The sequence below is a fragment of the Serratia sp. AS12 genome (genome assembly GCF_000214195.1).
GTDB classification, from domain to species: Bacteria; Pseudomonadota; Gammaproteobacteria; order Enterobacterales; family Enterobacteriaceae; genus Serratia; species Serratia plymuthica.
This window is the reverse complement of record NC_015566.1, coordinates 3,254,364-3,483,221: the sequence shown is the minus strand read 5'-3', so window position 1 is coordinate 3,483,221 and position 228,858 is coordinate 3,254,364. Positions and strand designations below refer to the sequence as shown.

Here is a 228,858-nt window from a genome sequence, read left to right as displayed (position 1 = left end):
TTCAACTCATCCTATGGATTGTCCACTATGTTTGCCACGCTTCCGGTGACCGCACTGCGCACCTTTGAATCCGCTGCCCGCCTGCGCAGTTTTAAACAGGCTGCGCTGGAGCTGGCGGTCACCCCGACCGCAGTTTCGCACCAGATCAAGGCGCTGGAGCGGCAGTTGGGTTTTGCACTGTTCGACAGGGTACCGCGAGGTGTGCGGTTGACGGAGAAAGGGGAGCGTCTGTTCGCTGGGGTACATACCGCGCTACTCGATGTGGCAAATACATTGGACGCTCTGCGGCCGGTGCCCAGCGCCGGCGTGCTGTGCGTTTCCGTGACCCATTCTTTCGCCGCCCTGTGGCTGGTGCCGCGCCTGGGGCGTTTTTATCAGGCCTATCCGCACTATCTGGTTCGCCTGGAAGCTTGCGCCGAGGTGATTGACCTGCAGCAGGACGCCAGCGTGGACATTGCCATACGCTACAGCAGCGCCAATTATCCCCAGTTGCATCAGGCCGCACGGCTGGAGGAGCGTTTTGGCGTTTACGGCGCGCCGGGGCTGTCTGCCACACAGTTGCAAACCCCTGCGCTGATCACCGTTCGCTGGCGCGATTCAACGCTGTATGAAAACGGCTGGCGTGACTGGTGTCTGGCTGCCGGGGTCGACTGGTGGCAGCGGCACACATCGCTGCGGGCCTACGATGAGGAGCATTATGCCTTGCAGGCGGCGGTGGCCGGGCAGGGGCTGGTGCTGGCCAGTTCGGTGATGGTGTCCGATCTGGTGCGTAACGGCCTGCTGGTGGCTTACCGACCGGATATCTGCGTGCCGGGTGCCGCTTATACTGCGCTGTGTGTGCCGGGGCGCGAACGACACCCGCCGGTGCGGGCGTTTCTGGGGTGGTTGCAGCAGGAATTGCGCTAGTGAACAAAGCACAAAATAAAAATTTTTCTGATGTGGGGCGTGGGAATATTGGGTAAATTCGGTATTCCATTCCCATGAGAGAGATGTCCATGAGCCAGCCAAGAACTTCTGATTACCCGATTGATGCGCAGTTTATTGAACGCTGGTCGCCGCGCGCGCTGGCCAATGATCCTATCGACGACGAAACCCTGCTGAGCTTCTTTGAAGCGGCGCGCTGGTCGCCTTCGGCGTATAACATCCAGCCCTGGCGTTTTGCTTACAGCAAGCACGGCTCGGCCAGCTGGGACAGCTACCTGGATTTCCTGATTGAGTTCAACCGCGGTTGGGCGCAGCACGCCTCGGCGCTGGTGGTGGTCATCTCCAAAACCACCAGCCTGAATGGCGATAAGGAAGTCGCTAACCCAAGCCATGCGTTTGATGCCGGTGCCGCCTGGGCGAACCTGGCGTTACAGGCGCACTTGAAAGGCTGGCTGACCCACTGCATGGGGGGCGTCCACCACGACAAAATCAAGGCGGCGCTGAACCTGCCGGATAACTATGTGGTGCACGGCATGGTGGCGATCGGCAAAGCGGGTGATAAATCCCAGCTGCCGGAGTTCCTGCAGCAAAAGGAGATCCCTTCAGGGCGGCTGCCGCTGGAGCAGACGGTGGTCGAAGGGCTGAACTTCACCCTGTAATCGCTTCGTTTGACGTGAAAAGCCCGCAGAGGATAACTTTGCGGGCTTTTTGCTTTCTTCAGGCCTTGCTCATCACCACAACCAGATAAATGCAGGGCTCGCCGCTCTCGTTTTTGAACACGCAGTCCGCCGGTGGGCCAAGTTCAAGGCAATCCCCTTCGGCCATTTCATGGCGATTTTCCCCTTCCAGGAACACCAGCTCGCCGGACAGCAGCCAGATTAATTGGCGTTTGAACGCGTAGACGGAGGCCGGCATCGGGATCTCCGCCCCGGCGGGCAGTTCAACGCGCACCAGATCGAGCGGAATGTCTGAGCGCGGTGACACATGACGGCGGACGTAACCGCTTTCGGGATCGACCCAGACCGGTTGATCCTCCCGACGCAGCAGCCGACCTTCCTGCGTTTCCGCACGGGCAATCAGTTTGGACATGCTCAGGCCGAAGGCGCCGGAGAGCCTGGCCAGCAGCATGGCGGTGGGGCTGCTGTCGCCGCGTTCAATTTTATGCACCATGGCCCGCGAAACGCCGGCCCGCTCGGCCAGATCGGACAAGGACCAATGGCGGGCTTCGCGTTCGATGCGGATGCGTGCGCCGATGCGCTGATTTAAGTTGTCTAATTTATTATTCATATCGTAGTATGATAGTGGACAGTCAACCAGGGGGTCAACATGCTTATCCGTAACGCGACTATAACCGATAGCGAAGGCATTGCCGCTATCTATAACGACGCCGTGCTTAACACCACGGCGATCTGGAATGAACTCACCGTCGATGCGGCGAACCGTGTGGCATGGATGGCGGAACGCCAGGCTGCGGGGTATCCGGTGCTGGTGGCCAACAATGAGGCGGGTGAGGTGATTGGCTATGCCTCGTTCGGCGACTGGCGGGCGTGGGACGGCTATCGTCACACCGTGGAACATTCGGTGTATGTGCGGCGCGACAGCCGCGGCGGCGGGGTGGGGAAAACCCTGCTGATTGCGCTGATTGAGCAGGCGAGAGCGATAGGTAAACATGTGATGGTGGCGGGCATTGAATCCGGCAATACCGCGTCGATACAGCTGCACCTTAATCTGGGGTTCCAGAACGTGGGGCGGATGAGCGAAGTGGGCGCCAAGTTCGGCCAATGGCTGGATTTGACCTTTTTGCAGTTGCAGCTTGATCACGAAAAATCGCCACCGGTCCGCTAATTCTATGAATATCATGTTATTGCTGCTGGTGGCGGCGGGTGTCAGCCTGGTCGTCCAGAACCTGCTGATGGTGCGCATCAGCGAAAGTGCATCGACGATCCTGATCGCCCTGGTGATCAACTCCAGCGTCGGCCTGTTGCTGTTGATGGCGCTGCTGTTCGCCAAAAACGGCGCCAGCGCCCTGGCTGAGGTGACCGGCAATTTCAGGGGCTGGATGTTGTTGCCCGGTTTGCTGGGATCGTTTTTTGTCTTTTCCGGCATTTTGGGTTACCAAAAGCTGGGGGCCGCGACCACCATTTCGGTGCTGGTCGCCAGCCAACTGGTGGCGGGGTTGGGGGTGGATATTTACAAGGCCGGGCCTGCCGCGCTGCGCGACAACCTGCCTGCGCTACTCGGCGCGCTGCTGTTGGTGGTGGGCGCTTTTTTGGTGGCCAGAAGAAGTTTTTGAAACGGTAAAAAGCCCGCCGGGGTGCCCCCTTGGGCGCGCTTCTGTGCTTCGCAACGATCAGAATGACCGCAGTGCGTCAGGTGCAGGCAACTTATCTGCGTATTTGCTATATTCCCCGGCAAGACAATGGCGTGTTAGTGTTTTATTTTTCACCAGAGTACAGATCAACGGGGCTTGTCATGAATAAAAAACGGGTGCTCATCATCGAAGACGACATGGATGCAGCGGGCGTCCTGGAGGCTTACTTGGTGAGAGAGCATTTTGCAGTTTCCATTGCGACCGACGGTTTGAAAGGGTTTGATATGGCATTGCAATGGCGTCCGGATCTTATTTTGCTGGATGTTATGCTGCCAGGCATGGCAGGAACTGAAATTCTTAGTCGGTTGCGTAAAAAAAACAACACTCCGGTTATCATGATCTCGGCGATGGGCGATGCCTCGGATAAGATCGGCGCTTTGCGCTACGGCGCGGACGATTACATCGTAAAACCCTACAATCCCGGGGAAGTCATGGCGCGGGTGCATGCCGTTATGCGCCGCTATTCAGAGGGCGTTTCGCCAAACCAACGCCTTGTATTTGGTCCACTTCAGTTGGATACCGAGGCTATGGCGGCATCGGTAGAAATGGCAGATGGGGAAACTCGGTTGCTGACGCTGACGCCTACCGAGCTTAGTCTCCTGGCCACTTTTTTACGTGCGCCCACCAAAGCCTTTTCGCGACAGGAATTGCTGGAAAAATCTTTGCCGGACAGTGACGCATTAGACCGGGTGGTGGATACCCATATCTATAATCTGCGTAGAAAGTTGGAAAATGTCGGTATCGGAAATGTATTGCTGACGGTAAGAGCCATCGGATATCGATTTAAGTAACCTTAAACAGCGGTATGTTGAACGTGAATCTTCCAGCCTGACTCGTGCAGACTTTGTTTTTACGCTGTCAGGTCACCCCGTTTTGAGCCCAATCTTTTTTCTCCCTCTTTGGCTGCCATGCAGAGCACGCATTGATCACGTTCAGATGTATTTATAACTAACGGGTATAAGTTATTTTAACTGGTTATCAAATATTGACGGAATATTGATTATTCACACAGGGTATCTGGATAATTGGCATGTTTAATCCTGAAAAACTATCCGTCAGGTTATAAACAGTGAAGGAAAAAACGATCGTTACCCTTCTGCCTTATGGGACCGATGTATTAAATTGCAGGGTAATTTATGATTGAGACGGGTTATAGAAAAATCATATTGGCAGACCTGAGTGGTGGCATGGGGGGAACTTTTGAAGCGTTCCTGAAAACCCGGGAGTCTTTTAAAGTTTCTCTTTGCTATCTTTCAAACCCGGATCTTCAAACGCTGGATTTTCATGTCAAAAACAACTGTTTTTCTTCTGTGGTTTTTTTCTATCTGAGCGGAGATATTCACTCTCAGGCGGATGAAATCTCGTTGATCACCGTGTTTTACCTGAAAAATCCAAGGACGCGTGGAATTGTCATGCTGGGCGACACCGACTGCCTGACGCGGGTTCTGTACCTCTCTTACCCTTACACACTGATCCATAAACGTGATCGATTGTGCGAAGTGGAGCGGTTGATTGCGTTGGGTATGAAAAAAGACAGGCAGCTCAGCCATTGGTGCCAGCAGTTTCTGATAACGGGAAAAGCGATGCAATGGATAGATAAACTGAATTTACTGACCCGGCGTGAAAAGGCGGTGATGAGGGATCTGGTGATCGGCATGTCCCCTGTTACGATTTCCCAAAAAATGCGGTTAAGCATCAAAACAGTGTCGAACCATAAACGTAAAGCCTATCTGAAATTGGGGATAAGCCGCACGATTCATTTGCTCAATTTCAGTGCCGGCTGCTTTGCCACAATGCGCTATTAGACTTATGAACAAGCGGAGGAACAGGGGATTGCCGTTTCGGCGACGGCGCAGGGCCAGGCGGCGACGCTATACTCACGGGATCATCTCCACTCTCTTTCAAGTACCTGAAGCCGCCAGCGGTTTTGAATAAAGGTGTTATTTGCTATGAACAAGCCTGCTAAACAAGCCTCGCTTTGGCGGTGGATTTGGGTGCGTATCGTTTTACTGGCGGTAGGTTCGATCATACTTATCGCCGGGTGCCTGTGGTCGTGGTACGCCTTGATAAATTTTTTGGTATTGCAATCGATGCCCACCGCCGTCAGGCAAGAGTTTCTGAGCTTGCTGAAAAACCCGGAAAGCAACCTGCAACGTTTTCATGAAATGGTTGATGCCTGGTATGGCATAGAGTCTGGCAACCCTTTCTACCTGGGTATTGATTGGGCGTTGTTGGCTGTCTATACCACCGTGATCCTGCCATTTATCGTTCTCCTGGCGTTGTATGCCGTCAGGCCGCTCTCCGAACAATTTACTCGCCTGGCGATGGCCGCCCGTGCGATATCCAGAGGTAAGTTTACCACGCGAGCCGAGTTGACGAAAAATGCGCCGATAGAGCTGATCAAACTGGTCAATGACTTTAATACCATGACAGAACGCCTTGCACATTTTGATCGTGAGCTTAAAGCCTCCCATGCTGCGATGGCTCACGAATTGCGTTCTCCGCTGACTGCCGCAATGGGGCGGTTGCAGGGGATGATAGACGGTGTTTTCCTGCCGGAAACACACCATCTCAAGTTGGTTATGAATCAACTTACGCATTTAAATCAATTGATTGATGATCTTTCTCTTTTGTCTATGGCTCAGGCGGGGCAGTTGCCATTGAATAAGTCCCCGGTCGATGTCATCGGCCTGTTGTGGGAAAGAAAAGCCTGGCTGCAACCCCAGGCCGAAGCTGTGGGTTTTTCTTTCAACATTTCCGCACGAGCGCCGTTAATCATTCTGGTCGACTCTGTTCGTTTGGGGCAGGTATTCACTATTCTGATGGACAATGCGTTGCGTTACGCCGTCGAAGGTAAAACGCTTGATATCACGCTGCATGATCATCCAGATCATGTCGCCATCGCGTTTCGCGACCATGGGGCTACCGTAAACCATGAGTTTATACCGCAGATGTTTGATCGTTTTTCCCGGGCGGACAGTTCGCGTGCGCGCAACTCTGGCGGGAGCGGATTGGGGCTCTCAATCGCCAGGGCCATTTGCCAGTTGCATGACGGCAGCTTGATCGTCAACTCGCATCCGGAAGGGGGAATGCGTTTTATTATTCAACTGCCAGTGAAAAATATTTTGTCTTGACGATAACTTGACACATTGCTCACTGTATCTGGACACTTATCTTGTTTAATTGCGGACACGTATAATCAGGAAATCAGACGTTTCAATCAAGGCCAGGCTAATTTCGGCATTATGCACATAGTCAGAGAGGTATCGCCGAACGGTGGTATGTCATTATTTTATTGGGCTTGAAGATTTTTACTTGGGTGATGGTGTGAGATATTTTATTTTAATCATGATGTTTATGTCCCCTGCTGTTTTTGCCAATGAATCGCCTGATTATCTCCGTAAAATAATATGGCAGTCATGCGACGATAGGGCATTTAGCGCTTGGTTCGGTCATGAAGAAATTCCGGATCGGTTACAGTGCGGGTATATCATTGCACCGTTGAGTTACGATGATGAAAATGCGAAAAGGGTGAAGTTGGCCGTTACCCGCTTGCCTGCAACCGGAGAGCGAAAGGGGAGCATCATTTCCATTTCCGGTGGGCCGGGTATATCTGGCGTACTGGTCCCTTTTAGCAACGAAAAACTGAATGAATCCTATGACATTATTGGTTATGACTCCTCGTGGAGTAGGGAGTTCGTTGCCCCAAATCGTTTGTCCTCCCTTGATTAAAAACGATGACAACGGCAACAGTCCTGAGAAAAGCGTTGAAGAGTTGGATAATGACAATAAAGCATGGGTTGAAGGCTGCATCGCCAGGACCACGCTCGATGTTGTAAAACATATCGGTACTCATGAGGCCGTCAATGACGTTGAAGCGATCAGAAAAGCGCTGGGTGAAACGCAATTGAATGCGATCGCTTATTCCTATGGCACCCAGGTCGCGCAGCTTTATGCTGAGCGATTCCCGCAGAATGTCAGGGCCATGGTTCTGGATGGTGTGGTTGACCTCACTGACAGTGCATTTGATGTGAACTATAAGCAAGCCCTGTCTTTTCAACGGAGTTTCAGCCGATTTTCGACCTATTGCGAAGAGAATCGCGCCTGTCCGTTGAGTAAAAAAGGGGGAGTTAAGCAGTACCACGCATTGCTGGACAGCGTTAATCAACAGGTATTGGCCGATGATAACGGCAACGAGATTAATTCCGATAATGTGCTCAAGGCGACAACCAATGCATTGTACTCATCGGGTAACTGGCCGGCTTTGGCCAGGTTGTTGAGCTCCATTGATAGCGGGCGATTCGATTACGACACCCTGCAGAAACTGGAGACATTCTCCACTACCGATGCGGAGCCAATGCAAATACGTGCGCCAATTAAAAAGAGGGGTTATTTACCTGAAAATAGTGGCGAAAATAGTGAAGAAAATTCGCTGGATACTGAAAGCAACAATATGACGGTGATCGATTGTGTCGATATGGCCGATCCGAGTATCAGTGTTGCGCAGAGCCGGCGAAATGAGCAAAAGATTGCGGAGGCGGCAGCCTACAGCAACTATTCAGCATCCAATTCGTTTCCCAGAGGCCTGTGCGATTTCTTTCCTTTTAAAGGGAAATTGGTGCCGCACGCTCCGGTCATTTCCGCGGCATTACCTCGCTTGCTATTCGTTGCACAGTTGAATGATCCAGCCACTCCTTATGCAAATGCGAAAAATATGGTGAAGTATTTTCGAGGACACTTGATAACGGTGGATGGTGATGGGCATACCTTGGCACTTTCTGATGAAAATCAATGCGTTGATAAATCCGTTGTTGAGTATTTTATGGCTCCTGAAACCGTGGTAAGCGATACTCAGTGTTAAAGGGGATAAGGATAAAATAACATCAAGAGAGCTGGGCTCTCTTGATGTTTTACTTTTTATCATGCGGGAGGGTTTTTTTAATCGTTTTTAACGTCTGGCTGTCTATGGGGGTGTAAATATCCTCAATGAATTTTTTTTGCGCGTCAGTCAATTTCCATTCGCTCGGTATTGTGGTTTCTTTTTTCTTTATTTTTTTCTCGTGTCTTGTCATGTAAAACACCAAATAAATAAGATTACGGCCAACCAAAAAAAGTTGCAGAAAATAATAATTGTCAACAAAACCTTACGCCGTAGAGTTCTATCTACATTAATGTCCATTGTATGTTTTCAGTTTATTCTTCTATTGATGAATTATCGAATTAAGATGATTTTTATTGAATGGGAATAATCTCTGGTTTTTGTTTTTTTATTTTTTGGTTAAGGGTGGTTTATTACAAAGGGTTGTCATTATGTGGAGTTAAAGGTTTTTATTAGATACGGACTGCTTTTTATGTGAACAGGTTTTTCCATTCAGGATATTTTTGTGCTTGATTGCCGATGCTTGGTGATTTTCCTGGCCTATCTCCGGACCGACGCTGTCGAGGCGTTAGCGCCGGTTTACAGGTTAGCCATTTTCACTAAAACGGTCTGGTGGTGCGTCTATGCCGAGTATGGCCGTGCTTTTACGGTATGAGCACAAGATAAAGGCAAGCCAGAGCAGACAAGCGGAAATGGAAATGCGGAAATGGAAATAATGACAAACCATTTCCTCACGGACGAATTCATGTTCGTTGGTGAGTTTGCAAACATCGTCCAAAGAGGCAATTTCACGTTCAAGCTGTGCAACGCTATTTAAAATTGCTGCACCAGCGCTTTCAGTTGCCTGATAAGCGCATTCTCCGAGCCTGCGGCGTCCGGATTGCCGGTGGATTGCCGGATAACCAGGGTGGTCGGCAACAGATCGTTAAACGCCTCTTGCGGCTGATTCGCCATTCTCAACAAATGGGTGACTGCGCGTTTTCCTATCAGATCAAAGTCCTGCCTCACCGTGGTCAGGGCCGGGTGGAAATACTGGCTGTCGGGGGTATCGTCATAGCCAATCACGGACACGTCCTGCGGTATGCGCTTGTTGAGTTGCCGCAACGCGCTGATGACCCCTAACGCCATCTGATCGCTGGCGACCAGCATCGCCGTGATATCCGGGTGCCTGCCGAATAATTCCATGGTTTTTACCCAGCCGCTGTTGGCGCTCCAGTCGCCGTACTCGGTATCCGTCTCCGCAATGCCCGCCTGATACAAGGTGTCGCGCCAACAGGCCAGCCGCAGCCGTGCCGAAATGGAGCTTTCCGGCCCGGCCAGCAAACCGAATTTCCGGTGCCCCAGTTCCAGAAGCAGGTTGACGCTGCTGGCGGTGCCGTCGCTGTGAAGAAAGCCAAGGTGACAGACCTCTGCGGCGGGCGGCACGTCCAGAAACAGTTGCTGTATATCCGGGTTATCCCGCGCCAGGGTTTCCGCATCCGATTTTTCCAGCGGCAGGCTCATGACCACGCTGTTGATCTTCTGCGCCCGAAACTCATTCAGCGCCGATTGCAGGACGTTCAGCTGCCCGGTTTTCAACATCGATATCGCCACCTGATACCCCACCAATTCCGCATGGTGCTTGAACGATGAAGCGATTTGCGAAGGGGCGTGCAGCGCAAGGGAGGTGGTGATCAAGCCAAACGTCGGCAAGGTTTTGCCGGCCAGGATCTGTGCGGAGCGGTTAGGCACATAATTGAGCGTATTCATCGCACCCAGCACGTTATTACGTGTGCGCTCGGAGACGATATCCGGGTTGTTCAACACCCGTGACACGGTTTGCTGGGAAACTCCCGCCTCTTTTGCCACGTCTTCCAACGTTGCCTGCCGTTTATTCATCAATTCAATCTCGCAATAACGTGCGGCGTTAAATAGTGCTACAGGTGAGGAACATGCAGAGCGCCGACACGCCGTGAATCCGTCCATGGAGGCTCGTATCGCGCGTCCATGCGCTCAACGGTCGGCTAACCTGCATGCTCCTACCCGTCTCAAGTTTGGGTGTCGCGGTATTAAACGCAGTTATTTAGCCTGTAATTGTACCCTTCTGTCTGAAAATGTATTAAAAAAACATTTTATGTCATGCGCAATACATTATAGGAAACAATCAACAAATAGCGTGATTGACCTCAAATATACCCACCAAATTTATTGCCCGTTAGGGCGTATCTCGTATTTACTCGTTTGAAAATGTATAGCGCTATACATCCCTATGACAGCAGGTAAGGATTGTTATGAAACAGCCTCTTTATTCGGTAAACGATAACCCGCCGGACAGCGTTCTCCCTCAGGTGCTGGCCCGGCAGGACTGGCAGAACCCGGCCGTCACCCACCTCAACAGATTGCCCGCCCACCCGCAATTTCGCAGTTGGCGCGCGCTTGAAGAGGCCAGGGATAATCGGCGCTCCGATCGGCGCGTTTCGCTGGATGGCGAATGGCAGTTTGTTTATCTGGCGCAGCCCGAGGCGGTGGACCCGCGCTGGTTGGTGGCGGATGGCCCGGACAGCCGGCCCGTAACAGTGCCTTCCAACTGGCAGATGGACGGCTATGATGCGCCGATTTACACCAACGTCCGCTACCCGATCTCGACCGAGCCGCCTTTTGTGCCGCAGGAGAACCCGACGGGGTGCTATTCGCGCGAAATTGACATCCCTGAAGCCTGGCTGAAGGCAGGCAAAACCCGAATCATCTTCAACGGGGTGAACTCGGCGTTCCATCTTTTTTGCAATGGGGTGTGGATTGGCTATTCGCAGGACAGCCGTTTACCGGCCGAGTTCGATTTAACCGACGCGCTGCATGCCGGTGGGAACCGTATCTGCGCGATGGTGATGCGCTGGAGCTCGGGCACCTGGCTTGAGGATCAGGACATGTGGCGCATGAGCGGCATTTACCGCTCGGTGTCATTGCTGCACAAGCCGGATACCCACCTTACCGATTTTCAATTGTCCGCCGGGCTGGATACGGAGTATCGGCATGGCACCTTGCAGGCCTCGGTGCATGTTGCGGCGGGGAAAGCCCAGCCGGCGGGGCTGCAGGTGGATTTATCCCTGTGGCGAGGCGATGAAAAAATCGCCGGCCAACGCAAGCCGCTGGGCACCGAGGCGATTGACGAGCGGGGGGCTTATGCCGATCGGGTGACCTTTGCGTTGCCGGTGCAGGCGCCGGATTTATGGAGCGCCGAGTTACCCCATTGTTATCGCGCCGTCATTGCGCTTTATGGCGCCGATGGGGAACTGATCGAAGCCGAGGCGGCGGACACCGGTTTTCGCCGCATAGAGATAACGGACGGGTTGCTGAAAGTGAACGGCAAGCCGCTGCTGATCCGTGGCGTCAACCGGCATGAGCACCACCCGGAACGCGGCCAGGCGATCAACGAAGAGGACATGCTTCAGGATATTCTGCTGATGAAGCAGAACAACTTTAATGCCGTGCGCTGTTCGCATTACCCCAATAATCCGCGCTGGTACGAGCTCTGTGACCGCTACGGCCTTTACGTGGTGGATGAGGCCAATATCGAAACGCACGGCATGGTGCCGATGGCGCGGCTGAGTGACGATCCGAGCTGGTTCCCGGCTTACAGCGCCCGCGTGACCCGTATGGTGCAGTGTAACCGCAATCACCCCTCCATCATCATCTGGTCGTTGGGTAATGAGTCCGGGCACGGCAGTTTGCATGATGCGCTTTATCGCTGGATTAAAAGCAGCGATCCCACACGGCCGGTCCAGTACGAAGGCGGCGGAGCCAACAGTGCGGCAACGGATATCCTTTGCCCGATGTATGCCCGGGTGGATGAAGATCAACTTATCCCTGGGGTGCCAAAATGGTCGATAAAAAAATGGGTCGGGATGCCGGGCGAAAACCGCCCCCTGATACTGTGCGAATACGCCCACGCGATGGGCAACAGCCTGGGGAATTATGACGAGTATTGGCGTGCGTTTCGTCAGTATCCGCGGTTGCAGGGCGGGTTCGTCTGGGACTGGGCCGATCAATCGTTGCTTAAAGACGATGGGAACGGCTCGCGTGCATCGGCCTATGGCGGCGACTTCAACGACACACCCAATGACCGGCAGTTCTGCCTGAATGGCCTGGTGTTTGCCGACCGCACGCCACACCCTTCGCTCCATGAAGCAAAACATGCGCAGCAGTTCTTCCAGTTTTCGTTGGTGGGGCATGCGCCGCTCGAGGTGGCTGTCGGCAGTGAATACCTGTTCCGCCGCACCGACAATGAAAGGCTGTACTGGCGGATTGAACAGGATGGGCGCGAATGGCGCTCGGGTGAGGTGGCGTTGGACATCCCGCCACAGGGAAATGCCTTCGTCACCCTGGCGGAACGCATCGATTTTCCGGCGAATGCCCGCAATGTCACTCTGATCCTTGAAGTTATCCAGCCGGAAGCCACCGCCTGGTCATCGGCCGGGCACCGCGTTGCATGGCAACAATTCCGGTTGCCGACGGCGCTGGCGTTGCCGGATGCGCCAAAACCCGGCGTTCGCCCCGAACTGCAGCTTGATGAAGACGGTTATCGGGTGCTGCATGGCGAACAGCAATGGTTTATCGACCGCAATAGCGGTTTGTTAACGCAGTGGACGGTGGCGGGTGAAAACACACTGGTGAGCCCGTTCACCGACCAGTTTGTTCGTGCGCCGCTGGATAACGACATTGGGGTCAGTGAAGTTGAACGATGCGACCCTAACGCCTGGGTGGAACGCTGGAAAAAAGCCGGGCTTTATGCAATGCAGAGAACCTGCACCCAGTGTACGGCGACGGCTTACGAAGACCGGGTGGAGATCCGCAGCACCTTCCATTACCGCTATGGCGATGAGGTGCTGATCGTCAGCCATTGGCAGATGATGATTGATGGCCACGGCGCGCTGAAGATCAACGTAGAAGGGGAGCGCGCAAGCCACTTGCCGCCGTTGGCGCGCATCGGCATGGTTTTCCAGGCCGCGCCGGCCTCCGCAGACGTGGAGTGGTTAGGGTTGGGGCCGCATGAGAACTACCCCGACCGCCAAAAAAGCGCCTGTTTCTCACGCTGGCGCTTGCCGTTGAGCGAGATGGTCACCCCGTACGTCTTCCCCACGGAGAATGGACTGCGTTGCAACACCCATGAGCTCAATTGGGGAGGCTGGCGTGTCGACGGGTTATTCCATTTCTCCATCATGTCTTACGGCAGCAAACAGTTGATGGACGTCGATCATTGGCATCTGTTGCGCGCCGAACCCGGTATCTGGATCACCCTGGACGCGCAGCACATGGGCGTGGGGGGCGATGACTCCTGGACGCCGAGCGTGCACGAAGAGTGGTTGTTAAAGGAAACGCAGTGGCGTTATCAGGTCAGTATTAAGCATCAGTAAACGTGGAGGGGGATATACCCGTCATACTTGAAGCTGCCTCTGTGTTGGCTGCGCTCACTTACCCGAATCACTTACTACAGTAAGCTCATCGGGATGCGCTCTCTTGCCGCCGTGATGCAACTCCAATTATTTTGGGTATATTTTTCCCATTAAAAAATAATAATCCAGGTGACACTATGAAATTGACTCAGCTCTCGGCACAGGAACGGCATAATTTTATTTATTTTATGCTCTTCTTCTTTTTCTACTATTTCATCATGTCGGCGTATTTCCCTTTTTTCCCGATATGGCTTTCGGATGTCAATCACCTCACCAAAACTGAAACCGGGATGGTTTTTTCATTTATTGCCTTGTTTGCCATTATCTTCCAGGTGGCTTTCGGCTTAATTTCCGACAAGCTGGGCCTGCGCAAACATCTGCTTTGGGCGATTGTCATTCTTTTGATTTTATTCGCGCCGTTCTTTATTTACGTGCTTGCGCCTTTGCTGCAATACAATATTTACGCCGGCGCGCTGGCGGGGGGCCTTTACCTGGGGTTTGTGTTCTCCGGTGGCGCGGGCGCCGTGGAGGCTTATATTGAACGCGTCAGCCGCACCAACCGTTTTGAATACGGCAAGGTTCGCGTTTCCGGCTGCGTGGGCTGGGCCATTTGCGCGTCGATAACCGGGCTGTTGTTCAGCATTAACCCCAATATTACCTTCTGGATTGCCTCCGGGTTTGGGGTGGTGCTGGCCGTCTTGTTGATTGTTTCCCGCCCGCAGCCGAACCAGACGGCGCAGGTGATGGACAAGCTGGGGGCGAATCAGCGCGAGTTCTCGCTGGCCATGGCGCTGGAACTGTTAAAAATGCCGCGCTTCTGGGCCTTCTTGTTATACGTGATTGGCGTCGCCAGTATTTACGACGTGTTCGACCAGCAATTCGCCAACTTCTTCAAAGGCTTCTTTTCATCGCCCCAAAGGGGCACCGAGATCTTCGGTTTCGTCACCACCGGCGGGGAGTTATTAAACGCCTGCATTATGTTCTGCGCCCCGTTTATCATTAACCGCATCGGCGCCAAAAATGCGCTGCTGGTGGCCGGCGCCATCATGTCGGTGAGGATTATCGGTTCGTCCTTCGCCAGCAGCGGCATTGAGGTGATTTTACTGAAAACGCTGCATATGTTTGAGCTGCCTTTCCTGCTGGTGGGCACCTTTAAATATATCTCCTCGGTGTTTGATCCCCGGGTGTCGGCAACCTTGTTCCTGATCGGTTTTAATTTGTCCAAACAGCTTTCGGGCGTGGTGCTTTCCGCCTGGGTGGGAAGAATGTATGACTCGGTGGGGTTCCATCAGGCCTATCTGATCCTTGGCCTGATCACCACAACCTTTACCGTCATTTCCTATTTCACGCTGACGGGGCGCGGCCTGCGTACACCGGCGGAGGCTAACACCGCCACGCCGTAACGCCTTATCGCCAACAATAGAAGGAGCCAGGGAACGGCCCCGACAAAAAGCCCGCTCAGGGTTACCCCGAGCGGGCTTTTTCTTCGGTCAGGTTAAAGGAGGCGGAACGGCTTAGAACTCCACGCTCGCCTGCACCATCAGATTACGGGTTTCCCCTTCGCGCACGCGCAGATTGCCGCCGCTGGAGGTGTAGTAGTGCTCATTAAACAAGTTGTTCAGGTTCAGCCTCAACTGCGTTTTCTCGCCAAACAGGCGGTTGTTCCAGGCGATGAAGCTGTCGGCCACCACATAATTCGGCAGAGTGAAACTGTTCTCCGGATCGCCCGCCCGCGTGCCGATGTAGCGCGCACCGCCACCGACGCGGAAGTCGCCCGGAATGCCGCTGACCACCAGATTATGGCTCAGGTAGAGCGCGCCTGAATGGCGTGGCGCATTTTGCAGACGGTTGCCGTTATTCGCGGCGTTGACGCCGTCGTCAATGATCTTGGCGTTGGTGTAGCTGTAATTGGCGCTCAGCTCCCAGTCCGGCAAGATCTCGCCATTCAGTTCGAATTCCGCACCGCGAGAGCGCGCTTTATTGATAGCGCGTGTTGCACCGTTGATGCTGAGCGACATGTCGCGTTCGTCAATATTGAACAATGCCACGCTGGCGAACAGGCGCGGCGAAACTTGCCACTTGCTGCCCATCTCCCAGGTGGTGCCCTGTTCCGGCTTGCCGACGTCACCGTCATCGTCGACGTTGGTGGAGGGCGTAAAGGATTTGCTGACGCTGCCGTAAAGCGAGACATCCGGCGTCAGTTTATAAATCAGCCCAGCCTGCGGCAGGAACTTGTTGCCTTCGTCATCCAGCGTTTCCACCACCGGATTGAAGCCTTTGGAGGCGCGCTGCTCGTAATGCTGATAGCGCCCGCCCAACACGGCGATCCAGTCCGGCGTCAGCGAAATGCTGTCTTTGGCGTACACCGAACGGCTGTGAATGCGGTTCAGGTTATTGCTGTTGGCGACGTTTTCCGTGCTGCTGTTGGTCACGGGCGACAGCATGTCGTATTGCGGATCGTTGAGGTTAAAGTTGTTGTTGGCCTTGCCCTGGTATTGATGCGCGCGATAGGTCTGGTTCATCTCATAATCGGTACCCAGAACGATATCGTGCGTCATGCCGAAGATGTTCTGCGAGCCGATCAGGTCCCAGGAGAGGTATTTGGTTTTATGGTTGAAGCCACGGTTGGCATCGGCGCGGCGCGTGACGGCGCCGGTGGTGGTGTTGACGCCGGTCACCCGGACTTCGTTGTTGTCGTAGCGGCGCTGGTTCCAGCCCAGTGTCAGGCGGGTGCTCCAGTCTTCGTTGAACTGCCAGCCATACTGGGCATTCAGCGTTTTGTTGTGGCCCCAGGCATGGTTAGCCTTGTCGTCCAACCGGTTTTTATAGCCGATGTCGACCGGTTTGCCGTCAATAAAGGCGGTGCCGCGATCGTAAGGAATGTCGTAGCGATATTCGGAGTAGCTGATGAGGAAGTTCGCTTTTTCGCCGAACCATTGCAGCGACGGGGCGATCAGCGTGTGTTCGTCACTGCCGAAATTGCGCCAATAGTCCTGATTTTGTTTCTCGGCAATCAGCCGGAATGCAAAACCGTTACCGAGCGGGCCAGTGACATCTACCGTACCTGCACCGCCGCCTTCGCTGGCGTAACGGCCGCTGACCCGGGTGTGCCAGTCGTATTGCGGTTTCTTGCTGACGACGTTGATCACGCCGCCCGGATTTTGGATGCCGTACAGCAGCGAAGCCGAGCCTTTCAGCACTTCAACGCGCTCGGTGGTGGCATCGAAATTCAGCCCCTGGCTGCTGCGCACGCCGTCGCGGTAAATGGAGCCGTCCGAGTTGGAACCAAAACCGCGGCGCACAAAGCCATCTTCGGTGCCCGCCAGCGTGTTGCCTTCGGCTACGCCGCTGACAAAACGCATCGCATCGGCCAGGCTTTCGGCCTGATAATCTTCTAACTGTTGTTGGGTGACTACGCTGACGGACTGCGCTTCATTCAGCCTGGAGGTTGGCGTTTTGCCGGCAACGGAGCTGGTGCTGGCGCTGTAACCCTGTTCGTCCGCCGCTTGCCCGGTAACGGTGAGGGTATTGTCGTTCCATGCAGCATAGCTGGCGCCTGAGGTGAAAAACGCGGCGCCATAGATTGCGGCCAGAATGGCCGGATGGCAACTGCGTTTAAAATAAAACAATGTGTTGTTATTCATCTAATTAAACCCGGTGTTAATGATGTTGTTATTTTCTTTTTGCCAATAAAAACCCGGCTGTTTTTAAGTGAAACCGCCAGGGTAAGGGAAGTCTTGGTATCAATGTAATTGATAATCATTCAATCATAGGGCAATGTAGTAGTAAATATGAAAATTCAACTCATCACTACAGCAGTGCGCAAAAAAATGCCTCGTTTTATGTGGGTGATTATTTTTATATAGTGCTATGTATTTAAAGTTGTTTTGTTGAGTTGTTGGTTGCGGATTGGCGACGATTTTCCGTTGGCTGGCCACGATAGGATTATTTTCACAGCCTGATGGCTACTACATTTAGCGCGAACGAGGCGGCCTTTGCAGGATGGCCCCGGTCAATAAACTGATCTATACCCTAAATAATTGGAGTTGCATCCAGGCGGCAAGGGCAGGCATCCCCATGAGCTTACTCAGGTAAGTGACTGGGGGGACTGCGTGCAGCCAACACAGATGCAGCTTCAAGTATGACGGGTATAAAAACAAACGGATTGAGCAAAGACTATGGCGGGAAATGAAATAAAAAAACGTGTCGATGTTTTTGGCGAACGTTACCGCGCGCGTGCGGCGGGCCTTTCTCCACGATTACAGGCGGTGGTGCGCTACATCCATGAGCATCGCGAGTCCGTAATGGAAGCGAGCGCCATGGAGATTGCCGCAGCGACGGGCACCTCGGATGCCACCGTGGTGCGGGCGGTGCAGGCATTAGGCTTTGCCGGCTTGCGCGACATGAAAAGCACGCTGGAAGCCTGGTTCGGCACCGCGGTTAACTCAGAAGAAAAGATGAACGCAACCGTGAGCGATCTGGCCTGCGACATCAATTCCGGCATCGATTTCGTGTTGGGCGGGCATAAGCGCGCCTGCGACGTGTTATCTGAACCGCACAACCGCCAGGCCATCGCGCAAGCGGTGAGCTTGCTGATAGAGGCACGCCAGGTGGCGCTATTCGGCATTAATGCCTCCGGGATTTTGGCCGACTACAGCGCCCGGCTGTTTAACCGCATCGGCATTCCTGCGGTATCGCTGAATCGCTCCGGTATTGCCCTCGCCGAACAGTTGATCAGCCTCCAGCGCGGTGACGTGTTGATTATGATGGCGCAGAAATCGGCGCACAGAGAAGGGAGGACAACCATTCGCGAAGCGAAGCGCCTCGGCATCCCGATTATTTTGCTGACCAATGCCAGCGACTCGTTTTTTGCCGGGGAAGCGCATGTCGTGATCAACGTTCCCCGGGGCGGCGAGAACGGCCGCTTACCGCTGCACGGCACCGTATTGGTGTGCCTGGAAATGCTGATTCTTTCCGTTGCCTCGGCCACCTCTGCACGTACGATGAAAACCATGAAACGCATTCAGGATTTAAATCGCGGACTTAAAGGGGCGGGGAAGTAGGGGGGGGGGGTTGTTAGTTGGCTTGCAGGGGGATGTTGCTGGGTAGGGCAACTAACCCTGCGCTTGACGGGATGAACCTGAGGGCGGGTTTGATAGTTAGGTTAGTGCCGAAGCGGACGTTAACTCATCTGTTTAGGTGGCCAAGTTCAATGCGCCACTACAGACTGAGTATTTTTATGAATAATAAGGCCAGTGACTGTACACTCTGGTTTTCATTAAGTCTTCCCCCAGAGGGCTAACTGTTGATCTAACGAGGAGTAGCAATAAGTTATTCAGCATCTACCTCCGAGGATTGAGCATTGCCCGGTCTCAAATCTGCCAGTAACTACAAATACAGAGGCTACGTGAGCATATATGGCATCAAAATGTTTAAAGGTCAGCTATGAACACAATTGCTAAATCCAGCTTTTTCACCGAACAAACGGAAAATGTTACGATCCAGTTTGGCGATACTTCGGTGTCCTGTATTCTTAGCTTTGGTGGCATGAGAATACCTGAACTTCGGGTTAAGGATTTCTCACAGGTATCGAATAATTTTATCAAGCAGTTGAGCGGAGAAATACGTGAATTGCGTTGCTCTGGTGTTCTGGATGGGCAGATTTATACGCTTCACAACCTGAATGTTAAAGAAGGTGTGATCCGCGCAGAATTTATCACTCTTGGTAAATTTGACTTCTCATTCGACAGCGTTGAGGTTCACCTGACGGGGCTATCAGTGTGGATTGAGGGTATCAGGGGGGTTGTCCTCAACGGAGAGCGTCTTGAAAGGGACATCAGTGTCGAGCGATTCAAGGAATCCTTTTCATTTGAATCCGGCAAGTACTGTCTTTCAAATGATTGCCAACTGGAACTCCTAAAAGATGATCCTGTCGATTGTCACGTTCAGATATCGCATACCCTTGTCATACATAAAACTAACGGTGCCTTTTCCCTGCCCGAATGCCGTGATGTAATACATGAAATTAGAGTGCTGTTTTCTCTCCTTGTGGGAGCATCGCTTTCAGTTGAAGAAGCCAACATTTTTAACGCAGACCGTACTAAATTCAAAAAACTCTATTTTCCATCGGTCATCTACGCCGAGACGCCGATCAAACATTCAGTTGATGCATTGTTGAATTTCTGGACCCTCACCGAAGATAAGAGATGGGGTGAAATACTTAAAAATTTCTTTAATCATTCCACATTCAGGACTATCTGGAATCGCATCGTTCCCGCCTTCAACCCACTCGGAATATGGGAGTTCGACATTCTGGCGCGGGTAGTGATACTCGAAATGTATGCTGATAACAAAACCAAAAAAGCTAAACTTAAGCTTGATGATGAGCTTTACGGTAAGTTAATTGAAACACTGAAGGAAACCCTCAACCAGTTCTCTGCCTCCCATAAGTTAGAGGGAGATAGCAAAACTGTCTTCACGGGTATGGAGAAAGCGATTTTAGCGACTAAAAATACCTCTTTGCCAACGCTGAAAGAAAAGTATGAGGCGTTAATAAGCAAGATAGATACCTCCCTCAAAGACGCAATTTCATTCAGCGATAAGGATTTTGCTCAGATCCAAAAGCTCAGGAACAGTACAGCGCACGGGAATGTTTACAAAAGACTCGGTCAGGGGGCAGACATTACCCAGGAGATGCAACTCAGCGACAGACTTTTACTTTTGCTGATGTGCCTTATCTATCTTGAGCTGGGCTTTACTGAATCAGATATTGCCAACAGTCTCTTGAGATCTCATTGTCGATTTAAAGGTAATGCTAGAATTAACAGTCGGGAGCTGGACAGACTTGCCGGTACGGCTGAATTTATCGAGTTGGCAACACCAGTACGGTCCCTATCCCTCAACAGCTGGGATGAAATTTTGCTGAATCATGACCTGAAGAAAAATATCTGGGTGTTGAATGAGGAAATAACGAAGAGCATCAGGTCAGGATGGCGTTCAAGCGGTATTGCTTCTCTTAATGACTACGTTCAAAGCCTTGTAACTCTTTACGAGGGGGAGAGAATTGAAACGTTGGACAAAGCCTATGTGACCAGCGATGGCCATGAAACTGAACATTTTGGGGTGATGGTGATCAGGTCATGAAACCCTAGGACCACGTCTTCGAACACTGATTTAGTTCTCCATAAGCCATCATTACCCAAGCCGTAAAGCCCGAAACTACAATTCTAATGGTTCAGTGGAGCTTAGCTGCTTGCCTATTTACGGTGTCGAGTGGCGCCAGGCCTACCGGGGTAGAATGAACTATTAACATCTGGATGCTTTTAGATAGGCATTGGATAGGCAGCAAAGCTTGGCCTCGAAGATTCACTTTACAGCACACATTCCATTAGAAGAACAAAGCCTTACCTGATTTACAAAAAGACGAGAATCTCCGTGTGCTCCAACTCCAGCCCTGTGCCAGAAGCTGGCGACTAGTCCCCCGATAGCTAATGCGTGATGAATTCATGCTTAAAACGGTGTGCTGGCTTTAATATTTATTCTAAATGCCCGCCAGTTACTCCCGTGCATAGCCATACAGATGTGCAAAAATGATCGCGGACTTTTTTGGGCAATACAGGGAAAGTGCCGAAAACAACCCGCCTGCTTAAGGATGGAGTTTAGGGCTCTGAGGGGGCGGAAAAATATCCCATTGAAAAAAACATGAATAGGCTGTAGGTTGTTTAAATAGATACGTTAAATGATGATTTGGTAGCTCGTGGATATTCTAAATAATCGAGAGATTGCAATTACATTATGGCTTCTAGTAATTTCGTATTACACTTTTTCTTCCTCAAAAATGGCGGAAGGCAGAAATGCCTTTAAAGGCGTTTTAGCGGCATTATTTGTTAAACAAATAATTTCTGTCCTTTGTTTCATGGTTGCTTACATGGTGATTGTCATTTACTGGCTTTCTGAGTTGGAATTATGGAATTTTGAACAGCTAAAAAATACTGTTTTTTGGTGTGTTTCTGTTGGTTTTATGTCGCTATTTAAGATTGAAAAAATTAAAAAAGATAAGCTTTTTTTCAAGCACTCAGTTTTAGATAGCTTCAAACTACTAGCGATTATTCAATTTGTTGTTGGTGTATATACTTTCTCTCTTTGGGTCGAGGTTCTGCTAGTCCCTGTTTTAACATTATTGGGAGCTATGCTAGCTATTTCTGGTTCCGATAGAAAACATCATGGGATTAAGATTTTTCTAGAATATTGCCTAGCTTTATTCGGCGCAGTCTTAATTGTTTACACTTTGTACATGTTAATGACCGATTTTGGTGAGTTTGGGAAAGAAAAAACTGCATACGACTTCTTTATCCCTCCATTGCTGACTCTTTTTTACTTACCATTCATTTTCTTTATGTTGGTTTATTCAACATATGAGCAGGTCTTTGTTCGTCTTAGGTTTTCAATAAATGGCCGGTTCCATAGATATGCGGCTATACTCTTTGCATTTATATTATTCAATGTTCGGCTAAGCCTGCTAGAGCGATGGTCATTTCAAGTCGTCAAAACAAACATAGAATCATACTCGGATCTGATTGATACCTTTAAATATATATTTAAAGCGAGATGTTCTGAGAAAAACCCAAAGGGAGTGCTAAAAGAGCACGGTTGGAGCCCTTATAAAGCTAAAGAATTTCTTGTAAACGAAGGGTTGAGTACTGGATTCTACAATAGATCTTTCGAAGATGAATGGTTTGCATCATCCCAGATGGAAGAATTTAGCGATGGTATTATCCCAGACAATATCACTTACTATATTGAAGGTTCTGAAGATGCTGCAAAAATACTGAAGCTTAAAGTGAACGTGAATGATGCTTCTAGAACCCATCAGGCATGTGAGAAGTTAGAAGCCATGGCAGAAGCTTTGAGCATCTCAAGCTTAAGTCTGCCCTTATCTGAAGAGATGAAAAGTGCTATTTCAGGTTGTAATTCACATTCTGAGAAAGTCGAGGATAAAACAATCGCATTGATTGTAGAGCACTGGCCAAATCATAAGTTTAATGGGTTTAATCTCAATTTCCTGATATCAAGCATTTAACAAAGCGCTGCTGTCGGACAAATTTTCCTCAAAGCGCGGCGTTAACGTCCGCTTTTCGCTCAAAGCAACCCAATGATCTGTCGGCTACTCAGTAACAACAGCAGGTTTACTCCAGTTTGTTGATCAATGTAGAGCCTACTATTGACTGGTAGTAAGGAGTTGCACGAATTGTCTGGATTGCTTGGATATCAATGAAGTAAATTGAGAACAACTTAAGAGAATCCGTGGTTGCTTATGGCCGTCTTGCTAAGATCATGGATTGATTTTTCAGTAGGAGATACTTGGGGACGAATATGGGACGCAGATCGGGATTTGAAGGTTTTATACGTGCAACAGCTAGAGCGGTCGCTGCCGCAGAACGTGAGCGGAAGAGGTCAGAGAGAAATCATTTTGCTGAAGTTCGACGTTTAGAGCGAGAAATCAAAAGAGACAACACTCAAAGATTACGCGAACAGAGAGAAGCTGAAAAAGAAGCTAAAATCATGTATTTAGAAGGGCGCCTAGATGAGGTGTCGGATTTGAACGCTGAGCTTGAAGAGAGCGTGATTGCCCTTTCAACCCTTCTTGAACATACACTTGAATTTGATGATTCGATAGATTTCACAGCTTTGAAAAAGAATCCTCAGTTCGAAGATTTCAAAACACCTCAACATTTATTACCAGAGCAGGAACCAGAGCAGAGAGTTGTGAATGCTCCTTCCTCATGGAAAACGATTTTTCCTTGGGTGATAAAAAAATATCAACGCGAATTACAAGAGGCTGAAGAGCTTTTCATTAGAAGCAAAGAAGAGCACTTACAGAAGGCTTCAGCGCAGAAGACCGAATTAGACTTTCTGATTTCAAAGTATCAAAAACACAGAACAGCCTATTTCGATGAAATTAAAATTCAACATGATGAAGTTGATCAGTTCGAACAAGACTATCTAAAATGTGTTCCTGACAGCGTGTTAGCTTATTGCGAAATGGTTCTGACACGCTCTGAATATCCCGAAACGGGTTTTCCTCAAACATTCAGGCTTGCATACTTACCTGAAAATAAGGAACTGGTAGTCGAATATCACTTGCCAGAAATATCTATTATCCCTCGTCAGCTTGAGTACAAGTATGTTAAGACAAGAGATGCCATTGATGCAAAAGCAAGGAAAGCTAGCGAAATCAAGGATCTTTATCAAAATATAATTGCAGCCATCACGCTTAGAACTTTGCATGAACTGTTTGAAGCAGATAAGGCCTCAGTTTTAACCTCTATTCTTTTTAACGGTGTAATTGAGACAATCGATCCGACCAGTGGACATGATATCTGCGTTACTTTGGTTTCAGCGCGAGCGTACAAAGAGGATTTCATGCAAATAAAACTGGAGCGGGTTGAAAAAAGTGCATGCCTACGAAGCTTAGGTGCTCAAGTTTCAGGTCATCCTGACGAACTTCAGGCCGTCAAACCGATTCTTGAGTTTGACATGGTTGATAAACGCTTCATTGAACAAGGTGACGCGCTTTCTGGCCTTGAAACTCGACCAAATCTTATGGAACTTTCTCCATCTGAATTTGAAGTATTGGTATCCAATCTGTTCACGCAAATGGGGTTAGATACGAAACTAACCAGAGGGACAAAGGACGGTGGTGTTGATGCAGTTGCATTTGATACACGTCCAATTCTGGGAGGTAAAGTTGTTATCCAAGCGAAAAGATATAAAGACACTGTCGGTGTAAGTTCAGTCAGAGACCTGTACGGCACCATGATGAACGAGGGTGCAAATAAAGGGATTTTAGTCTGCACCAGCCAGTACGGAAAAGATGCTTATCGATTTTGTGAGGATAAACCCATAGAGCTTATTGATGGCGGAGGTCTTCTTTATCTCTTAAAGGAGCATGCAGGCGTATCCGCTCGTATTAATCCAAATTTTTAACAATTTTAAAGATGCCATCGTTATCTGATTGTTTCTTAGCCACAAGCGGGCTGGTAAGTCCGCTCTTCGCCCTCAACCGACAAATCCCATTTGGGATGCTGCTGGTCTGCACCAGAAGCAAACGCCCGCAATTGGATCACATGAAGCCGCTGTATCAGTTCATCAAGAGTCAGTATCTGTCTGGAACAGCCCCAGTGATTGAGCAATACATCTGGCTCTGACGCCTCATGTTGAAAGCGACATCCTCAAAGCCAACCGCAAGAGCTACCAACTAACGCACTCTCTCAATTCGTGACGCAAGCGATCTCCCCATGCAACATAATCACTATTTCAGGAGATCGCCAAAAGTGCATGGCTGCTTTAAGCAAGGTACTTACCCTCGACCCGCTACTAATCCAAATACGGCGCCAATACCTGCTGCGACCACGCCATGAAACTGCGTACGCGGCGCGACAAGTTTTGCCGGTGTGCGACGACGAATGACACGGTCAAGGGCTCGGGGCGCAAATCCGGCAGTATCTCTATGAGCTCGCCGTTCTCAATATATTCGATCAGGCTCGAGCGGCCCGCCTGGATCAGCCCCAAACCGGCCAGACCTGCGGCATGGTAAGTCTGCACGCTATTGACGCTGATGGAGCCTGCCAGCGTCAGCGTGGCGTAGCCGTCACCCTTTGGATATTCCCATCCAAACGGCCGGCTCCCCAAGATTGGCGCGTAGTGGATCATGCGGTGTTCCTGCGCCGATAAATCCTCAAGCGTCTGGGGCACGCCGTAGTTTTTCAGGTACGCGGGGCTTGCTACGTTCACCATGCTTAAAGCGCCCATCTTCTGCGCGACCAGCGTTTCATCGACAATCTCTCCAATTCGCAGCGCGCAATCTATGCCTTCCTGAATCAGATCCACACGCCGGTCGGTACTGGATATCTCTAACTGAATTTCAGGATAGGTGGCCATAAACGAAGGGAGCGCGGGCACTATGGGGGTACGGGCCAGTTCGGTGGGCAGATCGATGCGCAGCCGCCCGCTCAGCGGCGTGTTACTGCCTGCGAATAGGCTATTTAATTCTTCGGCATCCGCCAGCAACGCGCGTGCGCGGTTGTAAAAAACGCGCCCATCTTCGGTCAACTGCACGGTACGCGTCGAGCGGTGCAGCAGCCGCACACCCATGGCCGCTTCAATGCGGCGCACCACGTTCGATGCCCGGCCTTTTTGAATGCCGAGGCTTTCCGCCGCATGGGTGAAGCTCGCCATTTCCGCGATACGTACAAAAATGGCCAAAGAGTCGAGATCTTGCATTGTGTCTTTTCTCGATAACTATGGGTTTCGATTGGCATACTTTATGACAAAAATAGAATGACGCATAGTTGCCTCTCCGGGGGCCAGAAGGGCTGGCCGCACTCGACGAGGCCGGCAAGCCGCCGCCGGAATATCCCGGCTGGATACTCGAGCATGCCGCGCCAACGCGCATGCCGCCGGGGGTGCGCATCAAGCCGAACTGAATCTGACCCGTGTTCAATCCTGAACTTTCAAGCGCAGTACTCACTTAACCAAAAGGTAAATCATGAGCTTATCCAGGGAAACCTTTATCGATTACGACGCCGTGATGCAGGCACCTATTCATCGCGTGTTCGCCGAGCCAGATACGCAGAGGCGGCGTGCGGCGATCCGAGAGATCTATGCCGAAAACGTCCTGGTTTACGAACCGGGCGTCGAAGCGAGCGGATATGAAGGTATCGAACAGGTCGTCAACGAGGTGTTATCGCAGGCACCTGCGGGCTTTGTTTTCGGCTCCTTCGGGCCGGCGGTCGGGCATCACGGTGTCGGCCGCCTGCGCTGGCATTTCGGGCCGCAAGAAGGGCCACCGGCGATAACCGGGCTTGATGTTGTCGAGATCCTCGACGGCAAGATCACCAAGCTTTACGTGTTTATCGACCCCGTGCCGGCCTAAGGCCCGCGTCGATTGAAAGGTTATCAGGGGTATTCTGCCATTGCGCGGATGGCTGGAAAAAAGGCGTTCAGTTAACCAGGTGAGGCAGTATCTGGCCATGGTGATATTTTCGCCATGGCCTTCTAAAAACAATTTAACGCGTAGATTGCATCCCTTGCCGATGCTAAATGGGAATCTCGGTTTTTTGTTTTGCTGTGGTTTTCTGTGCTGGCTTTGTTTTTATAGATGGTTGTTGATGCTGGGTTTTATGCAGTGGCTGGTTTTTTTATACAAAATTCAAAGGGTACAACGATTACAGTTGCTGTTAATTTTAATAGAAATTATTATCATTTGCATCTTGATTTCAAGAAAATAGAATAAATTATTCTAAGATTGAACCCAAATCCCGAGGATTTTCATTTTATGGGCGTTCGCAATTTAATCACCTTTTTGATGTTCATTGTTTTTTTGACAGGGTCCAGCATCGCTAATGCCGCCACCACCACCTTAACCGATGTTATGGGGCGGCAGGTTACGGTCGATACGCCTGTAAAACGGGCTATTTTAGGATTTAACTTCGAAGATTACATGGCTGTGGGTGGGGAAGCCGCATTCGATCACGTAATAGGTATTTCGCGCGAAGCATGGCGGGGGAAAGTACCCGCCAATTGGAATATGTATGTTAAACAAATGCCGTCCCTTGCCCGTATCGCCGATATTGGTGAAGTCGATCTCCATAATATCTCGCTTGAAAATATCATCTCGTTAAAACCTGACGTGGTTATTTTGGCTCAGTGGCAGTATGTCGCTTTAAAATATGAAGTGTCTCGCCTTGAAGCGTTGAAAATCCCCGTGGTTGTGATCGACTACAATGCTCAAACGGTAGAAAAGCATGTTAGCTCCACTAAAATATTTGGAATACTGACAGGGCAAGAAAAACGGGCTCAGGAACTCTCGGACCTTTACGCCAATAACATTGCGGATGTGCAACGCAGAGTAAGTAGTTCAGGCCTGAAAAAACCAAAAGTTTATATTGAGTTTGGGAATAAGGGACCTGGTGAATATTCATTTACCTATGGCGAGAACATGTGGGGTGCGATGCTGAAACTCGCCGGCGCGGATAATATAGCTGCATCACTTTTTGAGTGGTGGGGTGTCATTAATCCGGAGCAGGTTCTGGTTGCGATGCCAGATGCGATCTTTATCTCGGGCAGAGAAAACAACAAGGTTTCGTCGGCACTGTCTATGGGGGTTGGCGTTGATAAAAACATGGCCACTCAGCAGCTTATCGGTTTTTCTGCGCGTAATGGCTGGGCCTCGCTGCCGGCGATAAAAAACAAACAGCTCTTCGGTGTCTATCAAGGTGCATCCAGAACGCTTTCCGATTTCGCCATGATTCAGTTTATTGCCAAATCACTTTACCCAGAGCAATTTAAAGATGTGGATCCGGTAAAAAACTACCTGGATTACTATGCGAAGTACCTGCCAGTGAAACCCGAAGGGACATTCGCTATTTCTGCATGGAAGTGAATTTTAATCCGCTTTAAATAGCGGATTTCACTATTGGCCCCCGTTAAACGCGTGCATTCAAGCGGTGGGGGCTTTATTACCGACGAACAGCATTTTGAATGGCATGCGATGGGGCATTTGTCAGTGTCTTAAGAGAAGGCTGTCGATCACTTTCTAAAAGGTTGCCGTTGTCCAATAAGCGGCTATCATCTCTCCTTTACGCCCTTGCCGCCTTTGAAAGGATTGTCTGCCGCTATGCCCGTGAATTTTGATCTCAACGATCTTTACGCCTTCCGAGCGCTGGTTGAATACGGTAATTTTCGGCTTGCCGCAGAGTCCATCTGCCTTTCGCAGTCCGCATTGAGCCGCAGGATAGAGAAGCTGGAATCCGCGCTGGGCATTAAGCTGTTCGACAGAACCACCCGGCGCGTCACCCTGACGCTGTATGGGCAGACCTTTGCCGGGCGTTCAGATCAGCTATTGGCGAATGTCGAGTTGGTATTGGCGGATATCAATAAGGTCAGTCAGGATCGCGTGGGGCTGGTCACCGTCGCCACGGTTCCCTCGGCGGCCTACTATTTCATGCCCGACGTGATCCGCCGTTTCCAGGCCCGCTACCCACGGGTACGCGTCAAGCTTATCGATAGCAGTGCGGGTAACGTCATCGAAGCGGTGGCCAGCGGCCAGGCGGATTTCGGCATCTGTTTCGCGACAAGCCTGCAACCCAATATCGAATTTTTGCCGCTGGTGGGGGATGTCTACGTGGCTGCCTGCAGGCGCGATCACCCCATCGCCAGTAAAAAAAGCCTGACCTGGCGCGAGTTTTACCAGCAGGATTATGTGGGGCTGGATAAGACGTCCGGTAACCGCAATCTGCTTGATCAGATGCTGGAGCACATCATTCCTGAACGCCCCAGCATCTGCGAAACCCGCCATGTGACGACCATGCTGGGTATGGTTGAAGCGGGTGTCGGCATTGCCGCCGTACCCGCGATGTCGATGCCGGCGTCAGAGCATTCGGTGCTGACTCACCTGCCGCTGACCGACCCGGTGGTGAAGCGCACGGTTGGCCTGATCAGGCGCAGCGGGCGCATGCAGTCCTACGTTGCCGCCGAGTTGGAAAAGTTGATCACTGAACGGTATCACGCTGTTTAACCGGCTGTTCAGCTTTCACGGCTCTCATCCCGGTGGCGCGAATGGTGTTTTGCGCCTCCGTGGAAGACAAGAAATCCAGTAGCGCTTTGCCTTCCTGACGGTGTTCTGCGTTGGCGGTGACCGCGCCGGCAAAGCGGGTAATGTACTGCACATCCTCAGGCAGTTCGCCGATAAAGGTGACGCCCGGCACAGGCAGCAGTTCACTCACTTGCTGGAAACCTACCGCATATTTCCCTTTCGCCACCTCGGATGCCACCGGAATGCGCTCAATCATATGCGCCTTCTCTTTCACCTGGTCTTCGATACCCAGTTTTTTGAACAGCTCGTTGCTGACATAGCGGCCGCTGGCACTGTCCGAATAGGCAATGGATTTGGCCTGCAGCAGGGTATTGCGCAGATCGGTATCCTTTTGGATAGTGGGTTTGGGGTCGCCTTGTTTGACCACCATGCCAATCGGCGAGTCGGCCAGTTCCACACGCGACCCCGGCTGGATCCAGTTATCCTTTTCCAGATTTTTCAGCGCATCACCCACCATAATCACCACATCGGCCTTTTCTCCGCGAGCCAGGCGCGCGGGGATCGCCTGGGGCGTTTTACCCATAGAAGGGCCGGACACCAAAATGATGTTGTCGCCGCTCTTGGCTTCAAATTGCGGGGCCAGTTTTTCCAGTGCGGCTTTAAACCCGCCGGAGATCATGACGGTCACGTCTTTGGCCAGAACTCCCGTGCTGACAGTGGAAAGCACCAGAGTGGCGAGGAGTGAACGATAAATTTTTTGCATGACGTAATCCCTGATTTAACGTGCGGTTTGGAGTGTTAACGCGCTGCGGCGGTACAGATAAAGCGTCGCCAGTAATGCGCATACGGCAGCAAAACTCATCCAGTAGCCGGGTGAGGCCTTATCGCCGGTGTACTCAATCAGTGCGGTAGAAATTACCGGCGTAAACCCGCCAAAGACGGCAGTCGCCAGGCTGTAGGCCAGCGAGAAACCGGCAACCCGGACTTCCGTCGGCATGATCTCCGTTAACGCCGGGATCATGGCGCCGTTGTAGAGGCCGTAGAGGAAGGACAACCACAGCAATACCGTCAGCATCATCGAGAAGCTGGGGGCTTCAGCAAGCAGGCTAAGTGCCGGATAGGCCGTGATCAGCGCCAGCAGCGCCATGGTCACCAAAACCGGCTTGCGGCCAAAACGGTCTGACAGGGCACCGCCGACCGGCAGCCAAAGGAAGTTGGAGATCGCGACCAGCAGGGTCACCAGCAGGCTGTCGGAGGCGCTGAGCATCAGCACTTTTTTACCGAAGGTCGGTGCATAGACGGTGATCAGATAAAACGCGGTGGTGGTCATGGCGACCATCAGCATGCCGGCGATAACCACCTGCCAGTTCGCCAACAGGGTTTTAAACACGTCGCGCATCGCCAGGTGGTTGCGACGGGCGGTGAACTCCTGGGTTTCTTCCAGTTTGCGGCGCAGGAAAAAGATGAAAGGCACAATCAGGCAACCGAACAGGAAAGGCAGGCGCCAGCCCCACTCGCGAATGGCGCTTTCTTCCATGAAGGCATTCAGTGCGAAGCCCATCGCCGCAGCCACCATAATGGCCACTTGCTGGCTGCCGGACTGCCAGCTGGTGTAAAAGCCTTTACGGCCTGGCGTGGCAATCTCGGCCAGGTAAACCGATACGCCGCCCAGCTCTGCACCCGCAGAGAAGCCTTGCAATAAACGGCCGGCCAGCACCAGCAGCGGCGCCCAGAGCCCGATCGTCTGATAGGACGGGATGAGTACAATCAGGAAGGTCCCGGCGGCCATGATCGACAGGGTAACAATCAGCCCCTTGCGTCTGCCGACTTTATCGATGTACGCGCCCAGCACGATTGCGCCGATAGGGCGCATCAGGAAGCCCGCGCCAAAGACCGCGAAAGTCATCATCAGCGAGGCGAATTCACTGCTGGCTGGGAAAAAGGTATGGGCGATGTAGGTGGCATAAAATCCGAACAGGAAAAAATCAAATTGCTCCAGAAAGTTGCCAGAGGTCACGCGCAGTATCGCGCTGATTCTGGCCCGAGTCGTCATGGGTGCGTTAGGTGAATGCATCGTTATCTCCAGTTTGTCATTGACGCTTTTAACCGCATCTGTTTCTGCAGACTGGACCATGAAAATAAAGTAAATAAGCGCAATAAACGCATGCACTGATGCGTTTGGCGCATGAATTCATGTTAACAATTGGCTGCGATAAGCTGTAACGGGCCATTAACAAGATTGCCCTGTGTTGTCTTGTCCGTTACAGGCTAAAAACTTCATGCGTGTTTTGTGACAGGCTTCATACAAGGCGAAGGGGCAGAAAAATGCTGAGCGGGGGGCAAAAGGGGGCGTTTGGGTTTTTCGCAGAGCCGCCCGGAATTGAGCTTCTTCCCTCCGCTTTATGCGGTGGACCAAACTTTTTGAGGGCTGCATCAAAGAGGTTCAGGACTCTGCAGCAGTAAGCAGCAGTATCCCGGCGCCTAATCTGACACCACAACGAATCTGCCGCAAACCCTTAACCGGCACAACAAAACTTGCGCCGATCACAAACCGGGCCCTGAGGAAAAGGCTAGCGCAACCGTGAGGGAGACAGGCCAAAGCGCTGGGTGAATCGTTCAGCAAAACGCGAAACCGATTTGTAGCCGCAGGCATCGGCCACCTGCGCCATGTTCCAGCGGGTAGTCTGTATCAGCATCAGGCCGTGGTGCATGCGTATATCCACGAGCAGCTTTTCAAAGCTGCCCCCTTCCTCGCGTAAGCGTCTGCGCAGGGTAGATTCACTCATCGCCAGCGCTTCGCCGGCAGAGCGCGCGGTCCAGTCGGTTTCTGGTGAAGCACGCAGCAGATTGCTTAAGCGCGGTAAAACGCCCTGTCGCCGGGGCAGAGCAAAATGAATGTCTTGTTCTGCCAGTACCAGCAGCAAGTCGAATATCCTCAAACGTATTCTCGCATCGCTGAGATTCGGCTGAGCCAGGTTTTTCAGCAGCGTGTGTAACGACTCTTGCAGCGCGCTGTTAAGCGCCATCGCGGTAAATTTCGGCTTCTTTCTGTCACCTGAGAGAGATAAATGGCTTTGCGAGAACTGATAAAAAGATTCCAGCACATCGGCGCTGAAAGTCAGAAACAGCGATCGGAACGGGGAGCCGTTATCCGGAGGAAACTTGGTATAATCAGCAATGACGCCCTGATCTATAAAACCCACGGCGGCAGTATCAGCCAGGGTATGGCTTTCTCCTGAGGTCAGAAATTCAATTCTCCCCGCCAGTACGATGAGCACCGTCGGTTCGAAGAAGCAAAATGAGGGTGTGCTTTGTCTCACCCTGAGCTGCGGATAAGCCACCGAAATCAGATTATCGCGGCTGAGACTGCTGCCATAGTAATCTGACCAGGAAAGAGATTCATTGCTCATGGCGTCTGGTTCATCCGGGAGAACTAATCGACTTTCTCTGGTCATGATGTACCTGTTGATGGCTCGTGGTGAGTTAAACGCTGACGTCCGGATTCAGGGTATAGATCCCGGTCAGCGTGGCCGTTGCCAGGACATTGCTGTTTTCCAGCGCACGACGAACGTTAGCGCCAGTCAGCTCTCCCTCTACGTTTAATGTCGGCATCGGAATCGCATATAACGTGAATAGGTAATGATGAACCAATTCATCATTCCACGGCGGGCAGGGGCCATCATAGCCATAATATGTTCCGGCCATTGACTCATCGCCGGCAAACCACGCGGTGTAATCATTGATGCCATGGATAAGACCGCCTGGCGCGGAAGGACCCTGTTTGCCTCTGGCAGAAATGCCGCTGGACTGAGTGCCTTCAATAATTTCGCCCTGACCCGCCGGAATGTTCAACAGCGACCAGTGATAGAAATCTGCACGGAGCAGAGACGCCGGAACGGTTTTCCCCGGTTGATTAACATCTTCTGCGCTGGTTGGAACATCAGGATCGTGGCAAAGAAGCACCAGAGCCTGTGTGCCTGCCGGCACATCTTCCCAGGCAAGATGTGGGTTGAGGTTGTCAGATAAACGAATGCGGTTTTCTGGATCATAAACGGCAAAACTGTTCTTGCCTGGGATGGTCTCACCGTCTTTAAAACTGTGGCTGTATAATTTCATGTTATTGCCTTATCAATGGCGGAAAACACGATTATACGACCATTGTACATCCTGAGATTTACTTATCCGGTCAAATTACTTCCTTAAACTGTCATTCTGACTGGATGTGTTGAGTTGGTATGAGGGTTCTGCCTTGTTAGTTGCAATTCGGATAGGGTGACTTCCCACCCAAAAGGGACATCAATCTGGCTGGCCAAAGACACCCCATTCCATCGAGCGGGGGCATATCCCTGTCGGCTTGCCGGATAGCGTGCCAGCCTCTTCAGGGGAAGTTCTGGGGGCGAGTTATATTTTTGGGCAGCCAGTGACCTGCGGGTAATTGCGACATACTAGATTGAGTTTGTTTTTTGGCTCGAAACCTTTATCCAGCATGCATCGCTGAACATTAGCGGCTTTGCGCAGCGTAGGCACGTAAGGCGTCGAGCCCAAAGGTTGCGGATAACCGCATTGATACATCACCGCCAGCGCTTGTTTGTCGTTTTCAATTTCATGTGAAAAATGCAGTGAAGCTCCTACTTTACGCCAGGTAATCAAGGAAAACTTGCTCACGCCGGAATCCGGGTTAATCGGATGAAACCCTCTGTCTGCGACAAAAGGCAGCGCTTCTAGCTGACTCTGACTCAAGGGATACCCCTGTTCTTGCTCGAGGCAGGCTGATGTATCATGGTAAACACGAACGCTGCAAATTTTGAATCCATCTTTACGGGTAAACCCCATTTTCTCCATGCATTGGTAATACAGAACGGACTCATTATCCGTTTTGGGGATATCGGAGCCGGGGAGTTGCACGCCGCATTTAGCCATCGCGACGCGCACGCCATCGATATCCGTATCAGGACGCTGCCACTGTGTTAGATCCGGTGCTGGGGGACATCCTGTCAGCAGGAATACCGACGTCATCAGCAGAGGTAAAGTTATCAGAGTCGATTTTCGGAACATTAAAATCCCTTATTTATTATTTCAGGTAGCATCCCATACTGCCCGTATTGCCCCTATGCGACAACGTTGTCTGCGTTTTGATTATCACTGAAATAAAAATTTCACCCAGCCTGGATTGACTAAGTCTCCACATTCGATTCTAAAACATCCGATCCGCTGAACTCACAGCTCATAGCAGACCTGACGACCCTTCAGTCTGGTCTGGAAGCGGACGTCACTGACGCGTTGTGTTAAACAATGAAGAACAGCTCAGTCCGCTTGGCGGTTTGGAATGGTTAGCGATTGATCAGAGCGCTAACCCCCGGACTGAGCTCCTTTCAGGTCATCTACTATTTGGCGACGTTATTTGGCCAAGAGTTCTTTGCGGACGATTTCTGCGCCTGCACTTAACGCATCCAGCTTGCCTCTTGCTACTCCGCGAGGCAAAGGGATCATGCCGCAGTTGGTGCAAGGATAGAGCTTGTCGGCGTCTACAAACTGAAGCGCTTTTCGAAGCGTAGCGGCGACTTCCTCTGGCGTCTCAATGGTATTGCTTGCCACGTCAATGGCCCCAACCATCACCTTTTTACCGCGAATGAGTTCCATCAGCTCCATGGGAACATGGGAGTTCTGACATTCCAGTGAGATGATATCGATATTGGATTTTTGCAGTTTTGGAAAAATCTCTTCATATTGCCGCCACTCTGTTCCCAGCGTCTTTTTCCAATCGGTATTGGCTTTGATGCCATAACCGTAGCAAATGTGTACAGCCGTTTCACACTTAAGCCCTTCAATGGCTCTTTCTAACGTGGCAATGCCCCAATCGTTCACCTCATCAAAGAAGACATTAAAGGCGGGCTCATCAAACTGGATGATATCGACACCGGCAGCTTCTAATTCTTTGGCTTCTTCATTGAGAATTTTAGCGAATTCCCAGGCTAGCTTTTCGCGGCTTTTATAGTGGTTATCGTACAGCGTATCTATCATGGTCATGGGACCTGGCAGGGCCCATTTAATGGGTTGGTCGGTTTGCTGGCGTAAAAACTTGGCATCTTCGACAAAAACAGATTTTTGGCGACTCACCGGGCCCACGACTGTCGGTACACTCGCCTCATAGCGATTACGGATTTTAACGATCTCGCGTTTCTCAAAATCAACGCCGTTGAGGTGCTCAATAAAGGTAGTGACGAAATGTTGGCGCGTTTGCTCGCCGTCGCTGACAATATCGATACCTGCCTGCTGTTGATCTTCCAGGCATAAACGCAGGGCATCTTGTTTGCCGTCGATTAATTCCTGGTCTTGCAATTTCCAGGGTGACCAAAGTGTCTCAGGTTGTGCCAGCCAAGAGGGCTTAGGTAAACTGCCGGCCGTTGAAGTCGGTAATAACTTTTTCATAATAGATGACCCTGTATTTTGGTTAATCAAGCAGCGTAGTTAGCAGACCATTGTTCAAGAATAGTTTGGTATGGTTTAATAAAGTTCTCTTCAGTAAACTTTCCCTGCTCAATCGCCAGCTGGCTACGTTCTTCTCGATCATAAACAATTCGAGTTAAAGAATAATCCTGTTGATTCAAGCTTGGCTGATAGTATTGCCCTGCCACGGAATTAGCATTGTAAATCTCCGGGCGGTAAATTTTTTGGAACGTCTCCATCGTGCTGATGGTACTGATAAGTTCAAGATCAGTGTAATCGCTGAGCAAGTCGCCACTAAAATAAAAAGCCAAAGGCGCAACACTATGTTTAGGCATAAAGTAACGAGCCTGCAACCCCATTTTATTGAAATATGCATCGGTCAATGAAGGTTCATCTTGCTGATATTCCACGCCCAATACAGGGTGCTCATTACCCGTCCTATAATAGGTGTTTTTACTTGAAACACTTAAGCATATAACAGGCGTTTTATTAAAGTTATCTCTGTACGCATCTGAATCAATAAAATATTTAAATATGTTGCCGTGTAAATCACCAAAATTCGCTGGAATGCTGAATTGAGGTTGGTTCTTATTGTGCGCTGACAGCAACACGCTAAAGTCATAATCCCGCACGTAAGAAGAAAAGTTGTTCCCTACAATACCGTCAATACGTTCATTGGTTTTTTTATCAACAATGTTCGTTTTTAATATTTCAATCACCGGGAAGGTATTGCCATTGTTTTCAATATTCATCTCAACAGAAATGATTTCAAGTTCGACAGAATAACGATCGCCTTTGGGGTTGTCCCAATGCGCCAGTGTATTGAAACGATTGTCAATCATCACTAACGTGTTGCGCAAGTTCTCCTGGCGGTTCTTTCCTCTGGCCAAATTGGCAAAGTTAGTCGTGATACGCGTATTTTCGGAAGGGTTATAATTTTCATCGAAAACACTGCTCTTAAGAGTAAATGTAAAATTTTTATTCATCGTGTTCTGCATCCTGAGTTCTGACATGAAAACTGAATTTATTTCTTGATTTCCCAGAAATCACTGACTTTCTCTTCATCAGTCTTCATGTTGTCAATAAGTTAACAATGCATCTTTTATGCCAGAGCCATGGGATGAGTGAAAGCGACTTAATTTCATTACCACATGAGTCATCTTCATGATGTGGCGGGCCGTCATGCCCGGCATCGTCTGAAACCTTGGCACACATGATTTACCGCGGGATCCAGGGGGCCAGAAGCGGCTAACTGAACAGCTTTATGGCAGGGCTAAAAGAGGTGGAAGACCGCTTTCATTGTATGAGCATTTGCTCATGCATTGATGACGACGCTTCACTTTCAATCGGGGCATGTGCTGTTTAGCATCAGCACGGGGTTATCTTTTTATCGGCGAAACCTTAACGGCGATAAAATGCTGGCGTGTGCGGTGATTGCCACGGCACACTGATGACGGGCTAACCAAATCAGGAGAACACCAGATGTCTGACCATCCCACAATTGCTCTTCTTGGTCCGGGTGCTATCGGTACCACCATCGCCGCCGTCCTGCATGACGTTGGTCGCACGCCAGTCCTGTGCGGGCGTACCGCGCATCCGCAGTTAATTCTGCGGCGCGATGACGGCGAAGTTGTGGTGCCAGGGCCGGTATTGATCAATCCGGCGGCTATCAGCCATCCGTTCGATCTGGTGTTTGTCGCGGTGAAAACCACCCAGGTTGCTGACTGCGCCGACTGGCTGGCCGCGTTGTGCGATGAAAACACCCTGGTATGTGCACTGCAAAATGGCGTTGAGCAGGAAACCCAGTTGGAACCTTACGTCAACGGCGCCAAGGTGCTGCCTTCAGTCGTGTGGTTCCCGGCCCAGCGCGAGCCGGATGCCTCCGTCTGGCTGCGTGCCAAACCGCGCCTTACGCTGCCGGATGTGCCGCAGGCGAAACGGGTCGCCGATGTGCTCAAAGGCACAGGCTGCACGGTTGAGTTGTCATCCGATTTTCTCTCCATCGCCTGGCGCAAACTGCTGCAGAATGCGGCCGCGGGTCTGATGGTTCTCGCCAATCGTCGTGCCGGGATGTTCTCACGCGGGGATATCACTGAACTTGCACTGGCGTATTTGCGCGAGTGTTTGACGGTGGCGCGTGCGCAAGGGGCCGTACTGAACGATAACGTTCCGCAGGAGATCGTCGACGGTTTTCGTCATGCCCCTGCGGATTTAGGGACCTCCATTCTCGCCGACCGCCAGGCCAATCGCCCACTGGAGTGGGATATTCGCAACGGTGTGGTACAGCGTTATGGTCGCTTGCAGGGTATTGCGACGCCCATCAGCGACGTGCTGGTGCCGCTGCTGGCGGCAGGGAGTGAGGGACCGGGTTGACGCCGTTAACTGCAAGGGTATTTGCAAGACAACGACACCCTGAATCGCCGCAGGTTTGAGCGAGATATCCAGCCCATTAAAATGGCTAAAGAGTGTCCGCATGCCTGCTTTTCGTTCATCGCTGACTGTATGAGCCATTTTTTGCCAAAAGTGTTTAGAAAACATATGGCGCCCCAGAGGAAAAAATTGTTAAAACCTTACCCTTGTTTCACAATCGCGGCAGCGCGTATTTATGTTTTGAAAACGTGAATACGTTGCGGTAATCGGGCAGGATTAGGGTTCTTGAGGGAGTAATAACAGGATGGCACTCGGATTTGTTACGAAGAACGCTCTGGCTGACTGGCAAAATGTCCCTCTCTATCTGCCGAACTTTCAGTTCCATGAGCGGCATCGCACCGTCATAACCACGGCTTACCCCGAAAAAATCTTACCGGCAATTGCGGGTTATGATATCCAGCAGGATGTCGTGATTAAAACGCTAATGGCGGTGCGGAAACTGCCGCAAAAATTACGACGCCATCAATCTGAAAGTGCCATTGATCAGTTTGGGCTACAGAGTTTCACTGTGTTGGAAAACTCGCCAACCGAACTTTGCTATGGCTTGAGAGGACAATTCTGGCGAACCGATTTTGGCCTTGAGGATGTGCCCGATATCAGTGCCTATTGCGCCGCGCTACGGCCGGGCAACGCAAAGCTGCTGCTGCGATATCAGGTGCAACAACTCGCCGCCGATGAATATGCACTCTGTACAGAAACCTTCATACATTGCCCTGACAGAGCGACACAGCTAAAAATGGCCGGATACTGGCTGGCAATCCGAGTGGGAAGTGGCTGGATTCGGAAAAGGACATTGAAGGCAGTAAAGCTTGAGCTCGAGAAAGCGGGCCAATAGCCTTACGGCAGATAATCATCCCCTCGGTTGAGGTTGGCCGCACAGCCGTAGCGGGGCGAAATGCCGGCATTATGCCGACTCAACTAATGCCCAAAGAGGGTGCCCTTGAAGAGTTGTTCAGTACTCTATGAGGATGACGTCCGCTTCTCGCTCATAGCCGACCGGGCTCCGCCTAAGGGCAGATAAGTGCCAAGAGCGGACGTTAACCTCAAATCAACCAATAATGTGCTATCACCTGCTATTTTCATTTCTGGAGAGCCTGCAGGAGCAAGAAGGCGCTCTTAAAAGCGCCCACGGTAAAGAATTTATGCTTCTTATTTTGTGAACGAAGAGTAGATCAGTTTGATGCCCAGTATGCCCAAGACCGCTGAGGAGACCCGATCAACCGAAGATTTTATGCGTAAGTATATCTGACGCGGTTTTTCTGCAGATAGAGCTACAGAAACAATGGAGTACCAGACAAAATCTATCAAAAAACTCATTAGAGGGATTGCGAAATAAAATATTACTGGGATATTTTTGGGTAAAAGGGCACTAAAGATAGATGCAAAGATAATTGCCGTTTTTGGATTGCTTAGTTGTGTTAACAGGCCATCTCTGAACGTCTTCAGCAAAGTCTTGCTGCCCCCTTTTTCTCCATTCAAAACTAAGGTTACAGGCTGAGATGCACCTTTGAAAATTTTAAAAGCTAGCCATAACAAGTAAATACCGCCCGCCACCTTCAAACCAACAAATAATTCCGGCACCAAAAGTAGCAGCCTCTGTAGCCCAAGCATAGCCACCAAAGCAAAAATCGCAGCTCCAACGCCTGTACCCAGGGCTGTCACTAGTCCATGAAGACGAGAGTACACAACCGCATTTCTGGCAACATATATAAAGCTTGGACCAGGGCTTATAACACCCATAATCAGAACGGCGGCAATAGCCATAAGGCTTGAAATAAGCATCGTATACCTCGGTAAGTAGTAATCTGAACGGGTATTCTAAAGGAAATATGCCGTGTTCACCGAGGGAATTGTGTTGTATCCAGGGTACGAAAGCGAAGTGAACCCCGCTAAGGTCAGGTAAGCGCCAAAAGCGCACGTAGGGGTGTCTTAAACAGTCATTGTCTGTGCCGGTATCATCTCTTGCTGAGTACAAAAAATCCCTGCCGCAGGTTCGAGTGCAAGCCTATTCTTTGATGCAGGCGCCATCGGCCTGATTCTGGGCGTTTTTCTGGAGTAAAGTGAGACTTTTGATTTCTCCGCACTCCGCGTGTTTGGCGGACTGCGGCAGGATATGCTGTCGAGATGGTATGATAAATGGACTTATTCTTTGTAAAACTCGTCTTTATGCTGATATCGATACTCTTGAGTGATCCCCGTGTATCCGTATGAAGCAGCTTTACAGTCGATTATATGAACATTCGACTGAGGATGCAGGTTACCAATGGCTTGTTCCATAGCGTTGTAAATTGCTTTTTGGTATGCCGATTTCTGGTCCTTGCTACAGGTTTCATCCACGATAGTCACTTCGAGTCTAAACGAATTTTTGCCCCATTCGGCCAGGCTTTTGCCATCAATAAACCAGTCTTCATCATCGACATGTCTCACTATGACCATAGTTTCGAAGCTATTTTTCCTTAAAACATCGCATGTGATTTGAGTCGCTAAAAGTACACACTTTTGGGTTAATTTTTGATTCTTTAAGCCAGACAGCGTCAGGGTTATACCAGGCATACCATGTCCTTAATTAGATTGTCATTTCGGCTAAATGATTACAGAAACCGCGGTTATTTTATAACCCCTTAAAATGGCATAATCGAGGCCGTGAGCACAATGCGTTAAGGCCCGCTTCCGCTCATAGCAGACCTGACAGCGCTTCGGTTTTGCCGCTTCGTGCCCGAGGCGGACACCACAATATCCTGCCATGCCGATCAAAGGTGAGCCGGTTACCTCGGACGCACAGGCACCTGTTTACGCACGGCATTAGACAGAACTAACGACGTGGTCACTGAACCATGAACCGCCAGGGCATCGACGATGGCTTCCAAATCAGTCGGTTGAGAAAACACACAACGTACGATGAAGCAGTCCTCTCCGGTGATCCTGTCAGCTTCTATCACTTCAGGGATATCTGTAAATAACGCCAGATACTGTTTGATGTATTGGTGGGTTGTGCGTACTCGCAGGATCGCCTGTAATCCCAATCCTATCTCTCGCAAATTGACGCGTGCACCGTATCCTTCAATGACGCCTGCGCTTTCGAGTTTTTTGACCCGTTCGCTCATCGCTGGCTGCGAAAGTCCAATGCATTTGCCCAGAGAGGCCAGACTCTGACGTGCATTCGTTTGAAGTGCTTCCAAAATTTGCCGATCTTTGCTGTCAAGCTCCATGCTGATCCTTTGCTCGAAATGTAGATGAATCATCGGTTAATCGGGCTCTATTTCGATGACTTGCCATTCAGGAACGATGTGTCATTCGCCTACATTATGTGAACACCTCTTTGGGAATCAAGACATGACATCTTCAATATTGCTTCTTCCGGGAATTGGCAACTCGGGCTCTGGACACTGGCAAACGCTATGGGCACAAACTGACGCGTCAATGACCTTCATTTCGGGACAAGACTGGGATCACCCGGTTTGCGAAGAGTGGGTCGAAAATTTAGAAACTGCCGTCAGAAAGACCGGGCCAGACGTCATTTTGGTCGCCCATAGCCTTGGCTGCCTGCAGGTTGCGAACTGGGCACAATATAGCCGCACGGTTGTGAGAGGCGCTTTGCTGGTCGCGGCACCTGATCCCACATGCGATGTGTTTCCAGAAGAGGCGAAAGGGTTTAGTTTTCCTCTGAGTGAAAAGCGTTTCGCATTTCCGAGCATGATGATTGCCAGTTCCAATGACCCTTATGCCGACATCCATTACAGCCAGAGCCGTGCCGATGCCTGGGGCAGTAGTCTGGTCAATATCGGTGAGCGAGGGCATATCAACGCAGCCAGCGGACTCGGTGACTGGCCTCAGGGGCGAGCATGGTTAAAAGAGCTTATCGCCATGTCCATGAGCGCCTCCGGATACCAATAAATCCACTGAACAGCCCCTTAAACACCCAAAATTCATGCCACACCTGTTACGGAAAGCTAAATGAACAATTCACCCAACACGCCTATCCTATTTATCAACGGTTTAATCGGTACTTTGAATGACCCGACATTTCACCGACTGATAACAATTAATTTCAAAACAGGTTTATTCTTTCACGTAAACATGTCCTTAAGCCCATTATCTACTAAAAGAACGAACAGGATGAGTGCTGTAATATTTAGATGATATCTTCACGCACTGTCCATGACGGCAGGGAGCGTAACAAGGACAATGTTATGCTCCTCGCTCAGAGCAGACCTATCTCCCACTTCTGACTGCAGAGTGCCAGAAGCCGATTTTTCTGAATTCGCACTGCATTAATTATTGGGGAGCAGGGCACTCAAATATTACTCACTTTATGGCGTTTTTATGCTGGCCTACAGAAGCGTATATTGATATTGATATAACCCCCAGAATAAAAAGTGTCGCAAACATCAAGTAACCTAACCCGGCATCAATAAAGAATCCACAGAAAAGCGGACACAATGCGGTTCCGAGTGACGTCAGATTAATTAAACCAAAAGATGTCCCCCTTAATTCAGCAGGAGCAAGTCTGTCTACCTCGACGCTGAAAGCTGGCATTGTTATCAATTCCCCAAGGCTGAGGACGAATACGGAGAAAGCGAGCAATCCAAGCGATCCTGAGTATACTGTCAAAAACAGTAACTGGGATAAAGAGATAAGAGTTATCCCCAGAATGACTTTCCCTTTTATACTCCATCTCTTTAACAAGAACAAAACTGGATACTGAAAAACAATAACCGTTATTGCGTTAACCAAAAATATCACACTAATAGCATAATTCAAGTCGGGAAATTTTAGTCGAGTTAGAAGTTGAATGAGAGGGGAGTCAAAGGACGTATACACAAACATCACAATGAAGTAACAAATAATTAGCTTTGAAAATTGTGTCTGCGAGAATATTTTTGAAACGGAATTGGCAAAACTTGGAATTTTTTTCTTATGGCTAACCTCTCTCTTTTGCAAACCTTTCAAAATAAAAATCAATGCTAAGGCGTAGATCAGATAAATAACACTGGAAGCAAAAAAAACATTTATGACTGGTGATGCAAGAGCATACGTCCCTGCAAGCGGCCCAAGAGCAGAGCCAATATTTACGACATAATACCGTATATATTGATACTGTTCCCTCTGCCTAAAATCAGTAATATAATCACCAATCATTGCCTTGCTAAACGACTCCGTACATGCGCGTCCCGTTGAAATCAGTAACATGGAGCCAACAAATTCAGCAGCACAATCAGAGTAAGTCATTGATGCGAAACCGATAATGCTCAGAAATAGACTCGCTATAAGCGATCGTTCACGCCCTAGCTTGTCAGAATAATAACTAACGAAAACACCAATCAGTGTTCCAGTAGCTAATGTCATAAAAAAGATGGCACCAATCTGTAATGCGCTCAATTGAAACTGACGATAAAGCTCTACAGACAGATAAGGCCATACCATGAAATATCCTGCCCGAGACAGAAATGTTCCGGCCAGCATAGTATGTATAACCGCAAGCTGTTTTGGTTGTGCTAGCGATAGGTTTAAGTTCGTCATAAGTCAGCTTATTCTAAATCCAGCGGTAAGCTTTCATCAGCTCCCCATTCAGCCCAGGAACCATCATAGATGCGAAGTTTTTTAAAACCGGCCAGATATGCAGCAAGAAGAACTATACAAGCTGTAACTCCAGATCCACAACTGAATACAAGCTCATCGTTATCATTCAGCCCGTTACGATTAAAAATTTCAGCCAGAGACTCGGGTGATTTGTAGTGCCCATTGTTCAAAACCTCACTAAAAGGGATACTTATGGATCCTGGTATATGACCGCACCTTAAACCGGCTCTGGGTTCAGCTTGTCGTCCAGAAAATCTCTCTGAGGGTCTTGCATCAATTAACATAAAATGAGGCGTAGTGATGTTTTTAAGGACAGTGGATTTATCAACAATCTGCTCAGGCTTAATGTCAAAATCGCAGACCCTATTTACCTTGGGCCTTGCATAGCTTTCGGATATACCCAGTCCCGCGTCAAGCCATGCCGGTAATCCTCCGTCAAGAATATAGGTTTTCTCAATACCCATAACTTTTAGCATCCACCAGACCCTCGGTGCCGAATATATACCCTGCTGATCGTAAACTACCACGGTTGAGTCGGGCCTAATACCGATTCCGGAAAGCAGGGATGGAATACTTAATGCAGAAGGGAATGTATGGGGCAGATCAGACTCAGGCTCTGAAAAAGTACTGTCAAGGTCAAAATATATTGCACCTTGAATGACTAATCCCTTAATTTCACTCGTCTTATTCGCTGTTTTTTTTAGCGTAGCATCCAGTATGATGATGCTATCTGAGTCCGGGTTGTTTACAACCCAGTGAGGAGAAACCAGAGCTTCCATATTTGTCCTTTTCAAATAAGGCTCCTGCAGGAGCCCAAGATAAATTTTAAACTTCAATAATGTCAATACGATTCTGATTTACCAGCGGAATGTCATAATTTTGCATCTGAAGTATCTCTCCTGCAAAACAGCCATTTTTATAAACGCCAGAAATTCTTTCCTGAGTGAATGCTTCAATAGCATCTACATTAAAATGAATCTGATAATCAGTCTCACCACTGTCGGTATGTTTAAAGCGCGTCAGATACCCGAATGTCGGTTCAAAAATGTTGACGCAGCCAACGATCTGGCCGATACGTTCATGAGCTATCCCGTTGATAACCAGACTTTCACCTGCCTCTGGAATGATGGCAAATAACTGACGGCCCGCCCGGCACCATCCAACATGCGAAGGTAATCCTAGAATATCAATGCCTGACGTTCCAAAATCTTCGCTGACACCGAGTTGGAAATTAAGAGGAATGTTTTCATGTATCCACTTTATGTCCTGATAAAATTGCGCCACTTGTTCTTGAGTAAGCTGCAAGTGGGGATGTCTGCGACCATGATCTGTAAAGCAATTGAACCTGACTGTCTGCACGCCAAGCTTGTTAAAAAGCTTACAATAATTCACAAGATCATTTTTGGTATGATTGTGCGTTCCAACTGTAATACCAATATTAACTCGAATGAGGTTATTGTCGCCACTTTCCTGGCTATAACTTTTAATCCTGGAAATCACGTCGATACATTTCGCTCCAGGAAACACCCCTTTAATGGGATAATCTGCATGGGAATGCAAAGAGCACTCTTCCGCATCGTTAACCAGTCCGTGAAATGTAATGGATATAGTGCCGTATCCATTTTTCACTGCTTTATCCAACAATTCCTTATAGTTTTTCTGCAATAATGGCTTACCACTTGTCCATGCATCACCCGCTATCATGGTGTCCGTCTCGTTTTTGTCCTCTCCGGAACGAAACTCGCGATTGTGGGCCGGGCCATAGATATCCATAAACTCACCATTGTGAGCAAAGCTATCCACATATCGAGGATAAATATTAAAATTCTGATCCGTTAACTTTCGATAAATTTCATGACCTTCATTAATGCCAAAAGATTTAGAGAATACCTTTTCATAGTTCACGAACCAGCAATGATTACAATTCTGACCACATGTGTCCTTGCCCACAAATGTATCAACATCCAGATAAAAATGGATGTCTTCATTTTTGATTGATGTAAAAGGAACTCGAAAATCAATGTCCCCATGATAATCGTATGACATATCCATATTGCCTTGCATCGACATTGCCTCATTTTATATTTATCGCGAAATGATTTACGTAAATTAAATTAGTTTTGTCAACCAGATAAATACTTAATATATATAAATGTTTTTTAAATTTAATTTGTAGATTTTTATTCCATTAAAGTTAATGAAGTCAGCATAACTAACTAATTATCGATTGTAAAAATATAATAACTATTGGTAACAGTTAAGTTTTAAAATAATTTATAGACTATGGGTTTTAATGTTTTAATTGTAACTAATTGAATTAAAACAAATTAAATAAAAAGTAACAATTCGACAACAATTCATTGTTTACTAATTCTTTACTGTTGATATTGTCATATAAAAAACAGGGATTAACATAAGAAAATGAAAAAAGTTCTCATCTTGGCAAAAACGGAATATACACGCACCCCTTATGACTTATGGCTTAAAGACTCCGGTGTCGAACCTGTCTTGATTACTTCTCCAAAATTTTACCAAGATTATGCCAGACACATTAAACACTGTTTCTGCTTGGAAAATTATGATCATGATGATGAATCCCTCTATGATTTAACAGAGTCAATTTATCAAAAGACGCCATTTGACTATATATTTTGCCGAGCAGAAGTAGATATACTTCGTGCTGCTAATATAAGAAAACGCTACAGCATCCCTGGGCAAGATGTAACCAGTGCTCTATGTTATAGAGATAAATTCTTCATGAAAGAGCAATTATCTCTTTCTCAGGTAATGATGGCAGACTACCGGAGAATAGATTCCCAGGAAGAACTCTTGGCATTTGCTTCAGATAATGGAATGCCATTTGTTATAAAACCCCGCCTTGCTTCAGGTTCTTCTGGTGTAGTAATAATTAAGTCACAGGTTGAACTTTATTCATATCTTCAAAAATATAACAATCAAATTGTTAGTATGTTAGCAGAGGATTATGTTGACGGTGAAATGTTTCACATTGATGGGTTAGTTGTTGAAGGTGAACTTACATTCATCCAACCCTTCAGATATGTAAATAACTGTCTTTCCTATCGAGATAACTTATACATTGGTAACATTCCACTCGATCGAAACGATAAACTGTATTCTCGTTTGGTAAGTTCTGTTAAGGATATACTTCATATCATGCCAGAAACTCCGCATTTTGCTTTTCATTGTGAAATGTGGGTTACCGGAGAGGGCGATATTATTTTCTGCGAGATAGCGAGTAGAACCGGCGGAGGAATGATAAGTTTTCTGATTGAAGAGATGGCGGGGTTTAATATCGATAAGGCATGGTTATTGGCAGAATGTCATATTCATCAACAGTCCTATCCTCAGTATCAAGAACGTTTTCTAAGGTTTGGCTGCGTTTGTATCCCCCCTTCAAACGGGAGACTTGTGTCCCTACCTACCGAGTTTCCAGTTGAGGTGCGCAAAACACATCTAACAGGTAAAGTTGATGAAATTTATGACGGTGGAGAAAAATCTGGTCTTTATCTTATAGGGCACGTAGTAGAAGCAGACGATCCGAAATCCGTGTTAAGACTATTTAGCTCATGCTACCAACAAATTCATGAGGCTGAACGCTGGGAAACGGTCAATAATGGTTGATAAAGTTTACAGCGAAGAGGACAGCTATTTCCCCCATCCTCCAATCCATCGATTTACTTCCGGAATATATCCGGATTTTGAATCTTTGGTGTATGCATCACAGGATTCTCTAAAGAGTCGGTATCCGCGTTATTCACGATTTGGCACGCCGATGACGGATACTGTCGAGTGTGAGATTACGCGCCTGGAGGGCGGCTACCGTTCGCTCAGCACATGTTCCGGTCTTGCTGCGATCACCTCCGTTCTCATGTCTTTCCTTCGCCCCGGCGATCATATACTTATGACTCGTTCAGTCTATGAACCAGTCAGATGTTTTGTCATGACATATTTGTTTGAGCTTGGTATAAGCGCTACCTTCCTGAGTGCTGATGAGTTCGGCCACTTAGAGGACTATGTCACTGATAAAACAAAGCTGATATATGTTGAGTCTCCATCATCAAACATATTTGAAGTAACAGACATTGATGCTGTCGCTAAGCTGGCCAGGCTAAGGGGAATTGCCACCATCATAGACAATACGTGGTCTACGCCCCTGTTGCTTAATCCGCTTCATCATGGTTTTGATGTGGTTATTCATTCAGCATCAAAATATCTAGCTGGTCATTCCGATGCTGTAATGGGCATCATAACCACTACAGAGCAGTATTATGAACCGGTTCGTCGCTACCTTATTAAGTCAGGAGTATGTGCGGGCGGAGAAGAGTCCTTCAGCCTTTATAAAGGACTTAAAACATTGGCTGTCAGGCTTAAAATACAACAGGACACTGCTCAAAAACTGATCATGATGCTGCTAACTCATCCTGCAATTAGTACAGTGATTTCACCAGATCTTCCCTCTCATTCTGGTCATGAAATTTTTTGTAAATATTATCGGCAAAGTAATGGTCTTTTTAGTTTTTCAGTTAAAAAGCCTACAGATCAAAAGCGCGATGATTTTTTAAGAGAATTGAAAACATTCAAGTTAGCGTATGGCTGGGGAGGAGTCGATAGCTGCATGATTCCATTTAGGTCTCCAGACTGGATGACACAGGATGAAGAACAGTTGTTTTTAAGGGTAAGCGTCGGAATTGAAGACGCAGACATGTTAGCAGCAGAGCTATCATCAGCATTGTCTAAACTTTAATTTATTTTCTATAAAAACATGCAGTTGTATCATTCAGGTCCTGGCGACCATCTTAAATATAATAACAGCCTGGTCCTTCAGAAGAATTAAACCTCTTTCGATAGACATTCGTTTTTCTGACCCGCTTTCCGGTGATTAACATTCTGTAATATTATTGAGGCATCCATTAGTGGTGAGAGCAATTACGAACTTCCGCTTCTCGCTCATAACCGCCGGTCAAAAAACCAAAAAGCCCACTTAAGTTTCCCTAAGTGGGCTTATCTAATAGGGCTCCTCTGACCGGGAACGCCATTGCCATTAAGTGGCTAATAACTAAGAAAAACACCCCTCCTGTCAAGATCACCGAAATGGCCGCCATTGGCCTCGCGTCATCGTGAGGCCCGCGCCAGTCCAGCCGGTGAACATGTGGTGTCTGATTCAGCCGATATCGACTTTCATGGCGATGTCCCAGCTGCCGGCGCCATTCTTGGCCAGGCCGATCATCATCAGGCCGAGCGACTCTAGCGTCTGGGCCATTTGTAGGCCGCCGACATCGAACGGACGCAACCCGAGACTGTCGATGAAGGTCGAGACGCGTGCCTTCGCCTGCGCATCGTCGGCTGCGATGAACGCGTCAAGGCGTCCGCCCTTGGCCAGTACGTGGCCGAAGAGGGTATTGAACGCCTTCACGACATGCGCGTCGGCGGGGAGGAGCTTGGCGGTCTCCTGCGCAGCGGAACTGCCGTGGGGAGTGACGAGGCCTGAGAGGTCGGGGGCAACCGGGTTAGTGATGTCGATGATCACCTTGTTGTCGAGCGCTTCGCCAAAGTCGGCCACCACCGCCGCAACGCTGCTGTACGGCACGGCGAGAATGACGATGTCGCCCGCCGGCGCAGCGCCGTACGTCCCTATGGTCGCTCCGGCTGCCAGCTGGTCGGCCAGCGCCTGGGCCTTGGCAGTGTCGCGGCCGATCACCTCAAGGGTATGTCCAGCCTTGGCGGTACGCTTGGCGATGGCCGTGGCCATGCCTCCTGATCCTATGATGCTGATAGTGCTCATATGCTGATTCCTCGTGAGTTGGGGGATTGCCCGTAATCTCTAAACGGGTCTCCCCGGTTGATATGTCGTGTACGTCGAGCCTCCCGCGTCATCCCTGATGCCATCGCCGGGTCGGCAAAGTCTTTGCCCGAACGGGGCAGGGCATCGCGACATCGCCGTCTGCCAGGTTCGTTGCGACCCGAATCCCTGTCCCCGCTCAACTCAACTGGCAGGGAAGTAATGACCGTTGTCCAAATCGGCGAGCAGCCCGGGCTGGGCGGGTTCCCAGCCGAGGGTCTGGCGGGTGATGAGGTTGGACGCCGGGAGGTTCAGCGTGACCAGATTCGCGAGGAACCCAAAGTATCCCGGCAGCATGAGTGTATCGACGGGAATGCTCACCGCAGGCAGGCCCAGACGGCTGCCAATGGCCTCGGCGATCTCGCGGAACGGGATGCCCTCGCTCTCGAGCCCATGCCAGGTTTTGCCGGCCGGACCCTTCTCCAGCGCCAGGCGGAACAGCGAGGCGAGGTCGCGGGCATGCACGGCTGGCCACAGGTTTGTGCCGTCTCCAGGGTAGCCGATGACCCCCTTCTCCTTAGCGAGCCCAATCAGCAGCGGGAGGAACCCGGTATTGTCGGTCATGCTGTGCGCGATAGTCGGGATCCGCACGATCGAGGATCGCACGCCGCGCTCCGCAAGGCCGATTACCGCGAGTTCCACGACGTTACGAACCCGCAGGGAGCCCTTGTACGCATCGCCGCCGGGAAGGGCCGGGTCCTCTTCGGTCGCCGGTCGGTCGAGGAAGCTGGCCCCGGGCGCCGTCCAGCCCAGGTTCGTGGGCGAGCCAATGCTCCCCGAAACGACCAGCGGTTTTCCGGTTCCGGCCAATGCCTCGCCGTACGCGAGCATGATCTGGAGCTCTGCTGCGGCTACGGCGTCAATCCCGCCGACGGGAAGCAGGTCTTGCCTGTGCGCGACGTGGATGACGCCATCGGACTCCGCCACAGCCGCCTTGAGCCCATCCAGATCGGAAATATCCCCGCGACGCACCTTGGCGCCGAGCGCGGACACCGCCGCGGCGGACTTATCCGACCTGGCCAGGCCGGTGACCTCGTGGCCGGCGGCGATAAGTTCGGGAATGATGTACGAGCCGATATGGCCGGTCCCGCCAGTGACTAAAACGTGCATGATATTTTCCTTTTAGGTGCGATATGAGTGGGGGTGTCGTGCGCTCAACCGAGAAGGCTGACGCCGATCGAGAAGTTGGTGTGCCTGACGGAGTGGGTCATGAGGCCCAGACACAGCATGCAGGCGTGCTCCAGCGTCCGCGCCATGAACAGCGGCCCGGTATCCATCGGGCGCAGCCCGAGGCTCTCGATGAACGCCGAGACGCGTGCCTTCGCCTGCGCATTGTCTCCGGCGATGAACACGTCCAGCCGGTGACCTTTGACTGAACCCACAGCCAGCACGTGGGAAAACTGGGTGTTGAATGCCTTGACGATATCCGCATCGGCAGGGGCGGCCCTGGCGATCTCCCGCGCGCCGAAACTGTCTTCAGGTGTCAGGAAGCCCGAGAAGTCGGATTTGATGGGATTGGTGATGTCGATAAGAAGCTTGCCCGCCAGCTTTTCGCCGTACTGCTTCACCACGTCGAGAACGGCGGAGTAGGGAACCGCCAGGATGATAATGTCCCCGGCCGGGATGGTGCCGAAGGTTCCTGCCGTCGCACCGGCTCCGATCTGCCCGGCCAGCGCCCGCGCCTTGGCAGCGTCGCGACTCATTACCTCGACGAGGTGTCCGGCCTTGGCGGCAAGACCGCCGATCGCCGCCGCCATGCCGCCGGAGCCGATGATGCTGATAGTGCTCATGTGCAATTTCCTTACGGATAGGGGGTTAATCATTCCTGGATTGCAGGTGCGATCCCACAGCCGGACTCAACGTAAAGGTCATGCTAGCCTTGTCACTTGCAATAAACAAGTAAAATTGCTTGTAAAAAGCAAGTGAAAAAAAAGAGGAGAGTTTGCTTGCGATAGACAAGCGATGTAAGATCTCGCCATGAAAACGACGAATAAAGAAATTCGGTCCCATTGCGCGGTAAATTACGGCGTGGAGATCTTCGGCGACCGGTGGTCGCTCTTGATCATTCGCGACATCGTTTTTACCGGTAAGAAGACCTATGGCGAGTTTATGAAATCGGAAGAGGGGATTGCGACCAATGTCCTGGCTTCCCGCCTTGCCTTTCTTGAGCAGCAGGGGGTTCTTGCGAGAGCGCCCAGCCCCGACGACGGGCGCAAGGATTTATACACTCTGACCGAGAAAGGCCTCGACCTCATTCCTGTCATGCTTAACATCGTCCTTTGGAGCGCGAAGCACGATTCGAAGTCGTACGTATTGCACCGCAAGGAGTGGGTTGATCGATTAAGTCGAAACCCCGTGGAAGTGAGCGAAGAGGTGAAGGCGCTGGTTCGCAATGGCGGATGCATGTTTCCCGCTGGCAAGGAATGAGTAAGACGGTAAGCGTGCCCTGTCACGCGTAGAGCGAACAACGTGAAAACGATGCCGGGTGCCTGCCATCAGGCTTTCGAGCCGAAACGCCAAGCTGAAAAACATGTCACTTTTCCCCAAACGGAAAAGCAAGAAGCCCGCTCAGGTTTCCCTGAGCGGGCTTTTCTAATAATGCACTTCCGCCGCATGCCCGGTCTTGTCAGTCAGACCGGATAATATGGCCAATATCAGCGCAATAACTGAAAGCACCGCGCCAGCCCAGTTAGGCGATTGAAGGCCAAAGCCGGCGGTGATAACCACGCCGCCAAGCCAGGCACCGACAGCATTGCCGAGGTTGAAAAGGCCAATATTGACGGCTGCAGCAAGCGTCGGTGCGCCGGCAGCCCGTGCTTTATCCATGACCAACTTTTGAATGGGGGATACGGTTGCAAAACCGAACGCGGCCATAAGGAAAATACAGACTGCTGACATAACCTGACTGTGCGCTGTAAAGTTAAAGATAAACAACACTAAAGCCTGTGCTGAAAGCGTGATGTAAAGCATTGGCATAAGGGCACGGTCTGCATAGCGTCCGCCCAACTGATTACCCACAAAAAGCCCCAACCCGAAAAGCAGCATCAGCCAGGCAAGGCTGCTTTCGCTGTACCCGGCAAGCTCGGTCATCATCGGGGCGATATAAGTGATGGACGTGAAGAAAGCGCCGGGGCCGAAAACGGTAATGCCCATTGCCAGCAGCACGTTAACGTTTCTGAAGGCGTTAAACTCATGCGCGAAGTCGTGATTCTGTGGGCGCGGCTGATGCGGAATTAGCATGCCGATACTGATAACTGTAATGACTCCAATTGCCGCTATGGCCATAAAGGCATCACGCCATGAAAGATGCTGTCCAACCCAGGTGCCGGCTGGTACGCCGATAAGGTTGGCTACTGTCAGCCCCATAAACATGAACGCAATGGCCCTTACGCGTTTAGACGGCGCAACCATGTCAGCCGCGATGATCGAACCGATTCCAAAAAATGCGCCGTGGGTCATGGATGTGATAATTCTGCCCATAATCGCCATGCCCAGCGTCGGGGCGAAGGCGGTAACGAGATTACCGGCTATAAACAGTAACATCAGAAAAACCAACATAGCCTTACGCGGCACCCTGGCCCCCAGAATAATAAGGGCGGGAGCACCAACGAAGACACCCAGTGCGTAGGCGGTAGCCAGATTACCGGCAACGGGAATAGTGATGTTGAAATCAGCGGCAATAACGGGAAGCAGGCCGGCGATGATGAATTCAGTTGTACCGATACCGAATGCACCTATCGCCAGCGCCCAGAGAGCGAATGGCATAACTTATATCCTGTCAGTAAAAGCGTGTTTTTACGTTTAAGCTGCTCTGGGCTGTAAACCGGCACCGATAAAAGAGCCGGCCCATAAACCACAATATCAGCAGTTCGGACAGGGTAGTTGTTTACTGAGAGGAGATAAACATCCCGAATATCGTCTCAGTGTTGACAAAAATTCTACTTCAATGGGCCGAAATATCCTTCTGCGGCTTTTCTGAGCAGTTCGTCAACAATAAGTCGGACTTTGGGAATGAGGTGCCTGGTACGGGGCCAGACGACGTTCAGTTCAACCGGCACGGGAGTATGATCTGCCATCAACGTCACCAGAGTGCCTGCATCGAGGTGGTTGTTCACCATTGACTCCGGAAACTGCGCAATCCCCGCGCCTGCCAGGCAGGCCATTAGCATGGCGTCGCCGTCGCTGATCTGATGAGCGGCGGCGGATATGAAGCGTATTTCCCGTTCATCGGCTGGCTTGAACCGCCAGGCAAGAGGGGCTCCTCGCCTGTAGCCCATAATACAGCAGTGTTTTTTCAGCATCTCGGTGTCGGTCGGTATCCCATGTTGCTCAAGGTAGGCGGGTGTTGCGCACAACAAAAGCCGCTGACGGCTCAGGCGACGGGCAATCAGCTCATCTGTGCTTTGCAGCTCCCCCAGGCGCAAAACCAGATCAACGCCTTCCTCGACCGGGTCAATCAGCCGATCGTTAAAGGTCAGGGCCAGACGCAGGGCCGGAAAGCGACGCGTAATATCAAGCAGTACCGGCATCATAAGATTACGGCCAAATGAGGCCGGCATATCGATACGGACCGTGCCTGCCGGGTTGTCCTGACGCCTGCTGAGGGTGTTTTCGGCAGAGTCGAGAATTTCAAGCGCCGACAAGCAACTCGTGAGATAAGCTTCTCCGTCACTGGTCAGGCTGAGTTTACGCGTGGAGCGATGAAACAGACGGGTTCCCAGTCGTTCCTCAAGCCGCGCCACGCTTTTGCCCACGGCAGATTTTGTAATGCCCAGCTGTTCGGCCGCTTCAGTAAAACTGTTCGATTTTGCCGTGATAACAAAATGGGTGATTCCCCTCAGGGATTCTGCTGTAAATCCGGTAGACATAAAGTTAGCTCACTGACGACTAAGAACGGGTTTATCGATGTCTGATTCTACACCAGGCTTAAGTCCGACGTTAATTAAGCACCGACAACTACCGGAAAGGGAAGTGTAACTAGAGCGAACATCGAAGAATCTGCCCTAAGTGGAACTATGTACCAAGAGATCTGACAGTCTGCTCAGTGCGTGAAGCAGACGTTGGTACTTTGAACTCACACGGACGATGAGTCGAAGAGATATTATGATTCTTACGAGATATTCGGTCAGTTGCACGAACTTATGGTATCAGGCTGGATAGAGAAAAAATAATGAGTGTCAGCCCTCCGGCTATTGCCAGTTGCCACAGTAATACAGGTGCGTTTTTGGGTATTCAGCCGGGTAAAAATATGGGTTTTGAGCCCGTAGCTCGCAGAAAAGCCCTGAGAGGCGCTCGGGTGTTGCACGTACAGATGTTATGGTTAATAGGCTTAAGCCCAGCGAACAAAAAGGAGCGAACATGCGGGTAGGAATGAAGGAAAAGATCATCAGGACGTGTGAGGCAAAAATTGTGACCAAGGGCAGTAACGTAGGGCTGTCTTTTTATGCTTTTTTTGCCAATAAAAATGATGACCCGGAACTGCTGATGGAGGTTGCGCATTGGTGGATTATGGAGATGAAACTGGATCACTTTGAAAAGGCAGAAAAGATAAAATCTCTCGTTTTAGCCATGAAGTAAACCATTACGGTAGCTAATGATACCTTACAGTTCGTAGCGTCTTAATTATGATATGACAGCCTTTACTCTGGACAGGTATGTCCGCTTTTCGCTCAAAGTTGCCCATCAACGCCTATCTGCTTAAAAAACAGGCTTGGCGTGGGATGTTTTCCGTTTTCTAAGCGGATCCCTTAAACTACACCGCGCAGATCACAACATATGAGCAATGACCATAAATGGCTGTAATCCGAGGTTTTTAGACCCGTGACGTGAGTTTGAACCATTGCTAGAATGTTCATCAGTGTCTGTTTATAAGAGCCTTCCATTTGGTTCGCGCTGACGTGCTAAGCGGTACCGACGAGCGAAGAGGGGGGGCAGTTGTTCATACGAAGGAAGTAAGATGCTTTTGCCAGATTTGAGCTTTACAAAAACAGTATATCAATCGCCATTTCAAGAATGAGTCGTCAGCTGTTTGTTTCCCTGGATGGGCCCAAGGGAGCCGGTAAAACCACACTGTTGGAAGCCATTACGAAAGTACTAAGGGCAGACAACAAGAAGGTGATCCGACTTTGCGAGAAAAAAAGCGATCCCTACAGGGGGGAAACAATGGCCCTCGTTAACAAGCTCGCCAGAAATCCCACCCTGGATTTGGAATGGGAAGTTTGTGAGCGCTTTGCTGATAGCCGTGCCTGGATTTCCCGGCACGTGCTGACTAAACAGCCACCGGACAGCATTATCTTGATGGATCGCTGGTACCCGTCGGATGCCGCGTTTCGCCGGATGGTCCCATTTGCAGATATTTTACAGCTTAACATTGAGCGAAACGTGCGAACGCCAGACCTGCATGTCGGGGTTGTTACTGCGCCTGATATTTCATGGGCGAGGGCCGCGGCCCGACCGCGTGGGCTAAGTAGTACTGTGATTTATAAGCTGGAAGAGCATGTTGCTTGTACCAAGGCATTCGAGCGAGAAATTGCAAATCACGGCTGGGTTTTATGCCGTAATGAAGGAACTCTCGAAGACGCAACGATGCAGGTGATTTCTGAGATCTACAGAGTGCTTGGATGCCCCACAGGCATCGGTTTTGCGGGCAGAGCTTCCGCCGTATGCCGCCAGTAATTACAATAACGTATTCCGTCACTCTCCACTCCAGAGTGATCCTCAGATTTGTGTTGCGTCTACAGAATCGATACTACTCAGTATTTTTCGGTCTTTGACACGGGAAAATAAAACTCAGTGTTCTGACCTGCCACAGCTTATGGCAGAACTCCGGCACCGCCGTATCCAGTTCTACCTGCTTCAGGGCAAAGACAATCTGTTCTTCGATAAATCGTGACTTTTTTATCGGCCCTACATCCGTTTCGGGGGGCATTTATCATGCCGGAATTCTGTTTCTGAATGGGGCAGGATTTTTGGGGAGGGCCATGCCCCACTGTAAGTATCCCGACAAAACAGACCTTTCGTTTTTAGAGGTCTTCCTGCCTCCTCCTGGAGGCAAATGTTCGCTCCTCGCCGTTATCGAAATAGTTGATAGGCTGGGTTTCAGTACGCAGCAAACGTTTACCCGTACTTTCAAGCGTCATTTTGGTCTGGCGCCAGGTCGTTATCGTGAGTCGGAGCTCTGGAATTTTAATGGGTTGATCCCAGAATTTACCGGAAAATATCCAGTATTGCCAACCCCGCAGCGCATTATGGCAAGTCTGCATTCATTACCGGGTATCAGTCTGAACTATACCTGTAACAGTACAGATCTTGGGAATGTGCGATTCCACACTGAGCAGCGCCAGGAATTATTTCGCATAGCCGGAAAAATACCGAATGATGTATTTCCGATATCCTTCGCTGTAATGTGTGAGCCGTCTTCCAGTAATGCTGAACAAATAAACTTCAGCCTGACGTTCGCAACCGTTATCCCGGAAGGCCACACCTGCTCAGATGGAGCCGCGGCATTTCTACGGTTTCCTTTCCAGGGAACACCTGAGCAGTTGACAGAAATGCAGGTAAATATTTACGGGCATATTATGCCATTCAGACGCGAAGCCCGCCGGACCGGACATGATTTTTTTATATGTGAAAGTAAGGTGGAACCTTATAAAGGTGACTTAAGATTGCGGGGAGGTTATTACATACCTATAACTGATAAAAAAGCTCAAACCGATTCGTTAATTAACCAGAAGGAGCTCCGTTTTTAGCTCTTAGCCAGCGCTATTTGCGACCAGGACTTAACTACAGAGACTACCCTGTCGTGAGGAGCATGTAGTAATCCCGGCAAATAAGCACGCCTCTGCGCTTGATGTTTTTAACCAGATCCACGTATTGCAAATATCAATCAATACCAGGCTTAAAAAATAATGAAAAGGCGAGGCAATTATTGTTCAAACACCCCGGGATACTTCGGCGGTTTCACCACTATCCTGCATGTACGCTTTGATTGTTCTCTACTGAGAAACAGTGCGTCGCGGCGCCCCCGCGCGCAGTCCCGCCATAACGATGTCTATGAGCCAGGTTAGCTGCGGTTGCCACTCGTCATTAAAATCAAGCTGCCATATACCCGCAATGGCAAGGAAGAAGTCGTCAGTGGTAACCCCGGTGTGGAGGGTTCCGGCTTCCTTATTTGCATCGAGTAGTAATTGAGCCGCAGCGATCACAGGGGCATAGCCCGCTTTTTCCTGACAGTCCCGCGTGAGTGACACCTCGCGAATGGCATTTGCCAGGCCAGCTTTGGTTATCGCGTACTCGGCAAGGCGATTTATCCACTCCCGTAATGCCTGGTCGGGCGGGAGGGTCTGAAGCAAGTGCTCTGCAAATTTTGTGACCTGCAACATCTCATAGCGATAAACCTCCATCACTAATATTTCCCGTGACGGAAAGTGACGATAAAAAGTTGCTTGTCCTACGCCTGCCTTCTTCGCGATCGCGCTGAGTGGCACGTCTGCGGAAAGGGTCAACTCCTGAAGCGCAACCGACAGAATACGTTCGCGATTTTGCTGTGCGTCAGCGCGTGCGGGGCGCTCCATCTTTTGTTGCTGTGTCACCAGTCCTCCTGTCCAAAAGTTTAAAACTTGCTAAACGGACAGTTGTCCGTTAAGTTTGGTTTTAACGGATAGTTGTCCGTTTAGCATTCTACCTTTTTCACCAACCCGGAGAAACATATGAAAACCTCAGGTAATACGATCCTCATCACCGGTTCCACCTCGGGTATAGGGCTGGGCCTTGCGGTGCGCTTTCATCAGGCAGGCAATAAGGTCATTGTAGCAGGCCGACGCAAGGCTTTACTTGATCAGATCACAATCGATTATCCCGGTATAGAGGCCATTGAACTCGACGTTGCCGATGCCAAGTCTATTATCCAGGCGAGCGAGCTCGTGGCAGCACGTTACCCTGACCTGAACATCGTCATCAACAACGCAGGCATTATGTTGAGCGAAAATGTTTTGGATCCGGATTCTGTGAAGATTGCGCAAGAGACTATAGAGATTAATCTTTTGGGCACTATCCGCATGACTTATGCGTTTTTGCCTCAACTCACTCAAAAGAACGATAGCGTCATCATCAACGTCAGCTCCTCATTAGCGTTTGTTCCGTTCCCGATAGCCATGACCTACAGTGCCACCAAGGCGGCTGTTCATGCTTTCACCGAAGGCTTGCGTGTTCAACTCGCCGACACTTCCGTACGCGTAATTGAGTTAGCGCCCCCGGGTGTGCAAACCACGTTGTTTGGTCAGGAAAGTGACGAGCATGCCATGCCGCTGGAAGACTTCCTTAATGAGACGCTCGACCTTTTGCATGCAGAACCCGAGCCTAATGAAATCATTGTTGAACGCGCCAAATTTTTACGCACTGCCGAGGCTACCGGTAACTACGACAACGCCCTTGAAATGCTTTCTGCGTGGAAGGCCCCGGACTGAGAGTGTTCGTCGCAAAGCGAACTGGCAGTGCGATACAGAGATCGCATGCTGTTCAATGACATTGCCGGCCGGGCGATTGGCGTATAGAGCCGTATTCGCTGGTAATTTCGTATGCACATGGCGCACGAAATATTCCCAAAATATGCAGCAGTTATTGTTGCGGTTGTCTGGATATACAGGGGCATCTCCAGATACCAAGCGATTTATTACATTTGATGTATAAAATTATCTATAAGCTTAGAAGTGTAATAACGCTCATCTATATAATATTTCCAGTAAAAAAAACAGCGTATTGCGGCAGGGCGCAGGGTTGGGCTAAATGAAAAGTGCACGATGCAAACGAACGATATAGTCGGCATCTGGATTCGTTTTGTTATCCTCCATTCGCTCCTGAATAGCTGTAACTGCAATATCACGACGAGCACTCAAACGCACCATTTCAGCTGCAGCCAGAGCCGGTCCCATTGCGTCAAACGTGAGGTCGGTACAGTACTGGGTTGCTGGCGCCAGGTCATCGTTCAGGCTCTTAGCCGTGAAACGTCACAGACTCGCTGATATCGACGCGATCCATTTTCATGCGGTTACCTGGCGCACTTTCATCCGGGTAGGGGAAGTACGATCGTTGGTGAATTTGTGCGGTAGCAGGATCCTCAGACTTTACGAGATTCGGGCTGACCAGAGCAGATTTGCCAGCGAATGACTGTTGTGATGGGTTGCGAGTAACTTACGAAGACTTCCGCGCTTTTGATGGACGTTGGGTAAACTGAAAATGCATCCTGAAGATTGTTCACGCCAACGAAGTGAATCAAAAGCGGGCAATATGATAAAAGCAAAAAGCCCGCTCAGGTTTCCCTGAGCGGGCTTCTCTAATATGGCTCCTCTGACTGGACTCGAACCAGTGACATACGGATTAACAGTCCGCCGTTCTACCGACTGAACTACAGAGGAATCGTGTGAACGGGGCGAATAATAGCGGCGTGGCCCGGGCTTGTAAAGCGTGAAAACGTCTCGTCGTTCCGTTTGCTGCAAGATTATTCAACCTGCTGCTTTTTATCGCTTTTATTGGTGCAGCGCTGCACAACGGCCCACGGCGGGCCGCGAGATGCCTTATGGTGGTGCAAGCCTGCGTCACTGGCCGCCGGTTGCGTGTCGGTATCAGGTCGCGCAAATATCATTTTTTCTTATTTTTCCGTCGATTAGTTAGCACTTTCTCTTATTCCGTTACGCTGGCCCGGATTTTGCAATTCTGTTGTCAACATGGCTTTGCCATACGCAGTTCAGCGGCTCGACGGAGGCAATATGAATCTCAGACGTCTAAAATATTTCGTGAAAATCGTCGATATCGGCAGCCTGACCCAGGCGGCGGAGGTGCTGCATATCGCGCAGCCCGCACTCAGCCAACAGTTGGCGACGCTGGAAGGGGAGCTGAAGCAACAATTGCTGATCCGCACCAAGCGCGGCGTGCAGCCCACCGAAGCCGGCAATATTCTCTATGCTCACGCCCAAACCATTCTGCGCCAGTGCGAACAGGCACAGAGCGCGGTCATCGGCGCAGGCCAGGCGGTGAGTGGGCAGGTTTCCGTCGGGCTGGCGCCGGGCAGCATGGCCGCGCAACTGGCGCTGCCGTTGTTGCAGGCGGTGCGTGACCGCCATCCCGGGATTCTACTCAGCCTGAACGAGAACATCGGTTCGATGTTGGCCGGGCAGGTGGCCAGCCAGAGCCTGGATATGGCGGTGATCTACGGCGCAAAAATGCCTGAGGGCCTGCAAGCCACGGCGTTGATGAAGGAAGATCTGTATCTGGTGGCGACGCGTGCGGTGCCAAGCCCCGGTAGCAGCGTCGATCTGTTGGACGTGGCGCGGCTGAATCTGTTCCTGCCGCGCGAAGGCGATGTGGTGCGCACGCAGGTCGACGAAGCAATGGCGCTGCGCAAGCTGGCCGCCAACGTGATTGGCGAAATCGAATCCCCCGGCACGCTGAGCGCGGCTATCGCCAGCGGCCTGGGCGCGACCATTCTGCCGGAATCCGTTGCGCGGGCGATGATTGGCCCGGCCAAGGCGTGGATGGCGCGTATCGCCGCCCCGGCGCTGAGCGTGCCGCTTTCACTGTGCATTTCCAGCCAGCAATCGCTTTCCGCACCGGCGTTGGTGGTGAAGGATATCTTGCTGTCGATTGCCGTTAGCCGCAGCCAGGAAAAACGCACGCTGGCGCTGGTGCAATAGGGATTTAAAGAGGCCCACGCGCGGTGGGCCTGAAGGGCAGGTTAGCGGAACGGGGGTTCGTTGAAGGTGCGCAGCTTGCGCGAATGCAGCTTGTCGCCTTCGGCGCGCAACAGATCGATGGCGCAGATGCCGATCTGCAGATGTTCCGAGATCGCCCCCTCATAGAAGCGGTTAGCCTGGCCCGGCAGCTTGATCTCGCCGTGCAGCGGTTTGTCGGAAACGCACAGCAGCGTGCCGTAAGGCACCCGGAAGCGGTAACCTTGCGCCGCGATGGTGGCGCTTTCCATATCCACCGCCACCGCGCGGCTGAGGTTAAAGCGCAGCGCCGAGGCGGAGTAGCGCAGCTCCCAGTTGCGATCGTCTGTGGTCACCACCGTGCCGGTGCGCAGGCGCTGTTTCACCTCTTCGCCCGGCATGCCGCTGACCATTTTGGTGGCGTCATACAGCGCGCGCTGCACTTCGGCGATGCTCGGGATCGGGATATCCGGTGGCAGGACCGCGTCCAGCACGTGATCGTCACGCAGGTAGGCATGGGCCAGCACGTAGTCGCCGATCGACTGGCTTTCGCGCAGCCCGCCGCAGTGGCCAATCATCAGCCAGGCGCTGGGGCGCAGCACCGCCAGATGGTCGCAAATGGTTTTGGCATTGGACGGGCCGACGCCGATGTTGATCAGCGTAATGCCCTGGCCGTTGCGCGAAATCAGGTGGTAGGCCGGCATCTGGTGGTTTTTCCAGGCCAGATCGGACACCGCCTGTTCCGGCGCGGTGGTTTCGGGCGTGATGTAGATGCCGCCGGCGCTGGACAGCGCAATATAAGGGCTGTCCGGGTTGGCTATCTCGGCGCAGGCCCAGCGGACAAATTCATCCACATAGCGGGTGTAGTTGGTGAACAGCACGAAGGGCTGGAAATGCTCCACCGGGGTGCCGGTATAGTGCCGCAGCCGCGCCAGCGAGAAATCGGCCCGCAGCGCGTCGAAGTGCGATAGCGGAAAGGTGCTGGTGGCGTTGAACAGGCCGTCGGCGGTTTCGTCGCCGATTTGCGCCAGCTCGGTGGTGGGGAAATGCTGCGCGAGGCTGGCGCTCATCGAGCGATCCAGCATCAGGTTCGAGCCGTCAATCACATAAGGAAAAGGGATCTCCTGTTGTGAAGGCGCCACTTCGATATGGGCGTCGTAGTCGTGCGCCAGCATCGCCAGTTGCTCGGCCAAATAGCTGCGAAACAGCTGCGGGCGGGTAATGGTGGTGGTGTAGCGGCCGGTATGGGTAAAACGGCCGAAGGCGCGGGTTTTGCTCTGGCCGGATTTTTGCCCGTCCCAGCTTACGCGCAGCTCTGGATAAACGAACAGCCCAGCGGCGCGGGCCTGTATGTCGGGCACACTGCCGTGGCTGATAAAATCGCCTACCGCCTGGCGCAGCGCGGTAACCGAGGCGTCATACAGTGCTTCCAACTGGTCGATCGCCTGAGCGGGGGTAAGGCCGGTGCCGGATTGGTAACTACTCATTCTCTCTCCTTGGTTCTCCCGTCCCTGCGGCGGGAGGCATGCCGATATACCCTTCATCTTTGACGTTACCTCTGCGTTAGCGGCGAGCATGCATCCCAGTCACTGGCTTGAGTAAGTTCTTGCTGCCTTGAGGTAACGCCAACTCATTTGGTTATAGCAATTTATCACAACAGGTTAGCTGAAGCTGGGCGCAAAAGCTTTGCCGAAATGGAACCGGAGAAAAAGTAAAGCGCAGCGGCAGGGCTGCCGCTGCGACGTTGAGATCAGGAGGCCGGCTCTGCCTGTTCCACCTTCAGCGAGACCAGGCCGATGCCGCGTTTTTTCGGGGTAAAGCCGCCGCTGGCTCCTTCCTGCGGTTCGGTCGGGGCCGGTGGCGTGATGCTGATGTTTTGCGCGCCGCCGGGGTTGTTGAAGCGCAGGGTGACGGTGGTGTCCTGCTCGCCGAGCGACACGAACTGCTCTTCGTCGCCCACGCGCACCGAGATCGGCGCACCGACGTTTTTGCCGTAGGCGCGGGCGCGCAGCACCAGATCGAAGGTCGGCGGCAGCGGGGCGACATAGTCGATGTTGACCGCCGGCGCGAGGTTGGCGTCCGACCAGCGGCCCCAGTCCTCGACGCTGGACACGCCGGTAATGGCCTTCACCTGTTGCGGCATGCCCGGCAGCATAAAGGCGATGGCGTCCGCCTGATATTTAACGGCGGCGTCGTCCACCTTCAGTTTGTCGACGGCGTTCTGGTAGGCGGCAACGCTGTCCGCTGCGGGCTCGGTAAAGCTGACTTTGCCGCGGTAGCTGCCGCCCTTGGCCTGCACGATATGCGGCGGGGCGGCCAGATTGCCGGAAGCCACGCAGGTGTCGGTGCTCAGCGCCAGTTCGGGCGCCCACACCCGGCCAATCTCATAGCATTTATCCACCCAGACAAACTTTTCACCCGCCCCCAGGCCGGCGAGCTGCTTTTTCAGCGGTGTGGAAAGATAGACGTTAAACATGGGTTCGATTTTATTGTCCGTCACCTTGAGGATAAACGGCACCTTAAAGCTGATGCCGGAGAAGGTGAAACTGTTGCGCTGGGCATCCAGCTGATAATCGGAAATGCTGTTCGGGAAGCCCCATTGCTTCACCACCGCCGGTTTCCAGCCGTTGATTTTTTCTTCGATATTCAAGAAGACGGTAGCCAGCGTGGGGCTGGACAGGCTGCTGCGGCCGAGGCCGATATAGTTGTCGCCGCCCATCACGTCCAGCACAGTGGCGCCGTTGTCCAGCGTGCTGCGTTTTTCGTTATGCTGCGCGCTTTGCGGCTGCCTGCCGTCGATAATAAAGAACAGGTTGCGGCGCTTTTGTTTGGTCAGAATGTCGTAGGCGGTGTTGTTCATCGCCAGATGATCGGAAGACACCACGATCACGGTGTTTTTGAAATACTCCGACCCTTTGATTTTGTCGATCAGGGCCGCGATATGCTGCTGGCTACAGGCCACCGCGCTCAGCGAACGGTTCTCTTTGTTCTGCCGGCTATAAGATTTTTTACTGCAGCTCGCGGAGATAAACCCGTCCGGGTGGTGGGTGTCCACGGTCAGTGCAAACAGCGAGAACTTTTTGTTCTGCTGCGACAGCTCGACGAACTTGTCGAAAACCACGTCCAGCACGGTATCGTCGTACCAGCCCCAGTCATTTTTGTAGCCCGGATCGCGGACCTGTTCGCGCAATTCCTTGTAGCCGTAGGCGTGGTCAAAGCCGTGCGATTTCAGGAAAGTGTCTTTTCCGGCGAAGGCCAGTTCGGCGCCCTGATAGAAATAATTGTCGTAGCCGGCGGCTTTCAGCACGTCGCCCAGGCAGACGTTTTCCGGGTAGAAGGTGGAAACGGCGCTGGAGGCGTTGCCGTCGAACGGGGCGAACAGCGGAATGCCGCACTGTGAAGCCACCATGCCGGCAATGGTATAGCCGGTGCCCGGCAACTGTTGGGTATTGCTGAAGTCGATGCCGTTTTCACGGTGCCGATTCAGCTCGTCGGCGAGATCGGGAAAGATTTCCGGGTCGAAATAGGTGCGCTCAAGGCTTTCGGCATAGATGTACACCAGGTTCGGCGCTTTGCCCTGCAGGCTCTTTTTCGGCGCTTTGTAGTAGGTGTAAAAATCGGCGGTGTCGCCGGTAATCTGGCTTCTGAGCAGCAGCGAAATATCCTGAAAAGCCGGGGTGGTGCCGACGGAGAACAGCGCCAGCAGCACGGCGAGCACGCTGTAAACCACGCTGCTGCTTTTCGCTTTGTGCCGCACCAGGCTCCAGGCCAGCACGGCGAAAATCAGCGCCAGCACCGCCAGCAGGCCGATAAACGGCAGCACGTACTTGCTGACGCCGGCCCCTTTCATGCTGCTGGTGAGGGTGTAGATCACCGCATCGGTGATGCCGTCGCCGGTAAAATAGTTACTGGCGATCAGAATAACATTGAGGATCAGATAGCTGCCCAGCAGGATCAGCAAAATGGAAAGCCACCAGCGGTTGGCGGCGGCCTTGTTCCGGTAGATCAAAATTGAGGCTAAAAAAAGTGCAAACGAGACTAATGCTGAAACCATCCACCGTACCCTGTCTGATTAAAAAGAAAATCTTAACTGCCCTGGCAAAGGCTGCTGAACCTGTCGCAGCGCGAAAGAGGAAGGGTATAGCGCATTGAACGCGCCAGGGTCAATGCGCGTTTGCACAGCGGGGTGGCCGCCAGGCGTGAATGAACAATTTTGTGACAATATTGTGACCATAGTCACTACTGAGAGGCGTGGGCGCTGAAATATTGCTCGCCGGGCATTTGGCTCTACCATTAATGAATGGCGCTGATTGCAGACCGGCGAGGCGCATTAACCTGTTCAGGAGAAAACATGCAGAGCATTTCCACCACCGTACTGGATGATTTGGCGCCGCAGGGCGTACTGCGCGCGGCGATCAATTTAGGCAATCCGGTGTTGGCACAATGGGGGCCGGATGGGGAACCGCAAGGCGTGTCGGTCACGCTGGCCGGCGCGCTGGCGCATGAGCTGGGCGTGGCGCTGGAGCTGGTGACCTATGATGCGGCGGGCAAGGTTTTCGTCGCGCTGGAAACCGCCGCCTGGGATGTCGCCTTTATGGCCATCGAACAGGTGCGGGCGGAGCAAATTGCCTTCAGTGCCCCTTACGTCATTATTGAGGGCACCTATCTGGTGGCGCAGGAGGCGCCTTATCGACAAGTGGCCGAGCTCGACAGGCCTGGCATGCGCATTGCGGTGGGTCAGGGCGCGGCCTATGACCTGTATCTGTCGCGTACTTTAAAGCAGGCGGAACTGGTGCGGGCAGAGACTTCGCCTGCAGCGATCACCTTATTCTTCGAGCAAGCGTTGGACGCCGCTGCGGGCGTGCGTCAACCGCTGCTTGCCGCCGCTGCGGCGAACCCGGGCTACCGGGTGCTGGACGGGCATTTTACCGCGATTCACCAGGCGATGGCGGTGCCGCGCGGTAAAGAGCAGGGGGCAGCCTATGTGCGCTGTTTTGTGGAAAGATGCAAAGCCAGCGGGTTGGTGCAGCAGGCGCTGAAGCGCAGCGGTCAGGGCGATGTGACGGTGGCCCCTACGGCGTGAGGCGGTCGGCAACGGCTTTTGTGGTTCGAGGGTAGGGGCGCTGCATACAGCGCCCTTGCGGATACCCCTTAATGCAGTTCCACGGCGTATTGTTCCACCGGGGTGATTTTCTTGATCAGCTTGTTGTCGAACAGGAATTGTTCGTAAGCCTGGTAGCGCGCGGTGTCCAGCCTGGCCGGATCGGTGGCGAACAGCGGCAAGCTCGCCTGCCACGCCTGCTTGTTCAGTTCGGTGTTCAGCTCCGGATGGGTTTTGGCGAAGGCCAGCCAGGTTTCCTGTGGGTGAGCCTGCAGGTAATCGTTGCCTTTTTTCAGCGCGGCGAGGAATTTCCTGATCTTCGGCTCGGCTACCGCGTCGCGGTTGGCGACGATGATCAGTTCGTCATAGGCCGGCACGCCGTAGTCTTCGACGTTGAACACCACCGGATTTTTCCCCTGCAGTTTCAACTCCAGCGCTTCAATGTTGCGATAGCCGCCGATCACCGCATCGACCTGGCCCGCCAGCAGGGCGCTGGTCAGTTGGAAATTGACGTTAATCAGCTTCATGTCGTTCGGGTCGATATGCGAATGTTTGACCATGGTTGCCAGCGTGGCCTGTTCGATGCCGCTGACGGAATAGCCGATTTTTTTGCCTTTGAGATCCGCCGGCGAGGTGATGCTTTTATCCAGCGTCATCAGGGTATTGAGCGGTGAGTTAATCAGGGTGCCCACGCGCACTAACGGCAGGCCCTGATCGGCGAAGAAGTGCAATTGAGGCTGATAGGTGATGGCGAGGTCGGCCTGTTTTGCTGCCACCAGACGCGGCGGCAGCGCCGGATCGGAAGGGGGCACAATCTTGACCTCAAGGCCTTCGGCCTTGAAGGCGCCAATTTGCTCGGCCACCATGATGGGTGCGTGATCGGGATTGATATACCAGTCGAGCACCAGCGTCAGTTTTTCGGCGGCGGCAGCATTGCCGGCCAGAGCGGCGCTGAGCATCAGCCCGCAGAAGGTTTGCTTGATCATTTCTTACCCCAGTCGTTAAAAAGTTATCAGTCGTTTTCCGGCGCCCAGTCGATCAGGCGCAGCAGCAGCGCATTCACCGTCATCCACAGCAAGACGGTCATCAGCACCAGAATAAACAGCGCGGCAAAGCAGACGTCGGTCTGCATGCGCGCGTTGGCGTTCAGCATCACGTAGCCCAATCCCTCCGCCGAGCCGACCCATTCGCCGATAATGGCGCCGATGGGCGCGACGGCGGCGGCCATGCGCAACCCGGAACCAAAGGCCGGCAGCGCCGCCATCAGCCGCACATGGCGCAGTTGCGCCCAGGGGGAAGCGCCCATGGTGCGGGCCAGATCGAGATAATCGTTATTGACCCGGCGCAGCCCGTCAAAGAACGCGGAGGTGACCGGGAAGAAGATCACCAGTACCGCCATCGCCACTTTGGCGCTCATGCCAAAGCCGAACCACAGCACCAGCAGCGGCGCCAGCGCAAATACCGGTATCGCCTGGCTGGTCAGCACCAGCGGCATCAGCCAGCGTTGCAGCCGGGGCGAATAGATCATGCACAGCGCCAGCGCGGCGCCGAGCAATACCCCAATCCCCAGCCCGCAGGCAATTTCCGAGGCGGTGATCAGCGTGTGATAAGCAAGATAGGCGCGCCCGCTCCACAGCGCCTGCGCCACCGCAGAGGGGGAAGGCAGCAAAAAGGCGGGAATATCGCCCAACGTGATGAGCCACCACAGCAGCAGTAAACCGGCGAACACCGTCAGGCTGCGGCGCACCTGCGACAGGCGGTTTTCAATGAGCGGTTTCATTCGGCGGCCCTCATCAGTTGCTGCAACAGCTCGCCCTGGCTTTTCAGCAGATGGGGATCGTCCGGTGCGCGCGGCGGCAGGCCGCTGATGATATGTGTATCGTCAATGCCGTCGGGGTAGCGGGAGAGCACCAACAGGCGATGGCTCAGGCGGCAGGCCTCCATCGGATCATGGGTAATCAGCAGCACGGTATGCTGCGCCAACAGCTCGGCCGCCAGGGTTTGGATCATGGCGCGGGTAATGGCGTCCAGCGCCGAGAAGGGCTCGTCCATCAGCACAATCGGCTGGCGTTCATACAGCGTGCGCGCGATGGCGGCGCGCTGGCGCATGCCGCCGGACAACGCCGAGGGCAGAGCTTTGGCGTAACCGCTCAGCCCCACGCGCTCGAGCAGATGCCCAGCCCATTCCCGGTCGGCTTTTTCACCGCGCAGCCGCGCACCGAGGCTGATGTTTTCGGCGACGGTCAGCCACGGATAGAGCAGGTCCTTTTGCCCCATATAGGCGATGCGGCCGGCTATCGGCAGGCCATCGCTGCCGGTCACCTCACCGGCGGTGGGCAGCATCAGCCCGGCGATAATCTTCAGCAGGCTGGTTTTGCCCGCGCCGCTGGCGCCGAGCAGGGCGACAACGCTGCCGCCGGCAATATCGAAACTCAGCCGATCGAAAATCACCTGCCGGCCAAAGCACAGGCTGAGATCCCGCACCTGAATGCCGGGCGGCGCGATGCGGTCACTCATGAGGCGTTCAACCCCATCTGCCAGAAGGCGGACTCCAGCCGGGTGGCGGTGGTGAAAATCCCCGCAAGCTCGGTAAAGCGGCTTTCTGCGCCACGCTGGTGGCCCACGCGCTCCAGCAGATCGAGGGCTGCCTGCACGCCGGCCAGATAGTTTTTATCGCCATAGTTGCGGATCCACGAGGCGTAAGGATTGCCCTCCATCACCGTCGCCGGGTCGTCAAGCAGGCGCAGACCAATCTCGGCATAGCCTGCGACGCAGGGCATCAGCGCCGCCAGCAGATCCAGCGCATCGCCGGAGTGGCCGATATCGAGCACATAGCGGGTGTAGTTCAGGGTTTCCGCCGCCTCGGGTTCGGCGGCAATCTCGGGTTCGCCCAGCCCCCAACCGGCGCAGTAAGCCAGATGCAAAGGCAGCTCGGCGACGATGGCATTGAGCGAAGCGGTGGCCGCGCGCATCTCCGGCAGCGTGCGCAGCTTGCTCACCAGCAGGGCGTAGGCGCGGGCGAAGTGGATCAGGAACAGATAATCCTGGGTCAGATAGCGGCGGAACGCGGATTCAGGCAGCGTGCCGGCGGCCAGTTGCTGAATAAAAGGATGAGCAACGTAGTCCTGCCAGTCCGCGCCTGCCTGTTGGCGCAGCCGTCCGTAAAGACCGTTATCGAAAAGGGGAGTAAACATGGGACCTCCAAAAGTGAGTGGAGATCCGGGCGCGCTGAGGTATGAACAGGCAATGACCGAGAGAGTGATTGCCGACCCGTCCCTTCGCTGGCATGACCCAGATCAGGTTCAAAGGGTTCGGCTTGCGCCATCTCAGCCCGTAACAGGACACCCCTCGGAGGAGCCTGTTATACGATATTTGCTTTTTGATTACAATGCTCGGACGAGGGGGAACGGCGGGGGCGGCAATCGGTTCGTTTAGTGCGGTTCGCGACGATTTCTCTGGCACCGGCGGCGGCATTTTTGCACTGTAATCCGGTAATGTTGACTCTGAGGAACACTCCCATGAAGAAGATCGGCTTTCTCTCTTTTGGTCACTGGACGCCTTCGGCACAGTCCGGCACCCGTTCGGCGGCGGATGCGCTGCTGCAATCCATCGATCTTGCGGTCGCCGCAGAGGAACTCGGGGCGGATGGCGCCTATTTCCGCGTGCATCACTTTGCCCGCCAGCTCAGCTCCCCGTTCCCGCTGTTGGCCGCCGTCGGCGCCAAAACCCAACGCATTGAGATCGGCACCGGCGTGATTGATATGCGCTATGAAAACCCGCTTTATATGGTGGAAGACGCCGGAGCCGCCGATCTGATTTCAGGCGGGCGGCTGCAACTCGGCATCAGCCGCGGCTCGCCCGAGCAGGTTATCGAAGGCTGGCGCTATTTTGGCTATACGCCCGCAGAAGGCGAGACCGAGGCCGATATGGCCCGTCGCCACACCGAGGTACTGCTCGATGCGCTGCGCGGTGAGGGCTTTGCCGAGCCGAACCCGCAGCCGATGTTCCCTAATCCGCCGGGGCTGCTGCGCATCGAACCTTTCTCCGCCGGCTTGCGCGATCGCATCTGGTGGGGCGCCAGCTCCAACGCCACGGCAGTGTGGGCGGCAAAGTTGGGGATGAACCTGCAAAGCTCAACGCTGAAAAACGACGAAACCGGCGAACCCTTCCACATTCAGCAGGCCAACCAGATCCGCGCTTACCGCGCGGCATGGAAAGAAGCGGGCCACCCGCGCGAACCGCGCGTGTCGGTAAGCCGCAGCATCTTTGCGCTGATGAACCAGCAGGACCGCAGCTACTTCGGCGGCAGCGGCAAGGAAGGCGATCAGGTCGGGTATATCGACCAGCAAACCCGGGCGATTTTCGGCCGCAGCTACGCCGCCGAGCCGGAAGAGCTGATCAAACAGCTGGCGCAGGACGAAGCCATTGCCGAAGCGGACACCTTGCTGTTAACCGTGCCTAACCAGTTGGGCGTCGATTACAACGCGCACGTGATTGAGTCGATCCTCACCCATGTCGCCCCGGCGCTGGGCTGGCGTTGATGTCTTAAAAATAAAAGGAAGCTGGCCATGTCTCGTATTTTCATTACCGGCTCGGCGGACGGGCTGGGGCGCGCGGCGGCGGAAACCCTGCTGGGCGAAGGGCATCAGGTGATCGTTCACGTGCGTAAGCCAGGCCGGCTCCACGGCGTGCGCGATTTGCTGGACCGCGGTGCGCTGGCGGTTACCGGCGATTTGTCTGATTTGCAGCAGACCCGAGAGGTGGCCGAACAGGTGAACCGCCTCGGGCGTCCGGATGCGGTCATTCACAATGCCGGTGTCTTCACCGGGTCGCAGGTGCTGGCGGTCAACGTGATTGCGCCTTATCTGCTGACGGCGCTTATCGCTCGCCCGGCGCGTTTGGTGTATTTGAGCAGCAGCATGCATTTTGACGGTCGCGCCGCGTTGGAAAAGGTGGACTGGCGCGGGCAGGCCGCCGTCTCCTATTCGGACAGCAAGCTATTTGTGACGGCGCTCGCCGCCGCCGTGGCCCGGCGTTGGCCGGGCGTGGTCAGTAGCGCGGTCGATCCTGGCTGGGTGCCGACCAAGATGGGTGGCGAAAACGCCCCCGACGATCTGCGCCTGGGGCACCTGACGCAGGAATGGTTGGTCACCAGCACAGATGCGCAGGCCGGCGTTTCCGGCGGTTATTGGCATCACCAGCGCCGCCTGGAGCCGCATGCCGCCGCGCGCGATCCGGTTTTTCAGGATGCGCTGTTGGCGGAACTTGAACGCGTTACGGGCGTTGCGCTGGCGATATCCTGAGCGGAAAACCGGTGGCGGCCAGGGTGGCGTGGCATGTGCCTTATTGACTTATTTTGCTCAAATTGTATTTTAAGGCCATGCATACATTCCTGATTATCGTCCCCGAAGGGGGCATGCTGTTTGAGTCTGCGGGTATCGCCGACATCCTGATGCAGGCCAACCGCTTGAGGCCCAACGACGCTCCGCTCTATCGGATTGAGGTCGCCACCACGCAGTCTCATCGGGTAGTTCATGGGTCGTCCGGGTTGAATTTGCTGGCCGATCACCGTCTTTCCGATCTCGACCCTGAACAAAAACGTGACACTGTCATTGTCACCGGAAAGGGGGCGACCGAGGAAGAAGGCGCGTTTGTCGCAGGCTGGCTCCGTCGCGCCGCCCCCAACGCACGCCGTATCGCTTCCGTTTGCGGCGGGGCCTTGCTGCTTGCCGAGGCCGGTTTGCTCGAAGGGCGCCGGGCGACGACGCACTGGCGCTTGCTGGATACCCTGCAATCTCGTTTCCCGAAGGTGAAGGTCGAAAACGGGCCGATCTACGTTCAGGACGGGCCCGTCTGGACCTCCGGCGGCGTCAGCTCCGGTTTCGATCTCACCCTGGCGCTGGTTGAAGACGATTACGGTTTTATTCAGGCGCGTGAAGTGGCGCAAGATCTGGTGATGTTTCTTCGCCGCCCCGGCGGGCAATTGCAGTTCAGCCGCTATCCGCTGAATCAGGCCAAAACGCCTGGCCCGATCCGCGATCTCCAGTCCTGGATCCTGGAAAACCTGGACGGCGATCTTTCCGTTGAGAAACTGGCCGAGAGGGTCGCCATGAGCCCGCGAAACTTTACGCGCGTCTTCACCCGCGAGACCGGCATCTCCCCCGCTAAATTCGTCGAAGAAGGGCGTTTGCATACCGCCAGGCAGCGTCTGGAGCAGAGTGCGGAAGGCATCGAGCATATTGCCGTGACCACCGGTTTTGGCAATGGCCTCAACCTGCGGCGCGTGTTCGAAAGAAACCTGCAGCTTACGCCGACCGAGTACCGCGATCGTTTTCACTCCCGTAGTTTGGCGTAAATTGATCTATAAACGTCATTTACGCCACATCTCTCTCCCGGCTAGATTGGCAGGCAGAGACAATAACGAAGGAGTAGATCATGGTCAAAGTAGGCATTAACGGTTTCGGCAGAATCGGGCGCAATGTTTTACGTGCGGCGTTAGGGCGCAGTGACTTTCAGGTTGTCGCGATCAACGATTTGACCGACAGCAAAACCCTGGCGCATCTGCTGAAATACGATTCGCTTTCGGGCACCTTGGCCGCCAGCGTCGAGGCCGGTGAAAACCAGCTGCTGCTGGATGGCAGGCCGATTCATGTTTTCTCTGAAAGAGATCCAGGCGCTATTCCGTGGAAAAGCGTCGGCGTTGACATCGTGATTGAAGCGACGGGCTTTTTTACCGACAAAAGCCAGGCCGAGGTGCACATCACGAAAGGCGGCGCCAAGCGCGTTATCATCTCGGCGCCGGCCAAGAACGACGACATCACCATCGTGATGGGCGTTAACCATCAGGATTACGATCCGGCCAGACATCGGGTGGTCAGTAACGGCAGTTGCACCACCAACGGGCTGGCGCCTGCCGCGCAGGTGCTGCATCACACCTTCGGCATTGAATACGGCCTGATGAACACCACCCACGCCTACACCAATAGCCAGGCGCTGCACGATCAGCCTGAAAAAGATTTACGTGGCGCGCGCGCCGCCGCTCAGTCGATTGTGCCTTACTCCAGCGGCGCGGCCAAAGCGCTCGGCAAGGTGATCCCGGAGCTGGATGGCCGCCTGACCGGCTACTCGTTGCGGGTGCCGGTCCCTGTGGTCTCTATCGTTGATTTAACGGTCACGTTGAAACGCGAAGCGACGAGCGAGGAGATCAACGCTGCCTTCCGCCAGGCGGCGGAGTCGGGGCCGCTCAAGGGGATCCTTGGCTACAGCGACGAACCTTTGGTGTCGAGCGATTATAAAGGCGATCCGCGTTCGTCCATTATCGACGGGCTGTCTACCTTGGTCATCGGCGGCAAGCTGGTCAAGATCCTGGCCTGGTATGACAACGAATGGGGTTTCTCTAACCGCCTGGTCGATCTCGCGTTGCTGATGGAAAAACGCGGGTTGTAGTCGGTTACCCGAGCAGGGGCGCAGCATGCTGCGCCCGCTATAACGTGCTTGTTCACACGAAGATCATAACCGCGCGATACGCATTAGCTCGTCTTTGGCCCCAGGGGCCACCGCCAGCACCGGCGCACCACGTAACAGCTGTTCCCCTTGTGCGTTAAACGGATGCGTCCAGCCGCCGGCTTCGTTCACCAGGCAATAACCCGCCAGACAGTCCCAGGCGTGCATATAAGGTTCGTAATAGCCGACCAGCCGCCCGGCGGCGACCCATGCCAGCATCATGGCGCCGGAACCGTTGCGGAAGAAATTGCCGCCGACCGCCGTGATCTCGGCGGCGATTTCACCGACGCGTTCAGGTGCCACATAGCTGTTGGCACCAAACCCGGTGATGTGGTTTTGCAAGGTGCGCGCCGGATCCACATGCAGCGGTTTGCCATTGAGCGTGGCGCCCGCGCCTTGCGCCGCGACGAAACATTCCTGTTGGCAGGGCGCCATGATCACGCCGATCACCGGCTCGCCCTGGTAAATGACGGCAATGGACACGCACCAGTTCGGCATGCCGTTGACGAAGGGGCTGGTGCCGTCAATCGGATCGACCACCCAGTGATAGCCTGAATTCCCGGGTTGCAGGCCGAACTCTTCACCGAGAAAACCGTCGTCCGGAAACGCTTGGGCGATCTGTCCGCGGATCAGCAGCTCGACCTCACGATCGGCAATCGATACCACGTCCTGCGCATCGCGTTTGGTTTCGATCACCAGACTTTCGCGACGGTTGAAATAGTCCAGCGCCTTGGCGCCCGCCTCACGCGCCACCCGTTCAGCCAGCGCCAGGCGCCGGGAAATGTGTTCATTCATAACAGATCCTTAAAGTTGTGGGCCGTCACTGGGCAATCAGCGCCAGCCCTTGAGGTTTGAAATCAATGGCCACGCGCGTGGCCGGCGCCAGTTGGCGTTCCATCTGCACATCGACGATAAACAGAGCGCCGAGGTCGGTTTTCACTTCATACTCGATATGGTCTCCGAGCCAGGTGCTGTGGGTCACCTCGCCGTTCAATGCGCCGGACTGTTCCGCATGCAGAGTAATAAACTGCGGCCGCACGGACAGTTGCGCGGCGCCGGGGCGCGCTTTGGCACCCGGCACCCGATACTGACGGCTACCCAGGCTGATCAGCGCTTCGCCACCGTCCACCCGTTCAATGTCACAGGGCAGGATATTGGCCTCGCCCATAAAATCGGCGATAAACACCGACGCGGGCGAATGATAAAGCTCCTGCGGCGCACCCTGCTGGGCAATATGCCCTTCTTTCATGACGATAATCTTATCGGACACCGCCAGCGCCTCTTCCTGATCGTGGGTCACGTACACCGCAGTGAACCCGAGGCGCTGTTGCAAATCGCGGATCTCGGTGCGCACGCGGCGCCGCAGCCGCTCGTCAAGATTGGATAAGGGCTCATCGAGCAGCAGCACCTGCGGCTCCAGCACCAGCGCGCGCGCCACGGCGATGCGTTGCTGCTGGCCGCCGGACAGCTCGGCGGGCAGGCGCTTGCCCATGTTTTCCAGCCCGACCAGCTTCAGCCCTTCATGCGCCCGATCCAGCGCCTCTTTGCGCGACAGCTTGCTGGCGAGCAGGCCGTACATGACATTGTCCAGCGCGTTCATGTGCGGGAACAGCGCGTAGGACTGAAACACCATCGCCACGTCGCGCTCGTTGGCGGGCAAATGGGTCACCTCTTTGCCGCCGATCAGGATGCGTCCGGTGGTCGGGTGCTCCAGGCCGGCCAGCAGGCGCAGGGTGGTGGTTTTGCCGCAGCCCGAGGGGCCGAGCAGCGTCACCAGCGTGCCAGGCTCGACGGTGAGCGAGAGGCCGGGCAGAGCGGTGAAATCGGCAAACTGTTTGGTGACGTTTTCAAACACCACCGAGCCGGAACGAATGGCAGTCATACGGCAGTCTCCTGTTGTAAGGCCGGCGGCGACGCCACCGGCGGTGTGGCGATACGGGATACGCGGCGCAGGCGACGTTCACCGACCAGCACCTGGAAAGTGAGGATCACCGCCAGCATCACCACGATAAGCACGGAGGAGTAGGCGATAGCCACGCCGTATTCCCCGTTTTCGACCAGCCCGACGATGTAGGAGGTGGCCATGTTGTATTGGGCGCTGACCAGAAAAATTACCGCGCTGATGGAGGTAATCGCCCGCACGAAGGCATAGACCAGGGCTGCGCTGATGGCGGGTTTCAACAGCGGTAAAATCACTTTGCGCAGGGTGCGGAAGCTGCCGGCGCGCAACGTCAGCGACGCTTCATCCAGGCTGCGGTCCAATTGGCTCATGGCCGCGATGCCGCCGCGCACGCCCACCGGCATGTTGCGGAACACAAAGCAGGCGACCAGGATCAGGGCGGTGCCGGTGATTTCCAGCGGCGGCAGGTTATAAGCCATGATGTAACTGACGCCGATCACCGTGCCGGGGATGGCAAAGCTGAGCATCAACATAAACTCGAAGGTCTGGCGGCCGGCAAACTTCTGCCGCACGATAAGCCAGGCGGTGAGCAGGCCGACGATGGCCGTGAGCGGCGCGGCGATTAGCGCGATTTCCAGGGTGGTCCAGAACGAGTTCCAGGCGACGCCGGTCCAGAGGATCTGGCCGCCGCTCCACTGGAAGCCGAATGCGCGGGTGTAATGCGCCAGGGTCAGGCTGTTGTCCAGCCCCCACGACTGAACAAAACCGCCGATTAAAATCATGCCGTAAACCACCAGCGTGAACAGGCCCCAGGGGATCACCAGCCCGTAAACGCCATAGCGCAGCCCGCGCGGCAGGCCGCAGTGCATGCCGGAATCGCCTTTGCCGGTCACGGTGGCGAAGCTTTTTCCCGCCAGCCACAGGCGTTGCAACACAAAGGCGCTGAGGGTAAAGCACAGTAGGATGATCGCCAGCACCGCCGCGCGGCTCGGATCGTTTTGCGCCCCCACCACCGAGAAGAAAATTTCGGTCGAGAGCACGCCGTGGCTGCCGCCTAGCACCATCGGGTTACCGAAATCCGCCATGCTTTCGATAAAACTGATCAGGAAAGCATTGGCCAGGCCGGGCGCCATCAGCGGCAGCGAAACGTAACGGAAGGTGCGCCAGCGGTTGGCGCGCAGCGTTTGCGAGGCTTCTTCCAGCGAAGGGCTGACGCCTTCCACCACGCCAATCAGCACCAAAAAGGCGATCGGGGTGAAAGAAAGCACCTGGGCAATCCAGATCCCGGTCAGGCCGTACAGCCAACGCCCCGGCTCGATGCCGAACAGGGTGGAAAGCAGCTCGGTGACGATGCCTGAACGACCAAACAGCAGCATCAGCGCCAGGCCAATGACGAACGGCGGCGTGATGATCGGCAGCACGCTGAGCAGGCGCAGCCCTTTCTTGAACGGCAGTGGCGTGCGGGTAGCGGCCAGCGCAAAGGCCAGGCCGAGCAGCGTCGATCCGCCGGCGGTCATCAGCGCCAGCCACAGGGTGCGCCAGGCGGTGCCGCAACTGCCGCCGTTCAGGCAACCGAGGCTCCAGATCGCCGGATCCTGCATATTGGCGATCAGGCCGTCCGGTTTAAACGCGCCGTCAGCGTCCTGCACCGAAGCGACAAACATGCTCAGTACCGGATAAAGCACGAAGGTGCTGACCAACGCGACGAGCAGCACGATCGAGGACACCACAAAGGCATCCCCTTTCAGCACGCCACGCTCGGCCAACCCAAAAGAGAACAGCAGCAAAAACGCGGTGAGCAACGCAATAGCGCCGGCGCCAAAGGCGGGTTGGCCGTCGCCGAGCGCACCAAACAGCTGCTCGCTCCATTGCCAGTTCCAGCCGCTGTAACCGATGGCGTGACCTTCAAACAGCAGGAAGACGATGCCGGTGGCGGCGGCAGACATCAGTAGCTGCGAGCGCAACCGGCCCACCAGCAGCAGGCGCCCCAGCGAGCAAACCAGCAGCAACAGCAGCGCAATAGCCAGCCACGGGCGTTGAAAAACCAGGATTTGCCACAGCGCGGGAGCGCTTTCCCGATCCTGCCACAGCGTATTCAACCAGCTGAAGTCGAAAAATCCGGCTTCCTGGCTGTACCAGGGCAGCAGCAGCAATGCGAGCGCGCCCAGCACAAGAGCCACGTCTAAGCGGCGGTTTTGAGCATTCATCGTAACCTCGATCGTTCATTATTCCTTTTCTGCTAGCCGTGCAGGCGCGGCGTGCCACGCCCGGTTCATCGGCAACGGCAGAAAGTGCGAGAGGGAATGGACGGGAATTACTGCGCGCCGGAGCCGATCTCTTTATCCCAGCGGCTGAGCAGCTCTTTGCGTTTTTCCGTGGCGCCGTAGGTTTTAAAGTCGTAGTCGATCAGTTTGATGTTCTCGAAGCGCGGCGCATACTCGGAGATCGCCGCTTCGCGGTTTGACGGCAATTGGAAGGATTTTGCGTCTTTCATGTGCGATTGTGCTTCGGCACCGAGCGCCCAGTCGTACCACAGCTTGGCATTGGCAAGGTTACGCGCGCCTTTGACAATCGACATGGAGCCAATTTCAAACCCGGTCCCCTCGCAGGGGGCGATGGCTTTCACCGGGAAACCATCGACCTGCATCGCCACCGCATCGTGCATAAAGACGATGCCTACCGTCGTTTCGCCGCGGGCCGCCGCTTTCACCGGTGCGGAACCCGATTTGGTGTACTGCGAAATATTGGCGTTGAGTTTTTTCAGGTAATCGAAAGCCTTATCTTCCCCCATGATCTGCACCAGCGTGGCGAGGGTGTTGTAGGCGGTGCCGGAGGAGTTCGGGTTGGCCATCTGGATCTCGCCCTTGTAGGCCGGATCCAGCAGGTCGGCCCAGCAGGCGGGGACTTTGAGTTTTTTCTCTGCCAGCAGCTTGGTGTTGTAGCCCCAGCCCAGCGCACCGGCGTAAACGCCCACGGTGCGGTAGTCGGCACTCTCCGCCTGCTTGCGCGCCCAGTCGTGTTGTTGGTCAAGCAGCGGCGATTTATAGGGCTGGGTTAAGCCTTCGTTGGCGGCCTGCATATGGGGATCGCCAGTGCCAGCCCACCAAATATCGGTGCGCGGGTTACGCGCTTCGGTTCGGATGCGTGCATAGGCTTCTCCGGCGGACAGACGCACCATGCTGACGTTGACATCCGGGTGCTGTTTTTCGAAGAGCGTGGTCATTTGCTCGCAGACCACGACATCGGCGGAGCAGATCATATTCAGTTTTCCGGCGGCGTGAGCCGGCAGGGCCGAGAGCGCGGAGCCGGCGGCGAGGACCGCCATCAGGGTGACTCGATGCATGGTGTTCTCCTGGTTTGTGTAGGGTGGCGATACGTTGTCGCCATTTTTTTTGCACGTGTGTGCAAATAACTAGAGGATAAAAATTGTGCTGTCAATTGCGATATAGAACAATTCAACCTATTCGTCACAAAAATGAAACAAATTTTCTGCGAAAAATTTGCACAGCTTTGCAAAGTGCGGCAAACTTTATCGGAACGGGTAACGGATGGATGTAACCATGGCGGTAGACAAGGCAATGATCAGTGCCAAAGACGTAGCGGAGCTGGCCGGCGTGTCCCGGTCGGCGGTGTCGCGCACCTATACGCCCGGCGCCAGCGTCTCGGCGGCAACCCGCGAAAGGGTGATGTGGGCGGCGGAACAGCTGGGCTACCACGTTAATCATTTGGCGCGGGGATTGGTGCGCAATCGCAGCGGTATTGTCTGCCTGATCGTTTCCGAACTGGCGACCCCTTACCGGGCCAGCCTGGTGCGATTGCTGACCCAGCATTTGCAGGCGGCGGGTAAGATCGCCATGTTGATTAACACCGATCGTTCCGACGACAGCGTATCCCAGGCGTTGCAGCAGGCGATTAACTTCCGCGCCGATGCGTCTTTTGTCCTCTCCGGCATGCCGGACAGCGCCATCGCCCGCCTGTGCCACCGGCACGGCCAGCGGCTGGTGCTGATTAACCGCAATGATGCGCTACCGGGTTCGCTCAGCATCAACCTGGATAACGAAGAAGCGGCCGGTACGGTGATGATGGCGTTTGTCCGCGCCGGTTGCCGGCGGATCGCCTTTGCCAACTCGCTGGCAGGCACGCCAAGCCTGATGGCCCGCGAACGCGGTTTTCTCCAGGCCGCGGAAGCGGCGGGGCTGGCGGTGATCGTCGAGCGTTTTGGCACCACGTCGTATGAGAGCGGGCAAATTCTGGCGCACCGGCTGTTAACCCGTCGGGAGCGGCCTGATGCGGTGTTCTGCGTCACCGATCTGCTGGCCTGCGGTTTTATGGATGAGGCGCGCCATCGTTTTGCGTTGCGCGTTCCGGAAGATCTTTGCGTGGCCGGGTTCGATGATATCCCGCAGGCGAGCTGGTCATCCTACAACCTCACCACATTTACCCAACCGGTGGAGCAGTTCGCTCGGGAAGCGGTGGCATGGCTGGTGACGGAAGAGGAGAACGAAGAGAACATGGCGCCGGCGCTGGGGCAGGAAATGCCGGGCGAAACGCAGATGTACCATGCCGACTTTATTTGGCGCAGCACCATTCGCGGCGGCTGAGAGCGGAGCGGTTCAGCCGGATCCCCGTGCACGTTTCTTTTTCGGCAAATAATGCGGCCGCGCTGTGTGGCCGATCACAAATTGCACCCGGACGCGGTGAAAAGTTCTCCCCGGTATTTAGTCTGATATAACCAGCCGTTGATAACCGGTGCGCTGAAACCTGCCGGCCATGCCCCTGCACCGGGCAGCCAACCCAGTGTATGATGAGGGCCCGCATCAGCATCGGTTATTCCCACCGTGCCGCCACAGGAGAACGACTCGTGAATCAGAGCCAGCGCGAACACATTGCCACGGTAATGGCCAGCCTCAGCAACAAGGCGCATTTGCTGGCCCCGCGTTTCCATGAACAGACTATTCGCGATTCCTGGCAGCGCTGCGTGGAACATCATGGTCTCGATCCCAGCCGCATGCAGGAAGCGCGTATCTTGCCGTGGCATGAACTGCGGGAACACCGCCAGGAAATGGAAGAGTTTCGCCACATTGCCCATCACGGCCTGACGGTGTTGTATCAGCAGATTGCCGCCGCCGGCTACGTGGTGCTGTTGACCGATGCGCGCGGTATCACCGTGGATTACCTGGGGGACGTCAATGCCGAAATCAGCCTGCGTCGTGCCGGGCTGTTCCTCGGGGCGCAGTGGACGGAAGCCTGCGCAGGCACCTGCGCCGTGGGCACCGCGCTGGCCACCGGCAAGGCGCTGACCGTGCATCAGGCCGATCATTTCGACGCCACCCATATCCCGCTGACCTGCACCGCCGTTCCCCTGTTCGATCCGCAGGGCCAGTTAAACGCCATTCTTGATATTTCCGCGCTCAGCTCGCCGCAACCAAAATCCAGCCAGCAGTTGGCGTTACAGCTCGCTAAAATTTATGCGCATCAGATTGAAAATGCCTGGTTTGAGCATAGGCATCGCGGCGATTGGGTGCTGAAACTCAGCCCGGCATCGTCGTTTGTTGAGGTCAGCCCGGATTTCCTGATCGCCTTTGATGCCGCCGGCAAAGTGGTGGGGCATAACCACCGCGCCCAGCGCATGCTGGAAAACGAGCTGGGCATCGCCGCGCCGCCGGTGCACTGCCGCAGCACGCTGCTCGGCCGGCCGATTGAACAACTGTTTAATACTTCCATCGATAGTCTTCCCGATTGGCTGGCCAGCGCCAGTGGGCAGCAGGGGACGCTCGAACGCGTCCGCAGCGGGGAGAAACTGTACGTTACCGCCGTGCAGCCCGTTCGGCGTGCGCCACGTAAGGCCGCAGTCAGCCACGGCGCGTTACCTCCGGCGCTGGCCGCACTGAACGGCGGCGACGCTGCGTTGCAGCTCCAGCTCCAGCGCGCCGCCCGGCTGCTGGAGGCACCGCTGCACCTGATGGTTCACGGTGAAACCGGCTGCGGGAAAGAGTTTTTTGCCAAAGCCTTTCACCAGGCAAGCAACCGCCGCCATCGGGCATTTGTGGCGGTGAACTGCGCGGCGATCCCGGCGGCGCTGATTGAGAGCGAACTGTTCGGCCATCTGCCCGGCAGTTTTTCTGGCGCAGGCAGCAAAGGGCGGCGCGGGTTGATCCAGGAAGCCGACGGCGGCACGCTGTTCCTTGATGAGATAGGCGACATGCCGCTGGAGATGCAGACCCGGTTGCTGCGGGTGTTGGCGGAGCAGGAGGTGCTGCCGGTGGGGGCCACGCGTCCGGTATCGGTGGATATCCGCGTGATCTCCGCGTCGCACCACGCGCTGGATCAACTGGTGCAGGAAGGGCGTTTTCGTGCCGATCTGTTCTACCGTTTACAGGGGGCGCGTATCTCGCTGCCTGCGTTACGTCAGCGCAGCGATCTCGACTGGCTGGTGGATAAACTGCTGGCCGGTAAGGCGCAGCTCACCGCCGCAGCGCGTCGCCGCCTGCATCAGCATCGCTGGCCGGGCAACCTGCGTGAACTGAGCAATGCGCTGGATTACGCCGCCGCACTCTGCGAGGGGGGCCGCATCGAGGTCACCGATCTGCCGGAAGGGGTGACGGCGGCGATCCCCGCCAACCCGCTGCCGGTGGTTAACGCCGAAGCCGATGCGGCACTGCCGCCGGAGGCACGGCTGTTGGTCCAGTATCTGCGTGCCGCCCGCTGGAACCACAGCGCCGTTGCTCGGCAAATGGGCATCAGCCGGATGACGCTCTATCGCCGTATGCAGCGCTTTGGCATTCAGTCGCCGGTGCATGACTAACCCCGCCTTCTATGAGTGGTGGACAAAGGTAGATGATGAAGGATGTTTCCCAGGCTGCCGCCGTTAACGGCGGCCAGTTTTCACTGCAGCCATCGCGGCTGATGTTTTTCCCGGACCCTACGCAGGCCGAAGCCGGCCTGTTTGCCCGCGCTGCCGCCGGAGAGGCGGTGGCACAGCTGTGGCACTCGCCGCTGTCGCTGGTGGTGCCGGGCAGCTATAAGCGTTTTGCCGCGCTGGAATCGGCGCGCCAACAGTTTGCCGCCGACGGGTGCCCGGTGTTTTTGCGTAAGTCCGGCGGCGGGCTGGTGCCGCAGGGGCCTGGCATCGTGAATATCAGCCTGGCGTACCCGATAGCGCGCCCCCTGGGTGAAGCGGCAGAAGAGGTGTATGAGCATCTGTGCGCCATTCTCCGCAGTGCGCTGGCCGAACGGGGCGTGGTGGCCCATTGGCAGGCGGTGGAAGGATCGTTCTGCGACGGGCGCTTCAATCTTGCCTGCGGCGACGGGGAGGCGGCGCGTAAAATCGCCGGTACTGCCCAATATTGGCGACCGGTGGCAGATCAACCTGCCGACGAGGCGCGGCGGCATGTGGTGCTGGCCCATGCGGTGCTGTTGGTGGATTGTGATTTGGCGGCGGCGCACCGCTATGCCAATCAGTTTGAGGCAGCATTGGACAGCGGGCGGTATTATCAAGCGGAGAAAACCGTTAGCGTGGCGCAAATGGCACCGGACGCTACTCACGATTTACGCGACGAGATAGTCGATGCGCTGCGAGCGGCGATCCTGCGTTCCCCGGCACCGCGGTAACCTAGCGGGGCGTTCGGAATTGCGTATTGAGCTTAGATGGCGGACCGAGGGTCCGCCATCTCGTCATACCTGCGGGACATTTTACTGCGGTGGACGCACCAGGATTTTAACCTGTTGTTTTTCTTTCACCAGCGCTTCAAAACCCTGCTCCACCAAATCAGCCAGTTCGATGCGCTTGGTCACCAGCTTGTCGGCCTGGAAGTAGCCCTGGGTCATCAGATCCATCACCGCCGGGAAAATATGGCGATAAGCGATAATCCCTTTGACTGAACGTTCGCTGAGCACCACTTTGTTCGGATGGAATGCCGCTTCCCCTTCCCAGATGGAGACGATAATCGTCTCGCCTTCGTAGCGAGTGCTGTCGATACACTGTTTTAGCACCACCGGTACGCCGGTCACTTCAAACGCCACGTCAACGCCACCCGCGCTCAGCTCGCGTATTGTGGCGACGGCATCGTCTTTGCTGGGGTCGATAACCACTTTCGCTCCCAGTTCACGCGCTTTTTCTGCCCGCTGAGGTGACAGCTCGACCACATAAATCTCTGCCGCACCGGCTGCGCGCAGTGCTTCAATCACCAGCAGGCCGATGGGGCCGGCACCGAAGACGGCCGCTTTATCCCCGGCTTTCAACTTGCTCATCCGCACCGCATGAAGGGCTACCGCCGCAGGCTCTACCAACGCACCTTGCTCATAGCTCAGCGCATCAGGCATGCGGTGTACCATATGCTCGTCCACCATGGTAAAGGAAGAGAAGCCGCCGCCACCGCCGGACAGACCGTGGAAACCCAGATCGGCGCACAGGTTATATTTGCCTTCGCGGCAGGCTTCGCACTGCCGACAAGCCAGGATAGGCTCTACGACCACGCGGTCGCCAGCTTTGAATCGCGTTACGCCGCGACCCACTTCCACCACTTCACCGGAAAACTCATGGCCCATGACTATGGGTGCGATGTCATGGCTTAGCTTGTGAGGTTTGCCTACCGGGACAAAAATCGGTCCGGCGAGGTATTCGTGCAGGTCGCTGCCGCAAATTCCGGTCCAGGCTACCTTGATTTTCACCTTACCGGCGGAAACCTGAGGTTCTTCAATATCATCAATACGGATGTCGCGCGCCTGATACCAACGAGCTGCTTTCATCATCTTCCCCTTGAAATTAACCATAAACCTGTCCCGGCGGCCGATACGTCGGTGGCCGGGGCAGAGACTCAACGCAGGAGATAGCGAAAAACGTGCCAATGTGACGATGCAGGGAAAAGTGATGTTATTTCAGTGAGTTGATTTATTTCTGTGAAAGGTGTTACCTGTCACAGGCGTGCGATGAGACACCTGTAACAGATACAGGTGTAACAAGGCGCCTGGGGTTTTGAGTGAATCTGAAGAAGGGCGCTTATACCCGGTGAACCGTCCTCTCCTCGTCGGTGCTGGTGTTCATGTGTTTGTGATGTTTGTGATGCGAGCCAGGCACTGCTCAAGCGCCATTGCCACCGTTGCCGCCATTTCCTCCGTTGCCGCCGTTGCCACCATCGCCACCGTTGCCGCCATCGCCACCGTTGCCGCCATCGCCGCCATCGCCGCCATTTCCTCCGTTTCCACCATTTGCATCGTTGCCGCCAATGCCTCCCATGCCGCCACCCATGCCGTCGCCGGAGGCACCGTTACCGCCATTCCCCCCGTTCAGACAGCCCGATCCTGGGATGCCGTTTTTACCGTTCTGACCGTTAGGGGAGTTGCCTTGCCCGTTTTGACCGTTTTGGCTTTCGCAGGCGGAGAGTTGAATGGCGACCGGGGTTCTGGCCTGACTGGATTGCGGTATGGAAAGGAGAACACCGGAAGAAAAGGGGATAATAAATAATAAATTTCGTAGTTTTAACATAGACATTTCATCCTTGTCATTGATAGCCACCTCAATGGGAGGGGTCCAACGGACACCCAGGTAGCATTCTGCTTCGGCCATTGATGGCCGTCAATAAATGAAGGGGCAATGGAACGCCGGTCACCCCTGCCCGGCAAATTGTCGCACTGCGCAAGGGCCGACGGCGGTGATGGCGCAATAGCCGATATCAACCCAGCCAGCCGCGTTGACAGAGGCTACGTCTGGGGTTTGCACGGGGCATGCGTGTCACTTTTTCTCACCCAATAGTGTGATTTGACACAATTTCATATAAGAAAAATCTGTATTAAAAGTGGCTCAGGAAAAATAGCGATGGATAAAAGGGATAAAACCGTCTGTGGGCGTGAAGTTCGACAGATTGGTTTACTACCACAGTTGCCGTCTGCAAAGGCAATGCCAAGGCCCCGCTAGCGGCGCAAGGAAGCGATCCGCACAAGAAAGTGTGACGCTGTGAGGGGTAATTTTAACAGGATCAGGGGGTTACATGTCATATTCATCCACGGCCCGCATCGTCGCACTGACGTTGGCTGCGTTGGGGTGCGCCAGTGCGCAATCATCTTCCGGTGAGACGATATCGGTTGGTGTCGATAATTTTGTCCGTGCCGAGTCCGATCTTTACATGGGCAATATGGTAGCGGACGGCGGATTGGGGCGGTTTGTGCATAGCCGCGAACCGATTGCCATTGACGCTCAGAGCGTCATCCGCATGAATCGGGACACGCTCTACTCGAGTGCGGTGTTCGATCTCGATGCCGGCCCGGTTACAATCACTTTGCCGGAGGCCGGTAAGCGATTCATGTCGATGCAGGTGGTCAATGAAGACCACTACGTTCCCGCCGTCTTTTATGGCGCCGGCCGCCATACGTTGTCGAAGGAGGAGGTCGGCACGCGTTATGTCTTTGTCGCTATCCGTACGCTCGTCGATCCTGCCGATCGCAAAGACGTTGAGCAGGTGCATGCGCTACAAGATGCCATCAAGATTAGCCAGGCTCAGGCAGGGGAGTTCGTGGTACCGAAATGGGATCCGGCGAGTCAGAAAAAGATGCGCGATGCTCTGCTGGTTCTCGGGGATACGCTCCCCAACTACAACCAGGCATTTGGCACCAAGAGCACCGTCGATCCTATTCAGCATCTGATCGCGACGGCATCCGGATGGGGAGGAAATCCGAGCAAGGATGCGATTTATCTCGGCGGCGTGATGCCGAAGAATGACGGGAAAACCATTTATCGGCTCAAGGTCGGGCATGTTCCGGTGAAGAGTTTTTGGTCCGTGAGCGTTTATAACGCCGACGGTTACTTCGAGAAGAACCCGTATGACGCCTATTCGCTAAATAATCTCACCGCCCAAAAAAGCGATGATGGTTCGATTGTGATCCAATTTGGGGGTTGCGACGGCAAGATTGCGAATTGTCTGCCGACCATGCCCGGTTGGAACTACACGGTCAGGCTTTATCAACCTGGCGACGAAATCCTGAATGGTCAATGGCATTTCCCTGAGCCACAGTGATCCGCCGGGTATTTTCCTGAACCTGTTTTTTGCTTTTTCTCCCTTGATTGTGCCGTTTGACACAATTAGGGATAAGAAAAATCTGTATTAAAAATACGTCAGGGAGAAACAGGGATGGGTAACAAGGATAACGCCGTCTTTGGGCATGACGTTCGGTCATGGTGGGAGCGGGAAGTGAGGGCGCGTTTTCACTCTCTCTTTTGTTTCAATCAACGTTTTGGCCTGTCGAATTACTCTTTTCGGCAAACGGTGTAAAGACATAATACTTTTTTCCAGCTGTGCAGGCGCTTTTAAGCAGGCTCTCGCGCACCGGGGTTTTTTGCGCCCTTTTCCGGGCAGGAGGATTATCCACAGGCATAGGATTGGCTATGCCATGACTGAAAAAATAAAAAGTAATTAGCCAAAACCTATTTCCGGTCAAGGGAATGGATGACGGGAATATATCCCGGATAGAGGTTAAGCATGCCGCTGAATCAGAATAAAAACGAAAAGAAAATAGACAGAAAGGAACAAGGACATGACAAGCAAGAAAAACGGGATTCATAAATCGTTCGGGCTTCCTGCCTTTGCGCTGATGGCGGCGTTGCCGCTGTCCGTTCAGGCCGCTTCCGATACGGGCCAGAGTATAACGCTGGGCGGTGGGGTGGCGGTGAGCCCGTTGTATGAAGGCTCCTCGCGTTATGAAGCCTTCCCTTCTCTGGTGGCGAAGGCGGTGATGCCGACGCAGAGCTGGGGAACCTTCACGGCAGGCTTTCCTGACGGTCTGCGCTGGGACTTGCCGGGGGCTTCTTCCGTGGGGCTGGCGCTGCTGGCCGGATATGACATGGGCCGCAAGGAAAAAATCCGTACCCTGGGAGGCAGCAATAACCACCTGAAGGGAATGGGCGATCTGGACGGCAGCGCGATGATCGGTGCGGAAGCCTATTGGCGTCTGCCGGCCGGCCGACTGTTCGTCCGTGGCTGGCAGGCTACCCGCAGCCGCGAATACGGCGGTGAGGATCTGGGGCACACCGCATACCTTGAAGCCGGTGCCGACTACTCGCTGCCGCTGTCTTCCTCACTGACGCTGGATTCCGCGCTGTACGGGACATGGAGCGACAGAGACGACATGATGGCGCGTTTCGGGGTGACGGGGGAGCAGGCCGATCGTAGCGGCTTCAGCGAATATCATGCCGGTGGCGGCATGCGGAATGTGACGTTAAAAACCGGTCTGACCGTCCAGTTACAGCCTCATATTGCCCTGCAGGGTGGGATGAAGCTGTACGCCTTGACGGCGGATGCGCGTCGCAGCCCGTTGACGGATAAAACGGTGGGGGCGGGCTTTTACCTGAATGCGGTGTACCAATTCTGAGTGCTTCGATAGCGCTTTGCCCTCTGCGGCATCAATCGACTCTGGAGATCATCATTAATGAAAAAATCATGCCACCCTCTGTACCTGATAGCGCCGTTGGCCGGTCTGTTGTGTTCCGGCCTGGCGGCGGCGAGCGATACCGGGCCGACGGTAACGGACCCGCATTTTAAGCTGGCGCCGGGTTACCTTGAACCGGCCAGCCTGCCGGTGCGCTTGGCCCTGCTCGGGGGGCCGCCAAAACCGGACTCTGCGGCATTCGCACGCGATGAAGAGGCGCGGCGGGCGGCACTGGCGTTACGCGGGTCTGCCCGTGAAAAACTGGCCGCAACGGATGCCGAGTTGACCTTCCCTGCACCGGCAAAATCGTTCTCGTGCGCGCTGGGCACCGATATCAACGAGAAAAAGACGCCGCACCTTTACGCCATGATGCAGCACGTACTGACGGATGCGGGTGGTTCAACCTATGCAGGAAAGAACGCCTATAACCGTACTCGCCCGTTTGTGCAGCATGACGAGGGAACCTGTCGCAAAGACATGGAGCCGGTGCTACGTACCGACGGCTCCTGGCCGTCGGGCCACTCGGCGGCAGGCTGGGCCTGGGGATTGGTGCTGGCCGAGGTGCAGCCGGCACGGGCGACCGAGCTGCTGGCACGCGGCTTGGCCTTTGGTCAGAGCCGTGTGGTCTGCAATGCGCATTGGCAGAGCGACGTGGATGCAGGGCGCATCATGGGGGCTGCCACGGTCGCCGTGCTGCATGATAACCCGGCTTTCCTGGCAGATTTGGCCGCCGCCAAGCGTGAAGTGCAGGACGCTACCAACGCGAACCTGAAACCCACCGAGGACTGCGCGGCTGAACGTGTTGCACTCTCTTTGAGTATGCACTGAGAAGATCATGGCGATGATGAATTGTGACAATCTGCAAAACAGGCTCGCCTGGCGGGTTCTGCCTGCGGCGCTTTTAGCGTCGGGCGTTTTGAGTCTCCCGGCAGAGGCGGCTCAAGTGACACCACCGGCCTATCAGCCGGCGGAGGAGTGGCAGTTCACCGTCTCTCCTTATCTCTGGGCGGCAGGCATTCGCGGAGATGTCGGCCATCGGTCAACGGGCACGCAGTTTATGAAAACGGATTTCTCTGCCATTGCCCGTGACCTCGATGTGGCGGTGATGGGGATGGGGGAAGCCCGTAAAGGGCCTTACAGCCTGCTGGTGGACCTGATGTTCATCGACACCACGGCGCGGAACGGGCTGCCGGATGGGGCACCGGCATCACGCCTGAAAGTGGATAGCCGGACAGTATCCGGGTTCCTCGGTGGCGGATATACCCTGCTGGAGGAAGGCGGCGCTCGTCTTGATGCCACCGGTGGCGTTCGGGTGTGGTACAGCAGCACCAGCTTGCATTTTCAGGGAGGGATTATCGATGGAGCGTCGGGCAGTGACCGTGCAACCTGGGTGGATGGCGTTGCGGGGCTGCGCGGCCAGTATGCACTGACGCCAACCGTCAGGCTTTCGGCCTGGGGATTGGCCGGTGGCGGGCAGTCCCGATTGGACTGGGATGCGGCGGCGCTGTTGAGTTGGGAGTTTACCCCCGGTTTCTCTGCCGTGGCGGGATACCGGGCCATGGGGGTCGATTATCGGCATAACGGCTTTGTGTATGACGTGGTGCAGCAGGGACCGATATTGGGGATGAACGGCAGATTCTGAGGCCGCGAATCCTCCCCACAGCATCAGGCGCTGGTCGGCGTGATGCGGTTGTTTCGTCCGGCAATGCAGGCTCCTGGGGGGGACGCCTGCATTGCCGGCTTGTGAATGGCGGCGAGCATCCGCCAACGGGTTCGCCGGTTCATCCAAACACATCGTCTTCGGTTTCCTCATGCTCATAGTCAGGTAGCGATCTCCGCGTAAGTCAGCCCACGAATCTGCGCCATCACAAACGCCGTGCGGACTTTCTCCGGCCATGCCCGCAGCGTGCCATCCAACCGAAATAACGTTTTCAGCCAGACGCATTGGATTTCTTTCCGGCGCCGCCACAGGCGTGTAAATTAAGAGAGGGGTAGACCACTAAATCCACATGAGAATGATTTTTATTTCAGTTCGTGTCAGGGGGCTAATATGCCATTCGTGAAATATGAGAACGGACTTTTTACCAAAAACGAATCGCGAAAAACCCTGTATATGCCGCTGGTATTATCCGGGGCGCTGTGTATTTTGGTGATGATCATTCACCTGGCGTACTTCCCAGCAAAAGAAATCGGGCATTCCTGGATACAAAATTCAGGCTGGTTATTTGATTTATTTCAGCTGTTAATACTTAACTTTATCTTATGGAGTTTTAACCGGCTAACGGTAAAAGCCAGCCAGCGCCGGTGGATTAACGTGGGCCTGCTTGTCTGGATCCTCTCCGCGGCGTGTGATTTTATGGACGAAATCATCCGTCAGCCCCAGTGGTTAGGCTATTACATCGAGGACGTCACCAGGCTCATCGGGATGCTCTGCGTCGCCGTTGGCGTGTATTTCATCGTGCACTATGTTAATGATAAATATGCCGATGCCAGCATCGACTCTTATCGTGACGAACTGACGAGTTTGCCCAACCGGCGTTATTTTAGACGTGTGCTGCTGGATTTGCAGACCGTGAATTATTATGTGTTTTTTATTGATATCGACTTGTTCAAAAAGATAAATGACAAATACGGGCACGATATTGGCGATGAAGTCCTCAGAGTTTTTGGGCAGATGCTGGGCGAGCTGTATAAAAATAATGTCATTACCGCCAGAATCGGCGGCGAAGAGTTTGCCGTAATAGTGCAAACGTCGGTATTTGAAGAGGCGCAGTCAATGGCAGAGAAAATATTAACCCGCGCCAGAGAATTGGTGGTTAATGATGAGGTTCGCCTTACTGTCAGCATAGGTGCCGGAAATAAAAGAGAAAATGAAAGCCAGGAAAGTTTGCTCAAGCGTGTGGACATCGCGCTCTATCAGGCAAAGTATTGGGGCAGGAACCGAATCGAATGGGCATCCTCCCAGGAACATGGCGTTCCTCAGGCCGGCCCCGGAAACGCGGTGAGTTAATACGGGCATGGTTGCGGAGGGGTTACCGCCGCGATAGTCCCCGGATATTCAATGCTCATGGATTTCCTGACCGAGAATACGGGAGCGGCAAACCTCCAGAATCTCATCGGCAAGGGTAGAGCCATCTGGACAGGCGCGCGATAGCACCAGGGCACCGACAAGATGTGCAATGGTGCTGATTCTTTCGGCGCGGGCTTCGTCTCCCGATCCATTCTCATTTTCTAATGTAGCCAGCTGGCTTTCAATGCCAGCCGCAAAGCTTTCTTTAATTGACGCCGACTGGCGCGCGGCATCGACACCCAGTGCCGACATCACGCAGCCATTTCCCATAGCATCACGGTGCTTGCGTGAGAGGTATTGCTCTACAAAGCCAGCCATATCCATACCCAGGGTATTTTCTACAGAGTGCGAAAAACCGCAGCTCATTGCCTCCGACATCAAATCTGCCTTGGAACCAAAGTGCTTGTAAAACCCGCCATGCGTTAACCCTGCGGCTGACATGAGCTCAGCGATACCCACGCCGTCATAGCCCCGTTCACGAAACAGCACTGAGGCAGTTTCGACAATGCGCATGCGATTTTCGCGTACTTGCTCTTTCGAAACTTTCATCGTTTCCGGATCCTCTCTTAAAAATGCATGCCGCAAGTATACATTGATGATGATCATAATCAAACCGTTTGACTTTTTAGATTATGACCATCATCATTGAGTGCGTCGCTTCACACATCACTTAGCAGGGGTACAAGCATGGCGAACCAACCTTTATTTCAACCCTATAATCTTGGGCCAATCTCGCTCACCAACCATATTGTGATGGCGCCGTTAACGCGTAATCGTGCCGGAGCGGGTCTGGTACCCAGCGAATTGGCGGCGACGTATTACGCACAGCGCGCGACTGCGGGGCTGTTGATTACTGAAGCCACGCAGATCTCGGCGCAAGCTCAGGGTTACCAGGATACCCCGGGGATCTATACTCCAGCGCAGGTTGATGGCTGGCGCAAAGTGACTGACGCAGTGCATGCAAAAGGCGGGCATATCTTTGTGCAGTTGTGGCATGTAGGACGTATATCCCACGTCGACTTACAGCCTGGCGGCGCAGCGCCCGTTGCCCCTTCGGCCATCCGAGCCGAGACGAAAACCTTTGTGAACAACGGTTTTGCTGACGTCTCTGAGCCTCGTGCGCTCGAACTGGACGAAATAAAGGACATTATCGACGATTTCAGAAAGGCATCCGCCAACGCGATTGCCGCTGGATTTGATGGTGTTGAGATCCATGGCGCGAATGGCTATCTGCTGGAACAGTTTCTCAAAGATGGTGCCAATCAGCGTACCGACGAATACGGTGGTTCTATCGAGAATCGCGCACGGCTGCTGTTAGACGTCGTGGCTGCCGTTAAAGATGAGATCGGGACTGAGCGCACTGGCGTCCGCATTTCACCGGTTTCTCCCGCTAATGCGATTTCGAGCAGTGATCCACAGCCACAATATGACTATCTCGTTGAACAACTCGACGCATTAGGCATCGTATACCTCCATGTTGTGGAAGGCGCTACGGGGGGCCCCCGTGACGTATCGCCGTTCGATTATGGCTCTCTGCGTCGGCGCTTTAAAAATACCTATATTGGCAACAACGGCTATGACCTGGCGTTAGCCTCCAGCCAGCTTGCTGAAGGTAAAGCGGATCTTTTCGCTTTCGGACGTCCGTTCATCGCCAACCCCGATCTGGTCGAAAGACTGAAAACGCAAGCGCCTCTGGCCACGCTTGTCCCTGAAACGCTTTATGGCGGCGGCGCAGAAGGGTACACCGATTACCCGCCGCTTTCCGCGAGCGGCAAGTAGATCTGTGGGTGGCTCGGTTCTCTATATATCGCACATTGCGGATTCTATTGACTCATTAATAAAGGCGATCAACCTATGACCAAATCTTCAGTCCTCATTACAGGCGCTTCTACGGGTATTGGCGCGGTTTACGCCGAGCGGTTCGCGCGCCGGGGCCACGACCTTGTGCTGGTCGCTCGCGACAAGACAAAACTTGATCTCCTTGCAGAACGTCTGCGACAAGAAAATGCTATTTCTGTCGATGTTCTGCCGGCGGATCTCACGCAATCGAGTGATTTGGCCACTGTCGAAGCTCGTCTTCGCGACGACTTGCGGATAGGTGTTCTTATTAATAACGCGGGTATCGCGCAGTCGGGCAGCTTCGTTGAGCAGACGCCTGATTCTATTGAGCGACTCATTGCGCTTAACATCACTGCCCTGACGCGTCTTGCCAGTGCGGTGACCCCCCGATTTGTCCAGGCGGGTGAAGGATCGATCGTCAACATCAGCTCCATCGTTGGCCTGGCCCCTGAATTTATGATGTCGGTTTATGGCGCAACCAAAGCCTTTGTCCTTTTCCTGTCTCAGGGAATGAGCTTGGAGCTGTCGCCCAAGGGCATTTACGTCCAGGCGGTACTTCCTGCCGGAACTTACACGGAAATTTGGGAACGCGCAGGTATCGACATCAGCACCTCGTCCAAAATGATGGAAGTGGGCGAACTGGTTGATGCGGCACTGGTTGGCTTCGATCGCCGTGAACTCGTCACCATTCCGCCACTGCATAATGCGGCACGCTGGGACACCCTGGATACCGCGCGACAGGCTCTGCTTTCGGACATCAAACAAGCTGAAGCCGCAGAGCGATATAAAAACGTTTAGTCGATGAGTGACGCTCTGCAGGAGACGGATAACGATCTTTCGGCCCCTCCTGCAGAGCGTTAACCCCAAATATATTCCGTATCGCTTGTCATCGCACCACGGGTGATAAACCGCTTATGAAGGTCTTATTTCAGCATGACAAATAAACGTGTAGCGCTCGTGACGGGTGCCTCATCAGGTATTGGCGAGGCATCGGCCAACAAACTCTTGGCCGCAGGATTTACGGTCTACGGCACAAGCCGCCGTGGCGCCCTGGCGGGTAAACATCCCTTTCCTTTGTTGGCGCTTGATGTGACGGACGACGCTTCTGTTCAGGCCGCCATTGATGAGTTGCTGAGGTTGGAGGGGCGGATCGATATCCTGGTGAATAATGCAGGCTTTGGTGTTGCTCCGGCGGCGGCGGAAGAGAGCTCAATCAAACAGGCCAAGGACATTTTCGACACGAATTTTCTCGGTGTAGTCCGGTTAACCCGGGCGGCCGTGCCTCACATGCGCCGTCAGGGCAGCGGCCGTATCATCAACATCGGTTCGATACTGGGCATCGTTCCGTTGCCGTACGTGGCTCTTTATGCTGCCAGTAAGCATGCGATTGAAGGGTATTCGGGATCGCTGGATCATGAACTGCGCACGCAGGGCATCAGAGTCTCTGTTATCGAACCTGCCTACACAAAAACGCAGTTTGAAGCCAATAATATAGAGCCGGATGCCAAGCTGGAAGAGTATGAGATTATTCGGGCCAAGCTGGCGAAAGTGGTGAGCAAGGCGATGGCTGAAGCGGAAAGTCCGGAAGTGGTGGCGGATGTGGTCGTTAAAGCGGCTCAGACTTTACATCCAAAGTTGCGCTACACGGCGGGAAAATTGGCAGGCAGATTGAATTTTTTGCTCAGATTTGCGCCGGCAAAACTCCTGGATAAGGTGGTACGCAACAATCTTCAGCTTGATACCAAAGAATAAAAAGAATGAAATTTTCTCGATTGGCTATTTTGGCTTCTATCTTGTTTTTTTAATGGGCAGATCCTGTTTGCCGTATCTATCGAGGTCCTCCTGGGCGTGGCCTTTTTCTGACCAATAGGGCGGCTAAATGAACGTTTTATCGACAAACACGATAGGGTAAACAACAAATGAACAAGAAGACGATGAAAGCCTTCACTTTCAAACGCTATGGCAAGTCGCCTGACTTAGGTTTCGATGACGTGGATTTTCCTTCACTCAACGCTAATGAAATCCTTGTAAAGGTTTACGCTGCGGGTCTGAACCCTATCGACAATATGATCCCAACAGGAATATTTAAGCCGGTCCTCAATTTTCAGTTACCTGCCACCCTTGGCAGTGACCTGTCTGGCGTCGTCACCGCGGTGGGACGTCGCGTGACACGTTTCAAGCCCGGCGATGCCATCTTCGCCAGCATTTTCGATATGGGTAGGGGATCGCTTGCCGAATTTGCAGTGGTGCCTGAGAACGCCGCTGCAATGAAACCCGCGAACCTGGATTTCGTGCAAGCGGCATCTCTCCCGATGGTGAGCCTCACGTCCTGGCAAGCGCTGAAAGAGCGTGCCGAGCTTCGGCCTGGCCAGAAGGTTTTCATTCCCGCAGGGTCGGGGGGGATTGGCACGTTTGCGATTCAACTGGCGAAGTACCTTGGCGCAACGGTGGGAACGACCACGAGTACGGGCAATGTCGAATGGGTCAGCCATCTTGGCGCAGACGAAGTGGTTGACTATAAAAAGCAGGAATTCGAAAACGTGCTGAGTGGCTACGATATCGTACTTGGCACTATCAGAGGCGATGCGATTGAAAAATCCACCAAAATTCTTAAGCCCGGAGGAATGATCGTTTCTCTCATCGGGCCGTTAGATGCCGCGTTTGCACGGGTTCGGCGGTTAAACTTCTTTCTGACTTTTGTCTTTGGGTTGATGAGCCGCAAGATTATGCGTCTTTCGAAAAAGCGAGGTATCACCTATTCATTTCTGTTTGTCCGCCCTGAGGGTGATCAACTCAGCCAAATCGGCAAACTGCTGGAAACTGAAAAAATCAAACCCGTGATCGACAAGGTCTTCGCCTTTGTAGAAACAAAGGATGCACTTGCCTACCTTGACCAGGGGCATGCGAAGGGAAAAGTTGTCGTCAAGATGCAGGAGTAAACCCTTTCAGTTAACAACCAGGGTGCAAGTCTGTGATGGGGCATAATCGTTAAGAACTTGGCAATGCCTTGGGTGATTTTCTTGTGTGCGGTACCCTCATGCACCCAGACTTGGTTATTAGTGCCACAACAGCAAAAAGCCCGCTTAAGTTTCCTTAAGCGGGCTTTTCTAATATGGCTCCTCTGACTGGACTCGAACCAGTGACATACGGATTAACAGTCCGCCGTTCTACCGACTGAACTACAGAGGAATCGTGTGAACGGGGCGCATCATATCCAGCCACCCAGAGTGTGTCAACGCTAAATTCGCCGATTCGGTGCGACTGCTCAGTATGCGAGCAATGCACGGTCGGTTATGGCGTTTCTACGCCGCCTTCGGCTTGCCAACGCTGCAAGCGCGCCAACGTATCTTGTTTATAGAAATGGCAAAAATGCTGGTACAACAGTGGAAAACGGTTGGCCAGCAATTCGGGGGCGCTGAAAAAATACTCCGACAGCACGGCAAAGCACTCGGCGGGATCGGTGGCGGCATAGGCGTCCATGCTGGCGGCCTCTTCGCCGACCATGTCGATCTCGTCTTGCAGGTTTTCCATTGCGGCGTGCAGGTCATGCTCCCAGGCGGCAATATCGCGCAGCGGGATCGGCGGTATCCCGGTGGCGCTGCCGCCATTGCGCATATCCAGCTTGTGTACCGCTTCGTGGATCACCAGGTTAAAGCCGGAGAGATCGAAAGAGTCCTGCACGTCCTGCCAGTTGAGCACAATCGGCCCTTGTTCCCAGCTCTGTCCGGACTGAACCACCGGCCCGGAGTGGACCAGGCCGATGTCGTCCTGCCATTCATCCTCCACCACGAACGGTGAAGGGTAGAGCAGGATCTCATTGAAGCCGTCCAGGCATTCCGCCCCCAGTTCCAGCACCGGCAGGGCGAACAGCAGGGCAATGCGCGCCTGCATTTGCGACGTCAACTCAAGCCCCTGCAGCGGCACGATGCGCTTTTGCTGCAAAATCTGCCCGGCAACGACGATCAGGCGCTGTTGTTCCTGCTCATCCAGCGGAGAGAGCAGGGGGATTGCCAGCGCGTCCTGCCACTGAGCAAGCGTTTCCGCCTGCGGTTGATGCGTTTTCCACGGCCATTTAATCATCGTGTTGCTCGTAAAGTGGTCACTTGAACATTCGGCTGGAGGCTAACTCTGTAAAAATGCCGCAAAAAGGGGCATCATGACAAGCACTATCAGGAGAGATGCCGGAGCGGCTGAACGGACCAGTCTCGAAAACTGGAGTAGGGGCAACTCTACCGGGGGTTCAAATCCCCCTCTCTCCGCCACTTAATTATTTCAATTTTTTGATTTAAAAGTGATTATTATGATATTCACTTTTCCGGCATGTTATTCGATATGCCATCAGGCTCAGGCTCGCTTGCGTTTGACTTAGCTTACCTCTGGACGACTCTCTCTCCTCACGCATTATAACCCCGGCAGCACTATCGGATAGTGTTTTGCAATTAAGTTATTAATTTTGTGAACTAAACCCGGAGATTTGAACGTTCTGCAGCAGGTTTCCGCAGGTATAAGTTGTGTCGCCGATATTTGCCGGAGTGACAAGTTGCGGGTGAGGGAGGAAAACCCCCTTGCTTCAACTATAGAACGGTACAGGGCAATACGAATGAAATTGGTCAAACGAGCGCCCGTTCAGCCCCTTTCAGTCATCGATGTCCTGCTCTGCGTGTTGCCGTAATGCCACAGGGTTGGTGACAGTGATGGAACGGTAACCCGCCCCAATCCACCCTTCCTCCACAAAGCGTTGAATAACGTTGTTGACCTGTTTGCGGGAAGTATTGGCAATAATGCTGATATTTTCCTGAGAAAGGCTAACCGGAGAGTTTGTTGCCCAAGACATGCGGTGCAGCACCGATGCAACCCTGGCGCTGACATCTTTTTTCTGCAAGTCATTCACGACTCTGAGCAGTGAGTCTGACCCCAGAATAGAAATCACGCCGAAGGCACGCATGTCATTGGGGTTTTGCGCGGCCATCTGTTCCATTGCAACCAGGGGAACATGCATCATCCAGGACCCACTCTGCGCAACAAGTTGAAACCTCCGCGGCTGTCCGGTCATAAAGCCGTCGTCACCCGTCCAGTCACCCGGCACGGCAAGGTCAATCAGCCGCGGCGTTGAGTCGCGAGGAGCCGTCTTGATGATTACCATTCCTTTGATAAAACCGTAGATCCCCTCCGCAGGATCGCCCGGGCTGAAGATGACTTGCCCGGGGGCGCATTTCACCAACAACGCATGCTGAAAAAGTCTGTGCCTGAAGGATTCGGGCATGTGAGACAGCCAGCCTCGTTGACTCATTATGCTTTCTGCGTTTTTTCGCGACATCTGTCCCATGATTTATCCCCAAGGTGCCCCATATGAACTTATCTTGCTTCACGTACGCTAGCGGTAAACGAGGTTTCGGCTATTGTCCCGTTCGCTATAAATTATTCCGTTACCTTTTTTCCGAGTATTGCCGTAAAGCGGCAGGGTTGGTGACCGTGATGGCGCGATAACTCGTCTCCACCCAACCCTCTTCGACAAAACGTTGAATAACGCTGTTAACCTGTTTACGGGAGGTATTGGTGATGATACTGAGGTTTTCCTGAGAAACAGTCACCGGGGAATCTGTCGCCCAGGACATACGGTGTAATGCGGAGGCAATCCTGGCGCTGACATCTTTTTTCTGTAGATCATGCACAATCCTGAGCAGTGAATCCGATGCCAGAATAGAGATCGTACCAAAAGCGCGAATATCATTGGGGTTTAATGCCACCATTTGTTCCATTGTTTTAATCGGTACGTGCATGACCCAGGTATCGCTCTGCGTGACCAATTCAATCCGTCGCGGTTGGCCTGTCATAAAACTGTCTTCGCCTGTCCAGCCTCCGGGGCGAGCGATGTGAATCAACCGTGGGGTGGAATCAGGGGGCGCCGAATTGACAATCACTGTGCCTGTGACCAACCCGTAGATCCCACCAGCCGGCTCACCTCTTCTAAAGATCACCTGCCCAGCTTCAAATTTCAAAAGCACTGCATTTTGCAGCAATCGGATCCTGAATGGCTCGGGCATATGAGACAACCAGCCTCTTTCACAGATCAAACGCTCCGCCACCTCACGCGACATATCCGGCATTTTTCTTCCCAATCGTCTTGTTTGACACAATGATCAATAGGCAAATTAGGTATTAAACGCATATTAATCAAGAGAAAATGATGCGGTATTGAAATAACGGCGATTGAATCTCAACTTTCAGTATGGCCAAGCTTGGTAACCGGTGGCTTTATGCACCGGATAAAGTCACACGATAGTTTCTTGATGAACAACACAATAGGAGGATATATACGTTTTTCAGAATGAAATCGGGTGCCGGTCGGGTTTGCAAAGTGAATATCGTTAACTTTCACATGTAAAAATAGCGATTATTTTAAATGATGAACGTATTTAATGTTTGTGGATAATAATAATGAAAGAAAGAGTATGTCTAACGCGAGCGGAAATGTGCAGGTCAGTCAGAACGGTATATCGGCTCAAACGGGATCAGTCTGACGGCTTATTATAGCCGTAAGGCGAAGTATTGGTGAAGACAATGGAGCCATAGCTGATTGCAACCCAATCGGCGGCAACAAATCGCTGGGCGGGGCGCAATGCCCCGGATACTTAGCGGCTTTGCGCGTTATGACCTCATTTTGCCTGGATCGGACAGCCTTTTTTTATCCTGAATGAAAATGCCCAGGCGATGACAAGGAAGGCGCACTGGAACAGAAAAAAGGGGGCAAGCCATTGGTTATTGAGATAAACGTAATAGCCGTTGTGGATGACGTCAACGGTGATGAGGGCTAATGTGGCCGGCAGGCCAATCCTTGGATTGACGATCAGAAAATACGCCACCAGCGGATCCAAAAGTGTCAGGCTGCCCCAAAAAAGGCGGCTGGCCAGGAAAGCCTGCTCACCGTAGCCATAATCCCAGAGAAAACCAAACTTCACGTCGGCGATAGCATGATTGAGGGTCGCTATGATTAAGCACAGGGCCAGAAAGTACCGCATTAAGGTAGGACTTAGCATGGGTTTGATGCTCTTGATATGCTAACCGCAGTTTTACCCGGCAGGACAAAACGTCTCAGGTTTAAGGCCAGATGCGGCGCATCCCGTAGAAGATTAACCACTTTCATTGAGCCTCTCTGGCTTTCGGCCATCATGATACGACGGTTACGGCAGCGATAAAACCCCCTCTGATCCGCCGTGTATTTTTCAGAACCTCTCTTACAAAAAATTCTTTGCAGGATAACGATCTGTCATTCATCCTTTGAAATGTTGTTTCACTTTCATCCGAGTTCATCTTGAATTTACTTGCCGCCCTGCGTCAGCGCGTGGAAAAAACGCCCTGGTATGCCAAACGAAAAAGCTACCGTGTCCTGTTCTGGCGTGAGATCACGCCGCTGGCGGTGCCGATCTTTATGGAGAATGCCTGCGTCTTGCTGATGGGGGTGCTAAGCACCTTCCTGGTGAGCTGGATCGGTAAGGAAGCCATGGCCGGCGTGGGGCTGGCGGACAGCTTCAATATGGTGATTATCGCTTTCTTCGCGGCAGTGGACCTGGGCACCACGGTGGTGGTGGCCTTCAGTCTCGGCAAGCGCGATCGCAAAAGAGCGCGATCGGCGGCGCGCCAGTCGTTGGTGTTGATGACTCTGGTTGCCCTGGTGTTGGCGGTGGGCATCCATCTGGCGGGCGAGCAGATTATTGACGTGATCGCCGGTGCCGCCACCCCGGAGGTCAAGGCATTGGCGCTTTCTTATCTGCAAACCACGGTGTGGAGCTACCCGGCCGCCGCCATTGCGCTGATCGGCAGCGGCGCGCTGCGCGGGGCGGGCAATACCAAGATCCCGCTGCTGATCAACGGCGGCATGAATATCCTTAACATCATCATCAGCAGCATTCTGATCTACGGCATGCTGGGCTGGCATGGACTGGGCTTTGTCGGCGCTGGGCTGGGGCTGACCATTTCCCGCTATATCGGTGCCATCGCCATTATTTACGTGCTGATGATTGGGTTTACCCCGGCGCTGCACATCACGCTGAAAAGCTACTTTACGCCGTTAAAGCTGAATATCCTCTGGGAAGTGCTGGGGATCGGCATCCCCGCCAGCATCGAATCGGTGTTGTTCAACGGCGGCAAATTGCTGACCCAGATGTTTGTCGCCGGCATGGGGACCAACGTCATTGCCGGTAATTTTATTGCCTTTTCCATCGCCTCGTTAATTAACCTGCCGGGCAACGCCCTGGGATCGGCGTCGACCATTATCGTGGGAAAACGGTTGGGGAAAGGGCAGATAGCCCAGGCGGAGCGGCAACTGCGCCATATTTTCTGGCTGGCGACGATTGGACTGACGGTTATCGCCTGGGGAACGGCGCCGCTGGCCGGGGTGTTCGCCTCGTTTTATAGCCAGCAGGACGATGTTAAAGAGGTGGTGAAAGTGCTTATCTGGCTCAACGCCGCCTTTATGCCGATCTGGGCCGCCTCCTGGGTGCTGCCCGCCGGGTTGAAAGGTGCGCGCGACGCCCGCTTTGCCATGTGGGTGTCGATGCTGGGCATGTGGGGTTGCCGCGTGGTGGCGGGTTACACGCTGGGCATTGTGTTGGGCATGGGCGTGGTCGGCGTTTGGCTCGGCATGTTTATGGATTGGGCGGTGCGCGGTGCGCTCTTCTACTGGCGCATGGTCAGCGGACGTTGGTTGTGGAAATACCCGCGTAGAAAACAGGCAAAGGTTGCGGAAAAGGCAATCCCCCGCGCCAGACGAACGGGGGGCTGAACGTCACCTGCCAGGCTGCGGTGCCCGAAGGTTTTCCTGCCGCCATTTGGCCGGCGATACGCCGTGCACCTGCTTGAAGGCTTTGGAAAAGTGCAGTTGATTTTCATAGCCTACAGAAATACCCACCACTTTGATCGCCGTAGGGCCATTGCTCAGCAGGCTGACGGCGATACTCATGCGAAAATTAAGCAAATACTCCTTGGGGCCGATGCCGTAGGCGTTTTTGAACAGCCGGCACAGGTAGCTGCGGTTGATATTGCAGTAGGCGGCCAGGCTCTCAATCGTCAAATGTTCATGGTAGCGGTTTTCAATTTGTTTGACCGCTTTACGCAGATGCTGCGCCTTGTCATCGGGATGTGCAGCCGTGCCCTGCAGCTTATTGCCGATTAATGCGGAAAAGAACAGGTAGCTCAGCCCGAGCACCTTCAGCCGATGCTCATCGCCCTGGGCAACGATCTGTCGCAGGTAGCCCAGGGCACCGGCGTTATCGTCCTGTAGGTTGGGCCGATAAATTGGGAATTGACGGCTCAGATGGCACTCTTCGAAAATCTTGCCGGCGATAAGCCCATCGACTTCCAGCCACATATAATGCCAGGGATCTCTTTTGTCGGCACAATAAGTGGTCACGTCGTGCGGGTGGATCAGAAAACCTTCCCCTGCCACGACGGGAAAAGAGCCGTATTCGCTGTGCAGCACGCCGGTCCCGCTTATCACATAATGGAATAGATAGTGCTGGCGCACGGCGGGGCCAAAACTGTGGCCTTTGTCGCAGTTTTCCTCCCCGTATTGGTACAGGTTCAGCTCAATATTGTCGGTGCGATTGAGGGTGAAACTCTTATGCATCAGTCACGGCCTCCATTTTCTCCCCACTCTATCAGCGTAGTTGCGGCGGAGCTGCCGGGATGAGGTCAGATCCCGACCTGGCTCACACTTTTTGCGGTGCGTCATTTTTCGCCATAATAAGGTCACATTCATCCATATCTCGTGCGGACGTTGCAGGGTAATTTCAGCTTATCGACAACGGCAGCAGCGGAGAAATACGATGATTAAAGTGACATTTATGGGCGCGGGCAGCACCATTTTCGCCAAGAACGTACTCGGCGACATCATGGCGACGCCGGCATTGAAAGAGGTGGATATTGCGCTGTACGACATCGACAGTGCCCGTCTCAACGAATCCTTCACCATGTTGAGCAATATCAACCGCAATACCAATGCGGGCAGGGCGAAGATTACCCCTTACCTCGGCGTAGAAAACCGCCGCGCGGCATTGAAAAACGCCAATTACGTGGTGAATGCCATCCAGGTCGGCGGCTACGATCCTTGCACCATCACCGATTTCACCATTGCCAGAAAATACGGCTTGCAGCAGACCATTGCCGATACCTTGGGTATTGGCGGTATCTTCCGTGCGCTGCGCACCATTCCGGTGTTGTTTGATTTCGCCCGGGATATCGAAGCGGTCTGCCCGGACGCCTGGCTGCTGAACTATACCAATCCGATGGCGGCAATAACCGGCGCCATGCTGCGCCATACCGAAGTGAAAACGGTGGGGTTGTGCCACAGCGTTCAGGTCTGCGCCGAGACGCTGCTGAAAAGCGTGGATATGCCGACCGACGACGTGCAGTTCCACATCGCGGGCATCAACCATATGGCCTGGCTGCTGGACGTTCGTCGTCACGGCGAAGACCTGTACCCGGAAATCAAGCGTCGCGCCAATGCCTTGCAGGGCAAGCATGATGACATGGTGCGCCATGAAATCATGAAAACCTTCGGCTATTACGTGACCGAATCTTCAGAGCACAATGCCGAATACATGCCTTATTGGATCAAACGCAATTATCCGGAACTGATTGAGCGCTTCAATATTCCGCTGGATGAATACCCGCGCCGGTGTATTGAGCAAATTGAACAGTGGCAGCAACAGAAAGTGGCGCTGACCCATGACGCCAGTCTGACTCATTGCCGCACTCATGAATATGCTTCTTACATCATCGAAGCGATGGAGACCGATCGGCCCTACAAGATTGGCGGCAATGTGCTCAACACCGGGTTGATCACCAACCTGCCTGCGGAGGCCTGCGTCGAAGTGCCTTGTCTGGTGGATGGGCAGGGGATCACGCCATGCTACGTCGGCAACTTGCCGGAGCAATTGGCGGCGCTGAACCGCACGAATATCAATACCCAACTGTTGACCATTGAAGCGGCGGTCACGCACAAACGCGAGGCTATCTACCATGCGGCGCTGCTGGATCCGCACACCTCCGCCGAGCTTTCGATCGATGACATCCGCAAGCTGTGCGACGAACTGATTGAAGCGCACGGCAACTGGCTTCCCGCCTACCATTAATCGCCGAATTACCCCTATACCTCCTCAAAACGCACAAGGCGCGGGGGCTTCCCGCGCCGTTAAAAATGGGATGGTGAGCCATGTTTTATTTGAAAAACAAGAACTTTTGGATCTTCGGTGCCTTCTGTTTTTTCTATTTCTTTATCATGGGCGCGGTGCTGCCGTTCTTTCCTATCTGGCTGCATGACGTCAATCATCTCGATCAGCAACAAACCGGGCTGGTGTTCGCCGGCATGGCGCTGTTTGCCCTGGTGTTCCAGCCGATTTTTGGTTTCGTCACCGACAAGTTTGGCCTGAAGAAACACCTGCTGTGGATGATTATCTTCCTGCTGCTGTTTCTGGCGCCGCTGTTTATCTATGTGTTCTCGCCGCTGCTGCAAAGCAACTTTTTGCTGGGCGCACTGCTGTGTGGCATTTATCTCGGCTTGGTGTGCAGCGGCGGTTCGCCGGCGATTGAAGCCTATATCGAAAAAGTGAGCCGCCGCAGCCAGTTCGAATATGGCCGTGCCAGGCTGTTTGGCTGTATCGGCTGGGCGATCTGCGCCTCGATCGTCGGCTACATGTTTACCATTAACAATCAATTCGCGTTTTGGCTGGCCTCGAGCTTCGCGCTGGTGTTGGCGGGCTTGCTTTACCTGTTCAAACCGGAAGAGAACAACACGCTGGCGGTGGCGGACGGCTTGGCGCTGAACCACAAACCCATCAAGCTGAAAGCGGCGTTGGGGCTGCTGAAGATGCGCAAATTCTGGTGTCTGGTGATGTATATTGTCGGGGTGGCCTGCGTGTACGACGTGTTCGACCAGCAGTTCGCCAACTTTTTCACCTCGTTTTTCCGCGATCGGCATGCCGGCACCCAGGCATTTGGCTATGTCACCACGTTGGGCGAGTTTCTTAACGCTTTTATCATGTTCTTTGCGCCGTTGATCATCAACCGCATCGGCGGCAAGAATGCGCTGCTGATTGCCGGGGTGATTATGTCGGTGCGGATCATCGGCTCATCGCAGGCGGACTCGGTGACCGCGGTGATTTTCCTCAAGACCCTGCATATGTTTGAGGTGCCGTTCCTGCTGGTGGGCATCTTCAAATATATCACCACCCAGTTTAACGTTAATCTCTCCGCGTCGATTTACCTGTGGGGCTTTTGCTTCTTCAAGCAACTGTCGGCCATCGGCATGTCCTATGCGGCGGGGATGATGTACGTCAATTACGGCTTCAAAACCTCTTACCTGATCCTTGGCTGCATTGCGTTGCTGTTTACCCTGATCTCGGCCTTTGCCCTGAGCGGCAAGGCGCGGGTATTGAAGGGGGAAGGCACACTGCCGCTGGCGGTGAGATAGCAAAAACCGTAGTAGGTGTTGTACCTGTGGCCCCCAAGGCTGCTATGGCTTGGGGGGCCATGTATTTGTTGGCAGCCATTCAGGCGGATGTCGTTAAGGAGTCGGCAAGCCGATACACCCTGGCGTTCCAGTAGCTGTTGCCTGACTGGCTGTGAAGCTTCCAGCCGGCCGTTTTCAATTTATTGGCAATCAGGCTGTTCATCACGCCGTGTCCCAACAGCAGTACCGCCCCCTGAGACGCCGCGAGATCGGCCAGTTTGCTGCTGGCGGCCGCGGCGCGTTTTTTGGCTGATGACAGGGATTCGACATTTTTCGCGTAGCCGCACAGCCACAGGAGACGAAAAATCACCACCCAATGCAAGGGGCGTAAACGTAACAGCGGTACAGATAAAACCGGCAGCTCGGCTTCGCAGAACAGGGCGTCGCTCTCGTGGGGTTGCAGGCCCAGCAAGGCCAGTGAAGCCAAGGCTCTTGGCAGGGTGCTGGCGACGACATACCGGGGTTGCGAAGACAGCGTCCTGGCGTTTTCGGGCGGCGTATCGGCGATGCCCGCAAGATTGTATTGATCGATCCAGGCGCGCATCTCACGGGCGCTCTGAAGCTTGTCGGTATCGATGTTTGGCTGACCATGACGCAGTAGAATGATGTCCATTTATCGCCCTCCCTTCGGCGGCGCATTATGGCACAGCGCCGATGTGTCGGCAGCGGTTTGCACGACCTGGCGCACCGGATGCTAATCCGTTTGCTGCCTGCGGGGTGAATTTATTGCGTATTGAGATTCGGGGGGCGCTACGGGGGAGATAGAGCACGCCGGATGGCGTGCTCCAGGGTAGGACTCTCTTGGGCGATTATTTCTCGTCCGGCAGAGCGTAAGCGACGATGTAGTCGCCCAGCTTGGTGCCGAAGGAGCCATGTCCGCCTGCGGAAATCACCACGTACTGCTTGCCGTTAACCTCATAGGTCATTGGCGTGGCCTGACCACCGGCCGGCAGACGCGCTTCCCACAGTTTGTCACCGTTGGTTACGCTGAAGGCGCGCAGGTAGTTGTCCGCGGTTGCGCCAATGAAGAACACATTACCGGCGGTAGAAACCGGCCCGCCCAACATCGGCATGCCCATCTTGAACGGCAGCGGCAACGGAGAGCTGTCGCGCACGGTACCGATGCGTTTTTTCCACACGATGTCGTTGGTTTTCAGGTCTACTGCGGAAATATAACCCCATGCCGGCTGTTTGCATGGCAGGCCAAACGGCGACAGGAACGGGTTCAGGGTCACGCCGAACGGCACGCCATACTGTGGCTGCACGCCGGCTTCGGTGCCGCTGCCGCCTTTGTCGTCGGCTGGCGGTTCAATCGGGTTGCCCGGGCCGCGTGGAATCAGTTTGGAAACGAACGGCAGCGCGATCGGGTTGGCGATGGCGATTTGACGATCGGTATCGACAGACAGGCCGCCCCATTCGAACATGCCGAGGTTGCCCGGGAACACCAGCGTACCCTGCTCGGAAGGCGGGGTGAAGGTGCCTTCGTAACGCATGCTGTGGAACATCACCCGGCAGACCAGTTGGTCATAGATGGTAGCGCCCCACATATCCGCGCCGGTCAGTTTTTTCTCCGGACGGAAAGTCAACTCGGAGAACGGCTGGGTCGGTGACAAGCGGTCGCCTTTGGCCGGGCCTTGCGGGACCGGTTTTTCTGGCGCCGGCACCACCAACTCGCCGTTGGTGCGGTTCAGCACGAAGATATTGCCGGTTTTTGTAGGTACGTAAATCACCGGCACCTTGTTGCCGCTCTTGTCGGTGATATCCGCCAGAGTAGGCTGAGCCGGCACGTCCATATCCCACAGATCATGGTGCACGGTCTGATAGAACCAGGCCAGCTTACCGGTGGAGGCATTCAGCGCCAGCAGGCCGCTGGCATAACGCTCCATTTCCGGCGTGCGGTCGCCGCCCCAGATATCCGGGGTGGTCACGCCCATCGGCAGATAGACAATGTCCAGTTTGGCGTCATAGGCGGCTGGCGCCCAGGAGTTCGGTGAGTTCGGCGTGAAATGGTGCTCGTCCGCCGGGATGGCGTTCGGATCTTTGGCACCCGGATCAAAGGCCCACAGCAGTTTGCCGCTGTTGACGTCAAACCCGCGGATCACACCCGAAGGCTCACGGTTGGAATAGTTATCGGTAACCGCACCGGCAACGACAATCACCTTATCGGTGATCACCGGCGGCGATGTCGGCTCATAGTGGCCTGGAGTCGCATACGGCATATTGCTTTGCAGATTCAACTCGCCGTTATTGGCGAAGTCGGCGCATGGCTTGCCGGTTTCCGCATCCAGAGCAAACAGACGGCCGTCATTCACCGGCAGGATAATGCGGCGTGCGCACTGTGCCGGAGAGGCCTCGGCCGTTGCGCCGGCCGCTGCGGTGGTTTCATGGTAAGACACGCCGCGGCAGGTGATGTGCTGGAAGGTCGGGTTGAATTTCAACTGAGGGTCGAACTTCCACTTCTCTTTACCGGTGGCGGCATCCAGCGCGAACAGCTTCTGGTGAGGCGTACACAGATAAAGCGTGTCGCGGATTTTAATCGGGGTGACTTCGTTGGTGATTTCGCCCGGATCGTTGGCGGTTTTCAGGTCGCCGGTCTGGAAAGTCCAGGCTTCCTTGAGTTGGCCCACGTTTTTGTCGTTGATCTGGCTCAGCGGGGAATAGCGAGTACCTTCCTGCGTGCGGCCATAAGCCGGCCAGTCGGCGGCAGACGCATCCGTTTCGGCTTTGACCTGCGCCGGTTCCAGGGTGCCGTGGATCTCTTGCGGATCGTTAAACACCGCATAAGCCAGAACGCCCACGGTAATCACCAGCGCGATGCTCAGAGCACCGTACGCCAGCTTGCCGTTGGCGATAAGCCGACGATAGATAAAAGGCAACACCAGCCACAGGCCGAAGAAGAAGGTGACGTCCAGACGCGGCGTCAGTGCCCAGAAATCCGGGCCGACTTCCCACAGCGCCCAGACCGTGGTACCAAGCAGAAAGAGGGCGTACACCAACAGCGCGGTGGCGCGGCGGCGGAACAGCAGCCAGGCCGTGACCAGCAATACCACGCCGGCGATGATGTAGTACAACGAACCGCCGAGCTTAGCCAACCAGATGCCCCCGGCCAGCAGATAGAGCCCGCTCAACACGGCGAACAGCGCCGTTATGATGACGAGCGGCGACAATGACGCTTTATTTTGCATAGTATTATCCTTACCAAAAATGAAAAGTCCCCGATTTAGAGATTAAGCTAAATCAAAAAAAACACTCGGTTTCTCCTTAAAAAACCAGGGTGACGCAAACCCTGTCCCGCGTTTTTGCCTCAGGGCGCTTTACCTTCTCCAAAGGGGGCGCTGCCACAGGTGATAGCCTGGGTTGCCGCCCGGTCTTGGTTTTATGATTGGTCAACCGATCATTGTTACCGGTAACGGTGCGAGAGTATCCGGATGCTTCCAACGGGTGTCAATGCCCGACAATTTATTTCCCTAGCTATTGCCGTACAGATGTAGGGGATATTTGACAGGTCGCCATTGGGCTTAAGGGGCGGTTTTCAATTATTTCGTTTTTCTCTCGGAACTTTCTCATCTCAGGTGCATTTTTCACGCTTCAATTTAAATATAAATAACCAATGCTTTGATTTTTTTTATTTTAAAATTCTATTTGTTCTTGGTTGTTATTATTGTTCTTGTTTTTTTATTGCGTTATAAATTTGGCTGAAATATACCTGATTTATGTTTTACTTATTGTTTTAATTGTATTTTATTTATTTTTATTTTGCGTGTTATTTGTGTAAAAAATAAAATAATATTCGATCTCATATTTTCTTAAGTGTTTACATTAACAGGTCGCCTACTTTGCATGCGGAGGCGCTGCCGTGCTGCGCCAATGCCGCCAAATATATAACCATGGATTATAACTAAAAGGGATTGAATTAATGAAAGTAATTTACGCCTCGCCTTATACCCAAACTTTTTGGAATGAATATATTCTTAACCCACAATCATGTGAATACAACTTGGTGCTTGACCAAACTATTGAGGGTGCTCTGGATATCAACCGCCTCCGTGCTGCGGTGGAGAGCATGAGCCGGAATTATCTTCTTTTTCACCATGTGCTGGAGGATAAACACCCGCAACTGCGGTGGGTAAAAACGACAAAGAACATCACCCTTGAAATAGTCGCTGCCGATTGCGACGTCAGTAAATTGATTAATACACCTTTCGATCTCAGAGAGGGGCCGCTGTGCCGGTTTTATCTGATTGAACTGGCGCCACAACGCTATAATTTCATTAGTGTTGTCCACCACGTATTGGTCGATGGTCTTGCCGGCCAAGAGTTTTATAACGCCATTTCCACTTATTACAATAATCCGAGCGCAGCGGAATTGCCGGCCGGCAGCATCGATAGCCTCAATGGGCTGTATCGACAATATGAAGAGGATATTTCAGGGCTCAGACAGGCATTCGATTCGCGCGCCTTCTGGCGCGATCTGCTGGCTGACTGCCCGCCACGCGTGGAGCTGCCTTATCTCCCCGATCCTTCCGTTTCAGCGGGCAGCGCCGGCGAAGTCCGTTTCGCGTTGCCTTTTTCCGAGTGGCAAAGCCTGAAGTCCGGTATCAAATACGCCAATCCTTTCCTGATATTCAAAACGCTGTGGGCGCTGCTGATTGCCCGCCTGTCGCCGCAGGAAAGGGTGTATATCGGTTATCCCATCGCTGCGGAGGGCGGGAGCGCGTTGTACTACGGCGCTCAGGTCAACACCGCCGTTTTTCCGCTGACGCTGTCGCCGGGGGCCACCTTCAGCCAGCTATACCGGGCGACCCTGGGCTACAGCAAAGCGCTAAAAGCCACGGGCAAACTGCGACACAGCAAATTGCCGATTTACGACATGTTGGGGCAAAGCCAGATCCGCCAGTTGAACGTCAACTTTACCCAGGCTTATCTCAAGGATGCGCCGTTGAGTCTCGGAGAGTGCAGGGTTGACGTTAATCACCGTTTCAACGTTGATCTGGCCGGTTCCGAGCTGCTGCTGGAGTACCAACCTTCCGAACGTGCTTTTGAATTCAGGTTGCGTTACCGGTCGGATTTGTTCGATGAGACGCAGATGGCTGAAATGGCGGAACAGTTCTGTCATCTGTTGCGCAATGCCCTGAACGAACCGGATTCGCCGATCGCTTCGCTGCCGCAGTTGACGCCGCCGCAGACCCGCCGTTTAAACGATCACTGGGAGAGCGGTGAGGATGCGCCATCGCAGCAGGCAATGGTCTTGTTCGCCAGCGTCGAAAGGCATGCCCGCCTCTATCCTGAGCGCATCGCACTGACCGACGCCCGCGCTGAGCTGAGTTACGGGCAGTTGGCGCAGCGCAGCGATCAACTGGCGCAGCGGCTACGCACTGAATACCTGAGACTGCACGGCGAGGAGATGCTTCCGGATACGCCGATCCCGCTGTATTTGCCGCGCAGTGTGGATGCGGTGGTGGCGATGTTGGCCATCATGAAGGCGGGCGGCGCCTATGTGCCGTTGGATCCTGAGGCACCGGCACAGCGGCTGGCTTACATTCTGCAGGACGTGAACAGCCCGATTATCATGACCGAAACCGCGCTGCAAGCCGCAGTACAGCAGTTGTCGCCGGCCAGCCACTGTCTGTTGGCGGATGTGCAGTTGCAGGAAGGAGGGGTGATTGCGCTACCTGTCGTGCGAGCGCAACAACTGGCTTATGTGATTTACACCTCCGGCACCACCGGGCGGCCAAAGGGCACGCTGTGCGAACATCAGGGGGCCGTGAATATGATCGAGGGGCATACCCGGCGCTTGCTGCACCGGGAGCGCGGTGTGCTCAACGGTTTGCAGTTCGCCTCGCTGGCTTTCGATGCGCATGTGTTTGAAGTGTTCGTGGCGCTGAGCAATGGACACCGTCTGTTTATCGCCAGTGAGCAACAACGCCGGGATCCCGCGTTGCTGTGCGAGCAAATGGCGGTGTGGCAGATTCATTTTTGCTTCCTGCCGCCGGCGTTGCTCAACACGCTGCCGGCGCTACCGCCCTCGGTGCGCCATCTGGCCATGGGAGGAGAAGCGGCCTCACGGGCGGTGCTCGATCATTATCTGGCAAGCGGCCTGCAGGTGGTCAATATGTATGGACCGACCGAAGCTTCGGTCAGCGTCAGCCTCAACCTTTATCGCCGCAACGGCGCGCGCAATATCGGCCAGGCTATCGCTAACATGCGCTGTTACGTGGTGGATGAGCATTTTAATCTGCTGCCGCTGGGGGCTGAAGGCGAGTTGTGCCTGGCCGGCATCGGCCTGGCGCGGGGATATCTGAACCTGCCGGAACTGACGTCCTCCGTTTTCATTGCCAATCCTTTCAGCCAAGAGGCGGATTACCGCCGCCTATACCGCACCGGCGATCGGGTGCGCCGCCTGCCCGATAACAGCCTGGAGTATCTTGGCCGTCACGATCAGCAGATCAAGATCCACGGTTATCGCATTGAACTGGGTGAGATAGAAATGCAGATGCGCGCCATCGAGGATGTGGCCGAAGCGGTGGTGGCCGCGCGGCCGGGAACGGCGACGCAGCTGGTGGCCTGGTATGTGTTGCAGCCCGGCAGCCGGTTGACCGCCGACGAAATCCTCCAACGGCTGGCGGCACAGTTGCCGCACTATATGCTGCCGACGGCGCTGATGGCACTGCCGTCGATCCCACTGACGGTAAGCCGGAAAGTGGATTACCGGGCATTGCCGGAGCCGACTCCGTTCGAACGACAAGGTGCGTTCCGCCAGCCGGGCACCCCGCTGGAAAGCCAGTTACTGGCGCTGTTCAACCGGCTGCTGGGCTGCCGGGCGGGCATAGACGATCACTTCTTCCGCCTGGGCGGCAACTCCATTATGGCCATCCGGCTTTGCCACGAAGTCAATAAGCTGCTGGGGGTGCAGATCTCGGCGTTGACGCTGAACCAGCATCCGACGGTGGCGACATTAAGCGAACATATCAACCGGCAGCAACAGGCATCGGAGGATACGGCGATTGTCGCCAGCGGGCTGCGGGAAGCGCCGCTGTCGTTCCAGCAATCCCGGCTGTGGTTTATGCAACAGTTGTCGGGCGGCGCTACGCACTATCTTTCCCCGGTGCTGCTGCGGCTGTCCGCCGGGGTTGACTGCGAGCTTTTCATTAAAAGCCTGCAGGCGCTGGTGAGCCGTCATCAGGTGCTGCGCAGTCTGATCCGCCAGGATGAGCGGGGGGAGGCCAGCCAATGGGTAAGCGAGGAGGTATTGCCGGTACCGCTCCACCTGCTGAGCGCCGAGGCGTTTTCCGTGGCGCTGTCGCAAGCACTGCAACAGCCGATGGATCTCACCTGCGAGCTGCCGTTGCGGGCGACGCTCTACCGCTATCCTGAGCCTACGGGAGGCGAGATCGCCGCCTGCCTGCTGGTTTTTCACCATATCGTTTTTGATGGCTGGTCGCTGGAGGTGCTGCTGAAAGAGCTGGACACGCTCTATCGCCATTTCCAGCGCTCGCCGGCAAATCCGCCTGCGATGCCGGGCCTGCAGTATCTCGACTACGCGCTCTGGCAGCGTGCGCCGGAGAACGCGAGCCGCCAGGCGGACGATCTGGCCTTTTGGCAGCGGGAACTGGATGGCTGCCAGCAGCTCGACATCCCCTTGGATTTTGTCCGACCCACCGCCTTCGACGAGCGCGGCGACAACAGCGAAGTGACGCTGTCGGCGGAGCTGGTGGCCTCGCTTGACGGGCTGGCGCGCAGAGAAGGGGTTACGCTGCATGCGGTGCTGCTGGCGGGCTTTACCCTGTTGTTGTCGCGCTATACCGACCAGAATGATGTGATGGTGGGCACGCCGCTGGCTAATCGCGGCCGGCCGGAGCTGGAGGGGGTAATCGGGTTCTTCGTCAATACGCTGCCGCTGCGCAACCGGTTGGATCATCAGCACAGTGTAACGGCGTTTATCCGCCAGGTTGCGGCCACCACGCTGCAAGCACAGCAGCACCAGGAACTGTCGCTGGAGCTGTTGGTCGACAGCCTGAAGCTGCCGCGCGACTTTTCACGTCATCCACTGTTCCAGGTGATGTTCGCACTGGAAAGCGGAGCCAATGCGACGGAGCGTCCTGACTGGCTGTCGGTGGTCGATCTCAGCGACCATGAGCGGACCGCCAAGTTCGATCTGACCCTGACACTGGCGCCGGATGAGCAGCGGCTGCGTGCCCGTTTCAACTTTGCCGTGGCGCTGTTCAGCCAGGCGTCGATAATGCGGCTGGCAGGTTACTACGTCGCCATTTTGCAGCAGATGGCGCAACATAACGATTGGCCGCTGGAAAACATCCGCTTGCAGCCGCAGCGCCCGCTGGCGCAACCGGCACCGGCATGCTCCGGCGCATTCGAGCGCACCTTGCAGAATGATTTCATCCGCCATGCCCAGCGTAATCCGCAGGCGGTGGCGGTGATCGATGAGTTGGGTGAAATGACCTATGGCGAATTGTACGAGGCGGCGCTGACGCTTGCCACCCAACTGCGGCGGCAGGGGCCAATCGTCGGCGAGGCCATCGCTATCATTGCCGACAAAGGGCGCCGACAACCGGTCGCCATGTTGGCGGCGCTGATGTGCGGCAAGGCGTTTCTGCCGATGGATGCAAGCTGGCCGTTGCAGCGACGGTTGGCGGTGATGGCGCAGGCCGAGATCAATACGCTGTTGAGCAGCGCGCCCTGGCCGACCCGCGAGATTAACGTTATCGAACTGGGTGCCGACGGCCTTGCCCTCGGGCTGCCGGTGTCTACGCCGCTGCTGCCGGCGATCGACGCCGCCCCGGACAGCCTGGCGTATATCATTTTCACGTCGGGTTCGACCGGTACGCCAAAAGGCGTGGCGATCGAACACCATAGCGTGGTGAGCACGCTCGACGCCACCCGGCGCTATTTTGCCCTCGATGAGCGGGATCGCAGTCTGGCGATCAGCGCACTGAGTTTTGATTTGGCGATCTACGATATTTTCAGCCCGCTGAGCGCAGGCGGTGCGGTGGTCATGCCGGCCGAACGGGACCGGGTCAACCCGCAGGCCTGGTATCAATTGATGATCGATCACCGGGTTACGGTATGGCTGAGCGCCCCGGCGTTAATGGAGCTGTTGCTGGATTATGTCAAAGGGGGAGGGCTGATGTCCGGCCCTGAGCCGGCGCTGCGTGCGGTGATGGTGGGCGGCGACTGGATCGCCACTTCGCTTCCGGCGCGTTGTCGCGAGTGGGCGCCGCGCAGCCGCTTTTTCAGCGCAGGCGGCGCCACCGAAGCGGCGATATTCTCGATGTTGTACGAGGTGCAACGCGAGCAAGCGATTTTGTCAGCCAGCATCCCCTACGGCAAACCGCTGGCCTACCAACGCTGCTATATCCTGGACGCCTGGCTGCGACCGGCACCTGAAGGGGTCAGGGGTGAGATTTATCTGGCCGGTGCAGGGCTGGCGCGGGGTTACTACGGTGATCTGCAGCGAACCGCAGACAGTTTCTTTTGGCATGAACAGCTGCAGGATCGCGTCTATCGCACCGGCGACGCCGGACGTCTGCTTGAAGACGGCAATATTGAGTTTTTGGGGCGCCTCGATCAACAGATTAAGCTTAACGGCTACCGTATCGAACTGGGCGAAATTGAAAATATTGCGCTGTCTTATCCTGCCGTCACCGCCTGCTGCGTGGTGTTGATTACCCAGCCACAGCCCTATCTGGCCGCCTATTTTGTCGCCGACGAAGCGACAGATACCCGAATGCTGGCGCAGCATCTGAGCAGCCAACTGCCGCAGTATATGATGCCGCAGGCGTTTATCCAGTTGGAGCGGTTACCGCTGACCGAGAACGGTAAAATTGCCCGCCAGGCGCTGCCGCTGCCGGAGGTGGAAGCGCGCGAATTCGCCGCGGCGGAAAATGCCTGGGAGAGTGCCTGCGTTGCCATCTGGCGCGAACTGCTGCAACGGCCGGACATCAGCGTGGAGGATAACTTCTTCTCGCTGGGCGGCAATTCGATTCTGGCGATCCAGGCTTGCTATCAGATCGGCCGACGCTTGCAGCGTGAGGTCACGCTGAGCGAACTGGGGCAGTTCCCGACCATTCGCTCCCTGTGCCAGGCCCTGCGGCAGCTCGGCGGCGGCGAAGCGTCGCTATCGATACCGGCGTTGCAGCGGCAGGCTTACCCGCTGTCGTCTGCGCAGATGCAGCTGTGGTTTATCGAAAATCTGAACGGCGGCAGCAACCTCTATCATGTGCCGATGCTGTTTCGCCTAGACGAGGATGTTTGCCTGACGGCCTATGCCGACAGCCTGCAGGCGATCGTCGCCCGCCATCAGGTGCTGCACAGCCTGATTGACCGGACGCACTCCCACATTGCCGTTTCTCAATCTTGCATGCAGACGCTGTGCGTGGAGCGATTGACGATCGACGCACAGCGCTGGCGGGATCGGTTGAAGCAAGATATCGACCGGCCGTTCGCACTGGATACCGAACTGCCGATCCGAGCCTTTATCTATGAGCTCACGCACCCCGACGGTGGCCGCGAACGTTACAGCCTGATCCTGGTGCACCATCTGGCGTTCGACGGCTGGTCGCAGCGGCTATTTGTGCAGGAGCTGGACTGCCTGTATCAGGCGCAGCGGCAGGGGCACCCACCGGCGTTGCCGCCGCTGGCGCTGCAGTATGGCGATTATGCCGTCTGGCAGCAGGAGTACCTGGCATCGGCGCAGGCCGAAGGGGTGAAGTCCTATTGGCGGCAACGGCTGGCGGGGTGGCAAACGCTGGAGATGCCGCTCGATTTTGTGCGCCCGGCCCAGTTCGACCACCAGGGCGCCAATCACGCCATCAGCCTGCCCGAGGCGTTGATCGCGCAGGCGGAGCATTTTGCGCACCGTGAAGGGGTAACGCCTTTTGCGTTGTACCTGGCGGCGTTCAACCTGTTGCTCGGTTGCTTCAGCGGTCAGCAGGATATTTTGGTCGGCACGCCGGTCGCCAATCGCCCGACGGAGGAGACGCGCTCGGCGATCGGCTTTTTCGTCAACACGCTGCCGCTGCGTTCGCAGATCGACGACGGCCAGCCGTTGGCCGACTACGTGCATCAGGTATTCGACGGCGTGCTACAGGTGCAGAAATACCAGAACCTGCCGCTGGATCACCTGATCGATCTGCTGCAGGTGCCGCGCGATCTGTCACGGCATCCGCTGTTCCAGGTGCTGTTCGTGCTGGAGGATGACGGCGCGCAGCCGTCATCGCCGGAGTGGCTGAAGCCGCAAAGCCTGATGGCACACTATCAGGCGGCGAAGTTTGACCTGACGTTGAGCATCCAATTGGCGAAGGGCGCCGGGCAGGCGGTATTCAACTACGCCACCGCGCTGTTCAGCCCGGCCACGCTGGAACGGCTGTCCGGCTATTATCTGGCAATCCTGCGGCAAATCGTCGAACACGGCGAACTGCGTGTCAGCCAACTGGCGCTGGTGCCGGAAGAGGAGGTAGCGCACCAACGAGCCCTCCGCCAGTCCTGCCTGCCGTACTATGACTTTGAGCGCGCCATCCATCATGATTTTATCCAGCAGGCCGCCCGCTATCCGCAGCGGGTGGCGATCGTCGACAGCCTGGGCGAACTGAGTTATGGCGAACTGTACCGGGCGGCGCTGACCCTGTCGCTGCAACTGCGTGAACACGCGGATATGACGGCCGAAACCCTGGCGGTAATGGTTGACAAGGGGCGGGCGCAAATTATCGCGGTGCTGGCGGTGGTGATGTCCGGCAAGGCCTACCTGCCGCTGGACAGCGCCTGGCCGGAACGCCGTTGCCAGGACATTATCGACCAGTCGCAGACCCGGGTGATCCTCAGCAGCAGGCCGTGGCGGGAGACCGGCGGGGCCAGAGTGCTGGTTGTCGATCCGCAGGGCGCGGTGGCCGAATTGCCGCCCGCGTCGCCGGGGAAACCGCTGTTGCCGGCACCATCCGCGCTGGCCTACGTGATCTTTACCTCTGGTTCCACCGGTGCGCCGAAAGGGGTGGCGGTAGAGCATCGCGGCGCGGTGAACAGCATTATCGATACCCTGCGCCAACTGGATCTCGGCGCGGAAGATCGAGCGCTGGCGCTCAGTGCCTTGAGTTTTGATATCTCGGTGTTCGACCTCTTTGGCCTGCTGTCGGTGGGCGGCACCCTGGTGATGCCGTCAGAAGCCGAACGCTATCAGCCGCAGGCTTGGCATCGCTTGCTGATGACTCAGGGCGTGACCTTCTGGAATTCGGCACCTTCGGTGATGACCCTGTTGGTCGAGCAGCTTGAAGCCGGGGCCGCAGAGGCCTGTTGGCCAGCGCTGCGCAACGTGGTGCTGGTGGGCGAGGTTATTTCCCGGCAACTGCCTGCCCGCATTCGCCAGTGGCGACCGGGTTGCCGGGTGATCAGCGCCGGTGGCGCCACCGAAAGCTCCATTTGGTCGATCCTGTATGACATCCCGGAAACGCCGATAACCGCGCCCAGCGTGCCCTATGGACAAGCGATGGCGCACCAGCGCTTCTATGTGCTGGATCGCCATCTGCGGCTACTGCCGCCTTGCCTGCCGGGCGAACAATACATCGGCGGGGCCGGTGTGGCTCGCGGCTATTATCGCAACCCGTCGCTGACCGACGAAAAGTTTATTTATCATCCTGAACTGGGGGAGCGGTTGTATCGTACCGGCGACGCAGGCCGCTACCTGCCGGACGGCAATCTGGAGTTTTTGGGGCGGATGGATTTTCAGGTCAAAATCAACGGTTACCGGGTGGAACTGGCAGAGGTCGAACAGCGAGCGCTGGCGTTTGGCCCGATAAAATCCTGTTGCGCCCTTGTGTTGCAGGAGGCGTCGCAACATCGGCTGGCGCTGTACTATGTCAGCGATGAAGCGCTGGCGGAACCGGCGCTGCTGGCGTTTATGAGTCAGCGGTTGCCGTTGTACATGATCCCTACTGCGCTGATGCGCCTGGAGGCCTTACCGTACAACTCCAGCGGCAAGCTGGATCGTAAAGCGCTGCCTGCGCCGGCGGCGCGTGAACTCAATGACTATGTTGCGCCGGGAAATGCGCTGGAACAACGGCTGTGCGCGTTGTGGCAACAGGCATTGCAGTGCGATCGGGTCGGCATGACGGACGACTTCTTCCAACTGGGCGGCACCTCAATTCGGGCGATCTCGTTGTGCCTCAGCATGGCGGAGCTGCTGGGCACGCCGATCCCGGTGGTCAGGCTTTTCCAGCAACGTACGTTGAAGAACCTGCTGGCGGCGGGTGATCAGCCTTTGGTGATGCCGCTCAATCGGCCGGCCGGCGATGCGCCTGCGTTGTGGATGATTCACCCGGCGCTGGTGGGTGCGGAAGCCTTTCACTCCCTGGCTCAGGAATTGCAGGGGGAAATAAACTGTTATGGTGTTGATAACTATAATCTTTACCACAGTCAGACCATAGATTCTCTCGGTAACATCGCCGAGCTGTATCTGAGTGAAATGACCGCCAACGGCCTGTTGAGCCCGGCGGGGCCGATACACATTTTGGGGTGGTCATTGGGGGGCATCATTGCCTTGGAGATCGCCGCCAGGCTGGAGGCGCGCGGGCACTGCGGCGTCCGCCTCTGTCTGCTGGACAGCTTCTATCGGCAAACGTCGGCAGAGCTGCCGCTTGAGCAACTGCTGTCGGCGTTGGGCATTGATGGCGATGCGGCCCGGCGCGCTATGTCGGTGGCGCAGGCTGAACAGCGCCTGGCGGGGGGAAGGCTCAGCCGCAGGCTGCAAACTACCCAGGTGACCCTGTTCAAGGCGATGCAGGTGAATCCGCAACTGCCGCAAGGCGTGATGGAGCCGCTGCTGGCGATAGCGGACAACGGCTTGAGCGCCGTTTGCGAACGTTTGACGGTGATCCCGCTGGCCTGTCACCACCACAACATTCTGCAATGCGGGGAGGAGATAAAGGCGGCGCTTAACGCAGGGCAATGACGCTAATGGGGAAGGCGGTAGGCGCCATCGTCTGATTTATGAGTCAAACTCATAAACTCAAGCGGATTTACTCCATAGTCACCGTCGCCACGCTCTTCTACAGTAATCACACGATAATCGGCCCCCAGAAAGTACATCGGGGGTCAGTGCGATTCACCCGGAGGAATGAAATGCAAACACGCAAATTGGGCAATGGCGGTCTGGAAGTCTCGGCGTTAGGGCTGGGTTGTATGGGCCTGAGCTTCGGTTACGGCCCGGCGACCGACAAGCAACAGGCGATTGCCCTGATTCGTTCGGCCGTGGAGCAGGGCGTGACCTTTTTCGATACGGCTGAGATCTATGGCCCGTTTACCAATGAGGCGCTGGTGGGCGAAGCCCTGGCACCGGTGCGCGATCACGTGGTGATCGCCACCAAATTTGGTTTGAACTGCCGCAGCCGGATGGCAGGCAGGTGCTTAATAGCCGGCCTGAACATATCCGCCAAGCGGTGGAAGGATCGCTCAAACGCCTCAATATCGAGACCATCGATCTGCTTTATCAGCACCGGGTTGATCCCAATGTGCCGATTGAGGACGTCGCCGGCACGGTAAAGGCGCTGATCCGGGAAGGGAAGGTAAAACATTTCGGGCTGTCGGAGGCTGGGGCGGAAACTGTCCGTCGCGCCCATGCGGTGCAGCCGGTTACGGCGTTGCAGAGCGAATATTCGCTGTGGTGGCGCGAGCCGGAGCAGGACATTTTACCGACGCTGGAAGAACTGGGCATCGGTTTTGTGCCGTTCAGCCCGCTGGGGAAAGGCTTCCTCACCGGGGCCATCAATGAAAACACCACCTTCGACAGCGGCGATTTTCGTAACATCGTGCCGCGCTTCAGCGCCCAGGCGCGCAAAGCCAACCAAAGGCTGGTGGACGTGCTGGGGCAGATCGCTCAGCAAAAGGGCGTGACTTCGGCGCAGATTGTGCTGGCCTGGCTGTTGGCGCAGAAACCCTGGATTGTGCCGATCCCAGGCACCACCAAACTCCATCGCCTTACCGAGAACCTCGGTGCGGCGGAGGTCGTGCTGGCGGCGGGTGAATTGAGCAGTATCGAAGAAGCGCTTGCCGCCATTGAAGTGCAGGGCGCGCGTTATCCGGCGCATCTGCAAAAAAACGTCGGGCGTTGATCACATCCCGCCTGCCAGGCTTGTCGGCAGGCGGGTTATCCACGATTAGCGCTGATAGCGCAACGCTTCGACAAACAGGGCGAAGGCGGTGGTGTGCTGCCTGCGGCTGGGGTAATAGAGGTAATAGCCGGGAAAAAGCGGGCACCATTCATCGAGAACACTCACTAAACGGCCGCCGGCCAGCTCGTCGGTGACGGTATCCTCCGGCACAAAGGCGATGCCGAAGCCGAGCAGCGCCGCGTCAATGCGTTGGCGCAGGCTGTTAAAGATCAACTGGCCCTCTACGCGCACTTTTATCTCACGCCCGTCTTTTGCAAACTCCCAGGCATAGAGCCCGCCCATCGTGGGTAAGCGCATATTGATGCAGCGGTGGTTTTGCAACGCCTGCGGCGTGTTCGGGATGCCGTATCGCTCGAAATAAGCGGGTGAAGCGACCGGCACCATGCGCATATCCGGCGCTATCCGTACGGCGATCATGTCCTTGGCCACCTGTTCGCCCAAACGGATCCCGGCATCAAAGCGGCCGGCGACAATGTCGGTCAAGGTGTTATCGACCGTGATTTCGACATTAATGTCCGGGTAGTCGGCCAGAAATGACCTCAGCATCGGCCAGAGCACCGAGTCGACGGCATGTTCCCCGGCGGTGATGCGAATGTTGCCCGCCGGCCGTTCGCGCATCTCGCTTAAGGCATCCAGTTCGCTTTCGATTTCCGCAAAACGCGGGCCGATGCTGTTGACCAGCCTTTCGCCGGCTTCGGTAGGGGCAACGCTGCGCGTGGTGCGGGTCAATAGCCGCAGCGCTAGCCGTTCTTCCAGACCCCTAATGGCATGGCTTAATGCCGATTGGGAAACGCCGAGCTTGGCCGCCGCTTTGGTGAAACTGCGTTCACGCGCCACGACAAGGAACGAAATCAAATCGTTAAAGTTTTCTTTTAACATGCGGCACCTTAACTCCGGCGGGATCAATACCGGCATTCTATACGCTTGCCGGGGGCATCACACTCGAACACTCATGAATTAAGCTCATAGGTCCTTGCGTATTTTGCTATCTAGTCCCGGCAGCGGCGTGGCGTTATCTTTCTCTTTCGTGCCATCTTAACGGGAACACCCAGTGAAATTACTCGCAGCGTCTACCCTTGTTTTATCCATGTCAGCACCGGCAGCCATTGCCGAAACGGAGGAAAAAGTGAAAATTCAACGCAGCGGTTCCCTGCCATCCCGACCAGGTCCGGAAGATTACTTTACCGGCAAAGTGCGGATTGATGCACCTTTTGCCGGCACTGAACCGGCCCGCGTGGGCGGCGCCACCGTGACCTTCGAACCCGGCGCTCGCACCGCCTGGCATACTCATCCGCTGGGGCAGACGTTGATCGTCACCCAAGGGCGCGGCTGGATCCAGGTGTGGGGCGACCCGATCCAGGAGATGAATCAGGGCGATATCGTTTGGATCCCCGAAGGGGTCAAGCATTGGCACGGCGCTACCCCGGAAACGGCCATGACCCATATCGCCATTGCCGAATCCCTCAACGGCAGCCCGGTTGACTGGATGGAGAAGGTTAGCGACGAGCAATACCGGCAATAAGAGCGGCGGTATTACCGGCGAATTAAGCGATAAACGCCTGTTTAACGGCGGTTACGCATTGTCAGCTTGCTCGCAAAAGCGCAGGCAATTGCCGAAGGGATCGGTGAGGTTCAACTGTCTTCCCCAGTCAAGGGTTTCAACCCCCGGACGGGCGTAACGGTACTGTTTCGCCAATAGCTCCCGCTGCAAGGTATCGATATCGTGGGTTGGAATGAACACCGCTGAACCGGGCGTACTGTCGCCGTAGTGCTCGCTGAGATGCAGCGTCAGACCGGAACGTGATATTTGGGCATAAAGCGGCAGGTCCTCGCTAAAACGGTGCTCCCAATCCAGCGTAAAACCGAGAAAATCCAGATAAAACTCTTTGGCTTTTTCAACCGAGAAGATACGGATAATGGGAATGGCGGCGGAGAATTCCATGTGAGAGTCCTTTAGAAGCCCCTGACGGGCGATACAACGTAGCAGAAACGGCAGCAGATTAGCCAGCGTTCAGCCCCCTTGCGGGGGCCGGTGACAGATTCAAATACCCAGCCCGCCAAGGCACAGATATTTGATCTCGAGATAATCCTCGATGCCGTACTTCGACCCTTCGCGCCCCAGGCCGGAGTTTTTAACCCCGCCAAAGGGCGCAACCTCGGTAGAGATCAGCCCTTCATTGATGCCGACAATGCCGTATTCCAGCGCTTCGGCCACGCGCATCACCCGGCCGATGTCGCGGCTATAGAAGTACGAGGCCAGGCCGAACGGCGTGTCGTTCGCCAGTTCGATGGCTTCGGCTTCGTGCTTAAAACGGATCAAGGGCGCCACCGGGCCAAAGGTTTCCTCATGGAAGATTTTGGCGTGCCTCGGCACATCGGTCAGGATGGTCGGCGTATAGAAGTTGTTGCCCAGCGCATGGGGCAGGCCGCCCAGCAGCACCGAAGCACCGCGCTTCACGGCATCGGCGATATGCTCGCTGACTTTCTCCACCGCCTCCCGGTTAATCAAGGGGCCGATAGTGACGCCCTCGTCCATGCCATTGCCTACTTTCAGCTTCGCCACTGCGGCTTTCAGCTTTTCCGCAAAAGCGTCGTAGACGCCTTCCTGCACCAGAAAGCGATTGGTGCACACGCAGGTCTGGCCGGCGTTACGGTATTTTGAGGCTACTGCCCCGGCGACGGCGGCGTCCAGATCGGCATCGTCAAACACGATAAAGGGCGCATTGCCCCCCAGTTCCATGCTGGTTTTTTTGATGGTAGCCGCACACTGGGCCAGCAACTGCGCGCCCACCTCGGTGCTGCCGGTAAAGGAGAGCTTGCGTACGTCCGGGTTCGCGGTCAGTTCGCCGCCGATCGCCTTACTGGGCCCGGTAATCACGTTGCAGACGCCCGCCGGTAAACCGGCGCGTTCGGCCAGCACTGCAATCGCCAGCGCCGAGAACGGGGTCTGGCTGGCGGGGCGGATCACCCCGGTGCAACCCGCGGCCCAGCCGGGGCCGGCCTTGCGGGTGATCATCGCCGCCGGGAAATTCCACGGCGTAATGGCGGCAAATACCCCGATGGGTTCTTTTTGCACGATAATGCGCCGGCCGGGCAGGTTTTGCGGAATGGTGTCGCCGTAAACGCGTTTTCCCTCCTCGGCGAACCATTCGATAAACGAAGCCGCATAGGCAATCTCACCGCGGCTTTCTGCCAGGGGTTTGCCCTGTTCTGCGGTCATGATGTGCGCCAGATCGTCCTGGTTTTCCATCATCAGTTCGAACAGGCGGCGCAGCTTGCCGGCACGCTCTTTGGCGGTCAGCGCACGCCAGGCCGGCTGGGCTTTTTTGGCGGCGGCTATTGCCTGCGCGGTTTCTTCGGTGCCAAAGGCCGGCACCTGGCCGACCAACTCGCCCGTGGCCGGGTTATGGATCTTGATGGTCTGGCCGTCTTTGGCCTGCAGCCATTGCCCATCGATGTAGTTTGCTTCGCGAAATAGCGCGGGATCTTTGAGGGTGGCGGAGAAGGTCGTGCTCATCGGTTATCTTCCTTTTCAGAATGCCAAACACTGTGGTCTGTCTCAAATATTCCTCTTTACCCTAGCAAACTTTGCCGCATCCATTTGCTGCCATGCGCACCTTCTGTACAAAAAACACTCGTCACCGGGACGATACTGAACTCAGTAAGCATATGACCCTTTTCGAGATAACAAAAAGGAGTGTGCAGAATGGTAAATTCAGTGAGTCGGCACCTTGCGGCCTACAGCAGCGACATGGATTTTCTCGCTTCCAGCATTGCGCTGATGGAGTGGCAGGGGCGCGAAATTGATGCCGGCAAGGTGGCCGGCAATATGTCGGAATCGCAAAGCCGTTTGTTTTTTGAGCGTTTGAGCTATTTTCGGCAGCTCTATCAGGCCACCTCGATGGCGGAACACAGCCTATAAGTTCTTATTGAACCCGACCCCGCCAATGCGGGGTTTTTTATGGCGATTTACCCCTGCCACACCCCGGTGTTCAGCGTGGCCGGGGAGTATTCCAGGTTGCGGCCGCGCCAGGGCAGAGCCTGCGGGAAACGCCACGCACTGTGCATATCAAATCGCCAGTAACGTTCCGCCCCCTCCACTCCGTGGTCGATATCCGTTTGCCAGAGGATCTGCGTTTCCCCTTGCAGATGCAAAATATCGCCGTTGTCGAAATCGATAAACAGCAGCGCCGCCCGGGGTTGGGCCAGCAGATTACCGAGGGTGTTCATATAGCGGTTGCCGCGAAAGTCCGGGATCCACAGGCTGTTGTCCGTCAGGTGGATAAACCCCGGCTTGCCGCCACGGTGCGATATATCCATGCCGCCCTGCGCCAGCCCGGTGTGAGCGCAACTGGCGACGAAAAAGGTGTCCGCCCGCCGAATCAGCGCCTGCGCCTCAGCATCCAGCGCAGGAAGATATTCAATCGGCGCAGGATCAGCGGCCACCGGGTAAAGCTCGCGCCGCTGGATATATTGCGGGCAGTTGCCAAAGCTTTGCGTGACCTCGATTTCAATGCGGTTCTTATCGGTGCGACCAATCACGCCGTTGGCCCGGTTGCGCCTGCGGTTGCTGAAATCCAGCCCTAACGCGCCAACCAGTTTGCCGCTTTGCAATGCGGCCTGCGCCGGATCGTCGTTGCGGCGCGGCGCGCTGATACGCAGGTGGGTATCATCCGGCGTGCGCAGAAAACCGGGCGGGCCGCTGAACAGCGTAGCGACCGGCCAGCCCTGATCGTCCAGCGTGGCGACGAACAGGTAAGGCAACGCGGCGAAGAATTCCCGGTGCTGCTCGGGCATGGCGGTATAAATACCGGCACCCACGCGATCAAAACCGGCCAATGCCTGGGCGCGCACTTCATCGGGGTGGAACAGCGGCTGTGTCATCAGCGTTACCTCGCGGTGGGTTCCGGCAGCGCCGGCATGGCGAAGAAACCGGGCAGAGCGGCGATGCGCGCGACCCAACGCCGGATCGCCGGATAGGGTGCCAGCGAGATGCCGCCTTCCGGCGCTACTGCCACGTAACTGTAGCAGGCCAAATCACCGATAGTGGCGTGTTCCGTCGCCAGGAACTCACGTTCCGCCAGATGCTGTTCCATTTGCGGCAGGAAGCGCGCCGCGATCGCCAGCGAAGCCTGATAATCCTCCGGAGCGGAAAACTGGGCAATCATCCTGCTGGAGGCCGGGCCATAGCGCACCTCTCCGGCGGCTTTGGACAACCACTCTTGCACCTGCGCCGAAGCCTGCGGAGTTTCCGGCAGCCAGTGGCTGCCCGGCGCGTAGCGTTTGACCAGATACACCAAAATGGCGTTGCTGTCGGCGAGTGCCAAATCGCCGTCCACCAGCACCGGGATTTGGCCCAGAGGGTTAAGATGGCGGAAAGCTTCGCTCTGGCGCACGCTGGCGGGAGCTTCGATAAATTCGTACGGCAGGTTAAGCATGCGCAGCAGTAACGCCACGCGATGAACGTGGCCGGAAAGTGGGGTGCCGTACAGTTTGAGGGGTTGCATGATGAGGCTCCTGAATAATTTTTATCAGCATACTCTTGCCGGCGGTGAGCGTAATCCGGCAATGTAGAAATTGATAATTTCACATTTTGGAAGAATCTATGGATCGGTTGGACGAACTGGCTATCTTTGTGGCGGTGATTCAGCACGGCAGCCTGGCTGCGGCCGGGCGCAAGCTACGGCGTTCCGCGCCGGCGATCACCCGTGCGATTGCCTCGCTGGAGCAACGCTTTGGCGCCCGGTTGGTGGAGCGCACCACCCGGCGGCTGGCACCGACCGAGGCGGGTTTACGGCTGGCGGAGCGTGCGCGCCTGCTGCTGCATGACTATGACTCGGCGGTACTGGACACGGCGGACAGCCAGCTCTCCGGCCTGTTGCGCGTCACCTCGCCGGTGCAGTTCGGGCGCAAACACATGGCGCCGCTGGTGATGGCGTTTCTTGACCGCTATCCGCAGATGCAGATTGAAATGGTGCTCAACGATCGCAACCTGGATTTGATCGACGAAGGGCTGGATGTGGCGGTGCGCATTGGTCATCAGCAGGATTCTTCCCGGGTGGCGCGCCGTTTGGGGCAGGTGTCGCGGGTTACGGTCGCCAGCCCGGCTTATCTGGCGCGGCGCGGTGAACCGCAACACCCGGCGCAGTTGACCGACCACGATACCATTGTCGGTACCCAACGCGCGTCGCTGCGCGAATGGCGTTTTGGCCCGCAGGAAAATGGCGAGCGGGTGCGGCTGACGCCCCGGCTGTTGATCAACGAGGTGGAAACCCAACTGTTGGCGGTGCGGGCGGGCAAGGGCATCGCCCGATTATTGTCGTATCAGGTGGCGGACGATCTGGCGGCGGGCACGCTGGTGCGTTTGCTGCCGGCGTATGAACCCTTGCCGATGCCGGTACAACTGGTGGCGCAGAACGTGCAGCGCATGCCGCTGAAGGTGCGCACCTTCTGGGACTACGCCTGGCAAGAATTAAGCCGGTTGGCGCAAATTCAGCCGGTATAAACCGGTGAATCAATACCGATAAGTTTCACTGGTTAAACTTATTTGGCGCAAAAATAAGATTTATTTTACCGTGCACGCATTGCTGCGGTTCCCTTCTTGACAATATTTTGGCCGGTGCTAATAGTTAACGCATATCTTATCTTAAATAATAAACGAAGTTTAATATATGAAACTTGTCCCGGGAAGTTACGATAACGGTTCGACAGTAGACAATGAAAATGAGATCCTGAACTCATTTCAAACCCGCAGTCAGGCCGTTTATCAGCAAGTACGCAGCGAACTTAATATTGCCTATGGTTATTCGGAACGGGAAGTTTTTGATTGGTTATATTCTGATGTGCCCTCTAAAGGAACATTAATATTTGTTCACGGCGGTTATTGGCAATTTTGCCGTAAAGACGATTTCGCATTTATTGCCGAGGTGCCATTGGCGCTGGGCTTTGACGTGGTGTTGCTGGAATATACGTTGGCGCCGGTGGCGACACTGGAGGATATTTGCCGGCAAATCGGCACGGCGCTGGATGCCATTGAACTGCGGCTGGCAGCGCAAAAAAACGCGCCGGTCTATTTGTGCGGCCATTCCGCCGGCGGGCATTTGGCCAGTTATTGGCAACAGCATGCGGTTGTTGACGCGGTATTGCCCATCAGCGGAATTTTTGAACTGGAACCGCTGTTAAGCACTTACGTAAATCGGCAATTGCAACTGACCCGGCGGCAAATCACGCAGCTGAGCCCGGCGCGCCATATTCCTGAACAGCTAAAACCCATGACGCTGTTTTACGGCGCAGCCGAGCTGCCGGAACTGATAGGGCAGTCGCTTCATTATTACGCTGCGCTGCGGGAGAAAAACCTGCCGGCTGAGCTGGTTGCCGTAGCGGGAGCCAATCATTACAACGTACTGGATGCGCTGTTCGCCGCTGACGGGGCGCTGATCCGGCAGTTAACCACCACGGGGAAATAAGCCATGCGCAGCATCGTTGATACCGGCCTGCCGGAGATTGGGCAACCCTTTTCCTGGGCCACCAAAGGCGGGGGCATGTTGTTCACTGCCCACGGCCCGGTCAGGCCAGACGGCAGTATTGAAACCGGTGCGCCGGAAAGCCAGATTACCCTGACGTTCGATAATCTGGCGCAAACGTTGAAAGCGGCCAATAGCCACAGCGATAACGTATTGCAGGTGATTGTTTATCTCACCGATGTGAATGACGTTAAATTACTCGATGATATTTATAAAAAGTACTTTAATTATCCTTACCCCAATCGCTCAACCGTGATTGTCGATAAATTGGTAGTGCCGGGAATGAAAATAGAAATAACCGTCAGCGCCACGGCCTGAGTCGCATTTAATTATCACCTTCATCAGTAAATTCATTAAATAATGAGTTAAGGAATCGCTATGTTTAATCATATCGGCGCGTCTGCGCCCGATCCTATTATGTCGTTGATGGAAGCTTATTTACAGGATGAAAATACGCAGAAAGTGAATCTGGGTATTGGCCTTTATTATGATCAGCAGGGCAGGATCCCGCTGATGCAGGCGGTTGAAGCGGCCGAACGGCGCTTGCTTGAACAGCGCACTCCCCACGGTTACCCGCCGATAGAAGGTTCGCCGCTGTTTACCCAACAGGTGCAAAGTTTGCTGTTTGGCGAACAGGATACCTCCGCCATCGCCACGGTACAGACCCTCGGCGGCTCCGGTGCCTTGAAGCTGGCGGCGGACTTTATCCACCACTATTTGTCCCGCCGCGATATCTGGGTGTCTGACCCGACCTGGGCCAACCATTGGGCCATCTTCGAGGGGGCCGGGCTGAAGGTTCACACCTATCCGTACTTTGATGAGGCCAACGGCGGCCTGCGTTTTGACGCCATGCTCGATACGCTCGCCAGCCTGCCGGAAGGCAGCGTGGTGCTGCTGCACCCTTGTTGCCACAACCCGACCGGCACCGATCTCACTCAGGCGCAGTGGCGCGCCACGATCGAAGTACTGCAACGCCGCCGGCTGCTGCCGTTCTTCGATATCGCCTATCAGGGGTTTGGCGACGGCCTGGCAGAAGACGGCTTTGCATTGCATGAGACGCTGAAAACCGATCTGGAATTTTTGGTCGCCAACTCGTTTTCTAAAAATGTCGCGCTGTATGGCCAGCGGCTGGGGGGCCTGTCGGTGCGCTGTGGCAGCCCGCAAAGCGCGGTGAACGTGAAGGGTGCTTTGAAAACGCTGATCCGCCGCAGTTACTCCTGCCCGCCGACCCACGGCAGCCAGATTGTGGAGACTCTGTTGGTGGACGCAGCGCTGCGACACCAGTGGGAGAGTGAACTGGCCGGTATGCGCCAGCGCATTAAGCAGATGCGCCAGGTTCTGGCCGCAGGGCTGGAGCTGGGCGGTTCACGGCTGGATCACCGTCGCATCCGCGATCAGAAAGGCATGTTCAGCTATACCGGGCTGAACCAACAGCAACTCGCCCGGCTGCGGCAAGAGTATGCCATTTATCTGGTGGCGCCCGGCCGCATGTGCCTGCCTGGCCTGAACCAAAATAATGTCGATTACGTTACTGCCGCCATTCTGGACGTCACCCGCACTGTGTGAACAAGGTAGGACATTGCCATGAAAGAGATAAAAGGTTTTGACGAAATAGCCCGGCGGCAGGGCGGGTTGAAAAAGCAGCTCACCGCCGGGCAGATGTCGATGCTGGCGATAGGCGGCGCGATCGGCACCGGGCTGTTTCTCGGCAGCGCCTACGCCATACAAATGGCTGGCCCCAGCGTATTGCTGAGCTATTTTATCGGTGGCGTGGTGGCGTTATTGCTGATGGGATGCCTGGCGGAGATGACCTCCGAACACCCGACGCCCGGTTCTTTTGGCGACTACGCCGAGTTTTATATCAGCCCGCTGTTCGGTTTTTTGGTGCGCTATTCCTATTGGTCTTGCGTGGTGCTGGCGGTAGGCACCGAAGTGACCGCCATCGGCATGTACATGCAGTTCTGGTTCCCCGGTACGCCAATCTGGCCCTGGGTGCTGCTGTTTTCTGCGGCGGTGATCGCCATCAATGTGATTGGCGTCAAGTCGTTCGGCCAGGTGGAGTACGCGCTGTCGACCATCAAGGTGGTGGCGATTGCGGCCTTTATCGCCATTGGCATCGGCATCTTGGCCTTTTCCGCCAACCCGGCCTTTGGGGTTAAAAACTTTACCGACAACGGCGGTTTCTTCCCCTTTGGCGTTAAAGGCATGTGGTTCGCGGTAATCGTCTCCATTTTCAGTTACCTGAGCATTGAGATGATTGCGGTGGCCGCCGGTGAGGCCAAAAACCCGGTGATTGCGGTCAAAACCGCCTTCAAGGGCACCATTTTGCGGCTGTTTATCTTTTACATGCTGTCGATTGCGCTGATGCTGGCGATCGTACCCTGGCGGCAGTCCGGTACCGGCGAAAGCCCGTTCCTGGTGGCGATGAACGTGATCCATTTGCCCGCTGCTGCCGGTATCTTCAACTTCATCGTACTGGTGGCCGCGCTGTCGGCGATGAACAGCCAACTGTACATCACCACCCGCATGATGTTTTCACTCTCCCGCGCCGGGCAGGCTCCCGCTGCGCTGGGCCGCGTCAGCCAACGCGGCATACCGGTGAGCGCGTTGGCAATGTCCTGTATCGGCATTGTGGTGTCGATCGTGCTGAGCCTGGTTTATCCGGAAAAATCGTTCGCCGCCATGATGTCGATCTCGGTGTACGGCGCTTGCTTTACCTGGTTGATGATCTTTGTCACTCATCTGTTTTTCCGTCGTCAGCACCGCAAAACCCACCTGAAATTCCGCATGTGGGGCTTCCCCTACACTACGCTGGCGGGGGCCGGTTTGATGGCTGCGTTGCTGATCTCGACGGCGTTCACCGAATTTTTCAAAATGACGCTGTGGTTTGGCATTCCGTTCACCCTGCTGCTGGCGGCGGTCTATTTCTTCTATAGCCGTCACCAGCCCGTGCCGGGCCGGGTGGAAACGACGGGCGCGGAGTAAACCGGTCTGCTGAAAATGTGTCTATGTGGCTCTGGCAATAAACCACTTTATCCGGAGAATGACCCCTCTTTGAAGCGTGTGGAGCCTTATTGGAATGACAAGTCAGACAGCAAAAACCGGGGTTAACGTTGGCGGGGTGCATGCGGGCGCCACGCGTTCGGCGCAGGGGTGGGTCAACGGTTTTTTGGGGATGTTGATTTTTAGCGGTTCTTTGCCCGCCACCCGGGTGGCGGTGCTGGAGCTTGATCCGGTATTCCTGACGGCGATGAGGGCGACGATTGCCGCGCTGCTGGCCCTGAGCGCGCTGTTGTTGATGCGCCAGCGTTGGCCTCGGCGCGCTGATATCACGCCGCTGATTTTTGTTGCCGTCGGGGTGGTGATCGGTTTTCCGCTGCTGACGGCGTTAGCCTTGCAACACACCACCTCGGCGCATTCCATGGTTTACATTGGCCTGCTGCCGCTGGCGACGGCCTGTTTCGGCGTTTTGCGCGGCGGGGAGCGCCCGAGGGCGGCCTTCTGGGGCTTTTCGCTGGTAGGCGGCCTGCTGGTTGGCGCTTTCGCACTGAGCCAGGGTTCTGGCGGTTCCTGGGCAGGTGATGCGCTGATGGTGGTTGCGGTGCTGCTTTGCGGATTGGGCTATGCCGAAGGGGCGGTACTGTCCCGCCGGCTTGGCGGCTGGCAGGTGATCTCCTGGGCGCTGGTGATCGCGTTGCCGTTGGCGGCGGCGGTCGCGGCCTGGGCGGTGCCCGCAACCTGGACAGGGGTGAGCGCCGGGGCCTGGTTCTCTCTGGGTTATATTTCGCTGTTCAGCATGTGGATAGGTTTTATTTTCTGGTATCGCGGCCTGGCGCAGGGCGGTATTGCCGCTGTGGGGCAACTGCAATTGCTGCAACCGTTCTTTGGCCTGGCGTTGGCGGGGCTGGTACTGCATGAAACCGTCCAACCTTCGATGATCGCGGTGATGGCCGGCGTCGTGGTTTGCGTGTTCGGCGCCAGGCGTTTTTCGCGCTAAATCCGGCCAGGTCATGCCCCATGCCGGACGAGAGGGTTGACCCGATTTCACCGCTATTTGGCCTTCGGGCTACTCACCTTCTTTTCAGGTGCTCCCTATACTGGCTTCTCTACCTACAGCAGAGTGCTTGATTGCCGAGCAACCTGCATTCGACCTGTTGAGACGACCCCTATTCGGAGCCGAAAGCATGAAACTGACCCAAATTCGCAATGCCACGCTGTTGCTTGAATACGCAGGTACTAAATTTCTGATTGACCCTATGCTGTCTGACAAAGAGGCTTGGGACGGTTTTGCCGGTACGGCGCGTTCCCATCGGCGTAATCCTCTGGTGGCGCTGCCGCTATCGATTGATGCACTGCTGAATGTCGATGCCATCATTGTGACCCATACTCATAGGGATCACTGGGATGAAGCCGCACAGGAGAAAGTGGCAAAAGATAGCCTCATCCTGACTCAAAACGACAGCGATGCCGAATTGATCCGCGCTCAGGGTTTCGGTAATGTGCGCGTTCTTGAAGACAGCAATGAGTTTGCGGGCATGACCATTATCAAAACTGGCGGTCAGCACGGAAGCGATGAGGCTTATGCTAATCCCGATATCGCTGCTCGGCTGGGTGATGCCTGTGGTCTGGTATTCAAGCACGCCGATGAAAAAACGTTATATATTGCAGGCGATACCGTCTGGGTTAAGCCTTACGTGGACAGCCTGAGCGTCTGGAAGCCTGATGTGGTGGTGTTAAATACCGGTTTTGCTCAGGTTGACGGGATCGGCGCGATCATTATGGGTAAAGAAGATGTGCTGCGTACGCATGAGCTTATGCCGCAAGCTATGATCGTGGCCTCCCACATGGAAGCCGTTAACCACTGTATCCTTAGCCGTGATGAGCTGCGCGAGTATGCCATTGAAAAAGGTATTCAGGACAGCGTGCTGATCCCGGCAGACGGTGAAACCTGTACGTTCTGATAACATTCTCGGCCCGGTAACCGCGTAACGCCCTTTGGTGCTGAAAAGGGGGGCGCGGTGTGCCGGTAAACAAAAATAGGCCGACGAGAAACGAGAACCAAATCTATGTCTGTACTTTCCGTCGCTGTCATTGCCACCCATGGTTTTAGCCCGTTCCATTTTTCGGTACCCTGCATCATTTTTGGTCAGGCAATGCCGGAACCGGGGCTGTTTGATCTGCATATTTGTGCGGAGCATCCTGGCGTAGTGCATTCTGATATTGGGGTATCAATCAACGTTGGTGAAGGGCTGGAGGCGCTCGATTCGGCGGATATTGTCGTTGTTCCGTTCTGGAACCACCCAGAAAGCAAACCTTCAGAAGCCTTGCTTGCCTCTCTGGTAGCCGCGTGGCGGCGCGGCGCAGACGTTGTGGGTCTGTGTCTGGGAACTTACGTACTGGCCTACGCGGGGTTGTTGGATCATCGTCGTGCGGCAACCCACTGGGAATTTGAACGGGACTTTACCCGCCGTTTTCCCGCAGTGCATCTGGATAGCAATGCGCTTTATACCCATGACGATCGTCTTATTACCTCGGCCGGCACCGCGGCGGGAATAGACTGTTGCCTGTACATTGTTCGTAAACATTACGGCAGCACGCTGGCTAACCGGGTGGCCAGACGCATGGTAACGCCTCCTTATCGCGAAGGGGGGCAGGCGCAATATATTGAACGTCCGGTACCGGAAACCACGCGCGATAACAAAATCAACGAACTGCTGGATTATTTGCGTCGCAATCTCGATAAACCCCACGACCTCGATTCGCTGGCGGGATTTGTCAATATGAGCCGGCGTACCTTTACCCGCCATTTTATCAAAGCCACCGGTGTCCCCGTCGGCGAGTGGCTAAATGCCGAACGGTTGCATCGCAGTCAGGAACTGCTTGAAAGTACCGATCACAGCGTAGAGACCGTGGCGGAATTGTCGGGTTTTCAGTCCCCGGTGTCCTTCCGCCAGCGCTTTCGGTCGCGGTTCGATATTAGCCCCAGCGAATGGCGCCGGGCGTTTCGCGGTACACGAAAAGAGCAATGAGTCAGTGGCAGGGTTGCATTACCTTTCAATTCAATGCAGCCCTTTTAAACCTGATGCTCAAGAGGCCGCTATCGACACCAGTACCTGATTCAACTTTTGGGCGGCGCGGTGAATAGCCTCGTCGTCGTAACCTCCCAGCCCCAGGATCAACCCGCTTTTTCCGCTGCCGGGGGCGTACATCGGCGACAGCGCACTGACCGCCACTCCGGCCTCGGCGGCGCCGGCGGTCACTTGCCGGTCATCCAGTCCCGCTTTCAACCACAATACCCGGTGCATCCCCTGGTCACTGGGGAGCAAGGTAGCCAGATGCGGCGAAATATGCGCGTTGACGGCGTCGGTCAGCACGCGCCGCTTTTCCGCATAGACGCCGCGCATTCTGCGGATATGACGATCCAGATGCCCTTGCGCCATAAAGCTGGCCAGTACGTGCTGGTCGGCGGTGGGTGGGTGGCGGTCCATCAGCACACGCGCACCGCAGAAGGCGGCCAGCAGCGGTTCCGGGACGATAGCGTAACCCAGCCGCAATGACGGGAACAGGATCTTGCTGAAGGTGCCGAGGTAGACGACTCTGGCGGGATCCAACCCTTGCAGAGAGGGAAAAGGGTGACCGGCGTAGCGCATTTCACTGTCGTAATCGTCTTCGACAATCCAGGCTTTTTGCTCTTTCGCCCAGGCCAGCAGCTCAAGCCGGCGCGACATGCTCATCGGCATGCACAGCGGATACTGGTGAGACGGGGTGACAAAAGCGGCCCTGGCCCGTGGTGCTATTCTTCGGCCCGCCGCCACGTCTATACCTTGGTCATCGACCGGCACCCGTGCCATGTGCCGGTCCCTGAGCAGGTTGTCAAAGATAGCGGTAATACCGCGGTAGGCGGGGTTCTCAACCCAGGCTGCATCGCCGGCGTCCAGCAGGATTTGCGTGGCGAGATAAAGCCCCTGCTGGGTGCCGGAGGTGATGATCACTTGTTCTGGCGTACAGAGCACCGAACGCGATTTTCGCACGTATTCACAGACTGCTTTACGCAGCGGCAACTCGCCAAGAGGGTCACCGTAGCCTGATGGGGCACCAGGCCCCCGGGCGCGGATCCGGTTGCCGAGCCGGCGCCAGACGTCATCGGGGGCAGTATCATTGATCGGTACAGAGACGGTGAAAGGGACCGGTGGCAGGGGCGCCCGTTGGGCGGAGAATTGCGCCAGCGCCTGCGCCTGGGCGGTCAGGGGAATGTCGCAGGCCTGCGGTTTTTTGGCCGGTGGCGGGGTTTTGCGATTGAGCGACAGGGCCACGCGGGTGCCCGAACCGGGCAGCGCTTCCAGAAACCCTTCGGCGGTTAGCTGCTCAAAGGCGGCCAGCACCGTACCTCTGGCGAGTTGCAATGCGCCCGACAGCACCCGCGTCGAGGGCAGCAGATCGCCTGCTTTCAGCTCGCCTTTATGAATGGCGGCCCGCAACGCTTGGGCAAGCTGGAGGCTGAGCTGCCCCGCGTTTCGGTCAAGTTCGCCGATGGCGGGGATTTCAACGGTTTTGGCGGTTCTTGGCATGGATTCCGGTCCAGGATTCAGTGGCGATACAGGGTATTAACTGTAAACCACTTTTGAGCGGAATGCGGTAGCACGCCCCGTTTAAAGTTGGCTTTTGGGGAGCAGGTGATCGCCAAAGCTCAGGCGCTGGCGGCCGGGCTCCACTTCGGCCAGCGGTTCGACCTCGTTCAGCGTGGATTTGCAGCGCAGCACCAGATCATGATATTCACGCGTGCCGGTCACTTTCCACGCCAGCTCCTGTTCGGTCAGGTCGCGCAGTACCCGCGCCGGGCTGCCGAGTACCAGTTTATTGGCCTCAATCACCGCCGCCGCCTTCACGAAAGCCATTGCGCCGACGATGCTGTTCTCGCCAATCTCTGCGCCGTCCATGATCACCGCGTTCATGCCGACCATGGCGTTGCGACGGATGCGGCACCCGTGCAGGATTGCGCCGTGGCCGATATGGCCGTCTTCCTCGACTACGGTGTCCTGCTGCGGAAAGCCGTGCATCACGCAATTGTCCTGAATGTTGGCGCCGTCGCAGATAACCAGCCGGCCAAAATCGCCGCGCAGGCTGGCGTTCGGGCCAATATAGACCTGCTTGCCGATAATCACGTCGCCAATCAGCACCGCCGTCGGATGCACGTAGCTGCTCGGATCTACCACCGGCGTCAGGCCGTCAATCTGATACACAGGCATAGCTAAATTTCCTTAAGAGTATCGCGTGGCAGGCCGCCAAAGCGCCGGTAATAACTTGCTGCCGGGGCGGGCAGGGAACCGATAGTGGTTTCCGCCAGCGCGCTGACATAGTCGGTCGCGGCGCGGTCTACCCGCTGATAAATGTTGATGCACAAATTGCGGGCGATTTGCCCCTCCCACTGCGCCGGTAACAGGGCGTCCGGCAGCAGCGGATCTTTCAGCGCCACGCGGCGGAAGAAGTGGATCAATAATAGCTTAATCTGGAAGCAACGCTGGGGCGTCAGCAGAGCGTCGTCGGCTTCGCGCAGCAGTTGCATCAGCGGGCGGAAGGAGACGATAAACTCGTGATAACCGGCAGCCACGTCAGCCAGAGACCAGCAGGTAGCCACCAACTGTTGCAGGGCAGGTTCGGAACGGTTGTACGGGTAGTCGGCGCGGAAATAGATCACCTGCTCGCTGGCGTTAAGCTCGCCGAGCAGTGCCGTCACGTCGGTTTGCGCGTGGGTGGGGGCCGCCATCAGGTTATTGGCGATCTGGCCGAAACCCAGCCAGCCCAGCTCTTTTTTCAGCCGTGCCCGCTCGCTTTTTTCCGCGCTTTCCAGCAGCAATAAATCCCATTTGCCGTCCCAGGCCGGCGGTTCGCTGAGGTAGATTTTCGACTCTGCGTGGCGGAACTGGCGCATGCCCTGATCGGTCACTCGATAAAAACTGCGTCGGCCTATTTTCTCCACCGCCAACCAACCCTCTTTTTGCAGACGGAACACCGAGGTGCGCACGAAGCGATCGCCGAAACCCAGCGCCTCCAGCAGCGCGCTCAGACTGCCGAGCCACACCTCGCCACCGCGATGGCTGAGTGCATCGCCATACAGGGAGATAATCAGTGAAGTGCCGCTGATCGGCTGGGCGTCTACAGCATGGCGAATAAACTCATCCAGTTTATGTTCCATATTTCTCCATGGGTTAGCCGTCGATGAGACACAACATTAACACAATTCATTGAGGCGTCATCCGTGACGCCAGCTGAATTAGCGCGGCCGCAGATCGACCACGCGCTGGGCCTTGCCTTCCGAACGCGGGATATCGCCGCAGTTGGCGATGCTGACGTCGGTGCTGACGCCGATAATCGATTTGATATGATGACGCAACTGGTGGCAGATCTCGCAGCGCTGCTGGTGGCTGAGACTGAGCGCCGACTCTTTCAGCTCAACGCGTACCGCCAGGGTATCCAGATGCCCGCTGCGGCTGACCTGCAACTGGTAGTGCGGCGACAGCTGTTCGAACTGCATAATTTGCTCTTCCACCTGCGACGGGAACACGTTGACGCCGCGAATGATCAGCATGTCGTCCGAACGGCCGGTGATTTTCCCCATGCGCCGCATCTGGCGCGCATCGCCCGGCAGCAGGCGGGTGAGGTCGCGGGTGCGGTAGCGGATCACCGGCAGCGCCTCTTTGGTCAGGGTGGTGAACACCAGTTCGCCGTGCTGGCCGTCCGGCAGGACTTCGCCGCTCTCCGGGCAGATGATCTCCGGCAGGAAGTGGTCTTCCCAGATGGTCGAACCGCCGCCGCTTTCGGCGCACTCCATCGCAACGCCCGGCCCCATCACTTCGGACAGGCCGTAAATATCCAGCGCCTTGATGCCCAGACGGGACTCGATCTCGTGGCGCAATGCCTCGGTCCAGGGTTCGGCGCCAAACACCCCGAGGCGCAGCGAACAGCTGCGGGCATCGCCACCCATTTTGCGTTCCAGTTCGTCGATCAGCGTCAGGCAATAAGACGGCGTCACCATGATGACATCGGGTTTGAAATCGAGGATCAGCTGTGCCTGCCTTTCGGTTTGCCCGCCGGACACCGGGATCACCGTCGCCCCGAGCCGCTCTGCGCCGTAATGGGCACCCAGACCGCCGGTGAACAGGCCATAGCCGTAGGCCACATGCACCTTGTCTTTGGCGGTGGCTCCGGCGGCGCGCAGGCTGCGGGCGACGATATCGGCCCAGTTATCGATATCCCGTTGGGTATAGCCGACCACCGTCGGTCGCCCGGTAGTGCCCGACGAGGCGTGAATGCGCACCACCTGTTCCATCGGAACGGCGAAGGTGTCAAACGGGTAGTTGTCGCGCAGATCCTGCTTGGTGGTATAGGGGAAGCGCGCCAAATCGCTCAGCTGTTTGAGATCGTCGGGGTGTACGCCTGCCTGATCGAACTTGCGTTTATACATCGGCACGTTGTTGTAGGCGTGATGCAGCGTCCATTTCAGGCGTTCCAGCTGCAGCGTTTCTATTTCATCGCGCGAGGCGAACTCAATGGTGTCGAGTGGCTGTGGAAGGGTTGTCATAGTTAGCCTCGGAGTGTCATGCCCGTTCAATGATCATAGCAATACCCTGACCGGCGTCGATACGCTGGGGGTAAAGCGCGTCGCGGCCCATCGGCGTGCGGACGCCGTCGCAAATCAATGCCTGACTCATGGCAGCGCCCCTAAAACAGGGTGGCCGAGGCGGTGCGCGCGGCCGCGAAACCAGGCGACGGTTTTGCCCCGTTGGTTGACGATCTCTACGTCATACAGCCCGGTGGTTTTGCCTTGATGACGTAGCTCGGCGCTGGCGGTGAGGCGATCGCCCGCCAGCGCCGGGCGGATAAAATCGATGCTGCAACCGGACGCCACCGCAGCCAACCCCTGGCTGTTGCAGGCATAGGCGAAAGCGGTATCGGCCAGGCTGAACAGCTGGCCGCCGTGGCAGGTCCGGTGACCGTTAAGCATCTGCGGGCCAACGGTCATGCTGACCCTGGCGAAACCGGCGTCGACATCATCTACCTGCATACCCATCGCCTGTGCGCAGGTATCTTGTTGAAACATCTGTTCGGCACAGCGCTGCGCCAGCGCATGGGGCGTATTGGCGTTCATCATTCGGCTCCTGAAGAGAGGAAAGCGTAGTGGCGCAGCAACGGCATTGGCCGATAGCGCGGTTCGCCGTAGTAGCGATACAGGTTTTCCAGCGTAGCGAGGATTTGCCGCCAGCCGAGCGCGGCACCCCATTCCAGTGGACCGTGCGGGTAGTTGACGCCGCAGCGCAGGGCGCTGTCGGTATCTTCGGCGCTGGCGACGCCTTTATTCACCACGTCCAGCGCCTCGTTGCTCAGCATGGCGAGGGTGCGCATCACCAACAGGCCAGGGTAATCCGGCAGTAAAATCACCTGCTTACCGAGCGATTGCAGCAGGCGTACCACCTTATCGCTGTGCTGTGCGTCGTTTTGCATTGCGCAGCTGATGGCGACGCAGGGGGCTTGCGAATAGTTGGCAGACAGATCAAACAGCACCACGGGGGTTCCGGTTTCCTCGGCAATCTGGCTGGCCGTTTTACCATTTGTTAACATAAATGTAACTTCATCGATCCGGGCAAAGGCGCTGGTCTGGCCAGGTTGTATGATCGCCTCCGCATTTCCCGTCAGCAATCCGGCCAAAAACGCCACGCCCGCTTCGTCGCCGTGCAGTTTGATGCTGCGTGGCGGCTCCGCCTGAGAGAGGGGCAGGCAGACGGCGGTCGGCGACGCTTGTTCGCCGTCATAACGATAAAAGCCGCAGCCGCTTTTGCGGCCCAGACGCCCGGCGGCCACCAGCTCTTGCTGTACCAGCGACGGCGTAAATCGCGAGTCCTGGAAAAAAGCCTGGAACACCGATTCGGTGACGGCATAGTTAATATCCTGGCCAATCAGATCGGTCAGTTGCAGCGGCCCCATGGCGAAACCGCCGGCATCGCGCATCACCGCATCGAGCGTGGCGACGTCGGCCACCTGTTCTTCCAGCGCACGCAGGGTTTCGGCGTAAAAGGGTCGCGCCACGCGGTTAACGATAAACCCCGGCGTGGAGCGGCACAGCACGCTCTGTTTGCCCCATTGCCGGGCCAGCGTTTGCAGGGTGGCGACGGTGTCGGCGCTGGTGTCCAGCCCACTGACGATCTCCACCAATTTCATTAGCGGTGCCGGGTTAAAGAAGTGCAGCCCGGCCAGGCGTTGCGGATGCTGCAGCGCGCCGCCGATGGCGGTAATCGACAGCGACGAGGTGTTGCTGGCAAACAGCGTGGCGGGTGAACACAGGGCTTCCAGATCCCGAAACAGGTTTTGTTTGATCGCCAGTTTTTCTGCTACCGCCTCAATGATCAGTGCGCTGTCGGTCAGTTGATCAAGCGTATCCACCGGCTGGATGCGTGCCAGCAACGCCTCAGTGACTTCCGCATCGGCCTTGCCGGCCGCCACACGCCGGCGCAATTGCAGGCTTAAGGCGTCCAGCGCGTTTTGGGCAGCGGTTGCGGCGATATCAAACAGTTTCACCTGATGCCCGGCATGGGCCGCCACCTGGGCAATGCCGATGCCCATGGTGCCCGCGCCAATCACCGCCACGGTTCCGTTGAAGTTCGGCAGGCTCATGGTTATTTCCCGCTGAAATTGGGTGTGCGTTTGGCGAAGAAGGCGCTGACGCCTTCGCGATAATCGTCGCTGCGGCCGCCGAGGCGCTGGAGATCGCGCTCCAGCTCAAGCTGTTGATCGAGGCTGTTGGTCGCCGAACTGTAGAGAGCTTTTTTTATCAGCCCCAGCCCGTAGGTCGGCTGGGTAGCCAGATGCCGCGCCAGCGTTTGGGTGTGGTCGGTCAATTCGCCTGCGGCCACTACCTGCCAGATCATGCCCCATTCCAACGCCTGCTGTGCGCTGACCTTGTCGCCCAGCAGCGCCATGCCCATGGCGCGGGCATGGCCCGCCAGACGCGGCAGGAACCAGCTGCCGCCGGAGTCCGGCACCAGCCCCAGACGGCAGAACGACTGGATAAAGCTGGCGTTGTCGGCAGCGATCACGATATCGCAGGCCAACGCCAACGCGGCCCCGGCACCCGCCGCTACGCCGTTGACGGCGCACACCACAGGTTTGGGCAATGCGGTCAGGCGGCGGATCAGCGGGTTATAGAAACGTTCGACCGACAGGCCGAGATCCGGTGCCTGTTGCTCAACGCTGACGTTACGATCGTTGAGGTCTTGCCCGGCGCAAAAACCTCGTCCGGCCCCGGTGATCAGCAAGCAGCGCACCTCGTCGTCACGTTCGGCGCGGGTCAGCGCCTCGCTGAGCTGGTGGTGCATCTCGTCGTTAAAGCTGTTCAGCCGGTCCGGCCGGTTGAGGGTCAGGGTCAGTACCCCGGCATCGAGGTGGGTGAGAATCAATGCGTTATCCATAAATCAGCGCCCCTGATAGTTTGGCGTACGTTTTTCGAAGAAGGCGGCGATGCCTTCACGGCGATCGTCGGTGGCGGCCAGTGCGACAAACTGCTGGCGTTCAAAGGCCAGCCCCTGGCTGAGGCCGACTTCTTCCGCCTGTTTCAGCGCCTGCTTGGCGGCACGCAGCGCCAGCGGGGCCTGTAAGCTGATGCGTTCGGCGATCTGCTGAGCGCGTTCCAGCGTCAGCGCGTCGACGCACACTTCACTGACCAGCCCGGCATGCAGCGCGCGAGTGGCGTTGATAGCTTCACCGGTCAACACCATCTGGCAGGCCAGGGATTTCCCGACGCAGCGAATTAAACGCTGGGTGCCACCCGCTCCCGGTATCAGGCCAAGGGTGATTTCCGGCAGGCCAAAGCGGGCGCTTTCGCCGCAGATAATGAGGTCGCAGGCCAGCGCCAGCTCGCAGCCGGCACCGAGCGCGTAGCCGTTTACCGCCGCCAGCAGCGGTTTACTGAACTGCGCCAGTCGCTGCCACAGCAACGGGCGACGATCCGCCAGTGCTGCGGGCAGGTCCTGCTGTTGCAGCTCCCGCAGATCGGCGCCCGCAGCAAAGAAGCGCGCGGCACCGGCTATCACCACCGCGCCCACGCCTGCGTCGGCATCGGCCTGTTCCAGCCGATACACCAACTGTTCCAGGCACGGGGTGCTCAGGGCGTTACGCGCCTCTGGGCGATGCAGCGTCAGGGTGACCACGCGTCGCTGCTGTTGCTGCAAGATCAAAGGGGTTTCCATTACCGGCTCCTATACGTCAAAGTCCAACACCACGCCGTCGCCGCGCGGCCACGATTGGCAACTCAATACGTAACCGGCGGCCAGTTGATCCGGCTCCAGGCTGTAGTTGACGGCCATCTCCACCTGACCGGCCTTAAGCCGGCATTTGCAGGTTGCGCATACCCCGCCTTTACAGGCGTAGGGCAGGTCGGCGCCCTGGCGCAGCGCCGCGTCCAGAATGCTGTCGTCCTGTGCGCCAACCTCGATATTCAAACGGCGGCCATCGAGCAGGATCTCCACCTGGGTGGCGTTGCGGCTGCCGTCGTTGAGCGGGCGGGCGGCAATGCCGCTGGTGTTAAAACGTTCGCTGTGGATATGCGCGGCCGGTACGCCGGCCAGTTCCAGCACGGTTTGCGCGTCGTCCATCATCGTCTCCGGCCCGCAGATAAAGGCGTGGTCGTAGTCGCGGTAATCCAGCAATGCGCCGCCGATAGCTGTCAGGTGTTCGCGATCGATACGGCCGCTGAGCAGCGGGCTGTCGAGGCTTTCCTGGCTGAACAGGTACAGCGGTTGGAAGCGCTGCGGATAGCGGTTTTTCAGGTCGCACAATGCCTCTTTGAACATCACCGAACGGCTGCTGCGGTTGCCGTAGATCAGCGTGAAGCGGCTGTTGGCTTCCAGTTGCAGCGTGGCCTTGATGATCGACAGCATCGGCGTGATGCCGGAACCGGCGGCAATCGCCAGATAGTTGCCGCAGTTTTCCGCCTGCGGCTGATAGCCGAAACGCCCCTGCGGCACCATCACCTCCAGCGCGTCGCCGACCTGTAGCATCTGATTGACGAACGAGGAGAAACGCCCCTGATGAATCGCTTTGACGCCGATCTGCAGCAACCCTTCCTGCGGGGCGCTGCAAATGGAATAGCAACGGCGCAGCTCTTCGCCGTTGACCCACGCCTTTAACGTCAGATGCTGACCGGGGGTGTAGCGATAATGACTTTTCAGCTCGTCGGGCACGCGCAGCGTAATGGCCACGGCGTCCGGCGTTTCGCGCTCGATGGCGGCGACGTTAAGGCGATGGAAGAGCGTCATGGTGTTCTCCTGGGCTATACCCTGTAATAGTTCGGGGCGCTCACGAACTATTACAGGACACAGCCTATATGCATTTGAAATAGTCGAACGGTTCCCGGCACTCGCAGCAGCGGTACAGTGCCTTGCAGGCGGTGGAGCCGAACTCGCTGATTTTTTCGCTGTGGGTGCTGCCGCAGCGCGGGCAGGGCACCGGGCCGTGGGCCTCGGGTTTATCGCAGGTGTGGCCTTGCGGCGGCGCGACGCCGTAGTCCCGCAACCGCGCACGCGCCGCCGCATTCATCCAGTCGGTGGTCCAGGCCGGGCTGAGGCGGATTGCCACCTTCACCGGGCTGAAACCGGCTTCGGCCAGCCGCTGCTCGATGGCGTTGAGCAGGAATTCGGTGGCGGGGCAACCGGAATAGGTTGGCGTAAAGGTAATGCGCCAGCCCGCGCCGTCCGGCTCTATGTCGCGCACCATACCCAGATCGGTGATCGACAGTACCGGCAGTTCCGGATCGCTGATCTGTTGCAGACAGTGCCAGATTTGCGGGATCTCGGCGGCTTGCAGCCGGGTGATATTCATGGCGGCCTCTTTACCAGTTGCTGTTGGGATAGGCGCGCTGCAGAAACTGCATTTCTGCCAGCAGCGGGCCGAGATGTTCGCTGTGCCGCCCCTGTTTGCCGCCGTGACGGAACGCCTGTTCTTCCGGTAACGACAGGGTGGCCAGGCGCAGGGTGTCGTCCACCAGCGCCCGCCAGGGTGCCTCAAGCTGACGCGGGTCGGCGGCGATGCCCTGTTCCGCCAATTCCAGCTCGACGTCGTCGGCATGGAACAGTTCGGCGGTAAAGCGCCACAGGTTATCCAGCGCCTGCTGAATTTTTTGATGGCTGACCGCGTTGCCATCGCCCAGGCGAATCATCCAGCCGCGGCTGAAGCGCAGGTGATAATCCGCCTCCTTGAGCGATTTGGCGGCGATGGCGGCCAGCTGTGGGTCACGGCTGCGGCTCAGTGCCTGATGCAACTGCACGTGGTAGGCGTCGAGCAAAAACTGCCGCACCAGGGTGTCGTTGAAACCGCCGTTCGGCTGTTCCGCCAGCAGCAGGTTGTGGAATTCACGCTCGTCGCGGCCAAAGGCCAGGCGATCTTCGCCGTATTGCAGCCCGGCCAGTTCGGCGGCATAACCGAGAAAGTGACGCGCCTGCCCGAGCAGATCCAGGCCGATATTCGCCAGCGCCAGATCGATTTCCAGCTCCGGCGCGTGGCCGCACCAGGCACACAGCCGCTGGGCGAGGATCAGCGGCGTATCGCTCTGACGCAGTACATAGGTGATTCGCGGATCGTTAAAGGTCATGGCCGCCTCTACATGTTCTTGATGCCGTCGGGAATGGTGTAGAACGTCGGGTGACGGTAGATCTTGTCATTGGACGGATCGAAGAACGCCCCGCGATCTTCCGGCTGCGAAGCGATCAGATGGCTCGATTGCACCACCCAGATTGAGCAACCTTCGCTGCGCCGGGTATAGGCATCGCGGGCATTTTCCAGCGCCATTTGGTCATCGGCGGCATGCAAGCTGCCGACATGGCGGTGCGCCAACCCTTGTTTGCTGCGAATAAACACTTCATACAATGGCCATTCAGCGTGAGTCATTTTCGATTCCTTCTTTATGCGGCGGTGGCGGCGCTTTTCGTCGCGTGGGCCAGCGCGCCTTCACGCACCCAGGCGCCGTCGTCCCAGGCGCGGCGCTTGGCCTGCAGGCGTTCGTGGTTGCATTGTCCGCGTCCCTTGATCACCTCGTGCAACTCGCTCCAGTCGATAGCGCCGAAGCGGTAGTGACCGGCAGCGTCGTCCCAGGCCAACTCGGCATCGGGTGCGGTCATGCCCAGCGCTTCCAACTGCGGCACGGTGTTGTCGACAAATTTCTGCCGCAGCTCGTCGTTGCTGTGGCGCTTGATCTTCCACGCCATGCTTTGCGCGCTGTGCGGTGAGTCGGTGTCGCTTGGGCCGAACATCATCAGCACCGGCCACCAAAAGCGATTAATGGCGTCCTGCAGCATGGCTTTTTGCTGCTCGCTGCCGTTAGCCATCGCCATCACCGCTTCGTAACCCTGGCGCTGGTGGAAGCTTTCTTCTTTGCAGATTTTCACCATCGCCCGTGCATAGGGGCCGTAAGAGGCACGGCACAGCGCCACCTGATTGACGATGGCTGCGCCGTCGACCAGCCAGCCAATCACCCCGATATCCGCCCAGTTGAGCGTCGGGTAGTTGAAGATGGAGGAATACTTCATCTTGCCGTCGAGCATTTTTTGGTAGATCTCCTGGCGCGAGCAGCCCAGGGTTTCGGCGGCGCTGTACAGGTACAGACCGTGTCCGGCTTCGTCCTGTACCTTGGCCAGCAACACCGCCTTGCGGCGCAGGGTCGGTGCCCGCGTCAGCCAGTTGGCTTCCGGCAACATGCCGACCACTTCGGAATGGGCGTGTTGGCCAATCTGGCGGATCAGGTTTTGGCGATAGGCGTCCGGCATCCAGTCTTTGGCTTCGATGGCGGTATCCGCCGCAATCTTGGCGTCGAAGTGCTGCTGATATTGCGCGTCAGTTGTCATGCTTGCCTCTTGATGATTCGTATTTTTCACATTGAACATAAAAATGTGAATCACGTTTTATCACCTTAAGGCTACAAACTGATAACAAAAAAATCAAAGGTCCTGTATGTGGTTTTGCGATGCCACTCACAATGATGTTCATTAATTAATTGTTTTATATGCTTTTATAAAATCAGTTCGAGCGTGTTTTCGATGTGTTTGGCTCGCGCTGCGGTCATGTTGTTTGGCTTTTGTTAAATTTTGAACGGGCACAAACTGGACAATATGTGATACGTAATTAAGCTATCTAGTGTAAATTTATGAATTCCGGAGATGTACATGCAGCAGTTACACAGTTACCTTTCTGGCGGCTGGGTGTTCGGCCAAGGGCAAGCCCGCGAAATCCATCACGCCATTACCGGCGAACCGCTGTATCAGGTTTGTTCCGACGGCTTGTCGCTGGCCGCCAGCCTGGACTATGCGCGCAATAAAGGCGGCAGGGCGCTGGCGCAGATGACATTCCAGCAGCGCGCGCAAATGATGAAGGCAGTGGCTAAACACCTGCTGGCGCACAAAGAGGCGTTGTATGAGATTTCATACCAGACCGGCGCCACGCGCAGCGACGGCTGGGTGGACATCGAAGGCGGCATCGCGACGCTGTTCGCCTATGCCGGCATGGCGGGACGTGAACTGCCGGACGATACCCTGTGGCCGGAGGACGAGCCGATTTCATTATCCAAACAGGCGCAGTTCGCCGCTCGCCACGTGCTGACCTCGCGGCCGGGCGTGGCGCTGCATATCAACGCCTTTAACTTCCCCTGCTGGGGGATGCTGGAAAAACTGGCGCCGACCTGGCTGGCGGGCATGCCGGCCATCATTAAACCGGCGACGGCCACCGCGCAGCTGACACAGGCGATGGTCAGGTTGATTATCGACAGCGGGCTGGTGCCGGAGGGGGCTTTGCAGTTGGTGTGCGGCGGTATCGGCGACATGTTCGATCACCTGGATTATCAGGACGCTGTGACCTTCACCGGCTCGGCGCAGACTGGTCAACACCTGCGTGCACATCCGCGCCTGTTGGCAAAATCTATCGCTTTCACTATGGAGGCCGATTCGCTTAACTGCTGCGTGCTGGGGGAGGACGTCACGCCGCAAATGCCGGAGTTCGCGCTGTTCATCAAGGAGGTGTGCCGTGAAATGACCGCCAAGGCCGGGCAGAAATGCACAGCTATCCGGCGGATTATCGTGCCGGCGAAGCGGGTGGTTGAGGTGCAACAGGCGCTACTGCAACGGCTGGCCGGGGTAACGGTGGGCGATCCCAAACTGGAGCAGGTGCGCATGGGGGCGCTGGTCAGCCGCGAGCAGCGCGATGATGTGCAGCAAAAGGTGGAATTCCTGCTGCACCACGGCTGCGAACCGCTGTGCGGTGCGGCGCTCAATAAGCTGGAACTGGTCGGTGAAGGGGCGCAGAACGGCGCGTTTTATCCGGCCACGCTGCTGTATTGCCCCGATCCGTTTTCGCATCAGGCGGTACATGGCACCGAGGCTTTCGGGCCGGTGGCGACGCTGATGCCGTATCAACAGACCGAGCAGGCGATTGAACTGGCGCTGTTGGGCCAGGGCAGCCTGGTGGGGTCATTGGTGACTGCCGATGAGGCGTTGGCAACGCGCTTTATCCGCGCCACCGCCTGTGCCCACGGCCGTATGCTGATCCTGGATCGCCACGCGGCCGTGGAATCCACCGGCCACGGTTCACCGCTGCCGATGCTGATGCACGGCGGGCCAGGGCGCGCCGGTGGGGGCGAGGAGTTGGGTGGGTTGCGTGCGGTGAAGCACTATATGCAACGCACCGCCATCCAGGGCAGCCCGGCGATGCTGGCGGCGATTGGCCGCGAGTGGGTGCGCGGGGCGACGGTGATTGAGGATCCGGTTCATCCGTTCCGCAAATACTTTGAGCAGCTGCAACTGGGCGAAAGCCTGCTGACTGCCCGCCGCACCGTGACCGAATCCGATATCGTGAATTTTGCCTGCTTGAGCGGCGATCATTTCTACGCCCACATGGACAAGATCGGCGCCGCCGAATCGCTGTTTGGCGAGCGGGTAGCGCACGGCTATTTTGTGGTTTCAGCCGCCGCCGGGCTGTTTGTCGACCCGGGTGTGGGGCCGGTGATCGCCAACTATGGCATGGAAAACCTGCGCTTTATCGAACCGGTGAAAATCGGCGATACGCTCCAGGTACGCCTGACCTGCAAAAAGAAAATCCGCAAGCCGCAGAAAACCGCAGAGGATCGCCCGCATGGGGTAGTGGTGTGGGATGTTCAGGTGTTGAATCAGCATCAGCAGGCGGTGGCGCTGTACAGCATTTTGACGCTGGTGGCGTGCCAGGAGGGCGACGTTGGGGCGGTAAGCTGACCGGCAACAGATTGCCGGTCATGTATCACCGTGGGACTGGGTTAAACCGCCGCGCTATTGCAGACGATGCGGTTTTTACCCTCTTTTTTGGCCTGATACAGCGCGCTGTCCGCCATATTGATAAAACCAATTGGCGTGTCGTTGTACATATGCGGCACTTTGGCGCAGATGCCAATGCTGAGGGTGATAACGTCGTGCGGATTCCCCTGATGCGGTATCTTCAGTTCACGCACCGCCTGCATCACGCGTTCGGCGAAAATCAGCGCCCCCTGAGCGTCGGTGTCCGGCAATATGATGCTCATTTCTTCGCCGCCATAGCGGGCCATGATGTCATTGCTGCGGCTGGCCAGCCCCTTGAGCATTTGTCCGATCTGCTGCAAGCATTGGTCGCCGGCGACGTGGCCGTAGATATCGTTGAACTGTTTGAAATAGTCGATATCCAGCATCAGCAGCGCCACGCTGCGGTAGTTTCGCGCCGCGCGCGCCAGTTCGTTCTTTAAGGCGATATCAAATTGGCGGCGATTGGCCAGCCCGGTCAGGCCATCCAGCAACGCCAGCTCTTCAAGCCGCAGGTTGATGCTGGTGAGCTGATCGCGGGTGCGCATCAGTTCGGCTTCTGTGCGTACGCTATGGTTTATCTGCCGCATCAACACCAGCCCCAGCGCCAACAGAATGGCCAGCAGCGTGGCGCCTCCGGCCACAAACAGGCCGGAATCGTTGCGCCAGTCGGCCAGCGCGTCTTCCTTCGACAGTCCGGCGGTGATCACCAACGGATAGCGGCTGACCCTTGAATAGCCGTAAATCCTTTCCACCTTGTCGTACAGCGAGGTGATGGTGGCATTGCCGAATTCGGAATGTGGCAGAATTTCGCGGAACAAGACGCCCTGAGAAATATTTTTGCCGATCGACGCGGCGGAATAAGGGCGGCGGTAGAGGATGGTGCCATCCGCCAGCAGCAGGCTGAGCGCGGCATCGCTGTTAAGCGCAAAGGTGTCGTAAAATTGGCGGAAATAATCGACGTACAGCGTCGCCAGCACCACGCCGGCAAAACTGCCGTCCGGGTGATTTAAACGGCGTGACACCGGAATGATCAAATCGCCGGTTGAACGGCTGCGCACCACCTTGCCGATATAAATCGCGTTGCTGTTGTGCTCGAGGTGGTATTTGAAATACTCGCGATCAGCATTGTTGGCGCCCTGCACGAACTTTCCTGAAGAGGTGACTATCCAGCTGCCGTGCGCATCATAAATAAACAGGCCATGCAACTGAGGCAGATTGCCGACCTGTCCTTGCATCAACTTTTGCAGCCGCAATTGCTGCGGTTGGCCCAGCCCGTCGGTTTGAATGCGTTCGGTCAGATCGGACAGCGTACTGTCTACTTGCAAGAAAGTGTCATCGGCATGTTGCGCCAGAGAGCGTGCCAGATTGGCGGATTCATATTCGGCGCTTTTCAGATCGCGCTGATGCGCATTCCAAATTTGCCAGACGTTAAACAGAATCAGCGTGGCGGCAACGATGATGACAAACACGCCAGCCTGAAATAATAACGGGGAATTTTTACCGCTGTGCGGCAGATCGGCATCCTGCGGTTGCTGCTGTGTCATGTAACCCTTTTTATTATGTGATTTTTAAATAAAGTTAAGAACTATCTTACATCTTATTCGTTAATTCTGCTGACCACTACTCCCTTAAACAAGTTACCCTCGGCAGATGTTACAATTCGTCCAAAACCGCCCGGAAACCAGAGGATCGCAAGTGTGTCTGACACCATCATTATTACTTTACTGACGCTGGCGGTGTATTACCCGGTCACGTTGGGCGTGCTGGCGGTGATGATATTTTTTGCCTGGCGGCGGCGTAAATCGCCTTACTGGCGTTTGGGGCTGGTGCTGCTGGCGGGGCTGTTTATCCTGTTCGCCATGGCAGCCTACGACTGGCATCACTATAGCTGATTGCCGAAGGCGCGGTGTCCGCCAGAGGCCGCGGGCACCGCGATGGCGTGGGATTATTCAACGTTAATCATCCAATTGACGCCAAATTGGTCGGTCAGCATGCCAAACCCCTTGGCCCAAAAAGTGGGCCCATAAGGCAGGGTTACCTGTCCGCCCTGCGACAGCTTTTCAAACAGTTCACGCCCTTGTTCCACGTCTTTTGGGTTGAGCGACAGGGAAAATCCTTTATGTGACGCGTCGGCGCCATCCTGCGGGCAGCCGTCGGAGGCCATCAGCGCGCTTTCACCAATCAGCAACCTTGCATGCATGATGGATTCCGGATCGGCATCCTGTGGGCCACCTTGTTTTGCTTCCTCGGGCATCTCCTTGTAACGCATGATCATTTCAATTTTACCGCCCAGTTGCTGGGCGTAGAAATTCACCGCTTGCTCGCAATTACCGTTAAAAAATAAATAGGGTTGAATCAACATGACATTGACCTCGGTTATGGCCCGTCAGGCTGTAAACCGGCCCGTGGGCGGGGATAAATAATTTCGCCGGGCAACTATTGCCGCAGGTGACTTACAAGTGTAGTGCGATTCGCGGTGAATGCCCGGTGGACGATCACGCTCTGGCGCTTTGGTACGCGGCCAAACAGATTGAGCGAAAAAGTGGGATGATTCATCCCAATTTGGACAGATTATCTGAGTGGTCAGGCTTCCTATACTCATTGCAACTTTCACTAACGGAGTCATGGTCATGAGTAAGCAATCTTTGAATGGAAAAGTGGTGTTGATCGCCGGTGGCGCGAAGAACCTGGGCGGCCTGGTAGCACGCGATTTGGCGGCCAACGGCGCGGCGGCCATAGTGGTGCATTACAACAGCGACGCGACCCGTGCGGCGGCGGAAGAAACCCTGGCTGCAGTGAAAGCGACGGGGGCGCAGGCGATAGCGGTGCAGGGCGATCTGACCCGGCCAGCCAACGTGGCGCATCTGTTTGAGGAAGGGATCAAGGCGTTCGGTAAGGTGGATATTGCGATCAATACCGCCGGTCTGGTGATCAAAAAGCCGATCGCCGAGGTGACTGAGGCGGATTACGACACCAGTTTTGACGTCAATGCCAAAGCGGCATTCTTTTTCATTCAGCAAGCAGGCAAACACCTGGCGGACAATGGCCGTATCGTGACCATCGTCAGTTCGCTGCTGGCGGCCTATACGCCGTTTTATGCGGTATACCCCGGCAGTAAGGCACCGGTGGAACACTTTACTCGCGCGGCTTCCAAGGAGTTTGGCGAGCGTGGCATCAGCGTGAACGCCATCGGCCCCGGCCCGATGGATACGCCGTTCTTCTACGGGCAGGAAAGCAAGGACGCGGTGGAATACCATAGCGGTGCCGCCGCGTTGAGCAAGTTCTCGAAAACCGGCCTGACCGATATTGAGGATATCGCGCCTATCGTCAAGTTTTTGGTCACCGACGGCTGGTGGATCACCGGGCAGACGTTGTTCGCCAACGGTGGCTATACTACCCGTTAATATCAATTTGCTGCGGCAAACCGCCGCAGCTATTTTTCAGGATGCACAGCCGGTGGATAAGATAGGGAGATTACGGGTTTTTATCCAGGTTGCCGAGGTGGGCAGTTTTATCCGCGCTTCACATATCCTGCTGATGCCAAAAACCACGGTGTCGGCGGCGATCCAACAGTTGGAACATGAAATGGGCGCGCGCCTGTTTCATCGCACTACCCGCAAGGTACAGTTGACCAGCGACGGCGAACTGCTGCTCGACAAAGCGCGCAGCCTGCTGTTCGACGTGAACGCGCTGGACGCGCTGTTTCAGCAGAAAAACGGGCCGATAGGCGGCCGCTTGACGGTCGATGTACCCAGCCGCATTGCCCGGCGAATAATCGTGCCGGCGCTGCCTGATTTTTTCCTGCAATACCCCGATATTCAACTCTTCCTTAGCGCCAGCGACCGCTCGATCGATTTGATTCAGGAGGGGGTAGACTGCGTGGTGCGTGTCGGCAGCCTCAGTGACAGTAGCCTGGTCAGCCAGCCACTTGGTCGTTTGAGCATGATCAACTGCGCCAGCCCGGATTATTTGCGGCGCTACGGGACGCCGGAGCATACCGATCAACTGGACGATCACTGGGTGGTGGGGTACGCGCAGCCCAATCTGGCGGGCGCGGAGACCTGGCAGTGGGAGCAGGGTGGGCAATCGGTTGAAAAAACGCTGCGTAGCCGGGTGACGGTCAACAATGCGGAAAATTATATCGGCTGCTGTCTGGAAGGGTTGGGAATGATTCAGAACCCGCGGTTTGATCTACAGCATCATCTGGATGACGGCAGCCTGCGAGAGATTTTGCCGCAAGCCCGGCCATCGGCGATGAGCATTGCGTTGCTTTACCCCCACCGACGTCAACGTTCGGCGCGTTTCACGGCGTTTGCCGAGTGGTTCAGCTGCTTAATCAAGCCGTTTTGCGAAAGTTGAATCGGGGCGCGAGATTACATCAGCAACTGCGCGGCAGACCCATCCCAGAAGGCGGCAAAGGTGTAGATGACAGCCAGTATCAGCATGAATGGCGTATTGTTCATTGCCTATCTCCAGCGGAAATATTCACTTCAAGTATAGCCCGCGGAAATGACAGTCAGATGAATTTGATTATTTTTTATACAGGTAAATTCAGACAGACGGAAATGTGTAAACTGCTGATATTTGACTATAGTAACAGTGTGAAGCTGCGTATTTGTCGCGAATCACCCTGTATCGCGCTGCCGGTAACGGCAAGCATAGGGAAACATAGGTGTGAATTTTTCGGCTATGTTAACTTAAGGATATGAAATGTCAGTTAAAAATGACGTTAAAGACAATGTGGAACAGCTGTGTGGCAGTGCAAAATCTGCCGCATGTGAAGTGCGGGCCGGTTTGAAAGACGTTGCCGGTCACTCCTGTTCTTACATTAAGGACAACCCCTGGGCTGGGGTTGGCGCCGGCGCCGTTGTGGGCCTGGTGATAGGTTTTCTTTTAGGCAAAAAGTAAATAGGGAGAGTAAAAATGGGCATCATTTCCTGGATCATTTTTGGTTTAATCGCCGGTATCCTGGCTAAATGGATCATGCCGGGCAAGGACGGCGGTGGCTTTATCGTGACTGTTATCCTCGGGGTCATCGGTGCGGTAGTTGGCGGCTATATCAGTACCTTCTTCGGTATGGGTCGCGTAGATGGCTTTAACCTGGGCAGCTTCGTTGTCGCAATAATCGGTGCCCTGGTGGTACTTTTTGTCTACAGAAAGGTCAGAAGCTAGTCAGATGCTGATCAACAGGGTCGCTGCGGCGACCCTTTTTCGTTAAATCATAGCGGTCGCGCGGCCTGGGTCGGCGGCCAGAAGGGGATGACCATGGGTCTGTTTGATAACGTATTGGGCAGTATTCTGGGTGGCGGAGCTAACGGTGGCAAAGGCCTGGATTACGTCGCTATCATGCAATGGGTCGAGCAGCAAGGCGGCCTGCAGGCGATTTTGGACAAGTTCCGCCAGGGGCAATTCGGCGATGTGGTCGGCTCATGGTTGGGCAACGGTGAAAACCAGCCGATCAGTGGCGATCACGTTCAGCAGGCGCTGGGCAGCGATGCCATCAACCAGTTGGCCGAAAAGCTGGGGATCGATCCTGCTCAGGCTTCCAGCACCATCGCGCAGTTCCTGCCGTCGGTGACTGACGCCGCATCGCCAAATGGCGAAGTGCAGCAGGACAGCGACGAACTGGGCGATATGGTCGGTAAGCTGTTCAAATAACGCTTAGGCCCCCGGCATCGGGTCGGGGGCCTTGTTTAGCCTAATGCCTTCAATGCCCTCCAACGCTTTCAGCAAATAATCTACCCATGCCCGCACTTTGCCGGGAATAAACCGCGCGGCGGGATAAACGGCATGCAGCGCCATCGGCGGATAGTGCCAGGCAGGCAATACCTGTACCAGCGTGCCTGCCGCCAATTGCCGGCCAATCAGCGGCCGTTGCGCACCACCGATGCCCAAACCATACTCGATGGCGGCCAGCAGCGAGAAGGTGTTGTTGGCGCGGAATACCGGCCGCACATTCACCATCTCGGCGCCCTGAGGGCCGATTAACGTCAGCGCATCGCCGTCGCTAAGGCCGCTGTAGCGAATATGCGCATGGACCGCCAGCGCGGGCGGCGTTTGCGGTGTGCCATGCGCCGCCAGATAAGCCGGCGAGGCCACGAGAATGCGCTGTAATTCCCCCAACCGCCGTGCCACCGTACCCGGCGCGCTCAGTTCGCCAAAGCGAATCGCTACGTCAATGCTCTCGCCGATGACATCCGCCCGACGATCGTCCAGCAGTAACTCAATATTCAGCTCCGGATGGCGCTGTTGAAAGGCAATCGCCAGCGGCGTCAGATGCTGCTGGCCGAACCCCGTGGGGGCATGAATGCGTAAGTTTCCTTGCAACCGCTGGTTCAGGCCGTGCAGCGCCTCTTCCGCTTCGTCTACCGCCGCTAAAATCGGTTTGATTTGCCGGTAATAACCACCGCCGGCATCGGTCAGGGAGACGGCGCGGGTGCTGCGAAACAGCAATTGCGTACCCAATTGCTGTTCCAGCCCTGCGATCTGCTGGCTGACCGCCGGTTGCGTTAACCCCAGATCGCGGGCCGCCGCCGAGAGGCTGCCCAGCTCCGCTACGCGGACAAAAGTCTTCATGGCGCTCAGCTTGTCCATCGATGCTCCATTTATAGGGTTTGCTTATAAGTGTTAGTTAAAAATAGCGTCTACCGCAAGCTTTGCTAATCGATCACAGTAGGTGCATCCATACATGGCAGGAGAGAGAGCATGCAAAGCGGCAAACTGGCGCTGGTGGTCGGCGCTAATGGTGTCATCGGCCATAAACTGATTGAGGAACTGGTCGTGCAGGGTTGGCAAGTGGTCGGCCTGTCGCGGCGCGGTGGCGTGGACCGGCCGCAAGTGCGTTATCTGGCGGTTGATCTGCTGGATGCACAGGCGACGCGCGACGCGCTGCAACCTCTAACGCAGGTCAGCCACATTTTCTACGCCGCTTATCAGGACGCGCCGGACTGGGCGGGGCTGGTGGCACCGAATCTGGCGATGTTGACGAACGTGGTAGACGCGGTGGAGCCGGTAGCGCAAGGGCTGGAGCACATCAGCCTGATGCAGGGCTACAAGGTTTATGGTGCGCATCTGGGGCCATTTAAAACCCCGGCGCGTGAAAGTGACGCCGGGCATATGCCACCGGAGTTCAACGTGGATCAGCAAAACCACCTTGAACGGCGACAGCAGGGCAAACGCTGGCGCTGGAGCGCGATTCGCCCCAGCGTGGTCGGCGGGTTTTCGCTCGGCAATCCAATGAACCTGGCGCTGACCATTGCCGTTTATGCCTCAATCAGCAAGGCGCTGGGGCTGCCGCTGCGTTTTCCCGGCAAACCGGTGGCTTACCACAGCCTGTTGGAAATGACCGATGCCGGCCTGCTGGCGCAGGCTACGCTGTGGGCGGCGACCGAGCCTGCAGCGGCCAATCAGGCGTTTAACATCAATAATGGCGATCTGTTCCGTTGGAGCGAGATGTGGCCGAAAATTGCCGATTATTTTGGTCTGGAGACGGCGCCGCCACTGCCGATGCCGCTGGAACAGATGATGGCGGATAAAACCGCGTTGTGGGAGACCCTCGCGCAGCAGCATGATTTGGCGGTGACTGATTACCATGCGGTGACCGGCTGGCGCTTTGCCGATTTTGTTTTCTCGTGGGACTACGACATGTTTGCCGACGGCAGCAAGGCGAGGCGCTTTGGTTTCATCCAATTTGTCGAAACCGAAACGATGTTCTTCACGCTGTTTGACGAGTTTCGGCGCAGAAGGATTATTCCCTAGCGCCTGCTGGCGGGGCGGGCGCTTTTTATGGCACTCTTTGGCTGCCGCCCGGTCGGGCGGCCAGAGAGGCCGTCAGCCCGACCGGCCTGGGGGATGATGAGGAAATAAACGTGACAGGGATTACCGCCATACTGACGCTTTTGCTGGCGCTGGTGACCATTGCGCCACTCTCAAAGCATACAGCCTGGTGGATTCGGGTATGGGATTTTCCACGCCTGCAAATACTGGCGCTGTCATTATCGGTGTTACTGCTTAACCTGCTTTTTCTGCCCCTGCCCTCGTCGTTGGTGTGGGGCATGATAGCGGTGAACCTGGCCTGTGTAGTGTATCAGGGGGTATGGATCTTCCCTTATACCCGACTGAGCAAGCCCCAGGTAGTGGATTTTACCGGCTACCAACACAAGCCGCGTTTGCGCCTTCTGGTGTGCAATGTGTTAACCCCCAATCGGCAGGCGGATAAACTGCTGGCGCTGGTGGCGACCGAACGGCCGGACGTACTGGTGGTGGTGGAAACCGACAGTTGGTGGGAGCAGCGGCTGGCGCCGCTGGAACAGGATTATCCTCACAGTTTGAAATGCCCGCAGGATAATCTTTACGGCATGCATGTTTATTCGCGGCTGAAACTCAGCGATGCGGAAATTCAGTACCTGGTGGATAAAGAGATTCCGTCGATGCACATGATGGTGCATTTGCCGCAAGGGCCGCAGGTGCGCCTGCACTGCGTGCACCCGATGCCGCCAAGTCCCACCGAGAATGACGAGTCGGAAGATCGTGACGCCGAACTGGTCATGGTGGGCAAAAGTGTTGCCAAATCGAGGTTCCCGGCGATTGTGACCGGCGATCTGAACGATGTGGCTTGGTCGACCACCACCCGCTTGTTCCTCAAAGTCAGCGGCCTGTTGGATCCGCGTCGCGGCCGCGGCATGTTCAGCACTTTCCATGCCGGCTATCCGTTCTTGCGCTGGCCGCTGGATCATGTGTTTCACAGCGATGATTTTGTGCTCGGCACGCTGCGTCGTTTAACCCACGTCGGTTCGGATCACTTCCCGATTTTGGTGGAACTGGTGTACGCGCCGAAGCAGGGGGCTGAACAGGAAAGCCTGGAGAAAGATAGCGAAGATGAGGCGTTGGCGCAGGAAAAACTGGCCAACACCGGTTCTTCGCCAGAGGACGTGCATACGCCGGGCACCTGAAATATCACCCCGCGGCGTCAGCTGCGGGGTGTCTCTCTTTAGAGGGTCAGCATAATCTTGCCGATATGCACGCTGGACTCCATCAACGCATGTGCAGCGGCCGCTTGTTCCAGCGGGAACGTTTTGAATATCTGCGGTTTTAACGCGCCACGCTCCAGCAGTGGCCACACCTTTTGCTGCAAATCAGCGGCAATTTGCGCTTTATCTTCCACGCTGCGCGCGCGCAGGGTAGAGCCGGTGTGAGTCAGACGTTTGAGCAGCAGCGGCATCAGGTTCAGTTCTTTGACCACGCCGTTCTGGGTGCCGATTTGCACAATGCGTCCATCCATCGCCGCCGCCTGGTAGTTCTTCGCCACGTAATCCCCGGCGATCAGATCGACAATCACGTCTGCACCCTTGCCGTTGGTCGCGTGTTTGGTCTGCTCGACGAAGTCTTCGCTACGGTAGTTAATCGCTACGTCGGCGCCCAGCGCCAGGCTGGCCTGACGTTTTTCCTCGGAGCCGACGGTGGTGATCACGTGGGCGCAGAACGCTTTCGCCAGCAGAGTGGCGACGGTACCAATGCCTGACGTGCCACCGTGGATCAGTACGGTTTCACCGGCCTTTAGATGCCCGCGTTGGAAGACATTGACCCAGACGGTAAAGAAGGTCTCAGGGATGGCTGCCGCCTCCGTCAGGCTCATGCCCTGAGGCACCGGCAGCGCATTGCTCTCATGCACTTTGCAGTATTCGGCGTAGCCGCCGCCGGCAATCAGGGCGCATACGAGATCGCCGATGGCATAATTTTTCACCCCAACGCCGATGGCAACCACTTCACCGGCTATTTCGAGACCGGGAATATCCGACGCACCGGGCGGCGGCGCGTATTGGCCACGGCGTTGCATAACGTCGGGCCGGTTAACCCCGGCGGCGGCGACCTTCACTAAAATCTCACTTTGTTGCAGCGTCGGCAATGGCCGCTCGGCGACAACCAGCACCTCCGGTTCGCCCGGTTGGCTGATCTCGATCGCTTTCATGGTGTTGGGCAGTGGCGGGTTTACTGACATGGTCATTCTCCTCCGATTGGCGTTCAGGCACAGTGAACAGTGTAGATAAGCGCCTGCTGTCATTCATATTTTATCTTACAGAAATGCCGACAGGAGAATGTGGATCATTGGGCGGTTTTTAGGGGGCAGAGGAGGGGAGCCGCCGCAGGGGCGGCATGGTATCAGTCGTTTGGCGGAATGCGGAAGCCTTTGAGTGAGACGATGAAGTGCTCTTTCCCTTTGGAGATCTTGGCGCCTTTATCACACCACAGACTGGCGAGCTGGAAAAAATCGTCGCTGTCGATGTCATAAGCCAGTTCGATTTTCTTGGCTGTTCCATAACGGATCAGCTTTTCTGCTTCCTGATGGTTGGTTGCTTTAATGGTGGTCATAACGAAATCCTTGGTGTAAGCCAGTTCGGATAATCGTGGACCATGATATGGCTGAATTGTGACAATTTTGTGATGGAAGCATGACAGTGAACGGTTGTGCGGCCTGGAGCATAACCCAGAGGTTATGCTCCCCCTGTTCTGTCAACGATCGTGCGGACGAATCAGCGTGCTTTTCTTCTGTGATTTAAAGTGTTTGTACAGCGCATATCCTGCAATGCCGGCCAAAACCGCCAGTAAAGACATATATTCTGTCGCCATGAGACTAACCTCCGATAAAGAGTGGCTAAGGAGCCGCTATTTGTGACAGTTATCACGTTATCGCGCAATGAGACCATTCTGTAACGCAGCAGGTTATTGATATTTAGACATAAAAAAAGCGCCTATAGGAAGGCGCATAAAAATTTACAACACAGCTTGTCATGTTCAGCACCAGGAGGAGTGGTGAACAGGGCGCCATTGTATGAACTCTCCGCAGCGGCAGATATAGGGATAACTCTTAAAGCTCAGCTACCACTGATAGCCCATATTCAGGCTGTAATCGTCATCCTGATTGGTGGAATAAGGATCTGACTGGCGGCGGCGGTCGGTTTTTTTCACCGGGCCGTTAAGCGCCGAATAGGGTTTGGCGCGTGGACGGCTGCAACCGGGGTGATCGCATTCCATTTCAACGCTAAAACCGGTTTTGTCCTCTGACTCAGACCAGACAACCGGTGGCTTGGCCGTTTTAGCTGCTGGGCCAAGCGCGCTTTGCGGCACGGGCGCAGGCGTGAGGCTTGGCTCCGGCGCGGTATAAGATAAATCGAGCGCCTGGGCTGAGTAGGCGCTCAGCATCAACAGGGCAGTGCAGCAGGATGCTGCCAGCGTACGCTTTCTAAGCATGGTCGATCTCCCTTCATAATTACGCGTCGCAACTATAAAACAGACAAACGAGAATGACTATCATTTATAGGGCTGAGTGTCTTCTTTTGAGGCTGCTCCATAAATAATTTCTCTTTATCAAGTATCGGACCAGGTTTGTTGGCAGGGTGAAAGGCGAAATTGTGTTCAATCTCAACAAGGTGGCCACTTGGCCGAGGCGAAATTTAAAAAAAATTTTGGCTGTGCCTGGCCGCCATTATCGGGCGAATACGGCTGATAACGCTGATAAATCAAACAAATTGGGTTAAATTCTGTGCGTTTAACCCCGTTTCTACAGAGGGGCTGACAAAAAGAGTTGCTATTAAAGTCCTGTCATGAGTTAATGCTTCTCGGCCTGTGGTACAGACCTATTTATGCACGACATTTTGAGTAAAGTAGTTCAAATTTAAAGCGTTATCCTAGATAGCTCTTCTCTGACGAATTTCCTTTCTAGTGCCTCCATAAGTAACTGATGACCGGCTATATCATACGCCCATGGTGGCTTACATTTAATATTGAAGGAATTAGACATGTCTAACATGATCAAAGGTCAAGTGAAGTGGTTCAACGAGTCTAAAGGTTTTGGTTTCATCACTCCAGCAGACGGCAGCAAAGACGTGTTCGTACACTTCTCTGCTATCCAGGATCAAGGCTTCAAGACCCTGGCTGAAGGCCAGAACGTACAGTTCTCTATCGAGAACGGTGCTAAAGGTCCGTCAGCGGCTAACGTTACCGCTATCTAATCGGCTTCTGCTGATTAACAAAAACCCGCCAAGGCGGGTTTTTTTGTGCCTGTAATTTGCCGAAGGCAAAAAAAAGCCCGCAAGTCTGCGGGCAAAAGTTCCTTGTTACTTCTTCATTTGCAGGCACCTCTCTGGGGGGAAGCACCTGTGAACAGCCTATCCTTTGCGGGCTTAAGATTCTGCGGTCAAAACGTTAAGAAAGTGAAAAAACAGGTTGGTGCGGCGGCCTGCTACGCTTTAGGAAAGCGCTAAAACGGGCGAGCTGCGGGTTTACCGGCACCGCACAGTGTTTTTCGCACCTTATTCTGTAATACACTGACATCAATGATAAATGATGGGGCACAGTATGAAAGTTAACGATCTGGTAACGGTTAAAACCGACGGTGAACTAAGGCGTGAGGGGGTGATACTGGCGGTAGAAGAATTCAATGAAGGGATAATGTACCTGGTCGCGTTGGATGACTATCCAGCCGGCGTCTGGTTTTTCAACGAGATTGACAGCCGGGACGGCACCTTTGTCGAACTGAGACAGGGCGGAACCCGGTAGACGCTCGGCAAAGATCCAATATCTCTCCAACGGATTAATTTAATTCGCAAGTTTTTCGCAAGGTTATTATTTCGGAGGGGAGGGGCTATTTTTGCTGCGGGAATACCCGCCGCGGCCGAAAATGTCGTCGCGAGCAGGTATGAGGTTATTTAAATGTTTTATATCCAGGATGACTGGCTGTAAGACATTTAAAACCAAGATTGAGCAGAATACACGGTAAATCTCTTTACCTAGCGGCTATTGACAAATATCCCACTGGTTAAGGTGTCGGTTAAACGGACAACATGATAAATAATTTGCTTGTTGTGCGTTTTAATTTTTCTTTTGATATTTCCCTTGTGGGAAGAGACGGTCTTGGCTTTAATTTGCATCTGGTCGGATATCTGGATGGTTCCCTGACCCGACATCCACATGCGCAACATGTTTGATTCTGTTTGACTCAGCGTAACGGGCGTTTGGTCAAATGAGGTCTTTTCCGTACGAGTGGCTTTTTTCTCAAGATAGTGACTAAGTAACTGATTCATAGTCTCTGGCTTGATGGATTTTGACGAGATAATGACATTTTTACGAACATATAAATAATCGTCAAAATGTACGTTGGTGATAGCCATAAAGATGAAGAATAAGGTGTCCGGGTGCAGTGAAATCACCCGTTTTATACGTTCTGTCGCATTGGCTTCGTGTATAAAGCAATCTTCGTTAATAAACACCAAGCTGGGTTTCAACTTGCTGCATTTTTCATGCAGATCGTCGATATCGTTGATGGCATTAATTTGGCGTTTTTTTACTCCGTGTGTTGTCAGGTAGTCTGTTAAACCCAATCTGGTATAGCTGCATGAATCCATAATGATCGTTGGCATATCGCACCCCCACTTAAATCCGTTTTACCGCGGTAACAAAGAGAAAAAGCCTGAAGCCTAAAGGCAAAAAAATGGAACAAAATTTCACGTATAGCCAGTGTTCTATCAATAAACACGACGGCACTCAACGATATTTTCTTTCTAAACTAATTAATTGCATGAATCTATAAGTTTAGCTTAAGTCAGAATAATCTGCTAACCGATAAATAGCCAGTCAAGAACGCTAACTTATGCCTGAGCTACGTGGCTGCGGGCATCGTTATGATTGAATCTGCGCATCATGTCACGAAATGAATTTTTAAATTGCTAGGAAAATTCTTAAAAAAAATTCATGTGTTGTTTTTTTAACATTTTTCAGTCTGATTTTTCAACACATTGAGAGTTGCCAAATTTTGATTTTTATAAATTTATAGTTATAAATCAATGAATTGCTGGTTTTATTTTCATGTTTGATAATAAGAATTTTTTCTTTTTTTATCAGTTGCGATATCCAGCACTCACATTGAGTTAACATGGAACCGGTTCTTTGTTAAGGAAACGGGCGTTATAACAACGAGTTGATGTAGCTATATGTGCTATTCCACAAAATGTGAGAAATGTCAGAGAGTGATTAATTGGTTTCTCTGAACTATTTTGCCCATTGTGGCCGGGTGTGGCGCTGAAGAGGGGCGATAAGGGGACAATACACCGGGCCTGCTGCTTGCAGTATGTTGGTAGTAATAACAATGATAAAGCAGGACGCCGCAAGGGCGCCCTTAAACTTGGTGATTAAAACGCTTCTGGCAGGCAGTGTTGCAACGATTCCAGCGCCAGGCGGATATCTTCTTCTTCCGTCATCCAATTGACCAACGCGGCGCGGATCCCGGGTTGCCCGTTATAACGCGTAGGGGTGCAGCGCACTATACCATGTCGATCGAGCCGGGCGATAAAGCGATCCCGTGCGGCCGCGGCATCCCCTTCAACGTGACTGAGAGCGAAGCACACCACGTTCAAATTGACCGGCGCCAGCAGATGAAAACCCTCGCTGGCATCCAACCCTGCGCCCAACCGGCGCGCCAACTGGATATTACGCTCAACCATGTCCTGCATGCCGCTGCGGCCATAAGCTTTAAGCGCCATCCATAACGGCAGGGCGCGGAAACGCCGTGAGTTTTCCGGCGTCAGGTGCAGGTAGTCGTCCGGGCGTAACGTCGGCGCTTCCATATAGACCGAATGGTTTTGGAAAACTTGCATCTGCAGTTCCAAATGACGGGTGAATTGAATGGCGCTGTCGTAGGGCACATTTAACCATTTATGTGCGTCAACGGTGATTGAATCCGCTTGCTCCCAGCCGGTCAAGAGCGGGGAATAGTGCGGTGAACAGGCGGCGACACCGCCAAAAGCGGCATCAACGTGCAACCAGAACGGGTAGCGTTCGCGCAGTGCCAGCAGGCGCGGCAGATCGTCAAAGGTCACGGTGTTGACCGTGCCGGCGCTGGCCAACACGATAACAGGCACGCCATTGCTGGCGGCCAGATGCCGCTCCAGCGCTGCAGTGTCTATGGCTTCGGAATCCGGCAGACTGTCGATGATTTTCAGCGCATCGCGGCCGATCCCGAGCATGCTGAGTGCCTTCACGCTGCTGGAATGGGCATTCGCCGACAGCACCTGTATTGGCCCTAACGCCGCTAATCCCTGCTGGGCGACATCGATCCCACGCTGTTGCCCCAGCCACTGGCGGCCAATGGCGAGGCCGACAAAGTTGGCCATGGTCGCCCCGCTGACAAAGCTGCCGCTAAATGCTTTCGGTAAACCCAGCAACGACTTCAATTGCTCAATAGTGGCCAGCTCAATCGCTGCGGCAACGGTATCGTGGCTCAGCAGGCTGTTTTGGTCTATGGCACTAACCAGCCAATCCGCCGCCAGCGCGGCCGGAGTAGCGCCGCCGGTGACAAAGCCAAAATAACGCGGCCCGGCGCTGCCTGAGAGACCCTCTGCATAGCGTAACCAGAAATCCTCCAGCGTCGCCAAAGCGCCGTTGCCGCTGTCCGCCAGCTGGTCGTCGCCCAACTGCAGCTGTTGGGCCTCAAGAGGAGGGTAAACCGGGCGCTGCTTCAACCCGGCAAGAAACCCGTCTGCCAACTGGCGGGTCCGGTCAAGTATCTGTGGAAATTGGTCAAGATCCTGCTGTAAGCGAGGGTGCATCTGTGGCTCCGGAGAGAAAAGATAAGGATGACACCTTAGACCATTTACTTTGGGGCGAAAATCGATGAAAAATGACCCTTTTGGATAGCAGGACTAACCAATGCTCAATGATCGTATTCCCCTGCATACCCTGCCGACCTTTGTGATTGCCGCCCAAATGGAGAATTTGCGTGCCACCGCGCAGCAGGTACATCTGACCCACGGCGCGGTTAGCCAACAGATTCAGCAGCTCGAACAGGCGATCGGCTGCCCGTTGTTTGAACGGCACGGGCGCGGGTTGCGTTTGAATGCCGCCGGCCGCGAACTGTTGGCGGTGGCGGAACCGGCGCTACAGGCTCTGCAACAGGGGATTGGCCGCGTCAGGCGTATTGCGCAAAGCCACACGCTGCGCATCAGCGTGCTGCCATCCTTCGCTCACTATTGGTTAATGCCGCGGTTGTCGGCTTTCCGCGAGGCCTGCGCCGGCATTGCGCTGGATATCGACGCTTCTCTGGCGGTGCAGGATCTGTCGCGCAAGGGGTTTGATGTGGCTATTCGTATTGGCGAGGGTCAATGGCCGAATTTGCAGGCGCAGCGTATCGCTTCTGGGGAGGTGGTGCCGGTGGCCACCCCTGAGTTGGCGCGACAGTGGCAGGCGGCATTCGACAAGGGTTCTCCGCGCACGCCGCTGCTGGAGCATGATGTTACGCCGTGGCGCAGTTGGTTTACAGCGCATCAGCGGGAGGAGTGCGGCCAGCAATTGGCGCTGTTTAATGACGCCGGTTTGCTGATCCGCGCCGCAGAGCAGGGGTTTGGCGTTGCGTTGGTGAAAAGGCTGCTGGTCAGCGATGCCCTGGCGGAGGGGCGGCTGGTGGCGCTGGCCGAGGCCAGACATCTGGATAAGAGCGATTTTTATCTGGTTTGGCCGCAGACCGCCGGTTTGACGCCGGCGGTCGAAGAGTTATTGCACTGGTTACAACGCCAACTGGCCTGAATCAGCGGCGCAGCCACTCCGGCTGGGAAGTGCCCAGAGCGGTAGCGGGCAGTGCCCATTGCAGCGCAGTTCCGTTCAGATGCAGCGGGGCGCAAAGGCGCAGCGCGGCACCCCAATGGGTCAACTCGGTTTCCGGGTTTTCATCGGCCGCAGTGACCGGTGCCAGCGGTTTTGACAACTGCCCTTGCGGGTAGGGATTATCAAATAACAGTTGAGCGGTGCGGGCAAGGGAAAGTCGTGCGCTGTAGCCGGTGCGGTGCTCCAGTCGCTCGCGCATGCCATGCAGCACCGCTGTCGCCATCAGGTAACCGGTAGCGTGATCCAGCGCCTGTACCGGCAATGGCACCGGCATGGCGGCGTTTTTCCACGTCATACCTGATGCCGCCAACCCGCAGCTCATTTGCACCAGGCTATCGAAGCCACGCCGCCCACGCCACGGGCCGCTCCAGCCGTAAGCGTTCAGACAGACGTCGATCAACCCCGGCGACAGCGCGCGCCGTTGTTCCGCGCCATAGCCCAATTTCTCCAGCGCACCGGCGCGGTAGCCATGAACGATGACATCGGCGTTTTGCAGCAGATGCTCAAAGGTGTGGCGATCGTGGGCGTTATTCAGATTCAGGCGCGCGCAGCGTTTGCCGAGGAGCACTTCATGCTCGACGCCCGGTTCATCCCAACCGTAGGGATCGATACGCAATACGTCCGCACCCAACCCGGCCAGAAAGCGGGTGGCGATCGGCCCGGCGATAATCCGCGTCAGGTCCAACACCCGCACGCCGTGCAGCGGTCTGGCGGCCGGCAACGTCCAGGCAGGGGGCGGGGCTTCAGGTTGCCGCGTTTGGTGGATTAACGGCTCCTGTGCGACGCTTTTGCCCTGAATATGCTGCCGCCACGCCTCGACCGGGCGCATTTCCGCCGCGCAGCCACCGGCCTCTATCACCGCCTGTTCCAATTCGCTTTTTTGCCACTCCAGCACCTTTTGCGCCAGCGTGCCTTTATCCTGATGCGGCCCCAGTACCTGCTCCACCGCTTTACGGTGATGCGGCGCATTGGTATGCAGGCGGATCCAGCCGTCGCGCGTGGCATAATCACCTGCCAGCGCGTCCCAGGCGGAAGGCGGTTGCCACCCCAGTGGCCGCAGAGTCCAACCGAACCACAGCGAAGCCAGTCGACGATCGACCAATGCCTGCGGAATACCGCCTTTGCTTTGTTGCAACAGCCCGGCGCAGGCCAGGCCAGCTGCGCCCCAACAGGCCGTAGCCAGTTCGGTCACCGGGAATGCGCTGGCCAGCTCGCCTTCGCCGCTGACCGCCAATTGGCCCACAGGAGAAGGGCTGTGGCTCAGGCTTTGCCAGATTTCTTCGAGCAGCTTCTGGGTAAGGGTAGGCATCAGTAAACTCCATCGTTGCCGATCGGGGGACTGAGCCTAGCGTAGTTCACCCCGGCCGGAGTTGCTATTGCGTGATGTTCAGGGTGCGGCCGTCCGCCAGTTTGGCATGCAGGCTCTGGGCGGCGATGCCCTCGAACGGCTGGTTGCCAAAGTTGGCGGTCAACGTTGAACCGTCGCTGAAGGTGGTTTGCTGTACCCAGCCCGCCGCATCCAGCCAGCGGAAGTCTGTCAGCGCCTTATCCCACAACGCCTGATGCAGCGGGCGAAACGCCGTATCGGCCCGCTTGATCTCCGGCAGACGTGCTTGGAGGGTAGCGCGGTTGAGGTGGAACATCGGCGCGGTGTTGTACAACTGGCTGAGCAGGCTGCGCGCGGTTTTGACATCGCTGAATTTCAGGTTGTCGTAATTCCAGTGGTGGCTGGCGATAACGGCATCGTGAAACACCGCCTGGTACAGCGGTAGGCGATAGCGCGGATCAAACTCCACCGTTCGGTAGGGTTCTTTGACCTTGGCCGGGCTGAAGAAAAAGGCCGGCTGGGCATTTGGCCACCAGGCACCCAGATAGTAGGGCGAGGATTTATCCTGATTCATCTGCTTGTCACCCCAGCCGAAGCCCCAGGTTTCCATGCCGTGGGCAAACATGATGTGGCGGGCGGTTACCGCATTGCCATCCTCAGAACCAAGCGGCAGTTTTAGTGTGTCGCTGAACCAGGCCAGTCGCGCGTTGCGCGCCAGCGCCATTTGCGCAGCGCCGGTAGGGTGATTGGGCTGATAGTCATCAGACACCATTCCGGTGCCGTCCACGTCAAGGAACAGGCTGTTCAGCCCGGCCAGTTGTACCAGGCTGCGCATGCGCTGTTGGGAATAGGGCAATACGCAACCGGGATTCAGGTAGTAGCCTTGCTTGCCGAAACCGGGTTTTTTAGTGCCGTCGGCACGTACGATGGCACAGTCTTCACGCAGTGCTGTCGGCAACTGGGCCGTCAGCCAACCGTCGTTGACTCCTCGGGGAATCGCCGTGTCGTAAGAGTCGTAACTGGCGATGAGATAGCCCAATGTCTTGGCGCTCTCCACCGCCTGTGGATGCAAAAACTCGGTGGTCCAATTATCGGTGCCCAACCACAGGCGCGGCAGCCCGGCCTGATGCAGCGCCTCGATCAGTGGTTTCGCCAACCCCTGACCCCAGCTGTCTGCCGGCGCCAGATAGGCGCCAAGCTGCCGCTGCGCCAGCTCGCGCACGCTGACGGCCTGCCGATGTTGCGCTTCCAGGAAGTCTGGATCGTCCGGCGTAGCGTTGAGCGGCGTCAGCGCGACCAGCGCCTGGTTCAGCGCGTCGATCAGCGTCAGTTGTTGCCAGCCCTCCGGCGTTTTTCCCGCCAGTTGGCGCAGCGCTTTCTGGTTTTCGGCATCCATTTTCTGCCGCAGCGCTTCGCCAGGCGGGGAGATAAGCCAGGACAGCAAGCCTGGCCAGTTTTTCACGTCAGCGGGTGCCAGCAGTTTGTCGCCCCACAGATAAATATGCGTGGCGCCAATCAGCTTTTCGCCCTCCGGGGCCGTGCGGATTTTATCGCGCAGACTGCTGAACTGGCCGCTTTGCTGCAAATACTGGCGATAACGACGCGCGCCGGATAATGGCGTTTCACCCACATGCAGCAACACGTCGAAAGCCTGTTGCTGATTCAAACGGTTGAACTGGTGGCTACTGCGCATGCTGAATACGCCCTTTGCGTTGGCAAAGTTGACCTGATTGCTGAACGGCGTAAGCAGAAGCCAGCTATACACCTTGCCCTGTTTCTCCAGGCTCCACAGCGGCAACTTCAGATCCCAATTGGTATCCAGCGGCGTCATTTCCTTAACCAGATACCGCTGCCAGACGGCATTTTCCAGCGGGATACGACTGCCTTCACCTATTGGCAGCAACAGGGTGTCGGCCTGCTGCGGCAGGGTGAACCAATTCAACGTCTGCGCCCGGCGGGTGTTGAAACTAAGACGCAGATCGCCGTCCTCAAGCCTGGCGGACACCTGCATGGCGCTGTCCGGCCATTGCCAACGGGCCTGCGTTGACGTGCTTTGCAGTTCGGCCACGGTTTGCGCGGCCTGAGCCTGATTGACGATGGTTTTGCCTGTTGCGATTTGCAGCGTGGCCGGGTCGATGTCAAAACGGGCCGTTCCCTGTTGCAGTAACAGGGCGTCGGTGGGGAAGGCGGCAAACAGGGCGAAACTGATGGAAAGGCGAAGCATGTTCATCGGATTGGCTGTCCTTCGGGGATTAATGTCCTGTTGAGACGCTAGTCTATAGATAATAAGCGTATCACCCAAAGCCAATGCGGCAGATTGCGTAGCGCGTCAAATAAATGGCGTTATGCAGTTTAATTTCTGTTTAATAAATTCGCCTTTACATCATTACTCTGCGTCACTATACTCAGCCAAAATTTCAGTGAGGAAACACAATTGGACAGTTTTAGTTGTAGCGATATAAATAAGGCAAGCTGACCAATCCTCTTCTGATTTGTTGCTTGCCGAAAACGGCGGGCAGCACCCCTCTCTTTTTATTCCGAGCTGTGCAAACCCGAATCTCATTGTTGTACCTGAGGCCCAATGGCATCAGGCGAATTGATTTGGACGTTATTATGGCAATTTGCAGCCACAGCCTTTTCCCTCCAGGCACTGACGCGTTCGTTCGCTAATATATTATTGGCGCAATTTCGCGTGTGCTAAAGAGCACATGATTTTATCTCCTGCAGTTTATTAAGGGGACAGTCATGGCTATGACTCCTTTTGTTTTAAATCTATTACTGGCGATGAGCCTGGGCGCGGTTATTGGCGCTGAGCGGCAGTGGCGTCAGCGTATGGCCGGCCTGCGCACCAATGCGCTGGTGGCCACCGGTGCGGCGGTGTTTATCCTCAGCTCCATGTCCACCGATCCTTCCAGCGCCGGGCGGGTTGCCGCGCAGATTGTTTCCGGCATCGGCTTTCTGGGCGCCGGGGTGATCATGCGTGAAGGACTGAACATCCGTGGCTTGAATACCGCCGCCACGCTGTGGTGCTCGGCGGCGATTGGCGTGCTGTGCGGCCTGGGGCAGTACTGGAATGCAGTACTGGCGACGCTGGTGATCCTGTGCGCGAATATTCTGCTGCGTGAAGCGGCGCAGCGCATCAATCTGCAACCTCAGCAGCAGGCGACCGATCTGGAACTGTGTTATCGCATTCAGGTTACCTGCGGCGAACAAGATGAAATACTGGTACGCACGCTGATATTGCAGGCACTGAACGGCGTGGCACTAAGATTGCAATCTTTGCGCAGCGCCGATATATCCATTCCCGGCCAGCTTGAGGTTTGTGCCGAGATAACGGCCAATCCCGCAGCGCAAAAAGAAATCGAGGGTATTGTCTGCCGCGTCAGCCTGGAAAAAAGCGTGAGCGCCGTACGCTGGCGAGTGGCTTCTGAATTACCCGTTTAATTCTTCATTAATATTCACTTCATTTGGTGGTAAGGAGGCGTCATGGACGATGACCCCATAATATTGATTGTTCGACGTAATTGCCTGTGGTTATAAAACCCGGCAATTACACTGATTAAATAAATTCCATTCTGCGCCTATTCACCTGTTAATCAGGCGAGGTAACCCTGTGCGCAGAATAAGATAAGAGAATAGCGTTATGACCTATATTAATGACAACCTACGCCGTCGCGATAAAAAAGAGGCACCTTACGCCATCGCGCAAGAGGCGAAAAACAGCGTCGACCAGACGCTGGCAAATTTAAAATGCAACCGTAATGGCCTGACCCAGGATGATGCTGATGAACGCCTGGAGCAATTCGGCGTTAACCAGGTTGCCCATGAGAAAGCGCCGCACGCGCTGGTGCAACTGATTGGCGCATTTAATAACCCATTTATCTTTGTTCTTATGGTGTTGGCTGCGATCAGTTTCTTTACCGATTACTGGTTGCCTCTCCGGCGCGGTGAAGAAACCGATCTCATTGGCGTGATAATCATACTGGTGATGGTCTCACTCAGCGGGTTGCTGCGTTTCTGGCAGGAATACCGGACCAACAAGGCAGCGGAAACGCTGAAATCGATGGTGCGCACTACCGCAACGGTATTGCGCCGCAGCAGCTACAGCGCGCAGCCCTTGACGCTGGAAGTGGCAATTCGCGAACTGGTGCCGGGAGATATCATCCAGCTTTCCGCCGGGGACATGGTGCCGGCGGACGTGCGCCTGCTTGCCTCACGCGATCTGTTCATCAGCCAGGCGATCCTGACCGGGGAGGCAATCCCGATCGAGAAATACGATGCGATGGGCAACGTCAGCCAAAAATCGAGCGAGGAGGAAGTCTCCAGCGAGCATGCGCTGTTGGAACTGCCGAATATCTGCCTGATGGGCACCAACGTCGCCAGCGGCACCGCCACGGCGGTCGTGGTGGCGACCGGCGGGCGCACCTATTTTGGCTCGTTGGCCAAGTCGATCGTCGGTTCCCGTTCGCAAACGGCCTTCGATCGTGGGGTGAACAGCGTCAGTTGGCTGTTGATCCGTTTTATGCTGGTTATGGTGCCGATTGTGTTGCTGATCAACGGCTTTACCAAGGGCGACTGGAGCGAAGCGGCGCTGTTTGCTTTGGCGGTGGCGGTGGGATTGACACCGGAGATGCTGCCGATGATCGTCAGTTCCAACCTGGCGAAGGGCGCGATTGCCATGTCGCGGCGCAAAGTGGTGGTCAAGCGCCTGAATGCTATCCAGAACTTCGGCGCTATGGACGTGCTCTGTACGGATAAAACCGGCACCCTGACCCAGGATCGCATCATCCTCGAGCATCATCTGGACGCCGGCGGTGCCAAAGATAATGAGGTGCTGCACCTGGCGTGGTTGAACAGCGCCCACCAAAGCGGCATGAAAAATCTGATGGATCAGGCGGTGATCCGATTCGGGCGAGGTAAGCCGGGCATCGAAGCGCTGGGGCGTTTTAGCAAGGTGGATGAGCTGCCGTTCGATTTTGTACGACGCCGTCTGTCGATCGTGGTGGCGGATGACAATGGCCAACAGCGGCTGATCTGCAAAGGGGCGGTGGAGGAGATGCTGGACATCGCCACCCACGTGCGCGAGGGGCAGCAGACGCTGGTGCTGGATGAGGCGCGGCGTGCGGCGCTGCAGGCGCTTGCCGCCCAGTATAATGAGGATGGATTCCGCGTGCTGGTGCTGGCGACGCGGGAGTTGGGTGAGCAGAAAGATCCCATGCCGCTGAGCGTGGCCGATGAGCGCGATATGGTGATCCAGGGCGTCCTGACCTTCCTCGATCCGCCGAAGGAGAGCGCGCAGGAAGCAATCTCTGCACTACAGGAAAACGGTGTGGCGGTGAAGGTATTGACCGGCGATAATCCGGTGATCACCTGCAAGATTTGTCGCGACGTCGGGCTGGAGCCGGGCGAGCCGCTCTCCGGCCCGCAAATCGAACAGATGGACGATGAAACGCTGGCGCGTGAAGTGGAGCAACGCACGGTCTTTACCAAACTGACACCGCTACAGAAATCGCGGGTGTTGAAGATGTTGCAGGCGAATGGCCACACCGTCGGGTTCCTCGGCGACGGTATTAACGATGCCCCGGCGCTGCGCGATGCGGACGTCGGTATATCGGTGGATACCGGCACCGACATCGCCAAGGAGTCGGCGGACATCATTCTGCTGGAAAAAAACCTGATGGTGCTGGAAGAAGGGGTAATCAAAGGCCGTGAAACCTTCGGCAATATCATCAAATACCTGAACATGACCGCCAGCTCCAACTTCGGCAACGTGTTTTCGGTGCTGGTGGCCAGTGCGTTTATCCCGTTCTTGCCGATGTTGGCGATCCACCTGTTGATTCAGAACCTGATGTACGATATTTCCCAGTTGTCGCTGCCGTGGGACAAGATGGACAAAGAGTTTCTGCGTAAGCCGCGCAAGTGGGATGCGAAGAACATCGGCCGCTTTATGCTGTGGATTGGACCAACCTCATCCATTTTTGATATCACCACCTATGCGCTGATGTGGTTCGTCTTCGCCGCCAACAGCGTCGAGCATCAGGCATTGTTCCAGTCCGGCTGGTTTATTGAAGGGTTGCTGTCGCAAACGCTGGTGGTGCATATGCTGCGCACCCAGAAGATCCCGTTCATTCAGAGCACCGCCGCATTGCCGGTTCTGCTGACCACGGCGCTGGTAATGGCGCTGGGCATTTATCTGCCGTTCTCGCCGCTGGGTGCCTGGGTCGGTTTGCAGCCCTTGCCGTGGGAATACTTCCCGTGGCTGGCCGGCACGCTGGTCAGCTACTGCGTAGTCGCGCAAATGATGAAGCGTTTCTATATTCGCCGCTTCGGTGAGTGGCTGTAATGACCCTGACCGCCGGGCGCAATGCCCGGCGGTTATAACAATTTTTTTACCAGCAGACCGAGCAAGATGGTCAGCGTAAAGGAAAACAGCGTGCCGAGCAGCACATACTCGGTACGCATTTTATCATCGCTCTGCCGCAGGTCGCCAAAGCGAAAAATAGACTTTGCGGCCAGCAAAAAGCCGATCGCCGGAATTTGGCCGATCAACACAAACGTCAGGATCAGCGTCCTTTCCAGGTAGCCAATCTGCTTGCCTGCGCGTAACAGCGAATCGCTGTCGGCTTTGGCCGAGGGCGGCATTTGCGGTGTCCAGTGCGCCAGCAATTGCCCAATCAGTACGCCCATCGGCATATAAATCACTAAATACGCCAGTAACATCAGCCCAAACTGCCTGCCGGTAGCGGCGGCGCCAATCGTGGCGATCAGGCTGCGGGGTTCTGGCGTCAGGCACAGCCACAACAGAACAATCACCGTCAGATGCAGGCATTGATCGAGAAGAAAGCCGCCGGCCCGGCTGAGGCGGGCCAGAAGGGTGACTTTCAGCAGGTCGATAAAATAGTGGCTGATAGCGATAACCGGCAAAGTAGCCAGCGCCGCCGCGGCGGAGAGCCCGCCATGAAGCAAGCCGAAAGTCGCCACCGCACAGGCGGCCAATATGCCGTGCAGCAAGGCATGCAACAGCAGGAAACGCGAACGCGCGCGACGGCGAATTTTATCCTCTACCCAACTGAGCGGTTGCAGCGGGAAATCAGCCAGCAAATGTACAATCAGCAACCAGGTCAGCAACGGCGCGTAGGTTAAATCCATCTTCAGGTGATCCTGTTAATCGCGTGAATAAATCGCATGATCTCCTCATAGGCTGCGCGTTTTAGCGTTGCGGAGACCGTGGATGCGGCTTTATGCAGTTTCTCTGCCACTTCCAGGTTGGTGGCGGCAAACATCCGCGCCTGTACTATCTGCGCCTCGGTCTGCGACAGACGGCCAATCACATGATCTAACATTGGCAACAGATCGCTGACAATGGCATTCGTCTCGGCATTGTCATTTTTCAGAGCCAGCCTGCAATTTTTATCCAGGCTGTCCAGCGCGTGACCGGAATTCACAAAGGCGCTGGCATAACCGGCCGCTCGTTCCTGGCCGTCTCCCAGGCCTACCGCGATGCGGGCGTCCCACTGGCCGGCGTCCATTGCTTTGAGTGCGATACGGATATACGCCGCCAGCAGCAGGCCGGATTGCGATTCGGCCACCGCCTGGAAGCCGTCGCCGCGGAAAATCTCGAACCGCTGTATAAGATTGGCCTGTTGCAGCCGGTTGAGCAGGGCTTTCAGCCCGGTAATGTAATTTGCGGTGTCGAACTGCCGGGAGTTGACCAGATCACCGGTGATTACGCTGAGTTGCGTTTGCATGTCTTTCTCTGCTCTGAAGCGATAACTTACCGTTAAAATTCGCACCTAAATACGAATATGTCAATTATTCGTACCTGAATGCGAATTTTGCATTTATTCGCTTCTAAAGGCGAATTATTCGCGCAATTTAAAAACGTCATGGATCAGCGTAATAAGGGGTTTTTCCATCCGCGCCAGAGCGACGCCGAGCAGGATCAGCCCGACCCCCAAGATCTGCGTACCGATTGGAGCGCCGCTGTCGCGCAGGCGATCGATGATGACGCCCGCCAGCATTTGGCCGCTGATAATCAGCAGTGCGGCGCGCAGCGTGCCAAGGCGCGGCAGCACATAGCTGTTCAGCGCCACGAACAGCGCACCGATGACTCCGCCGAAGTAGGCTCCCCACGGGGCATGACCCAGCGGGAGGCCATTGAACCCTCTCCCCGTCGCCAGCAGCAGGCTGAGGAACAAAAAACCGACGATGTGATTGCAGAGCGAGGCTTGGAAAGCGCCGCGACTCAACGCCAGGCGGCCATTGACCGCGCGGCTGATGCTGATGCAGACGCCATTGAACAGCGCGAGGAATACCAAGGTTAGCATGGCGGTTATCTCAGAAAAATAAGCAGGGCGCAGCCGGAGAGGATCAGCAGCGTAGCGATAATGTCGTTGGTGCGCAGGCGGCGTTGAATGACGCCAAACCAACCGCGGCTGTCGGAAAGCATGCCGAACAATACCTGACCGGTAAGCATGAGCGCCAGGCTACCGGCAAGCGCCAGCGGGCTATTGACGGTGATGGCGGCCACTACCACGGTCAGGGCACCGGGAATACCGCCCAAATAGGCCCAGCGGGGGGGCGCCGGCACCGTCGCAGAAGAGAGGTGCGTGCGGCGGCTCAGCAGCAACTGTAGCAACAACCAGGCGGCGATCGCGCCAACGCCATGAGCCACCCACGAAGCGAATAGCGGGCTGTTATAGCTCGCCAGTCCGCTGTTGACACTGATCATCAGGGCCAGCAAAGCACCGGCGGTTAACGCCAGCAAAGGATCGGAAAAACGTCCGCGTATCATCATGTCAGGTTCCATTTTTACAGTGGCGAACAGCGTACATTGTTTTTGTTATCGTCATAATCCACTACAATGGAAACTCATTGTTGAGTAAAAGTTGACGATAAATGACCGATAATTTTGCGGCGATCCCGCTGTTTGTGGCGGTAGTGGAATGCGGCAGTTTTTCAGCGGCCGGCCAGCGGCTGGGCATTACCAAGTCTGCGGTAAGTAAACGCATTACCCAGCTGGAAGGCTCGCTGGGCGTGCAGTTGCTGCATCGCACCACCCGCAGCCTGAGCCTGACCGAAGCGGGCGAGCAGTATTTTGGTTATGCCCGGAACGCCTGCGCGGTGGCGCAAGAAGGGGAAGACGCCATCACGCGCTTGCAGGGGCAGCCGCAGGGCATTTTGCGGCTCAGCGTGCCGATGGTGTTCGGCCGTTTGCATATTGCGCCGTTGATTCCGGTTTTTTTGGCTGCCTGCCCGGAGGTGGAAATCAATATGATGATGGACGATAAGCTGGTCGATCTGGTGGAAGGAGGCTATGACCTGGCGATCCGCATAGGGCGGCTTGCCGATTCGAGCCTGATTGCCCGGCGTATCGCACCTTGCTACAGCGTATTGTGCGCTGCGCCGGCTTACCTGACGCGCTGCGGCACGCCAAAGGATCTGGCGCAGTTGGCGCAGCATAACTGCCTGTTTTACAGCTATTACCGCGCCGGCAGCGAATGGCAGTTTCAGGGGCCTGAAGGGGCGGTGCGTTTTCAGCCGAGAGGGAATTACCAGGTGAATAACAGTGAGGCGCTACGTGAAGCGTTGCTCGCCGGCCTGGGTATTTGTCAGATGCCGACCTTTATCGTCGGTGACGATCTCGCGCAGGGGCGGTTGGTCGAACTGTTGCCGGATTACAAGCTGCCTGAACACGCGATTTATGCCGTGTACCCGGAACGCAAACACGTGCCGGCGAAAGTCATGGCCTTTGTCGATTTCCTGCTGGCGCACTTGGGTGGAGAACGGCCTTATTGGGACGTTCAACGTCAGACATGAAAACGCATTGTCATTCAGCCGGGAATACGCACGCCTGTTCGGCATGCCACCGGCGAAGGCCACGGTGGGGTTTAAAAGCTTTTTACCAACACTTCGCGTTGCTGCTCGGCGCCGTGCTTCAGCAAGTATTCAAAAGATCTTTCGCTGTTTTTCAACTGCTGCAGAAATTCTTGCGGCGACAGATCGTGTTTCTTGCCGCTCATATAAGCCAGCGCCAGTTCTTTTGCCTGATAGCGTGAGAAATTGTACATCGTGCCCCCGGTGAGAATAAATGGTGTTTTGTTAAGGCTGATTGTAGGGGAATAGCACGTAATGAACAGTCGCTTTGGCGTATGGAATCGATAGCTGAAACCTGTGTGGTGGTGAGCCGTTTTAATGCGGCGGTTGCAACAGTTCGTGGCAGAGTTGTTTGATCACGTCCTTTTGCTGCAGGTCGTTATGCCGCAGGCGTCGTATGCGGTCCGCATCGTTCAGCGCGATCTTGACGTAATGCTCAACATCATCGAGCAGCGCGTTTTCTTCGCTGTTTTGCACGCCAGGCCGCAGGGCGGCGAGTGTGTCCAGCATATGCGATGTCAGGCTGCAGCGGCGCAGCGTGGCGGGATCCACATAGTCGGCGCCAAAGCCGTGGCGGCAGGCATTGATCTTGTTGTAGTTGGTAAAGGCGACATATTCCGCAACAACCCTTTGTCTGTTATCCAACAGGTATCTGGCCAGTAGCCGGCAGTAACCGGCTAATGTGGCCGCATGGTGAATATGCAACGGCGTATCGCAGACCCTGACTTCCACCGTACCTAACTCCGGCTTTGGACGCACGTCCCAATAAATGTCTTTGATACCTTCAATCACCCCGGCACTGGTCAGTCTTTCATAATAGACAGTGAATTCGTCCCAATTATAGATTTGCTCCAGGCAGCCGTAGTTGGGGAAAGAGTTTTGCGCGCTGAAACGGGAACTGGCAAACAGGGTATCGACGCCCTGGTAGAGCGGCGAAGAGGCACTCAAGGCAATCAGATGCGGCAAATAGGGCGTCATGGCATGGCACAGATACATAGCCTCATCACCGTCGTTGACGCCGATATGGATATGTTGGCCGAACACGCAGGCCAGCTTGGAGAGGTAGCCAAAGCGGCTGGCCAGCAATTTGTAGCGTTCGGAGTCGGTAATGACCTGTTGACGCCAGTCGTTGCTCAGATGGCGGCCTCCACCGCAGACGTCGCAATCAATGCGCTGCGCGCTGGCGCGTATCTTCCCGGTCAACTCGTTCAGTTCGGCCAACAGTTCACCGATATTGGTATGCACCGAGCTGTTTAATTCCACCATCGATTTAGTCAGCTCGTGCTTGACGCGTTTTTTGTCGCCGACGTCCTTCACCACCCGGTCGGCCTTGTGCGACAGATCGCAGCTTTCATTATCCACCAGCTGCAGTTCTATCTCCGTACCAAGGGTAAGCCTTTCCGAACGTTTGAAGGGTAGCGGCATCACACATCTCCAGATCTACGGCGGTGTACTCAGTATAGTGCGTCAGTAGGGCCTTGACGTTCGCGGATGCCCTGTAAAACGATCATTATATTTGATTATCCATATGTGTTGTTGACATCGCCTGGCTGTGAATTATGATGGCGGTTATCATTCGGAGAGAAATCCATGCCATTACTGACACCGCTGAAACTGTTTAAAAATCTGTCGGACGACACCCGATTGAACCTGGTGTTATTGTTGCGCCAGGCAGGGGAACTGTGCGTATGCGAGCTGTCCGGCGCGTTAGACGAGTCGCAGCCCAAAATTTCCCGTCATCTCGCTATGCTGCGTGAAAGTGGCCTGTTGCTCGATCGCCGTGAAGGTAAGTGGATCTTTTACCGGTTGTCACCGCATATGCCGGCCTGGGCTGCGGCGATTATCGAGCAAGCCTGGCTCAGCCAGCAGCAACGGTTTGCCGAACTGGCGCAGCAAGCTGCAACGGGTGGCCAGGCGCTCTGCCGGTAACGTCAAAAAATTTGTTTTTATATATTCGAAAAATCATATGTATTTATGGCGTGGTGCGCCATGGAGCGATGATGGTACTGGCTGGGGCAATTTTTATTCTGACGCTCATTTTGGTGATCTGGCAGCCAAAAGGGTTGGGCATTGGCTGGAGCGCCTCGCTCGGGGCGGTGCTGGCGCTGCTGACCGGCGTGGTACACCCCGCTGATATTCCGCTGGTTTGGCACATTGTCTGGAACGCCACGGCGACCTTTATCGCGGTGATCGTCATCAGCCTGCTGCTGGATGAATCCGGCTTCTTTGAGTGGGCGGCGCTGCACGTTGCGCGCTGGGGCAAGGGTAAAGGGCGGTGGTTGTTCACCTATATTGTGTTGCTGGGGGCCAGCGTGGCGGCGCTGTTCGCCAACGACGGCGCGGCGCTGATCCTTACGCCGATTGTGATTGCGATGCTGCTGGCGCTGGGGTTCAGCTCGGGCGCCACGCTGGCGTTCGTGATGGCGGCGGGATTTATTGCCGACACAGCCAGCCTACCGTTGGTGGTCTCTAATCTGGTGAACATCGTCTCGGCGGATTTTTTCAAGCTGAGCTTTACTCAGTATGCCGCCGTGATGGTGCCGGTGGACATTGCCGCCATTGTCGCAACGTTGGTGATGCTGCACCTGTATTTTCGCAAGGATATTCCGGTGAGCTATGACCTGGCGCTGCTGCGACCGCCGCGCCAGGCGATCCGCGATTTGCCGACCTTTAAAGCCGGTTGGGGCGTGTTGGCCTTGCTGCTGGTGGGTTTCTTTGGCCTGGAGCCGCTTGGCGTACCGGTTAGCCTGGTCGCCGCCGTGGGGGCGTTGATCCTGCTGGCAGTGGCGAAAAGGGGGCATGCGATTGATACCGGTAAAGTGTTGCGTGGTGCGCCCTGGCAGATCGTGGTGTTCTCGTTGGGCATGTACCTGGTGGTCTACGGTTTGCGCAACGCGGGATTAACCGATCTGCTGTCCGGTATGCTGGATAGCCTGGCCGAGCGGGGGCTGTGGGTGGCCACGATGGGGACCGGTTTTCTGGCGGCGTTCCTGTCTTCGATCATGAATAACATGCCGACGGTGCTGGTGGGCGCGCTGTCGATCGACGGCAGCAACGCGGACGGCGTGATCAAGCAGGCGATGATTTACGCCAACGTAATAGGCAGCGATCTGGGGCCGAAAATTACCCCGATCGGCAGCCTGGCTACGCTGCTGTGGCTGCATGTGCTGTCGCAGAAAAATATCGTCATCACCTGGGGATATTACTTCCGGGTGGGGATAGTGATGACTCTTCCGGTGTTGTTTGTCGCGTTGGCCGCTCTGGCCCTGCGCCTGTCGTTTTAGTGTTAACAAGAGAGAACCCCATGAGCCAGATAACCATTTACCATAACCCGGCCTGCGGCACCTCGCGCAATACGCTGGCATTGATCCGTAACAGCGGCGTGGAGCCTGCGGTGATCTTGTATCTGGAGACGCCACCCAGCCGTGCCCAACTGGTTAAACTGATTGCCGACATGGGCATTTCCGCGCGTGAGTTGCTGCGAAAAAACGTCGAACCTTACCAACAATTGGGGCTGGCAGGCACACAGTGGAGCGATGCTCAACTGATCGACTTTATGTTGCAGCAGCCGATTTTGATTAACCGGCCGATCGTGGTGACGCCGTTGGGCACGCGGCTGTGCCGTCCGTCGGAGGCGGTGCTGGATATCCTGCCGGATGCCCAGCAGGGTCCGTTCAGCAAAGAAGACGGCGAGCCGGTGATTGATGCGCTGGGGCAACGAATCACGGGAAAATGACAGCCCCGCCAGCCCGTCATCCTTTCTCGGTCAGGAACTCGATAACGCTTTGGCCGAACGCTTCCGCGCAGGCCACGTTGGAAATATGCGAGGCCGGCAACACGTTTAACCGGGCATGTGGCGCGTTGGCGACCAAAAACTCGGCGTCCGCCACGGTGGTGACCGGATCATGCTCCCCCGCAATGACCAACATCGGCCGCGCCATCTGGCGGGTCTGGTCACGAAGATCGGCCTGCGCCAGCGCGTCGCAGCAGGCGGCGTAACCGGCGGCGTCGCCTGCTGCCAGGCCGTCAACCAGCGCAGCAACCTGCTGCGGCGAGCGCTGCAAAAAGGCTTCGGTGAACCAGCGGGAAGGGGATGCGGCGGCCACCGCCGCCAACCCTTCGCAACGCACTTGCTGCGCACGCAACTGCCAGCCTTCGGCGCTGCCGATGCGCGCGGCGGTATTCGCCACCACCAAACGATCAATGCGTTGCGGGTGGTAGCGGTTGAGCCACAGCCCGGTCAACCCGCCCATCGAAATGCCGCAAAAGTGGGCGCTTGGCGCACCCAGCCGGTCGAGCAGGGCGATAACGTCATTGCCCAGCGTTTCCAGCCGCAGCGGGGTTTCCGGCAAGGGGGTTGCACCGTGGCCGCGTTGGTTGTAGCGCAACACGCGAAAGTGTTCGCACCATGCCGGCAACTGCGCCTGCCACATGTCGAAGGTGGTGCCGAGCGAGTTGGACAATACCAACAGCGGCGCACCGGCGCGGCCATCGAGGCGATAGTCGATGTCCATATTCATACCCGTTCGATGATCAGCGCAATACCTTGGCCAACGCCGATGCACATGGTGCACAACCCGTAGCGTCCCCGCGTTTTCTGCAATTGCCAGGCGGCGTTCATTACCAGCCTGCCACCGGAAGCGCCCAGCGGATGGCCCAGCGCAATCGCGCCGCCGTTCGGGTTCACCTGTGCGGCGTCGTCACTCAGTCCCAGCTCACGAGTCACCGCCAGCGCCTGCGCTGCAAAGGCTTCGTTAAGCTCGATAACGTCCATTTGATCGAGCGTCAGACCGGCGATTTTCAGCACTTTGCGCACCGCCTCTGTTGGCGCAAAGCCCATAATCGAAGGTTCAATGCCGGTCACGGCGCTGGCGACAATGCGCGCCATTGGCTGCAAACCGTGGCGGGCTACCCCGCGTTCTCCGGCCAGCAACAGTGCGCAGGCGCCGTCGTTCAGTCCGGAGGCATTCCCGGCGGTGACGGTACCCTGCGGATTAACTACCGGTTTCAACTTCGCCAGCGCCTCGAGCGTAGTGGCGCGCGGATGTTCATCCTGGCGGAACACTAGCGGGTCGCCTTTTTTCTGCGCCAGACTGACTTCAACCAGTTGCTCGGCAAAGAAACCGCTTTCCTGGGCCACTGCGGTGCGTTGCTGGCTGCGCAGGGCGAAAGCATCCTGATCCTGGCGGCTAATGCCAAACTTCAGGGCCACGTTTTCAGCGGTCTGCGGCATAGAGTCCACGCCGTACTGCGCCTGCATTTGCGGATTGATAAACCGCCAGCCCATGGTGGTGTCTTCTATTTTCATCGCCCGGCTAAAGGCGCTCTCCGCTTTGCCCATCACAAACGGCGCCCGCGACATGCTTTCCACGCCACCGGCAATCATCAACTCGCTTTCACCGGTTTTGATGGCGCGGGCCGCCATCGCCACCGCATCCAGGCTGGAGCCGCACAGACGGTTGAGGGTGCAACCGGGGATCTGCACCGGCAGGCCGGCCAGCAGCAGCGCCATGCGCGCCACGTTGCGGTTATCTTCCCCCGCCTGGTTGGCGCAGCCGAGCAACACGTCGTCTACCGTGCTCCAGTCAAGCTGCGGGTGGCGCGCCTGTAGCGCTCTCAGTGGCAGGGCGGCCAGATCGTCGGCGCGGACAGTGGCGAGACTGCCGTTCAGACGGCCAAAAGGCGTACGAACGGCGTCACACAGATAGGCTGGATTCATGCGTTGGTTCTCCGTGCTGAAGGGCAAAGGTCAACCCGACCGGGGTGACTTCCTGTAATTGTTGCGGGGTCAGCCCGCCGAATATTTCGCGTACCACCAGGCCCTGAGGCGTCACGTCCATCACCGCCAGATCGCTGTAGATGCGATCAATGCAGCCGACGCCAGTCAAAGGATAGGTGCAGTGGCTGACAATCTTGCATTCGCCTTTTTTGGTCAGGTGTTCGGTCATCACAAAGACCTGGCGTGCGCCAATCGCCAAATCCATCGCACCGCCGACTGCCGGAATGGCCCCCGGTGCGCCGGTGCTCCAGTTGGCGAGATCACCCTGTTCGGAGACCTGATAAGCCCCCAGTACGCAGATATCCAGGTGGCCGCCGCGCATCATGGCGAAAGAGTCGCCGTGATGGAAAAAGCAACCGCCTTTCAGCAGGGTGACCGGCTGTTTGCCGGCGTTGATCAGATCAGGATCCTCCTGTCCCTCTGCCGGTGCAGGGCCCATGCCAAGGATGCCGTTTTCGCTGTGCAGGAAAATTTCTTTGTCCGCCGGCAGGTAGTTGGCGATCTGCGTCGGGATGCCGATGCCCAGATTCACATAGGCGCCTTCCGGGATGTCGCGAGCAATGCGCTCGGCCAACTGCTGATGAGTGAGTTTTGACATAAGTCCGTTCCTTAAGCCGACAGTTGCGCTGCGCTTGCCGGGGAGGTTACCAGGCGTTGCACGAAGATCCCCGGCGTGATGATGGTTTCAGGATCCAACTGGCCCAGTGGCACCAGTTGATTGATTTCAGCGATGGTGCAATGGGCGGCCATCGCCATGATCGGCCCGAAGTTGCGCCCGGTTTTGGAATACAGCAGATTGCCCCAGCGGTCGCCTTTTTCAGCCTTGATCAGAGCAAAATCGGCCTTTAGCGGCAGTTCAAATACGTACTGGCGGCCGTCTATCTCACGGGTTTCCTTGCCTTCCGCCAGTTTGGTGCCGTAACCGGTCGGCGTGTAGAAGCCGCCGAGGCCGGAACCGCCGGCCTGAATGCGGGCGGCCAGATTGCCCTGAGGGATCAGCTCCAGTTCCAGTTCGCCGCGGCGGTACAGATCGTCAAATACCCAGGAGTCGGACTGGCGCGGGAAAGAGCATACCACTTTGCGTACACAGCCGGCCTTCAGCAGCGCAGCCAGGCCGAAATCCCCGTTACCGGCGTTATTGCTGATCAGCGTCAGCTCGCGCGGGCGGTGACGGATCAGCGCATCCAGCAGGGCACAGGGCTGGCCGGCCGGGCCAAAACCGCCGACCATAAGGGTGGCGCCATCCGGTATATCGGCGACGGCGGCGTCTGCGGATGCCACGTTTTTATCGATCATCTGCTCTCCTGAGTAGGCTACGGTTAATTCAGCGTCACACGGGTGGTTCTGGCTCTAAATTAAATGATGAAAAATACAGCGACAAGTGCGAATATCAGCGCATTGTGCGATTATCGAAATATTGGTGAGTGAGTTGCTCATTTTGTGATGCAGGTAACTAAATCGATATTTGGCGTTGTTTCGGCACTGTTTTCGGCACTTCGGGCGTATCAGCCCGGGCGTCATCGAAAGAAAGGGGATCTGGATGGGTGATGTTTCGGAATTTGGCGGCGAGGAGCTGCGCCGGCTGCAGGAGATCGGCGATTTAAGCAACGATAAGTACAAGGGCGATCCCAACTTTATGGCGTCGCTGGCCCGGGGGTTAGAGGTGTTGCAGGCCTTCCAGCCGCAGTATTCGCAGATGTCGGTTTCCGAAATCAGCCAGATTACCGGTATTCCGCGCGCCGCGGTGCGCCGTTGCCTCTACACTTTGCGGGCGTTGGGTTTTGTGCATTGCCCCGACGGCCGACATTATCGGCTGCTGCCGCGGGTGCTGACCATCGGTCACGCTTATCTTTCCTCTTCCGAACTGGCGAAGGCGGCGCAGAATTCGCTGGATTACCTCAGCAAGCTGCTCAACGAGTCCTGCTCGGTGGCAACGCTCGACGGCGACAACATTTTGTATATCGCTCGCGCCTCGGTGAAGCGCATCATGACGATTGATCTGGGGCGCGGCAGCCGCTTGCCAGCCTACGCCACGTCAATGGGGCTGGTTTTGCTCAGTGCGCTGAATGAGGAACAACTGGAGGATTATCTGTCGCGGGTGACCTTCGAACCGCTGACCGAGCACACCGTGACCAGCGCGGAACAGTTGCGTGAACAGTTGGCTAAAGTGCGCAGGCAGGGATATGCCATCAACGATCAGCAACTGGAAATTGGCCTGCGTTCGATCGCGGTGCCGATGCATTCGCGCAAGGGCGGCGGCGTGGTGGCGGCAATGAACGTTGGGGTCAATGCTTCGCAAATTTCCTCGGTGGAGCTGCGTGAGCGGGTGCTGCCACAGCTGCAACGCGCGGCGATGGAACTGGCGCTGCTGCTGTAGCTGTAGCCGCTAACCCGGTGGTCCGCCTCAGTCGGGGCAGTTTGGCTGAGACGGGCCACCGGAATTTCACCCGATGATCACGCAAATACCTGTGCTCATTGCGGCTTCATCGCACCCTCATTGCCGACAGTTGGCACCACAAAACTGAAGCAACTGCCGTAGGGTTCCACCGCCTGTGCTTTCAGTGCGCCACGATGGCGTTCAATAATGGCGAGGCTGATGGTCAACCCCATTCCCATTCCCTGCGCTTTTGTGGTGTAGAAAGAATCGAAAACCCGTTCCATTACCTCAGGATCCAGCCCGATGCCGTTGTCCATTATGCGTAGCTCAACCTTGCCGTCATCTGGGTTCAACGTGGTTATCCTAAGCGTTCGCGTACGATCGCTCACCTCAGACAGAGCCTCGATCGCGTTCATCACCAGGTTAATCAATACCTGTTGAATTTGAACGCTATCGCCAAAGATAAAGCTGTCGGCGGCCTTCGGTTCATACTCCACCGCCACGCGGCGCTGCTCAATTTCGCTGCGTGACAGGGTCATGATATGGCGGACAAGATAGTGCAGATCAATACGGGAAAAGACCGGCTCCTGCTTGCGCGTCAGGGTTTGCAGGCTGCGAATGATTTCACCTGCGCGCTGGCCTTCTGCAATGATCTCCTCCAGCCCCGTACGAATATTGTCATGCCGGACAGGGTCGTGGTTCAGCCAGCGCAGGCTTGCCCCGGCGTTCGAGACAATCGACATCAAGGGTTGATTGATTTCGTGCGCAATGGACGAGGTCAACTGGCCGACGGTGGTCGCGCGGGAAACGCGGGCCAGTTCGGCCTGGGCGACCCTGACGGCGTCTTCCGTCTGCCGCTGGGCGGTGATGTCGGTGATGGTGCCGTAGTATTCATAGACCTCGGTGCCCACGCCGACCGGGTTACCTATGCCCAATATGTAGCGGCAAACGCCATCCGCGCTCATGATGCGAAACTCGGCCCGTAGAGGCAGCCCGTCTCTCACCCCGTCGGTGACGACGGTGCTGACGCGCGCATAGTCGTCCGGATGAACGAAGGTAAGAAATTCCGCCATAGAAATCATTTTTTGCTTTTCGGGCAGGCCGAGAATACGGGCATATTCTTCGGACATGAACATCAGGTCCTGCTCCAGCTCCCAACGCCAACTGCCGGTATGGCTGATCTGCTCGCCCAGCATCAGCGAGGTCTGGCTTGCTCTGAGCTCTTTCTCCACCCGCCTGCGCTGAATGTTCTCCTCAAGCAATTCGGCATACAGCCTTGCGGTTTCGAGCGAGACGGCGGCATGCGCGCCGAGCAGGTTAACCACTTTCGAATGCTCGGCGGTGAAGATTTCAGGCATTAAACGGTTTTCGAGGTACAACACGCCGACCAGCCGCGCCTGCTTGAACATCGGCACGCACAAGACGGCGGCACCGGAAGTCACGAGGTAAGGATCCTGCGAGAAGGGGCTGAACTCTTCCGGTTTTCCGGTGCGTATCTCTTGCCCTGTGCGGATCACGGCCGACAGTATCGACAGCGGCATGTCGGTGGCCATCGGCACATCTTTTATGATCCGCACCCTGATGCCGTCGCTGCCGGTATAGGCGCTCGCCTCGATTTCAGGAATGTTGTTATCCAATACGCGGATCAACAGGCCGCGCTGGGCACCGGCACGCTCCAGCAGCATGGTCATCAGTATCTGAATCAGCCGCTCCAGATTGATCTCTTCAGACAGCGCACGCGATGCTTTGATGACACTTTGCAGATCGCGTATTTCTTCATTCTGGGCAAAGGCGATGGTGTCATAAGGCGTGGCCTGGCCGGGGGACACCAGATGGGGATAAATCTGTTTCAGCTGATTCACCTTGGCCTGAGCACCTGCACGCCCCCATGCCGCCATTGAGCCCCGAAAGTGAGCATCAGCGGCAGTATGGTAGCCGCAACTGAGCGCGAAGCGGCCCGCGAGTTCATGAGCCAGCGCATTGCAGGGGGTGAAACCCGAGTCCCGCGAGAGCCTTATCGCTTTTTCATATTGCTCGAGCGCAATGCTGTTCATGCCGTCAAGGCGGACAATCTCCGCATACACCAACGCCTCTTTGTCGGCGAATGTGCCTGGATTAATGCGCGCCCAAAGCGCGATTTTGTCATGGTGCTTTTGCAGCCTGCGCCGGTGCTCGACGGAAAAGGTATCCGGCGTCAGTTGAGCGGTTAACGTCAGCGCGCTGTACAGATGCAAATCCAGCAGGTGGATATGCCCCGGTGCAGACCAGGCAAAGAATTCGGCCTGCGCCAGCGACTCTTCCGCCTGCGGGTATTCGCCGGCGACAAAATGCGCCATGCCCCGATACAGCCAGAACCAGAACATCATGGTGGACATTTGCTGCGGCGCCTGTTCCGGCGCGGTCGGCAGCAGCGAGTCGGGCAGCGCATCTATGCCACCCCAATATCCGGGAGATACGGTGCGCAAGTGCTCAACATAATGCCGCTGGATCAACATAATGCGCTCAACGTCCGGAAAATGGGATTTCCGCACAAAGGCCAGCCCCCGTTCGATGCTGGTCAGCACGTTATCGAGATGATCGCCGCGGCTTAAAAAGTTAATGATTTGATGACAGGCGGCAAAAGAGGCGACGGTCAGATCGCCGTGCGTCACCGCTGCCGTGAAGCAGGCTTTGGCGCATTCGGTGGTGTAGGATAGCGGCTGGGTCCAGACGCTCAACTGATCGAGCGGCAGCAGCGTTCTCGCTTCGTAAACGCTGTAACCGTGGCGCGTCACGAGTTCACGCGCCAGCACCGCATATTTGAAACCCAACCGATATTCGTCATAGCGGTGACCAATCAGCACGCCAAACCAGCCCATTGCCGACGTTGAGGCGCCGGTAATGCCATGTTCCAGCGTCAGATGCAGCATCTGGCAAAGCAACATGAAGTGCAGGCGTGGGCTGATGAAGCTGGCGGACAGGCCGGCACGGGCCAGCAAACTCATCGCGGCTTCCGTTTCAGGATTAGCCATGAGCGGCAATTGATTGAAAATAGCGGCCGGGCTCTCACCGATACGGGCGTGGAGCATTTTCCAGGCCGCCTCGCATTCTGCATCGTCGGGGTGTCGGTTAAGCGTAATGCCGGATACCGTCAGCCAGCATAATGCGGTCTCCAGCGCCAGCGGGTTATCCGACTGGCGCATATGCACTTCCGCCAGCAAATTGGCGGCGGAGATTTTTTCCGCCAACCCGCCAGGCGAACCCAGCAACCGGTCGCTCAAATGCCGCGCCGCGACCAGGTTACCCAGTAAAAACGCGCATTCGGCCTCTTCCAGCTCCAGCGCGAAATCGGACGCGTTATCAGACGCGGGGCCGCCGAGTGCTCGGGCGGTCTGTAGGTATCGCTGTGCAGAGAGGTAGTCACCGGAACGCTTCGCGCGCTGGGCCGCCAGCATGCTCAATTCACGGAACATTTTGCGCTGTGGCGGCGGCTGTACGCAGTCAATGGCTGCGGACACATGGTGAATGGCGCGGAACAGCATCTCATTGCCCGCCGCCTGGCGTGAAGCTTCGGCCAGCAGACTTGCCGTCGTGAGGTGCAAGTGCCCCCGTTCGCCGGCATCCAGCAGGGCGAAGGCCGCTTCCTGCACGCGATCGTGGGGGAAGGTGTAGGTGTCGGCGGACAGGGTAATCAACTGGGCGATAACCGCAGGGTGCAGTTGATAGCGGATATCCGTATCTGAGAGGTTCAGGACGCGGCTGATGGTGCCAAGCTCACCGCTGCTACCCAGGCAGGCCAGGCTGCCCAATAGCTTGCGGGTTTCTTCGGGCATTTTCTCCAGTTGCTGCAATACCAGCCCGACGACGTTTTCGGTGTAATGGCGTGCCTGAATGGTCGGCACGTCGTAATACCACTTGCCTTGATACTTGTTGTGCGTCACCAGGCCGTCATCGACGATGCGTTTGAAAAACTCATGCACGAACAGCGGGTTGCCGCCGGTTTTTTCATGTATCAGACGAGCGAGGTCGAGGGTGTCGGTTGAGCGCCGCTGGAAGACGTCGGCCAGCCAACGAGCGACGGCTTTAACCGAGAGCGGCGCCGGTATGATGTCGATTTTACGTTGAGCCGCATCACGAAGCCGGCCCAGCGCCTCAGACACCGAAAGGTTGTCCGCTGAAGAGGGATCGCGCAGGGCAACCACCAACAGTAACGGCAGCGCATCGCTGTTTTTAAGCAGATATTCCAGCACCTGCAAGCTGGCGACATCGATCCAGTGAAGATCGTCAATCAACAACACCAGCGGACAGCCGGGGGTGGCAAAGGTATTGACCAGGCTGACTATCATAAGATTAAAGCGGGCCCGGGCATCGGTCGACAGTGCGTCGGGGGCCTGCCGGGATTTCCGCTCCAGCAGCAGACCCAGTTCCGGCACCAGGTTAATGGCCAGCCCCTCGTAACCGTCCAGCGTGCGCGCCAGGCGGGTTTTCCAGAGAGCGACATCTTCTGCCGGCAATCCCAGCAGTTTCAGAGTCAGCGTCCGGAAGGCGGAGGTCAGCACGCCATAAGGCAGCGACGACGAAAACTGGTCGACTTTACCCACGGCCAGCAGCGTGCGCCGGTTTTTCAGCTCTTTTAACGCTGAGGCGATCAGCGAAGATTTACCGATGCCAGAAGGCCCGCTGATGACCGCAAGCGCGTGGGTTCCGCTCTGATTAACCTTGTCGAACGTGGCGATAAGCTCGCGGCCCTGTGGATGTGGGGTGTACAACGTATCGGCGAGATGAAACTCAGGTGCGCGATCCTGCAATCCGGGAGGAAAGGGCATGATGTCATTGTCACTGGTCAAAGTGGCCTGACAGCGACGCAGGTCTGCGACCAGCCCGTCGACCGTCTGGTAACGGTTATCGGGCGACTTGGCCAACAGCCGCAGGACCAGGGTTGAAAGCATGGCCGGTACCTGTTCGCGCAGCAGATGAGGCGGACGTGGCTCTGAAGCGATATGGTGATGCGTCCACTCCTCCAGGCCACCTTCGCTGAGGTCGAAGGGCAAAGATCCGGTCAGCAGTTCATAAAAGACGATGCCAAGGCTATAGAGATCGCTGCGGCTGTCCACCGATCTTTGCGTGCGCGAAGTGTGTTCGGGCGACATATAGGCGAGCGTGCCGCCAAAAAACGGCAGGCGGGTTTGTTTTAACTCTTCCGCAGTGCCCGTCGTCAGACCAAACCCGGCAAGGCGGCATGAGGTATCGCCCTGGATGAAGATGTTACCCGGCTTGATATCGCCGTGGATCAGGTTGTGCCTGTGCATCTGACGCAGTGGGGCACATATCCGGATGGCAAGCTCCAGGAAGCTGGCAATGCAGGCCATTGGCTGCCCCGTTATGCGGGCCAGGGAGTCAAAGGCAAAAGACGGATAGACCAGCGCGTATCGGCCGCGATACTGCGTGCAGGCAGCGGGTTTCACCGCCCAGGCGTCGGACAGGTAGGGACGCAGCAGAAATTCATTTTTCAGCAGTTGCGTCGCGTCCGCTTCCGCCTCATCGCTGACCGCCGTGGCGAGGATGAAAGCCCCGTTCGAAAAAGGGTGCCGCCCGTTCATCCAGACGATGCAGCCCTCCTGAACCAGGGGGGTAAAAATGACATCATCCTTAAATGCAAAAAACTGCCCATCCTGAAAATCAGGAAGGGCAGCCCGGTCTGGCGGTATCAGCGGATCATTCATTCGGCTCTCTCGCAGGAAGCGGTCTTGTCATCAGGCGTTTTTATCGCCTCTCAATGCGTGTTGGATCAGGCCCAGGAGCGCGTCGATATCGATAGGCTTACGCAAAAAAGCAACGGCACCGAGTTTAAGGGCTAGCCGTTGCATATTCTCATCACCGTGGCCGGATATAAATATCACCGGTGGCGGCGTTGCGTAAGTCTTTATTTTTTCATAAAACTCGAAGCCACCCATTCCTTTTAGCTTGATGTCGATAATGACCAACGAAGCGTCTGACAGCGCGGTTTTTTCGTTTAAAAACGCCTCTGCGGATTCAAAGGCGCATGTCGTGTAACCGTCAGACTGCAGCAGGTTGATTAACCCGCTGCGGACAGAACGTTCATCATCGACAATGGCAATGCGCTGCGGCAGCATCATGCTGATATTCCTCTGACAAGTCATTACTTAAGCGGAGGGTCCTCTGTTGTCGTCTGAGACTTGGCCGGTGGAGTTCCGCATATTTTGGGGACGCATTCATGGCGAAACCACGCCAGCGTCAGCGGCTGTCGGTTTATCAGCCGCCGGGTGACCGGGATGATCTGTTCGCCGATCAGCATCCCCAACAGGCCCAGCAGGGCAATAACCGGCGGGGCCGGTGAATGAATATTCAACGCAGCATAGATAATACCGGCCAGAAGGCCAATGGCCAGCGAAACGAGCCATGCTTTCATTTCAGTTTCCTTTCGCAGGGCAGGTTACAGTGGAAGAGGCCGCCGCGCCGGGCTGCGCCTGACAACGCTGCGCGTTGGCGGTCTGTTCAGGTTGCAGCACCTGTCCCATCAAGCTTTCGCCGGCCAGCATTCCCAGTAGCCCCACCAACGCCAGTGCCGGGGGCGCCGGCGAGCGGACCTTAAGCAGCCCATAGAGCAAGCCAATAAGGACGCCGACGGAAAGGGAAATTAATCCTGCGCTCATCATTATCTCCAGTGATGAAGCCGACCGGGCTTTACGCCGGCCGGCTTCCCGCGGTTAGCGGGCGGCGACCGGCGCCAGAGTGCGGTGCTCGCTCTTCTGACGTGAAGGCGCTTTGTGCACCATGGTATAGGCATAATCCACGCCCATGCCGTAAGCGCCCGAATGCTCTCTCACGATATCCATCACCGCGTTGTAGGTCTCTTTGTGCGCCCAGTCACGTTGCCATTCCAGCATCACCTGCTGCCAGGTTACCGGGATCACGCCAGCCTGAATCATGCGCTGCATGGCATAATCGTGCGCTTCTTTAGAGGTGCCGCCTGACGCATCAGCCACCATATAGATTTCATAATCGCCTTCCAGCATGGCGCACAGGGCAAAGCTGTTGTTGCAGACTTCGGTCCACAGGCCGGCAACCACCACTTTTTTCTTGCCGTTGGCGGCCAGCGCGTCACGCACTTTCTGATCGTCCCACGAGTTCATCGAGGTCCGCTCGAGGATGTCTTTGCCAGGGAACACGTCCAGCAGTTCCGGATAGGTATTCCCTGAGAAGCTCTCGGTTTCAACGGTTGTAATGAGGGTTGGAATGTTGAATACCTTCGCGGCTTTCGCCAGGGCAACGGTGTTATTTTTCAGCACCTGGCGGTCAATCGACTGCACGCCAAAAGCCATCTGAGGTTGGTGGTCGATAAAAATCATCTGGCAGTTGGCTGGCGTCAGGACTTCAAGCTTAGAGGTTGTCATAAAAATACCTTTGGGATGAGGTTAAAAGTAACAAGGTCATCGCGCCGTTGGCGCAGCGACAGAGCCGAGAGCTACCGGGTGGTAAACGCTATCAACAGGCTGAATGTTAGGCTGGCGGCGGGGGCGAAACTATTATCTGTTGGTATAACTAACCTTTCGTATACCTATACTTTGGTATATCTATCCCTTTGTATAACTGGTCTTTTCCCATTCCTATTCCATAATCCTTTCAATTCGCGCCGCTCTGAAAGGCCGCGCACGTTGTGTCCGGCGGCTTTCTGCCTGAACCGGACGTCTCAGACAGGAGGATCTATGGTTTCGCTGGGCAAAGCTGATTTGATACTGGTTAACGGGCAGTTTCATACTGTCGATCGCGAAAATCCGCTGGCGGAAGCCGTGGCGATCCGCGAGGGAAAGTTCCTTGAGGTCGGTACCGTCGCTGAAGTGATGCAGCATCACTGCGAAGGCACGAAAGTGGTGGATCTTAAGGGGCACACTGCGGTTCCGGGGCTTAATGACTCACACCTTCACTTGATCCGCGGTGGCCTGAACTACAACCTTGAATTGCGCTGGGAAGGCGTGCCGTCGCTGGCGGATGCCTTGCGGATGTTGAAAGATCAGGCGCTGCGCACGCCATCGCCACAGTGGGTGCGCGTGGTGGGCGGCTGGACGGAGTTCCAGTTTGCCGAACGCCGCATGCCAACGCTGGATGAGATCAACGAAGCTGCGCCGGACACGCCGGTGTTTATTCTTCATCTTTACGATCGCGCACTGCTCAATCGTGCTGCACTGAGAGTGGTGGGCTATACCAAAGACACGCCCAACCCCCCAGGCGGCGAAATTCAGCGCGACAGCAACGGCAACCCGACCGGCATGCTGATTGCGCGCCCTAACGCGATGATCCTCTACGCCACACTGGCCAAAGGGCCGAAGTTGCCGCTGGAACAGCAGGTGAACTCGACCCGTCAGTTCATGCGTGAACTGAACCGTCTGGGCCTGACCAGCGCCATCGATGCCGGCGGCGGTTTCCAGAACTACCCGGAAGACTACCAAGTGATCGCCGAACTGCACGAGAAGCAGCAGATGACGCTGCGCATCGCTTACAACCTGTTTACCCAACGGCCGGGGCATGAACTGGAAGACTTCGAAAAATGGACCGACATGCTGACGCCGGGCCAGGGCAGTGACTTCTTCCGCCATAATGGCGCAGGTGAAATGCTGGTGTTTTCCGCCGCGGACTTCGAAGACTTCCTGGAGCCTCGCCCGGATTTGGCGCCAGGCATGGAAGACGAGCTGGAGCGTGTCGTACGCCACCTGGTCGAGCATCGCTGGCCGTTCCGCCTGCATGCGACCTATAACGAATCCATCAGCCGCATGCTGGACGTGTTTGAAAAAGTCAACCGCGAGATCCCGTTCAATGGTCTGCACTGGTTCTTTGACCATGCAGAAACCGTGACCCAGAAAAACATCGATCGCATCAAGGAGCTTGGTGGCGGCATTGCCGTGCAGCACCGCATGGCCTTCCAGGGCGAATACTTCGCCGAGCGCTACGGCATTGAAGCGACCCGCCACACGCCACCGGTGGCCCGCATGTTGGAAACCGGCGTGCCGGTGGGGCTGGGGACGGATGCAACCCGCGTGGCCAGCTACAACCCGTGGACGGCGCTTTACTGGCTGGTTTCCGGCCGCACCGTGGGCGGCATGCAGATGTATGACGCCAATGCGCGTCTGGATCGCGATACCGCGCTGATGCTGTGGACGCAGGGCAGTGCCTGGTTCTCCAGCGAGCAGGGCAAAAAAGGGCAGATCAAAGCGGGCCAACTGGCGGACATGGCGGTGCTCAGCAAGGATTACTTCTGCGTGCCTGAAGAAGAGATCAAGGGCATCGAATCCGTGCTGACGGTGGTCGGTGGCGACATCGTTTATGCCGCCGGCACGTTCGGGCCGTTGGCGCCGCCGTCCATTCCGGTGTTGCCGGATTGGTCGCCGGTGGTGAAGGTGCCGGGTCACTACCGCAGCGCACCGCCGGTAGCGAATGCACGCGTCGGTATGATGTCACAGGCGCATCATTGCAGCGGCCCTTGTGGGGTGCACACCCACAATCATGATATTGCCCGCGGTGCCAGCGTACCCGTTGCAGATGACAATGCATTCTGGGGCACGCTCGGCTGCAGCTGCTTTGCGTTTTAATCCTATGAAAACGTCATCTGCATTTTTCATCGCGCCCCGGATCGATCTGGGGCTGTTCTTCCTGCGCCTGACCGGCAGCCTGCTCTTGCTGCATGTGCACGGTTTGCCGAAGGTGTTTAATTTCAGCGAAGAACTGACACGCATCGAAGATCCTTTTGGCTTCGGACCTTACATGAGCCTGTTGCCCGCCATTCTGGCGGAAGTGGTCTGCCCGGTGCTCATTATTCTGGGGTTCGGTACGCGTATCGCCTGTCTGCCCATTATCGGCGTGCTGCTGGTGGCGATGCTGTTCGTGCACCCAGGCTGGTCTATCGCCGAAGGGCAATTCGGCTGGCTGCTGCTGATCATCTTTACCACGCTGGCGATAACCGGGCCGGGTAAGTGGCGTATCGGTGCAGACAGGCCGCTGGAGAGGCGTTATGACGCAGATTAATGATATTCACAGCATCACGGCTGAAGCGCTGAAAGAGGTGCCGGCGGTGAACGCATCGCCGTGGCAACCGCTGCGTCAACGCGTGTTCCGCATGCTGTGGATAGCCACCGTCGTTTCCAATATCGGTTCATGGATGAACGATATTGGGGTGAACTGGACCATGCTGACGCTCAGTGCCGATCCGCTGTCCGTCGCCATGGTCCAGGTGGCCAGCAGCTTGCCGATGTTTCTGTTTGCGCTGCCTTCCGGGGTGATGGCGGATATTGTCGATCGCCGTAAATACCTGCTGTTTTCGCAGGTCTGGGTGTTTATTGCCGCGGCCGGGCTGACCCTCTTGTCGGTGACGGGCCACGTCACCCCTGGCGTGTTGTTGGTTGCGGCCTTCCTGCTGAGCACCGGTGCGGCCATGAGTTCGCCGCCGTTCCAGGCCATCGTGCCTGATTTGGTCAGCAAAAATGAGATGGGGCCGGCCATTGCGCTCAATTCATTGGGCATCAACATCAGCCGCGCCATCGGCCCGGCGTTGGGGGGGCTGATTCTTTCCTTCGCCGGCCCCTGGATGGTGTTTTTGCTCAACGCCATCTCGGTGCTGGGCGTAGCCTGGGTGCTCTACCGCTGGAAGGCGGAACCGAGCGTTCAGCGCCTGCCGCCCGAGCACTTTTTCTCCGCCGTTCGCGCCGGGTTTCGCTATGTACATGCCGCCCCGGTTTTGCGCAATGTGCTGGTCCGTACGGTGGCTTTTTTCACGTTCGGCAGTGCGGGCTGGGCTTTGCTGCCGCTGGTCGCACGGCGTGAACTTGGGCTTGGTCCGGGCGGTTACGGGATCATGCTGGCCTTTATCGGCGTAGGGGCCATCTTCGGTGCCGTGTTACTGCCTCGCTTGCGTAAGTCCTTCAACCCGGATCGGCTGATGGTGCTGGCAAGCCTGCTGTTTGCCGTCACAATGCTGGCGCTGGCGTTTGTCCGTAATGTCTGGCTGCTCAACGCGTTTGAATTTTTCACCGGTTTTTCCTGGATTGCGGTGCTGTCTACGCTGAATCTCGGCGCACAGCGCAGCGCGGCGAAATGGGTGAAAGCGCGCGCGTTGGCGGTGTATCTGACCGTCTTCTTCGGCTCCATGACCGCCGGCAGCGCCATTTGGGGGCAATTGGCCTCGCATTTTGGCATTCCAGCTTCGCTGTGCGTGGCCGCGTTGGGCATGGTGTTGGCCAGCACCACGGTTTACCGCTGGCGTTTGGACCAGGATCCCGACCTGAATCTGGACATCAGTACGGAACAAGGAGCCACGCCTGAGCTGGATGTGCGCCATGACCGTGGGCCGGTGATGGTGAGCTACGAATATTTGGTTACGGCAGAGGATGCGCGCGCCTTCACGGTGTGCATGCAGGACATGCGACGCGTCAGGCGGCGCGGCGGCGCCATCAACTGGTCCGTGTATGAGGACATTCTTCAGCCCGGCGTTTTTGTCGAGACGTTTGTGGTCGGTTCCTGGATGGAGTACCTGCGTCAGCAGGAGCGTTACACCGTTAATGACCAGAAAATACAAAACCGTATTTGCGCATTTCATCAGGGCGAAACACTGCCGCTGATCCGTTACCTGGTGGCGCCGGTTTAACCGGGTCCGTCAGTCTCTGAGTTTATAAACACTGCCAAGGGGTCTGTAATGAGCACGATTAAAACGAACGACGGTACGCAGATTTACTACAAAGACTGGGGGACGGGGAAGCCGGTGCTGTTCAGCCACGGCTGGCCGCTGGACGCGGATATGTGGGACAGCCAGCTAAACTTTCTGGCTGAACGCGGCTACCGTGTCATTGCGTTCGACCGTCGCGGTTTTGGCCGTTCGGAACAGCCCTGGACCGGCTATGACTACGACACTTTCGCCTCGGACATCAATGAACTGATCACGCAGCTTGATCTGCAGGACGTCACACTGGTGGGCTTTTCTATGGGTGGCGGCGACGTGGCCCGCTACATCGGCCGCTACGGCAGCGCGCGCGTGGCCGGTCTGGTGCTTTTAGGCGCGGTTACGCCGATGTTTGGCAAAAGCGAAACGCATCCGCAAGGCGTGGACTTGTCCGTTTTCGAAGGGATCCGCAATGGGTTACGTAAAGACCGCGCCCAGTTCATCAGCGATTTCAACGTGCCCTTTTACGGCATCAATGCCGGCCAGACGATCTCTGAAGGCGTATTGACCCAGACCCTGAACATTGCTTTGCTGGCATCACTGAAGGGGACCATCGAGTGCGTGACCGCGTTCTCGGAAACCGACTTCCGTGACGATATGCTGAAGATTGATGTGCCTACGCTGGTGATCCACGGCAGCAACGATCAAATCGTTCCGATTGACGTCACCGGTAAAGTGGCCGCTGAAACGATCCCTGGCGCCGAACTGAAGGTGTATGACAATGCGCCTCACGGCTTTGCCGTAACGCATCAGGACCGGTTAAACGACGATCTCCTGGCGTTTTTACAGGCTCGCTAAGCAAAATGGCTCATGTGCAGGGAGCGCTGTATGCCTGCACATGAGCCGATTTGTCAGGATGCTTTGGACTTACTGAGATTCAACCGCTCGGCATCACGCACCAGATCCGCGAGAGAACGCACCTGCATTTTATCCATCACCCGGCGACGATGTACCTTGACCGTAATTTCGCTGACGCCCAGTTCTGCGGCAATCTGTTTATTCATCAAGCCCTTAATCGTCAGTTCCAGCACTTCCTGTTCGCGCGGCGTCAGCGTGAGGTGCCGCTGTTTCAGTTCGTAATGCTCGCGCAACTGATCTGAATTCTCCGCGGCCAGATTGAGGGCTTCCTGAACCGCCTTCAGCAGATCGTCGGAAGCGACCGGCTTGGTCAAAAACTCATGCGCACCGGCTTTCATCGCCTGCACCGACAGCGGGATGGTGCCGTAGCCGGTAAGGAAGATCACCGGCATTTCCCGGCCGCTCGCTTTCAGCGCATCGGTTACCTCGAAACCATCCCCGCTCGGCATGCGCATATCCAGAATGATACAGCCGGGTATGGCAGGAAAGGAGTGTGAAAGAAAGGCCTCTGCGCAGTCAAAATCAACGGCACTGTAGCCGGCAGAGTTTAACAGCCTGACGATAGATTGCCTGACCGAATGGTCATCATCGACGACATAAACGACATGTTCCATAGCTTGCCTCTGCAATTACGCCCTGAAACCGGGCATGTACCCAAGGGAACCCCACGCAGCCCGCCCGTTCTTCGGCCGGCAAATGCGATCATGCTACCCCCTAATTAACCCGATCCGGATGTCAAAATGAAGACATGGCGGGGGATAATCAGGCTGCTCTGCGCCCACAGGCCATTCAGGCTGGGGTTACACCTCAATGAAAAAGATAAAGACTTGTAGTTTAGACGATGAACACAGAGCGATCATATCAGTGCGAAGGCCTGCTCATCGGTAAACAGACCGGCTGAAATGATAGGCAAATCGAGAATAAATTGATCACTTTTTCGTGAAAAATCATGCCATTATAGCTATGGCATACTCTTGCAGTAAAGGTGTTTACTGATGCCCGAGGGTGAAAATGCAGATAAGTTGCCGGCCAGCCAGGGCAGCTAAAGTTCCCACGGCATCAATCGGTTCCCGGGATCCTCAGGTAAACAACTTGAACACTATAAATCCTTTGCGATACTGTATAAAAACACAGTCAAATAGGGTTGTTCATGATGTTGTTTATTTCCCCTTCCGAAGACAATAAAACCACGCCGGCATTGCCGCTGTTTGCCGATCCCGTAGCTTGCGGTTTCCCTTCTCCGGCGCAGGATTACGTGGAGGCCCGGCTGGATATCGGCAAACTGCTGGTGCGGCACCCCAACGCCACTTACTTTGTGCGCGCCAGCGGCGATTCGATGGTCGAAGGCAACATCAAGGATGGCGATCTGCTGATCGTCGACAGTTCACTGCGGGCGGAGCACGGTAACATTGTCATTGCCGCCATCGACGGCGAGTTCACGGTGAAGAAGTTGCAGCGCCACCCCGATCTGCGGCTGCTGCCGATGAACCCGACCTATTCGCCGATCGTCTTCGGTGACGAAGACGCGCTGGAGATTTTCGGCGTGGTCACCTTTATTGTCTATGCTGCGGTGTGAGAGCGGGGTAAACCTGCCAAGGGTGTTGGGCGAGTAAATTGTCGTTGAAGAGCCATCTTTGGCTGCCCAGCACCAGGCTCAATCAGCCTGGCGCTGAGATTCACTATTTTGATCGGGTTTTCTGGCGAGCCTCAGCCCTGAGGGAAAATTGAGGTCACTTCACGGGCGGTATCGGCCAGAAGCTCGCCGTTTTTGTAACTCTCGGACACTTCTCCATTCTTGCCGATGGCTGTTTTAGGGCGTTCAATAAACTGCCCCAGTGGAGTCGTGTTCTCATCCAGTACCACCGCAAACGGAATTTTGACTTTATCGACACCAAAGTGCGCTTTAAAGACGGCTTCCGCCTTATCGCGCGTGATGATGCCCAGACGAATAGCCGGCGTTGACGCGGCAACGGCATGGATAACGGGCAAGTTTTTATGGCAGTCGGGGCACCACATTTCAGCGGCAACCAGAATGCTGTACGAACCCGGAAGCCGTGACAACTTACTGATGACATCGTCAGGTAATGCCCCTTTGGCAAGCGCCTCAAAATGACGCAATGCCTTGCTGTCTTCTTCTGTTCCGCCGGCAACAAATTCGCTGTAACCCGATGCGGCATCGAGCAGTGCTTTGAAATCTTGCATGTATTCTCCTTAGGTATTAACTGGCACTCGGCATCACATAACTCTGGCAATGATAAAGGCCAATGGGATCTGTTTTGCAATTATTGCTGTCATGGCTGGGAGCGCCGTACCATTTTGGTGCCTGCTTCCCCGTAGCGTTAGATATCGCCATTCTACCTCAGCCAAACGGGGCAGGAGAATTTGTTACTGTGAGACAGAGGCGAATGTTGCCGTTTAGCGAGTGACGGGAGGGACGGTGGTTTGTGATATAAAGGCCCGTAACGATTACCTATTATAGGGAGATAAGAGTGAACAAATACCTCCTCGCGTTATCTGCTGCGCTTATCGGCACGCAGGTTCAGGCTGCAACGCCTGCTGAGCTTCCCGCACCGGTCAAACAACTGGAAAAACAAGGTATTGAAATCATCAAACCCTTCACCGCGCCAGGTGGCGTTCAGGGATGGTTGGGAAAATACCGGGGAACGGGGGTGACAATTTATCTGACCCCCGACAAGAAACATGCCATATCAGGTTATATGTACGATGAGAACGGCAGTAACCTGAGCGAAAAAGTCATACAAGAAGAGATTTACATCCCTGCTGGCCGGGAGATGTGGCAAACGCTCTTAAAAGCGCCAGGCATCCTGGAAGGCAGCGATAAGGCAAATTGCCAGATTGTCGTGTTTGCCGATCCCTTCTGCCCTTACTGTAAAGCGTTCAGACAGGAAGTGCAGCCCTATATCAAAGACAATAAAATCGCCATGAAAACGCAGTTGGTCGGCGTCATGCAGCCCGACAGCGGCCGTTATGCGGCGGCGATATTGTCTTCTGACAACCCTGTGAAGGTCTGGCAGGATTTCGAACTGTCTGGCGGCAAAAGCAAGCCGACACTCCTGGAAAAAACGCCGCAGCCGATTTTTTCCCAGATCCAGTACAACCAGAAATTGATGGACGATCTGGGCGCCAACGGCACACCGGCGATTTATTATCTGAACCATGCCAACGTGCTTCAACAGATCGCCGGTCTGCCGGATAAAGATCAAATGGCCAATCTCGTGGCTTGCAAATAGTTCGCATGCCGTTTGCAGGGTGACCGCGGCTCAGATCACCCTGCTTATTATCAGCCGTGTTGGCGCATAAAGCGTGAGCGCCAGGGTTTCAACACCCAAAGGGCCAGTGCGGCGGTGATAAAATCAAAGGAAATCGCCATACCAAAAACAACGTGCCATCCTTGCGTGTGTTGATAAAGCAGTGCCGCCAACGGGCCGCCAAAAATAGAGCCGATCCCTTGCGACATGTACAGCCAGCCATAGTTTGCGGTGGCGTTTTGGCTGCCGAAGGTATCGGTTAATGTTGAAGGGAACAAAGAAAATATCTCCCCCCAACCAAAAAACACCACGCCGGAAAGTAAAACGAATAACAGCGGGTCTTCACGGCACATCAGCCACAGCGTCATGGCGACACCTTCGAGCGCAAAGGCGATAAACATGGTTTTTTCCCGGCCATAGCGGTCGGAAATAAAACCAAACAGCGGACGAGTCAGCCCATTGGTGAATCGGTCCAGGGTTAACGCCAGGGGCAGCGCCGCCAAGCCAAAAACCACCGCCTGACTGATGCCAAAATCTTCCGCGAAAATAGCCATCTGTGACGTCACCATCAACCCAGAGGTGGACATCATTGCCATCATGACAAACATCAGCCAGAACAGAGGCTGACGCAGCATTTCTTTTGACGTGAACTGACGTTTGCTCTGCTCCAGCTTGGTGCTGGTCGGCTGTAAGTCAACATTGGCCGGTACTTTCAACCCTTGGCTGGCCAGAAAGCCCACCAGGGCAAAGAGGCCGCCGAAGACCATCATGGTCTGCTCCAGGCCGTAGCTGCCCAGAGAAATGCTGATGGGGAAGGTGGTTAAAATCGCCCCCATGCCATATCCGGCAGCCACGGCTCCGGCCGCAAAGCCGCGCTGTTGCGGAAACCACTTAACCATCAACCCAACGACACCGATGTACACAATGCCGGTACCCAGCCCACCGAGACAGCCATAAACCAGATAGAACTCAGTCAGGTTGCTGATCTGGGATGAAATAATCCAGCTAAATCCCGAAAGCAGCGTGCCGATGGAGATTAATATCCGTGGCCCAAAGCGATCGATAAGCTTGCCCTGGAAGGGCGAGAAGAACGTTTGCAATATGATGAGCAACGAAAAGGTGACCTGCAACGCGGGCATATCAACGCCCAACTTGGCCGACAGCGACTTGGTCAATAATGTCCAAACATATTGCGGGCTGGAAATCGCCGCCATACAGATCAATCCCAAAAGGAGTTGTGTCCACCGCTGATTACTTTTTTCTATTACTGACTCGCTGACTAGGGTCATTTAAATCTCCCAAGGTGTAAGTGTTGTATCTGCCGATGCAGATGAATGAGCATTAAGCGTGCCAGAATAAAAAATAAATAATAAATATGTTATTTAACAAGGTGATGGGTGTTTTTTATAATTTAATTTTAAATTTGGCTGGAAGGGGGGGGAAGATATTTCGCACGGGTATAGTGCACATGGGCAAAGTTAGTGCGACATTAAGTAATGTAATTAATAGGTTAAGTATAATTTTTTCTGAATAGCCTGAGATTAAATAGCTAACGAATATGCGTGTCGCAGCGGGCAAGCTCAGCATTTATAAGCTGGAGAAGGCTGCGGCAGATCCGGCTGAACTCGGTTACGGCCTTAAACGGCGCCTGACCGAGAGATACTTTGCTAACGGTTAGCATTGTCACGATATTAATCTCTATTTATCCCGTTGGTCTTAAACCGTTAATGCTAGCCAGTGTTTATTGATGGTTTTAAATTTTTATTTTTTCTCATCATTGTTAATTCTTTCGGCCGCTTGCTATGAATTAATAATGATGCAAGGCGCGTTGCCATCTTATGATAGGTTTCCTTGGAAGGTCATGTCGGGCATTGTTAAACAGGTGAGTACTATGAAAAGTGTCATTGTGACGATAATATTTTTTTTACCTTTATTATTTTGGGGTGTGCAGAGCGTCAAGATGCGGGCGATGTGTCTAAGGAATGGCATGACAATTCAAGGCAGGTGCGATGGAAATGCTACGCCTAATAACGTCACACCTAATAATAAAATTTAGGAGAGGGTTCTCAAGTGATTCTGATTTATATTGTTATGTGATGTAATGGGTGTTTTAATTGGAAATGATAAGTTTTTTCATGATGCTATAAATAATGTCCGGCAGTCATAATAAAAAACTCATAGGTAGTGGCATATATTTAACCCATGTTGTTCTAACGTAGAGGACAATACCATGCCAAAATTAATCACACATGCCTGGAAAAACCATAAGGTTTCGCCGGACGAACCCACCATACCCGATCCTGTTGTCATGATTAAAGATAATGACCATATCTTGATCATTGCCGATGCGGACACTGACGCGGATGGAAGCCCAGATGCAAAAGAGATCGATGCGACAGGCCAGATAGAAACCAGCCTTAGAAAAAGAAAAGATGGAACTGGTTGGCAGGGCGAGGGGGATTACGTAAATGCGCGAGTTATTCCTTACTATGTCATTCCCGGAAATTGGAGAAAGGTGAGCGGAATAGACGTTAAAATGGGTGACCTGGCTAAGCTCAGCTATAATGATCGTTCTGTTTATGCCATTTGTGCTGATGTTGGTGGTGAAAAATACATTGGGGAGGCGTCAATTGCGGCTATTGAAGCGCTTGGGGGAAACCCATGGGGAAAAGGAAAGAAAAAGATAATCAGCGGATTAGACTATGGTGTCACATATGAAATTGTCGCAGGTTCTGCGAGTTTAAGTACTACCTTGAATTTTGAAACTATCCAGGCATACGGTAGAGAGTTATTTAATGAAAACCTGCCCTTTAGCATCCCTTTGGAAAATAGTAAAATTTCAGCTATCGAGTTAAGTACGGATAAGAATGGAAGGCCTACGGTAATAATATCATCCGAATCTGGTGGGCGAATTGTAAAGGGATATTCTGATACGTTCGAACTTGGGCTTATTTTGCAGTCTTTGCCAAGGGTTAAAGTTAAATCAATCCCAGGCTTACCGTTAGAGAGCTTCGCTGAATTTATTGAGCTTGCAGACAGTCATACGGAGAAATTCGTGGGTCTTTTTAAAAATAACTACGGGCTGATTCGGGAGGAGGTTGAGGACTGGTTTGTTCCTGCATACAGCCCAACGGCAACCAGAAATGGATGCGTGGCACATCAAGTCAGCTGCCTCAAACTCTGTGCTTTACCCTACCCAAAACTGGGGAGCAGGGCATCGATTAATGTTGACGATTTTGCCGAATGGACTTTGTCCAACGGTTGGACAAAAATAACCAAGAGAGCCGCTTTAATCGCCGGGGACATCTGTGTCTCAGGTCCCAGAGGGCATTTGACGCAATTTGACCATGTTTATTGCTTCGTATCCCTGTCTGAATATCATCCGGGTTATGCGTCCATTTTTGACAATCAACATTTCGGCATTCATTTGAGATCTCTCGACGGAGACGGTTCAGCGGTGGGCGAGTGGCGTTACGCTCTACGAATGACGCAAAAATAAATCCGTACCCGTGCGGGAGATAATGCCCTGACATAACGTGGGCCGTAACCGGGATACAAAGCAATGTCAAAACGCGTTGTGTTCATTGTCGTGCGGTGACGGCCCATCGCTAGCCAGGTTGTGCCTGGCAAACCAAATTTCACAGAAAATGATTGTCTTAGCGATTCACACCGCATTCTGCCGGCAAAGTTGCTTGCAGGGCGGTGATTTTTGTTTATCATTAACTGTATATATATACAGTTAAATTATGCATTATGAAAACACGTCAACCCCGTTGCCCAGAACCCGATGCGATCATGCCCAGCCTTTGCTATGGAGCGGTCTGACGATGTTTGCCCTGGTGGATGTGAACAGCTTTTATGCCTCCTGCGAGACAGTTTTTCGGCCAGATCTTAAAGGTAAGCCAGTGATTGTACTGTCCAATAACGATGGCTGCGTGATCGCCCGTAGCGCCGAGGCCAAGGCGCTGGGCGTGCCGATGGGGGCGCCGTATTTCAAGATCAAGGAGGAGATGCGCCGCCGCAATGTGGCGGTGTTCTCTTCCAACTACGCGCTGTATGCCGATATGTCCCACCGGGTGATGAGCATTCTGGACGAGATGGCGCCGGCGGTGGAAATTTATTCGCTGGACGAAGCCTTTCTGCGGTTGGATGGCGTTAACCGCTGTGCCGATCTGGCGCAGTTTGGCCGCCAGGTGCAACAAAGGATTTTGCAGGAGACGCATTTGGCCGTCGGTGTGGGTATTGCGCCCAGCAAGACGCTGGCCAAGTTGGCCAATTACGCCGCCAAGCGTTGGTCAGGTACCCGGGGTGTGGTGGATCTTTCGGATCCTGTCCGTCAGCGCAAGCTGCTGGCATTAATACCGGTAGAGGAAGTGTGGGGCGTCGGCCGCCGACTGACCCGGCAACTGCGGGCGATGGGGATTGAAAACGCATTGCAACTGGCGGATTGCGATACCCGGCTGGTGCGCAGAACTTTCAGCGTGGTGCTGGAACGCATGGTGCGTGAGCTGCGCGGGGAATCCTGCCTGCAACTGGAGGATGAGGCCGCGGCCAGAGAGCAGATTATCTGCTCACGCTCGTTCGGCCAGCGGTTGACCTATTACCCGCATATGCGGGAGGCGATTTGCAGTTATGCGGAGCGCGCGGCGGAAAAACTGCGGCAGGACGAACGCTATTGCCGCAGCGTGTCGGTCTTTATCAAGACCAGCCCACATTCCGCAGGCGAGGGTTACTACAGCAACCTGGGCACCGCCCGACTGCAAACGCCGAGCAACGACAGCCGCGATATTATTGCCATGGCAGTGCGTGCGCTGGAAAGCATCTGGCGGGAGGGTTGCCGTTACCTGAAAGGTGGCGTGATGCTGGGGGATTTCAGCACCGGTACCATGGCGCAAATTGACTTGTTCGACGATTGCCCGCCACGGCGCAACAGCGGCCAACTGATGGCGACGCTGGACAAGCTCAACCGGGAAGGGCGCGGCCGCATCTGGTTTGCCGGACAGGGCATCGCCAAGCCGTGGCAAATGAAACGCGAAATGCTGTCACCGGGCTATACCACTAAATTTAGCGATATTATCAAGGTTAGGGTTGGCTGAGCCCGATCCAGCTCCGCAAAGGGGATTGAATATGACTGCCTGATGGTAGTGGTTTGCTGTGATAGTCATTTACTTTTTTCGTAAGAAATCATAGATCTTTAAGGATAAAGAAACAAAAAAGTAGCCTGTGGCGAGGGTAATCATAAATTTGGATATGCCCGCCGGTGCGGAGAACGCCAGACCAGGAGTCATAACTCCGGCACCACTAAGGAAAGGGGAGATGGAAAGTATAGCGAAAAATATAATTATGGGTCTGATGATTTTATCCATTTATAACTCTTTGTTAATCTATAAGACGGCAGGTGTTAACTGCCGCCTTTAATTAATGAATTCCCTGGTGGTTGCGTTGTTATAATTCAAGATTGGCAGGTTAATTCTCTCCAGGAGACTTGCCGAAAGTGAACCTGACAACAAAATATAAAAATCATTTTTTAGTGTGAACGCTTACCAGGAACAACTGCCACCCGCGCTTGACCCGCACTTGTTGCCGCCTTTACCCATTCCTACGTTGCCGCCGCCTTTACTGGTGTCTTGGAAACATTTCCCAGTAATTGCGCCACCAATCAACCCAGCGGCTATACCGGGTAAACCACCAAATGCGCCCAATGCCGCACCAACGCCCATCCCATTGATACAGTCTTCCGAGGTATTGTTGGCGTAGTAATTACCTGAACCACTGTTGTTACCGGATTGGCTTCCACCCTTATTTCTTCCGCCATTGTCGGTACGATCGCCACCATTATTACCGCGACCGCCGGCGATAGAGTCGAACCAAACTGCATCAACGATTTCCATAACCAACTCCTTTTGAATATATGATTTATTTTAATGCTGACCTCTGTAAGGTGATTAATTATTAGCGCATGGCAATTATCATATCAAGTGTTTTTTTAGAAAATAAAATGGAAAGTAAAATGCGTTATTGGTTGAAGTAAGTTGGTGAATTAAATAATTCGAATAAGGCTAATCGGTATTAATTCCCTATAACATTCCCGGTTGGTTTGTTATTTTTTGTTGATGTTTTCAGGTTCTCGCGCCAGGCATTTCGTGCCGGTAATGAGACTCCTCCCGCACCTTTACCGATACGAGATTACCCTGGCTTCATCATGACCGAGATCTGCGAGGCAACTCTCGTTTATAGTCCTTCGGACGTGAGGGTTCTGTACTATTGTTTTCTCTTTGCAGCACGTTCCACGCCGCTTCCGGCCGTGGTACCGCGGAGAGTACAGATGAACAAACGAGAATTAGAAAGCGCGATTGTCACCGATTTTTCCAAACGCATGAGTTACGGCGATTACCTGTGCCTGGACCAGTTACTGGATTGCCAGCATCCGCTGTCCAACCCGCAGCATCATGATGAAATGCTGTTCGTGGTGCAGCACCAAACCTCTGAACTGTGGATGAAGCTGATGCTGCATGAACTGCAGGCGGCGCGGGCATTGGTGCAACAAGACAAGCTCAGTCACTGTTTCAAGATCCTGGCGAGGGTCAAACAGATCCAACGGCTGCTGTTTGAACAATGGGCGGTGCTGGAAACCCTGACGCCGTCGGAGTATGTTGAATTCCGTGACGTGCTGGGCAACTCTTCGGGCTTCCAGTCCCATCAATACCGTTCCATCGAGTTTTTACTGGGCAACAAAAATGCGGCCATGCTGGCGGTGTTCAGTAATGATGCGGAAAAACACGCGGCGCTGAAGGCGATCCTCGAGGCGCCAAGCCTGTATGACGAATACCTGCTTTACCTGTCCCGCCACGGCCTGCCGATCCCGCAGGAATGTACCGATCGCGACTGGACGCAGCCGTATCAGCGCAACCCGAATCTGTTGCCGGCCTTCAAAGAGATCTACGACCACCCGCAAAAGTATTGGGAAGCCTATGAAATGGCCGAGAAGCTGGTGGATATAGAAGAAAGCTTCCACCTGTGGCGTTTCCGTCATATGAAGACGGTGGAGCGCATTATCGGCTTCAAATCGGGTACCGGCGGCTCCAGCGGCGTCAGCTTCCTGAAAAAGGCGCTGGATCTGACTTTCTTCCCGGAGCTGCTGGACGTGCGCACCGAAATTGGCGCCTAGCGGGTGTGCAGCAACCAGGGCGTAATCTTTTGGCGAGGAGATCGTGATGGCGATAAGAATTGAGGATAGGGCAGCAGAACAGGTTGTGGGTTTGCGTGTGGTAGGGCCTTACCCGCAGACCATTCCTTTGGGCCTCGAACGGCTGATGGCCTGGCGGCAACAACAGGACGTTGAGCCCGGCAAATGGCTGGTGCTGTACTGGGACGATCCGGCAGAAGTGGCGCCCGAACGGCTGCGGGCCGACGTGGTGTTTACCGTGGCGAGCGATTTTACGCTGCCGACACCGGGCAGTGAGGGATTTGCGCTGCAAACGCTGCCTGCCGGCCTCTACGGGATTTATCACGTCCGCATTACCGACGGCGATTTTGAGCGGGCATGGAGCGATTTTTATCAAAAGGAACTGCCGGCCAGCGGTTATCAACCGACGGAGGGCGTGTGCTACGAGCACTATCTCAACGACTGTGAAGCCGATGGCTATTTTGATCTCGATATCTATCAATCGGTGAAAAAAATATAACCGCAGGTCCTGGCGCAGCGGCATATGTGGATAACGTATCGCCATAATCATTTTGCCTCGTTTAGGCTGGTACCCTACGAATTTAAACACGGCATAAGGTGCGACGATGGAGAGGGTATTGGTGACCGGTATCGAGCCGTTTGAAGAAGGACTTGACGATCGGTGGCGGCGTGCTGCACTGAGGCGACTGCATTGAGGTAATGCCAGGGCATGGCAGATTTGAACTGCGCCCTGGCTTTCGATTACTCGTTGGCGACGCGGATCACCAATTTGCCGAAGTTTTTCCCTTGTAACAGGCCGATAAACGCTTGCGACGCATTTTCCAGCCCGTCGACCACATCTTCGCGGAACTTGATTTTTCCCTGCCCGACCCATTCGCCCATTTGCTGCAGGAAGTCACCGTATTCTGAACCATAGTCATCGAAAATAATAAAACCCTGCATGCGGATGCGCTTACGTAAAATCAGCCCCTGCAGCATCGACAGCCGATCCGGGCCGTCGGGCAAACCGGTGGCATTATAGTGAGCAATAATGCCGCAGACCGGAATACGCGCCTTGGCGTTGAGCAGCGGCATTACCGCATCAAACACCGCACCGCCGACGTTCTCGTAATAAATGTCGATCCCCTGCGGGCAAGCTGCGGCCAGCTGTTCGGCAAAGTTGGCAGCCCGGTGGTCGACACAGGCATCGAAGCCCAGTTCTTCCACCACATAGCGGCATTTTTCCGCGCCGCCCGCCACGCCAACCACGCGACAACCTTTCAGTTTGGCTATCTGGCCAACGACCGAACCGACGGCGCCGCTGGCTGCGGCGACTACCAGGGTTTCACCGGGTTGCGGTCGGCCGATATCCAGCAGGCCCATATAAGCGGTAAAGCCTGGCATGCCCAAGACCCCGAGCAGACGGGAAGGGTGTGTCTGTTGCGGGCCAAGATTGCGCAAGCCGCTGCCGTCAGACAGCGCATAATCCTGCCAGCCGTCATAGCCAAGCACCCAGTCACCGGGTTTGAAATCCGCATGTTGCGACGTGACAACGCGCGACACCGTGCCGCCGACCATGACCTGGCCGATCTCCACCGGCGGTGCGTAAGAAGGCGCATCGCTCATACGGCCGCGCATGTAGGGATCAAGCGACAGATAGACAGTGCGTAAGAGTACCTGGCCGGCGGCGGGTTGCGGTATCGCTCCCGTTTCCAGGCGGAAATTGTCAGCGGTAGGTTCACCGTGCGGGCGTGAGGCCAGCAGGATGCGGCGGTTTTGTTGTTCAGATTGAGACATCAGGAACTCCTTATGCGGACAGAACCCTAAGTCTAGTCAATCCTCGGTAAGGGGGAATGGCCTAATGTGCTTCGGCGTTGTCCCTTAAATCGGCAGGACTGTCACAGAGCTAAAAGTGCGTCACGAAGACGGAAGGGGCAAAAGTGGCGGCCGTGCGGCAAACCGCCGGATATCAGAGCGGGACGATCAGCACGTCGATATGGCTGGTATTGACAAAGCGCGCCGCAGAACAGGAGATCTTGTTCATCAGGCTGTCGCAGTGATTGCCGCAGATCACCAGATCAAACGGCTGGCGCTGGCGGGCGTAGCTCAGGCTGTCGCTCAGTTCACCATGAACGATCAGCGTATCGGTTATTGGGTAATCGGCCCGTAACCGCAGTTCCTCCATAAACAGCAGCGTCTCTTCTTCCATCAGTGCACGCAAATCGCCCAGCATCGGCCCGGCGAAGTTATTATACATTTCCGGGTTGGCAATCGTGCTCAGCAGAGTAATTTTGCCATTAGAGGGGCGCACGATGGAGACGGCTTTTTCAACCAGGCGGTGGCTGTCAGCCGCTACGGCAACAGTAACCAGAACGTTTTGATATCCCATCTTCCACCCCCGTTTCTCATGCTTAAGATAAAGAGTAGAGCCTGGTGCGTTTGATAAATGTGTTTTGTATCACGCGCGACAATAAATCGGGGATTATTGCCGCTATTTAGCAATAAAAGATAAAGGGGCTTTCGCGCGTAATGAAGGAAAACTAAAGCACCTGCGCCCACAGCGTTTTTGGTACCTTGCCCAAATCGAACAATTTACCGGCAACCAGCTCGGCACGACGGTGATCGGCCGCTCGGTACATATTGCTCATTTCAATATCGTTATCAATGGAATAGTTAAGCTTGTCGTACACTTTTTCCACGCTGTCCAGACTGGAGCATTTGCGGAACGTCATCAGGTAATCGAAGGTATCATTCATGATTAAAATATAGCCTGTTAAGAGTAGTGGCCGGACGAAGAAACATCACACGGTCACGCAGAGAGGCGTCAAAAGCGTGATGTTCGACCTGAAAAATCAATTTCAAATGAATAAATTGCAATAGGGTAATAATCGGCTGCGCTGCCAGCGCCTTTGCATGAAGAATAATAATATGCCCACGCGGTATCGGCAATGTCATCCTGCCGGTAAATACGCTAAATAGGGAAAGTCTCAGGCCGCTGGAGGCGGGCACAGCGTCGGCAGCGGCCTGCGGGGTGGGACCAAACCGGGGCGGTGAACGTCGAGTAGCATCCTCCCGAGGTTTTTTTCACGCGTTGAGGCTCTCCGGCTGCCGGGCGCATTCACTTGAAATCCTCCACAGGGAGTTTTCAATTCCCTCATAGCAGCCGATGACAATATGACCGACGTTATATGCGTTGGTTTTCTGGCAGCAGCGAATAATGAAATAGCTCGCCCGGCGAGAGAAAATAAAATAAAACTGCGTTTTATTTTATAAGGCAGTAAAAATGCGCGGGTAGGTATTATCGAAAAATAAGCACGAACCGATATTTAAATTTTTTGCCAATGAAAAAAATGATTAAAGTTTTAATTATCGCTGCCGATAAAACGTTACGGGGATGCACAACCCTAAATCTGCCGCCTTAACTCTGCAAATCGAGAAACATGTCGTTACGTCTGTTTTCTTGTTCATAACCCAAGCAACCCATTGTTAACCTAATATGCACTTTCGCTTAAAATTAAAACAGGCGCTGAGCCGTTCTTTAAGTCAAATCTGAAACTCAATGGCCTTGTAGTTTCTATGTGTTATTTTTTTTGCGTTGCTAGTTTATTGTTAATTAAATGGTTATTTATACTAACTTTACCGGCTACGAACAGATTTTTGTTCTGTTATTTTGGTTTGGTAATGCTTTTGTTCGAATTGATCTAAAAATGATATTTTTTTGGCTCATATACATTGTTTTTAAGACGTTTTTTTACTTATGACTGATTTTTAAGCAAAAACACGATTAAAAAATGGACGTATAGAGGGGTATTTGGCTTAATTATTTTTTATTTTTGTGATCTATGTCACATTGTATTTAAAATTGCCACCTACTTACGTTGTGTGTGCTATTGGTTCGGGGGTAGAGTTGCGCTGCTTTAGGAATAATCTTATTAATTTTGTAAAAATAGTTTCATGGTGGCTACACACTATCGAAGCAAAATGCTGTACATCCATACACATTGGTTTGCGCACGTATCAAATACTGAATGATGGTCCGAATTTAGAGATGTTGAAAAATTTATAACGGCCGTTATTCAGGGATTCATTTGCCAACTTCGGGAACAAACCCAGGTCACGGGCGATAAAAATTATCACCCAGCGTATGTTTTTAAACATAGTCTGTCGGGATGGGGAATATGGGTACGTCTGAATTACTTAAGCATATTTATGACATAAATTTGTCATATTTACTTTTAGCACAGCGTCTGATTAATGATGAAAAAGCATCGGCGATGTTCCGTCTGGGTATCGACGAAGCCATGGCCGATGCGCTCGCTCAACTCACGTTACCGCAAATGGTCAAACTGGCTGAGACTAACCAGTTGGTCTGTCACTTCCGTTTTAACGAAAGCCATACTATCGAACGCCTGACGAAAGAGTCACGTGTGGACGATCTGCAGCAAATCCATACGGGTATTTTGCTATCAAGCCATTTACTGCAAGAACTATCGGCGAAAGACGGTAGTGCTACGAAGAAAAGAGCCTGATGATGGTAGAGAAAAGTATTGTTCAGGAAGCCAAGGACATTCAGCTGGCTATGGAATTGATTACGCTGGGTGCGCGTTTGCAGATGCTGGAAAGTGAAACTCAGCTCAGCCGCGGGCGTTTGATCAAACTCTATAAGGAATTGCGCGGCAGCCCGCCGCCGAAAGGAATGTTGCCGTTCTCTACCGACTGGTTTATGACCTGGGAACAGAACATCCATTCATCCATGTTTTACAACGCCTACAGCTTTCTGATGAAGAGCGGGCATTGCACCGGTGTCGAGGCGGTGATCAAAGCCTATCGTCTGTATCTGGAACAGTGCCCGCATCCGGCGGGGGAGACGCCGTTGCTGGCGCTGACCCGCGCCTGGACGCTGGTGCGTTTCGTCGATAGCGGCATGTTGCAGCTCTCCGCCTGCAACTGTTGTGGCGGCACTTTTATCACCCACGCGCACCAACCCTTGAACAGTTTTGTTTGCAGTTTATGCCAGCCCCCTTCCCGCGCAGTAAAAAGACGTAAACTTTCGCCGCAACTGGCCGATATTATTCCTCAACAGCCGGACGAGCAGGTTAAACGCGCTATTTGAGCCGGCGGCAACGCCGGTTCATCCAGACCTAAATCGACTTGTGAAACGCAGGGTTCGGTATACCGAACCCGTCGGCGCAGCCTAGCCTGCTGCGCCGTTGCGGCTCAAGGCGCGCTTATCCCACCTTCCATCCACATTGTTAATTTAAGGAATGCGTGTGTTAGTTATTTTGGGTTATCTCGTGGTATTGGGGGCGGTTTTTGGGGGGTACATGATGGTGGGGGGCCATCTCGGTGCGCTTTATCAACCGTCGGAGTTCTTGATCATCGGTGGTGCGGGCATCGGCGCTTTTATCGTAGGTAACAACGGTAAGGCGATAAAATCCACCCTGCGCGCTATTCCCAAACTGATGCGCCGTTCGAAGTACAGCAAGGATCTGTACATGGATCTGATGGCGTTGCTGTATCGCCTGCTGGCCAAATCCCGTCAACAGGGCATGTTGTCCCTCGAGTTCGATATCGATAACCCGCAGGAAAGTGAAATTTTTTCTAATTATCCCCGCATCCTTGCCGATAACACCCTGGTGGAATTTATTACCGATTACTTACGGCTGATGGTGAGCGGCAACATGAATGCGTTTGAGATTGAAGCGCTGATGGACGAAGAGATCGAAACCTTCGAACAGGAAAGCGAAGTGCCGGCCGGCAGCCTGGCGATGGTCGGCGACTCGTTGCCGGCCTTCGGCATTGTGGCGGCGGTGATGGGCGTGGTGCATGCGCTGGCCTCAGCCGATCGCCCGGCGGCCGAGTTGGGTGCGCTTATCGCCAACGCGATGGTCGGTACCTTCCTCGGCATTTTGCTGGCCTACGGTTTTATCTCGCCGCTGGCGACCCTGCTGCGGCAGAAAAGCGCGGAAAACGTCAAAATGATGCAATGCATCAAGGTCACGCTGCTGTCGAGCCTGAACGGCTATGCGCCGCAGATTGCGGTCGAATTCGGCCGTAAAACACTGTACACCACCGAGCGGCCATCCTTCGTTGAGCTGGAAGAACACGTGCGTCGCGTTAAGGCGCCGGCGCAGCAGGCGACGGAAGAAGAGCAGGCATGAAACAGAATCACCCGGTCGTTCTGGTCAGAAAACGCAAATCGCATCAGGCGGGGCATCACGGCGGCTCCTGGAAGATTGCCTATGCTGACTTTATGACCGCCATGATGGCGTTCTTCCTGGTGATGTGGTTGCTGGCGATAGCCAGCCCCCAGGAGCTGACGCAAATCGCCGAATATTTCCGCACGCCGTTGAAGGTGGCGCTGACCACTGGCGACAAAAGCAGTTCGGAAAGCAGCCCGATCCCGGGGGGGGGGGATGACCCCACTAAGCAGGATGGGTTGGTGAAAAAACAGATCGAGACGCTGGAGAAGCGTGACGAGGAACTGCGGCTCAACAAGCTGCGGGAAAAGTTGGATGAGTTGATTGAATCCGATCCGCGCCTGAAAGCGCTGCGTCCGCATCTGCTGATCAACATGATGGATGAAGGATTACGCATTCAGATCATCGATAGCCAGAACCGACCAATGTTCAAAACCGGCAGCGCACAGGTAGAAAGCTACATGCGCGATATCTTGCGGGCCATTGCGCCGATCCTGAATGATTTGCCGAATAAAATCAGCCTGTCAGGTCATACCGACGATATTCCCTACGCCACCGGCGAGCGCGGCTACAGCAACTGGGAGCTTTCGGCCGATCGCGCCAACGCCTCGCGGCGCGAGCTGATCGCCGGGGGGTTGTCGGAGGGCAAGGTGCTGCGGGTGGTAGGCATGGCCGCCACCATGAGCCTGAAACAGCACGGTGCCGATGATGCCATCAACCGCCGCATCACCGTGCTGGTGCTGAACAAGCAAACCCAACAGGGCATTGAACACGAAAATGGCGAAAGCAACGCGATGGGCATCGCCCGGCCGGTTGACCTGAAACCTCTGGCGCCGTCGGCAACGGCACCGGCGACCCTTATCGCCCCGGAGCAGCCGACGGCTGTCCCTTCACCGACTAACAGCGACTCACAGCAGAGGTGACCCCGTGAGCATGGATATTAGCGCTTTTTATCAGACCTTTTTTGATGAAGCAGATGAGTTGCTGGCCGATATGGAGCAACACTTGCTGGAGCTGGATCCGCTGGCCCCGGACATTGAGCCGCTGAACGCCATTTTCCGCGCAGCGCACTCGATCAAGGGCGGTGCGGCGACCTTCGGCTTTTCGGTGCTGCAGGAAACCACCCACTTGCTGGAGAACCTGCTGGATGGTGCGCGGCGTCAGGAGATGAGCCTGAGCACTGAAATTATCAACCTGTTTCTGGAAACCAAAGACATTATGCAGGAGCAACTGGACGCCTATAAAACGTCGCAAAAGCCAGACGCCGACAGCTTTGAATACATCTGTCAGGCGTTGCGGCAGCTTGCGCTGGACGCACAGCAGCAGGATGCTCCCGCTGCGCTTGCGTTGACGGAACCGGCCGTCGCCGCACCTTCGGCGATAGAGGGCGGGATGCGGGTTTGCCTGAGTGGTCTGAAGCCGAATGAAATCCCGCTGATGCTGGAAGAGTTGGGCAACCTGGGCGAGGTGAAAAATCCGCAGCAGACCGAAAGCAGCCTGGAAGTGACGCTGCTGACCTCCGCCAGCGAAGATGACATCAGCGCAGTGCTGTGTTTCGTGCTGGAGCCGGAACAAATCAGCTTCGCCAAGCCGCCGCAGGCCGAGTTGCCGCCGGTGCCGACACCGCCTGCCGTTCAGGCTACAGAGCCGACGGTAGCCAAACCGACGCCTGCGGTTGCTGAAGCGCCGAAGCCGCGCGCCAAGGCCAGCGAGTCGACCAGCATCCGCGTGGCGGTGGAAAAAGTTGACCAGTTGATCAACCTGGTTGGGGAACTGGTGATCACCCAGTCGATGCTGGCGCAGCGTTCCGGCAGCCTGGATCCGGTCAACCACGGCGATCTGCTCAACAGCATGAGCCAACTGGAGCGTAACGCGCGCGATCTGCAAGAATCGGTGATGTCGATCCGCATGATGCCGATGGAGTACGTATTCAGCCGCTTCCCGCGTCTGGTGCGCGATCTGGCCGGCAAGCTGAACAAGCAGGTGGAGCTGCAGTTGCAGGGCAGTTCTACCGAGTTGGACAAGAGTCTGATCGAACGCATTATCGATCCCCTGACGCACCTGGTGCGCAACAGCCTGGATCACGGCATCGAAGACCCGGCCACGCGCGTTGCCGCAGGTAAATCGGCTGTGGGTAATCTGGTTCTGTCGGCGGAGCATCAGGGCGGCAATATCTGCATTGAGGTTACCGACGACGGCGCCGGGCTGAACCGGGCAAAAATTCTCGCCAAGGCGGCATCGCAGGGGCTGCCGGTCAGCGACAGCATGAGCGATGAAGAGGTCGGCATGCTGATCTTTGCGCCGGGTTTTTCCACCGCAGAGCAGGTGACCGATGTGTCGGGCCGCGGCGTCGGCATGGATGTGGTGAAGCGAAATATTCAGGAAATGGGTGGGCACGTAGAAATCCACTCGCAGGCAGGCAAGGGCACAGCCATTCGCATTTTGCTGCCGCTGACGCTGGCGATCCTCGACGGTATGTCGGTCAAGGTGAACGACGAAGTGTTTATCTTGCCGCTCAATGCGGTGATGGAATCGTTGCAACCGCAAGCCGAAGACTTGCATCCGTTGGCCGGTGGCGAGCGGGTATTGCAGGTGCGCGGCGAATATCTGCCGTTGGTGGAACTGTTCCGGGTGTTTGAGGTGGCGGGTGCCAAAACCGATGCTACTCAGGGCATTGTGGTGATCCTGCAAAGCGCCGGCCGCCGCTATGCGCTGCTGGTGGATCAGTTGATCGGCCAGCATCAGGTGGTGGTGAAGAATCTGGAAAGCAACTATCGCAAAGTGCCGGGGATTTCCGCCGCGACCATTCTGGGCGACGGCAGCGTGGCGCTGATTGTCGACGTGTCGGCGCTGCAAACGCTGAACCGAGAACAACGTCTGACGGACGCGGCTGCATAATAATAATGAGGTTGATGGCAGCGTTGTCTTTGAGTTCGAGATACCCGGGCCTGGCGCACCGAGGGGCGCTCCGGCAGCTAAAGCTGCTACGACCCCTTCGGCAAGCTCTCCCTAATAACGGACTTTGGCAGCCGTCTGATAATAACTAATCGATTGGTGTAGAGGTGAATGATATGGCAGGACTGGCAACCGTCAGCAAATTGGCTGGCGAAACGGTAGGGCAGGAGTTCCTGATTTTTACCTTGGGCAATGAGGAATATGGCATCGATATCCTCAAAGTGCAGGAGATCCGCGGATACGATCAGGTTACGCGCATTGCCAATACGCCGGCCTTTATCAAGGGCGTCACCAACCTGCGTGGCGTGATTGTGCCGATTATCGATCTGCGGGTGAAATTTGCCCAGCAGGACGTGTCCTACGATGAAAACACCGTGGTGATTGTGCTGAACTTTGGCCTGCGGGTGGTGGGTATTGTGGTTGACGGCGTATCCGACGTGCTGTCGCTGACCACCGAACAGATCCGCCCGGCACCGGAGTTCGCCGTGACGCTGGCGACCGAATACCTGACCGGCCTGGGGTCGCTGGGCGATCGCATGCTGATTCTGGTGGATATCGAAAAGCTGCTGAGCAGCGAAGAGATGTCGCTGGTCGACAGCGTGGCGAAAAGCGCCTGATTTACGATGCGACGGGTTCAGCATACGGCAAGGGATCTCCGCCGTATGCTGCGCTCAAAAACGGGTAGCGCCTGATGATGCACTGCCCGACTAATCGATATCCTTCAACCGCAGCACGTATTTTTTCCAGATACGGCTGGTCACCAGCAGGTAGCCGGCAGCGAACAGCGCCGCAACCGTGGCGCTGCGCAAAGGGTTGACCTGCGTCGTTGAGCTCAACAGGCTGCTCAGCAGGTTGGCGACCAAGAGTCCCGCAAATACCCACGCCGCCCGTTTGATTCGTCGATTCTCCATCTCGTCCTCACAAATGCTTTCCGATGATGGCAGAATATTACGCCTGGCAGGCGTACGCGCCAAGCCCTGTGGCGATACGGGGTCAGCGTGCCGAACCCTGCCTATGTACAGCCCTTGATCTCCGCCGTAGGGACGCTGCACGGTGCGCCCAAAACCCCAACCAAAAATAGTTACCTCCTCGCATAAAGTTCTGCCCCGCAGCGCCGATAACTCTGTCAATCAACAGACTTCGGGCCTGTCCGCGCGGGCTTTCAACAAGGGAAAACATGTTTAATCGTATGAAGGTGGTCACCAGCTTGTTGCTGGTACTGGTGTTATTTGGCGCCTTGCAGCTGGTTTCGGGCGGGCTTTTTTTCTCCTCACTAAAGAATGACAAAGAAAACTTTACCGTTTTGCAGACCATTCGCCAGCAGCAGTCCGATTTGAACGAAAGCTGGGTTAACCTGCTGCAGGCTCGCAATACGCTGAACCGCGCCGGGATCCGCTACATGATGGATGCCAATAAGATTGGCAGCGGCGCCAGCGTTACCGAGCTGCTGGCTGGGGCCAAGAACAGCCTGCTGGTGGCGGAACAACATTATGCCGCCTATGACAAAATCCCTCTAAGTCCTCGTCAGGACGCGCAGTCTGCCGAAAAACTCAAACAGCAATACGGTATTTTGCACGGTGCGTTGTCCGAGTTGGTTCAACTGCTGGGCGAAGGCAAGATCAACGCCTTCTTCGACCAACCGACGCAAAGCTATCAGAACGGCTTTGAAGACATCTACAACACCTACCTGGCACAAAACGACAAGCTCTACCAAAGCGCGGTGGAAGACAGCAACAGCTCATTCAGCTTCGCTATCTGGACGCTGGTCGTGGTGTTGGTCGTGGTGCTGGCGGTGATCGTATTGGTGTGGAGCGGTATCCACCACATTCTGGTGCGTCCGCTCAACCGCATGATCGAGCACATCAAAATGATCGCCGCCGGCGATCTGACCCAACCGATCGCCGTGACCAGCCGCAATGAAATGGGGGTGCTGGCCGCCAGCCTCAAACATATGCAGAATGAACTGATCGAGACCGTCAGCGGTGTACGTCAGGGGGCGGACGCCATTTACAGCGGTGCCTCCGAAATTGCCGCCGGCAATAACGATCTCTCTTCCCGTACCGAACAGCAGGCTGCCTCGCTGGAGGAAACCGCCGCCAGCATGGAGCAGTTGACCGCCACGGTGAAACAGAACGCCGAAAACGCCCGTCAGGCCAGCCAACTGGCGCTGAGCGCCTCCGAAACCGCCCAGAAGGGCGGCAAAGTGGTGGCCAACGTGGTGCAGACCATGCACGACATTGCCGGCAGTTCACAGAAAATTGCCGACATTACCGGCGTGATCGACGGTATTGCTTTCCAGACCAATATCCTGGCGCTGAATGCGGCGGTAGAAGCGGCACGCGCCGGCGAACAGGGCCGTGGCTTTGCGGTGGTGGCGGGTGAAGTGCGTAACCTGGCCCAGCGCAGCGCGCAGGCAGCCAAGGAAATCAAGGGTCTGATCGAAGACTCCGTCAGCCGTGTCGATATGGGCTCGGTGCTGGTGGAAAGCGCCGGCGAGACCATGGGCGACATCGTAAACGCGGTCACCCGCGTCACTGACATCATGGGGGAAATCGCCTCGGCCTCCGACGAACAGAGCCGTGGTATCGATCAGGTCGGCCAGGCGGTGGCGGAAATGGACCGCGTCACCCAGCAAAACGCCTCGTTGGTAGAAGAATCCGCTTCTGCGGCGGCGGCTCTGGAAGAGCAAGCCAGCATGCTGACGCAGTCGGTGGCGGTGTTCCGCCTGAAAGCGGAAGGTCAGGACGAATTCAAAATGCCTGCCGGCAAAGCAACCGTTCTTCCGGTACTCAATCATAAAAAAACGAACGCCAGCGATCTGCAGGATAACTGGGAAACGTTCTAACCGACATTGGGCCTCCTCGCAGTTCTGCGGGAGGCTTATTCCCCGTCGTAAGCTGGCCGTCGGCCGGCTGCAAGGAGGTTCACAGTGTTTAACCGAATCCGCGTCTCTACCAGTTTGTTTCTGTTGTTGATGACTTTTTGTGTTATGCAGTTGGCCACCAGCGGCTTGTCGTACACCGCTTTCCGTTCCGATCACCACAATCTGAACCTGATCACGCTCGGCAGCCAGCAGCGCGATGCCCTCAGCCTGAGCTGGGTATCGCTGCTACAGGCCCGCAATACGCTGAACCGCGCCGGTACCCGTTCGGCGCTTAAGCTGCCGCAAGAGCAGGTGAATGCGCTGATGGGCAATGCGCGCAGTTCACTGCAGAAAGCCGATCTCTATTTCAACCAGTTCCTGGCGGTACCGCGTCACAGCGAACAGGAACAGCAACTGACCGAAACCACCCAAGCCAGCTATAACCGGCTGCGCAGCGCGCTGCGTGAGCTGATTGGCTTCCTGGAGAACAACAACCTGCAGGCGTTTATGGACCAGCCGACGCAGAAAACCCAGGACCTGTTCGAGGCCGATTTTGTCCAGTATCTGCAACTGGTGAATGCCAATGTCGATGCGGCCAATGCCGCCAATCAGCAATCCTTCACGTTGTCCGGCTGGCTGGTGGGCGGTGCGGTGCTGATGCTTATCCTGGTAACCGGCTGCGCCCTGTGGTGGCTGCGCAATATGCTGGTGCAACCGCTGAATATCATGCGTCGCCATTTTGACCGCATCGCCGCCGGCGATCTGGCTACGCCGATCCAGGTTTATGGCCGCAATGAAATCAGCCAGCTGTTCGCCAGTCTGCAGCACATGCAGCGTTCGTTGATTGGCACCGTCGGCGCAGTGCGCGATGGCGCAGAATCCATCCTGATTGGCCTGCAGGAAATCTCCGAGGGTAACAACGATCTCTCTTCGCGGACCGAGCAACAGGCCGCCTCGCTGGAGGAGACCGCCGCCAGCATGGAACAGTTGACCGCCACGGTGAAGCAGAATGCCGACAACGCACGCCAGGCCTCGCAACTGGCGCGCGATGCCTCCGCCACGGCAGCCAAGGGCGGCGAAATGGCCGGCGACGTGGTGACCACCATGCAGGATATCGCCAACAGTTCGCAGAAAATTGGCGCCATTACCAGCGTGATCGACGGCATTGCCTTCCAGACCAACATCCTGGCGTTGAACGCGGCGGTAGAAGCGGCGCGTGCCGGTGAACAGGGGCGAGGTTTTGCGGTGGTGGCCGGTGAAGTGCGCAATTTAGCCAGCCGCAGTGCGCAGGCGGCGAAAGAAATCAAAGGGTTGATCGACGAATCGGTCAGCCGCGTGAAACAGGGTTCGGTGCTGGTGGAAAACTCCGGCGCGACCATGCAGGACATCGTGCGCTCGGTCACTCGGGTTACCGACATCATGGGCGAAATCGCTTCGGCGTCCGATGAACAGAGCCGCGGCATCGAGCAGGTCACGCAGGCGGTGACCCAAATGGATCAGGTAACCCAGCAGAACGCCGCGCTGGTGGAGGAAGCCGCCTCGGCGGCGGCCGCACTGGAAGATCAGGCGATAACCCTGGCCGACGCGGTGTCGGTATTCCGCCTGGCGGACGATAACTTCGCCGCGCCGGGCAACAATCAAGACGCAGTTTCACCCGTGGTAAAGGAAGCCTCAGATTGTCAAACCGCATAAGCAGCACGTTTTTTATGAGTGAGAGGGTATGAAACAGGCGCCGTCGACCCCTAACCGGGATCCTGGGTCCTTACTGACGCAGATGGCCCAGCGCCTGCCGCTGTTGGACGTGCATTTTCGGCGTATCAGCCAACTGATTTACCAGCGTGCCGGCATTGTGCTGGCGGAGCACAAGCGCGAGATGGTTTACAACCGCCTGGTGCGCCGGCTGCGGTTGCTGGGATTGAACGATTTCGGCGATTACCTGGCGTTGCTGGAAAGCGATCCGAACAGCGCCGAATGGCAGGCGTTTATCAATGCACTGACCACCAACCTGACGGCATTTTTCCGCGAGGCGCACCACTTCCCGATCCTGGCGGAGCATGCACGCCAGCGGCCCAACGGCTATTGCGTGTGGAGTACGGCGGCATCGACCGGGGAAGAGCCGTATTCGATCGCCATCACCCTGAACGAAGTGCTGGGGCAACGCGCCAACGGCTGCCAGGTATGGGCCAGCGATATCGATACTCAGGTGCTGGAAAAGGCCGAAGCGGGCGTTTACCGCCACGAGGATCTGCGCACCCTGACGCCGGCGCAGATGCAGCGCTATTTTCTGCGCGGCACCGGTCCGCATCAGGGGCTGGTGCGGGTACGGCCGGAGTTGGCGGCGCGGGTGAATTTCCAGTCGCTCAACCTGCTGGCGCCGGAATGGGCGCTGCCAGGGCAGTTTGACGCCATTTTTTGCCGCAATGTCATGATTTATTTCGATAAGGCGACACAGGAGAGCATCCTGCGCCGCTTTGTGCCCTTGCTTAAACCGGGGGGCCTGATGTTTGCCGGCCACTCCGAGAACTTCAGCCAGATCAGCCGGGATTTCTACTTGCGTGGGCAGACCGTGTATGGCCTGACCAAGGAGAGGTAATGAGTAAAATCAGAGTATTGAGCGTAGACGATTCGGCCCTGATGCGGCAGCTGATGACCGAAATTGTGAACAGCCATTCCGATATGGAGATGGTGGCGACCGCGCCGGATCCGCTGGTGGCGCGCGATATGATCAAAAAGTTTAACCCGCAGGTGCTGACGCTGGACGTTGAAATGCCGCGCATGGACGGGCTGGACTTCCTGGAGAAGCTGATGCGCTTACGGCCGATGCCGGTGGTGATGGTGTCGTCGTTGACAGGCCTTGGGTCGGAGATCACCCTGCGTGCGCTGGAACTGGGGGCGGTGGATTTCGTCACCAAACCGCAGCTTGGTATCCGCGAAGGCATGTTGGCTTACAGCGAACTGATCGCCGAGAAAATCCGTACGGCGGCCAAGGCGCGGTTGCCGCAGCGCTCCAACAGCCCGGCGCCGGCGATCCTTAGCCATACGCCGTTGCTGAGCAGCGAGAAGCTGATTGCCATCGGCGCCTCCACCGGTGGTACCGAAGCGATCCGTCAGGTGCTGCAACCGCTGCCGGCTACCAGCCCGGCGCTGTTGATCACCCAGCATATGCCGCCGGGTTTCACCCGATCGTTTGCCGAACGGCTGAACAAACTGTGCCAGATCACGGTGAAAGAGGCCGAGGACGGTGAGCGGGTGCTGCCGGGCCATGCTTATATCGCGCCGGGCGATCGCCATCTGGAACTGTCGCGCAGCGGCGCCAACTATCAGGTGAAGTTGAATGACGGGCCACCGGTCAATCGTCACCGGCCTTCGGTGGACGTACTGTTCCGTTCGGTCGCGCAGTTCGCCGGGCGCAATGCGGTGGGCGTGATCCTGACCGGCATGGGCAATGACGGGGCGATGGGCATGCTGGAAATGCACCGCGCCGGCGCTTATACCCTGGCGCAGAACGAGGCCAGCTGCGTGGTGTTCGGCATGCCGCGCGAGGCTATCGCCACTGGCGGGGTGAGTGAGGTGGTGGAGCTGGATCGCATGAGCCAACGCATGCTGGCGCAGATTGCCGGCGGGCAGGCGCTGCGTATTTGATTTTAATCCCTAAATTATAGGGATCATGGTTAACAGCTGTCGCGAGACGAGTTGTTGTTTGGAAGAGCTTTACCCTATGGATTTCAAGTTGCAGCTAGGCGCCCAGCTCACTCATCCCCAGGAGCTTACTTAAGTAAGTGACTGGGGTGACAAATCTGCCGGGAGCAGATTTGAACGCTGCTTGCAGCGGCCCCGAAGGGGTGTGGCCCATGGACGGGTCACATAACTGAGTGCAGGTAACAACGCTGCAGCTTGAAAGACGACGGGTATGGATAGTTAACACCTTGGGAGTGAACATGGCAGATAAGAGCCTCAGATTTCTGGTGGTAGACGATTTCTCCACTATGCGTCGCATCGTCAGAAATTTGTTGAAAGAGTTGGGCTTTAACAATGTTGAAGAGGCTGAGGACGGCGCGGATGCGCTGAACAAGCTGCGCTCCGGCGGTTTCGATTTCGTGGTATCAGACTGGAACATGCCGAATATGGACGGCCTCGAACTGTTGCAAACCATTCGTGCCGACGGCGCGCTGGCGGCGATGCCGGTGCTGATGGTGACGGCGGAAGCCAAGAAAGAAAACATTATCGCGGCGGCGCAGGCCGGTGCCAGCGGTTACGTGGTGAAACCTTTTACGGCGGCGACGCTGGAAGAAAAGCTCAATAAGATCTTTGAAAAACTGGGCATGTAAGGAGAGGGCGATGAGAGACATTCCAATGCCTGCCAGCGATGCGGCGACTGCGGGAGAGATAATTTCCCGCATTGGTCAACTGACGCGCATGTTGCGCGACAGCATGCGTGAACTGGGGCTAGATCAGGCTATCGCCCAAGCGGCAGAGGCAATCCCGGATGCACGCGATCGGCTTGATTACGTGGTCACCATGACGGCGCAGGCGGCGGAACGGGCGTTGAACTGCGTGGAGGCGGCGCAGCCGCGTCAGGCGGAACTGGAATCAGAGGCCAAAGCGCTGAAAGGGCGCTGGGACGACTGGTTTGCCGACCCGATCGAACTGGCCGACGCGCGCGCGCTGGTCACCGATACCCGCCAGTATCTGGAGCAGGTGCCGGAACATACGGCGTTCACCAACGCCCAGTTGCTGGAAATCATGATGGCGCAGGATTTCCAGGACCTGACCGGTCAGGTGATCAAACGCATGATGGACGTGGTGCAGGAGATCGAAAAGCAGTTGCTGATGGTGTTGATGGAAAATATTCCAGAGCAGCCGGCGAAGGAGAAAAAGCCGAACGACAGCCTGCTCAATGGCCCGCAGCTCGATCAAAACGGCGCTGGCGTTATCGCCAACCAGGCGCAGGTGGATGACCTGCTCGACAGCCTCGGTTTCTGACGTTTTCTGGGGCGCACATTATTGCGCCCCAGATGCCGCATGTGGGCGCAATGCCTGCGCTTCCTTCTCATCCCCCAAATAACCCGCCTTTTCCCCCGTTGTTCCATCAATGAAATCAGCGTTTTTTTGGCATGCTGGCCGCAATTTTATTCCCCCCCGGCACAGGAACCGCGCCCGTGGCTGAAGACAGCGATCTGGAAAAAAGCGAAGCCCCCACGGCCCACAGGGTGGAAAAGGCGCGCGAGGATGGCCAGATCCCGCGTTCGCGTGAGCTGACGTCGGTATTGATGCTGGTCGCGGGGCTGTCGATCATCTGGGTTGCCGGCGGCAGCATGGCGCAGCAACTGGCGGCGATGCTGACCCAGGGGCTGAATTTCGATCATACGATGGTCAGTAATGACAAACAGATGCTGCGCCAACTGGGCATGCTGTTGCGGCAGGCGGTGTGGGCACTGCTGCCAATCATGGCGGGGTTGGTATTGGTGGCTATCACCGCGCCTATGCTGCTGGGCGGCTTGTTGTTAAGCGGTAAATCGCTCAAGTTCGATGTAAAACGGATGAACCCGCTGTCAGGGCTGAAACGAATGTTTTCCAGTCAGGTGCTGGCGGAGCTGCTGAAGGGCCTTTTGAAGGCAACGTTGGTGGGGTGGATCACCGGTTTATACCTGTGGCACCACTGGGCGGAGATGCTGCATCTGGTGACGCAACAGCCGCTCGATGCGCTCGGCAATGCGCTGCGCATGATCATTTTCTGCGGTCTGCTGGTGGTGCTCGGCTTGACGCCGATGGTGGCGTTTGACGTGTTCTACCAACTGTGGAGCCATTTTAAAAAACTGAAAATGACCAAGCAGGACATTCGCGACGAGTTCAAGGATCAGGAGGGCGATCCGCACGTTAAAGGCCGTATCCGCCAGCAGCAGCGCGCTATCGCCCGACGCCGCATGATGGCCGATGTACCGAAGGCCGACGTGATAGTCACCAACCCGACGCATTACGCCGTGGCGTTGCAGTACAACGACCAAAAAATGAGTGCGCCGAAAGTGCTGGCCAAAGGCGCCGGCGAAATTGCGCTGCGCATCCGTGAACTGGGCACGGAACACCGCATTCCGATGCTGGAGGCGCCGCCGCTGGCGCGTGCGCTGTATCGGCACAGTGAGATTGGACAACACATCCCGGCCACCCTGTATGCCGCCGTGGCCGAAGTTCTGGCCTGGGTTTACCAACTGCGACGTTGGCGGCGCGAGGGCGGTCTGATCCCGAAAAAACCTGAACGTTTACCGGTGCCGGAAGCACTGGATTTTGCTGGAGAGAGTAACTCTAATGGCTAATTTGGCCGCCTTGCTTCGTTTGCCGGGCAGTTTTAAAGATACGCAGTGGCAGGTACTGGCCGGGCCGATCCTGATCCTGATGATCCTGTCGATGATGGTGCTGCCGTTGCCGGCATTTATCCTCGATCTGTTGTTCACCTTCAATATTGCCTTGTCGATCATGGTATTGCTGGTAGCGATGTTTACTCAGCGCACGCTGGAATTCGCTGCCTTCCCCACCATATTGCTGTTCTCGACCCTGCTGCGCCTGTCGCTCAACGTGGCATCGACGCGCATCATCCTGATGGAAGGGCATACCGGTTCCGCCGCCGCCGGCCGCGTGGTGGAGGCCTTTGGCCACTTCCTGGTGGGAGGCAACTTCGCCATCGGCATCGTGGTGTTTATCATTTTGGTGCTGATCAACTTTATGGTCATCACCAAGGGCGCCGGGCGTATCGCCGAAGTGGGGGCGCGCTTCGTGCTGGACGGAATGCCCGGCAAGCAGATGGCGATCGACGCCGATCTCAACGCCGGTCTGGTCGGCGAGGAAGAGGCGAAAAAACGCCGTTCAGAGGTAACGCAGGAAGCCGATTTCTACGGCTCGATGGACGGCGCCAGCAAGTTCGTGCGCGGCGATGCGGTCGCCGGGCTGATGATCATGATATTGAACGTGGTCGGCGGCCTGCTGGTCGGTGTGATCCAGCACGGTATGGAGCTGGGTACGGCGGCGGAAACCTACACCCTGCTGACTATCGGTGACGGCCTGGTGGCGCAGATCCCGGCGCTGGTCATTTCGACTGCCGCCGGCGTTATCGTGACTCGCGTGGCGACCGATCAGGACGTGGGCGAACAGATGGTCGGCCAACTGTTCAACAACCCGCGCGTGATGTTGCTCAGTGCCGCAGTGCTCGGCCTGCTGGGTCTGGTGCCGGGGATGCCGAACCTGGTGTTCCTGTTGTTCACCGCAGCCTTGCTGGGGTTGGCCTGGTGGCTGCGGGGGCGCGATCAACAAGCGCCGAAGGTACAGGAGATGCCGCTGGCACAGGATAATCCACAGGCGGTAGAAGCCAGTTGGTCAGACGTACAGCTGGAAGATCCGCTGGGAATGGAGGTGGGCTACCGGTTGATCCCGATGGTGGATTTCCAGCAAAACGGCGAACTGCTCGGGCGGATCCGCAGCATCCGTAAAAAATTCGCCCAGGAGATGGGCTACCTGCCGCCGGTGGTGCATATCCGCGATAACCTCGAGTTGCCGCCCGCCAGCTACCGGATCCTGATGAAGGGCGTGGAAATCGGCAGCGGCGAAGCGCAACCGGGGCGTTGGCTGGCGATTAACCCCGGCAATGCGGTGGGCGAACTGGCGGGGGATAAAACCGTCGATCCGGCCTTTGGGCTGGAAGCGGTATGGATTGACAGTGCGTTGCGCGAACAGGCGCAGATCCAGGGCTTTACCGTGGTGGAGGCCAGCACCGTGGTGGCGACCCATCTCAATCATTTGATTGGCCAGTTTGCCAGCGAACTGTTTGGTCGACAGGAGACCCAGCAGTTGCTGGATCGCGTAGCGCAGGATATACCGAAATTGACCGAAGATTTCGTGCCTGGCGTGGTGTCCCTGACCACGCTGCATAAGGTGTTGCAGAACCTGTTGGCGGAAAGGGTCTCGATCCGCGATATGCGCACCATTATTGAAACGCTGGCGGAACATGCGCCGTCGCAAACCGACCCCTATGAGCTGACCACCGTGGTACGGGTTGCGCTGGGGCGAGCGATCACCCAGCAATGGTTCCCGGGCAACGGCGAAATTCAGGTTATTGGTCTGGACACCCAGCTCGAGCGTCTGTTGCTACAGGCGTTGCAGGGCGGCGGTGGCTTGGAGCCGGGGCTGGCGGACCGTCTGCTGGATCAGGCCAAACAGGCGTTACAACGGCAAGAAATGCTCAGTGCGCCACCGGTGCTGCTGGTAAACCACGCGCTGCGGGCGTTGTTGGCGCGCTTTCTGCGCCGCAGCCTGCCGCAGATGGTGGTGCTGTCTAATCTGGAAATCAACGACGACCGCCAAATCCGCATGACGTCGACCATTGGAGCCGCATAATGAAACACTGTTTGCCGTTGCTCTGCCTGCTGGCGCCGCTTGGTGCGCAGGCGGTGTCGGGATCCTGGGTGGCCGACAGCGTCGGCGCTACGCTGGAATATGGCGGCATACGCGGCGAATCGCCTGGTCTGCGCACGCCTTACGCATTGCCGGACTCGGATGCGCGCATCACCAGCGTCAGTTGGCGCTACCGGTTGCTGGCCGCCGAACCGGCTGGCTTGCAGGTGCAGCTCTGTACGCTGACCCGTTGCATTGCGTTGGGCGGCGGCAGTGGCAGCAGCAACGGGTTGAACGGGGAACCGGCTAATGCCGAATTGCGCTTTGTCTATTACGTGCAGGCGCGCGGCGGATTGAATCCGCCGTTGCGGGTGATTAGCAATCAGGTGATTGTGAATTACCAATAACGGTTTAAGCGAGGATCGCCAGACCGTTGCGATCGACCAGCGAAAGCAGTTTCATCGCGGCGGAGTTGGGAACGGCTTCGCCACGCTCCCATTTTTGCACCGCTTTTTTGCTGACGTTCAGATGCAAGGCAAACACCGGCTGGCTGACGTTTTCGCGCTCGCGCAGGGCGCGGATGTCCGCAGGGGTATATTGTTTGACCGGGTGTAAGCACAGCATGCCGAAGGTGCGCATAGTGCCAGCGTCGACAAATCCGGCCTGATACAGCTCCTGCACTTCTTGGTGGATTTCAGCAAGGATCTTGCTCATAGGTTAGTCTCCTCAACCTCTTGTCATTAACCAACTGATAAAGCCTGAAAGGGGAATAGTCCAGATAGAGCGCGGCAAGGCGTTTTAACCCCAGCAATTCATCACTGGAAATGTTGTCCATTTCATTTTTGGCAAAACCGCGCATGAAAAAAAAA

At 55.4% G+C, this 228,858-nt stretch carries 204 protein-coding genes, 3 tRNA genes, 2 pseudogenes and 1 riboswitch (1 of these 210 cut by a window edge); of the genes and pseudogenes, 108 read left to right on the top strand and 101 right to left on the bottom strand.

Annotation, left to right across the window (positions count from 1 at the left end):
- Positions 1-27 precede the first annotated feature (27 nt).
- Both SERAS12_RS16295 and SERAS12_RS16290 read left to right on the top strand, forming a co-directional pair.
- Positions 28-906, top strand: coding sequence for a LysR substrate-binding domain-containing protein (locus tag SERAS12_RS16295; protein WP_013813688.1), 879 nt, complete (start codon positions 28-30; stop codon positions 904-906).
- 89 nt (positions 907-995) lie between these two features.
- Complete coding sequence (locus SERAS12_RS16290; RefSeq protein ID WP_013813687.1) at positions 996-1,583, top strand: nitroreductase family protein; 588 nt, start codon at positions 996-998, stop codon at positions 1,581-1,583.
- Positions 1,584-1,641: 58 nt separating this feature from the next.
- Here SERAS12_RS16290 and SERAS12_RS16285 read toward each other — a convergent pair whose 3' ends face one another.
- On the bottom strand, positions 1,642-2,211 hold the full coding sequence (locus SERAS12_RS16285) for an XRE family transcriptional regulator (RefSeq protein WP_013813686.1): 570 nt from the start codon (positions 2,209-2,211) through the stop codon (positions 1,642-1,644).
- A gap of 39 nt (positions 2,212-2,250) precedes the next feature.
- On the opposite strand from SERAS12_RS16285, the gene SERAS12_RS16280 reads away from it, so the two are divergent.
- The 7 genes from SERAS12_RS16280 to SERAS12_RS16255 all read left to right on the top strand — a co-directional run bounded on the left by SERAS12_RS16280 (position 2,251) and on the right by SERAS12_RS16255 (position 8,156).
- Positions 2,251-2,769: a GNAT family N-acetyltransferase gene (locus tag SERAS12_RS16280; RefSeq protein WP_013813685.1), complete on the top strand. Its 519-nt coding sequence runs from the start codon at positions 2,251-2,253 to the stop codon at positions 2,767-2,769.
- Between the two features lie 4 nt (positions 2,770-2,773).
- Positions 2,774-3,217, top strand: a complete 444-nt coding sequence (locus tag SERAS12_RS16275) for a DMT family transporter (protein ID WP_013813684.1) — start codon at positions 2,774-2,776, stop codon at positions 3,215-3,217.
- Positions 3,218-3,396: 179 nt separating this feature from the next.
- On the top strand, positions 3,397-4,086 hold the full coding sequence (locus SERAS12_RS16270) for a response regulator transcription factor (protein ID WP_013813683.1): 690 nt from the start codon (positions 3,397-3,399) through the stop codon (positions 4,084-4,086).
- 345 nt (positions 4,087-4,431) lie between these two features.
- Positions 4,432-5,100: a LuxR family transcriptional regulator gene (locus SERAS12_RS16265; RefSeq protein ID WP_013813682.1), complete on the top strand. Its 669-nt coding sequence runs from the start codon at positions 4,432-4,434 to the stop codon at positions 5,098-5,100.
- A 144-nt stretch (positions 5,101-5,244) separates the two neighbouring features.
- Positions 5,245-6,429, top strand: a complete 1,185-nt coding sequence (locus SERAS12_RS16260) for a cell wall metabolism sensor histidine kinase WalK (RefSeq protein WP_013813681.1) — start codon at positions 5,245-5,247, stop codon at positions 6,427-6,429.
- A 142-nt stretch (positions 6,430-6,571) separates the two neighbouring features.
- On the top strand, positions 6,572-7,027 hold the full coding sequence (locus tag SERAS12_RS26645; RefSeq protein ID WP_254304261.1) for a hypothetical protein: 456 nt from the start codon (positions 6,572-6,574) through the stop codon (positions 7,025-7,027).
- Positions 6,996-8,156: an alpha/beta hydrolase gene (locus SERAS12_RS16255; RefSeq protein WP_239440940.1), complete on the top strand. Its 1,161-nt coding sequence runs from the start codon at positions 6,996-6,998 to the stop codon at positions 8,154-8,156. Before SERAS12_RS26645 ends, SERAS12_RS16255 begins: the two co-directional genes overlap by 32 nt.
- A gap of 831 nt (positions 8,157-8,987) precedes the next feature.
- Here the strand turns inward: SERAS12_RS16255 and SERAS12_RS16250 are convergent.
- Complete coding sequence (locus SERAS12_RS16250) at positions 8,988-10,052, bottom strand: LacI family DNA-binding transcriptional regulator (RefSeq protein WP_013813680.1); 1,065 nt, start codon at positions 10,050-10,052, stop codon at positions 8,988-8,990.
- Positions 10,053-10,444: 392 nt separating this feature from the next.
- On the opposite strand from SERAS12_RS16250, the gene SERAS12_RS16245 reads away from it, so the two are divergent.
- On the top strand, positions 10,445-13,564 hold the full coding sequence (locus tag SERAS12_RS16245) for a beta-galactosidase (RefSeq protein WP_013813679.1): 3,120 nt from the start codon (positions 10,445-10,447) through the stop codon (positions 13,562-13,564).
- Positions 13,565-13,740: 176 nt separating this feature from the next.
- A complete protein-coding gene (locus SERAS12_RS16240; RefSeq protein ID WP_013813678.1) occupies positions 13,741-15,006 on the top strand; it encodes an MFS transporter in 1,266 nt (421 codons plus the stop codon).
- A gap of 111 nt (positions 15,007-15,117) precedes the next feature.
- Here the strand turns inward: SERAS12_RS16240 and SERAS12_RS16235 are convergent, their stop codons facing one another.
- Positions 15,118-17,247: a TonB-dependent siderophore receptor gene (locus tag SERAS12_RS16235; RefSeq protein WP_013813677.1), complete on the bottom strand. Its 2,130-nt coding sequence runs from the start codon at positions 17,245-17,247 to the stop codon at positions 15,118-15,120.
- A gap of 534 nt (positions 17,248-17,781) precedes the next feature.
- Here SERAS12_RS16235 and SERAS12_RS16230 point away from each other — a divergent pair.
- The 5 genes and pseudogenes from SERAS12_RS16230 to SERAS12_RS16215 all read left to right on the top strand — a co-directional run bounded on the left by SERAS12_RS16230 (position 17,782) and on the right by SERAS12_RS16215 (position 24,589).
- Positions 17,782-18,666 carry a MurR/RpiR family transcriptional regulator gene (locus SERAS12_RS16230; RefSeq protein ID WP_013813676.1) on the top strand — a complete coding sequence of 295 codons (885 nt, stop codon included), beginning with the start codon at positions 17,782-17,784 and terminating at the stop codon, positions 18,664-18,666.
- A 382-nt stretch (positions 18,667-19,048) separates the two neighbouring features.
- Positions 19,049-20,746, top strand: coding sequence for a HEPN domain-containing protein (locus SERAS12_RS16225; RefSeq protein WP_013813675.1), 1,698 nt, complete (start codon positions 19,049-19,051; stop codon positions 20,744-20,746).
- Positions 20,747-20,950: 204 nt separating this feature from the next.
- Positions 20,951-21,051, top strand: a pseudogene (locus SERAS12_RS26750) (integrase); the annotation flags it as partial.
- A gap of 308 nt (positions 21,052-21,359) precedes the next feature.
- Positions 21,360-22,682, top strand: coding sequence for a hypothetical protein (locus tag SERAS12_RS16220; RefSeq protein WP_041416202.1), 1,323 nt, complete (start codon positions 21,360-21,362; stop codon positions 22,680-22,682).
- A gap of 293 nt (positions 22,683-22,975) precedes the next feature.
- A complete protein-coding gene (locus SERAS12_RS16215; RefSeq protein WP_013813673.1) occupies positions 22,976-24,589 on the top strand; it encodes a restriction endonuclease in 1,614 nt (537 codons plus the stop codon).
- Between the two features lie 390 nt (positions 24,590-24,979).
- Here SERAS12_RS16215 and SERAS12_RS16210 read toward each other — a convergent pair whose 3' ends face one another.
- Positions 24,980-25,885 carry a LysR family transcriptional regulator gene (locus SERAS12_RS16210; protein WP_013813672.1) on the bottom strand — a complete coding sequence of 302 codons (906 nt, stop codon included), beginning with the start codon at positions 25,883-25,885 and terminating at the stop codon, positions 24,980-24,982.
- Positions 25,886-25,953: 68 nt separating this feature from the next.
- On the opposite strand from SERAS12_RS16210, the gene SERAS12_RS26695 reads away from it, so the two are divergent.
- The 4 genes from SERAS12_RS26695 to SERAS12_RS16195 all read left to right on the top strand — a co-directional run bounded on the left by SERAS12_RS26695 (position 25,954) and on the right by SERAS12_RS16195 (position 29,180).
- A complete protein-coding gene (locus SERAS12_RS26695; protein ID WP_256377438.1) occupies positions 25,954-26,088 on the top strand; it encodes a hypothetical protein in 135 nt (44 codons plus the stop codon).
- 62 nt (positions 26,089-26,150) lie between these two features.
- Positions 26,151-26,537 carry a nuclear transport factor 2 family protein gene (locus SERAS12_RS16205; protein WP_013813671.1) on the top strand — a complete coding sequence of 129 codons (387 nt, stop codon included), beginning with the start codon at positions 26,151-26,153 and terminating at the stop codon, positions 26,535-26,537.
- 402 nt (positions 26,538-26,939) lie between these two features.
- Entirely contained in the window at positions 26,940-28,046 is a 1,107-nt protein-coding gene (locus SERAS12_RS16200; RefSeq protein WP_013813670.1) for an ABC transporter substrate-binding protein, read from the top strand.
- Between the two features lie 234 nt (positions 28,047-28,280).
- On the top strand, positions 28,281-29,180 hold the full coding sequence (locus SERAS12_RS16195; protein WP_013813669.1) for a LysR family transcriptional regulator: 900 nt from the start codon (positions 28,281-28,283) through the stop codon (positions 29,178-29,180).
- Here the strand turns inward: SERAS12_RS16195 and SERAS12_RS16190 are convergent.
- The 7 genes from SERAS12_RS16190 to SERAS12_RS16160 form a co-directional block, all read right to left on the bottom strand.
- Positions 29,155-29,961: a substrate-binding domain-containing protein gene (locus SERAS12_RS16190; protein ID WP_013813668.1), complete on the bottom strand. Its 807-nt coding sequence runs from the start codon at positions 29,959-29,961 to the stop codon at positions 29,155-29,157. The genes SERAS12_RS16195 and SERAS12_RS16190 overlap by 26 nt on opposite strands.
- A gap of 15 nt (positions 29,962-29,976) precedes the next feature.
- Positions 29,977-31,272: an MFS transporter gene (locus tag SERAS12_RS16185; RefSeq protein WP_013813667.1), complete on the bottom strand. Its 1,296-nt coding sequence runs from the start codon at positions 31,270-31,272 to the stop codon at positions 29,977-29,979.
- 496 nt (positions 31,273-31,768) lie between these two features.
- Positions 31,769-32,608: an AraC family transcriptional regulator gene (locus tag SERAS12_RS16180; protein WP_042437357.1), complete on the bottom strand. Its 840-nt coding sequence runs from the start codon at positions 32,606-32,608 to the stop codon at positions 31,769-31,771.
- Positions 32,609-32,681: 73 nt separating this feature from the next.
- The gene (locus tag SERAS12_RS16175) at positions 32,682-33,314 is read right to left on the bottom strand and encodes a YbhB/YbcL family Raf kinase inhibitor-like protein (RefSeq protein WP_013813665.1); all 633 of its coding nucleotides are present in this window, start codon (positions 33,312-33,314) and stop codon (positions 32,682-32,684) included.
- 285 nt (positions 33,315-33,599) lie between these two features.
- Complete coding sequence (locus SERAS12_RS16170; protein ID WP_013813664.1) at positions 33,600-34,253, bottom strand: hypothetical protein; 654 nt, start codon at positions 34,251-34,253, stop codon at positions 33,600-33,602.
- 342 nt (positions 34,254-34,595) lie between these two features.
- Positions 34,596-35,627, bottom strand: coding sequence for a methionine synthase (locus SERAS12_RS16165; protein WP_004946619.1), 1,032 nt, complete (start codon positions 35,625-35,627; stop codon positions 34,596-34,598).
- Positions 35,628-35,653: 26 nt separating this feature from the next.
- Positions 35,654-36,631, bottom strand: coding sequence for a DUF1852 domain-containing protein (locus SERAS12_RS16160; RefSeq protein ID WP_013813663.1), 978 nt, complete (start codon positions 36,629-36,631; stop codon positions 35,654-35,656).
- Positions 36,632-37,127: 496 nt separating this feature from the next.
- On the opposite strand from SERAS12_RS16160, the gene SERAS12_RS16155 reads away from it, so the two are divergent.
- Together SERAS12_RS16155 and SERAS12_RS16150 are read left to right on the top strand one after the other, a co-directional pair.
- The gene (locus SERAS12_RS16155) at positions 37,128-38,018 is read left to right on the top strand and encodes an oxidoreductase (protein ID WP_013813662.1); all 891 of its coding nucleotides are present in this window, start codon (positions 37,128-37,130) and stop codon (positions 38,016-38,018) included.
- 301 nt (positions 38,019-38,319) lie between these two features.
- Positions 38,320-38,910, top strand: coding sequence for a hypothetical protein (locus SERAS12_RS16150; RefSeq protein WP_013813661.1), 591 nt, complete (start codon positions 38,320-38,322; stop codon positions 38,908-38,910).
- 314 nt (positions 38,911-39,224) lie between these two features.
- Here the strand turns inward: SERAS12_RS16150 and SERAS12_RS16145 are convergent, their stop codons facing one another.
- The 3 genes from SERAS12_RS16145 to SERAS12_RS16135 form a co-directional block, all read right to left on the bottom strand.
- Positions 39,225-39,857 (bottom strand): LysE family translocator, encoded by a 633-nt coding sequence (locus SERAS12_RS16145; protein WP_013813660.1) that lies wholly within the window; start codon positions 39,855-39,857, stop codon positions 39,225-39,227.
- A gap of 360 nt (positions 39,858-40,217) precedes the next feature.
- Positions 40,218-40,628: a tautomerase family protein gene (locus SERAS12_RS16140; protein ID WP_013813659.1), complete on the bottom strand. Its 411-nt coding sequence runs from the start codon at positions 40,626-40,628 to the stop codon at positions 40,218-40,220.
- Between the two features lie 212 nt (positions 40,629-40,840).
- Positions 40,841-41,284: an Lrp/AsnC family transcriptional regulator gene (locus tag SERAS12_RS16135; protein ID WP_013813658.1), complete on the bottom strand. Its 444-nt coding sequence runs from the start codon at positions 41,282-41,284 to the stop codon at positions 40,841-40,843.
- Positions 41,285-41,408: 124 nt separating this feature from the next.
- On the opposite strand from SERAS12_RS16135, the gene SERAS12_RS16130 reads away from it, so the two are divergent.
- Entirely contained in the window at positions 41,409-41,969 is a 561-nt protein-coding gene (locus SERAS12_RS16130) for an alpha/beta hydrolase (protein ID WP_013813657.1), read from the top strand.
- A 411-nt stretch (positions 41,970-42,380) separates the two neighbouring features.
- Here SERAS12_RS16130 and SERAS12_RS16125 read toward each other — a convergent pair whose 3' ends face one another.
- From SERAS12_RS16125 to SERAS12_RS16115, 3 genes are read right to left on the bottom strand one after another with little or no spacing between them, the layout of a single operon-like run.
- The gene (locus SERAS12_RS16125; protein WP_239440939.1) at positions 42,381-43,595 is read right to left on the bottom strand and encodes an MFS transporter; all 1,215 of its coding nucleotides are present in this window, start codon (positions 43,593-43,595) and stop codon (positions 42,381-42,383) included.
- Positions 43,596-43,603: 8 nt separating this feature from the next.
- Positions 43,604-44,449, bottom strand: coding sequence for a sulfurtransferase (locus tag SERAS12_RS16120; protein ID WP_239440938.1), 846 nt, complete (start codon positions 44,447-44,449; stop codon positions 43,604-43,606).
- 31 nt (positions 44,450-44,480) lie between these two features.
- A complete protein-coding gene (locus SERAS12_RS16115) occupies positions 44,481-45,719 on the bottom strand; it encodes a hypothetical protein (protein ID WP_013813654.1) in 1,239 nt (412 codons plus the stop codon).
- Between the two features lie 357 nt (positions 45,720-46,076).
- On the opposite strand from SERAS12_RS16115, the gene SERAS12_RS16110 reads away from it, so the two are divergent.
- Together SERAS12_RS16110 and SERAS12_RS16105 are read left to right on the top strand one after the other, a co-directional pair.
- Positions 46,077-47,297: an acetyl-CoA carboxylase biotin carboxylase subunit family protein gene (locus SERAS12_RS16110; RefSeq protein ID WP_013813653.1), complete on the top strand. Its 1,221-nt coding sequence runs from the start codon at positions 46,077-46,079 to the stop codon at positions 47,295-47,297.
- Positions 47,290-48,420: a PLP-dependent aspartate aminotransferase family protein gene (locus SERAS12_RS16105; RefSeq protein ID WP_013813652.1), complete on the top strand. Its 1,131-nt coding sequence runs from the start codon at positions 47,290-47,292 to the stop codon at positions 48,418-48,420. The genes SERAS12_RS16110 and SERAS12_RS16105 overlap by 8 nt, the downstream gene beginning before the upstream one ends.
- A 417-nt stretch (positions 48,421-48,837) precedes the next feature.
- On the opposite strand, the gene SERAS12_RS16100 is transcribed toward SERAS12_RS16105, so the two are convergent.
- From SERAS12_RS16100 to SERAS12_RS16090, 3 genes are all read right to left on the bottom strand, one after another.
- A complete protein-coding gene (locus tag SERAS12_RS16100) occupies positions 48,838-49,458 on the bottom strand; it encodes an NADPH-dependent F420 reductase (RefSeq protein ID WP_013813651.1) in 621 nt (206 codons plus the stop codon).
- 201 nt (positions 49,459-49,659) lie between these two features.
- Positions 49,660-50,625, bottom strand: coding sequence for an SDR family oxidoreductase (locus tag SERAS12_RS16095; protein WP_013813650.1), 966 nt, complete (start codon positions 50,623-50,625; stop codon positions 49,660-49,662).
- A gap of 44 nt (positions 50,626-50,669) precedes the next feature.
- Positions 50,670-51,305, bottom strand: a complete 636-nt coding sequence (locus SERAS12_RS16090; protein WP_013813649.1) for an NADPH-dependent F420 reductase — start codon at positions 51,303-51,305, stop codon at positions 50,670-50,672.
- A gap of 187 nt (positions 51,306-51,492) precedes the next feature.
- On the opposite strand from SERAS12_RS16090, the gene SERAS12_RS16085 reads away from it, so the two are divergent.
- Positions 51,493-51,942: a helix-turn-helix domain-containing protein gene (locus SERAS12_RS16085; RefSeq protein ID WP_013813648.1), complete on the top strand. Its 450-nt coding sequence runs from the start codon at positions 51,493-51,495 to the stop codon at positions 51,940-51,942.
- A gap of 165 nt (positions 51,943-52,107) precedes the next feature.
- Here the strand turns inward: SERAS12_RS16085 and SERAS12_RS16080 are convergent, their stop codons facing one another.
- Positions 52,108-53,280 (bottom strand): MFS transporter, encoded by a 1,173-nt coding sequence (locus SERAS12_RS16080; protein WP_013813647.1) that lies wholly within the window; start codon positions 53,278-53,280, stop codon positions 52,108-52,110.
- A gap of 173 nt (positions 53,281-53,453) precedes the next feature.
- The gene (locus SERAS12_RS16075) at positions 53,454-54,383 is read right to left on the bottom strand and encodes a LysR family transcriptional regulator (protein WP_013813646.1); all 930 of its coding nucleotides are present in this window, start codon (positions 54,381-54,383) and stop codon (positions 53,454-53,456) included.
- 490 nt (positions 54,384-54,873) lie between these two features.
- Between SERAS12_RS16075 and SERAS12_RS16070 the strand changes: the two genes are divergently transcribed.
- The 3 genes from SERAS12_RS16070 (at position 54,874) to SERAS12_RS16055 (ending at position 57,263) form a co-directional block, all read left to right on the top strand.
- Positions 54,874-55,092 carry a DUF6500 family protein gene (locus tag SERAS12_RS16070; RefSeq protein WP_004946854.1) on the top strand — a complete coding sequence of 73 codons (219 nt, stop codon included), beginning with the start codon at positions 54,874-54,876 and terminating at the stop codon, positions 55,090-55,092.
- A 435-nt stretch (positions 55,093-55,527) separates the two neighbouring features.
- The gene (locus SERAS12_RS16065; protein WP_013813645.1) at positions 55,528-56,190 is read left to right on the top strand and encodes a dTMP kinase; all 663 of its coding nucleotides are present in this window, start codon (positions 55,528-55,530) and stop codon (positions 56,188-56,190) included.
- A 305-nt stretch (positions 56,191-56,495) separates the two neighbouring features.
- The gene (locus SERAS12_RS16055; RefSeq protein WP_013813644.1) at positions 56,496-57,263 is read left to right on the top strand and encodes an AraC family transcriptional regulator; all 768 of its coding nucleotides are present in this window, start codon (positions 56,496-56,498) and stop codon (positions 57,261-57,263) included.
- 246 nt (positions 57,264-57,509) lie between these two features.
- Here SERAS12_RS16055 and SERAS12_RS16050 read toward each other — a convergent pair whose 3' ends face one another.
- Entirely contained in the window at positions 57,510-58,106 is a 597-nt protein-coding gene (locus SERAS12_RS16050) for a TetR/AcrR family transcriptional regulator (protein ID WP_013813643.1), read from the bottom strand.
- Positions 58,107-58,223: 117 nt separating this feature from the next.
- On the opposite strand from SERAS12_RS16050, the gene SERAS12_RS16045 reads away from it, so the two are divergent.
- Positions 58,224-58,979 (top strand): SDR family oxidoreductase, encoded by a 756-nt coding sequence (locus SERAS12_RS16045; RefSeq protein WP_013813642.1) that lies wholly within the window; start codon positions 58,224-58,226, stop codon positions 58,977-58,979.
- Positions 58,980-59,851: 872 nt separating this feature from the next.
- On the opposite strand, the gene SERAS12_RS16040 is transcribed toward SERAS12_RS16045, so the two are convergent.
- Positions 59,852-59,927, bottom strand: a tRNA-Asn gene (locus SERAS12_RS16040).
- A gap of 351 nt (positions 59,928-60,278) precedes the next feature.
- Between SERAS12_RS16040 and nac the strand changes: the two genes are divergently transcribed.
- Complete coding sequence (gene nac, locus SERAS12_RS16035; RefSeq protein ID WP_013813641.1) at positions 60,279-61,202, top strand: nitrogen assimilation transcriptional regulator NAC; 924 nt, start codon at positions 60,279-60,281, stop codon at positions 61,200-61,202.
- A gap of 41 nt (positions 61,203-61,243) precedes the next feature.
- Here the strand turns inward: nac and SERAS12_RS16030 are convergent, their stop codons facing one another.
- Positions 61,244-62,704, bottom strand: a complete 1,461-nt coding sequence (locus SERAS12_RS16030) for an AMP nucleosidase (RefSeq protein ID WP_013813640.1) — start codon at positions 62,702-62,704, stop codon at positions 61,244-61,246.
- Positions 62,705-62,967: 263 nt separating this feature from the next.
- Positions 62,968-65,271, bottom strand: coding sequence for a phosphatidylglycerol--membrane-oligosaccharide glycerophosphotransferase (gene opgB / locus SERAS12_RS16025; RefSeq protein WP_013813639.1), 2,304 nt, complete (start codon positions 65,269-65,271; stop codon positions 62,968-62,970).
- A 297-nt stretch (positions 65,272-65,568) separates the two neighbouring features.
- Here opgB and SERAS12_RS16020 point away from each other — a divergent pair, with 297 nt between their 5' ends.
- Positions 65,569-66,300 carry an ABC transporter substrate-binding protein gene (locus tag SERAS12_RS16020; protein WP_013813638.1) on the top strand — a complete coding sequence of 244 codons (732 nt, stop codon included), beginning with the start codon at positions 65,569-65,571 and terminating at the stop codon, positions 66,298-66,300.
- Between the two features lie 68 nt (positions 66,301-66,368).
- On the opposite strand, the gene SERAS12_RS16015 is transcribed toward SERAS12_RS16020, so the two are convergent.
- Genes SERAS12_RS16015 through SERAS12_RS16000 form a run of 4 tightly spaced genes read right to left on the bottom strand, consistent with a single transcriptional unit; the run spans position 66,369 to position 69,512 of the window.
- On the bottom strand, positions 66,369-67,304 hold the full coding sequence (locus tag SERAS12_RS16015; protein WP_013813637.1) for an ABC transporter substrate-binding protein: 936 nt from the start codon (positions 67,302-67,304) through the stop codon (positions 66,369-66,371).
- A 26-nt stretch (positions 67,305-67,330) separates the two neighbouring features.
- The gene (locus SERAS12_RS16010) at positions 67,331-68,098 is read right to left on the bottom strand and encodes an ABC transporter permease (protein WP_013813636.1); all 768 of its coding nucleotides are present in this window, start codon (positions 68,096-68,098) and stop codon (positions 67,331-67,333) included.
- Entirely contained in the window at positions 68,095-68,835 is a 741-nt protein-coding gene (locus SERAS12_RS16005; protein ID WP_013813635.1) for an ABC transporter ATP-binding protein, read from the bottom strand. The genes SERAS12_RS16010 and SERAS12_RS16005 overlap by 4 nt, the downstream gene beginning before the upstream one ends.
- Positions 68,832-69,512 (bottom strand): TenA family protein, encoded by a 681-nt coding sequence (locus SERAS12_RS16000; RefSeq protein WP_013813634.1) that lies wholly within the window; start codon positions 69,510-69,512, stop codon positions 68,832-68,834. Before SERAS12_RS16000 ends, SERAS12_RS16005 begins: the two co-directional genes overlap by 4 nt.
- A 62-nt stretch (positions 69,513-69,574) precedes the next feature.
- Positions 69,575-69,677: riboswitch (TPP riboswitch) on the bottom strand.
- A gap of 159 nt (positions 69,678-69,836) precedes the next feature.
- Between SERAS12_RS16000 and SERAS12_RS15995 the strand changes: the two genes are divergently transcribed.
- The 4 genes from SERAS12_RS15995 to gap all read left to right on the top strand — a co-directional run bounded on the left by SERAS12_RS15995 (position 69,837) and on the right by gap (position 73,764).
- Positions 69,837-70,859: an LLM class flavin-dependent oxidoreductase gene (locus tag SERAS12_RS15995; RefSeq protein WP_013813633.1), complete on the top strand. Its 1,023-nt coding sequence runs from the start codon at positions 69,837-69,839 to the stop codon at positions 70,857-70,859.
- A 27-nt stretch (positions 70,860-70,886) separates the two neighbouring features.
- Complete coding sequence (locus SERAS12_RS15990) at positions 70,887-71,621, top strand: SDR family NAD(P)-dependent oxidoreductase (protein WP_013813632.1); 735 nt, start codon at positions 70,887-70,889, stop codon at positions 71,619-71,621.
- A gap of 77 nt (positions 71,622-71,698) precedes the next feature.
- Positions 71,699-72,673, top strand: a complete 975-nt coding sequence (locus tag SERAS12_RS15985) for a GlxA family transcriptional regulator (protein WP_013813631.1) — start codon at positions 71,699-71,701, stop codon at positions 72,671-72,673.
- A gap of 80 nt (positions 72,674-72,753) precedes the next feature.
- The gene (gap, locus tag SERAS12_RS15980; protein WP_013813630.1) at positions 72,754-73,764 is read left to right on the top strand and encodes a type I glyceraldehyde-3-phosphate dehydrogenase; all 1,011 of its coding nucleotides are present in this window, start codon (positions 72,754-72,756) and stop codon (positions 73,762-73,764) included.
- 63 nt (positions 73,765-73,827) lie between these two features.
- Here gap and SERAS12_RS15975 read toward each other — a convergent pair whose 3' ends face one another.
- From SERAS12_RS15975 to SERAS12_RS15960, 4 genes are all read right to left on the bottom strand, one after another.
- A complete protein-coding gene (locus SERAS12_RS15975; protein ID WP_013813629.1) occupies positions 73,828-74,616 on the bottom strand; it encodes an inositol monophosphatase family protein in 789 nt (262 codons plus the stop codon).
- A gap of 25 nt (positions 74,617-74,641) precedes the next feature.
- Positions 74,642-75,703: an ABC transporter ATP-binding protein gene (locus tag SERAS12_RS15970; protein WP_013813628.1), complete on the bottom strand. Its 1,062-nt coding sequence runs from the start codon at positions 75,701-75,703 to the stop codon at positions 74,642-74,644.
- Positions 75,700-77,928 carry an iron ABC transporter permease gene (locus SERAS12_RS15965; protein ID WP_013813627.1) on the bottom strand — a complete coding sequence of 743 codons (2,229 nt, stop codon included), beginning with the start codon at positions 77,926-77,928 and terminating at the stop codon, positions 75,700-75,702. Before SERAS12_RS15965 ends, SERAS12_RS15970 begins: the two co-directional genes overlap by 4 nt.
- Before the next feature lie 107 nt (positions 77,929-78,035).
- Entirely contained in the window at positions 78,036-79,064 is a 1,029-nt protein-coding gene (locus tag SERAS12_RS15960; RefSeq protein WP_013813626.1) for an ABC transporter substrate-binding protein, read from the bottom strand.
- Positions 79,065-79,281: 217 nt separating this feature from the next.
- Between SERAS12_RS15960 and SERAS12_RS15955 the strand changes: the two genes are divergently transcribed.
- From SERAS12_RS15955 to SERAS12_RS15945, 3 genes are all read left to right on the top strand, one after another.
- Complete coding sequence (locus SERAS12_RS15955; protein ID WP_013813625.1) at positions 79,282-80,322, top strand: LacI family DNA-binding transcriptional regulator; 1,041 nt, start codon at positions 79,282-79,284, stop codon at positions 80,320-80,322.
- 260 nt (positions 80,323-80,582) lie between these two features.
- Positions 80,583-82,526 carry a sigma-54-dependent Fis family transcriptional regulator gene (locus SERAS12_RS15950; RefSeq protein WP_013813624.1) on the top strand — a complete coding sequence of 648 codons (1,944 nt, stop codon included), beginning with the start codon at positions 80,583-80,585 and terminating at the stop codon, positions 82,524-82,526.
- A gap of 32 nt (positions 82,527-82,558) precedes the next feature.
- Positions 82,559-83,332, top strand: coding sequence for a hypothetical protein (locus SERAS12_RS15945; RefSeq protein WP_013813623.1), 774 nt, complete (start codon positions 82,559-82,561; stop codon positions 83,330-83,332).
- Between the two features lie 81 nt (positions 83,333-83,413).
- Here SERAS12_RS15945 and SERAS12_RS15940 read toward each other — a convergent pair whose 3' ends face one another.
- Complete coding sequence (locus tag SERAS12_RS15940) at positions 83,414-84,469, bottom strand: 2,3-butanediol dehydrogenase (RefSeq protein ID WP_041416189.1); 1,056 nt, start codon at positions 84,467-84,469, stop codon at positions 83,414-83,416.
- Between the two features lie 331 nt (positions 84,470-84,800).
- The gene (locus SERAS12_RS25735; RefSeq protein WP_239440937.1) at positions 84,801-85,205 is read right to left on the bottom strand and encodes a hypothetical protein; all 405 of its coding nucleotides are present in this window, start codon (positions 85,203-85,205) and stop codon (positions 84,801-84,803) included.
- A gap of 502 nt (positions 85,206-85,707) precedes the next feature.
- On the opposite strand from SERAS12_RS25735, the gene SERAS12_RS15930 reads away from it, so the two are divergent.
- The 5 genes from SERAS12_RS15930 to SERAS12_RS15910 all read left to right on the top strand — a co-directional run bounded on the left by SERAS12_RS15930 (position 85,708) and on the right by SERAS12_RS15910 (position 91,148).
- Complete coding sequence (locus SERAS12_RS15930) at positions 85,708-86,730, top strand: DUF1254 domain-containing protein (protein WP_013813620.1); 1,023 nt, start codon at positions 85,708-85,710, stop codon at positions 86,728-86,730.
- A 517-nt stretch (positions 86,731-87,247) separates the two neighbouring features.
- Positions 87,248-88,081: a MipA/OmpV family protein gene (locus SERAS12_RS15925; RefSeq protein ID WP_013813618.1), complete on the top strand. Its 834-nt coding sequence runs from the start codon at positions 87,248-87,250 to the stop codon at positions 88,079-88,081.
- Between the two features lie 57 nt (positions 88,082-88,138).
- Positions 88,139-88,966 carry a phosphatase PAP2 family protein gene (locus tag SERAS12_RS15920; RefSeq protein WP_013813617.1) on the top strand — a complete coding sequence of 276 codons (828 nt, stop codon included), beginning with the start codon at positions 88,139-88,141 and terminating at the stop codon, positions 88,964-88,966.
- 115 nt (positions 88,967-89,081) lie between these two features.
- Positions 89,082-89,780 carry a hypothetical protein gene (locus SERAS12_RS15915; RefSeq protein ID WP_239440936.1) on the top strand — a complete coding sequence of 233 codons (699 nt, stop codon included), beginning with the start codon at positions 89,082-89,084 and terminating at the stop codon, positions 89,778-89,780.
- A 408-nt stretch (positions 89,781-90,188) separates the two neighbouring features.
- Positions 90,189-91,148, top strand: coding sequence for a GGDEF domain-containing protein (locus SERAS12_RS15910; protein WP_013813615.1), 960 nt, complete (start codon positions 90,189-90,191; stop codon positions 91,146-91,148).
- 48 nt (positions 91,149-91,196) lie between these two features.
- On the opposite strand, the gene SERAS12_RS15905 is transcribed toward SERAS12_RS15910, so the two are convergent.
- On the bottom strand, positions 91,197-91,757 hold the full coding sequence (locus tag SERAS12_RS15905) for a TetR/AcrR family transcriptional regulator (protein ID WP_013813614.1): 561 nt from the start codon (positions 91,755-91,757) through the stop codon (positions 91,197-91,199).
- 138 nt (positions 91,758-91,895) lie between these two features.
- Between SERAS12_RS15905 and SERAS12_RS15900 the strand changes: the two genes are divergently transcribed.
- From SERAS12_RS15900 to SERAS12_RS15885, 4 genes are all read left to right on the top strand, one after another.
- Complete coding sequence (locus tag SERAS12_RS15900) at positions 91,896-92,987, top strand: alkene reductase (RefSeq protein WP_013813613.1); 1,092 nt, start codon at positions 91,896-91,898, stop codon at positions 92,985-92,987.
- Between the two features lie 75 nt (positions 92,988-93,062).
- Positions 93,063-93,845, top strand: coding sequence for an SDR family oxidoreductase (locus tag SERAS12_RS15895; protein ID WP_013813612.1), 783 nt, complete (start codon positions 93,063-93,065; stop codon positions 93,843-93,845).
- A gap of 135 nt (positions 93,846-93,980) precedes the next feature.
- Positions 93,981-94,799, top strand: coding sequence for an oxidoreductase (locus SERAS12_RS15890; protein ID WP_013813611.1), 819 nt, complete (start codon positions 93,981-93,983; stop codon positions 94,797-94,799).
- Between the two features lie 167 nt (positions 94,800-94,966).
- A complete protein-coding gene (locus tag SERAS12_RS15885; protein ID WP_013813610.1) occupies positions 94,967-95,986 on the top strand; it encodes an NADP-dependent oxidoreductase in 1,020 nt (339 codons plus the stop codon).
- Positions 95,987-96,160: 174 nt separating this feature from the next.
- Here the strand turns inward: SERAS12_RS15885 and SERAS12_RS15880 are convergent.
- Positions 96,161-96,236: transfer RNA gene (locus SERAS12_RS15880), tRNA-Asn, on the bottom strand.
- A 102-nt stretch (positions 96,237-96,338) separates the two neighbouring features.
- A complete protein-coding gene (gene mtfA, locus SERAS12_RS15875; protein ID WP_013813609.1) occupies positions 96,339-97,127 on the bottom strand; it encodes a DgsA anti-repressor MtfA in 789 nt (262 codons plus the stop codon).
- A 92-nt stretch (positions 97,128-97,219) separates the two neighbouring features.
- Here mtfA and SERAS12_RS15870 point away from each other — a divergent pair.
- Positions 97,220-97,309: transfer RNA gene (locus SERAS12_RS15870), tRNA-Ser, on the top strand.
- Between the two features lie 374 nt (positions 97,310-97,683).
- On the opposite strand, the gene SERAS12_RS15865 is transcribed toward SERAS12_RS15870, so the two are convergent.
- The 3 genes from SERAS12_RS15865 to SERAS12_RS15855 all read right to left on the bottom strand — a co-directional run bounded on the left by SERAS12_RS15865 (position 97,684) and on the right by SERAS12_RS15855 (position 100,084).
- Positions 97,684-98,337, bottom strand: a complete 654-nt coding sequence (locus SERAS12_RS15865) for a Crp/Fnr family transcriptional regulator (protein ID WP_233527534.1) — start codon at positions 98,335-98,337, stop codon at positions 97,684-97,686.
- A 136-nt stretch (positions 98,338-98,473) separates the two neighbouring features.
- Complete coding sequence (locus tag SERAS12_RS15860) at positions 98,474-99,154, bottom strand: Crp/Fnr family transcriptional regulator (RefSeq protein WP_013813607.1); 681 nt, start codon at positions 99,152-99,154, stop codon at positions 98,474-98,476.
- 549 nt (positions 99,155-99,703) lie between these two features.
- Positions 99,704-100,084 carry a hypothetical protein gene (locus SERAS12_RS15855; protein ID WP_013813606.1) on the bottom strand — a complete coding sequence of 127 codons (381 nt, stop codon included), beginning with the start codon at positions 100,082-100,084 and terminating at the stop codon, positions 99,704-99,706.
- A 275-nt stretch (positions 100,085-100,359) separates the two neighbouring features.
- On the opposite strand from SERAS12_RS15855, the gene SERAS12_RS15850 reads away from it, so the two are divergent.
- Positions 100,360-101,829 carry an EmmdR/YeeO family multidrug/toxin efflux MATE transporter gene (locus SERAS12_RS15850; protein WP_013813605.1) on the top strand — a complete coding sequence of 490 codons (1,470 nt, stop codon included), beginning with the start codon at positions 100,360-100,362 and terminating at the stop codon, positions 101,827-101,829.
- Between the two features lie 3 nt (positions 101,830-101,832).
- Here the strand turns inward: SERAS12_RS15850 and SERAS12_RS15845 are convergent, their stop codons facing one another.
- Positions 101,833-102,672 (bottom strand): AraC family transcriptional regulator, encoded by an 840-nt coding sequence (locus SERAS12_RS15845; RefSeq protein ID WP_013813604.1) that lies wholly within the window; start codon positions 102,670-102,672, stop codon positions 101,833-101,835.
- Positions 102,673-102,871: 199 nt separating this feature from the next.
- Here SERAS12_RS15845 and SERAS12_RS15840 point away from each other — a divergent pair, with 199 nt between their 5' ends.
- Positions 102,872-104,179, top strand: coding sequence for an alpha-glucosidase/alpha-galactosidase (locus SERAS12_RS15840; RefSeq protein WP_013813603.1), 1,308 nt, complete (start codon positions 102,872-102,874; stop codon positions 104,177-104,179).
- 80 nt (positions 104,180-104,259) lie between these two features.
- A complete protein-coding gene (locus tag SERAS12_RS15835) occupies positions 104,260-105,516 on the top strand; it encodes an MFS transporter (RefSeq protein WP_013813602.1) in 1,257 nt (418 codons plus the stop codon).
- A gap of 79 nt (positions 105,517-105,595) precedes the next feature.
- Here SERAS12_RS15835 and SERAS12_RS15830 read toward each other — a convergent pair whose 3' ends face one another.
- The gene (locus SERAS12_RS15830) at positions 105,596-106,168 is read right to left on the bottom strand and encodes a hypothetical protein (protein ID WP_013813601.1); all 573 of its coding nucleotides are present in this window, start codon (positions 106,166-106,168) and stop codon (positions 105,596-105,598) included.
- A gap of 196 nt (positions 106,169-106,364) precedes the next feature.
- A complete protein-coding gene (locus SERAS12_RS15825) occupies positions 106,365-108,740 on the bottom strand; it encodes a glucose/quinate/shikimate family membrane-bound PQQ-dependent dehydrogenase (protein WP_013813600.1) in 2,376 nt (791 codons plus the stop codon).
- Positions 108,741-109,471: 731 nt separating this feature from the next.
- Between SERAS12_RS15825 and SERAS12_RS15820 the strand changes: the two genes are divergently transcribed.
- Both SERAS12_RS15820 and SERAS12_RS15815 read left to right on the top strand, forming a co-directional pair.
- A complete protein-coding gene (locus tag SERAS12_RS15820) occupies positions 109,472-119,509 on the top strand; it encodes a non-ribosomal peptide synthetase (RefSeq protein ID WP_013813599.1) in 10,038 nt (3,345 codons plus the stop codon).
- A gap of 170 nt (positions 119,510-119,679) precedes the next feature.
- Positions 119,680-120,668: pseudogene (locus tag SERAS12_RS15815) on the top strand (aldo/keto reductase).
- Positions 120,669-120,713: 45 nt separating this feature from the next.
- Here the strand turns inward: SERAS12_RS15815 and SERAS12_RS15810 are convergent.
- A complete protein-coding gene (locus tag SERAS12_RS15810; RefSeq protein ID WP_013813598.1) occupies positions 120,714-121,607 on the bottom strand; it encodes a LysR family transcriptional regulator in 894 nt (297 codons plus the stop codon).
- A 247-nt stretch (positions 121,608-121,854) separates the two neighbouring features.
- On the opposite strand from SERAS12_RS15810, the gene SERAS12_RS15805 reads away from it, so the two are divergent.
- Positions 121,855-122,250, top strand: coding sequence for a cupin domain-containing protein (locus tag SERAS12_RS15805; protein ID WP_006319298.1), 396 nt, complete (start codon positions 121,855-121,857; stop codon positions 122,248-122,250).
- Between the two features lie 51 nt (positions 122,251-122,301).
- On the opposite strand, the gene SERAS12_RS15800 is transcribed toward SERAS12_RS15805, so the two are convergent.
- Positions 122,302-122,670 (bottom strand): glyoxalase superfamily protein, encoded by a 369-nt coding sequence (locus tag SERAS12_RS15800; RefSeq protein WP_013813597.1) that lies wholly within the window; start codon positions 122,668-122,670, stop codon positions 122,302-122,304.
- A 99-nt stretch (positions 122,671-122,769) separates the two neighbouring features.
- Positions 122,770-124,245 carry an NADP-dependent succinate-semialdehyde dehydrogenase gene (gene gabD / locus SERAS12_RS15795; RefSeq protein ID WP_013813596.1) on the bottom strand — a complete coding sequence of 492 codons (1,476 nt, stop codon included), beginning with the start codon at positions 124,243-124,245 and terminating at the stop codon, positions 122,770-122,772.
- A gap of 189 nt (positions 124,246-124,434) precedes the next feature.
- Here gabD and SERAS12_RS15790 point away from each other — a divergent pair, with 189 nt between their 5' ends.
- Positions 124,435-124,650, top strand: coding sequence for a glycogen synthase (locus tag SERAS12_RS15790; protein ID WP_013813595.1), 216 nt, complete (start codon positions 124,435-124,437; stop codon positions 124,648-124,650).
- A 47-nt stretch (positions 124,651-124,697) separates the two neighbouring features.
- On the opposite strand, the gene SERAS12_RS15785 is transcribed toward SERAS12_RS15790, so the two are convergent.
- Both SERAS12_RS15785 and SERAS12_RS15780 read right to left on the bottom strand, forming a co-directional pair.
- Positions 124,698-125,612 carry a pyridoxamine 5'-phosphate oxidase family protein gene (locus tag SERAS12_RS15785; RefSeq protein ID WP_013813594.1) on the bottom strand — a complete coding sequence of 305 codons (915 nt, stop codon included), beginning with the start codon at positions 125,610-125,612 and terminating at the stop codon, positions 124,698-124,700.
- Between the two features lie 5 nt (positions 125,613-125,617).
- A complete protein-coding gene (locus SERAS12_RS15780) occupies positions 125,618-126,235 on the bottom strand; it encodes a glutathione S-transferase (RefSeq protein ID WP_013813593.1) in 618 nt (205 codons plus the stop codon).
- Between the two features lie 98 nt (positions 126,236-126,333).
- Between SERAS12_RS15780 and SERAS12_RS15775 the strand changes: the two genes are divergently transcribed.
- From SERAS12_RS15775 to SERAS12_RS15740, 8 genes are all read left to right on the top strand, one after another.
- Positions 126,334-127,233, top strand: coding sequence for a LysR family transcriptional regulator (locus SERAS12_RS15775; protein WP_013813592.1), 900 nt, complete (start codon positions 126,334-126,336; stop codon positions 127,231-127,233).
- Between the two features lie 166 nt (positions 127,234-127,399).
- Entirely contained in the window at positions 127,400-128,194 is a 795-nt protein-coding gene (locus tag SERAS12_RS15770; protein WP_013813591.1) for an alpha/beta hydrolase, read from the top strand.
- A gap of 3 nt (positions 128,195-128,197) precedes the next feature.
- A complete protein-coding gene (locus SERAS12_RS15765; protein ID WP_013813590.1) occupies positions 128,198-128,569 on the top strand; it encodes a RidA family protein in 372 nt (123 codons plus the stop codon).
- 60 nt (positions 128,570-128,629) lie between these two features.
- On the top strand, positions 128,630-129,817 hold the full coding sequence (locus tag SERAS12_RS15760) for an amino acid aminotransferase (protein WP_013813589.1): 1,188 nt from the start codon (positions 128,630-128,632) through the stop codon (positions 129,815-129,817).
- Between the two features lie 18 nt (positions 129,818-129,835).
- On the top strand, positions 129,836-131,236 hold the full coding sequence (locus SERAS12_RS15755; RefSeq protein WP_013813588.1) for an amino acid permease: 1,401 nt from the start codon (positions 129,836-129,838) through the stop codon (positions 131,234-131,236).
- 94 nt (positions 131,237-131,330) lie between these two features.
- The gene (locus SERAS12_RS15750) at positions 131,331-132,248 is read left to right on the top strand and encodes a DMT family transporter (protein ID WP_013813587.1); all 918 of its coding nucleotides are present in this window, start codon (positions 131,331-131,333) and stop codon (positions 132,246-132,248) included.
- Between the two features lie 187 nt (positions 132,249-132,435).
- Positions 132,436-133,212: an MBL fold metallo-hydrolase gene (locus SERAS12_RS15745; protein ID WP_013813586.1), complete on the top strand. Its 777-nt coding sequence runs from the start codon at positions 132,436-132,438 to the stop codon at positions 133,210-133,212.
- 105 nt (positions 133,213-133,317) lie between these two features.
- Positions 133,318-134,280: a GlxA family transcriptional regulator gene (locus tag SERAS12_RS15740; protein ID WP_013813585.1), complete on the top strand. Its 963-nt coding sequence runs from the start codon at positions 133,318-133,320 to the stop codon at positions 134,278-134,280.
- A gap of 57 nt (positions 134,281-134,337) precedes the next feature.
- On the opposite strand, the gene SERAS12_RS15735 is transcribed toward SERAS12_RS15740, so the two are convergent.
- From SERAS12_RS15735 to paaA, 13 genes are all read right to left on the bottom strand, one after another.
- Positions 134,338-135,819, bottom strand: coding sequence for a PLP-dependent aminotransferase family protein (locus tag SERAS12_RS15735; protein WP_013813584.1), 1,482 nt, complete (start codon positions 135,817-135,819; stop codon positions 134,338-134,340).
- A gap of 81 nt (positions 135,820-135,900) precedes the next feature.
- Positions 135,901-136,497 carry a phenylacetic acid degradation protein PaaY gene (gene paaY, locus SERAS12_RS15730; protein ID WP_013813583.1) on the bottom strand — a complete coding sequence of 199 codons (597 nt, stop codon included), beginning with the start codon at positions 136,495-136,497 and terminating at the stop codon, positions 135,901-135,903.
- 2 nt (positions 136,498-136,499) lie between these two features.
- Positions 136,500-137,444, bottom strand: coding sequence for a phenylacetic acid degradation operon negative regulatory protein PaaX (paaX, locus tag SERAS12_RS15725; RefSeq protein WP_013813582.1), 945 nt, complete (start codon positions 137,442-137,444; stop codon positions 136,500-136,502).
- Positions 137,445-137,522: 78 nt separating this feature from the next.
- Positions 137,523-138,830, bottom strand: coding sequence for a phenylacetate--CoA ligase PaaK (gene paaK / locus SERAS12_RS15720; RefSeq protein ID WP_013813581.1), 1,308 nt, complete (start codon positions 138,828-138,830; stop codon positions 137,523-137,525).
- Between the two features lie 126 nt (positions 138,831-138,956).
- Positions 138,957-139,397, bottom strand: a complete 441-nt coding sequence (gene paaI / locus SERAS12_RS15715) for a hydroxyphenylacetyl-CoA thioesterase PaaI (protein WP_013813579.1) — start codon at positions 139,395-139,397, stop codon at positions 138,957-138,959.
- On the bottom strand, positions 139,397-140,917 hold the full coding sequence (locus SERAS12_RS15710; protein ID WP_013813578.1) for a 3-hydroxyacyl-CoA dehydrogenase: 1,521 nt from the start codon (positions 140,915-140,917) through the stop codon (positions 139,397-139,399). Before SERAS12_RS15710 ends, paaI begins: the two co-directional genes overlap by 1 nt.
- A 2-nt stretch (positions 140,918-140,919) precedes the next feature.
- Positions 140,920-141,711, bottom strand: coding sequence for a 2-(1,2-epoxy-1,2-dihydrophenyl)acetyl-CoA isomerase PaaG (gene paaG / locus SERAS12_RS15705; RefSeq protein WP_013813577.1), 792 nt, complete (start codon positions 141,709-141,711; stop codon positions 140,920-140,922).
- A 3-nt stretch (positions 141,712-141,714) separates the two neighbouring features.
- Positions 141,715-142,488, bottom strand: a complete 774-nt coding sequence (gene paaF, locus SERAS12_RS15700) for a 2,3-dehydroadipyl-CoA hydratase PaaF (RefSeq protein WP_013813576.1) — start codon at positions 142,486-142,488, stop codon at positions 141,715-141,717.
- Positions 142,489-142,497: 9 nt separating this feature from the next.
- Positions 142,498-143,556 (bottom strand): 1,2-phenylacetyl-CoA epoxidase subunit PaaE, encoded by a 1,059-nt coding sequence (gene paaE, locus SERAS12_RS15695; protein WP_013813575.1) that lies wholly within the window; start codon positions 143,554-143,556, stop codon positions 142,498-142,500.
- Positions 143,557-143,620: 64 nt separating this feature from the next.
- The gene (gene paaD / locus SERAS12_RS15690; protein WP_013813574.1) at positions 143,621-144,118 is read right to left on the bottom strand and encodes a 1,2-phenylacetyl-CoA epoxidase subunit PaaD; all 498 of its coding nucleotides are present in this window, start codon (positions 144,116-144,118) and stop codon (positions 143,621-143,623) included.
- A gap of 10 nt (positions 144,119-144,128) precedes the next feature.
- Positions 144,129-144,887 (bottom strand): 1,2-phenylacetyl-CoA epoxidase subunit PaaC, encoded by a 759-nt coding sequence (paaC, locus tag SERAS12_RS15685; protein WP_013813573.1) that lies wholly within the window; start codon positions 144,885-144,887, stop codon positions 144,129-144,131.
- A gap of 8 nt (positions 144,888-144,895) precedes the next feature.
- Positions 144,896-145,183, bottom strand: a complete 288-nt coding sequence (gene paaB / locus SERAS12_RS15680; protein ID WP_013813572.1) for a 1,2-phenylacetyl-CoA epoxidase subunit PaaB — start codon at positions 145,181-145,183, stop codon at positions 144,896-144,898.
- Positions 145,184-145,197: 14 nt separating this feature from the next.
- On the bottom strand, positions 145,198-146,136 hold the full coding sequence (gene paaA / locus SERAS12_RS15675; RefSeq protein WP_013813571.1) for a 1,2-phenylacetyl-CoA epoxidase subunit PaaA: 939 nt from the start codon (positions 146,134-146,136) through the stop codon (positions 145,198-145,200).
- A gap of 318 nt (positions 146,137-146,454) precedes the next feature.
- Between paaA and paaZ the strand changes: the two genes are divergently transcribed.
- The gene (paaZ, locus tag SERAS12_RS15670) at positions 146,455-148,527 is read left to right on the top strand and encodes a phenylacetic acid degradation bifunctional protein PaaZ (RefSeq protein ID WP_013813570.1); all 2,073 of its coding nucleotides are present in this window, start codon (positions 146,455-146,457) and stop codon (positions 148,525-148,527) included.
- 41 nt (positions 148,528-148,568) lie between these two features.
- On the opposite strand, the gene SERAS12_RS15665 is transcribed toward paaZ, so the two are convergent.
- Positions 148,569-150,131, bottom strand: coding sequence for a GGDEF domain-containing protein (locus SERAS12_RS15665; RefSeq protein WP_013813569.1), 1,563 nt, complete (start codon positions 150,129-150,131; stop codon positions 148,569-148,571).
- Between the two features lie 153 nt (positions 150,132-150,284).
- Here SERAS12_RS15665 and SERAS12_RS15660 point away from each other — a divergent pair, with 153 nt between their 5' ends.
- Complete coding sequence (locus SERAS12_RS15660; RefSeq protein WP_013813568.1) at positions 150,285-150,479, top strand: hypothetical protein; 195 nt, start codon at positions 150,285-150,287, stop codon at positions 150,477-150,479.
- Between the two features lie 53 nt (positions 150,480-150,532).
- Here SERAS12_RS15660 and SERAS12_RS15655 read toward each other — a convergent pair whose 3' ends face one another.
- On the bottom strand, positions 150,533-150,949 hold the full coding sequence (locus tag SERAS12_RS15655; protein WP_013813567.1) for a VOC family protein: 417 nt from the start codon (positions 150,947-150,949) through the stop codon (positions 150,533-150,535).
- Between the two features lie 268 nt (positions 150,950-151,217).
- Here SERAS12_RS15655 and SERAS12_RS15650 point away from each other — a divergent pair, with 268 nt between their 5' ends.
- The 5 genes from SERAS12_RS15650 (at position 151,218) to SERAS12_RS15630 (ending at position 154,245) form a co-directional block, all read left to right on the top strand.
- Positions 151,218-151,991 (top strand): SDR family oxidoreductase, encoded by a 774-nt coding sequence (locus SERAS12_RS15650; RefSeq protein ID WP_013813566.1) that lies wholly within the window; start codon positions 151,218-151,220, stop codon positions 151,989-151,991.
- A gap of 52 nt (positions 151,992-152,043) precedes the next feature.
- Positions 152,044-152,946 carry a LysR family transcriptional regulator gene (locus SERAS12_RS15645; protein ID WP_013813565.1) on the top strand — a complete coding sequence of 301 codons (903 nt, stop codon included), beginning with the start codon at positions 152,044-152,046 and terminating at the stop codon, positions 152,944-152,946.
- Positions 152,947-153,297: 351 nt separating this feature from the next.
- Entirely contained in the window at positions 153,298-153,495 is a 198-nt protein-coding gene (locus tag SERAS12_RS15640; protein WP_013813564.1) for a DUF883 family protein, read from the top strand.
- 15 nt (positions 153,496-153,510) lie between these two features.
- The gene (locus tag SERAS12_RS15635) at positions 153,511-153,759 is read left to right on the top strand and encodes a GlsB/YeaQ/YmgE family stress response membrane protein (RefSeq protein WP_013813563.1); all 249 of its coding nucleotides are present in this window, start codon (positions 153,511-153,513) and stop codon (positions 153,757-153,759) included.
- Positions 153,760-153,852: 93 nt separating this feature from the next.
- Complete coding sequence (locus tag SERAS12_RS15630) at positions 153,853-154,245, top strand: YidB family protein (protein ID WP_013813562.1); 393 nt, start codon at positions 153,853-153,855, stop codon at positions 154,243-154,245.
- 3 nt (positions 154,246-154,248) lie between these two features.
- On the opposite strand, the gene SERAS12_RS15625 is transcribed toward SERAS12_RS15630, so the two are convergent.
- On the bottom strand, positions 154,249-155,181 hold the full coding sequence (locus SERAS12_RS15625; RefSeq protein ID WP_013813561.1) for a LysR family transcriptional regulator: 933 nt from the start codon (positions 155,179-155,181) through the stop codon (positions 154,249-154,251).
- Positions 155,182-155,292: 111 nt separating this feature from the next.
- Between SERAS12_RS15625 and SERAS12_RS15620 the strand changes: the two genes are divergently transcribed.
- Together SERAS12_RS15620 and SERAS12_RS15615 are read left to right on the top strand one after the other, a co-directional pair.
- The gene (locus SERAS12_RS15620; protein WP_013813560.1) at positions 155,293-156,345 is read left to right on the top strand and encodes an SDR family oxidoreductase; all 1,053 of its coding nucleotides are present in this window, start codon (positions 155,293-155,295) and stop codon (positions 156,343-156,345) included.
- A gap of 110 nt (positions 156,346-156,455) precedes the next feature.
- Positions 156,456-157,538, top strand: a complete 1,083-nt coding sequence (locus SERAS12_RS15615) for an endonuclease/exonuclease/phosphatase family protein (RefSeq protein ID WP_013813559.1) — start codon at positions 156,456-156,458, stop codon at positions 157,536-157,538.
- Between the two features lie 38 nt (positions 157,539-157,576).
- Here the strand turns inward: SERAS12_RS15615 and SERAS12_RS15610 are convergent, their stop codons facing one another.
- The 4 genes from SERAS12_RS15610 to SERAS12_RS15600 all read right to left on the bottom strand — a co-directional run bounded on the left by SERAS12_RS15610 (position 157,577) and on the right by SERAS12_RS15600 (position 159,834).
- A complete protein-coding gene (locus SERAS12_RS15610) occupies positions 157,577-158,584 on the bottom strand; it encodes an NAD(P)H-quinone oxidoreductase (RefSeq protein ID WP_013813558.1) in 1,008 nt (335 codons plus the stop codon).
- Positions 158,585-158,745: 161 nt separating this feature from the next.
- Positions 158,746-158,955 (bottom strand): hypothetical protein, encoded by a 210-nt coding sequence (locus SERAS12_RS15605; RefSeq protein ID WP_006319262.1) that lies wholly within the window; start codon positions 158,953-158,955, stop codon positions 158,746-158,748.
- Positions 158,956-159,096: 141 nt separating this feature from the next.
- The gene (locus SERAS12_RS26515; protein WP_006326216.1) at positions 159,097-159,213 is read right to left on the bottom strand and encodes a FeoB-associated Cys-rich membrane protein; all 117 of its coding nucleotides are present in this window, start codon (positions 159,211-159,213) and stop codon (positions 159,097-159,099) included.
- A 249-nt stretch (positions 159,214-159,462) separates the two neighbouring features.
- Positions 159,463-159,834 carry a hypothetical protein gene (locus SERAS12_RS15600; protein WP_013813557.1) on the bottom strand — a complete coding sequence of 124 codons (372 nt, stop codon included), beginning with the start codon at positions 159,832-159,834 and terminating at the stop codon, positions 159,463-159,465.
- A gap of 548 nt (positions 159,835-160,382) precedes the next feature.
- Between SERAS12_RS15600 and cspE the strand changes: the two genes are divergently transcribed.
- Together cspE and dsrB are read left to right on the top strand one after the other, a co-directional pair.
- Positions 160,383-160,595: a transcription antiterminator/RNA stability regulator CspE gene (gene cspE, locus SERAS12_RS15595; protein ID WP_004946278.1), complete on the top strand. Its 213-nt coding sequence runs from the start codon at positions 160,383-160,385 to the stop codon at positions 160,593-160,595.
- A gap of 346 nt (positions 160,596-160,941) precedes the next feature.
- Positions 160,942-161,142 (top strand): protein DsrB, encoded by a 201-nt coding sequence (dsrB, locus tag SERAS12_RS15590; RefSeq protein WP_004946272.1) that lies wholly within the window; start codon positions 160,942-160,944, stop codon positions 161,140-161,142.
- 230 nt (positions 161,143-161,372) lie between these two features.
- On the opposite strand, the gene rcsA is transcribed toward dsrB, so the two are convergent.
- Together rcsA and SERAS12_RS15580 are read right to left on the bottom strand one after the other, a co-directional pair.
- A complete protein-coding gene (gene rcsA, locus SERAS12_RS15585; protein WP_013813555.1) occupies positions 161,373-162,002 on the bottom strand; it encodes a transcriptional regulator RcsA in 630 nt (209 codons plus the stop codon).
- A gap of 768 nt (positions 162,003-162,770) precedes the next feature.
- Complete coding sequence (locus tag SERAS12_RS15580) at positions 162,771-164,186, bottom strand: pyridoxal-dependent decarboxylase (protein WP_013813554.1); 1,416 nt, start codon at positions 164,184-164,186, stop codon at positions 162,771-162,773.
- 100 nt (positions 164,187-164,286) lie between these two features.
- Between SERAS12_RS15580 and SERAS12_RS15575 the strand changes: the two genes are divergently transcribed.
- On the top strand, positions 164,287-165,159 hold the full coding sequence (locus SERAS12_RS15575) for a LysR substrate-binding domain-containing protein (protein ID WP_013813553.1): 873 nt from the start codon (positions 164,287-164,289) through the stop codon (positions 165,157-165,159).
- Position 165,160: 1 nt separating this feature from the next.
- On the opposite strand, the gene SERAS12_RS15570 is transcribed toward SERAS12_RS15575, so the two are convergent.
- Both SERAS12_RS15570 and SERAS12_RS15565 read right to left on the bottom strand, forming a co-directional pair.
- Positions 165,161-166,546 (bottom strand): CoA transferase, encoded by a 1,386-nt coding sequence (locus SERAS12_RS15570; RefSeq protein WP_013813552.1) that lies wholly within the window; start codon positions 166,544-166,546, stop codon positions 165,161-165,163.
- 64 nt (positions 166,547-166,610) lie between these two features.
- Positions 166,611-168,794: a glycoside hydrolase gene (locus tag SERAS12_RS15565; RefSeq protein WP_013813551.1), complete on the bottom strand. Its 2,184-nt coding sequence runs from the start codon at positions 168,792-168,794 to the stop codon at positions 166,611-166,613.
- Between the two features lie 515 nt (positions 168,795-169,309).
- On the opposite strand from SERAS12_RS15565, the gene SERAS12_RS15560 reads away from it, so the two are divergent.
- Together SERAS12_RS15560 and mgtA are read left to right on the top strand one after the other, a co-directional pair.
- Positions 169,310-170,008, top strand: a complete 699-nt coding sequence (locus tag SERAS12_RS15560) for an MgtC family protein (RefSeq protein WP_004946253.1) — start codon at positions 169,310-169,312, stop codon at positions 170,006-170,008.
- 199 nt (positions 170,009-170,207) lie between these two features.
- Entirely contained in the window at positions 170,208-172,907 is a 2,700-nt protein-coding gene (mgtA, locus tag SERAS12_RS15555; RefSeq protein WP_013813550.1) for a magnesium-translocating P-type ATPase, read from the top strand.
- A 32-nt stretch (positions 172,908-172,939) separates the two neighbouring features.
- On the opposite strand, the gene SERAS12_RS15550 is transcribed toward mgtA, so the two are convergent.
- The 4 genes from SERAS12_RS15550 to SERAS12_RS15535 all read right to left on the bottom strand — a co-directional run bounded on the left by SERAS12_RS15550 (position 172,940) and on the right by SERAS12_RS15535 (position 175,361).
- Positions 172,940-173,713: a DUF3307 domain-containing protein gene (locus tag SERAS12_RS15550; RefSeq protein WP_013813549.1), complete on the bottom strand. Its 774-nt coding sequence runs from the start codon at positions 173,711-173,713 to the stop codon at positions 172,940-172,942.
- Between the two features lie 2 nt (positions 173,714-173,715).
- The gene (locus tag SERAS12_RS15545; protein ID WP_013813548.1) at positions 173,716-174,312 is read right to left on the bottom strand and encodes a hypothetical protein; all 597 of its coding nucleotides are present in this window, start codon (positions 174,310-174,312) and stop codon (positions 173,716-173,718) included.
- Between the two features lie 114 nt (positions 174,313-174,426).
- Entirely contained in the window at positions 174,427-174,891 is a 465-nt protein-coding gene (locus SERAS12_RS15540) for a DMT family transporter (RefSeq protein WP_013813547.1), read from the bottom strand.
- A 5-nt stretch (positions 174,892-174,896) separates the two neighbouring features.
- Positions 174,897-175,361, bottom strand: a complete 465-nt coding sequence (locus SERAS12_RS15535) for a DMT family transporter (protein WP_013813546.1) — start codon at positions 175,359-175,361, stop codon at positions 174,897-174,899.
- A 101-nt stretch (positions 175,362-175,462) separates the two neighbouring features.
- Between SERAS12_RS15535 and SERAS12_RS15530 the strand changes: the two genes are divergently transcribed.
- Entirely contained in the window at positions 175,463-176,383 is a 921-nt protein-coding gene (locus tag SERAS12_RS15530; RefSeq protein WP_013813545.1) for a LysR family transcriptional regulator, read from the top strand.
- 71 nt (positions 176,384-176,454) lie between these two features.
- Here the strand turns inward: SERAS12_RS15530 and SERAS12_RS15525 are convergent, their stop codons facing one another.
- Both SERAS12_RS15525 and SERAS12_RS15520 read right to left on the bottom strand, forming a co-directional pair.
- Entirely contained in the window at positions 176,455-176,634 is a 180-nt protein-coding gene (locus tag SERAS12_RS15525; protein WP_013813544.1) for a hypothetical protein, read from the bottom strand.
- A 121-nt stretch (positions 176,635-176,755) separates the two neighbouring features.
- On the bottom strand, positions 176,756-177,865 hold the full coding sequence (locus SERAS12_RS15520; protein ID WP_013813543.1) for a YbdK family carboxylate-amine ligase: 1,110 nt from the start codon (positions 177,863-177,865) through the stop codon (positions 176,756-176,758).
- A gap of 165 nt (positions 177,866-178,030) precedes the next feature.
- Here SERAS12_RS15520 and SERAS12_RS15515 point away from each other — a divergent pair, with 165 nt between their 5' ends.
- The 3 genes from SERAS12_RS15515 to arsC all read left to right on the top strand — a co-directional run bounded on the left by SERAS12_RS15515 (position 178,031) and on the right by arsC (position 180,176).
- Positions 178,031-178,369, top strand: coding sequence for a metalloregulator ArsR/SmtB family transcription factor (locus SERAS12_RS15515; protein ID WP_013813542.1), 339 nt, complete (start codon positions 178,031-178,033; stop codon positions 178,367-178,369).
- Between the two features lie 71 nt (positions 178,370-178,440).
- Positions 178,441-179,724, top strand: a complete 1,284-nt coding sequence (locus SERAS12_RS15510; RefSeq protein ID WP_013813541.1) for an arsenic transporter — start codon at positions 178,441-178,443, stop codon at positions 179,722-179,724.
- 20 nt (positions 179,725-179,744) lie between these two features.
- Positions 179,745-180,176 (top strand): glutaredoxin-dependent arsenate reductase, encoded by a 432-nt coding sequence (gene arsC / locus SERAS12_RS15505; protein ID WP_013813540.1) that lies wholly within the window; start codon positions 179,745-179,747, stop codon positions 180,174-180,176.
- A 16-nt stretch (positions 180,177-180,192) separates the two neighbouring features.
- Here the strand turns inward: arsC and pcaD are convergent, their stop codons facing one another.
- The 4 genes from pcaD to SERAS12_RS15485 are packed head-to-tail and all read right to left on the bottom strand — an operon-like array spanning position 180,193 to position 183,515.
- Entirely contained in the window at positions 180,193-180,960 is a 768-nt protein-coding gene (gene pcaD, locus SERAS12_RS15500; RefSeq protein ID WP_013813539.1) for a 3-oxoadipate enol-lactonase, read from the bottom strand.
- A complete protein-coding gene (pcaF, locus tag SERAS12_RS15495; protein ID WP_013813538.1) occupies positions 180,957-182,159 on the bottom strand; it encodes a 3-oxoadipyl-CoA thiolase in 1,203 nt (400 codons plus the stop codon). The genes pcaD and pcaF overlap by 4 nt, the downstream gene beginning before the upstream one ends.
- The gene (locus SERAS12_RS15490; RefSeq protein WP_013813537.1) at positions 182,137-182,817 is read right to left on the bottom strand and encodes a 3-oxoacid CoA-transferase subunit B; all 681 of its coding nucleotides are present in this window, start codon (positions 182,815-182,817) and stop codon (positions 182,137-182,139) included. Before SERAS12_RS15490 ends, pcaF begins: the two co-directional genes overlap by 23 nt.
- 11 nt (positions 182,818-182,828) lie before the next feature.
- A complete protein-coding gene (locus SERAS12_RS15485) occupies positions 182,829-183,515 on the bottom strand; it encodes a 3-oxoacid CoA-transferase subunit A (protein ID WP_013813536.1) in 687 nt (228 codons plus the stop codon).
- Positions 183,516-183,759: 244 nt separating this feature from the next.
- On the opposite strand from SERAS12_RS15485, the gene SERAS12_RS15480 reads away from it, so the two are divergent.
- Positions 183,760-184,596, top strand: coding sequence for an IclR family transcriptional regulator C-terminal domain-containing protein (locus SERAS12_RS15480; RefSeq protein WP_013813535.1), 837 nt, complete (start codon positions 183,760-183,762; stop codon positions 184,594-184,596).
- 95 nt (positions 184,597-184,691) lie between these two features.
- Here the strand turns inward: SERAS12_RS15480 and SERAS12_RS15475 are convergent, their stop codons facing one another.
- Genes SERAS12_RS15475 through SERAS12_RS15455 form a run of 5 tightly spaced genes read right to left on the bottom strand, consistent with a single transcriptional unit; the run spans position 184,692 to position 191,990 of the window.
- Positions 184,692-190,298 (bottom strand): ATP-binding sensor histidine kinase, encoded by a 5,607-nt coding sequence (locus SERAS12_RS15475; RefSeq protein ID WP_013813534.1) that lies wholly within the window; start codon positions 190,296-190,298, stop codon positions 184,692-184,694.
- A gap of 30 nt (positions 190,299-190,328) precedes the next feature.
- Complete coding sequence (locus SERAS12_RS15470) at positions 190,329-190,712, bottom strand: response regulator transcription factor (protein ID WP_013813533.1); 384 nt, start codon at positions 190,710-190,712, stop codon at positions 190,329-190,331.
- A gap of 23 nt (positions 190,713-190,735) precedes the next feature.
- On the bottom strand, positions 190,736-191,005 hold the full coding sequence (locus tag SERAS12_RS15465; protein ID WP_013813532.1) for a DUF1427 family protein: 270 nt from the start codon (positions 191,003-191,005) through the stop codon (positions 190,736-190,738).
- 1 nt (position 191,006) lies between these two features.
- A complete protein-coding gene (locus SERAS12_RS15460) occupies positions 191,007-191,249 on the bottom strand; it encodes a DUF1427 family protein (protein ID WP_013813531.1) in 243 nt (80 codons plus the stop codon).
- 54 nt (positions 191,250-191,303) lie between these two features.
- Positions 191,304-191,990, bottom strand: coding sequence for a hydrolase (locus SERAS12_RS15455; protein ID WP_013813530.1), 687 nt, complete (start codon positions 191,988-191,990; stop codon positions 191,304-191,306).
- Positions 191,991-192,302: 312 nt separating this feature from the next.
- On the opposite strand from SERAS12_RS15455, the gene SERAS12_RS15450 reads away from it, so the two are divergent.
- The 4 genes from SERAS12_RS15450 to SERAS12_RS15435 are packed head-to-tail and all read left to right on the top strand — an operon-like array spanning position 192,303 to position 197,098.
- A complete protein-coding gene (locus SERAS12_RS15450; protein ID WP_013813529.1) occupies positions 192,303-194,180 on the top strand; it encodes an amidohydrolase in 1,878 nt (625 codons plus the stop codon).
- A 4-nt stretch (positions 194,181-194,184) separates the two neighbouring features.
- Complete coding sequence (locus tag SERAS12_RS15445; RefSeq protein WP_013813528.1) at positions 194,185-194,613, top strand: DoxX family protein; 429 nt, start codon at positions 194,185-194,187, stop codon at positions 194,611-194,613.
- Positions 194,600-196,228, top strand: a complete 1,629-nt coding sequence (locus SERAS12_RS15440) for an MFS transporter (RefSeq protein WP_013813527.1) — start codon at positions 194,600-194,602, stop codon at positions 196,226-196,228. The genes SERAS12_RS15445 and SERAS12_RS15440 overlap by 14 nt, the downstream gene beginning before the upstream one ends.
- Positions 196,229-196,276: 48 nt before the next feature.
- Positions 196,277-197,098: an alpha/beta fold hydrolase gene (locus SERAS12_RS15435; protein ID WP_013813526.1), complete on the top strand. Its 822-nt coding sequence runs from the start codon at positions 196,277-196,279 to the stop codon at positions 197,096-197,098.
- Between the two features lie 53 nt (positions 197,099-197,151).
- Here the strand turns inward: SERAS12_RS15435 and SERAS12_RS15430 are convergent, their stop codons facing one another.
- A complete protein-coding gene (locus tag SERAS12_RS15430; protein WP_013813525.1) occupies positions 197,152-197,772 on the bottom strand; it encodes a response regulator transcription factor in 621 nt (206 codons plus the stop codon).
- A gap of 539 nt (positions 197,773-198,311) precedes the next feature.
- Here SERAS12_RS15430 and umuD point away from each other — a divergent pair.
- Positions 198,312-198,734, top strand: a complete 423-nt coding sequence (umuD, locus tag SERAS12_RS15425) for a translesion error-prone DNA polymerase V autoproteolytic subunit (protein WP_041416606.1) — start codon at positions 198,312-198,314, stop codon at positions 198,732-198,734.
- Between the two features lie 131 nt (positions 198,735-198,865).
- Here umuD and SERAS12_RS15420 read toward each other — a convergent pair whose 3' ends face one another.
- Positions 198,866-199,360 (bottom strand): thioredoxin family protein, encoded by a 495-nt coding sequence (locus tag SERAS12_RS15420; RefSeq protein WP_013813523.1) that lies wholly within the window; start codon positions 199,358-199,360, stop codon positions 198,866-198,868.
- Positions 199,361-199,647: 287 nt separating this feature from the next.
- Between SERAS12_RS15420 and dsbG the strand changes: the two genes are divergently transcribed.
- Positions 199,648-200,409, top strand: a complete 762-nt coding sequence (dsbG, locus tag SERAS12_RS15415; RefSeq protein ID WP_013813522.1) for a thiol:disulfide interchange protein DsbG — start codon at positions 199,648-199,650, stop codon at positions 200,407-200,409.
- Positions 200,410-200,459: 50 nt separating this feature from the next.
- On the opposite strand, the gene oxlT is transcribed toward dsbG, so the two are convergent.
- Complete coding sequence (gene oxlT, locus SERAS12_RS15410; RefSeq protein ID WP_013813521.1) at positions 200,460-201,716, bottom strand: oxalate/formate MFS antiporter; 1,257 nt, start codon at positions 201,714-201,716, stop codon at positions 200,460-200,462.
- A 941-nt stretch (positions 201,717-202,657) separates the two neighbouring features.
- Here oxlT and SERAS12_RS15405 point away from each other — a divergent pair.
- Positions 202,658-203,926 carry a glycoside hydrolase family 75 protein gene (locus SERAS12_RS15405; RefSeq protein ID WP_013813520.1) on the top strand — a complete coding sequence of 423 codons (1,269 nt, stop codon included), beginning with the start codon at positions 202,658-202,660 and terminating at the stop codon, positions 203,924-203,926.
- A 328-nt stretch (positions 203,927-204,254) separates the two neighbouring features.
- Positions 204,255-205,523 carry a translesion error-prone DNA polymerase V subunit UmuC gene (gene umuC, locus SERAS12_RS15400; RefSeq protein ID WP_013813519.1) on the top strand — a complete coding sequence of 423 codons (1,269 nt, stop codon included), beginning with the start codon at positions 204,255-204,257 and terminating at the stop codon, positions 205,521-205,523.
- Positions 205,524-205,592: 69 nt separating this feature from the next.
- Here the strand turns inward: umuC and SERAS12_RS15395 are convergent, their stop codons facing one another.
- Entirely contained in the window at positions 205,593-205,793 is a 201-nt protein-coding gene (locus SERAS12_RS15395) for a hypothetical protein (RefSeq protein ID WP_013813518.1), read from the bottom strand.
- A gap of 174 nt (positions 205,794-205,967) precedes the next feature.
- Complete coding sequence (locus SERAS12_RS15390; protein WP_013813517.1) at positions 205,968-206,318, bottom strand: hypothetical protein; 351 nt, start codon at positions 206,316-206,318, stop codon at positions 205,968-205,970.
- 434 nt (positions 206,319-206,752) lie between these two features.
- On the opposite strand from SERAS12_RS15390, the gene kynA reads away from it, so the two are divergent.
- Both kynA and sbmC read left to right on the top strand, forming a co-directional pair.
- Positions 206,753-207,595: a tryptophan 2,3-dioxygenase gene (gene kynA, locus SERAS12_RS15385; RefSeq protein WP_013813516.1), complete on the top strand. Its 843-nt coding sequence runs from the start codon at positions 206,753-206,755 to the stop codon at positions 207,593-207,595.
- A gap of 46 nt (positions 207,596-207,641) precedes the next feature.
- Positions 207,642-208,112, top strand: coding sequence for a DNA gyrase inhibitor SbmC (gene sbmC, locus SERAS12_RS15380; RefSeq protein ID WP_013813515.1), 471 nt, complete (start codon positions 207,642-207,644; stop codon positions 208,110-208,112).
- A gap of 242 nt (positions 208,113-208,354) precedes the next feature.
- Here sbmC and SERAS12_RS15375 read toward each other — a convergent pair whose 3' ends face one another.
- The 3 genes from SERAS12_RS15375 to ydgT form a co-directional block, all read right to left on the bottom strand.
- Positions 208,355-209,389 (bottom strand): NADP-dependent oxidoreductase, encoded by a 1,035-nt coding sequence (locus tag SERAS12_RS15375; protein WP_013813514.1) that lies wholly within the window; start codon positions 209,387-209,389, stop codon positions 208,355-208,357.
- A gap of 172 nt (positions 209,390-209,561) precedes the next feature.
- Entirely contained in the window at positions 209,562-209,981 is a 420-nt protein-coding gene (uspC, locus tag SERAS12_RS15370; RefSeq protein ID WP_013813513.1) for a universal stress protein UspC, read from the bottom strand.
- A gap of 151 nt (positions 209,982-210,132) precedes the next feature.
- The gene (gene ydgT / locus SERAS12_RS15365; RefSeq protein WP_004946155.1) at positions 210,133-210,348 is read right to left on the bottom strand and encodes a transcription modulator YdgT; all 216 of its coding nucleotides are present in this window, start codon (positions 210,346-210,348) and stop codon (positions 210,133-210,135) included.
- A 1,422-nt stretch (positions 210,349-211,770) separates the two neighbouring features.
- On the opposite strand from ydgT, the gene flhD reads away from it, so the two are divergent.
- The 6 genes from flhD to cheW all read left to right on the top strand — a co-directional run bounded on the left by flhD (position 211,771) and on the right by cheW (position 217,364).
- Entirely contained in the window at positions 211,771-212,121 is a 351-nt protein-coding gene (flhD, locus tag SERAS12_RS15355) for a flagellar transcriptional regulator FlhD (RefSeq protein ID WP_004946152.1), read from the top strand.
- On the top strand, positions 212,121-212,705 hold the full coding sequence (flhC, locus tag SERAS12_RS15350; protein ID WP_148259211.1) for a flagellar transcriptional regulator FlhC: 585 nt from the start codon (positions 212,121-212,123) through the stop codon (positions 212,703-212,705). Before flhD ends, flhC begins: the two co-directional genes overlap by 1 nt.
- Positions 212,706-212,862: 157 nt before the next feature.
- Positions 212,863-213,753, top strand: a complete 891-nt coding sequence (motA, locus tag SERAS12_RS15345) for a flagellar motor stator protein MotA (protein WP_006326150.1) — start codon at positions 212,863-212,865, stop codon at positions 213,751-213,753.
- Positions 213,750-214,715, top strand: a complete 966-nt coding sequence (motB, locus tag SERAS12_RS15340) for a flagellar motor protein MotB (protein ID WP_013813511.1) — start codon at positions 213,750-213,752, stop codon at positions 214,713-214,715. Before motA ends, motB begins: the two co-directional genes overlap by 4 nt.
- 4 nt (positions 214,716-214,719) lie before the next feature.
- On the top strand, positions 214,720-216,690 hold the full coding sequence (cheA, locus tag SERAS12_RS15335) for a chemotaxis protein CheA (protein WP_013813510.1): 1,971 nt from the start codon (positions 214,720-214,722) through the stop codon (positions 216,688-216,690).
- 173 nt (positions 216,691-216,863) lie between these two features.
- On the top strand, positions 216,864-217,364 hold the full coding sequence (gene cheW / locus SERAS12_RS15330) for a chemotaxis protein CheW (protein WP_004946138.1): 501 nt from the start codon (positions 216,864-216,866) through the stop codon (positions 217,362-217,364).
- Positions 217,365-217,454: 90 nt separating this feature from the next.
- On the opposite strand, the gene SERAS12_RS15325 is transcribed toward cheW, so the two are convergent.
- Complete coding sequence (locus SERAS12_RS15325) at positions 217,455-217,658, bottom strand: hypothetical protein (protein WP_013813509.1); 204 nt, start codon at positions 217,656-217,658, stop codon at positions 217,455-217,457.
- A gap of 266 nt (positions 217,659-217,924) precedes the next feature.
- On the opposite strand from SERAS12_RS15325, the gene tsr reads away from it, so the two are divergent.
- From tsr to SERAS12_RS15280, 9 genes are all read left to right on the top strand, one after another.
- Positions 217,925-219,592 (top strand): methyl-accepting chemotaxis protein, encoded by a 1,668-nt coding sequence (gene tsr / locus SERAS12_RS15320; protein ID WP_013813508.1) that lies wholly within the window; start codon positions 217,925-217,927, stop codon positions 219,590-219,592.
- Positions 219,593-219,676: 84 nt separating this feature from the next.
- Positions 219,677-221,302 (top strand): methyl-accepting chemotaxis protein, encoded by a 1,626-nt coding sequence (locus SERAS12_RS15315; RefSeq protein ID WP_013813507.1) that lies wholly within the window; start codon positions 219,677-219,679, stop codon positions 221,300-221,302.
- Positions 221,303-221,330: 28 nt separating this feature from the next.
- Positions 221,331-222,203: a protein-glutamate O-methyltransferase CheR gene (cheR, locus tag SERAS12_RS15310; protein WP_013813506.1), complete on the top strand. Its 873-nt coding sequence runs from the start codon at positions 221,331-221,333 to the stop codon at positions 222,201-222,203.
- On the top strand, positions 222,203-223,252 hold the full coding sequence (locus SERAS12_RS15305) for a chemotaxis response regulator protein-glutamate methylesterase (protein ID WP_013813505.1): 1,050 nt from the start codon (positions 222,203-222,205) through the stop codon (positions 223,250-223,252). The genes cheR and SERAS12_RS15305 overlap by 1 nt, the downstream gene beginning before the upstream one ends.
- A 296-nt stretch (positions 223,253-223,548) precedes the next feature.
- On the top strand, positions 223,549-223,938 hold the full coding sequence (gene cheY, locus SERAS12_RS15300) for a chemotaxis response regulator CheY (protein ID WP_013813504.1): 390 nt from the start codon (positions 223,549-223,551) through the stop codon (positions 223,936-223,938).
- 10 nt (positions 223,939-223,948) lie between these two features.
- Positions 223,949-224,593 (top strand): protein phosphatase CheZ, encoded by a 645-nt coding sequence (gene cheZ, locus SERAS12_RS15295; protein WP_006326140.1) that lies wholly within the window; start codon positions 223,949-223,951, stop codon positions 224,591-224,593.
- Positions 224,594-224,769: 176 nt separating this feature from the next.
- Positions 224,770-225,921 carry a flagellar biosynthesis protein FlhB gene (gene flhB, locus SERAS12_RS15290; protein ID WP_013813503.1) on the top strand — a complete coding sequence of 384 codons (1,152 nt, stop codon included), beginning with the start codon at positions 224,770-224,772 and terminating at the stop codon, positions 225,919-225,921.
- Positions 225,914-227,992: a flagellar biosynthesis protein FlhA gene (gene flhA / locus SERAS12_RS15285; protein ID WP_013813502.1), complete on the top strand. Its 2,079-nt coding sequence runs from the start codon at positions 225,914-225,916 to the stop codon at positions 227,990-227,992. The genes flhB and flhA overlap by 8 nt, the downstream gene beginning before the upstream one ends.
- Complete coding sequence (locus SERAS12_RS15280) at positions 227,992-228,396, top strand: flagellar protein FlhE (protein ID WP_013813501.1); 405 nt, start codon at positions 227,992-227,994, stop codon at positions 228,394-228,396. Before flhA ends, SERAS12_RS15280 begins: the two co-directional genes overlap by 1 nt.
- Before the next feature lie 4 nt (positions 228,397-228,400).
- On the opposite strand, the gene SERAS12_RS15275 is transcribed toward SERAS12_RS15280, so the two are convergent.
- The 3 genes in view from SERAS12_RS15275 to SERAS12_RS15270 are tightly spaced (at most 1 nt apart) and all read right to left on the bottom strand, a layout consistent with a single transcriptional unit that may run on beyond the window.
- Positions 228,401-228,703 (bottom strand): DNA-binding transcriptional regulator, encoded by a 303-nt coding sequence (locus tag SERAS12_RS15275; protein WP_013813500.1) that lies wholly within the window; start codon positions 228,701-228,703, stop codon positions 228,401-228,403.
- On the bottom strand, positions 228,684-228,824 hold the full coding sequence (locus SERAS12_RS25720) for a hypothetical protein (RefSeq protein ID WP_254304260.1): 141 nt from the start codon (positions 228,822-228,824) through the stop codon (positions 228,684-228,686). The genes SERAS12_RS15275 and SERAS12_RS25720 overlap by 20 nt, the downstream gene beginning before the upstream one ends.
- Position 228,825: 1 nt before the next feature.
- Positions 228,826-228,858, bottom strand: the end of a protein-coding gene (locus tag SERAS12_RS15270; protein ID WP_013813498.1) for a type II toxin-antitoxin system RelE/ParE family toxin. 213 nt of this gene lie beyond the right edge of the window; 33 of the gene's 246 nt are visible here — the last part of the coding sequence; its start codon lies beyond the right edge, outside the window; it ends in the stop codon at positions 228,826-228,828.

Bases quoted from the DNA above. Each gene is read 5' to 3' on its own strand.
- SERAS12_RS16295 (WP_013813688.1), top strand. From the start codon at position 28: ATGTTTGCCACGCTTCCGGTGACCGCACTGCGCACCTTTGAATCCGCT.
- SERAS12_RS16290 (WP_013813687.1), top strand. From the start codon at position 996: ATGAGCCAGCCAAGAACTTCTGATTACCCGATTGATGCGCAGTTTATT.
- SERAS12_RS16285 (WP_013813686.1), bottom strand. From the start codon at position 2,211: ATGAATAATAAATTAGACAACTTAAATCAGCGCATCGGCGCACGCATC.
- SERAS12_RS16280 (WP_013813685.1), top strand. From the start codon at position 2,251: ATGCTTATCCGTAACGCGACTATAACCGATAGCGAAGGCATTGCCGCT.
- SERAS12_RS16275 (WP_013813684.1), top strand. From the start codon at position 2,774: ATGAATATCATGTTATTGCTGCTGGTGGCGGCGGGTGTCAGCCTGGTC.
- SERAS12_RS16270 (WP_013813683.1), top strand. From the start codon at position 3,397: ATGAATAAAAAACGGGTGCTCATCATCGAAGACGACATGGATGCAGCG.
- SERAS12_RS16265 (WP_013813682.1), top strand. From the start codon at position 4,432: ATGATTGAGACGGGTTATAGAAAAATCATATTGGCAGACCTGAGTGGT.
- SERAS12_RS16260 (WP_013813681.1), top strand. From the start codon at position 5,245: ATGAACAAGCCTGCTAAACAAGCCTCGCTTTGGCGGTGGATTTGGGTG.
- SERAS12_RS16250 (WP_013813680.1), bottom strand. From the start codon at position 10,052: ATGAATAAACGGCAGGCAACGTTGGAAGACGTGGCAAAAGAGGCGGGA.
- SERAS12_RS16245 (WP_013813679.1), top strand. From the start codon at position 10,445: ATGAAACAGCCTCTTTATTCGGTAAACGATAACCCGCCGGACAGCGTT.
- SERAS12_RS16240 (WP_013813678.1), top strand. From the start codon at position 13,741: ATGAAATTGACTCAGCTCTCGGCACAGGAACGGCATAATTTTATTTAT.
- SERAS12_RS16235 (WP_013813677.1), bottom strand. From the start codon at position 17,247: ATGAATAACAACACATTGTTTTATTTTAAACGCAGTTGCCATCCGGCC.
- SERAS12_RS16230 (WP_013813676.1), top strand. From the start codon at position 17,782: ATGGCGGGAAATGAAATAAAAAAACGTGTCGATGTTTTTGGCGAACGT.
- SERAS12_RS16225 (WP_013813675.1), top strand. From the start codon at position 19,049: ATGAACACAATTGCTAAATCCAGCTTTTTCACCGAACAAACGGAAAAT.
- SERAS12_RS16215 (WP_013813673.1), top strand. From the start codon at position 22,976: ATGGGACGCAGATCGGGATTTGAAGGTTTTATACGTGCAACAGCTAGA.
- SERAS12_RS16210 (WP_013813672.1), bottom strand. From the start codon at position 25,885: ATGCAAGATCTCGACTCTTTGGCCATTTTTGTACGTATCGCGGAAATG.
- SERAS12_RS16205 (WP_013813671.1), top strand. From the start codon at position 26,151: ATGAGCTTATCCAGGGAAACCTTTATCGATTACGACGCCGTGATGCAG.
- SERAS12_RS16200 (WP_013813670.1), top strand. From the start codon at position 26,940: ATGGGCGTTCGCAATTTAATCACCTTTTTGATGTTCATTGTTTTTTTG.
- SERAS12_RS16195 (WP_013813669.1), top strand. From the start codon at position 28,281: ATGCCCGTGAATTTTGATCTCAACGATCTTTACGCCTTCCGAGCGCTG.
- SERAS12_RS16190 (WP_013813668.1), bottom strand. From the start codon at position 29,961: ATGCAAAAAATTTATCGTTCACTCCTCGCCACTCTGGTGCTTTCCACT.
- SERAS12_RS16185 (WP_013813667.1), bottom strand. From the start codon at position 31,272: ATGCATTCACCTAACGCACCCATGACGACTCGGGCCAGAATCAGCGCG.
- SERAS12_RS16180 (WP_042437357.1), bottom strand. From the start codon at position 32,608: ATGAGCAATGAATCTCTTTCCTGGTCAGATTACTATGGCAGCAGTCTC.
- SERAS12_RS16175 (WP_013813665.1), bottom strand. From the start codon at position 33,314: ATGAAATTATACAGCCACAGTTTTAAAGACGGTGAGACCATCCCAGGC.
- SERAS12_RS16170 (WP_013813664.1), bottom strand. From the start codon at position 34,253: ATGTTCCGAAAATCGACTCTGATAACTTTACCTCTGCTGATGACGTCG.
- SERAS12_RS16165 (WP_004946619.1), bottom strand. From the start codon at position 35,627: ATGAAAAAGTTATTACCGACTTCAACGGCCGGCAGTTTACCTAAGCCC.
- SERAS12_RS16160 (WP_013813663.1), bottom strand. From the start codon at position 36,631: ATGAATAAAAATTTTACATTTACTCTTAAGAGCAGTGTTTTCGATGAA.
- SERAS12_RS16155 (WP_013813662.1), top strand. From the start codon at position 37,128: ATGTCTGACCATCCCACAATTGCTCTTCTTGGTCCGGGTGCTATCGGT.
- SERAS12_RS16150 (WP_013813661.1), top strand. From the start codon at position 38,320: ATGGCACTCGGATTTGTTACGAAGAACGCTCTGGCTGACTGGCAAAAT.
- SERAS12_RS16145 (WP_013813660.1), bottom strand. From the start codon at position 39,857: ATGCTTATTTCAAGCCTTATGGCTATTGCCGCCGTTCTGATTATGGGT.
- SERAS12_RS16140 (WP_013813659.1), bottom strand. From the start codon at position 40,628: ATGCCTGGTATAACCCTGACGCTGTCTGGCTTAAAGAATCAAAAATTA.
- SERAS12_RS16135 (WP_013813658.1), bottom strand. From the start codon at position 41,284: ATGGAGCTTGACAGCAAAGATCGGCAAATTTTGGAAGCACTTCAAACG.
- SERAS12_RS16130 (WP_013813657.1), top strand. From the start codon at position 41,409: ATGACATCTTCAATATTGCTTCTTCCGGGAATTGGCAACTCGGGCTCT.
- SERAS12_RS16125 (WP_239440939.1), bottom strand. From the start codon at position 43,595: ATGACGAACTTAAACCTATCGCTAGCACAACCAAAACAGCTTGCGGTT.
- SERAS12_RS16115 (WP_013813654.1), bottom strand. From the start codon at position 45,719: ATGCAAGGCAATATGGATATGTCATACGATTATCATGGGGACATTGAT.
- SERAS12_RS16110 (WP_013813653.1), top strand. From the start codon at position 46,077: ATGAAAAAAGTTCTCATCTTGGCAAAAACGGAATATACACGCACCCCT.
- SERAS12_RS16105 (WP_013813652.1), top strand. From the start codon at position 47,290: ATGGTTGATAAAGTTTACAGCGAAGAGGACAGCTATTTCCCCCATCCT.
- SERAS12_RS16100 (WP_013813651.1), bottom strand. From the start codon at position 49,458: ATGAGCACTATCAGCATCATAGGATCAGGAGGCATGGCCACGGCCATC.
- SERAS12_RS16095 (WP_013813650.1), bottom strand. From the start codon at position 50,625: ATGCACGTTTTAGTCACTGGCGGGACCGGCCATATCGGCTCGTACATC.
- SERAS12_RS16090 (WP_013813649.1), bottom strand. From the start codon at position 51,305: ATGAGCACTATCAGCATCATCGGCTCCGGCGGCATGGCGGCGGCGATC.
- SERAS12_RS16085 (WP_013813648.1), top strand. From the start codon at position 51,493: ATGAAAACGACGAATAAAGAAATTCGGTCCCATTGCGCGGTAAATTAC.
- SERAS12_RS16080 (WP_013813647.1), bottom strand. From the start codon at position 53,280: ATGCCATTCGCTCTCTGGGCGCTGGCGATAGGTGCATTCGGTATCGGT.
- SERAS12_RS16075 (WP_013813646.1), bottom strand. From the start codon at position 54,383: ATGTCTACCGGATTTACAGCAGAATCCCTGAGGGGAATCACCCATTTT.
- SERAS12_RS16070 (WP_004946854.1), top strand. From the start codon at position 54,874: ATGCGGGTAGGAATGAAGGAAAAGATCATCAGGACGTGTGAGGCAAAA.
- SERAS12_RS16065 (WP_013813645.1), top strand. From the start codon at position 55,528: ATGAGTCGTCAGCTGTTTGTTTCCCTGGATGGGCCCAAGGGAGCCGGT.
- SERAS12_RS16055 (WP_013813644.1), top strand. From the start codon at position 56,496: ATGCCCCACTGTAAGTATCCCGACAAAACAGACCTTTCGTTTTTAGAG.
- SERAS12_RS16045 (WP_013813642.1), top strand. From the start codon at position 58,224: ATGAAAACCTCAGGTAATACGATCCTCATCACCGGTTCCACCTCGGGT.
- nac (WP_013813641.1), top strand. From the start codon at position 60,279: ATGAATCTCAGACGTCTAAAATATTTCGTGAAAATCGTCGATATCGGC.
- SERAS12_RS16030 (WP_013813640.1), bottom strand. From the start codon at position 62,704: ATGAGTAGTTACCAATCCGGCACCGGCCTTACCCCCGCTCAGGCGATC.
- opgB (WP_013813639.1), bottom strand. From the start codon at position 65,271: ATGGTTTCAGCATTAGTCTCGTTTGCACTTTTTTTAGCCTCAATTTTG.
- SERAS12_RS16020 (WP_013813638.1), top strand. From the start codon at position 65,569: ATGCAGAGCATTTCCACCACCGTACTGGATGATTTGGCGCCGCAGGGC.
- SERAS12_RS16015 (WP_013813637.1), bottom strand. From the start codon at position 67,304: ATGATCAAGCAAACCTTCTGCGGGCTGATGCTCAGCGCCGCTCTGGCC.
- SERAS12_RS16010 (WP_013813636.1), bottom strand. From the start codon at position 68,098: ATGAAACCGCTCATTGAAAACCGCCTGTCGCAGGTGCGCCGCAGCCTG.
- SERAS12_RS16005 (WP_013813635.1), bottom strand. From the start codon at position 68,835: ATGAGTGACCGCATCGCGCCGCCCGGCATTCAGGTGCGGGATCTCAGC.
- SERAS12_RS16000 (WP_013813634.1), bottom strand. From the start codon at position 69,512: ATGTTTACTCCCCTTTTCGATAACGGTCTTTACGGACGGCTGCGCCAA.
- SERAS12_RS15995 (WP_013813633.1), top strand. From the start codon at position 69,837: ATGAAGAAGATCGGCTTTCTCTCTTTTGGTCACTGGACGCCTTCGGCA.
- SERAS12_RS15990 (WP_013813632.1), top strand. From the start codon at position 70,887: ATGTCTCGTATTTTCATTACCGGCTCGGCGGACGGGCTGGGGCGCGCG.
- SERAS12_RS15985 (WP_013813631.1), top strand. From the start codon at position 71,699: ATGCATACATTCCTGATTATCGTCCCCGAAGGGGGCATGCTGTTTGAG.
- gap (WP_013813630.1), top strand. From the start codon at position 72,754: ATGGTCAAAGTAGGCATTAACGGTTTCGGCAGAATCGGGCGCAATGTT.
- SERAS12_RS15975 (WP_013813629.1), bottom strand. From the start codon at position 74,616: ATGAATGAACACATTTCCCGGCGCCTGGCGCTGGCTGAACGGGTGGCG.
- SERAS12_RS15970 (WP_013813628.1), bottom strand. From the start codon at position 75,703: ATGACTGCCATTCGTTCCGGCTCGGTGGTGTTTGAAAACGTCACCAAA.
- SERAS12_RS15965 (WP_013813627.1), bottom strand. From the start codon at position 77,928: ATGAATGCTCAAAACCGCCGCTTAGACGTGGCTCTTGTGCTGGGCGCG.
- SERAS12_RS15960 (WP_013813626.1), bottom strand. From the start codon at position 79,064: ATGCATCGAGTCACCCTGATGGCGGTCCTCGCCGCCGGCTCCGCGCTC.
- SERAS12_RS15955 (WP_013813625.1), top strand. From the start codon at position 79,282: ATGGCGGTAGACAAGGCAATGATCAGTGCCAAAGACGTAGCGGAGCTG.
- SERAS12_RS15945 (WP_013813623.1), top strand. From the start codon at position 82,559: ATGATGAAGGATGTTTCCCAGGCTGCCGCCGTTAACGGCGGCCAGTTT.
- SERAS12_RS15940 (WP_041416189.1), bottom strand. From the start codon at position 84,469: ATGAAAGCAGCTCGTTGGTATCAGGCGCGCGACATCCGTATTGATGAT.
- SERAS12_RS25735 (WP_239440937.1), bottom strand. From the start codon at position 85,205: ATGTTAAAACTACGAAATTTATTATTTATTATCCCCTTTTCTTCCGGT.
- SERAS12_RS15930 (WP_013813620.1), top strand. From the start codon at position 85,708: ATGTCATATTCATCCACGGCCCGCATCGTCGCACTGACGTTGGCTGCG.
- SERAS12_RS15925 (WP_013813618.1), top strand. From the start codon at position 87,248: ATGACAAGCAAGAAAAACGGGATTCATAAATCGTTCGGGCTTCCTGCC.
- SERAS12_RS15920 (WP_013813617.1), top strand. From the start codon at position 88,139: ATGAAAAAATCATGCCACCCTCTGTACCTGATAGCGCCGTTGGCCGGT.
- SERAS12_RS15910 (WP_013813615.1), top strand. From the start codon at position 90,189: ATGCCATTCGTGAAATATGAGAACGGACTTTTTACCAAAAACGAATCG.
- SERAS12_RS15905 (WP_013813614.1), bottom strand. From the start codon at position 91,757: ATGAAAGTTTCGAAAGAGCAAGTACGCGAAAATCGCATGCGCATTGTC.
- SERAS12_RS15900 (WP_013813613.1), top strand. From the start codon at position 91,896: ATGGCGAACCAACCTTTATTTCAACCCTATAATCTTGGGCCAATCTCG.
- SERAS12_RS15895 (WP_013813612.1), top strand. From the start codon at position 93,063: ATGACCAAATCTTCAGTCCTCATTACAGGCGCTTCTACGGGTATTGGC.
- SERAS12_RS15890 (WP_013813611.1), top strand. From the start codon at position 93,981: ATGACAAATAAACGTGTAGCGCTCGTGACGGGTGCCTCATCAGGTATT.
- SERAS12_RS15885 (WP_013813610.1), top strand. From the start codon at position 94,967: ATGAACAAGAAGACGATGAAAGCCTTCACTTTCAAACGCTATGGCAAG.
- mtfA (WP_013813609.1), bottom strand. From the start codon at position 97,127: ATGATTAAATGGCCGTGGAAAACGCATCAACCGCAGGCGGAAACGCTT.
- SERAS12_RS15865 (WP_233527534.1), bottom strand. From the start codon at position 98,337: ATGAGTCAACGAGGCTGGCTGTCTCACATGCCCGAATCCTTCAGGCAC.
- SERAS12_RS15860 (WP_013813607.1), bottom strand. From the start codon at position 99,154: ATGCCGGATATGTCGCGTGAGGTGGCGGAGCGTTTGATCTGTGAAAGA.
- SERAS12_RS15855 (WP_013813606.1), bottom strand. From the start codon at position 100,084: ATGCTAAGTCCTACCTTAATGCGGTACTTTCTGGCCCTGTGCTTAATC.
- SERAS12_RS15845 (WP_013813604.1), bottom strand. From the start codon at position 102,672: ATGCATAAGAGTTTCACCCTCAATCGCACCGACAATATTGAGCTGAAC.
- SERAS12_RS15840 (WP_013813603.1), top strand. From the start codon at position 102,872: ATGATTAAAGTGACATTTATGGGCGCGGGCAGCACCATTTTCGCCAAG.
- SERAS12_RS15835 (WP_013813602.1), top strand. From the start codon at position 104,260: ATGTTTTATTTGAAAAACAAGAACTTTTGGATCTTCGGTGCCTTCTGT.
- SERAS12_RS15830 (WP_013813601.1), bottom strand. From the start codon at position 106,168: ATGGACATCATTCTACTGCGTCATGGTCAGCCAAACATCGATACCGAC.
- SERAS12_RS15825 (WP_013813600.1), bottom strand. From the start codon at position 108,740: ATGCAAAATAAAGCGTCATTGTCGCCGCTCGTCATCATAACGGCGCTG.
- SERAS12_RS15820 (WP_013813599.1), top strand. From the start codon at position 109,472: ATGAAAGTAATTTACGCCTCGCCTTATACCCAAACTTTTTGGAATGAA.
- SERAS12_RS15810 (WP_013813598.1), bottom strand. From the start codon at position 121,607: ATGTTAAAAGAAAACTTTAACGATTTGATTTCGTTCCTTGTCGTGGCG.
- SERAS12_RS15800 (WP_013813597.1), bottom strand. From the start codon at position 122,670: ATGGAATTCTCCGCCGCCATTCCCATTATCCGTATCTTCTCGGTTGAA.
- gabD (WP_013813596.1), bottom strand. From the start codon at position 124,245: ATGAGCACGACCTTCTCCGCCACCCTCAAAGATCCCGCGCTATTTCGC.
- SERAS12_RS15790 (WP_013813595.1), top strand. From the start codon at position 124,435: ATGGTAAATTCAGTGAGTCGGCACCTTGCGGCCTACAGCAGCGACATG.
- SERAS12_RS15785 (WP_013813594.1), bottom strand. From the start codon at position 125,612: ATGACACAGCCGCTGTTCCACCCCGATGAAGTGCGCGCCCAGGCATTG.
- SERAS12_RS15780 (WP_013813593.1), bottom strand. From the start codon at position 126,235: ATGCAACCCCTCAAACTGTACGGCACCCCACTTTCCGGCCACGTTCAT.
- SERAS12_RS15775 (WP_013813592.1), top strand. From the start codon at position 126,334: ATGGATCGGTTGGACGAACTGGCTATCTTTGTGGCGGTGATTCAGCAC.
- SERAS12_RS15770 (WP_013813591.1), top strand. From the start codon at position 127,400: ATGAAACTTGTCCCGGGAAGTTACGATAACGGTTCGACAGTAGACAAT.
- SERAS12_RS15765 (WP_013813590.1), top strand. From the start codon at position 128,198: ATGCGCAGCATCGTTGATACCGGCCTGCCGGAGATTGGGCAACCCTTT.
- SERAS12_RS15760 (WP_013813589.1), top strand. From the start codon at position 128,630: ATGTTTAATCATATCGGCGCGTCTGCGCCCGATCCTATTATGTCGTTG.
- SERAS12_RS15755 (WP_013813588.1), top strand. From the start codon at position 129,836: ATGAAAGAGATAAAAGGTTTTGACGAAATAGCCCGGCGGCAGGGCGGG.
- SERAS12_RS15750 (WP_013813587.1), top strand. From the start codon at position 131,331: ATGACAAGTCAGACAGCAAAAACCGGGGTTAACGTTGGCGGGGTGCAT.
- SERAS12_RS15745 (WP_013813586.1), top strand. From the start codon at position 132,436: ATGAAACTGACCCAAATTCGCAATGCCACGCTGTTGCTTGAATACGCA.
- SERAS12_RS15740 (WP_013813585.1), top strand. From the start codon at position 133,318: ATGTCTGTACTTTCCGTCGCTGTCATTGCCACCCATGGTTTTAGCCCG.
- SERAS12_RS15735 (WP_013813584.1), bottom strand. From the start codon at position 135,819: ATGCCAAGAACCGCCAAAACCGTTGAAATCCCCGCCATCGGCGAACTT.
- paaY (WP_013813583.1), bottom strand. From the start codon at position 136,497: ATGCCTGTGTATCAGATTGACGGCCTGACGCCGGTGGTAGATCCGAGC.
- paaX (WP_013813582.1), bottom strand. From the start codon at position 137,444: ATGGAACATAAACTGGATGAGTTTATTCGCCATGCTGTAGACGCCCAG.
- paaK (WP_013813581.1), bottom strand. From the start codon at position 138,830: ATGACAACCCTTCCACAGCCACTCGACACCATTGAGTTCGCCTCGCGC.
- paaI (WP_013813579.1), bottom strand. From the start codon at position 139,397: ATGAACGCCAATACGCCCCATGCGCTGGCGCAGCGCTGTGCCGAACAG.
- SERAS12_RS15710 (WP_013813578.1), bottom strand. From the start codon at position 140,917: ATGAGCCTGCCGAACTTCAACGGAACCGTGGCGGTGATTGGCGCGGGC.
- paaG (WP_013813577.1), bottom strand. From the start codon at position 141,711: ATGGATAACGCATTGATTCTCACCCACCTCGATGCCGGGGTACTGACC.
- paaF (WP_013813576.1), bottom strand. From the start codon at position 142,488: ATGGAAACCCCTTTGATCTTGCAGCAACAGCAGCGACGCGTGGTCACC.
- paaE (WP_013813575.1), bottom strand. From the start codon at position 143,556: ATGACGCTCTTCCATCGCCTTAACGTCGCCGCCATCGAGCGCGAAACG.
- paaD (WP_013813574.1), bottom strand. From the start codon at position 144,118: ATGAATATCACCCGGCTGCAAGCCGCCGAGATCCCGCAAATCTGGCAC.
- paaC (WP_013813573.1), bottom strand. From the start codon at position 144,887: ATGACCTTTAACGATCCGCGAATCACCTATGTACTGCGTCAGAGCGAT.
- paaB (WP_013813572.1), bottom strand. From the start codon at position 145,183: ATGACTCACGCTGAATGGCCATTGTATGAAGTGTTTATTCGCAGCAAA.
- paaA (WP_013813571.1), bottom strand. From the start codon at position 146,136: ATGACAACTGACGCGCAATATCAGCAGCACTTCGACGCCAAGATTGCG.
- paaZ (WP_013813570.1), top strand. From the start codon at position 146,455: ATGCAGCAGTTACACAGTTACCTTTCTGGCGGCTGGGTGTTCGGCCAA.
- SERAS12_RS15665 (WP_013813569.1), bottom strand. From the start codon at position 150,131: ATGACACAGCAGCAACCGCAGGATGCCGATCTGCCGCACAGCGGTAAA.
- SERAS12_RS15655 (WP_013813567.1), bottom strand. From the start codon at position 150,949: ATGTTGATTCAACCCTATTTATTTTTTAACGGTAATTGCGAGCAAGCG.
- SERAS12_RS15650 (WP_013813566.1), top strand. From the start codon at position 151,218: ATGAGTAAGCAATCTTTGAATGGAAAAGTGGTGTTGATCGCCGGTGGC.
- SERAS12_RS15640 (WP_013813564.1), top strand. From the start codon at position 153,298: ATGTCAGTTAAAAATGACGTTAAAGACAATGTGGAACAGCTGTGTGGC.
- SERAS12_RS15635 (WP_013813563.1), top strand. From the start codon at position 153,511: ATGGGCATCATTTCCTGGATCATTTTTGGTTTAATCGCCGGTATCCTG.
- SERAS12_RS15630 (WP_013813562.1), top strand. From the start codon at position 153,853: ATGGGTCTGTTTGATAACGTATTGGGCAGTATTCTGGGTGGCGGAGCT.
- SERAS12_RS15625 (WP_013813561.1), bottom strand. From the start codon at position 155,181: ATGGACAAGCTGAGCGCCATGAAGACTTTTGTCCGCGTAGCGGAGCTG.
- SERAS12_RS15620 (WP_013813560.1), top strand. From the start codon at position 155,293: ATGCAAAGCGGCAAACTGGCGCTGGTGGTCGGCGCTAATGGTGTCATC.
- SERAS12_RS15610 (WP_013813558.1), bottom strand. From the start codon at position 158,584: ATGTCAGTAAACCCGCCACTGCCCAACACCATGAAAGCGATCGAGATC.
- SERAS12_RS15605 (WP_006319262.1), bottom strand. From the start codon at position 158,955: ATGACCACCATTAAAGCAACCAACCATCAGGAAGCAGAAAAGCTGATC.
- SERAS12_RS26515 (WP_006326216.1), bottom strand. From the start codon at position 159,213: ATGGCGACAGAATATATGTCTTTACTGGCGGTTTTGGCCGGCATTGCA.
- SERAS12_RS15600 (WP_013813557.1), bottom strand. From the start codon at position 159,834: ATGCTTAGAAAGCGTACGCTGGCAGCATCCTGCTGCACTGCCCTGTTG.
- cspE (WP_004946278.1), top strand. From the start codon at position 160,383: ATGTCTAACATGATCAAAGGTCAAGTGAAGTGGTTCAACGAGTCTAAA.
- dsrB (WP_004946272.1), top strand. From the start codon at position 160,942: ATGAAAGTTAACGATCTGGTAACGGTTAAAACCGACGGTGAACTAAGG.
- rcsA (WP_013813555.1), bottom strand. From the start codon at position 162,002: ATGCCAACGATCATTATGGATTCATGCAGCTATACCAGATTGGGTTTA.
- SERAS12_RS15580 (WP_013813554.1), bottom strand. From the start codon at position 164,186: ATGCACCCTCGCTTACAGCAGGATCTTGACCAATTTCCACAGATACTT.
- SERAS12_RS15575 (WP_013813553.1), top strand. From the start codon at position 164,287: ATGCTCAATGATCGTATTCCCCTGCATACCCTGCCGACCTTTGTGATT.
- SERAS12_RS15570 (WP_013813552.1), bottom strand. From the start codon at position 166,546: ATGCCTACCCTTACCCAGAAGCTGCTCGAAGAAATCTGGCAAAGCCTG.
- SERAS12_RS15565 (WP_013813551.1), bottom strand. From the start codon at position 168,794: ATGAACATGCTTCGCCTTTCCATCAGTTTCGCCCTGTTTGCCGCCTTC.
- SERAS12_RS15560 (WP_004946253.1), top strand. From the start codon at position 169,310: ATGGCTATGACTCCTTTTGTTTTAAATCTATTACTGGCGATGAGCCTG.
- mgtA (WP_013813550.1), top strand. From the start codon at position 170,208: ATGACCTATATTAATGACAACCTACGCCGTCGCGATAAAAAAGAGGCA.
- SERAS12_RS15550 (WP_013813549.1), bottom strand. From the start codon at position 173,713: ATGGATTTAACCTACGCGCCGTTGCTGACCTGGTTGCTGATTGTACAT.
- SERAS12_RS15545 (WP_013813548.1), bottom strand. From the start codon at position 174,312: ATGCAAACGCAACTCAGCGTAATCACCGGTGATCTGGTCAACTCCCGG.
- SERAS12_RS15540 (WP_013813547.1), bottom strand. From the start codon at position 174,891: ATGCTAACCTTGGTATTCCTCGCGCTGTTCAATGGCGTCTGCATCAGC.
- SERAS12_RS15535 (WP_013813546.1), bottom strand. From the start codon at position 175,361: ATGATGATACGCGGACGTTTTTCCGATCCTTTGCTGGCGTTAACCGCC.
- SERAS12_RS15530 (WP_013813545.1), top strand. From the start codon at position 175,463: ATGACCGATAATTTTGCGGCGATCCCGCTGTTTGTGGCGGTAGTGGAA.
- SERAS12_RS15525 (WP_013813544.1), bottom strand. From the start codon at position 176,634: ATGTACAATTTCTCACGCTATCAGGCAAAAGAACTGGCGCTGGCTTAT.
- SERAS12_RS15520 (WP_013813543.1), bottom strand. From the start codon at position 177,865: ATGCCGCTACCCTTCAAACGTTCGGAAAGGCTTACCCTTGGTACGGAG.
- SERAS12_RS15515 (WP_013813542.1), top strand. From the start codon at position 178,031: ATGCCATTACTGACACCGCTGAAACTGTTTAAAAATCTGTCGGACGAC.
- SERAS12_RS15510 (WP_013813541.1), top strand. From the start codon at position 178,441: ATGGTACTGGCTGGGGCAATTTTTATTCTGACGCTCATTTTGGTGATC.
- arsC (WP_013813540.1), top strand. From the start codon at position 179,745: ATGAGCCAGATAACCATTTACCATAACCCGGCCTGCGGCACCTCGCGC.
- pcaD (WP_013813539.1), bottom strand. From the start codon at position 180,960: ATGAATATGGACATCGACTATCGCCTCGATGGCCGCGCCGGTGCGCCG.
- pcaF (WP_013813538.1), bottom strand. From the start codon at position 182,159: ATGAATCCAGCCTATCTGTGTGACGCCGTTCGTACGCCTTTTGGCCGT.
- SERAS12_RS15490 (WP_013813537.1), bottom strand. From the start codon at position 182,817: ATGTCAAAACTCACTCATCAGCAGTTGGCCGAGCGCATTGCTCGCGAC.
- SERAS12_RS15485 (WP_013813536.1), bottom strand. From the start codon at position 183,515: ATGATCGATAAAAACGTGGCATCCGCAGACGCCGCCGTCGCCGATATA.
- SERAS12_RS15480 (WP_013813535.1), top strand. From the start codon at position 183,760: ATGGGTGATGTTTCGGAATTTGGCGGCGAGGAGCTGCGCCGGCTGCAG.
- SERAS12_RS15475 (WP_013813534.1), bottom strand. From the start codon at position 190,298: ATGAATGATCCGCTGATACCGCCAGACCGGGCTGCCCTTCCTGATTTT.
- SERAS12_RS15470 (WP_013813533.1), bottom strand. From the start codon at position 190,712: ATGATGCTGCCGCAGCGCATTGCCATTGTCGATGATGAACGTTCTGTC.
- SERAS12_RS15465 (WP_013813532.1), bottom strand. From the start codon at position 191,005: ATGAAAGCATGGCTCGTTTCGCTGGCCATTGGCCTTCTGGCCGGTATT.
- SERAS12_RS15460 (WP_013813531.1), bottom strand. From the start codon at position 191,249: ATGAGCGCAGGATTAATTTCCCTTTCCGTCGGCGTCCTTATTGGCTTG.
- SERAS12_RS15455 (WP_013813530.1), bottom strand. From the start codon at position 191,990: ATGACAACCTCTAAGCTTGAAGTCCTGACGCCAGCCAACTGCCAGATG.
- SERAS12_RS15450 (WP_013813529.1), top strand. From the start codon at position 192,303: ATGGTTTCGCTGGGCAAAGCTGATTTGATACTGGTTAACGGGCAGTTT.
- SERAS12_RS15445 (WP_013813528.1), top strand. From the start codon at position 194,185: ATGAAAACGTCATCTGCATTTTTCATCGCGCCCCGGATCGATCTGGGG.
- SERAS12_RS15440 (WP_013813527.1), top strand. From the start codon at position 194,600: ATGACGCAGATTAATGATATTCACAGCATCACGGCTGAAGCGCTGAAA.
- SERAS12_RS15435 (WP_013813526.1), top strand. From the start codon at position 196,277: ATGAGCACGATTAAAACGAACGACGGTACGCAGATTTACTACAAAGAC.
- SERAS12_RS15430 (WP_013813525.1), bottom strand. From the start codon at position 197,772: ATGGAACATGTCGTTTATGTCGTCGATGATGACCATTCGGTCAGGCAA.
- umuD (WP_041416606.1), top strand. From the start codon at position 198,312: ATGTTGTTTATTTCCCCTTCCGAAGACAATAAAACCACGCCGGCATTG.
- SERAS12_RS15420 (WP_013813523.1), bottom strand. From the start codon at position 199,360: ATGCAAGATTTCAAAGCACTGCTCGATGCCGCATCGGGTTACAGCGAA.
- oxlT (WP_013813521.1), bottom strand. From the start codon at position 201,716: ATGACCCTAGTCAGCGAGTCAGTAATAGAAAAAAGTAATCAGCGGTGG.
- SERAS12_RS15405 (WP_013813520.1), top strand. From the start codon at position 202,658: ATGCCAAAATTAATCACACATGCCTGGAAAAACCATAAGGTTTCGCCG.
- umuC (WP_013813519.1), top strand. From the start codon at position 204,255: ATGTTTGCCCTGGTGGATGTGAACAGCTTTTATGCCTCCTGCGAGACA.
- SERAS12_RS15395 (WP_013813518.1), bottom strand. From the start codon at position 205,793: ATGGATAAAATCATCAGACCCATAATTATATTTTTCGCTATACTTTCC.
- SERAS12_RS15390 (WP_013813517.1), bottom strand. From the start codon at position 206,318: ATGGAAATCGTTGATGCAGTTTGGTTCGACTCTATCGCCGGCGGTCGC.
- kynA (WP_013813516.1), top strand. From the start codon at position 206,753: ATGAACAAACGAGAATTAGAAAGCGCGATTGTCACCGATTTTTCCAAA.
- sbmC (WP_013813515.1), top strand. From the start codon at position 207,642: ATGGCGATAAGAATTGAGGATAGGGCAGCAGAACAGGTTGTGGGTTTG.
- SERAS12_RS15375 (WP_013813514.1), bottom strand. From the start codon at position 209,389: ATGTCTCAATCTGAACAACAAAACCGCCGCATCCTGCTGGCCTCACGC.
- uspC (WP_013813513.1), bottom strand. From the start codon at position 209,981: ATGGGATATCAAAACGTTCTGGTTACTGTTGCCGTAGCGGCTGACAGC.
- ydgT (WP_004946155.1), bottom strand. From the start codon at position 210,348: ATGAATGATACCTTCGATTACCTGATGACGTTCCGCAAATGCTCCAGT.
- flhD (WP_004946152.1), top strand. From the start codon at position 211,771: ATGGGTACGTCTGAATTACTTAAGCATATTTATGACATAAATTTGTCA.
- flhC (WP_148259211.1), top strand. From the start codon at position 212,121: ATGATGGTAGAGAAAAGTATTGTTCAGGAAGCCAAGGACATTCAGCTG.
- motB (WP_013813511.1), top strand. From the start codon at position 213,750: ATGAAACAGAATCACCCGGTCGTTCTGGTCAGAAAACGCAAATCGCAT.
- cheW (WP_004946138.1), top strand. From the start codon at position 216,864: ATGGCAGGACTGGCAACCGTCAGCAAATTGGCTGGCGAAACGGTAGGG.
- SERAS12_RS15325 (WP_013813509.1), bottom strand. From the start codon at position 217,658: ATGGAGAATCGACGAATCAAACGGGCGGCGTGGGTATTTGCGGGACTC.
- tsr (WP_013813508.1), top strand. From the start codon at position 217,925: ATGTTTAATCGTATGAAGGTGGTCACCAGCTTGTTGCTGGTACTGGTG.
- cheR (WP_013813506.1), top strand. From the start codon at position 221,331: ATGAAACAGGCGCCGTCGACCCCTAACCGGGATCCTGGGTCCTTACTG.
- SERAS12_RS15305 (WP_013813505.1), top strand. From the start codon at position 222,203: ATGAGTAAAATCAGAGTATTGAGCGTAGACGATTCGGCCCTGATGCGG.
- cheY (WP_013813504.1), top strand. From the start codon at position 223,549: ATGGCAGATAAGAGCCTCAGATTTCTGGTGGTAGACGATTTCTCCACT.
- cheZ (WP_006326140.1), top strand. From the start codon at position 223,949: ATGAGAGACATTCCAATGCCTGCCAGCGATGCGGCGACTGCGGGAGAG.
- flhA (WP_013813502.1), top strand. From the start codon at position 225,914: ATGGCTAATTTGGCCGCCTTGCTTCGTTTGCCGGGCAGTTTTAAAGAT.
- SERAS12_RS15280 (WP_013813501.1), top strand. From the start codon at position 227,992: ATGAAACACTGTTTGCCGTTGCTCTGCCTGCTGGCGCCGCTTGGTGCG.
- SERAS12_RS15275 (WP_013813500.1), bottom strand. From the start codon at position 228,703: ATGAGCAAGATCCTTGCTGAAATCCACCAAGAAGTGCAGGAGCTGTAT.
- SERAS12_RS25720 (WP_254304260.1), bottom strand. From the start codon at position 228,824: ATGGACAACATTTCCAGTGATGAATTGCTGGGGTTAAAACGCCTTGCC.